Annotated in this window: 184 protein-coding genes, 1 tRNA gene, 1 other RNA gene, 2 pseudogenes and 3 riboswitches (1 of these 191 running past the window's edge); of the genes and pseudogenes, 151 read left to right on the plus strand and 37 right to left on the minus strand. The window is 41.4% G+C overall.

The genetic code is table 11. The features are described from left to right. Positions 1–1,643: the 3' portion of an FN3 associated domain-containing protein gene (locus tag ACTWP7_RS09320; RefSeq protein WP_443122958.1), read on the plus strand. It extends 1,633 nt beyond the left edge of the window; only the last 1,643 of its 3,276 coding nucleotides appear in the window; its start codon lies off the left edge, out of view; it ends in the stop codon at positions 1,641–1,643. A gap of 40 nt (positions 1,644–1,683) precedes the next feature. Here ACTWP7_RS09320 and ACTWP7_RS09325 read toward each other — a convergent pair whose 3' ends face one another. Beyond that, positions 1,684–3,144, minus strand: a complete 1,461-nt coding sequence (locus ACTWP7_RS09325; protein ID WP_443122959.1) for an APC family permease — start codon at positions 3,142–3,144, stop codon at positions 1,684–1,686. Positions 3,145–3,684: 540 nt separating this feature from the next. Between ACTWP7_RS09325 and ACTWP7_RS09330 the strand changes: the two genes are divergently transcribed. Then, positions 3,685–4,731 (plus strand): glycosyltransferase family 4 protein, encoded by a 1,047-nt coding sequence (locus ACTWP7_RS09330; RefSeq protein ID WP_443122960.1) that lies wholly within the window; start codon positions 3,685–3,687, stop codon positions 4,729–4,731. Between the two features lie 148 nt (positions 4,732–4,879). On the opposite strand, the gene ACTWP7_RS09335 is transcribed toward ACTWP7_RS09330, so the two are convergent. Both ACTWP7_RS09335 and ACTWP7_RS09340 read right to left on the minus strand, forming a co-directional pair. Next, positions 4,880–5,899, minus strand: coding sequence for an LCP family glycopolymer transferase (locus ACTWP7_RS09335; RefSeq protein WP_443122961.1), 1,020 nt, complete (start codon positions 5,897–5,899; stop codon positions 4,880–4,882). 8 nt (positions 5,900–5,907) lie between these two features. Next, positions 5,908–6,558, minus strand: a complete 651-nt coding sequence (locus tag ACTWP7_RS09340) for a YigZ family protein (protein ID WP_443122962.1) — start codon at positions 6,556–6,558, stop codon at positions 5,908–5,910. Positions 6,559–6,729: 171 nt separating this feature from the next. Here ACTWP7_RS09340 and ACTWP7_RS09345 point away from each other — a divergent pair, with 171 nt between their 5' ends. The 25 genes from ACTWP7_RS09345 (at position 6,730) to ftsE (ending at position 29,019) form a co-directional block, all read left to right on the plus strand. Next, a complete protein-coding gene (locus tag ACTWP7_RS09345) occupies positions 6,730–7,869 on the plus strand; it encodes a sensor histidine kinase (protein ID WP_443122963.1) in 1,140 nt (379 codons plus the stop codon). A gap of 185 nt (positions 7,870–8,054) precedes the next feature. Further along, positions 8,055–8,732 carry a response regulator gene (locus tag ACTWP7_RS09350; protein WP_014644321.1) on the plus strand — a complete coding sequence of 226 codons (678 nt, stop codon included), beginning with the start codon at positions 8,055–8,057 and terminating at the stop codon, positions 8,730–8,732. 259 nt (positions 8,733–8,991) lie between these two features. Then, complete coding sequence (locus ACTWP7_RS09355; protein ID WP_443122964.1) at positions 8,992–9,837, plus strand: DegV family protein; 846 nt, start codon at positions 8,992–8,994, stop codon at positions 9,835–9,837. A gap of 59 nt (positions 9,838–9,896) precedes the next feature. Continuing rightward, on the plus strand, positions 9,897–11,312 hold the full coding sequence (locus ACTWP7_RS09360; protein WP_443122965.1) for a DEAD/DEAH box helicase: 1,416 nt from the start codon (positions 9,897–9,899) through the stop codon (positions 11,310–11,312). Further along, complete coding sequence (locus ACTWP7_RS09365) at positions 11,309–11,971, plus strand: ComF family protein (protein ID WP_443122966.1); 663 nt, start codon at positions 11,309–11,311, stop codon at positions 11,969–11,971. Before ACTWP7_RS09360 ends, ACTWP7_RS09365 begins: the two co-directional genes overlap by 4 nt. Before the next feature lie 75 nt (positions 11,972–12,046). After that, positions 12,047–12,457 carry a TIGR03826 family flagellar region protein gene (locus tag ACTWP7_RS09370; RefSeq protein WP_443122967.1) on the plus strand — a complete coding sequence of 137 codons (411 nt, stop codon included), beginning with the start codon at positions 12,047–12,049 and terminating at the stop codon, positions 12,455–12,457. Between the two features lie 14 nt (positions 12,458–12,471). Then, positions 12,472–12,804, plus strand: coding sequence for a flagellar biosynthesis anti-sigma factor FlgM (gene flgM, locus ACTWP7_RS09375; RefSeq protein WP_443122968.1), 333 nt, complete (start codon positions 12,472–12,474; stop codon positions 12,802–12,804). Between the two features lie 6 nt (positions 12,805–12,810). Beyond that, complete coding sequence (locus ACTWP7_RS09380) at positions 12,811–13,311, plus strand: flagellar protein FlgN (protein ID WP_443122969.1); 501 nt, start codon at positions 12,811–12,813, stop codon at positions 13,309–13,311. Between the two features lie 17 nt (positions 13,312–13,328). Then, positions 13,329–14,888, plus strand: a complete 1,560-nt coding sequence (flgK, locus tag ACTWP7_RS09385) for a flagellar hook-associated protein FlgK (protein WP_443122970.1) — start codon at positions 13,329–13,331, stop codon at positions 14,886–14,888. Between the two features lie 9 nt (positions 14,889–14,897). Further along, on the plus strand, positions 14,898–15,767 hold the full coding sequence (gene flgL / locus ACTWP7_RS09390; protein WP_443122971.1) for a flagellar hook-associated protein FlgL: 870 nt from the start codon (positions 14,898–14,900) through the stop codon (positions 15,765–15,767). Between the two features lie 64 nt (positions 15,768–15,831). Beyond that, positions 15,832–16,383, plus strand: a complete 552-nt coding sequence (locus tag ACTWP7_RS09395; RefSeq protein WP_443122972.1) for a DUF6470 family protein — start codon at positions 15,832–15,834, stop codon at positions 16,381–16,383. Between the two features lie 18 nt (positions 16,384–16,401). After that, positions 16,402–16,857 (plus strand): flagellar assembly protein FliW, encoded by a 456-nt coding sequence (gene fliW / locus ACTWP7_RS09400; RefSeq protein ID WP_443122973.1) that lies wholly within the window; start codon positions 16,402–16,404, stop codon positions 16,855–16,857. Further along, the gene (csrA, locus tag ACTWP7_RS09405; RefSeq protein WP_443122974.1) at positions 16,844–17,074 is read left to right on the plus strand and encodes a carbon storage regulator CsrA; all 231 of its coding nucleotides are present in this window, start codon (positions 16,844–16,846) and stop codon (positions 17,072–17,074) included. The genes fliW and csrA overlap by 14 nt, the downstream gene beginning before the upstream one ends. Before the next feature lie 463 nt (positions 17,075–17,537). Beyond that, positions 17,538–19,082: a flagellar hook-associated protein 2 gene (locus ACTWP7_RS09410; RefSeq protein WP_443122975.1), complete on the plus strand. Its 1,545-nt coding sequence runs from the start codon at positions 17,538–17,540 to the stop codon at positions 19,080–19,082. 25 nt (positions 19,083–19,107) lie between these two features. Continuing rightward, a complete protein-coding gene (fliS, locus tag ACTWP7_RS09415; protein WP_443122976.1) occupies positions 19,108–19,497 on the plus strand; it encodes a flagellar export chaperone FliS in 390 nt (129 codons plus the stop codon). Next, positions 19,497–19,850, plus strand: a complete 354-nt coding sequence (locus ACTWP7_RS09420; protein WP_443122977.1) for a flagellar protein FliT — start codon at positions 19,497–19,499, stop codon at positions 19,848–19,850. The genes fliS and ACTWP7_RS09420 overlap by 1 nt, the downstream gene beginning before the upstream one ends. A gap of 11 nt (positions 19,851–19,861) precedes the next feature. Next, the gene (locus tag ACTWP7_RS09425; RefSeq protein ID WP_443122978.1) at positions 19,862–20,245 is read left to right on the plus strand and encodes a hypothetical protein; all 384 of its coding nucleotides are present in this window, start codon (positions 19,862–19,864) and stop codon (positions 20,243–20,245) included. A gap of 206 nt (positions 20,246–20,451) precedes the next feature. Further along, complete coding sequence (gene hpf / locus ACTWP7_RS09430) at positions 20,452–21,015, plus strand: ribosome hibernation-promoting factor, HPF/YfiA family (protein ID WP_014644304.1); 564 nt, start codon at positions 20,452–20,454, stop codon at positions 21,013–21,015. A gap of 219 nt (positions 21,016–21,234) precedes the next feature. Continuing rightward, entirely contained in the window at positions 21,235–21,429 is a 195-nt protein-coding gene (locus ACTWP7_RS09435) for a hypothetical protein (RefSeq protein ID WP_014644303.1), read from the plus strand. Between the two features lie 157 nt (positions 21,430–21,586). Further along, positions 21,587–24,103, plus strand: a complete 2,517-nt coding sequence (secA, locus tag ACTWP7_RS09440; protein WP_443122979.1) for a preprotein translocase subunit SecA — start codon at positions 21,587–21,589, stop codon at positions 24,101–24,103. Between the two features lie 101 nt (positions 24,104–24,204). Then, a protein-coding gene (gene prfB, locus ACTWP7_RS09445; RefSeq protein WP_443122980.1) for a peptide chain release factor 2 occupies positions 24,205–25,312 on the plus strand; the annotation gives its coding sequence in 2 pieces (ribosomal slippage) (positions 24,205–24,276 and positions 24,278–25,312; 1,107 coding nt in all). 404 nt (positions 25,313–25,716) lie between these two features. Beyond that, positions 25,717–26,601: a UTP--glucose-1-phosphate uridylyltransferase GalU gene (galU, locus tag ACTWP7_RS09450; protein WP_443122981.1), complete on the plus strand. Its 885-nt coding sequence runs from the start codon at positions 25,717–25,719 to the stop codon at positions 26,599–26,601. 244 nt (positions 26,602–26,845) lie between these two features. Beyond that, entirely contained in the window at positions 26,846–27,685 is an 840-nt protein-coding gene (locus ACTWP7_RS09455) for a YitT family protein (RefSeq protein ID WP_443123099.1), read from the plus strand. A 46-nt stretch (positions 27,686–27,731) separates the two neighbouring features. Beyond that, on the plus strand, positions 27,732–28,154 hold the full coding sequence (locus ACTWP7_RS09460) for a c-type cytochrome (protein WP_443122982.1): 423 nt from the start codon (positions 27,732–27,734) through the stop codon (positions 28,152–28,154). 178 nt (positions 28,155–28,332) lie between these two features. After that, positions 28,333–29,019 (plus strand): cell division ATP-binding protein FtsE, encoded by a 687-nt coding sequence (gene ftsE / locus ACTWP7_RS09465; protein WP_443122983.1) that lies wholly within the window; start codon positions 28,333–28,335, stop codon positions 29,017–29,019. Between the two features lie 136 nt (positions 29,020–29,155). Here ftsE and phnW read toward each other — a convergent pair whose 3' ends face one another. Both phnW and phnX read right to left on the minus strand, forming a co-directional pair. Continuing rightward, positions 29,156–30,277, minus strand: coding sequence for a 2-aminoethylphosphonate--pyruvate transaminase (gene phnW / locus ACTWP7_RS09470; protein ID WP_443122984.1), 1,122 nt, complete (start codon positions 30,275–30,277; stop codon positions 29,156–29,158). Positions 30,278–30,309: 32 nt separating this feature from the next. Then, positions 30,310–31,122: a phosphonoacetaldehyde hydrolase gene (gene phnX / locus ACTWP7_RS09475; RefSeq protein ID WP_443122985.1), complete on the minus strand. Its 813-nt coding sequence runs from the start codon at positions 31,120–31,122 to the stop codon at positions 30,310–30,312. Between the two features lie 321 nt (positions 31,123–31,443). Between phnX and ACTWP7_RS09480 the strand changes: the two genes are divergently transcribed. From ACTWP7_RS09480 to ACTWP7_RS09520, 9 genes are all read left to right on the plus strand, one after another. After that, entirely contained in the window at positions 31,444–32,949 is a 1,506-nt protein-coding gene (locus ACTWP7_RS09480; protein WP_443122986.1) for a S41 family peptidase, read from the plus strand. 80 nt (positions 32,950–33,029) lie between these two features. Next, positions 33,030–34,223, plus strand: a complete 1,194-nt coding sequence (locus tag ACTWP7_RS09485) for a PDZ domain-containing protein (RefSeq protein WP_443122987.1) — start codon at positions 33,030–33,032, stop codon at positions 34,221–34,223. Positions 34,224–34,655: 432 nt separating this feature from the next. Next, positions 34,656–35,495 (plus strand): ABC transporter ATP-binding protein, encoded by an 840-nt coding sequence (locus ACTWP7_RS09490; RefSeq protein ID WP_443122988.1) that lies wholly within the window; start codon positions 34,656–34,658, stop codon positions 35,493–35,495. 930 nt (positions 35,496–36,425) lie between these two features. Next, positions 36,426–37,700, plus strand: a complete 1,275-nt coding sequence (gene pgsB / locus ACTWP7_RS09495; RefSeq protein ID WP_443122989.1) for a poly-gamma-glutamate synthase PgsB — start codon at positions 36,426–36,428, stop codon at positions 37,698–37,700. A gap of 32 nt (positions 37,701–37,732) precedes the next feature. Next, positions 37,733–38,182: a poly-gamma-glutamate biosynthesis protein PgsC gene (gene pgsC / locus ACTWP7_RS09500; protein WP_014644287.1), complete on the plus strand. Its 450-nt coding sequence runs from the start codon at positions 37,733–37,735 to the stop codon at positions 38,180–38,182. 13 nt (positions 38,183–38,195) lie between these two features. After that, the gene (locus ACTWP7_RS09505; RefSeq protein WP_443122990.1) at positions 38,196–39,452 is read left to right on the plus strand and encodes a CapA family protein; all 1,257 of its coding nucleotides are present in this window, start codon (positions 38,196–38,198) and stop codon (positions 39,450–39,452) included. A 13-nt stretch (positions 39,453–39,465) separates the two neighbouring features. Then, a complete protein-coding gene (locus ACTWP7_RS09510) occupies positions 39,466–41,292 on the plus strand; it encodes a gamma-glutamyltransferase family protein (protein ID WP_443122991.1) in 1,827 nt (608 codons plus the stop codon). 156 nt (positions 41,293–41,448) lie between these two features. Then, positions 41,449–42,003, plus strand: a complete 555-nt coding sequence (locus ACTWP7_RS09515) for a zinc dependent phospholipase C family protein (protein WP_443122992.1) — start codon at positions 41,449–41,451, stop codon at positions 42,001–42,003. Positions 42,004–42,111: 108 nt separating this feature from the next. Beyond that, positions 42,112–42,993, plus strand: a complete 882-nt coding sequence (locus tag ACTWP7_RS09520; protein ID WP_443122993.1) for a COX15/CtaA family protein — start codon at positions 42,112–42,114, stop codon at positions 42,991–42,993. A gap of 4 nt (positions 42,994–42,997) precedes the next feature. Here ACTWP7_RS09520 and ACTWP7_RS09525 read toward each other — a convergent pair whose 3' ends face one another. Both ACTWP7_RS09525 and ACTWP7_RS09530 read right to left on the minus strand, forming a co-directional pair. Continuing rightward, positions 42,998–43,270, minus strand: coding sequence for a helix-turn-helix transcriptional regulator (locus tag ACTWP7_RS09525; RefSeq protein WP_443122994.1), 273 nt, complete (start codon positions 43,268–43,270; stop codon positions 42,998–43,000). A gap of 459 nt (positions 43,271–43,729) precedes the next feature. Then, positions 43,730–46,927 carry an SNF2 helicase associated domain-containing protein gene (locus ACTWP7_RS09530; protein WP_443122995.1) on the minus strand — a complete coding sequence of 1,066 codons (3,198 nt, stop codon included), beginning with the start codon at positions 46,925–46,927 and terminating at the stop codon, positions 43,730–43,732. 345 nt (positions 46,928–47,272) lie between these two features. On the opposite strand from ACTWP7_RS09530, the gene ACTWP7_RS09535 reads away from it, so the two are divergent. The 38 genes from ACTWP7_RS09535 to ACTWP7_RS09720 all read left to right on the plus strand — a co-directional run bounded on the left by ACTWP7_RS09535 (position 47,273) and on the right by ACTWP7_RS09720 (position 89,536). After that, a complete protein-coding gene (locus tag ACTWP7_RS09535) occupies positions 47,273–48,856 on the plus strand; it encodes a peptide chain release factor 3 (RefSeq protein WP_443122996.1) in 1,584 nt (527 codons plus the stop codon). Positions 48,857–48,989: 133 nt separating this feature from the next. Beyond that, positions 48,990–50,630 (plus strand): GGDEF domain-containing response regulator, encoded by a 1,641-nt coding sequence (locus ACTWP7_RS09540; protein ID WP_443122997.1) that lies wholly within the window; start codon positions 48,990–48,992, stop codon positions 50,628–50,630. Then, a complete protein-coding gene (locus ACTWP7_RS09545; protein WP_443122998.1) occupies positions 50,627–50,989 on the plus strand; it encodes a response regulator in 363 nt (120 codons plus the stop codon). Before ACTWP7_RS09540 ends, ACTWP7_RS09545 begins: the two co-directional genes overlap by 4 nt. Beyond that, entirely contained in the window at positions 50,986–54,204 is a 3,219-nt protein-coding gene (locus ACTWP7_RS09550; protein WP_443122999.1) for an ATP-binding protein, read from the plus strand. Before ACTWP7_RS09545 ends, ACTWP7_RS09550 begins: the two co-directional genes overlap by 4 nt. A 156-nt stretch (positions 54,205–54,360) precedes the next feature. Continuing rightward, entirely contained in the window at positions 54,361–56,343 is a 1,983-nt protein-coding gene (uvrB, locus tag ACTWP7_RS09555) for an excinuclease ABC subunit UvrB (RefSeq protein ID WP_443123000.1), read from the plus strand. A 6-nt stretch (positions 56,344–56,349) separates the two neighbouring features. Continuing rightward, positions 56,350–59,226 carry an excinuclease ABC subunit UvrA gene (gene uvrA / locus ACTWP7_RS09560; protein ID WP_443123001.1) on the plus strand — a complete coding sequence of 959 codons (2,877 nt, stop codon included), beginning with the start codon at positions 56,350–56,352 and terminating at the stop codon, positions 59,224–59,226. 163 nt (positions 59,227–59,389) lie between these two features. Next, positions 59,390–59,761, plus strand: coding sequence for a YojF family protein (locus ACTWP7_RS09565; RefSeq protein ID WP_443123002.1), 372 nt, complete (start codon positions 59,390–59,392; stop codon positions 59,759–59,761). Further along, the gene (bshB2, locus tag ACTWP7_RS09570) at positions 59,754–60,401 is read left to right on the plus strand and encodes a bacillithiol biosynthesis deacetylase BshB2 (protein ID WP_443123003.1); all 648 of its coding nucleotides are present in this window, start codon (positions 59,754–59,756) and stop codon (positions 60,399–60,401) included. The genes ACTWP7_RS09565 and bshB2 overlap by 8 nt, the downstream gene beginning before the upstream one ends. Before the next feature lie 115 nt (positions 60,402–60,516). After that, on the plus strand, positions 60,517–61,554 hold the full coding sequence (locus ACTWP7_RS09575; protein ID WP_443123004.1) for a DUF4097 family beta strand repeat-containing protein: 1,038 nt from the start codon (positions 60,517–60,519) through the stop codon (positions 61,552–61,554). 31 nt (positions 61,555–61,585) lie between these two features. Continuing rightward, entirely contained in the window at positions 61,586–61,936 is a 351-nt protein-coding gene (locus ACTWP7_RS09580; protein ID WP_014644271.1) for a phage holin family protein, read from the plus strand. Positions 61,937–62,613: 677 nt separating this feature from the next. Next, positions 62,614–63,546, plus strand: coding sequence for an HPr(Ser) kinase/phosphatase (gene hprK, locus ACTWP7_RS09585; protein ID WP_014644269.1), 933 nt, complete (start codon positions 62,614–62,616; stop codon positions 63,544–63,546). Positions 63,547–63,560: 14 nt separating this feature from the next. After that, the gene (lgt, locus tag ACTWP7_RS09590; RefSeq protein ID WP_443123005.1) at positions 63,561–64,394 is read left to right on the plus strand and encodes a prolipoprotein diacylglyceryl transferase; all 834 of its coding nucleotides are present in this window, start codon (positions 63,561–63,563) and stop codon (positions 64,392–64,394) included. 13 nt (positions 64,395–64,407) lie between these two features. Then, complete coding sequence (locus ACTWP7_RS09595; RefSeq protein WP_443123006.1) at positions 64,408–65,364, plus strand: nucleoside recognition domain-containing protein; 957 nt, start codon at positions 64,408–64,410, stop codon at positions 65,362–65,364. After that, positions 65,339–65,977 carry a pyrophosphatase PpaX gene (gene ppaX, locus ACTWP7_RS09600; protein WP_014644266.1) on the plus strand — a complete coding sequence of 213 codons (639 nt, stop codon included), beginning with the start codon at positions 65,339–65,341 and terminating at the stop codon, positions 65,975–65,977. The genes ACTWP7_RS09595 and ppaX overlap by 26 nt, the downstream gene beginning before the upstream one ends. 3 nt (positions 65,978–65,980) lie before the next feature. After that, the gene (locus tag ACTWP7_RS09605; protein WP_443123007.1) at positions 65,981–66,520 is read left to right on the plus strand and encodes an acyltransferase; all 540 of its coding nucleotides are present in this window, start codon (positions 65,981–65,983) and stop codon (positions 66,518–66,520) included. A 130-nt stretch (positions 66,521–66,650) separates the two neighbouring features. Further along, positions 66,651–67,205, plus strand: a complete 555-nt coding sequence (locus tag ACTWP7_RS09610; protein WP_443123008.1) for a glycerol-3-phosphate responsive antiterminator — start codon at positions 66,651–66,653, stop codon at positions 67,203–67,205. A 121-nt stretch (positions 67,206–67,326) separates the two neighbouring features. Next, a complete protein-coding gene (locus ACTWP7_RS09615; RefSeq protein WP_443123009.1) occupies positions 67,327–68,127 on the plus strand; it encodes an MIP/aquaporin family protein in 801 nt (266 codons plus the stop codon). 31 nt (positions 68,128–68,158) lie between these two features. Further along, complete coding sequence (glpK, locus tag ACTWP7_RS09620; protein WP_443123010.1) at positions 68,159–69,655, plus strand: glycerol kinase GlpK; 1,497 nt, start codon at positions 68,159–68,161, stop codon at positions 69,653–69,655. A 243-nt stretch (positions 69,656–69,898) separates the two neighbouring features. Then, complete coding sequence (locus ACTWP7_RS09625; protein WP_443123011.1) at positions 69,899–71,566, plus strand: glycerol-3-phosphate dehydrogenase/oxidase; 1,668 nt, start codon at positions 69,899–69,901, stop codon at positions 71,564–71,566. A gap of 135 nt (positions 71,567–71,701) precedes the next feature. Further along, positions 71,702–72,532, plus strand: a complete 831-nt coding sequence (locus tag ACTWP7_RS09630) for a hypothetical protein (protein ID WP_443123012.1) — start codon at positions 71,702–71,704, stop codon at positions 72,530–72,532. A gap of 112 nt (positions 72,533–72,644) precedes the next feature. Further along, a complete protein-coding gene (locus tag ACTWP7_RS09635; protein ID WP_443123013.1) occupies positions 72,645–73,034 on the plus strand; it encodes a MerR family transcriptional regulator in 390 nt (129 codons plus the stop codon). After that, the gene (locus ACTWP7_RS09640) at positions 73,031–74,548 is read left to right on the plus strand and encodes a class I adenylate-forming enzyme family protein (protein ID WP_443123014.1); all 1,518 of its coding nucleotides are present in this window, start codon (positions 73,031–73,033) and stop codon (positions 74,546–74,548) included. The genes ACTWP7_RS09635 and ACTWP7_RS09640 overlap by 4 nt, the downstream gene beginning before the upstream one ends. 10 nt (positions 74,549–74,558) lie before the next feature. Next, positions 74,559–76,220, plus strand: a complete 1,662-nt coding sequence (locus ACTWP7_RS09645) for an acyl-CoA dehydrogenase family protein (protein WP_443123015.1) — start codon at positions 74,559–74,561, stop codon at positions 76,218–76,220. A 707-nt stretch (positions 76,221–76,927) separates the two neighbouring features. Continuing rightward, entirely contained in the window at positions 76,928–78,097 is a 1,170-nt protein-coding gene (locus ACTWP7_RS09650; protein WP_443123016.1) for an ATP phosphoribosyltransferase regulatory subunit, read from the plus strand. Beyond that, positions 78,090–78,725 carry an ATP phosphoribosyltransferase gene (hisG, locus tag ACTWP7_RS09655; RefSeq protein WP_443123017.1) on the plus strand — a complete coding sequence of 212 codons (636 nt, stop codon included), beginning with the start codon at positions 78,090–78,092 and terminating at the stop codon, positions 78,723–78,725. The genes ACTWP7_RS09650 and hisG overlap by 8 nt, the downstream gene beginning before the upstream one ends. Next, a complete protein-coding gene (gene hisD / locus ACTWP7_RS09660; RefSeq protein WP_443123018.1) occupies positions 78,725–79,999 on the plus strand; it encodes a histidinol dehydrogenase in 1,275 nt (424 codons plus the stop codon). Before hisG ends, hisD begins: the two co-directional genes overlap by 1 nt. Continuing rightward, positions 79,996–80,589, plus strand: a complete 594-nt coding sequence (hisB, locus tag ACTWP7_RS09665) for an imidazoleglycerol-phosphate dehydratase HisB (protein WP_443123019.1) — start codon at positions 79,996–79,998, stop codon at positions 80,587–80,589. Before hisD ends, hisB begins: the two co-directional genes overlap by 4 nt. Further along, entirely contained in the window at positions 80,590–81,219 is a 630-nt protein-coding gene (gene hisH / locus ACTWP7_RS09670; RefSeq protein ID WP_443123020.1) for an imidazole glycerol phosphate synthase subunit HisH, read from the plus strand. A 13-nt stretch (positions 81,220–81,232) separates the two neighbouring features. After that, positions 81,233–81,964 carry a 1-(5-phosphoribosyl)-5-[(5-phosphoribosylamino)methylideneamino]imidazole-4-carboxamide isomerase gene (gene hisA, locus ACTWP7_RS09675; RefSeq protein ID WP_443123021.1) on the plus strand — a complete coding sequence of 244 codons (732 nt, stop codon included), beginning with the start codon at positions 81,233–81,235 and terminating at the stop codon, positions 81,962–81,964. After that, positions 81,964–82,722 carry an imidazole glycerol phosphate synthase subunit HisF gene (hisF, locus tag ACTWP7_RS09680; protein WP_443123022.1) on the plus strand — a complete coding sequence of 253 codons (759 nt, stop codon included), beginning with the start codon at positions 81,964–81,966 and terminating at the stop codon, positions 82,720–82,722. The genes hisA and hisF overlap by 1 nt, the downstream gene beginning before the upstream one ends. After that, complete coding sequence (hisIE, locus tag ACTWP7_RS09685) at positions 82,719–83,342, plus strand: bifunctional phosphoribosyl-AMP cyclohydrolase/phosphoribosyl-ATP diphosphatase HisIE (protein WP_014644249.1); 624 nt, start codon at positions 82,719–82,721, stop codon at positions 83,340–83,342. Before hisF ends, hisIE begins: the two co-directional genes overlap by 4 nt. Before the next feature lie 86 nt (positions 83,343–83,428). After that, entirely contained in the window at positions 83,429–84,445 is a 1,017-nt protein-coding gene (locus ACTWP7_RS09690) for a tetratricopeptide repeat protein (protein WP_443123023.1), read from the plus strand. 214 nt (positions 84,446–84,659) lie between these two features. Then, positions 84,660–85,610: a thioredoxin-disulfide reductase gene (gene trxB / locus ACTWP7_RS09695; RefSeq protein WP_014644247.1), complete on the plus strand. Its 951-nt coding sequence runs from the start codon at positions 84,660–84,662 to the stop codon at positions 85,608–85,610. A gap of 219 nt (positions 85,611–85,829) precedes the next feature. Continuing rightward, positions 85,830–86,297 (plus strand): 8-oxo-dGTP diphosphatase, encoded by a 468-nt coding sequence (locus tag ACTWP7_RS09700; RefSeq protein ID WP_443123024.1) that lies wholly within the window; start codon positions 85,830–85,832, stop codon positions 86,295–86,297. Between the two features lie 17 nt (positions 86,298–86,314). Continuing rightward, positions 86,315–87,199, plus strand: coding sequence for an RNase adapter RapZ (gene rapZ, locus ACTWP7_RS09705; RefSeq protein WP_014644245.1), 885 nt, complete (start codon positions 86,315–86,317; stop codon positions 87,197–87,199). Positions 87,200–87,202: 3 nt separating this feature from the next. Further along, the gene (locus tag ACTWP7_RS09710; protein ID WP_443123025.1) at positions 87,203–88,156 is read left to right on the plus strand and encodes a gluconeogenesis factor YvcK family protein; all 954 of its coding nucleotides are present in this window, start codon (positions 87,203–87,205) and stop codon (positions 88,154–88,156) included. A gap of 35 nt (positions 88,157–88,191) precedes the next feature. Next, positions 88,192–89,148, plus strand: coding sequence for a DNA-binding protein WhiA (gene whiA / locus ACTWP7_RS09715; RefSeq protein ID WP_014644243.1), 957 nt, complete (start codon positions 88,192–88,194; stop codon positions 89,146–89,148). A 133-nt stretch (positions 89,149–89,281) separates the two neighbouring features. After that, a complete protein-coding gene (locus tag ACTWP7_RS09720; RefSeq protein ID WP_014644242.1) occupies positions 89,282–89,536 on the plus strand; it encodes an HPr family phosphocarrier protein in 255 nt (84 codons plus the stop codon). An 89-nt stretch (positions 89,537–89,625) separates the two neighbouring features. Here the strand turns inward: ACTWP7_RS09720 and clpP are convergent, their stop codons facing one another. Then, a complete protein-coding gene (gene clpP, locus ACTWP7_RS09725; protein WP_269448406.1) occupies positions 89,626–90,249 on the minus strand; it encodes an ATP-dependent Clp endopeptidase proteolytic subunit ClpP in 624 nt (207 codons plus the stop codon). A gap of 570 nt (positions 90,250–90,819) precedes the next feature. Here clpP and ACTWP7_RS09730 point away from each other — a divergent pair. The 11 genes from ACTWP7_RS09730 to ACTWP7_RS09780 all read left to right on the plus strand — a co-directional run bounded on the left by ACTWP7_RS09730 (position 90,820) and on the right by ACTWP7_RS09780 (position 100,250). Next, positions 90,820–90,895: transfer RNA gene (locus ACTWP7_RS09730), tRNA-Arg, on the plus strand. A 268-nt stretch (positions 90,896–91,163) separates the two neighbouring features. Then, positions 91,164–91,388, plus strand: a complete 225-nt coding sequence (locus ACTWP7_RS09735) for a hypothetical protein (protein WP_443123026.1) — start codon at positions 91,164–91,166, stop codon at positions 91,386–91,388. 72 nt (positions 91,389–91,460) lie between these two features. Beyond that, positions 91,461–91,694: a glutaredoxin family protein gene (locus ACTWP7_RS09740; RefSeq protein WP_443123027.1), complete on the plus strand. Its 234-nt coding sequence runs from the start codon at positions 91,461–91,463 to the stop codon at positions 91,692–91,694. A 148-nt stretch (positions 91,695–91,842) separates the two neighbouring features. Beyond that, positions 91,843–92,871: a sugar-binding transcriptional regulator gene (locus ACTWP7_RS09745; protein ID WP_443123028.1), complete on the plus strand. Its 1,029-nt coding sequence runs from the start codon at positions 91,843–91,845 to the stop codon at positions 92,869–92,871. 35 nt (positions 92,872–92,906) lie between these two features. Further along, entirely contained in the window at positions 92,907–93,914 is a 1,008-nt protein-coding gene (gene gap, locus ACTWP7_RS09750; protein WP_014644236.1) for a type I glyceraldehyde-3-phosphate dehydrogenase, read from the plus strand. A 179-nt stretch (positions 93,915–94,093) separates the two neighbouring features. Continuing rightward, a complete protein-coding gene (locus ACTWP7_RS09755; protein WP_443123029.1) occupies positions 94,094–95,275 on the plus strand; it encodes a phosphoglycerate kinase in 1,182 nt (393 codons plus the stop codon). Between the two features lie 18 nt (positions 95,276–95,293). After that, positions 95,294–96,055, plus strand: coding sequence for a triose-phosphate isomerase (tpiA, locus tag ACTWP7_RS09760; RefSeq protein WP_014644234.1), 762 nt, complete (start codon positions 95,294–95,296; stop codon positions 96,053–96,055). Next, complete coding sequence (gene gpmI / locus ACTWP7_RS09765) at positions 96,048–97,586, plus strand: 2,3-bisphosphoglycerate-independent phosphoglycerate mutase (RefSeq protein WP_443123030.1); 1,539 nt, start codon at positions 96,048–96,050, stop codon at positions 97,584–97,586. The genes tpiA and gpmI overlap by 8 nt, the downstream gene beginning before the upstream one ends. A 14-nt stretch (positions 97,587–97,600) precedes the next feature. Continuing rightward, positions 97,601–98,887, plus strand: a complete 1,287-nt coding sequence (gene eno / locus ACTWP7_RS09770) for a phosphopyruvate hydratase (RefSeq protein WP_014644232.1) — start codon at positions 97,601–97,603, stop codon at positions 98,885–98,887. An 89-nt stretch (positions 98,888–98,976) separates the two neighbouring features. Further along, complete coding sequence (locus ACTWP7_RS09775; RefSeq protein ID WP_443123031.1) at positions 98,977–99,558, plus strand: YdcF family protein; 582 nt, start codon at positions 98,977–98,979, stop codon at positions 99,556–99,558. Positions 99,559–99,656: 98 nt separating this feature from the next. Then, positions 99,657–100,250, plus strand: coding sequence for a nitroreductase family protein (locus tag ACTWP7_RS09780; RefSeq protein ID WP_443123032.1), 594 nt, complete (start codon positions 99,657–99,659; stop codon positions 100,248–100,250). Between the two features lie 616 nt (positions 100,251–100,866). Here the strand turns inward: ACTWP7_RS09780 and ytzI are convergent. From ytzI to ACTWP7_RS09810, 6 genes are all read right to left on the minus strand, one after another. Next, positions 100,867–101,046, minus strand: a complete 180-nt coding sequence (ytzI, locus tag ACTWP7_RS09785; protein ID WP_443123033.1) for a YtzI protein — start codon at positions 101,044–101,046, stop codon at positions 100,867–100,869. Positions 101,047–101,129: 83 nt separating this feature from the next. Next, positions 101,130–102,848, minus strand: coding sequence for a phosphoenolpyruvate--protein phosphotransferase (gene ptsP / locus ACTWP7_RS09790; RefSeq protein WP_443123034.1), 1,719 nt, complete (start codon positions 102,846–102,848; stop codon positions 101,130–101,132). A gap of 3 nt (positions 102,849–102,851) precedes the next feature. Then, on the minus strand, positions 102,852–103,118 hold the full coding sequence (locus ACTWP7_RS09795) for a phosphocarrier protein HPr (protein WP_014644227.1): 267 nt from the start codon (positions 103,116–103,118) through the stop codon (positions 102,852–102,854). Positions 103,119–103,171: 53 nt separating this feature from the next. Further along, the gene (locus tag ACTWP7_RS09800; protein WP_443123035.1) at positions 103,172–105,055 is read right to left on the minus strand and encodes a PTS fructose transporter subunit IIABC; all 1,884 of its coding nucleotides are present in this window, start codon (positions 105,053–105,055) and stop codon (positions 103,172–103,174) included. After that, positions 105,030–105,983, minus strand: a complete 954-nt coding sequence (gene pfkB / locus ACTWP7_RS09805; RefSeq protein WP_443123036.1) for a 1-phosphofructokinase — start codon at positions 105,981–105,983, stop codon at positions 105,030–105,032. Before pfkB ends, ACTWP7_RS09800 begins: the two co-directional genes overlap by 26 nt. Next, positions 105,980–106,729, minus strand: coding sequence for a DeoR/GlpR family DNA-binding transcription regulator (locus ACTWP7_RS09810; RefSeq protein WP_443123100.1), 750 nt, complete (start codon positions 106,727–106,729; stop codon positions 105,980–105,982). Before ACTWP7_RS09810 ends, pfkB begins: the two co-directional genes overlap by 4 nt. Before the next feature lie 271 nt (positions 106,730–107,000). Here ACTWP7_RS09810 and secG point away from each other — a divergent pair, with 271 nt between their 5' ends. The 3 genes from secG (at position 107,001) to rnr (ending at position 110,506) form a co-directional block, all read left to right on the plus strand. After that, a complete protein-coding gene (gene secG / locus ACTWP7_RS09815) occupies positions 107,001–107,234 on the plus strand; it encodes a preprotein translocase subunit SecG (RefSeq protein ID WP_014644223.1) in 234 nt (77 codons plus the stop codon). 195 nt (positions 107,235–107,429) lie between these two features. Next, positions 107,430–108,173: an alpha/beta hydrolase gene (locus ACTWP7_RS09820; protein ID WP_443123037.1), complete on the plus strand. Its 744-nt coding sequence runs from the start codon at positions 107,430–107,432 to the stop codon at positions 108,171–108,173. 44 nt (positions 108,174–108,217) lie between these two features. Further along, positions 108,218–110,506, plus strand: a complete 2,289-nt coding sequence (rnr, locus tag ACTWP7_RS09825; RefSeq protein WP_443123038.1) for a ribonuclease R — start codon at positions 108,218–108,220, stop codon at positions 110,504–110,506. 50 nt (positions 110,507–110,556) lie between these two features. Here the strand turns inward: rnr and ACTWP7_RS09830 are convergent, their stop codons facing one another. Further along, on the minus strand, positions 110,557–111,417 hold the full coding sequence (locus ACTWP7_RS09830; protein WP_443123039.1) for a GNAT family N-acetyltransferase: 861 nt from the start codon (positions 111,415–111,417) through the stop codon (positions 110,557–110,559). Between the two features lie 156 nt (positions 111,418–111,573). On the opposite strand from ACTWP7_RS09830, the gene smpB reads away from it, so the two are divergent. From smpB to dhaM, 7 genes are all read left to right on the plus strand, one after another. Next, complete coding sequence (gene smpB, locus ACTWP7_RS09835) at positions 111,574–112,038, plus strand: SsrA-binding protein SmpB (protein WP_224894197.1); 465 nt, start codon at positions 111,574–111,576, stop codon at positions 112,036–112,038. A 99-nt stretch (positions 112,039–112,137) separates the two neighbouring features. Further along, positions 112,138–112,500, plus strand: a transfer-messenger RNA (tmRNA) gene (gene ssrA, locus ACTWP7_RS09840). A 396-nt stretch (positions 112,501–112,896) separates the two neighbouring features. Next, positions 112,897–113,727, plus strand: coding sequence for an MIP/aquaporin family protein (locus ACTWP7_RS09845; RefSeq protein ID WP_443123040.1), 831 nt, complete (start codon positions 112,897–112,899; stop codon positions 113,725–113,727). Between the two features lie 19 nt (positions 113,728–113,746). Further along, positions 113,747–115,240: a glycerol kinase GlpK gene (gene glpK, locus ACTWP7_RS09850; protein ID WP_014644217.1), complete on the plus strand. Its 1,494-nt coding sequence runs from the start codon at positions 113,747–113,749 to the stop codon at positions 115,238–115,240. An 83-nt stretch (positions 115,241–115,323) separates the two neighbouring features. Then, complete coding sequence (gene dhaK / locus ACTWP7_RS09855; protein WP_443123041.1) at positions 115,324–116,319, plus strand: dihydroxyacetone kinase subunit DhaK; 996 nt, start codon at positions 115,324–115,326, stop codon at positions 116,317–116,319. A gap of 15 nt (positions 116,320–116,334) precedes the next feature. Further along, positions 116,335–116,955 carry a dihydroxyacetone kinase subunit DhaL gene (gene dhaL / locus ACTWP7_RS09860; protein WP_443123042.1) on the plus strand — a complete coding sequence of 207 codons (621 nt, stop codon included), beginning with the start codon at positions 116,335–116,337 and terminating at the stop codon, positions 116,953–116,955. A gap of 4 nt (positions 116,956–116,959) precedes the next feature. Next, the gene (gene dhaM / locus ACTWP7_RS09865) at positions 116,960–117,334 is read left to right on the plus strand and encodes a dihydroxyacetone kinase phosphoryl donor subunit DhaM (protein WP_443123043.1); all 375 of its coding nucleotides are present in this window, start codon (positions 116,960–116,962) and stop codon (positions 117,332–117,334) included. Between the two features lie 77 nt (positions 117,335–117,411). Here the strand turns inward: dhaM and ACTWP7_RS09870 are convergent, their stop codons facing one another. The 3 genes from ACTWP7_RS09870 to ACTWP7_RS09880 form a co-directional block, all read right to left on the minus strand. Then, positions 117,412–118,350 (minus strand): arginine deiminase family protein, encoded by a 939-nt coding sequence (locus ACTWP7_RS09870; protein ID WP_443123044.1) that lies wholly within the window; start codon positions 118,348–118,350, stop codon positions 117,412–117,414. Positions 118,351–118,402: 52 nt separating this feature from the next. Continuing rightward, complete coding sequence (locus tag ACTWP7_RS09875; RefSeq protein ID WP_443123045.1) at positions 118,403–119,059, minus strand: YqcI/YcgG family protein; 657 nt, start codon at positions 119,057–119,059, stop codon at positions 118,403–118,405. Between the two features lie 213 nt (positions 119,060–119,272). Beyond that, positions 119,273–119,893, minus strand: coding sequence for a spore coat protein (locus ACTWP7_RS09880; protein WP_443123046.1), 621 nt, complete (start codon positions 119,891–119,893; stop codon positions 119,273–119,275). A 203-nt stretch (positions 119,894–120,096) separates the two neighbouring features. On the opposite strand from ACTWP7_RS09880, the gene ACTWP7_RS09885 reads away from it, so the two are divergent. The 3 genes and pseudogenes from ACTWP7_RS09885 to ACTWP7_RS09895 all read left to right on the plus strand — a co-directional run bounded on the left by ACTWP7_RS09885 (position 120,097) and on the right by ACTWP7_RS09895 (position 122,923). Further along, positions 120,097–120,699 (plus strand): YpjP family protein, encoded by a 603-nt coding sequence (locus ACTWP7_RS09885; RefSeq protein ID WP_443123047.1) that lies wholly within the window; start codon positions 120,097–120,099, stop codon positions 120,697–120,699. Positions 120,700–121,232: 533 nt separating this feature from the next. After that, on the plus strand, positions 121,233–122,210 hold the full coding sequence (locus ACTWP7_RS09890) for a zinc-binding dehydrogenase (protein WP_443123048.1): 978 nt from the start codon (positions 121,233–121,235) through the stop codon (positions 122,208–122,210). A 167-nt stretch (positions 122,211–122,377) separates the two neighbouring features. Continuing rightward, positions 122,378–122,923, plus strand: a pseudogene (locus ACTWP7_RS09895) (SDR family NAD(P)-dependent oxidoreductase). A 49-nt stretch (positions 122,924–122,972) separates the two neighbouring features. Here the strand turns inward: ACTWP7_RS09895 and murB are convergent. Further along, on the minus strand, positions 122,973–123,893 hold the full coding sequence (gene murB, locus ACTWP7_RS09900) for a UDP-N-acetylmuramate dehydrogenase (protein WP_443123049.1): 921 nt from the start codon (positions 123,891–123,893) through the stop codon (positions 122,973–122,975). A 393-nt stretch (positions 123,894–124,286) separates the two neighbouring features. On the opposite strand from murB, the gene ilvD reads away from it, so the two are divergent. Both ilvD and ACTWP7_RS09910 read left to right on the plus strand, forming a co-directional pair. Then, complete coding sequence (gene ilvD, locus ACTWP7_RS09905) at positions 124,287–125,984, plus strand: dihydroxy-acid dehydratase (RefSeq protein WP_443123050.1); 1,698 nt, start codon at positions 124,287–124,289, stop codon at positions 125,982–125,984. A 700-nt stretch (positions 125,985–126,684) separates the two neighbouring features. Further along, complete coding sequence (locus tag ACTWP7_RS09910) at positions 126,685–127,260, plus strand: histidine phosphatase family protein (protein WP_443123051.1); 576 nt, start codon at positions 126,685–126,687, stop codon at positions 127,258–127,260. 37 nt (positions 127,261–127,297) lie between these two features. Here ACTWP7_RS09910 and ACTWP7_RS09915 read toward each other — a convergent pair whose 3' ends face one another. Then, complete coding sequence (locus ACTWP7_RS09915; protein ID WP_443123052.1) at positions 127,298–127,708, minus strand: VOC family protein; 411 nt, start codon at positions 127,706–127,708, stop codon at positions 127,298–127,300. A gap of 175 nt (positions 127,709–127,883) precedes the next feature. Here ACTWP7_RS09915 and ACTWP7_RS09920 point away from each other — a divergent pair, with 175 nt between their 5' ends. From ACTWP7_RS09920 to hpaB, 4 genes are all read left to right on the plus strand, one after another. After that, a complete protein-coding gene (locus tag ACTWP7_RS09920; RefSeq protein WP_443123053.1) occupies positions 127,884–128,816 on the plus strand; it encodes an aldo/keto reductase in 933 nt (310 codons plus the stop codon). Positions 128,817–129,239: 423 nt separating this feature from the next. Further along, entirely contained in the window at positions 129,240–130,832 is a 1,593-nt protein-coding gene (gene aceB, locus ACTWP7_RS09925) for a malate synthase A (RefSeq protein WP_443123054.1), read from the plus strand. A gap of 14 nt (positions 130,833–130,846) precedes the next feature. After that, positions 130,847–132,142, plus strand: a complete 1,296-nt coding sequence (gene aceA / locus ACTWP7_RS09930; RefSeq protein WP_443123055.1) for an isocitrate lyase — start codon at positions 130,847–130,849, stop codon at positions 132,140–132,142. A 120-nt stretch (positions 132,143–132,262) separates the two neighbouring features. Beyond that, entirely contained in the window at positions 132,263–133,699 is a 1,437-nt protein-coding gene (gene hpaB / locus ACTWP7_RS09935; protein ID WP_443123056.1) for a 4-hydroxyphenylacetate 3-monooxygenase, oxygenase component, read from the plus strand. Between the two features lie 17 nt (positions 133,700–133,716). Here hpaB and ACTWP7_RS09940 read toward each other — a convergent pair whose 3' ends face one another. Next, the gene (locus ACTWP7_RS09940) at positions 133,717–133,854 is read right to left on the minus strand and encodes a hypothetical protein (RefSeq protein ID WP_443123057.1); all 138 of its coding nucleotides are present in this window, start codon (positions 133,852–133,854) and stop codon (positions 133,717–133,719) included. Between the two features lie 132 nt (positions 133,855–133,986). Between ACTWP7_RS09940 and ACTWP7_RS09945 the strand changes: the two genes are divergently transcribed. The 3 genes from ACTWP7_RS09945 (at position 133,987) to ACTWP7_RS09955 (ending at position 135,253) form a co-directional block, all read left to right on the plus strand. Beyond that, a complete protein-coding gene (locus ACTWP7_RS09945) occupies positions 133,987–134,220 on the plus strand; it encodes a YozQ family protein (RefSeq protein WP_443123058.1) in 234 nt (77 codons plus the stop codon). Positions 134,221–134,232: 12 nt separating this feature from the next. After that, positions 134,233–134,490: a small, acid-soluble spore protein, alpha/beta type gene (locus tag ACTWP7_RS09950; RefSeq protein WP_443123059.1), complete on the plus strand. Its 258-nt coding sequence runs from the start codon at positions 134,233–134,235 to the stop codon at positions 134,488–134,490. A 166-nt stretch (positions 134,491–134,656) separates the two neighbouring features. Then, positions 134,657–135,253 carry an RIO1 family regulatory kinase/ATPase domain-containing protein gene (locus tag ACTWP7_RS09955; RefSeq protein WP_443123060.1) on the plus strand — a complete coding sequence of 199 codons (597 nt, stop codon included), beginning with the start codon at positions 134,657–134,659 and terminating at the stop codon, positions 135,251–135,253. A gap of 137 nt (positions 135,254–135,390) precedes the next feature. Here the strand turns inward: ACTWP7_RS09955 and ACTWP7_RS09960 are convergent, their stop codons facing one another. Next, positions 135,391–136,200, minus strand: a complete 810-nt coding sequence (locus tag ACTWP7_RS09960; RefSeq protein WP_443123061.1) for an alpha/beta fold hydrolase — start codon at positions 136,198–136,200, stop codon at positions 135,391–135,393. A 638-nt stretch (positions 136,201–136,838) separates the two neighbouring features. On the opposite strand from ACTWP7_RS09960, the gene ACTWP7_RS09965 reads away from it, so the two are divergent. Next, the gene (locus tag ACTWP7_RS09965) at positions 136,839–137,078 is read left to right on the plus strand and encodes a hypothetical protein (protein WP_224894174.1); all 240 of its coding nucleotides are present in this window, start codon (positions 136,839–136,841) and stop codon (positions 137,076–137,078) included. Between the two features lie 46 nt (positions 137,079–137,124). Here ACTWP7_RS09965 and ACTWP7_RS09970 read toward each other — a convergent pair whose 3' ends face one another. After that, on the minus strand, positions 137,125–137,883 hold the full coding sequence (locus tag ACTWP7_RS09970; protein ID WP_443123062.1) for a TrmB family transcriptional regulator: 759 nt from the start codon (positions 137,881–137,883) through the stop codon (positions 137,125–137,127). A gap of 148 nt (positions 137,884–138,031) precedes the next feature. On the opposite strand from ACTWP7_RS09970, the gene ACTWP7_RS09975 reads away from it, so the two are divergent. From ACTWP7_RS09975 to ACTWP7_RS10005, 7 genes are all read left to right on the plus strand, one after another. After that, positions 138,032–139,198: an MFS transporter gene (locus ACTWP7_RS09975; RefSeq protein ID WP_443123063.1), complete on the plus strand. Its 1,167-nt coding sequence runs from the start codon at positions 138,032–138,034 to the stop codon at positions 139,196–139,198. A 140-nt stretch (positions 139,199–139,338) separates the two neighbouring features. Continuing rightward, complete coding sequence (locus ACTWP7_RS09980) at positions 139,339–139,527, plus strand: YfhD family protein (protein WP_443123064.1); 189 nt, start codon at positions 139,339–139,341, stop codon at positions 139,525–139,527. Between the two features lie 198 nt (positions 139,528–139,725). Then, positions 139,726–140,643 carry a glycine betaine ABC transporter substrate-binding protein gene (locus ACTWP7_RS09985; RefSeq protein WP_443123065.1) on the plus strand — a complete coding sequence of 306 codons (918 nt, stop codon included), beginning with the start codon at positions 139,726–139,728 and terminating at the stop codon, positions 140,641–140,643. A gap of 118 nt (positions 140,644–140,761) precedes the next feature. Further along, positions 140,762–141,715 carry an AAA family ATPase gene (locus tag ACTWP7_RS09990; RefSeq protein ID WP_443123066.1) on the plus strand — a complete coding sequence of 318 codons (954 nt, stop codon included), beginning with the start codon at positions 140,762–140,764 and terminating at the stop codon, positions 141,713–141,715. Beyond that, positions 141,712–142,926 carry a DUF58 domain-containing protein gene (locus tag ACTWP7_RS09995; RefSeq protein WP_443123067.1) on the plus strand — a complete coding sequence of 405 codons (1,215 nt, stop codon included), beginning with the start codon at positions 141,712–141,714 and terminating at the stop codon, positions 142,924–142,926. The genes ACTWP7_RS09990 and ACTWP7_RS09995 overlap by 4 nt, the downstream gene beginning before the upstream one ends. Continuing rightward, positions 142,923–144,143, plus strand: a complete 1,221-nt coding sequence (locus tag ACTWP7_RS10000; protein ID WP_443123068.1) for a hypothetical protein — start codon at positions 142,923–142,925, stop codon at positions 144,141–144,143. Before ACTWP7_RS09995 ends, ACTWP7_RS10000 begins: the two co-directional genes overlap by 4 nt. Positions 144,144–144,237: 94 nt before the next feature. Continuing rightward, positions 144,238–145,047, plus strand: a complete 810-nt coding sequence (locus ACTWP7_RS10005) for a VLRF1 family aeRF1-type release factor (protein ID WP_014644186.1) — start codon at positions 144,238–144,240, stop codon at positions 145,045–145,047. A gap of 42 nt (positions 145,048–145,089) precedes the next feature. Here the strand turns inward: ACTWP7_RS10005 and ACTWP7_RS10010 are convergent, their stop codons facing one another. Continuing rightward, entirely contained in the window at positions 145,090–145,395 is a 306-nt protein-coding gene (locus ACTWP7_RS10010) for a hypothetical protein (protein ID WP_041601392.1), read from the minus strand. A gap of 215 nt (positions 145,396–145,610) precedes the next feature. Between ACTWP7_RS10010 and ACTWP7_RS10015 the strand changes: the two genes are divergently transcribed. From ACTWP7_RS10015 to ACTWP7_RS10030, 4 genes are read left to right on the plus strand one after another with little or no spacing between them, the layout of a single operon-like run. Continuing rightward, positions 145,611–145,916 carry an antibiotic biosynthesis monooxygenase family protein gene (locus ACTWP7_RS10015; RefSeq protein WP_443123101.1) on the plus strand — a complete coding sequence of 102 codons (306 nt, stop codon included), beginning with the start codon at positions 145,611–145,613 and terminating at the stop codon, positions 145,914–145,916. Between the two features lie 20 nt (positions 145,917–145,936). Then, positions 145,937–146,278, plus strand: coding sequence for a hypothetical protein (locus tag ACTWP7_RS10020; RefSeq protein WP_443123069.1), 342 nt, complete (start codon positions 145,937–145,939; stop codon positions 146,276–146,278). A 14-nt stretch (positions 146,279–146,292) separates the two neighbouring features. Further along, positions 146,293–146,952 carry a cobalamin B12-binding domain-containing protein gene (locus tag ACTWP7_RS10025; protein WP_443123070.1) on the plus strand — a complete coding sequence of 220 codons (660 nt, stop codon included), beginning with the start codon at positions 146,293–146,295 and terminating at the stop codon, positions 146,950–146,952. Beyond that, complete coding sequence (locus ACTWP7_RS10030; protein ID WP_014644182.1) at positions 146,939–147,703, plus strand: STAS domain-containing protein; 765 nt, start codon at positions 146,939–146,941, stop codon at positions 147,701–147,703. Before ACTWP7_RS10025 ends, ACTWP7_RS10030 begins: the two co-directional genes overlap by 14 nt. Before the next feature lie 139 nt (positions 147,704–147,842). Here ACTWP7_RS10030 and crcB read toward each other — a convergent pair whose 3' ends face one another. Together crcB and ACTWP7_RS10040 are read right to left on the minus strand one after the other, a co-directional pair. Further along, on the minus strand, positions 147,843–148,193 hold the full coding sequence (gene crcB, locus ACTWP7_RS10035) for a fluoride efflux transporter CrcB (protein WP_443123071.1): 351 nt from the start codon (positions 148,191–148,193) through the stop codon (positions 147,843–147,845). Further along, positions 148,190–148,567, minus strand: a complete 378-nt coding sequence (locus tag ACTWP7_RS10040) for a fluoride efflux transporter FluC (protein ID WP_443123072.1) — start codon at positions 148,565–148,567, stop codon at positions 148,190–148,192. The genes crcB and ACTWP7_RS10040 overlap by 4 nt, the downstream gene beginning before the upstream one ends. A 269-nt stretch (positions 148,568–148,836) precedes the next feature. On the opposite strand from ACTWP7_RS10040, the gene ACTWP7_RS10045 reads away from it, so the two are divergent. After that, positions 148,837–149,043: a copper ion binding protein gene (locus ACTWP7_RS10045; RefSeq protein ID WP_014644180.1), complete on the plus strand. Its 207-nt coding sequence runs from the start codon at positions 148,837–148,839 to the stop codon at positions 149,041–149,043. Between the two features lie 288 nt (positions 149,044–149,331). On the opposite strand, the gene ACTWP7_RS10050 is transcribed toward ACTWP7_RS10045, so the two are convergent. Beyond that, positions 149,332–149,604, minus strand: coding sequence for a spore coat protein (locus tag ACTWP7_RS10050; protein ID WP_443123102.1), 273 nt, complete (start codon positions 149,602–149,604; stop codon positions 149,332–149,334). A gap of 78 nt (positions 149,605–149,682) precedes the next feature. Further along, entirely contained in the window at positions 149,683–149,949 is a 267-nt protein-coding gene (locus ACTWP7_RS10055; protein ID WP_014644178.1) for a hypothetical protein, read from the minus strand. Positions 149,950–150,184: 235 nt separating this feature from the next. Here ACTWP7_RS10055 and ACTWP7_RS10060 point away from each other — a divergent pair, with 235 nt between their 5' ends. From ACTWP7_RS10060 to ACTWP7_RS10100, 9 genes are all read left to right on the plus strand, one after another. Beyond that, entirely contained in the window at positions 150,185–151,102 is a 918-nt protein-coding gene (locus ACTWP7_RS10060; RefSeq protein ID WP_014644177.1) for a proline dehydrogenase family protein, read from the plus strand. A gap of 358 nt (positions 151,103–151,460) precedes the next feature. After that, positions 151,461–153,860, plus strand: coding sequence for a 3-hydroxyacyl-CoA dehydrogenase NAD-binding domain-containing protein (locus ACTWP7_RS10065; RefSeq protein WP_443123073.1), 2,400 nt, complete (start codon positions 151,461–151,463; stop codon positions 153,858–153,860). 21 nt (positions 153,861–153,881) lie between these two features. Further along, positions 153,882–155,057 carry an acetyl-CoA C-acetyltransferase gene (locus ACTWP7_RS10070; RefSeq protein ID WP_443123074.1) on the plus strand — a complete coding sequence of 392 codons (1,176 nt, stop codon included), beginning with the start codon at positions 153,882–153,884 and terminating at the stop codon, positions 155,055–155,057. Between the two features lie 15 nt (positions 155,058–155,072). After that, complete coding sequence (locus tag ACTWP7_RS10075) at positions 155,073–156,854, plus strand: acyl-CoA dehydrogenase family protein (protein ID WP_014644174.1); 1,782 nt, start codon at positions 155,073–155,075, stop codon at positions 156,852–156,854. Between the two features lie 143 nt (positions 156,855–156,997). Next, positions 156,998–157,384 carry an arsenate reductase family protein gene (locus ACTWP7_RS10080; RefSeq protein ID WP_014644173.1) on the plus strand — a complete coding sequence of 129 codons (387 nt, stop codon included), beginning with the start codon at positions 156,998–157,000 and terminating at the stop codon, positions 157,382–157,384. 53 nt (positions 157,385–157,437) lie between these two features. Further along, positions 157,438–157,821, plus strand: a complete 384-nt coding sequence (gcvH, locus tag ACTWP7_RS10085) for a glycine cleavage system protein GcvH (RefSeq protein WP_014644172.1) — start codon at positions 157,438–157,440, stop codon at positions 157,819–157,821. A 137-nt stretch (positions 157,822–157,958) separates the two neighbouring features. Next, positions 157,959–158,306, plus strand: coding sequence for a toprim domain-containing protein (locus ACTWP7_RS10090; protein WP_443123075.1), 348 nt, complete (start codon positions 157,959–157,961; stop codon positions 158,304–158,306). Positions 158,307–158,316: 10 nt separating this feature from the next. Further along, positions 158,317–158,631: a thioredoxin family protein gene (locus tag ACTWP7_RS10095; RefSeq protein WP_443123076.1), complete on the plus strand. Its 315-nt coding sequence runs from the start codon at positions 158,317–158,319 to the stop codon at positions 158,629–158,631. 99 nt (positions 158,632–158,730) lie between these two features. Next, a complete protein-coding gene (locus ACTWP7_RS10100) occupies positions 158,731–159,057 on the plus strand; it encodes a hypothetical protein (RefSeq protein WP_443123077.1) in 327 nt (108 codons plus the stop codon). Here the strand turns inward: ACTWP7_RS10100 and ACTWP7_RS10105 are convergent. Then, on the minus strand, positions 159,050–159,466 hold the full coding sequence (locus tag ACTWP7_RS10105) for a TlpA family protein disulfide reductase (protein WP_443123078.1): 417 nt from the start codon (positions 159,464–159,466) through the stop codon (positions 159,050–159,052). The genes ACTWP7_RS10100 and ACTWP7_RS10105 overlap by 8 nt on opposite strands. 75 nt (positions 159,467–159,541) lie before the next feature. Further along, a riboswitch (SAM riboswitch) is annotated at positions 159,542–159,650 on the plus strand. A gap of 157 nt (positions 159,651–159,807) precedes the next feature. After that, a riboswitch (SAM riboswitch) is annotated at positions 159,808–159,917 on the plus strand. Between the two features lie 72 nt (positions 159,918–159,989). On the opposite strand from ACTWP7_RS10105, the gene ACTWP7_RS10110 reads away from it, so the two are divergent. The 16 genes from ACTWP7_RS10110 (at position 159,990) to ACTWP7_RS10185 (ending at position 175,860) form a co-directional block, all read left to right on the plus strand. Next, positions 159,990–161,015 (plus strand): methionine ABC transporter ATP-binding protein, encoded by a 1,026-nt coding sequence (locus tag ACTWP7_RS10110; RefSeq protein ID WP_443123079.1) that lies wholly within the window; start codon positions 159,990–159,992, stop codon positions 161,013–161,015. Further along, positions 161,008–161,676, plus strand: a complete 669-nt coding sequence (locus ACTWP7_RS10115) for a methionine ABC transporter permease (protein WP_443123080.1) — start codon at positions 161,008–161,010, stop codon at positions 161,674–161,676. Before ACTWP7_RS10110 ends, ACTWP7_RS10115 begins: the two co-directional genes overlap by 8 nt. 34 nt (positions 161,677–161,710) lie before the next feature. Then, the gene (locus tag ACTWP7_RS10120; protein WP_443123081.1) at positions 161,711–162,580 is read left to right on the plus strand and encodes a MetQ/NlpA family ABC transporter substrate-binding protein; all 870 of its coding nucleotides are present in this window, start codon (positions 161,711–161,713) and stop codon (positions 162,578–162,580) included. A gap of 69 nt (positions 162,581–162,649) precedes the next feature. Next, positions 162,650–163,015 carry a carboxymuconolactone decarboxylase family protein gene (locus tag ACTWP7_RS10125; RefSeq protein WP_014644164.1) on the plus strand — a complete coding sequence of 122 codons (366 nt, stop codon included), beginning with the start codon at positions 162,650–162,652 and terminating at the stop codon, positions 163,013–163,015. A gap of 215 nt (positions 163,016–163,230) precedes the next feature. After that, on the plus strand, positions 163,231–163,383 hold the full coding sequence (locus ACTWP7_RS10130; protein ID WP_014644163.1) for a hypothetical protein: 153 nt from the start codon (positions 163,231–163,233) through the stop codon (positions 163,381–163,383). Between the two features lie 236 nt (positions 163,384–163,619). After that, a complete protein-coding gene (gene sufC, locus ACTWP7_RS10135) occupies positions 163,620–164,405 on the plus strand; it encodes a Fe-S cluster assembly ATPase SufC (protein WP_089751755.1) in 786 nt (261 codons plus the stop codon). Between the two features lie 19 nt (positions 164,406–164,424). Beyond that, positions 164,425–165,732 carry a Fe-S cluster assembly protein SufD gene (gene sufD / locus ACTWP7_RS10140; protein ID WP_443123082.1) on the plus strand — a complete coding sequence of 436 codons (1,308 nt, stop codon included), beginning with the start codon at positions 164,425–164,427 and terminating at the stop codon, positions 165,730–165,732. Next, positions 165,732–166,952 carry a cysteine desulfurase gene (locus ACTWP7_RS10145; protein ID WP_443123083.1) on the plus strand — a complete coding sequence of 407 codons (1,221 nt, stop codon included), beginning with the start codon at positions 165,732–165,734 and terminating at the stop codon, positions 166,950–166,952. Before sufD ends, ACTWP7_RS10145 begins: the two co-directional genes overlap by 1 nt. Then, complete coding sequence (sufU, locus tag ACTWP7_RS10150) at positions 166,942–167,385, plus strand: Fe-S cluster assembly sulfur transfer protein SufU (protein ID WP_443123084.1); 444 nt, start codon at positions 166,942–166,944, stop codon at positions 167,383–167,385. The genes ACTWP7_RS10145 and sufU overlap by 11 nt, the downstream gene beginning before the upstream one ends. 33 nt (positions 167,386–167,418) lie before the next feature. Beyond that, positions 167,419–168,816 carry a Fe-S cluster assembly protein SufB gene (sufB, locus tag ACTWP7_RS10155; protein WP_443123085.1) on the plus strand — a complete coding sequence of 466 codons (1,398 nt, stop codon included), beginning with the start codon at positions 167,419–167,421 and terminating at the stop codon, positions 168,814–168,816. 172 nt (positions 168,817–168,988) lie between these two features. Then, positions 168,989–169,801, plus strand: coding sequence for a sulfite exporter TauE/SafE family protein (locus tag ACTWP7_RS10160; protein WP_443123086.1), 813 nt, complete (start codon positions 168,989–168,991; stop codon positions 169,799–169,801). 11 nt (positions 169,802–169,812) lie between these two features. Beyond that, the gene (locus ACTWP7_RS10165; protein ID WP_443123087.1) at positions 169,813–171,204 is read left to right on the plus strand and encodes a bifunctional metallophosphatase/5'-nucleotidase; all 1,392 of its coding nucleotides are present in this window, start codon (positions 169,813–169,815) and stop codon (positions 171,202–171,204) included. A 103-nt stretch (positions 171,205–171,307) separates the two neighbouring features. Further along, positions 171,308–172,084 (plus strand): sporulation protein YunB, encoded by a 777-nt coding sequence (gene yunB / locus ACTWP7_RS10170; protein WP_014644155.1) that lies wholly within the window; start codon positions 171,308–171,310, stop codon positions 172,082–172,084. A 54-nt stretch (positions 172,085–172,138) separates the two neighbouring features. Then, positions 172,139–172,328, plus strand: a riboswitch (Lysine riboswitch). 134 nt (positions 172,329–172,462) lie between these two features. Continuing rightward, on the plus strand, positions 172,463–174,016 hold the full coding sequence (locus tag ACTWP7_RS10175; protein WP_443123088.1) for a Na+/H+ antiporter NhaC family protein: 1,554 nt from the start codon (positions 172,463–172,465) through the stop codon (positions 174,014–174,016). 222 nt (positions 174,017–174,238) lie between these two features. After that, positions 174,239–175,768, plus strand: coding sequence for a sodium-dependent transporter (locus ACTWP7_RS10180; RefSeq protein WP_443123089.1), 1,530 nt, complete (start codon positions 174,239–174,241; stop codon positions 175,766–175,768). Further along, complete coding sequence (locus ACTWP7_RS10185; RefSeq protein WP_443123090.1) at positions 175,768–175,860, plus strand: MetS family NSS transporter small subunit; 93 nt, start codon at positions 175,768–175,770, stop codon at positions 175,858–175,860. The genes ACTWP7_RS10180 and ACTWP7_RS10185 overlap by 1 nt, the downstream gene beginning before the upstream one ends. A gap of 48 nt (positions 175,861–175,908) precedes the next feature. Here the strand turns inward: ACTWP7_RS10185 and ACTWP7_RS10190 are convergent. Both ACTWP7_RS10190 and ACTWP7_RS10195 read right to left on the minus strand, forming a co-directional pair. Continuing rightward, positions 175,909–176,754, minus strand: a pseudogene (locus tag ACTWP7_RS10190) (M23 family metallopeptidase); the annotation flags it as partial. Positions 176,755–176,923: 169 nt separating this feature from the next. Beyond that, entirely contained in the window at positions 176,924–177,547 is a 624-nt protein-coding gene (locus ACTWP7_RS10195) for a YhcN/YlaJ family sporulation lipoprotein (RefSeq protein ID WP_443123091.1), read from the minus strand. A gap of 132 nt (positions 177,548–177,679) precedes the next feature. Here ACTWP7_RS10195 and ACTWP7_RS10200 point away from each other — a divergent pair, with 132 nt between their 5' ends. After that, positions 177,680–177,955, plus strand: a complete 276-nt coding sequence (locus ACTWP7_RS10200) for a YutD family protein (RefSeq protein WP_443123092.1) — start codon at positions 177,680–177,682, stop codon at positions 177,953–177,955. A 50-nt stretch (positions 177,956–178,005) separates the two neighbouring features. Here the strand turns inward: ACTWP7_RS10200 and ACTWP7_RS10205 are convergent, their stop codons facing one another. The 3 genes from ACTWP7_RS10205 to glpX are packed head-to-tail and all read right to left on the minus strand — an operon-like array spanning position 178,006 to position 179,602. Continuing rightward, on the minus strand, positions 178,006–178,299 hold the full coding sequence (locus ACTWP7_RS10205; RefSeq protein WP_014644148.1) for a hypothetical protein: 294 nt from the start codon (positions 178,297–178,299) through the stop codon (positions 178,006–178,008). 48 nt (positions 178,300–178,347) lie between these two features. Then, the gene (locus tag ACTWP7_RS10210) at positions 178,348–178,614 is read right to left on the minus strand and encodes a DUF3055 domain-containing protein (protein ID WP_014644147.1); all 267 of its coding nucleotides are present in this window, start codon (positions 178,612–178,614) and stop codon (positions 178,348–178,350) included. Positions 178,615–178,627: 13 nt separating this feature from the next. Then, the gene (gene glpX / locus ACTWP7_RS10215; RefSeq protein WP_014644146.1) at positions 178,628–179,602 is read right to left on the minus strand and encodes a class II fructose-bisphosphatase; all 975 of its coding nucleotides are present in this window, start codon (positions 179,600–179,602) and stop codon (positions 178,628–178,630) included. Between the two features lie 146 nt (positions 179,603–179,748). Between glpX and hepT the strand changes: the two genes are divergently transcribed. Together hepT and ACTWP7_RS10225 are read left to right on the plus strand one after the other, a co-directional pair. Next, positions 179,749–180,192 carry a type VII toxin-antitoxin system HepT family RNase toxin gene (hepT, locus tag ACTWP7_RS10220; RefSeq protein ID WP_443123093.1) on the plus strand — a complete coding sequence of 148 codons (444 nt, stop codon included), beginning with the start codon at positions 179,749–179,751 and terminating at the stop codon, positions 180,190–180,192. A 776-nt stretch (positions 180,193–180,968) separates the two neighbouring features. Continuing rightward, positions 180,969–181,751, plus strand: coding sequence for a TIGR01457 family HAD-type hydrolase (locus tag ACTWP7_RS10225; RefSeq protein WP_014644144.1), 783 nt, complete (start codon positions 180,969–180,971; stop codon positions 181,749–181,751). 29 nt (positions 181,752–181,780) lie between these two features. On the opposite strand, the gene ACTWP7_RS10230 is transcribed toward ACTWP7_RS10225, so the two are convergent. Together ACTWP7_RS10230 and ACTWP7_RS10235 are read right to left on the minus strand one after the other, a co-directional pair. Next, positions 181,781–183,340 (minus strand): hypothetical protein, encoded by a 1,560-nt coding sequence (locus ACTWP7_RS10230; RefSeq protein ID WP_443123094.1) that lies wholly within the window; start codon positions 183,338–183,340, stop codon positions 181,781–181,783. Positions 183,341–183,464: 124 nt separating this feature from the next. Next, positions 183,465–183,980, minus strand: coding sequence for a phosphatidylglycerophosphatase A family protein (locus tag ACTWP7_RS10235; RefSeq protein ID WP_443123095.1), 516 nt, complete (start codon positions 183,978–183,980; stop codon positions 183,465–183,467). Positions 183,981–184,160: 180 nt separating this feature from the next. Here ACTWP7_RS10235 and ACTWP7_RS10240 point away from each other — a divergent pair, with 180 nt between their 5' ends. Further along, a complete protein-coding gene (locus ACTWP7_RS10240) occupies positions 184,161–185,126 on the plus strand; it encodes a 2-hydroxyacid dehydrogenase (RefSeq protein ID WP_443123096.1) in 966 nt (321 codons plus the stop codon). A 51-nt stretch (positions 185,127–185,177) separates the two neighbouring features. On the opposite strand, the gene ACTWP7_RS10245 is transcribed toward ACTWP7_RS10240, so the two are convergent. Next, a complete protein-coding gene (locus ACTWP7_RS10245; RefSeq protein ID WP_014644140.1) occupies positions 185,178–185,399 on the minus strand; it encodes a NifU family protein in 222 nt (73 codons plus the stop codon). Positions 185,400–185,558: 159 nt separating this feature from the next. Between ACTWP7_RS10245 and ACTWP7_RS10250 the strand changes: the two genes are divergently transcribed. Continuing rightward, positions 185,559–185,882, plus strand: a complete 324-nt coding sequence (locus tag ACTWP7_RS10250; RefSeq protein WP_443123097.1) for a YuzD family protein — start codon at positions 185,559–185,561, stop codon at positions 185,880–185,882. 92 nt (positions 185,883–185,974) lie between these two features. Beyond that, the gene (locus tag ACTWP7_RS10255; protein ID WP_041601387.1) at positions 185,975–186,205 is read left to right on the plus strand and encodes a YuzB family protein; all 231 of its coding nucleotides are present in this window, start codon (positions 185,975–185,977) and stop codon (positions 186,203–186,205) included. Positions 186,206–186,526: the final 321 nt, after the last annotated feature.

A 186,526-nucleotide genomic window follows, 5' to 3' on the forward strand; every position in this document is an offset into this window, starting at 1 on the left:
ATTCAGATGCAAACGATCTGCTGACTACTCAGATTAGTGCTTCCACTGTTGATGTGACATCTACTGGAGCAGATATTCCAGATCCTGTAGTGATTGGTGAAGACCGTGAACAGCCTACAGAAAATATTGAAGATGATGGTCTCGAGTCCTTTGATCCGGCAGAAGACGGCATTGATTTCTATGAGAGCCTGGAAGGAATGTTAATTGGACTTCCAGATGCAAAAGTATCCGGTCCGGTTAAATATGAGGAGCTTCCAGTGTATGTAGAAACGAGCGAAGATCAATTGTTTACCCGTGCAGAGGGGCTGCTCATTTCCCCAGACGACTACAACCCTGAACGTGTGCTGATCGATGTTGACGGAGTAGATATTAATGCGAAAACAGGTGATTATTTTGAGGAGTCTATCACCGGAGTAGTCAATTACGACTATAGCAACTACAAGATCCGTCCAACTGGAGAATTCCCGGAAATTAATGACGGGGGGACAGAACGAGAAACTGCGGATTTGAAAGCTCTTAAGAAAAAAATGACTGTAGCGAGCTACAACGTCGAGAACTTCTCTGCAGACACTTCTCCTGAAAAAGTTGAAAAGATTGCGGAATCTATTATTCAAAATCTAAATATGCCTGATGTGGTAGGTTTAATTGAAGTTCAAGACAATAACGGTCCGACTGATGATGGGACAGTAGAAGCGAATGAAAGTTACCAGAAATTAATTGATGCAATCGCAGAAGCGGGTGGACCGAAGTATGAGTTCACAGACATTGCTCCCCTAGATAAAACGGACGGAGGTCAGCCGGGAGGAAACATACGCGTTGGATTCATTTACAACCCGGATCGCGTGAAGCTGACCGACAAGCCAGATGGGGATGCGGTAACCGGCGTAGATGTGAACGAAGATGGTCTGACCTTGAACCCAGGCCGTGTTGATCCAACGAATGATGCCTTTTACGATTCTCGCAAACCATTAGCGGCTGAATTCGAATTTAATGGAGAAAAAGTGGTCGTGGTAGCCAATCATTTCAATTCCAAAGGTGGAGATGATGGCCTGTTTGGCGCTGATCAGCCGATCGAGCTGGGCAGTGAAGAGCAGCGAATCCAGCAAGCCACTGTAATTAACAACTTTGTTCAAAAAGTTGAAAGTGAGATGGATGATTCGAATGTCGTCGTTCTTGGGGATTTAAATGATTTTCAGTTCTCCGCTCCGATTAATACACTGGAAGGTGACATTTTAACCAACATGATCGAATCTCTTCCGACAGAAGAGCAGTACACCTATATTTATCAAGGGAATTCTCAAGTGCTTGATCACATTCTTGTGAGCAACAATCTTGCTAAGCAGACGAAAGTTCAGACGATAAATATTAACTCTGACTTCTCAGAAGCTGATGGCCGTGCGAGTGACCATGATCCGGTACTAGCTCAGATCATGATTAAGAATAATGGCAACAAAGACAAAGATAAAGATAAAGGAAATGAAAACAAAAAAAATAATGACAAAGACAGCGGCGATAAAGATCATAAAGACAAAGATGATGAAGGTAACAAAGACAAAGGACAGGAAAAAGAAGATAAGTACACGTGGGTTAAAAGCTGGATCTATAGTGTTTGGAATAAATACTTCAGCAGCTATTTTAACTAAATAAAAAAAGAAATCCCCGGGTTCTCCCAGGGATTTCTTTTTAAATTTCTTCTTTTTCGAGAATCAGATAATTCATTTCTTTTTCTGTAATTTGATTATATCGTTTGTAGTTAAAGATATAGAAAACAATTCCGATAACGATCCAAATACATAGGACAATATAAGATTCTCTGCCTAGTGATGCTGGAGACCATGGTAGAAGTAGTAACGCAAGGAACCCAATGGAGCTGAGCATTCCGACCAAGGAAAGTAACTTTCTGCCAGGGGACACTACGTCCGTATTGTTTTTGGCAGGGTGGTTCGAGGACCACCGATAAAATTTATAAGCGGTTGCTGTACAGAAAAAGTAAGCAATGGCTACTCCTGTAGAAGACATGTCCACTACCCATAATAAAGCCTGGCGTCCAAACCAGGGAGCAATCAGGCAAATGGCCATTGTGAATAAAATACCTACATAAGGTGTGTGATACTTGGAGTGAAGTTTACGGAACGCATTTGGTAATATGCGGGCGCGGCCCATGGCGAAAGTGAGACGGCTTGATGAAATATAAAAGCCGTTTAATCCTGTAAATATACCCATGGAAACAGCAATAGCGATAATGAATACTCCAGCTCGTCCAAGATAACTTTCAATAGCGTCACCTGTTCCCCATACCGATTGTTCTGCATTGATCTGAGCAAGTAAATCCTGCCAGGGCATAGTACTTGCGGTAATCAGGATCATAGCGCTATAGGCCAGCCCAGCAGCGAGTAGAGACCAAATAATTAAACCAAATGCTTTTTTGGGTTTAAAGTCAAATTCTTCGGCTGCCTGAGGTATATTATCGAAACCAACATAAGCAAACGGTGCAAGCGCTAAAATTGTCAGAATCGAAGCAATCGCTGTCTGATCCGGCTTGAAGGCCGGTGTAATGTTGCTGATGGATGGGCCTTCTGTAAATATAGCCCCAAGACCTAACAATGTAATTCCTAGAACTAATACCATACTAAAGACAAATTGTGTTCTTCCAGAAAAACTGGCACCTCTGATATTTAAAATAGCAAATAAAATAAGGGCGATACTCGCAATCGCGATTTGAATGATGGACACTTCGTAACCAGCGACAACATACAGGTTGCCTGTTCGTACAAAATCTGGAAACAGAAATTTAGCAAGCAGAGCGAGCGCCGAAGCATTCAGAGCAACGATACATAAGTATCCAAGGGTTAAGAACCACCCTGCTAAGAAGGCAAATGTTCTCCCAAATCCAATGTAAGCATATGCAAACTCTCCACCTGTCACTGGAAATTTTTCTATTAAGAAACCATAACTTACTCCGATAATCATCATAAGAACAGCGCCGAGCAAAATTCCGAGCACAACTCCTATAGGACCTGCCTGCCCGATCCAGTCTGTCGGCAATACAAAAGCTCCCCATCCTATAGCGGAGCCAAATGCAATCGCCCAAACCCAATGAGGTTTTAAGGATCTTTCTAATTTTTTTCTTTCATGTGTGGCCATGTTGTAAGAAATCCTCCTAGTAAAATTGACATGCGTTACCTATTTTATGAATTCTTGAAGAACACTGCAAGGTAAAGCTGTACCTAACCGTGTATTTACTTTCGAGGAGAGGCTTAAACCCTATTTTATATAGAGAAGTAGGAAAGATGAATTATTTTTGTATAAGACACCCAGTTGTATATATTTCTATTCGAAAAACTATTGGGCTCCTTGTTACTTATTGAAGTAAGAAAAATTTACAAATATTTTACAAATGAAGATACAAGGGGACTTTACTGTATCAAAAGACATGAAGACCGGTATGCAGGGAATTTCAAGATTAAATTCTTTTGTCAGAAAAGGCTTTTTCGTGTTTGAAAATGTTAGGAATAGGCTAACAAATATTTAAAGAAATATGTATATCTGATCGGCGGTTCTTGTGCTATAATCATCTAGAATTATTATAAGATAACAGTCACTCATTTATTCTAAAAAATATGGAAAAATTATTTCAGCTTATGATGTTTGGGAGAGGACATACTAAACCTGAGGAGGGTCTTTATGGAGTATAAGGCCTTGTTATTCTGTTTTATTGCTTCGTTACTAATAACACCTGTTGTTAAAAAAGTTGCTGTTGCTATTGGAGCGACTGATCAGCCGAACCATAGAAAAGTCCATAAAGTGGTTATGCCCAGACTAGGTGGACTGGCTATTTATTTAAGCTTTGCAGGGGGGCTATTGTTCTTTTTCCCTGAAAGTCGCTATACTTGGCCGGTGTTTATTGGTGCCAGTATCATCATTGCCACCGGTGTCCTGGATGATCTAAAGGAGCTTTCTGCAAAAGTGAAGCTTGGGGGGCAAATTTTAGCTGCTATTGTTGTGGTTATGGGAGGTGTACAAGTCGAGTACATTAACCTCCCGTTCGGTGGTGAAATGGAATTTGGATATTTAAGCATACCGATCACCATATTATGGATTGTAGGAATAACCAATGCGATTAACTTAATCGACGGGCTAGATGGCCTGGCAGCAGGGGTATCAGCAATTGCTTTACTGACGATCTCAGGTATGGCCATAACCATGGGAAATGTGTTTGTCGTATTTGCAGGATTTATGATGTTAGGAAGTACAATTGGTTTTCTTTTCTACAATTTCTATCCAGCCAAAATTTTCATGGGGGATACAGGGGCGTTGTTCCTCGGTTTTATGATCAGTGTGCTTTCACTTTTAGGCTTTAAAAACGTAACTCTATTCTCTTTCATTATTCCGGTAATTATTCTCGGTGTACCCATTTCTGACACGCTGTTTGCGATTGTCCGCAGAGTGATTCAACGAAAGCCATTGTCGGCCCCTGATAAATCGCACCTTCATCACTGTTTGATTAATTTGGGCTACAGTCATCCAGAAACGGTCCTCATGATTTATGCTGTTAGTGCCCTATTTAGTCTGGCAGCTGTTATCTTTTCTCAGGCAACAATGTTTGGAGCTATGTTTGTAATGGCAGCTCTTATTCTGATGATTGAATTAATCGTCGAGATGACTGGGTTAATTGGGAAAGATTATAAACCAATCCTCAATATGATTCGTGATTACCGTACACGCAGGTAATTAGAAAGCTCTGCGGAGAAGGAAAGGAATTCCTTCTCCGCAGAGTTTTTTTATCGCTATTCATAATTTTCGACAGGAACTGAATATTTCCCAGGAAATGTTCAGTCAAAAGACAGCAAAAAACCTGCTTTATCGATAAAGCAGGTTTTTACATAGAATTATCTTCATCTTCGTTTTCTTCAGCGAAGGTATTGGAGTTTTTATCATTTTGGGAAGGTAAATTCAAGTGAGCTTGCAGCTGATCTTTCGCATTGGAAAGACTTTCTTCGTTCACCTGATAATACCAGACTCCGTCCACTTTTCCACCTTCACCATTCAACTGCATCTTATTAAAGGTCAATCCTTGTTTATCAAGGAAATAGTCCTTAAAGGAAACCATTTCTTCGAATGTTAAATTCGTTTTCAGATTGTCGTTAATGGAGTTGAGAATATCACCGAAATTATGAAGTGAACTTGTCGTCATCGTTTGACGTGCAATTTCCTGAATTAATTCCATTTGTCGCTGCCCGCGTGCCAGGTCACTGTCATATTTTCTTGTTCTGGCAAGAGCCAGGGCTTCCTCACCATTCAACTCTTGATAACCTTCTTCCAATTCAATGGCTCCGTCTTTGTCGACACTATTTTGTTCAGTAATATCAAATGGGACATCATAAGTGATACCACCGATGGAGTTAACAACTTCAATAAATGAATTAAAATTGAGTCTCACATAATAATCTACAGGAATATCAAACATTCTTTCCACAGTTCCAACTGTAGCATTGATTCCACCAAAGGCGTGAGCATGAGTGATTTTATCTTTAGAGTCGATTTGTGGGATGTACGTGTAAGAGTCCCTCGGAATACTTACCATTTTTATCGATTTGTTATTATCGTTAAAAGTTGCAAGGACGAGTGCATCCGACAGAGCATTACGATTGCCGCCGGAAGATCTTTTCTTACTGTCATCAATTCCTACGAACAATACGGAAATGTCATCGTACTCGGGGTTCACTTCGCTTTGCCTCTTTTCAGATTTCTCTCCTCTGTCGAGTTCCTGATGGGATTCGGTTGCCGTCTGCTTGACTTTATCAGTCAGATAAATGGCATAGCCAGCAGCGGTACCAATGCCGATTAACAGAATAAAGACCACTATGCTTAGGGTGATCTTCAGTTTTTTGCGTTTCATAAACGGGGTCAGGCTCCTTCGCTAGGTTTGACATCAAATTCTACATAAGATGAATCTCCTCGGGTTAGTTGAGCTTGATTACTGGTTAAATTAGTTATCCAGCTTTCAAAAGCTTCTTCCTGCCCGCTTTCTACATATATTATTAATTCCACATTTTCCATGTAATTAATCGTTTCAAGCGTATAGGAAGAGTTGCGTACTTCATTTTCTACTTTTCCAAGCAGGTGATAAGCTACGCTCACGTGCATAGATTTCATAAGCTGACGCCTGACAATTCCTGTTTTTTCAATTGCTTGAGAAACAGTACCGGAATATGCGCGAATTAATCCGCCTGCCCCGAGTTTCGTACCCCCGAAGTAGCGCGTGACCACGACAGCGGTATCCTTTAATCCTTTTCGCTTTAATACTTCGAGCATAGGAACACCGGCGGTACCACTTGGTTCCCCGTCATCGTTTGCTTTTTGAATTAAATCGTGTTCGCCAATCATATAAGCTGAGCAGTTATGGTTCGCATCATTATGTTTCTTCTTAATCTCCTGAATAAACAATTGGGCTTCTTCTTCCGTTTCACAGCGTCGCACGTATCCAATGAAACGGGATTTTTGTATGGTCACTTCTTCAGATCCATTCGGCTTTACGGTATAATAATTTTCTAACATAATATGTTAAACCTCCTAAAGACTTAATTATATAGGCGGGGACATGATTCGGCAAATAGCATGTTGTTTTATCAAAAAGAGAAAATTATAAGTAACTTTTAATTAAACACCCCCATAAAACGGCTTAGGCCTAACGAATGAGTGTGTGTGAATATTGATGGAGGGACAATGATGAGCGAAAAGAAATTTGGGGATAAAGCACTTGACCATATCATTCATGAAATGGTGGATACGGTCACCAATAGTAAAGATGAAATTTTTCAGATTGGTGAAGAATCCCGAAATGAATATGAAAAACTGGATAAAGAGCTGAAGGAAACGAAACGAGAAGTTTGCTCTCTTATAGACGAGGGAGACAAACTGGAGCAGAAAGTACGTTTCTCCCGTATGCGCTTGTCAGAAGTGAGTAAACAATTCCAGAAATATTCAGAAGATGAAATTCGTAAAGTGTACGAACAAACGCACGGGTTGCAGATGGATTTATCAATGAAACGCGAGAAGGAAAAGCAGTTGCGCAATCGTCGAGATGATTTAGAAAGGCGCCTGAGGAATTTGGATGAAACGATTGGACGTGCCGAAGCGCTGGGAGGAAAAATATCTGTTGTGCTGAACTATTTGACTGAAGACTTCAAGCATGTCACCGATGCGCTGGAGGATGCAAAGGAAAAGCAGCAATTCGGTCTTCAGATTATTGAAGCCCAGGAAGAGGAGCGGCGGCGGTTATCCAGAGAAATTCATGATGGGCCTGCCCAGATGCTTGCGAATGTGATGCTTCGTTCAGACCTTGTGGACCGGATTTACCGGGAAAGAGGCGTAGAGGAAGCTATGAAAGAAATGAGAAGTGTTCGAACTATGGTTCGTTCCGCACTTTACGAAGTCCGTCGTATCATATATGATCTCCGTCCCATGGCGCTTGACGATTTAGGGATAATTCCGACGCTGAAAAAGTATTTAGCTACGGTAGAGGATTATAATGATCTGGAAATTTCATTTACGTTATTCGGTGAAGAACGCCGCTTTGAATCTAAATTTGAAGTTGCGTTGTTCCGGTTGATTCAGGAAGCGGTTCAGAATGCTGTCAAGCATGCGAGTGCTTCCTTAATCCAGGTAAAGACGGAATTACAAGCCGGTTCGGCCTTGATCATCGTAAAAGATGATGGAAAAGGGTTTGATCCTAAATCTAAGAAAGATAAATCATTTGGCTTAGTCGGCATGCGTGAGCGCGTGGATATGCTGGATGGGGATCTAACCATCGATTCAAGCCCTGGAGAGGGGACCATTGTCACGATTCATATTCCAATAAATAGTTAATTACAGGAATAACTATGTAAAATGGCGTGAATCGTTTATAATAGAGAATAGGATTAGGGTACAACGATATACAGGTAATTAGAGACAAAAAGAGACAAAAAGAGACAAAAAAAGATTACAAAGACCTATAGGATAGGGATGCTGAAAAAATCCAGTGGATGTAAAGGAAATAGGAGGAAAAGATCATGACGACACGAATAGTCCTGATTGATGACCATAAATTATTCCGTGAAGGTGTAAAGAGAATTTTAGACTTTGAGACAAGCTTTGAAGTTGTGGCAGAGGGTGACGATGGCAGTTCAGCTCTCCAGTTGATTGATGATTATATGCCTGATGTGGTCCTGATGGATATTAACATGCCAAGCATGAATGGGGTCGAAGCTACGGCGGAAATTACCAAGAAATATCCAGACTTAAAGGTCATTATTTTATCTATTCATGATGATGAAAACTACGTAACCCATGCACTTAAAACAGGGGCACAAGGGTACTTGCTAAAAGAAATGGATTCGGATGCGCTTATTGAAGCAATTAAAGTAGTTGGAGAAGGCGGATCTTATCTGCATCCAAAAGTGACCCACAATTTGGTCGCAGAATATCGTCGTCTATCCGAAAATAAAGGCAGCAGTGCTTATCGTACGATTGAATATCGCAAACCGCTTCATCTGCTTACCCGTCGTGAATGTGAAGTGCTACAGCTTCTAGCCGACGGAAACAGCAATCGCGGAGTTGCCGAATCCCTTTATATCAGTGAAAAAACCGTAAAGAACCATGTGAGCAATATCTTGCAGAAGATGAACGTGAACGATCGTACTCAAGCGGTTGTAACAGCAATTAAAAATGGATGGGTTGAAGTTATTTAATCGCATTATCAATATTATTGCTGCTGGCTCAGGCCGGCAGCTTTTTTAAATAAAATAAGAAAAGGTAAAAACAGGGACCTCAGGACATACATAATTTGGATGTCCTGAGGTCCCTGTTTTTACCAGGTTACCTATCAGCTTATTTCTACTTTATTGGTGCAATTGATTGAGGGTTCATGTAAAATAATAGATAAATACTTTCACATAGTAAGAGACATATAAAGCTAGAAAATACACAGTGGACAAGGAGTTGGATCACATGAAAACAGCGGTTCTTACAGATAGTACGGCTTATCTTAAGAGAGAGACGCGCAGAGCCAACGACATACATATGATACCGTTGAACGTGATTTTTGGTCACGAATCCTATCAGGAAGAAATAGATATAAACGCTGATGACTTCTACGATATGGTGAAAGAAGGTGGTGAGCTGCCGAAAACTTCGCAGCCTTCGACCGGTTTAATGACTAATAAACTGGAGGAGCTTGCCCGAGATTACGACGCCGTGTTAGCTATTCATCTTTCAAGCGGCATCAGCGGCACTTATCAAGGGATGATAGCAGCTGGAGATATGGTTGAAGGGATTGACGTTCATGTATTTGACTCTGAAATAAGTTGTCTTATGCAGGGTTTTTATGCTCTTGAAGCTGCCGAGCTTGCTAGTAATGGAGAGACCCCAGAGCAAATTCTTGACCGCCTTGAGGTTATGAAGCAGTCCATGAAAGCGTACTTTATGGTGGACGATCTTACGCATTTACACCGCGGAGGCCGTTTAAACGGAGCTCAGGCGTTTGTAGGCAGCCTGCTGCAAGTAAAGCCTGTCCTCCATTTTGTAGATACAAAAATTGTTCCTTTTGAAAAAATCCGCACCAGAAAGAAAGCTCTTAAGCGCATCTTAACCTTGTTTGAAGAGTCTATTGAAGAAGGCGCAATGTATAAAGCCTGTATTATTCATGCTAATCGGTTGGATGAAGCTAAACAGATTAAGCAGGAAATTGAACAGCAGTTTGAAAACGTAGAGATCGAAGTCAGCTATTTTGGTCCAGTAATCGGCACGCATCTCGGTGAAGGGGCAATCGGACTTGGATGGTACCGTAAATCCTGAAGTAGAGCCTGTTTGTGAGACTCAAGCAGGCTCTACTTATATATTAGGATGGTGAAAGCATGCTGCAATCTCTTCGTACTTATTTTTCTGCTGATTTTGATTGGATCCCCGATCTAGTAACGCCTCACTACTACCCTCAACTTGCCGGTAAACTCCTGCTGCATTATGAAATCCCTCTTGATGAACCTCATCTTATATCTGCTCTATCACAAAACGTACTAATAAAAGTTCCTGGTCTGGAGCATCACTTCTGGGGATTCCGCTGCCGGCGGTGTGGGAATAAGGAACAGCACCTATTCGCTGAGATCCCTCATGCTGCCTGCGGGAAATCCTGTGTTTACTGCCGCTGCTGTATTCAAATGGGACGAGTTACGGAATGTGAGCCTTTGTATTTCGGCAGTCCAAATGTCGCATGGCCCCGGTATGAAAATCCATGCGCGTGGAAAGGAGAATTAACCTTTTCTCAGCAAAAAGCAGCTGATGAAATAAGAAATGTGATTCAGCTAGGGAAAGGGGAAAAACTGATCTGGGCAGTTTGCGGTGCTGGAAAAACCGAAATGCTGTACCCGGGACTGACTGATGCTTTCTCTTCTGGAAAGCGGGTCTGTCTTGCTACTCCTCGAACTGACGTTGTACGAGAATTGCTGCCCCGTCTGAAAGCTGCCTTTCCGAACGTTGAGATGGAAGCATTGTATGGAGACAGTCCGAATAAAAAAGGAGCTGCGCAGTTTCTTATCGCAACCACCCACCAGCTTCTTCGTTTTGCCCATGCTTTTGATGTGATGATTATTGATGAAATTGACGCGTTTCCATTTCATCAGGATCCTGCGCTCCACTACGCTTCAAAGCGTGCAGCCAAAACAGAGTCCTCTCTTATTTACCTTACCGCGACCCCTAGAAAAGCCCAGCACAAACGTATTCGGAACAAAACCCTTCCAGTGGTTTTCATCCCGAAGCGTTTCCATGGTCATCCACTACCTGTCCCTCAACTTAAGTTGACCCCAAGTCTATTCCACCATTTGAAACGCGGAAAGATTCCTCCAAGTTTACTTGAAAAAATTAAACAGCAGCAACAATCCCATCGGCAGCTTCTTATTTTTATGCCATCTGTTAAACAAGCTGATCAGATAGCTGAATATCTAAGGAAGTGGAAGATGATTGTAGAATCCGTTCATGCGGAAGACCCAAAACGGGCTGACAAAGTCATGGCTTTTCGTAAGAAGGACTATCCGATTCTGGTTACTACGACTATTTTAGAACGTGGCGTTACTTTTCCTTCCGTGGATGTGTACGTAGTGGATGCGGGGCATTCAGTGTTTGATGAAGCCGCACTCGTTCAGATTGCAGGTAGGGCCGGAAGAAGTCCCGATGATCCTAATGGGGAAGTTATCTTTTTTCATACAGGAAAAACAAATCCGTTGCTGGATGCTCGTGAATCGATTATGAAAATGAATCGGTTGGGAGAGAAGTTGTGAGGTGTCTAATTTGTCACGAGGAGATCATCCCTAAAATAACGTGGGCCAATTTTTGGAGGGTACCCGAAAAAGAAGTACTTTGCACCGTCTGTAAGTCTCAGTTTCAACCTCTTGAACCAGGGTGCACCCTCTGTTTTCGAGAAGGTGAAAATGGTGTATGCCAGGACTGTCAATGGTGGGAGAAGACTCATCCTGGCCTGCTAACTAAAAATACCTCTGGGTTCCAATATAATGAATTTGCCAAAGATTTCGTAGCCCGCTGGAAGTATCGAGGCGATTATATTCTATTGGAAGCATTGCAATGGCATGTGGTGGAACATTTTAGTAGAATGAGGAATTCAAACTGCATTATGGCTCCAATTCCGTTAAGTGAAGAACGTTTTTCTGAGCGTGGCTTTAACCAGTCTGAAGCCATCATTTATTTACTTAATCAAAGGTCCCATTCTTTGTTCGAAAGAAGAAATTCAGAAAAGCAGTCAAAAAAGGGAAGGTACGCACGCCTTACGTCTAATAATCCATTTAAACTGACTCAATCTGTGCGTCAGCCCGTTATACTTGTGGATGATATTTACACCACAGGAACCACCGTGAGACATGCGGCATCTCTCCTAAAACAAGCGGGATGTCCAGACGTGACTTCGTTTACTATTTTTCGTTAATTATTTTGTTAAGAACCTTTGACTTTGAGATTCGTTGCCGATATAAGAAGTAGATATCGAATAGGAGGCGACGTTATGCGGGGTTTAGCTAATTGTCCGCGTTGTAGTGCTCTTTTTTTAACAGGAACTAGTGCAGTTTGCAATCAATGCAGAAACAAAGAAGAACAAAATTATCAAAAGGTGTATGCATTTATGCGCAAAAAGCAGAATCGGATGGCCTCAGTTGAAGAAATTGAAGTCGCTACGGAGGTTTCTGAAAAGCAGATCAGGGAATTCGTAAAACAAAAGCGATTACATCCAGCTCAGTTTCCGAATATTAGTTACCCGTGTGAGAAGTGCGAAAGACCTATTCAGGACGGTCGTATTTGCGAAAGATGTAAACTGGAGATAACAAAGGGATTGAAGCGCCACGAAAGCAATAAGGAACTTAATAGCAAGAAAAAGGTGAAAGAAGACAGGACTTATTACTCGGTGGAAAATAAATAATAAGATGGGTTTAAATGCTGGATCATTCAGACGATATTATAAGAAACCGTCGTTACTATTTACGAAAAGAGGTGAGCGGAATGAGAATTAATGGACCGAACCAATCAAATTTTAATCCTTATACAAAGCAGGTAAATAAACCGGCTGAAGTGAAAAACCAGATCAAGCCGCAGGATAAAGTCGACATTTCAAGTCAGGCAAAACAAATGCAAAGCGCGGAAAAAACAGATCCTGTCCGTCAAAAGATGATTGAAGAGCTTAAAATAAAAGTCGAGTCCGGAAATTATCAGGCCGATCCGAAAGAAACGGCAAAAAATATGCTGAACTTCTGGTCTAACAAAAACTAAAGGAGAATGGCATTGACGTTAAAATCAGTCTTCCAGTGCATGGATCAGTTGAAGCAATTACATGAAAGCCTGCTTGGTTTATCTCGGAGAAAAACAGAAGCCCTGAAATCGAATGACACCAATAGTTTACAGCAGTTGCTTACTCAGGAGAGGAAACACGTGCAGGCCATAAATAAAGTGGAAAAGCAACGTGGTGAAGCTGTTCTTTTCTGGTGCGAGGCTCAGGGCCTCCCTACATACGAACCGACGATTTCCAACATGATTGCTAACCTTGAAGGAGAGTCTCAGGGAAAGCTTGAGGCCGTTTATGAAGAGATGATTCTTGTACTTTCTAGCCTTAAGCAGCAGGAACAGCTGAACGCCCAGCTGACGAAACAGTCGCTGCAGTTTATTAACATGTCGCTTGATATGCTTCAGCCCTCTCTTGAAAGTGTCAATTATGGTGGTAAATCAGCTCCTTCAAGAAATAATAAAACGAAACGATCCATCTTTGATTCAAAAGCCTAACATAGAGGAGAATTATCATGGTATCTACTTTCCATGGACTTGAAGTAGCTAAACGAGGGCTATTCACTCAACAGTCCGCTCTTTATACCACTGGTCATAACATATCGAACGCGAATACAGAAGGTTATACGCGGCAGCGCGTTAATTTTGAACAAACCGGCCCCTACCCAGCTGCGTCCAGAAATCGCTCAGAAATTCCTGGTCAGATGGGGACGGGTGTGCAGGCTCAAAGTATTGAACGTGTCCGTACTCAGTTCTTAGATGATCAGTACCGCGGAGAAAATAATCGTTCCGGCTACTATAGTGTAATGGCAAGCTCTATGGAACGTATGGAGGAAGTGATGAATGAACCTTCTGAAAATGGCTTAGCTAAAACTATGGACCGTTTCTGGCAGTCGCTACAGGATCTGTCGGTTAATCCCGAAGACTCGGGCGCCCGCTCAGTCGTCAGACAGCGAGGAAAGGCGGTAGCAGAGACATTCAATTACTTATCCAATACAATCCAAACCATGCAGCTTGATGTAAAAAATGAAGTAAGTGTCACTATGAAGGAAATCAATTCTCTTGCTTCTCAAATCAATAATGTAAATAAACAGATTGCTGAGCTGGAGCCACATGGATATGTAGCGAATGATCTATACGATGAGCGCGACCGGCTGATTGATCAGCTGTCAGGACACGTTAATATTGATGTGTCTTATGAAGAACCTCCTTCCTCTGCCAGTCCTTTAGCAATGGGAAAAGCATCAATCAAGTTAATGAGTGAAAGCGGGCAGCGGCTTTCCCCGGCTTCGCAACTGCTTGATGGCGTGAGCAACTCGGTTAGTCAACTGTCCGTTTCTTACACGACTGACGATACGGGGCTGGCTCAGTCTATTCAAGTAGGAGCAACGTCTTATGCTCTAGAGGATTTTGCCTCACCGGGCAAGCTGAAAGGTCTGATTGAAGCAGGAGGATATAAGGATGAGTCAGGAGTTGAACGTGGAATCTATCAAGGAATGCTGGGAGATCTTGATCAGATGGCTACAGCTTTTGCGACTGAATTTAATGCCGTTCAAACAAGTGGAGCCAGTCTAAATTCGATGAATACGGGAAACACGCCGCCAGCCTTCTTTTCCTTTGGGTCCACAACGGTGAATGCAGATGGTATCCGTGAAGGATTAGCCGGGTCAATTGATGTAACGAACGAAATAAAAGCGGATAACGATCATATTGCAGCGGCCAGCAGTGAAGAACCGCTTGCCGGGAACGGAGATAATGCGATTGCTCTTGGAGACGTACAGGATAATAACCTTCAGCTGCTAGACGGTGATACCTCCTTAAATGGTTTTTATGAATCAATGATCGGAGGCATGGCTGTCGAAACTCAGGAAATTCAGCGGATGGCGGGAAATTCCGGAACGCTGAAGCAATCCGTTGAAGAACAGCGTCAGTCAGTCAGTTCAGTCTCTTTGGATGAGGAAATGACGAATATGGTAAAGTTTCAACATGCATATAACGCAGCGGCCCGTAACATTACCGTTGTAGACGAGATGATTGACCGTGTTATTAACCAAATGGGGCGAGTAGGAAGGTAGGAATGAACGATGCGTGTGACACAAAGTATGCTTTCAAACAATATGCTTCGTAATCTTAGTCAAAGCTATGGACAAATGGGTAAATACCAGGAGCAGCTTACAACAGGCAAAAAAATCACGAAGCCTTCCGATGACCCTGTGGTGTCCATGAAGGGCATTAATTACCGGTCCCAGCTCACAGAAGTTCAACAGTACAAACGAAATATCGGCGAGGTTCATAACTGGATGGACAGTAGTGATTCCTCTCTTGATAAAGCGACTCAGGCTATGCAGCGTGTTCGAGAATTAGCTGTACAGGCAAGTAACGGTACATACGACACCGAGCAGAAAGCAAATATCGCCAAGGAAATCCGTCAGTTGAAAGGGCATATGGCAGATATTGCGAATACTAAAGTGAACGATAAGTACATATTCAATGGAGCCAATACGACTGAAGAGCCCGTAGATGCGGAGATCTTTACGATAAACAGTAGTATGAGTAAAGTTGAGATCGGTGTATCTGAAGGCGTCCGGATCCAAGCGAATGTAAGTCCGCAGCCCGTCTTCGATCAGGGGCTTTTCGACGATCTTGAATCTTTTGCAGCTGATCTGGAAAACGGCTCAAATAAGCTGGATGACTATATCGCTGTATTCGATAGCAAAATCAATCAGATTGTGAATGAACGTGCAGACCTTGGTGCCCGGATGAACCGGATTGATCTGATTGAAGACCGCCTGGAAAGCCAGGAAATCACGGCTAGTAAGATGATGTCTGATAATGAAGATGCAGATATTGAAAAAGTTATAACGAATTTAAAAACTCAGGAAAGCATTCACAGGGCAGCACTGGGTGTTGGATCACGAATCATTCAACCCACGCTGATGGACTTTCTGAGGTGAATTTGACCCCACTTTTGTGGGGTCGTTTGATGTCTGCTCTATTTTCAAAAAGTGGAGGTGCTCCATGTCGATTCCTAAGCTGCAAATTCAAACTACACAAGCCCGGCTGGGTATTGTAAGCCGCTCAACTGTACAAGCTATCCGCCAGTACAAGGCCGAGCAGACGATTGAACAGCCAGAAGCGGATGTAAGTATTCAGCAGCGTTCTGGGAAGTTGACCATTGATCAGACGAAGGCGTGGAACAATATTGGATTGAAGAGTATTTTTACACGGACGGAAGAAACAACTGCAAAAGCTCAGCAAATTTGGATGGATGGGATCTCCAGAACTGCTCAGGAAGGCGATGAACTCATGAGAATAGAAAATAAAGGTGATCCAATTTCCGCTCATGCTGCGCAGAATGCACAGTTTGATTTTTCCACGACTCCTGGGGGCCGGCCGGCTTTTGACCTGGTTGATATTCAATATGAGCCTTCTCCTGCATCCATATCAATTGAATCCAACCATCCCAAAATCCAAACGGTTAAGCGAGCCCCCGAATTATCCTATCAACCTGGGAAAATAGAAGTGAATTTAGTACAGCACGCCGATATACAAATTGATTGGAAAGTTTAGAATAAAGGATGGATAAGAATGAAGATCGCAACGAAACACTTTGGCCATGTAGAAGTTGATGAAACCAAGCTTTTGAAATTCCACAATGGGCTTCCAGGTTTTGAAATGTACAAAACGTATGCACTAATTCCTGTTGATGAGTCAGCTGTTTATTTTGCTCTGCAGTCGGTTGAAGCAGCTGGAGTCGCCTTAATAATCTCAAGTCCTTATCTGTTTTTTAAAGAATACGCTTTTGACGTAGATGAAAATACGAAACAGGAACTTGGATTGACAAGTGCGGATGATGTGCTGGTTTATAACGTTCTGACCTTGCGTGAGCCTTTCAAGGATTCGACGATGAATTTACAGGCTCCTGTCATTATTAACGTGAAAAACAGAAAATCAAAGCAGTTGATTCTAAACGACCAGAGCTATCAAACGAGGCATTTACTGGTTAACGGTCAAGAAGGTGGTGGCAGCCGTGTTAATCCTTAATCGTAAAGCGGGAGAGTCGATCCGTATTGGTGACGATATAGAGATCAAGGTTGTCTCTGTAGAAGGCGGTCAAGTTAAGGTGGGCATTGAGGCTCCGCGAAATGTGAGCATCCATCGGCAGGAAATTTATGCGTCCATTCAGGAAGAGAATGCCAAAGCGGCTACGTTAACGAAGAATCTCTTAGATATGCTGAAAGATGAAAAAAATAATAAATAAAGGAAGATCGTCTCAACTTTCCTGGCGGTCGAGACTTGTGGGAAGGTAAGTTTTAAATCTTACATTGGTAAATGTCGTTCAGACATTCCATTCTTCTTTTTAAGAACGCAGGTCAGCTAATAGTTTTCGGATTAGTTGCTCCCTATGTAATCCTGATTCATAGCTGCTTCTATTAGACGCAGAAGATTGATCATTTCAAATAGCAGAAAGAGAAAAAAATCCCATTCTACTTGATGGGATTTTTCTGTTTTTACTTCATCTCTGAATACGAATTACCGATATAATAAGAAACCAAACCAGGAGTTGTTGAAGGTGTATGTACCTGGTCATCAGCCCACACTCACAATTTAAGCAGAGCTCTAGTTTCCAGTCTGGTGAAAGATTATACGTCCAGTCATATGCTTGAGGCGATAACCTAATTCCTAAATAGTAGTAGACTCACAAAATATAAGTAGGTGAACATATGAGTGATATGAGAATCGGCGGACTGGCGTCTGGTATGGATACCGATAAGATCATTAGTGATCTTATGCGTGCGGAGCGGCAGCCGTTAAATAAAATGGAACAAGATAAAAAGTGGATGACCTGGCAGCGGGATGCCTATCGCGATGTTAATAAACAGTTGAATGAATTAGATACACTCGCTTTTGATATGAAGCTTGAACGAACATTTAATTCAAAGAACGTCACTTCTTCCAATTTAGCTGTTTCAGCTACGGCCAGCGCTTCAGCAGGGACAGGGGATTATACGCTTAGCGTCGAAAAAACAGCCACCGCGGCCTACAATTATAGTGAAAGTCCAATTAGTAAAACGGGAGCATCATTCGACCCGGATGCAAAACTGAGTACTGAGCAAGGAAACTTGAAAAATAAACTGACTCTCGGTCAGTCTTTTTCAGTAACTACTTATAATGAAGATGGAACCAAAAACGAGAAAACGTTTGAAGTAACAGGAGATAAATCTCTTAACAATATTCTCTCAGAGATCAGCGATTCAGACTTAGGTGTGAGGGCTTTTTACGATAAAAGTGCGGATAAAGTCATGATCGAAAGAACAGAAACAGGTAACTTTAATCCTGAGGATAGCGGAGAATTTCTTGGTGCAGAAATTGGGTTTAATGGTTCTGATGAGTTTCTGTCTACGACTCTAGGGATTAAAAACGGAGATAACTCTACTGGCACCTGGAAGAAAGCAGAGAGAGGCGGTACGGATGCCGAGTTCACATATAATAACGGGCTGAAAATCACCACACATTCAAATAATTACACTTTGAACGGTGTGAACTTTACATTTAATGATGTAACGGATGGAAATATCAAAGTAAATGTAAAAAATGATGTCGATCAAGCCGTGGATAAGATTGTTGAATTCGTCGATAAATACAATAAAATCATTGAAGAAATGAATGGAAAAACAGAAGAAAAGAAATATAGAGAGTTTCCTCCGCTTACAGATAAGCAAAAGGAAGATATGGAGGAGAAAGAGATTGAACTTTGGAACGAAAAAGCAAAAAGCGGGCTGCTTAGGAATGATTCTGTTTTAGAAAATGGTTTAAGCAGTATGCGCACGAACTGGTATACCCCTGTCGAAAACAATGGAGACTTTGAGCTGATGTCAGAGATTGGCATTACAACCTCTTCCAATTATAGGGAAGGTGGAAAGTTATTAATCAATGAAGATGAGCTTCGCAAGGCTCTTAGTACGGATCCTGAATCCGTACATAAGCTTTTTGCCGGTACAGAGGAAAAACCAGGCGTGGCCCGGCGCATTGAAAATAGTATCGAAAAGACAATATCGTCCATTGAAAGAAAAGCTGGTAAATCGACAACTTTAGATAATAATTTCTTGTTGGGCCGCCGTATAAAAGATATGGATGATCAAATGGAACGATTTGAGGAACGATTGACGCAGATAGAAGACCGTTATTGGGCACAGTTCGGTGCGATGGAATCAGCGATTCAGAAGATGAATTCCCAATCCGCCTATTTAATGCAGAACTTTGGTTGATTTATAAAAAAGGAGTGAGGGTTTAATGTCGATTCAGGCCTATCAGAATAATTCAGTAGAAACGGCTTCTCCCGGAGAGCTTACACTCATGCTGTACAATGGGTGCTTAAAATTTATTAAGACAGCCAAAAAAGCAATTGAGAATCATGATATAGAAAAGAAAAACACAAATATCCAAAAAGCACAGAAAATCATTCGCGAGCTGATGGTCACTATGGATCAGGATTACGAGGTTGCAAAAGACATCATGCGCCTCTATGATTATATGAACCGTCGTTTAATGGAGGCTAATATTACTAATGATTTAGGAATCCTCGAAGAAGTTCAAGGACTTACTGAAGAATTCCGTGACACATGGAAAGAAGTAATCTTGCAGACGAGGCGTGTCCAGCAAGGTGAGGGCGGCAGAGCGTAGTGGAGGTATGGAAACAGTTTTATGACCTTACCCAACAGTTAGATGAAAAAGTTCACGAAACGGTAACAGAAAAAAACCGTGCCGAAATGGTCGTATATGTCGAAGGGATTTTAGCTGAGAGATCTGCTCTCCTGCATAAACTGCCTCAGCCTGAAAGTGAGGGGGAAAGGGCGCTGATAGCTGACGTACTACAAAAGGATATTAAAATTAATCAGAAGCTAGAATTTCTTTTTGAGGGTCTAAAACGGGACATGCGTAATATGAAAAAGCAGAAGTCTTCCAAACAAAGATATGCAAATCCCTACCAAAGTGTGTCGAATTATGATGGAATGTATGTAGACCATAAAAAGTAGCAGGTGATTTTTTGTCAGAACTAACCGTCGAACAGCATCAATTATTATTTGATTATGATCAATTATTAAATACAATCAGCGAGGCATTGGAATACTTAGAAAAGAACATTAAAGAAGAAGCAGCGCCAGAAGTGCAGCAAGTGTTTCAAGATGTGCTGCTTGCCCTTGATAAGGCAAGTACCAGTCACGAACAAATGGTTGCGCTTTTTAATGAGGATATAAATCTGATTACGTTAATTGGGGACTTCCATGATGTGGTGAAGCTTTTGCAACAGTGGTTTGAGCTTGAAACAAATGAGGAGAAACGGCAGCTGCTTGTAGAAAAGGTAGTACCGGCTTATGAGAGATGGAGAAGCCAAATGCAGTCGTATGTGAAACCATATATTGTGCATTAAGTCTATCCTGTTTTGATCAGTGGTGGGTTCCCAGGAGTCCGTATGCTCAGACAAATTTCTTCCCGAAACCCGCATTTAATCCGGCTTGACAGCTTTTCCAACAATTACCGACACAAATTTGACAAAATTTTTAGATAGTTTATGCAGGAAAGGGTCAGGGTATGATAGAATATATATCACATAAGGATGAAAGGAGGACACTTCTTATGCTACAATATACCATTCGTGGTGAGAACCTAGAAGTGACAGATTCTATTAAAGATTATGTGGAGAAAAAGGTGGGCAAACTGGAGCGCTACTTTGATAATCCACCATCTTCTGAGGTTCACGTAAACTTAAGTGTCTATAATGATGAGCAGACAATCGAGGTCACAATTCCAATGAAGAACCTGCTTCTTCGTGCGGAGGAACACAATACAGATTTATATGCTGCCATCGACCTTGTGGTTGATAAATTAGAACGACAAATTCGTAAGCATAAAACGAAGGTAAACCGTAAGTTCCGCCAGGAAGGTGCTCCAAAACATGTATTTGCTGAACTGGAACGGGAAGCTCAGCAAGAGCAGTTGAAAGAAGAAGAAAGCAGTGATTTTGATATTCAAATTGTAAAAACGAAACGTTTTGACCTGAAACCAATGGACAGTGAAGAAGCTGCCCTGCAGATGGACATGCTAGGACATAACTTCTACGTTTTTACAAATGCGAATACTGATGAGACAAACATCGTATATAAACGCCGTGACGGACGTTATGGCCTAATTGAAACTTGAGATTAAATGACGAAGCACTCCTGGTCAACAGGGGTGCTTTTTAAATGGATGAAATACTAAACCTTTCCACAGTATTCATGCTTGTTTATAAGTTTTTCTCTACATAAAACCCCATTTATAATCTATACAAAGCTCGGAAAATTTAAATTTGAGGAGTCGCCTCTTATGACTCTTCATGATATAAAAAGACTATGAACTCAACTTTCAGGAGGAAAACCAATGAAATCTACTGACTCTTGTCATGATTGTGATTTTTTATATCAGCGTTTGAGGCAACAAGAAGAAACGATCGCTCAGTTAGTGGATATTATCGGCGCAACCAACCGTCGGGTACATGAACTTTATCAGCGACAGCTTGGTGTCGAACATCAGTTTATACGGGAGCACCGATCTCCTTTTACGGCTTCGTCTTAAAAGTTTAAGCAGCTCCATCGCAATAGACCTAAAGCCCGCCACCAAACGTTCATCATGGGTATGTACTTTATTGTCAGTCAGCTTCTCTTAGTGTTATGATAATATATGGATTAAACTAACCAACCGAAGATTCGAAACCAATAGAGGAGCGGTTGCAATGCTAGGAACTTTAAAGAAAATATTTGGCGATGGTAACTCACGTCAATTGAAGCGTCTCGATAAAACCGCTGAGGACATCGACGCTTTAGAAACTGAATATGAAAAGCTTTCCGACGATGAATTGCGTCAGAAAACTGATGAATTCAAAGAAAGATATCAAAATGGCGAAAAATTAGATGATTTATTAGTAGAAGCCTTCGCAGTCGTTCGTGAAGGTTCCAAACGTGTGCTTGGCATGCGTCCGTTTAAAGTGCAGCTTGACGGTGCAATCGCGCTGCATGAGGGAAATATAGCCGAAATGAAAACAGGTGAAGGTAAAACACTTGCATCTACCATGCCTGCTTATTTAAACGCACTTACAGAAAAAGGCGTTCACATCATTACGGTCAACGATTACCTGGCGAGCCGTGATGCAAAAGATATGGGAGAACTTTTCAACTTCTTAGGATTGACCGTAGGATTGAATTTGAATGGGATGTCCAAAGATGAAAAGCGTGAAGCTTATCTAGCAGATATTACTTATGGGACGAACAATGAGTTCGGTTTTGATTATCTGCGAGACAATATGGTGCTATATAAAGAGCAGATGGTGCAGCGGCCGCTGCATTTTGCCATCATTGATGAGGTAGACTCGATTCTTATTGATGAAGCACGTACTCCCTTAATAATTTCTGGTACGGCATCGAAGTCAGCCGATCTTTATCAATCTGCCAACTCTTTTGTCCGTTTGCTGGAGCAGGAAGAGGACTTCACGTATGATGAGAAAACAAAAAACGTTCAGCTGACAGAAGAAGGAATCAACAAGGCCGAGCGCTTTTTCAAGATTGAAAATTTATTTGATCTTTCTAATGTCTCGCTGATCCATCATATTAACCAGGCTCTAAAAGCTCATACGTCTATGCACCGCGACACGGATTATGTGGTTGATGAAGGAGAAGTAGTTATTGTTGACCAATTCACTGGACGTCTAATGAAAGGACGCCGTTATAGTGACGGACTGCATCAGGCGATTGAGGCTAAAGAGGGCCTGGAGATCCAGAACGAGAGCATGACACTTGCATCCATCACGTTCCAAAACTTATTCCGTATGTACGAAAAGCTTTCTGGAATGACAGGTACTGCAAAGACGGAAGAAGAAGAATTCCTGAACATATACAATATGCGCGTTATTGTAATTCCGACAAACCGTGAGATCATCCGTGATGATAAAGCAGACCTGGTTTATAAAACTTCAGACGGAAAGTTTAAAGCGGTCGTTGAAGATATTAAAGAACGTCATGAAAAAGGACAGCCGGTACTTGTTGGGACGGTAGCTGTGGAAACATCGGAAATCATTTCCCGGTATTTGAAAAAAGCCGGCGTTCCGCACAATGTCCTAAACGCCAAAAACCACTTCCGTGAGGCGGAAATTATTGAAAATGCTGGTCAAAGAGGCGCCGTAACGATTGCTACCAATATGGCTGGTCGTGGTACTGACATTAAACTTGGAGATGGAGTTGTCGAAGCAGGTGGACTGGCCGTCATCGGTACGGAGCGTCACGAATCCCGCCGAATCGATAATCAGTTGCGTGGTCGTTCCGGTCGTCAAGGGGATCCGGGTATGTCTCAGTTTTACCTGGCTACGGATGACGAATTGATGCGAAGGTTCGCCTCTGATAATATTCGCAGCATGATGGACCGTCTGGGAATGGATGATTCGCAGCCTATCGAAAGTAAAATGATTTCCCGCGCAGTAGAATCAGCGCAAAAGCGTGTTGAGGGTAACAACTTTGATGCTCGTAAAACGATCCTTTCCTATGATGACGTTCTTCGCCAGCAGCGTGAAGTTATTTATAAGCAGCGTTATGATGTCCTTACCTCGGAAAATCTACGTTCAATCATTGAACAAATGATTGAACGTACCGTCGAGCAGAATGTACAAGCTCATACCAGTGAGGAAGAAGATGAGAACTGGGAGCTTGAAGCAATTGTTGAATATATGCGTGCCAATCTGTTAGAAGAAGGCGACGTTACGGTGAAGGATCTGAAAGGCAAAGATCCTGAAGAAATGAAAGAACTGATACTTGAAAAAGTTAAAATGCGTTACGATGAAAAAGAAGAAGAGTTGACCGAAGAGCAAATGCGAGAATTTGAAAAAGTTATTCTTCTTCGCACTGTCGACCAGAAGTGGATGGATCACATTGATCAAATGGATCAGCTTCGCCAGGGGATTCACCTTCGTGCTTACGGGCAAAATGACCCACTTCGTGAATATCAGTTTGAAGGTTTCGGCATGTTTGAAACAATGGTTGGAAAAATTGATGAAGAGGTTGCTCGTTACGTGATGAAAGCCCAAATCCGTAATAACCTGCAGCGCCAGGAAGTAGCACAGGGAGCAAAAGCTGTCTCAAGCGATGGAGAAGAAAGTAAAGAGAGCAAAAAGCGCACGCCGTATGTGAAAACAGACAATGTAGGTCGAAATGATCCATGTCCTTGCGGAAGCGGTAAAAAATATAAGAACTGTCACGGAAAATAAGGAGTAAGGCACTCTCATTAAGAGAGTGTCTTCCCTTGTCTAAGGACCAGGCAAAAGTAAACATGATCGTAAGCACGTAGATATTTATAGGAGTGATTATTATGGATATGGCAGACGTACGCCATGAGTTAAACAATACAGCTGAACGATTAGCTGACTTCAGGGGGTCTCTTTGACATTGATCAAAGAAAAACCCGCATTGCTGAATTAGAAGAAGAAATGACAGAGCCGGGATTTTGGGATGATCAAAAAACGGCCCAGAAAGTTATTGATGAAGTAAATGGACTGAAAAACCTTGTCCATACCCTGGAAGAACACGAGGAAACTCATGAAAACCTTGAAGTGTCTTATGAACTTGTCAAAGAAGAAGATGATGAAGACCTAAGGGAAGATTTAGTTGAGCAGGTCCAGCAATTAAAAAAAGACCTGGATCAGTTTGAACTGAACATTCTTTTAAGCGAACCTTACGATAAAAATAATGCGATTCTTGAACTCCACCCAGGCGCAGGTGGAACGGAATCTCAGGATTGGGCGAGCATGCTGCTCCGCATGTACACGCGCTGGGCAGAGAGAAAAGGTTTCTCTGTACAGACGATGGATTACCTTCCGGGCGATGAAGCCGGAATAAAAAGTGTAACTTTGCTGATCAAAGGCCACAACGCTTACGGTTATTTGAAAGCTGAAAAAGGGGTGCACCGTCTCGTACGCATATCCCCGTTTGACTCATCCGGACGCCGTCATACTTCCTTTGCTTCCTGCGAAGTGATGCCAGAATTCAATGATGAAATTGATATTGATATTAATACAGAAGATTTGAAGATCGACACCTACCGGTCCAGTGGTGCGGGAGGTCAGCACGTGAATACAACGGACTCCGCAGTAAGAATTACGCACCAGCCGACAAATACGGTCGTTACTTGTCAGTCTGAACGTTCCCAGATTAAAAACCGTGAACAGGCTATGAAAATGCTGAAAGCCAAACTCTATCAGCTCGAAATCGAACGTCAGCAGCAGGAACTCGATGAAATCCGTGGTGAACAGAAGGAGATCGGCTGGGGAAGCCAGATTCGTTCATATGTTTTTCATCCTTATTCCATGGTCAAAGACCATAGGACAAATGTGGATGTTGGAAATACACAGGGGGTCATGGACGGCGATCTTGATAAATTCATTAACTCGTTCTTACGATCCAAAATGGATGCATCTTAAGAAAGAAGCCTTTTTAAAAGAGGCTTCTAAAAAACTCCTTTCTATCAAGAGGAGTGGTTAAAGGTAGTGTTTGATTCTAACGTATCGCTTGTCGATGGATGCTTGCTGAGGCTCGCGCAGTTCCCGCAGGCGTCACCATCGAGCGCTCATAGTGGAATCAACTGTGGCCCATCTAAAAAGAGTGATTTTCTTTGATTTATAAGAAAATCACTCTTTTTTCTTGTAAAATGAAAGGGATACATAAAAGTGAGGGATTCCATGCATAATTCTTCAGTTTCTCAGTGGCCACTTCTTAAAAAAGCCTCTTTTTTAGACAGAAGAGTAGACGGGAGGAACTACCTTTTTATATGAATGTTTGCTATGATGAAGGTAGTGAACACAATTAATAAGGCGGTGACCAAACAGTGAAAGTGAAAAAAGCGATTATTCCTGCAGCAGGCCTTGGGACAAGGTTCCTGCCTGCAACGAAAGCGATGCCTAAAGAAATGCTTCCTGTTGTAGATAAGCCGACAATTCAGTACATTGTGGAAGAAGCGATTGAGTCAGGTATTGAAGATATTATTATCGTCACAGGGAAAGGCAAACGAGCCATTGAGGATCATTTTGACCATGCATTTGAGCTTGAAGAAAACTTATATAAAAAAGGCAAGATTGATCTGCTTGAAAAGGTGAAACAGTCTGCGCATGTGGATATTCACTATATTCGTCAAAAAGAACCTAAAGGACTAGGACATGCCATCTGGTGTGCGCGTAAGTTTATAGGTGACGACCCCTTTGCCGTTCTTCTTGGCGACGATATCGTCCGCTCGGATGAACCTTGTTTGAAACAACTAATGGATCAATTTGAAGAAACCCACTCTTCTGTTATTGGCGTGAAAAAAGTACCGCACGATGAGACAAATCGATATGGAATCATCGCGCCAAAGAACCAGGAGGGTCGCCGCTACCAGGTGGAGCACTTTGTGGAGAAACCTTCCATCGAAGAAGCTCCTTCTGATCTTGCTATTATCGGACGTTATGTATTCACTCCAGAGATTATGGACATGCTTGAGACACAGGATATAGGAGCAGGCGGGGAGATTCAGCTGACTGATGCCATCGAGCGTCTGAATATGGAACAGCCTGTGTATGGTTATGAATTTAAAGGCGATCGTTACGACGTTGGTGATCAGCTTGGGTTTATTAAGACGACTCTTGCTGTAGCAATGGAGCGCGAAGACATGCGTGATGACGTTTACGAATTGATCGAAAGTATCGTTAAACAGCAAAAGTCCTTTCACGGAAAATGAGACGCGCGGGAGCCGCCAGGCACCGCGCTTTCTTTATGAGATCATCCTCTCCTTTATCGTATTAACACGTTATTTCAGTCTCATTTACAGTTAGTTAAGGCAGTGATATACTCCATAAGGTTTGCTATACATTTAGAGATTTAAGGTACTGCTTTTGAATAATAAATCAAGTGAATGGAAACAGGTATGACGCAGGGGGAAAAGGATTATGATGATGATGGCAAAAAAATATCGAAGAGAGCCGATGCCACCGGCATTGAGGCATACGATGGAGTTTGCTTTGGTAATTTTAGGCTCTTTCTTTGTGGCTTTAGCCTTTAATGTATTTTTATTACCAAATAATATCGCATCTGGCGGTGTAGCGGGTATCAGTACAATTACAAAAGGCGTATTCGGATGGGAACCAGGAATTGTTCAATGGATACTTAATATTCCTTTGTTTATCATAGGAGTCGTCATTTTAGGTAAGAATTTCGGCATTAAATCTTTTGTAGGCACGATTACACTTCCATTATTTGTTTTGCTTACCAGTAACTTGGAACCAGCTACACCAGATCCGCTACTCGGGGCAATTTTTGGCGGAATGGGAGTAGGGTTAGGACTTGGAATTGTGTTTCGAGGCAGAGCTTCTACGGGAGGAATCGACCTTGCCGCACAAGTGCTGCATAAGTTTACTCATTTCCCGTTGGGCATTAGTGTTGCATTACTGGACGGAATGATTGTGTTAACCTCAGCGATTGTGTTTTCCCTGGAGGAAGGATTATACGCATTAATTGGTTTATTTGCGACCAGCCGTACGATCGATTTTGTGCAAGTGGGCTTAAACACCTCGAAGAATGTTATGATCATAACAGAACAGGTGGATGACGTACGTCAGGCAATTTTTAAGGAAATCGACCGTGGTGTTACGGTTTTAAGCGGTGCAGGTGGTTATACGGATCAAGAGCGTCGTGTCGTCATGTGTGTCGTTCAGCAGAATGAATTCACCAAATTGACACAAACGGTAAAAGTGGTGGATCCTGGGGCTTTCGTCGTAGCGATGAATGCCACCGAAGTACTTGGTGAGGGTTTCAAATCGGGATAGGAAGGTTATAATATTCCCATACTTAATTTTTCGAGGGGGAAGCGAAATGAAAAAATTACTATTCTCATTATTCTTCGCTATGTTACTTGTGCTTGGTGCTTGCGGCGGCGGTGGAGACGAAGGTGCTTCTGACGACAATACTTCTGAAGAACAGACCGATCAGAGCTCGCAGGATGAGTCTGGAGAAGCTGCTGAGGAAAGTGGCGGAGAAGGTTCTGAAAGCGGATCCGGAGACGGTGCGACTAACACCTCAGCTGCAGAGGAAGTATATCAGAACAGCTGCGCCAGTTGTCACGGTGGTGAATTGGGTGGCGGTTTTGGACCAGCACTGACAGAAGTTGGATCTAAATACGACGCGGCTAAAATTGTAGATATTATCAAAAATGGTCAAGGTCAAATGCCAGCTCAAAGTCAGGTGTCCGATGAAGATGCTCAAACGGTTGCGGATTGGCTAGCTACAATGGAATAACATAACGATTGAAAAGGTCCGGATAAACCCGGGCTTTATTTTTTTGCGGCATTTTTGTAAATTGAAAAGGAAATGTAATATTTTTATGTCTAAAATTATCGAATATCGATGTTATAATAAACTTGTTTGCAAGAGACGACAGGAAAAACTAAAAAAAAGAGACTAAGGTGATCGCCATATGATAGATATGACAGGTGTCTATAAAACATTTCCAAATGGAGTTACGGCTCTGAACGGTCTTGATGTCCAAATAGCACAAGGTGAATTCGTTTACGTAGTGGGCCCAAGCGGTGCTGGTAAGTCCACGTTCACTAAATTAATTTACCGGGAAGAAAAGCCTTCCAGAGGAAATGTTAATGTTATTGATATGAATACTTCAACTATGAAAGAGCGGAAGGTGCCCATGCTGCGACGACAAATTGGCGTGGTGTATCAGGATTTCAGGCTGCTTCCAAATTTAACCGTTTATGAGAACGTAGCTTTTGCCCTGGAAGTGATTGAAGAATCAAAAAAGAATATTAAGCAGCGAGTGATGGAAGTGCTGGATCAGGTCCGCTTAAGAAACAAAGCACGCTTTTTACCTGATGAGCTGTCCGGAGGCGAACAACAGCGGGTTTCTATTGCCCGGGCCATTGTTAACCGTCCCAAGATATTAATTGCGGATGAGCCAACAGGAAACCTGGACCCGGAAACTTCCTGGGAAATTATGCACATTTTAGATGAAATAAATGCAGGTGGAACCACTGTTTTGATGGCTACCCACAGTCGCGAAATTGTGAACACTATCCCTCGCCGTGTCATTGCAATTGAGGATGGAATGGTCGTACGGGATGAAATGCGCGGTAATTACGGATATGATGATTAACTGTTACGTTTATAGTTAGCATAAAAAGGGCTCCTAAAACAGGAGCCCTTTTTATGCTGACTAAGGTTATTAAACTATCTTACCTTAAAATCAACACGGAAGTTTAACAGAGCTTATTGAATAAACGTTTCTTAATTTACTCTTTGTTCTTGAAGGATAGGCTTTCCCAGTATTTGCTTTCTTGAACAGCAGTGAGCAGATGCTTTATATCCTCTGGAGTAACATTACCTATATTGCCTATCCGGAAGGTGTCGTAGTCAGTCACTTTTCCAGGGTAGATCACGAAGCCTCTTTTCTTTAATTCTCTATAAAACACATCGAATACAAATCTCGGATCATCAGGGTAATAAAAAGGAGTGATGATGGGAGATTGCTTTTCATCCGGTAAAAGAGGAATGAATCCGAGATCTCTCATCCCATTAACAAGGGTATGCTGATTGGCTATATAGCGTTCGTATCTGGCCTCAACCCCGCCTTCTTTACGCAATTCATCCAAAGCCTGTTTAAAAGCCCGGACAGTATGTGTTGGTGAAGTGAAGCGCCACTTACCTTCTTGTTCTTCCATGGCTGCCCACTGGTCGTATAAATCCAGAGAAAGAGACCGGGCCTGATGCTTGCAGACTTTTAATTTCTCTCTTTTGGCTAATACAAATCCGAATCCAGGAACACCCTGAATACATTTATTAGCGCTGCTGATCAAGTAATCGACATCCATCTCAGCTAGATTGATAGGTACCCCGCCAAAAGTGCTCATAGCATCTACAATCAAGGTGCGTCTGTACTGCTTTACAATAGAAGCTATTTGTCTAAGAGGGTTCATCATGCCTGTGGTCGTTTCACAATGGACAAGGGAGACATGTGTAACGGCAGGGTCATTATCAAGAATCTTGGATAGCTGAGCAGGATCAGGATATTCCGTCTCACTGCATTCAAAAGGGACTGTCTCGATTCCTAAACGCTCTGCGATAGTGACCATCCTTCTCCCGTACGCTCCGTTTACGATCACAAGAAGTTTTTCATTTTGAGGCATGACCGTTCCAATGGCAGACTCTACACAGAATGTTCCGCTTCCTTGCATGAGAACGGATGTGTAGACGCCTGCGGATGCACCCGCTACATTCAGAAGGTCGCGCCGTATGGATTGAACAAGCGACTTGTAATCATCGTCCCATGTACACCAATCGCTCAACATGGCTTCTTTAACTGCGTTAGTGGTGCTCAGAGGACCTGGTGTCAATAATAGATAGTGATCTTTCATGCTTATTCTCCTTTCCTACTAAAGTTTGTTCATTATGCATAGCTTACATGGCGAGCGTTCAAGCGCTTATTAATCGTTTCGACAATTTCAGGAAGCCTGGTTATATCTTCTATCACATAGTCAGCTCCCGCACTCTTTAAGTGTTGCGCGGCTTCTTTGATCTCCTGATGTAGTTGGAAAGAATCCATCGTTTCTACTTCGATTTCTGTCCGGCCAAGGATGCTGCTTCCTTTTACAACACCAACCGTCCACATTCCGGCGTTCACACCTTCTTGCATATCGCTTGTGGTATCCCCAACTTTAATCATATGGAGCATAGGATAGATATTAAGATTAATTGCGTTTTGAAAGCACATCCATGGGTAAGGACGTCCCGCGGGAACATCGGTAGAAGTGACGATCGAATCGGGTACATATCCTTTTTTTGCGGCTTCATGTGATACAATTTCGATCATATCTCCCGTGTACCCAGTCGTGGAGCCGATTTTTATGTTTTTCTCTCTCAATTGAGTCATGACATCGAGCACGCCTGGGATTGGATCTGCGTATTGATCCAGAATACGGAACAGCATCGGTTCGAAGTCGTCATATAGAGCTTTTACATCGGTTTCATCTGGATTCTTTCCATGAGCCTCTCTCCAAGCAGTCTTAACTCGCTCCATCTCGCAAATTGCACGAATGTGATCTACTTTTAATAGACCCATTGGACCGCGGGCTTCTTTATAAGTGATGGAGACCCCTCGTTTGTAGAATACTTCCATAAACACTTGGACAGGAGCGAAACAGCCGTAATCAACGGTAGTGCCTGCCCAGTCAAAAATAATACCTTCAATATTTGGGTTCATAAGTGTGCATCCTCCCTTGAATTTAGTGGCAGAAGTGTTTTGTTACGCTCTCTTATCTATTGCCGTAAATTCAATGTACCGTGATAATGTAAAAAACATGTTATCTTTACGTTAACAATTTGTATGGTTATGTTTGGTGATTGTATATTTTGTTTTTCGAATCTAGTAGAAAAAAGTATAAATATTTCCTATAATTAGATAGACATGCTTGTAAGATTTATGGCATAACTTAAAGCAGGAAGGAAACTCAGATTTACGGTCCACATATACATTTGCTAGGATAGGTACATTAGGGAAATTAAAAGTAGAAGGGTGAATGCGATGAATATAAAACCGCGTTACGTAGCACTTCTCATGGTGCTTGCGGTCCTATTGGGAGCGGCTGGTTCTTACATAGGAATAGAATACTTCGCTAAAGGGGCACAGGAGAATCCCCAGACGGAATCATTGGCTAATGCGGATCAAAATGCTGATAATTCAGGCAATACATCGGGGGAAGAACAGAACAAAGCAACAGAAGATCAGTCGGAGAGTGCGGATTTAACAAAAGTAGAGCAGGCATTCAGTACAATTAAAGAAAACTATGTGAGTGAAGTAGATAACGATAAATTAATAGAAGGTGCTGTTCAGGGCATGCTGGACACTCTTGAAGATCCTTACAGCGTCTACATGGATCAGGAAACGATGAAGCAGTTTAACCAATCCATTGAATCCTCTTTTCAAGGAATCGGTGCTGAAGTGAGCATGGTAAATGATAAAGTAACCATTGTGGCACCGATTAAAGGATCGCCAGCAGAAGAAGCTGGATTGAAACCGAACGATCAAATTTTGAAAGTGGATGGAGAGAGTGTGGAGGGCCTTGATTTATATGAGGCGGTCTTGAAAATACGAGGTGAGAAAGGTACTGAGGTTACGCTGCAGGTAGATCGTCCAGGCGTGAGCGAGCCGGTAACCATAGATATCATTCGTGATGATATTCCGCTTGAAACAGTGTATTCCAATCAGAAGGAAGTCGATGGGAAACAAGTGGGGATCATAGAGATTACCTCTTTCTCTGAAAAAACGTCCGAGGAATTCCATGAAGCTCTAACGAAGCTTGAGAAAGACAACATGGACGGACTGGTAATTGATGTCCGTGGCAATCCGGGCGGTCTATTTACAGATGTGCAGGAAATCTTAAAAGAATTTATTCCTGATGATAAGCCGATTGTTCAAGTAGAAGATCGTAATGGGGAGAAATCCCGTTACTTTTCTGATCGTAAAGGGAAGAAAGATTATCCGATCACAGTGTTGATGGATGAGGGAAGTGCATCTGCCTCTGAAATTCTTGCCGCAACGATGAATGAAGCCGGAGGGTACGATCTTGTAGGTACGCAGAGTTTCGGAAAAGGAACCGTCCAGCAGGCGATCCCAATGGGAGATGGGAGCACAATTAAACTCACTCTTTACAAATGGTTGACACCTAACGGCAACTGGGTGCATGAAAAAGGAGTGGAGCCTACCATAGAAGTGAAACAGCCTTCTTACTTCTATACGAATCCGGTCGAAATTAAAGAAGAGCTGAAGTATAATGATAATAATGAAAAAGTGAAAAACATTCAAAAGATGCTGAAAGGCCTTGGATATGAGCCAGGAAGGACGGATGGTTATTTCAGTCAGGGTACGAAATCTGCAGTAGAAGCTTTTCAAGCTGAAAACGGATTAGAAGCTACAGGTGATGTAGATGAAAAGACGGGTGGTAAGCTGGAAGAAGCAATCGTAGAAGAAGTACGCAAGGAAGAAAATGACCGTCAAATGGATAAAGCTGTGGAGGCCCTGTTCAAGTAAGCAGGACTTCCCCCCTTAGTTCGAGAAGTAAAGTCCGTAGTCTTTGACTGCGGATTTTTTTGTTAAGATTGGAAAGGAGAATGATTTTGGAAGTCTGGATTATGGAAATCGTCAAAGGAGCAGGCCGGGTGTTAACACAGCCATTCCTTTATATAGCAATAATCATAGGTTTTATTTTAACGAGGCGGAGGATTAAAAGCGAGCGCAGACAGTTTGGAACTCGTATTTATGATGCCTTTTCAGAATGGAGCGGTACCTTAGGAACGTCATTAGCTGCCGGACTCTTTATATCGGTCTTTGCGGTCGGAAGCGGGGTCGTGCTTTCTCTGCCTCTATTGCTGCTCGTTTCCGGAATGCTGCTGGTACTCAGTCTTCCTTTAAGATCCAACTGGTACTCAGCAGCCTATACACTTGGAGCCACGTACCTTTTTATTTATTTCCTTCCGTACTTTCCGGAAAGTGTAAGGCAATTGTCATGGGTATCTCCATTTACGGACACTCCGCTTACAGCTGTACCCTTTCTGATAAGTGCATTCTTGTTAGTAGAAGGAATTCTTATGTTAAGGACGTCTTCGCTGTCTACCTTTCCAGAGCGTGTAATGGGTAGAAGGGGGATGTGGATTGGACAGCACCGCAGCAGAAAGCTTGCACTTATTCCATTTTTTGCTCTTTTTCCTGCTGGATCCATTGAACCGTTTGCTCCATGGTGGCCCTTTTTTGGTATCGGTGAAGAAAGCTTTGGATTGATTCTCGTTCCTTTTGTAACAGGATGGGAATGGATTGCACGTGGCCAATTGCCTGTAAAGGCATCCAAAATTGTCGGACGCCGCACATTTTTTCTTGCCCTGTTAGTTCTGAGTCTGGCTGCAGGCAGCCTGTTCTTGCCGGTCTTATCACTAGTGGCCGTTGTAGTCAGCATTTTAGGACGTACATGGATTCGGCTTCAGCACTTGTCAGGTGAGAAGCGCCAGCCATTTTTCTCAGCCAGCCAAGATGGTCTTCTCATTCTTGGAATCATTCCAAAAAGCCCTGCGGCGCAAATGGGCCTCTCACCAGGGGAACTGATTGTAAGAGTAAATAACAGACATGTCCGTACGGAAAATGATTTTTATGAAGCCCTGCAGGAAAATGCAGCTTTCAATAAAATAGAAGTCCACGACGTACAGGGTGAGAATCGCTACGTTCAGCGCCCTCTATATGAAGGTGAGCATTATGAACTGGGGCTGGTTTTCGTCGAACCACCACGGCGTGAGAAGTCAGTTAGTATGTATTAAATGGTTTTTACAATTCTTCATGTTTTGTGGTAATTCAGACTTAATGATGACGGGAAAACACAGCGGTAACTCTTAAAAACGTGAAGTGATGGTCAGGAACTACTTTTCAGGGGGATTTTGACTGAGAATAATCCTAGACAAATCAAACTCTGGTGAATAATTAATATCCCTTCTTTCAAGTTGAAAAAGGTCAAAAGTCCTTATCTGGGATTTTTGACCTTTTTTAGTCTGAATAATAAAAAAAATTCATACATTTAACCATCAAACAAACTGAAAATGATTCTCAAATTCATTGACAGAGCTCTTGAATGCACATAAACTAGTAAATGAAAGAAAAATTAGACACGTATATAGTTAAGTTCTATGAAAATATAAATTACCAACAGACCGATAGAGATTTCGTAATGGGTAGAAAAAGGAGAGTTCGAGATTATGGATACACTGTTGGCTAACAACCTGACCTTGGGTTATGGGGATTCCGTCGTTATAGATTCTTTGAATATCAGCATTCCGAAAGGGAAGGTCACCGTACTCATTGGAGGCAATGGGTGTGGTAAATCCACGTTATTGCGTTCAATGGCACGCCTGCTGAAACCGAAATCAGGAGAAGTTGTACTCGATAGTGAAGATATTTCTAAAATGCGGACAAAAGAAGTTGCAAAGAAAATGGCAATCCTGCCTCAGAGCCCTACTACTCCAGAAGGTCTAAGTGTTTATCAATTAGTTAAGCAAGGGCGTTACCCTTATCAAGGTTTTGCTAAGCGCTGGTCTGAAGACGATGAGTATGCGGTTAACAAAGCACTAGAAGATACGAACCTAATGGAATTAAAAGAGCGAACGGTTGACTCTTTATCCGGAGGACAGCGCCAGCGGGCCTGGATTGCAATGACTCTTGCTCAGAATACCGATACCCTTTTACTCGACGAGCCAACCACTTATCTTGATATGACTCATCAGATTGAAATATTGGATTTGCTGTTTGACTTAAATCAGGACAATGGGAGAACGGTGGTAATGGTCCTTCACGATATCAATCTGGCATGCCGCTATGCTGATCATATTATCGCTGTTAAAGATCAGACGGTATATGCTCAAGGGAAACCAGAAGAAGTCATTACCTGCGACTTAATGCAGCATGTTTTTGAAATGAATTGTGATGTTAGACAAGATCCTCTTTTTGGGACACCAATGTGTATCCCGCATGGAAAAGGCCGCTGCTTAATTAAGCAAGCCCAGGCGGAAGCGCAAACATCCCAGACATCAGTTGGATAAACTAAGAAAAATTATGAAAGCAATGGAAAATACTTTTCCATTGCTTTTTTTGTTTCACCTTTTTGTAGAATGGTGTAGAATTATTGGTGGGAAATGGTATGATATGTATGTTGATCTTTAGAGGTATCGATTTTACGTGAATGAGGCGATCAATGACGTAAATGTGTATAATAAATATTCACCTTGGGTAAGTTGGTCTAAATCTGTTAAGCTATTTTAAGTGGATTAGTGAAGAGACACTGGTCTTGACAAGAGATGGTAGAATTACTCGAGGGTCAAATTTTAATTGATTTATTAGATTTTACGACTTGAAAGACCTGGTGAATTAATACTCTCACCAGATCGCTTGTTCCTGTTGCGGTGCCTTGTTTAAATCAGTTATGGTGTGAAAGGGACTTATCCCAATTTCTGGCCATTTCTGCTTAGAACGGTTAAGCTTAGCATTATGAAAATTCAAAGGAAGCTGTCTGCATTGTCTTAAGGGTTACTGAAGAAGAACAAAATTTCTTCTATATTGTATCCCAGTTTTTTTTGTGGATATTCCTAAGCAGATGTTTGAGGCTTATCAACACCGGTAGATCTTTGCTGAGCCTACGCATCAAATACAAAAACCTTATAACTCATCGTTTTTCTCCTTTCGCGGAGATTATTTACCATGTCAGATGATATAAAAAGTAAATGGGTTGAGAGGAAACTACAGGTAATTTGATGTGACCGCCTGCAAATGGGACCGGAAATACGTATGTCTTATAAAACAAATTCAATCTAAATAATCATTAAACTTTTGAAAATTCCTTTTGAAAAATGTTTAATAGGGTATGGAATATTATCTATACTCACAAAGGACGTAGATAGAGAATATTAGCTTATTACATAAGGTGATAAAATATCGTCTTACATTACAGAAAGGAAATTTAAGGAGGAAAAGTAGTGGAGGAAATCGTTTATCTGGCTATTTTTGCAGTGATAGTCCTAGTCGTTGGTTTAAGAGAAAAGTCTTCTCATGACCGAAATTTGAAGCAAATCCCTACCCGGATTCTGGTTAATGGAATACGGGGTAAATCCACGGTTACTCGTCTAATTATGGGAATTCTAAAGGAAGATGGCAGAAGAGTAGCCGGTAAGACAACAGGAACCTCGGCTCGTATGTTCTACTGGGATCAGGAGGAAGAAGAGCCGATTGTCCGAAGTCTTCAAGGACCGAATATAAGTGAGCAGAAAACAATGGCAAAAAGAGTAGTAAAAAGAAAAGCAGACGCTTTTGTTAGTGAGTGCATGGCAGTAAATCCAGAGTACCAAAGGATTTTTCAGGAGCGTCTTGTGAAAGCAAATATTACAGTGATTGCTAACGTAATTGAAGACCATATGGATGTCATGGGCCCAACTTTGGATGACATTGCAGAAGCCTTTAGTTCGACCATTCCCCATAATGGACATGTAGTAATCCCTGACACACCATATAAAGGTTATTTTGAGAAAATAGCACGACGCCGTAATTCAAAAGTTGTAGTTGCGGACGAAAGTCTGTTTGAAGAAGAATATCTTAAGAAATTCCCGTTTATGATTTTCCCTCAGAACGCGGCGCTTTCGCTTGCCGTGGCTGACATTCTTGAGATCGATCGTGAAGTGGCACTTCGAGGAATGTTGACAGCGCCTGTAGACCCGGGTGCTATGCGTGTACACAGATTCGGGAAGAAGCGTGCTCCTAAGTACTTCTTTAATGGGTTTGCAGCGAACGATATTACCTCAACATTAAACATTTGGGAACGAATTCAGGAATTGGATTATCCTACGGATGAAAGAACCGTTATTATGAATTGTCGTAGTGACCGTGTCGAGCGTACGATTGATTTTGCAGAAAGAGTTCTGCCCCATATTGAAATGGATAACCTGATTGTAATGGGAGAAACCGTTGATCCAGTTATAAACGCCTACAATGATGGTAGCATTTCGGCTTCGAACATGATCAACTTAGAGAATAAACCTGCAGAGGTTATTGTAGAACACTTGCAAGATCTGCCTGGAAACAGTGTCATTTATGGAATTGGAAATATTGTCGGTGGAGGAGAAGAATTGGCGGCTGCGATTCAGGACCTTGAAATCGTGCCTTCTCTATCAGACTATCAAACAAGCTGGGAAGAAGAAGAAAGTCATACCATCACAGAAGAAGCTTATGAAGAAAGAACTCTTCAAACAAATAAGTAAAGTGAAATACCGCTAAAGGAGTTGGAGTTGTCGTGTTCGGTACAGATTTATATATTGCAATAGTTGTAGGTGTGTTGTTGAGTTTATTATACTCTGAGAAAACAGGGGTAGTACCAGCTGGTTTGGTAGTACCTGGATATGTAGCTTTGATTTTTGATCAGGTTATGTATGTATTGGTAGTAGGATTAATTAGTTTATTAACGTATTTAATAGTTTCGCAGGTGCTTTCTAGATTTACTGTGCTTTATGGACGCCGTAAATTTGCGGCCATGCTTACAGTGGGTGTTTTGATGAAGATGTCTATGGATTATCTGTATCCGCTCACCCCCTTCCCAACGATGGAACTCCGGGGGATCGGGGTTATTGTACCGGGACTTATAGCGAATTCGATTCAAAAACAGGGAGTACTCCCGACCTTTAGTGCTACATTCGTCATTGCTTTCCTTACGTTCGTGGCCATTACAGTTTATAACTTGATTTAGAGGAGCATTTTTTATGAACGAGAATGATATAAAGTACAAAATGAAAGTATGGACTAAAAAGCACAAGAAAAAAGCTGCCCCCCACTCGCTCATTGTTGCGGCTCTACTGGCTATTCCTTTTTTTGGCCATCAGTGGATTGATAGGCCGACAATGCCCGGGGATACAAGACCAGATGATGTGGAGTATAGGGTATCGATGGTGGGCGATATGATGCTTGGCCGGCACGTCCGTGAAGCTGCTGAAAGAAGTGGTGAGCCGATTGGCCGAGTGTTTGAATATGTAGAGCCTTATATTGAAGAATCGGATCATACGACGGGGAACTTTGAAAACCCAGTTATTGATGCGGATAATCCTCAAGTGAAAGAGACCATGGAGGACTTCGAGCTGCGTAATAAAGCTATTCACTTATATTCCGATAAAGGAGCAGGTGAAGCCGTTGCGAAAGCTGGTTTCGACTCTGTGAATCTAGCGAATAACCATACGATGGACTTTGGAAGTCTATCTCTTGAGGAAACCATTAAGAATATGGGGCCTCTTGATATAGACTTACTCGGGATAGGTAAAGCTTTGGATCCCTCTGAAGATCTTTTTCCTGAAGAAGAGGAGCATACGGATGCTGGTAAAATTCACTATTATGAAGCAAATGGTCGAACGATAGCCATCCTTGGTTTTACGGATGTTTATGTACAAGGATATAGTGCAAATGAATACGTCGGAGGGGTTCTCACCGGTTCTGGACTGGGCGTTTTGCAAAAACGCATTCGAGAAGCGAATGAAAACGCCGATGTGGTTATGGTGCATTCCCACTGGGGGGATGAGTACGCAGGAGGCACGAGCCAGGAGCAGGAGACTTTATCCTATCTAATGACGGATATGGGAGCTGATGTCATCATTGGACACCATCCCCACGTGCTTGAGCCTGTCACGCGTGTGCAAGTTGAAGGTGACCCGAACAACCCTCAGGATAATGGAAACACAGCCATTGTTATGAATAGTCTCGGAAACTTCGTTTTTGACCAGGGATGGACAAGAACGAGGGATTCGACTATGGCTCAAATGGACTTTCTGACAGATGGTGGAGCTGAGCTCTCCTTTGTACCCATGCAAATTTCAGATACACGTCCACGGGAAACGAATGGACTCTTGAAGCCTTTAAGAGACTTCCGTATTTTCCGAACTCTTCGTAAGGAGTTGGACAATGAGTACTGGCGCATGGAGGATGACCGATTAGTTATTGATTTGAAAAAAGCTGGAGTAATAGAAGGATAGGAGGGCTGGTGCCTTGAATTATTTGAAAATCACGTACACCATTGCCGCGATTGTCTTTATCGGCCTGGTTGGATGGAATTTTTATTTTGAAGAAGAATTCGACCAGTTTCGTGAACCTTATACGGTAGAAGATCGATCAGAAACAGTTGAAGTAAGCAACGCAGACGGTGAAAATGCTTCTAAAGTTTATGGCGTAAGTGCTGTTCACCCGCTTGCGGTTGAAGCTGGAATGAAGGTATTGGACGAAGGCGGTAACGCAGCAGAAGCAGCAATCGCTGTATCGTTTGTTCTAAATGTTGTTGAACCTTACGGATCAGGAATGGGTGGCGGCGGCCAGATGATTGTACATGAACCTGGCGAAGGTGCTAAAACCTACGACTATAGAGAAGCTGCGCCTCAAAGCGGTGCGAGACCTGATAGAGATATAGCGGTGCCCGGATTTGTTAAAGGGATGGGTGCCATTTATGAGGATTACGGTAGTAATATGGATTGGAGCACGCTGTTAGATGATGCAGTGACACATAGTGAAGATGGCGTGAAAGTCGGCCGGATCTTTCACGAACAGCTTCAAAACTCCAGAAGATTTATCCAAAGCGGAAATGAAGATCCCGCTGTATCTAATAAGTTTTATCCAGAAGGTCGGGCATTAGAGATGAATAAAACACTGATACAGGATGAACTGGCAAACACGCTTAAGACGCTTCAGGAAAACGGACCGGAAGCATTCTATGAAGGTGAAATTGCAGAGAAGATTAAACAGCAGGTTAACTTCGGACCGAATGACTTAGCAGCTTATGAGGTTGAAGAACGTGTGGCTCCTTCTGGTAACTTTAATGGTCAGCAAGTATTTGCCGGTTCTTCACCGACTTCCGGTATAATCGTCATCCAGGCTCTTCAAATGCTTGAAAAATTAGATAAAAACCTGGATGAAGTTCTGCGAACAGAATTTGGAAATGAAAATGGGGAGCTTCCTGCATTTTTAGCTGGAAACATGCCGGAAAACATGCAGGAAGTTGTGAACCAGCCTCAATATAAAGATATTTATATTCATCTTGTGAATAAGATTGTAAACCGTGTTTATTCCGACCGTGTTCATACTTTGGGAGATCCTAAGTTTGTGGACGTGAACCAGGAGAAACTAACATCTGAAAGTTATTCCAACCAGTTATTCGAAGAAGAATTCGATATAGGTGGCCAGGAACTCACCAGTTCAGCTGAAATTCTTACATCCCCTGGTGAAAAAGCAGATTCCAGAAACACCACTCATTTCGTCGTAGTGGATAAGAATGGCATGATGGTGTCTGCCACAAACTCACTTGGGAAATTCTTTGGATCTGGTCGCTACATTGAAGGGTTCTTTATGAACCACCAAATGAGTAACTTTGACACCGTAGATGGCGCTATGAACGACTATGAGCCTGGTAAGCGGCCTCGTTCTTTCGTATCTCCATTAGTTTTTGCTGAAGACGGTCGTGCCGTTCTAGGTATTGGTTCACCGGGTGGATCGAGAATTCCTGCAATGCTCCTTCAGTCACTGATTCAATACGAGTATGGAGTAACGGAGGAAGGCGAAAAGCTTACACTCCAGCAGGCAATCAGTCGTTCTCGGTTCTATACGGCAGATAACGTTGTCCACTTGGAAAACATGGTGGATCAGGGAGCTGTAAACCGTTTAAGAAGTGAAATGGATTACTCTGTTATCACGCACGATTCTCCCGTATTTTATGGAGGCATACAGGGTCTTGGCATTCGTACGAATGGGGATGTGACCCAAATGTACGGCGGCGGAGATCCAAGACGTCTCGGAACATGGAAAATTGCCAACGATTCTGGTAATTAACGATAGAGAGTAACTGAGTCAATTAAGCCCACCTTTTTGTTGCAAGGTGGGCTTTTTCTATGAGAGTCGACTGTTATTTTTCTGTCGTCTCTGTTTTTCTTAGTCCCACTCAAACGAAGAAGTATGCTGCAAGCTAATAGAGGGGGAGACGATGAAATGAATACACTTCACCATGGGTACTGGACTTTTTTTGTGAGCCGAAAACAAAAACATACTGGCTGGTTTATAATTGGAAGTATTTTACCGGATATCGTTTATTATGTCATGTTTCTATACTTATGTATTTCGCGTAATGCATTTCAGGTCATAGATGACCCCGATCCTTTAAAATCCCTGTTTGGAATTGTTCATGAGTTGTTTGAACATCCAGTAGTGAGTATTCTGCGGCAGGCTGGTCATTCTATATTTATATGGATTGTTATATTCACTGTCGTTCTTGTTTGGAAAGGCCGTAAGCTCACAAAAATGTCTGCTCTGATGTATGGCTGGCTTGGCCACATAGTGGTTGACCTCCTTACTCATGTGGAGGATGCCGTACCCATATTTTATCCGGTAAGCTCCTATATTTTCAGAAGCAGGGTGTCATATTGGAATGATGAACATTATGCAGACATCTTCTCATTGATCAATATGCTTCTCATTTTTCTCTCCCTCGTTTATTTAATTGTGAAGAAAATCCGAAAAAAGCGTTCGTTCACAAAAAGTTCATGAGCATGATGGGGTTTATCATTCTCTATTATTCGACTTTCATGATATGATTTTATATGAATGCTGCAATGTATTGACGATCGTCATTATATATAGAGAAAGGGTAAGACGATGAAGAAATTTTCAATTTTAACTACGTTTGTCACGTTCCTCGCTCTTATTCTTGGAAATCTTGTGGTAGCTACAAATTCCGGGGATGCGTGCGGAACCTCCTGGCCATTCTGTAATGGTTCAGTCATACCTGATTTTACTGATTATCACGTTCTTATAGAATATTCTCACAGACTAATGGTTCCTTTACTCGCCGTGCTTACGTTCATCAATGCGGTCGGGGCAATATATAAACACCGTAAACGTAAGACTGTGCTTATTTTAGCCATGTTAAGTTTGGGCTTGCTGGTATTTCAATCCTTAGTTGGAGGCTTTAATGTTCTTCTAGGTACGCCTCCAGGTTTCACCACGCTTGATGTTACGTTCAGCCAAATTCTGTTGATTGTGCTTGTACTGTTAAGCTATAGCCTTCACGAGAAAAAAATTGAGCTGGACCGTACGAGCTGGTCCACCATATCTATGAGTTACAGGACGTTTATAATAGGTTTCAGTATCTACGTTATGCAAGTCATTTTAGGAGCATTTTTCAAACACAGTCGTGCGAGTAATGTTATGCTTGATATTCCGGCAGTCGAATATCTGATCAAAAGTGAAGCAATTGCAAATATGGTATATTCTCTTCACTGGGTCGCAACAATTGTCATATTAGTAGCGGCTGTATGGTTTGTTATATACGCATCTAAATTCAAATATCATGTAACGCTATCCTGGCTGTATCTATTTTCACTGCTGTTAAATGCGGTAGTAGGATTCGTGATTGTGGTAACTGGCAACGTTGTTGTAGCCTCGTCTATTCACATGATCCTATCGACGGTCACAATGGTTATTGGAGCAAGCATATTGGGCGGTTACTGGTTTAAACTGCAAAAGAAACCTATTTAACTTATTAAAAAACCTCGCTGTTACAGCGAGGTTTTTTCAATGGATCATCTTCATCAAAAAGAAAAACATTTTCTATTGGTTCCCGAAATTGATAAGCAATTTTAGCAGCTGATTTGAGAGAAGGGTTATATTCTCCTTTTTCAAGGAAAACGATAGTCTCCCTTCTCACATGAACTATTCGCGCAAGATCCGCTTGCGTTAAGTCATGCCTGGCTCGAAACTCTTTTATCCGTATTCTCATTCCATTGTTCCGCTCTGTTTCTTGGACTTTAACCACGAAAATGCTAATAGGATTACCATGCCTCCGAGGCCGTTCATTAGCCGTTCATCTGTTTGAAAATGTTTTTTTAAATGCGAACAAGGCGATCCATAAAAATTAAGAATAAAAATAAGCGTGCCCCGCAGCGAACAGTTTGAGCATTTTTGAGCGTTCGTCATTAAATGGGATGCCCAGCTTTATTTCCTTATAAAGCGTAAAGATGACCCTTCCTAAAAGAATTAAAGCCAGTAACGATCATAATACTGTTTGCACTTCAATGTTTTGAACAAGCAAGTAGATCTGGGAAAGTCCTCTAACTAAAAGTAAACTTGCAGAAAGGGAAAAGAGGATTAACATTTGTTTGGTGGTCATGATCTACACACCTCTTATATGAGAAATAATTAACTTTACATTTTAAATATATAACATATAAAAAATACAATAAAAGCCTGCGGAAACGTGTTCCGCAGGCTTTTATTACTTAAATAGTTCTTGTATCTCCTCTTCACTTAGTGAAGTAAGCATAGATTCTCCTGGTTGAATGATTTGGTCTACGAGATCTCGTTTCTTTTGCTGCAGTTGGTAAATGCGTTCTTCAATGGTACCTTCTGAAATCATACGGATTACTTGTACAACTCTTTCCTGCCCAATTCGATGAGCACGGCCTGCGGCTTGTTCTTCAATCGCCGGGTTCCACCATAAATCGTACAAAATTACAGTATCAGCACCAGTCAGATTTAAGCCTGTTCCTCCGGCTTTCAGGGAGATAAAGAATGCATCTTTTTCTCCCTGGTTGAACTGATCCACCATGTCCATCCGTTTGTCAGCTTTCGTACTTCCGTCTAAATAGAAGCCGTCAATACCATCATTCGAGAGTTCTTTATGCAATAATGTCAGCATACTGGAAAATTGGGAAAAGATGAGTAAGCGGTGTCCGCTTTCTTTCATTTCGTGAGCCAGCTCTTTCAGTTGGTCCAATTTACCTGAGCCGCCCTCGTAATTCTCAAGGAACAGAGAAGGGTGACAGCAAATTTGTCTCAAGCGTGTAAGACCGGCAAGAATTTCAATTTTTCCGCGCTGAATTCCTTTTGTAGCAATGGTTTCCTCGATGTCGTTTTGAATACGTTCCAAGTAGGCCAGGTAAACCTCTTTTTGCTCCCGGGTAAGTTCTGAATACTGGACCGTGTCAATTTTATCCGGCAGTTCATCCAGCACTTCGGTTTTCATACGCCGGAGTATAAAGGGACGGGTCATGCGGGCAATTTTTTCCGGCTTCATCTGCATGAACTTCTTCTTGCTTGTGTAAAACCCAGGCATAATGGTTCTGAAAATCGACCATAGTTCCTGAAGTGAATTTTCAATAGGCGTACCACTTAAAGCAAAGCGATGCCTGGAGCGGATCGTTCGAACGGCAGAAGCAGTCTTCGTTGTATCATTTTTTATAGCCTGTGATTCGTCCAGAATCATAGCGTGAAATTGGGTCGTTTCATAAAATTTTGCATCTTGACGAAGCAGAGGATAAGAGGTAATCCACACGTCTGCTGATCCCTCTGTAATCATCTGCTGACGGACGCTAGGATCTCCGGAGATGATCTGGACGGTCAATTCTGGTGCAAACTTTTCGAGTTCCTTTTTCCAATTATAGACGAGTGAAGCTGGTGTAATAATTATGACGGGTGCATTCAAGACGCCCTCTTCTTTTTCATGAAGAAGAAAAGTAATGGCTTGAATGGTTTTACCTAAGCCCATATCATCTGCTAGAATCCCGCCTAATCCATAGGTAGCAAGAGTTTTCATCCAACGGAATCCCGTCATCTGATAAGGGCGTAGATCTGCTTGTAAACCAGCTGGTTTATTTAAATTAAACGTTTCTGGAGACTGAAGACGCTCCACCAGTTTAGTAAACTTCTGATCCCGCTCTGATTCTTCAGGCTGCAATACATCATCTACTTGAAGTGTACGGGCTTGGGAAACATGCAGCTCACTGCTGTCTATATCCTTAGCTGAGAGGTCGAGTTCATCTGCCAGTCTCTGAAAACGCTCGAAGGATTCTGAGGTCAATGAAAGTAAACTTCCGTCAGAGAGCCGATAGTACTTTTTACGCTCAATCGCAGCTTTCATTGCAGCGCTTACGTCTTCTGAACTTATTCCATCAATGCCGAAACTGATGTCCAGCCAGCTGCCATCGCTTTCCATTTGCACAGAAGGTTTGAGCTCATGATCCTGTTCGGCAAGCAGCGAACGGACAGAAGAAGATAGATAAACTTCAGCATGCTCTTTCAATCTTTGTAAGTAGTCTGAAAAGAAAGTGTCAAGGGCTTCTTCTTCTTCAATATAAACGATTTCTCCATCAAATTTAAATTCGGCCGATTCAATAATCTGGATGATGGCCTGTTCTGTTGTACTGTTTCGCTGAACGATAGTCTGATTGGGAGCAGAGTTCTGTTTGAAAGGATCAATAAGCAGATCGCCGTAGCGAAAACGGACATTAATCGTTAGTGTCCACTGGAAGAAATCCAGATAGACTTCTGCCTGTAGCGGATGCTGACTGATCTTTTTTTGAGCTGTTTGATCCAGTTGTACTTCGGCTATGGTTTCAAGCTCTGGAAGTACATAAGAAACAATGCCTTCCATATCAGAATGACTCACGGTGTGGTTCCCATTTGAATTATAAGGAAGCAGAGTGTATAGCGTTCCGAGCACTTCCTCTTTCTGTGGATCGAGCGCATAGAACGTGCCTTCCTTGTATAAAAGGTGATAGTCAGCTAAATAATCATAGCTTTTCAAATGATTCATATGCATATGAAAATGACCGCGTTCTTCTGATATATAAAAAGACAGCTCAGGGAATTCCGTTTTATAGCTCAGTGGACCAGCCAGTTCACCTTTAACAGACACTTGAGCTTGTTGCTCCTCAAGCCTGGGCAGTAGGTTTTGGGCCAGCACCGGGGAGATACGCAAGGTTTTTTTATCGTTTTGTGTCCATTGCTGCTCGTAAAAACGTTCTTGCTCATAGGCTTGCTGTAACAAAGACAGGATTTCTTTATCTTTTTCTTCGAAAACATGGTCGGCTGGGTCGAAAGTGAACTTTTTGGATATTCTGTAAGGCTGAGCTTTTTGGATATGCTCAAGCAGCTCACGAATGTCTTTTATGACATATGGATAGCCTTCACCAAACTTTAATTCAACACTTAAATTCTTGGTCCCAAGCATAGATTGAAGATGAAGAAAGTATTGAATTTGAATGGGCTTCTTCAAGCCTTCTGTCTGACGGTTTTCCTGGCGCTGGCGGAAAGTTTCAAACAAGCGCATGGCAAACAGACGATCATGGTTTGTTTCTTTCTTCGCCTGGCGTCCTTTTACGGCCAGCTTGGGCCCAAGTTCCTCTAGGGCACGTTCCCGGATAGCTATTAAGACGGCAGCGATATGTTTACAGGTATAGTAATTGTTGTAAGCTTCACATTCGCAGGTGGCTTCAACATCATCCTCTTCAAAAAAGAAAACACGCACTTCGTAATCGTGCGTCCCTGCAACGACAGCCCGCCAGGAGCGAATAGCTCCGTTATAAGAAAGTCCATAGACTTTCTTTGATTCATAATATTGTTTACCACGTTTGTAAAAAGTGTGGCCGGTTATTTTCTTGATATCACTTGGTTGTAATAAGTACGATTGCATAAATGGCATCCTTACTATCAGTATTTCCTCTATTATAACAGGTTTGACCAGATGATAATTGACTATATCTGTTACCTCAGGTCCCCCATAAATTCCCACCTCAGGTCTTCCATATCCTGGATGACCTGAGGTGGGAATTTATGCAAGCGAAAATAGGGGATATCATTGATTCTTGATTGATTTTAATGCATGGTTGTGCTAACTTTCAAAGTATGAGTTTTATAAATTCGAGATTACTGCTCAATCGAGTGAGCGGTTTTTTTATGGAGTGAATCGGCCAATGTGATACGTATATCCTACCTTACGTAAGTCACCCGAATGAATAATAATATGGAGGATATGACGATGAATATTCAAGACGAAATGAAAAAACGCCGTACGTTTGCTATTATATCCCACCCTGATGCTGGGAAAACGACCATGACTGAGAAAATGTTGTTATTCGGTAATCTCATTCGTTCAGCTGGTACAGTGAAAGGTAAAAAGTCAGGAAAGTTCGCTACCTCTGACTGGATGGAAATTGAGAAGCAAAGAGGAATTTCCGTTACTTCTAGTGTAATGAATTTTCCTTACAAAGGCTACCAGGTTAATATACTTGATACGCCCGGGCACGAAGATTTCAGTGAAGATACGTATCGTACCCTGACCGCTGTTGACAGTGTGGTTATGGTGATCGACGGAACTAAAGGAATTGAAGCCCAAACATTGAAATTATTTAAAGTATGTAAAATGCGGGGCATTCCGATCTTCACATTTATTAATAAAATGGACCGTGAAGGTCGTGAGCCGTTTGAGTTAATGGAAGAAATTGAAGAAACATTGAACATCGAGACTTATCCAATGACCTGGCCGGCGGGCATGGGTAAACGATTTCTTGGTGTATTCGACCGTAATAATGAGCAATTTGTTCATTATACCGGTAATGAAGAAGAAGCTTATATTCCTTATGACCAACTGGACCAACATCCAGAGCTTTCTGAAAATGCTACCTTTCAGGAAGCGGAAGAAGAAATGCTGCTTGTGGATGAAGCAGGAGACGGTTTTGACATGGATAAAGTAATGAGAGGGGACCAGACTCCTGTGTTCTTCGGGAGCGCCCTCGCGCCGTTCGGTGTGGAAACATTCTTTAATTCATTCATTGAGATGGCTCCGGAACCTGCCCCAAGGAAGTCAACGGAAGGGATTGTTTCACCGGACCACGAAGAATTCTCTGGATTTATATTCAAAATCCAGGCGAATATGAATCCACAGCACAGAGACCGGATAGCCTTCGTAAGAGTTTGCTCAGGTAAATTCGAACGTGGCATGAACGTAACCTTGTCGCGTACAGGAAAATCTTTTAAGCTGGCGCAATCCCAGCAGTTTGTCGCCTCATCCCGCGGAACGGTTGAAGAAGGTTATGCGGGAGATATTATCGGAATTTATGATCCGAATGTGTACCGTATTGGGGACACCATCGTTACCGGTAAATCAAATTTCGAATACGATGAATTGCCTCAGTTCCCGCCGGAATTGTTCAAGAAAGTAACGGCCAAGAACGTAATGAAGTCCAAACAATTCAGAAAAGGATTGGAACAGCTGGTGCAAGAAGGAGCTATTCAGCTGTTTAAACGTTATCGCTTTGAAGATTATATTATTGGAGCAGTCGGGGAACTTCAGTATGAAGTCTTCGAATATCGTATGAAGAATGAGTACAATGTGGATATAGAGTTGACTTCGATCGGAGAGCGCATCCCCCGCTGGCTGCGGGAAGATCAGGTTGATGAATCTCTATTTGATGAGCGGAACATGTTGGCCGAAGATCGGGAAGGCAATCCCTTAGTTCTTTTCAAAAATGATTTCTCACTTCGCTGGTTTGAGGATAAACACCCTGATATAGAATTGACCGATCTCTTTGAAGTGAACCAGTACAATCAGACATTCGAATAAAAATAGGACAACCACTACAAAACTTTTGTAGTGGTTTTTTTACAGGAAATTATACCCATTGTTTTCGAAAATCTATTATAATGAACATTAGCCCAATCGATAAAAAGTGATTGATTTTAATAGGAGTGGAAATGTGCAATCCTTTGAAAAATATCAGAAATTATTCTTAACTAATGTGTCTAAAAAAATTGAAACCTGGCAGGAACGCCCCTTTGTAGAAGAAAAAGAGATCTACAAATTTCTTCACTCTGTAAAAGGAACGGCTGCTTCTATACAGCTCCCGGAATTATCATCAGAAGCCGAAAAAGTAATGGATCACGTAAACCAAGCCTCTACAGCAAGCTGGCAAGAAGGTTCATGGTCGGAGTTATTGCAGCCGATTTTTCTTCATGCTGCTTTTAATAAGGGATTAGACCTCTCTTGGAAGGCACAGGAAGTGCCCGTCTTTCAAAAAGAAGAAAAGCAGCCTACGATTTTAATTTTAGAAAATAATTTAGATTTCCTGCATCATTTTCGTAACAATATGGAAAGTCACGGCTACAATATCCTTATTGCTGCCACAGAGGAACGGGCACTGAATCTGTTTTATGATGAAACGCCGGATTTAGTCGTGATTGATTTTTACTTAGAAAATAAAAACGGCCTAGAAATATTGGAAGAAATCAGTACACAGGCTACAAGTATTTTAACTCCTGTCATAATTATCAGCGAAGATGGTTCTTCCGAATTAGCAAAAAAAGTGTATGAAACATCAGCTCTCGATTTTATCCCGAAGCCTATTGATTTTGAAGTCTTTACTACTCTCATTCGAAACCGGCTCTTACACGTACGATCTTTAAAAAAACAAATAACTACCGATAAATTGACTAAAGCCTATAACCGGACGTACCTCCAGGATTTACTTGAACGGAAGAAGCGCACGTTCCATAGAAATGAGGAAACATTCTGTCTAGCCATTCTTGATTTAGATGATTTTAAAAATGTAAATGACAGCTATGGACATACTGTAGGGGATGAAGTGTTAGTCCAGCTATCTGAAGTTTTACATGCTTCTACTCGCCCAGAAGACAGTGTGATTCGCTATGGAGGCGAAGAGTTTATTGTAGTAATGCCTGTCATAAGCAGAACACAGGCGAAAAGGCGACTGGGAAATATGTTAGAAAAATTTAAATCGATTGTTCATACCTATAAGAACTATGAGTTCTCTTTAAGCTTTACAGCGGGATTAACAGAGATGAACAAATCCGTTTCAAAAATGGAAGACCTGATTGTGCAAGCTGACTTGGCTTTGTACAGGGGAAAGCGTTCTGGAAAAGGAACCGTCACTATATACGAGCAGAATCGGGATATACCCAAGGTTTCGAATGCAGAAAAAAAGCTAGTCCATATTTCTGTTGTTGATGACGATTCAATCATTAGAGAGATTCTGTCTGACAGGCTTCAAACAATGAGTTACTTTGATCACTCTGTGCAAGTTCACGCATATAAGGACGGAGAAAGTTTTTTGAAAGACGATCATGACGGCAAATATAAACACGTTGTCCTTCTTGATGGGGTACTTCCGGGGATGGATGGGCTGGAGGTATTATCACAGATTAGGTGTCATGATCAGGAAACCGTAGTTATTATGCTCACGGGGAGACAGAAAGGAAAGGATATAATAAAAGCGCTGAATATCGGAGCGGATGATTATATGACCAAACCTTTCAGCACAGATGAATTAGTCGCACGAATCCGCAGGCTGATTCAACGCCATAAGGGAGGAAAAAGATGAAAAAACGCATTTTAGTAGCAGATGATGAAGAGGTGCTCAGAATGCTGATCACAGATACACTTGAAGATGAAGGGTATATCATAACAGTAGCTGAAGACGGCAGAGAAGCGTTGGAGATCCTGCAGCATGACACGTTGGACTTAGTTATTCTGGATTACATGATGCCAGGATTGACTGGGATAGAAGTAGCCGAAAAGATAAGTGAAGGTTGTAAAAATCGACCACCTATCGTTATGTTAACCGCTAAAACTCAGGAGTCTGATGTGGAGATTTCTAAGAACGCCGGCATTCAGTATTTTATGGGAAAGCCTTTCAGTCCAATTGAATTAATCCAATTAGTAGAGGAAATCCTGACATGATGGATTACTTCCAAAAATCGATTCGCAGAAAATTCTTTATAGTCATGCTGGTAGTAGTGACTGCCACCTGTCTAGCTACGTCGGTCCTATTTTATTTACAGTACTCCAATAAGATCCAGCATGAGACGTTGACGGCTGAATTAGTAGATAAGCGAAACGTTTTACGCAATATTAAAGAAGAGTATCAGACCATGGTTTTTCGAACTCGTGGATACATAGCATTCAATAATAATAATGAACTGCTCCAAGCAAAACAGGCGCGGGAAAACCTTGACGGATATTTATCCGAAGCTCAGGGAATGAATTGGTCTAATGGACGGATTGAACTTTTTTCTGATCTTAATCTGTTTTTGAAATATTACTGGCAAAGTCTAATTCCCAAAGTAGAGATGGCTGTAGAAAACGGGAATATGGAAGAAGTTCGGCAACTCAGTCTCGCTAATACAACCGAACAAATTAATGAAATTATCCAAACACTCGAAGATATATCGAATGAAGCTCAACAGACGTTAACCTCAGAAAATGACAATTTCCTTGAGCGGATGGACTTGATTTCTTATTTGCTTTTTGCCCTAATGGTTCTTGTAGTTTTCATCCTATCAATTGCCTCAAGAACATTGAGCCGGGGGATAGGACGACCGCTTTCTGAACTTTCGATAGCATCTGAATCATTAGCTGCAGGAAGAAATTATGATGAGTTACCTTCGAGTAAGCGAAAAGACGAAATTGGTACATTGACACGCTCCTTTCAATATATGGCCAAGGAAATTGGAGAAAGGGAAGACAATCTTTCTGCTCAAAATGAAGAACTGATGGCCCAACAGGAAATGCTTGAATCCTATGTAAATGATTTACGAAACAAGGACTTGGCTTTAAATGAGTCCTCCATTGTCGCTATATTGGACGAAGATGGATGGATTCAAACCTGTAACGGTAAATTAGCGGAAGCATCGGATTATTCAGTAAGTGAGTTGGAGGGGCGTCATTTCTTAAGCTTAACGGAGGAGTCTTACGATCATACGGATGTAAAGAAAGCCTTCCCAGGAGTGGAACACGGAAAGGTGTGGAAAGGAGAGGTGAGGTGTAACCGTAAAGGTGGAGGTTTTTTTTATACAAACACCACTGTAGTCCCTTACATAAATGAGGTTGGCAAAGTCGAACAATTTATTGTTATTCAGAAAGATATCACTGATATAAAACAGGCCCAGGAGCGGTTAAAGGATTCTTTAAGTGAGACAGAGAAGGCAAGAAGTACAGTGGAGAAATTGAATTCTATGAACCAGACGCTTTCAACCACCATGGACAAGCAGTCTTTGCTGGATCAGGTCATTTACCAGCTCTCTATTTTATATCCATTCGACCATGGAATCTTTATGCTGCTTGATTCTGGTGGTTACGCGAAAATTGGTTTAAGAGAGGAAGATTTGAAGGATGATATTATAAATTCTTTCGCTCATGCGGTACAGCGCTTACGGGCTCAACGTGTCCCTTACATCCGGGAGCGTAAAATGACGATCTATGAAGAGGGTTATTTTAATGAATCTAGTAAAAGTTATGATCTCTATGTACCTGTATTTAATTCCAGAAATAAACTGGAGGCGTTCTTTGTAGCTACAAGGATAGGAACTTCCTATGAAAAAGAAGAGATTAATGGAATTACGTCCATTTTGCAGCGAGTTTCATTATACATCGAAAGAATTGATTCTTATGAACAATCAGAAATTAACCGTCAATTGAATCAGGATATCATAGATAATATAAATGAAGGAATTCTGTTTGTAGATGAAGCAGGAAAGCTCGTGCAATACAATCAAAACTGGCTGACATTCCTTGGCCTTCCATACATGGAGCAAGAGAATTGGTTAAAGGTGGAGTTTGAAGATTGGCTAAATCAAATTTCTTCCTACATCACAAATGTGGAAAGCTTCGCAGCCTTTTGCAGAGGAATGGTATTCACTGATGATCATCCAAAGAGCAGTGTGAGAATAGAGATAGGTGCTGAAGAGGAGTTTCGCATAATTGAGGTCTATGCGGAACCTATTTATCATCAACATGAAAAAGAAGGCATTTTATTTGTATTCCGTGACATTACTTCGGAATTTGAAGTCAACCAGATGAAAACAAACCTGGTTAGTACAGTGAGTCATGAATTACGAACTCCACTGGCGAGTGTCCTTGGATATACGGAATTAATGATTCACCGTGATCTGCCGGAAAACCGGAGAAAGAAATATTTAAATACCATTCACGGTGAAGCAAAGCGGCTGACAAACCTTATTAACGATTTTCTGGATCTGCAGCGTATGGAGTCGGGGAAGTCTACTTTCCATAAAGAAGTAGTAGAATTGGGAACTCTGGTAGAAGAAGTGGTAGAAAACTTACGTATCACTCACACAGACCACCTGTTGGTGCTCACAGATCAGACATTAACTTCAAAGATCCACGCAGATCGTGAGAAGATTATACAGTTGATGAATAACATCATAGGGAATGCCATTAAGTTTTCCCCGGATGGAGGAGAAGTGGTAGTAGCTATAAATAACGATCAATCCAACGTTTACGTACATGTAGCGGATGAAGGTCTGGGCATTCCGGAACATGAAGTTACGAAGCTATTTACTAAGTTTCATAGAGTGGATAACTCAAGCCAGCGTAAGATCGGCGGTACGGGTCTTGGGCTTGCTATTAGTAAGGAAATTGCAGAGATTCATAATGGACGTATATCTGTACTCTCAGAACAGGGAGAAGGCAGCGTATTTTCCATTACCTTTCCCTTACATGAACCGTTGAAAAATGAAGATGGTCCGGTTGAAAAAGTCCCGCATGTTATCCTTATGGAAGATGATATTAATTTATCCCAGCTAATAAAAGATGAATTAGGGGACGCTGGTATTAAAGTTTCTCATTACAATGAAGGACGATCAGCTCTGAATGAATTGGATAAAATGAAGCCGGATGTATTTATTATTGATTTAACCTTAGCTGATCAAACTTCTGGATGGGATATTATACAAGCTATTAAGACCTATAATCACCTGTCTGACGTTCCTATATTTATCTCAAGTGCGCTCAGTCAATCGTCGGAAGTTCCAGATATCGAAGTGGAAGGGTATCTGGTCAAACCTTACCCATTAAGAAAACTTTCAACCACTATTATGAAGACCCTCTTACAGGAAAGTAAAACTGGTCAAATTCTGATTGCGAAGGAAGAATAACCAAGAAACTCTTGAGAAATGAAAATTTCTCAAGAGTTTCTTTATTACGAGAAGAGTCTGGACCTGCTTAGCACCGAATGTTTGTTCGTTTAATGTTAGAATGATAAACTAATGTGGTAAACTAATGATGACTAGTTAAGAACGGAGGTTTTCGTCATGGAGAATAAATTCGAATTGGTTTCACAATATTCCCCGCAAGGAGATCAGCCGCGAGCGATTCAGGAACTTGTAGATGGAATTAATCGCGGGGAAAAGCACCAGACTCTTTTAGGGGCGACAGGGACAGGGAAAACGTTCACTATGTCCAACGTGATTCAGGAAGTTAATAAACCTACATTAATCATTGCCCATAATAAAACGCTGGCCGGACAGCTCTACAGCGAGTTTAAAGAGTTCTTTCCAAACAACGCTGTCGAATATTTTGTCAGTTATTATGATTATTATCAGCCGGAGGCCTATGTGCCTTCTTCTGACACATTTATAGAAAAAGATGCGAGTATCAATGATGAAATTGATAAACTGAGACACTCGGCAACTTCAGCTTTGTTTGAACGAAACGACGTTATTATTGTGGCCAGTGTATCGTGTATTTACGGTTTAGGTTCTCCAGACGAATATCGAAGCCAGGTGCTATCAATCCGTTCAGGAATGGAAAAGGACCGTGACGAATTATTACGTAACCTTGTAGACATCCAATATGCCCGCAACGATATTGACTTCCAGAGGGGAACGTTCCGCGTACGCGGGGATTCTGTTGAAATTATACCGGCTTCACGTGAAGAGCATGCTATACGTGTCGAGTTTTTCGGTGATGAAATCGATCGGATTCGCGAAATTGATGTTCTGACTGGAGAAGTTATGGGCGACCGTGAGCATGTAGCGATCTTCCCAGCCTCTCACTTCGTAACACGAGAATCCAAACTAAAAAAAGCAATTGTAAATATAGAGCAGGAAATGATTGAGCGCGTAAAAGAATTACGTGAGCAAAATAAACTGCTTGAAGCTCAGCGCTTAGAGCAGCGGACAAACTATGATTTAGAAATGATGAATGAAATGGGTTTTTGCTCAGGGATCGAAAACTACTCTCGTCATCTGACATTTCGTGAGCCAGGCGCAACTCCATACACACTCCTGGATTACTTTCCAGATGATTTCATGATTATGGCAGATGAGTCACACGTTACACTTCCTCAAGTACGGGGTATGTACAATGGGGACCAGGCACGTAAACAGGTACTTGTTGATCACGGTTTCCGATTACCTTCAGCGCTCGATAACCGGCCGCTGAAGTTCCCGGAGTTTGAAAATCATATTAATCAAATCACATATGTATCTGCTACTCCAGGACCATATGAATTAGAACATACGCCTAAAGTTATTGAACAGATCATCCGGCCGACTGGTCTGCTTGATCCTGAAATTGATGTGCGCCCGATTCATGGACAAATCGATGATCTTGTAGGCGAAATTAACAAGCGTGCCGAAAGAAACGAACGGGTTCTTGTAACAACGTTAACGAAGAAAATGTCTGAAGACCTTACGGATTATTTGAAAGAACTTGGTATCAAAGTTGCTTACTTGCACTCTGAAATTAAAACACTGGAAAGAATAGAAGTTATACGCGATCTCCGTGTTGGTAAATACGATGTAATCATCGGTATTAACCTGCTTAGAGAAGGGCTTGACATCCCTGAGGTTTCTTTAGTTACTATTCTCGATGCTGATAAAGAAGGGTTCTTGAGGTCGGATCGTTCCCTGATTCAGACGATTGGAAGAGCGGCACGTAACGAAAACGGACGTGTCATTATGTACGCGGATAAAATTACGAAGTCGATGCAGTTTGCAATTGATGAAACATACAGGCGTCGTGAAAAGCAAATTGCTTATAATGAAGAACATGGGGTTACACCGAAAACAATCCACAAAGAAGTCCGCGATGTTATTAAAGCAACGGCCGTTTCCGAAGAAGAAGGTTCTTACGACAGCGGTATGAAACGCCCTTCTGAAATGACGAAGAAAGAACGTCAGGAAACGATTGACAATATGGAAACAGAAATGAAGCAGGCGGCTCGAGATTTAGACTTCGAAAGAGCGGCTGAATTACGTGATATATTATTGGAATTAAAAGCGGAGGGATGAGGAAGTATGGCTAGCAAGCATATTAGTGTTAAAGGAGCCCGGGCCCACAATCTAAAAGGGATTGATATTGATATTCCTAAGAATAAACTGGTCGTTATGACAGGGTTGTCCGGTTCCGGAAAGTCTTCTTTAGCGTTCGATACCATCTACGCGGAGGGGCAGCGACGTTATGTCGAGTCTCTAAGTGCCTATGCACGGCAATTCTTAGGACAAATGGATAAACCGGATGTGGACTCCATAGAAGGCCTTTCTCCAGCCATTTCGATTGATCAGAAAACCACCAGTCGTAACCCCAGGTCAACAGTGGGGACGGTAACTGAAATTTATGATTATCTTCGTCTGCTGTTCGCACGAGTAGGCCGCCCTACTTGTCCAAAACATGGAATTGAAATTAATTCGCAGACCGTACAGCAGATGGTTGATCAAATTATGGAGTATCCAGAAAGAACAAAAATGCAAATTCTCTCCCCGGTGGTCTCAGGGCGAAAAGGAGAGCACGCCAAAGTATTTGAACAATTGCAGAAAGAAGGGTACGTTCGTCTGCGAGTAGATGGAGAAATGCGTGAGATTTCCGAGGAAATAAACTTAAATAAAAATAAAAAACACTCAATTGAAGTAGTTGTGGACCGGATTGTGGTTAAAGAAGGAGTTGAAGGCCGGCTATCCGATTCAATTGAAACGGCCTTAAAACTAGGCGGGGGGCATACCCTGGTGGATGTTATTGGAGAGGAAGAATTGTCTTTCTCTGAACATCATGCCTGTCCAATCTGCGGTTTTTCTGTAAGTGAATTGGAGCCGAGGATGTTCTCTTTTAACAGTCCTTACGGGGCCTGTAATCGGTGTGATGGCCTCGGTACACAGTTAGAAGTAGATATTGACCTGGTCATACCCGACTGGTCTCGTTCCCTGAAAGAACATGCTATTGCGGCGTGGGAGCCAACCAGCTCCCAGTATTACCCTCAACTCCTGAAAAGTGTAGCAGATCATTATGGCATAAATATGGATGTAGCTATTCAGGATTTACCGAAGGAACATATGGAACGAATTTTATATGGAAGCGGCGATGAAAAAGTTTACTTCCGTTATGAAAATGATTTCGGAAAAGTGCGTGAAAATGAGATTTTCTTTGAAGGAGTTATTCCCAATATTTCTCGTCGATATCGTGAAACGAGTTCTGATTTTATCCGTGAGCAAATGGAAAAATATATGGCTCAAAAACCCTGTCCTAAGTGTAAAGGCAACCGCTTGAATGAAGAGGCCCTAGCTGTATTAATCAACGGAAAACATATTGGTCAAACCACTGATTATTCCGTAACCGAAGCAAAGGAATTCTTTGATGGACTTGAATTGACTGAAAAAGAAGAAACCATTGCCCGTATGATCTTAAAAGAAATCTCTGAAAGACTCAGTTTCCTCGCGAACGTCGGACTGGATTATTTAACATTGTCCCGTTCTGCCGGAACACTATCAGGAGGCGAAGCTCAGCGTATCAGACTGGCAACGCAGATTGGATCCGCTCTAACCGGCGTGCTTTATGTACTGGATGAGCCTTCTATCGGTCTTCACCAGCGTGATAACGATCGGTTAATCAATACGCTGAAGCGTATGAGGGATCTGGATAACACCCTGATTGTAGTGGAGCACGATGAAGATACAATGCTCGCAGCTGATTATTTAATTGATATCGGGCCAGGAGCTGGTGCTCACGGCGGTCAAATTGTCTCACAGGGGACACCTAAGCAAGTGATGAAAAGCGGTAAGTCATTAACAGGACAGTATTTGTCTGGCAAAAAATTCATTCCACTTCCCGCTGAGAGAAGAAAACCGGATGAACGCTTCTTAAAGATAAAAGGTGCAGAAGAAAATAACTTAAAAAATGTAAATGCACAAATCCCATTAGGTCTGTTCACAGCTGTTACAGGCGTATCCGGGTCTGGCAAAAGTACACTTATAAATGAGATCCTATATAAATCGCTTTCTATGAAGTTGCATAGAGGCAAACAAAAACCAGGTAAGCATAAAACAATAGAAGGTATGGAGCATTTGGAAAAAGTGATCGATATTGATCAATCACCAATCGGCCGTACACCTCGTTCAAATCCTGCGACTTATACCGGAGTATTCGATAATATCCGTGATGTATTTGCTCAAACGAATGAAGCTAAGATTCGCGGGTATAAAAAAGGTCGATTCAGTTTCAATGTTAAAGGCGGGCGTTGTGAGGCCTGTCGAGGCGATGGAATTATTAAAATTGAAATGCATTTCCTTCCTGATGTTTATGTTCCTTGTGAAGTATGTGACGGCAAGCGATATAATCGGGAAACTTTAGAGGTGAAATATAAAGGGAAAAGTATTGCAGATGTATTAGCTATGACGATTGAAGAAGCTTTGGATTTCTTTAATAACATTCCAAAGATTAAACGGAAATTGCAGACAGTAGCCGATGTAGGTCTGGAATACATTAAACTTGGCCAGCCGGCTACCACACTCTCCGGAGGAGAAGCCCAACGGGTTAAGCTTGCCAGTGAACTTCACCGCCGCTCGAGCGGGAAGTCCTTTTACATTCTTGATGAACCTACAACAGGTCTGCATGTGGATGATATTTCCCGTCTCCTAAAAGTGCTCCAGCGGCTTGTCGATAACGGGGACAGCGTATTGATTATTGAACACGACCTTGATGTAATCAAAGAGGCGGATTATATACTCGATCTTGGCCCTGAAGGTGGAGACAAAGGCGGAGAAATTATTGCTACCGGTACCCCTGAAGAAGTAGCGGAAACTAAAGCTTCCTATACGGGTTATTATCTTAAGCCTGTATTGGAACGGGATCGTAAACGGATGGAGCAAAGGTTACAGTCCAAGGAAAAAGCAGCCAACGAGTAGATGTTTTGACGCTTCCCTCCAAGTTAAGTATTGTGGTGGATAGGTTAGATTGATAGCCAAAGGAGAGTGCTTCTCTTTTGGTTTATACACACAAACAAGCATACACAGAAATGTTTTATTTCAAATTCTGGTCATCATGATGTTTGGACAGGAGGAATTCGCAATGAAACCAATTAGTCAGACCGAAGTTCAAAAAAAGATTGATAGCTTGGCTAAAAAGGATGTATATGTACATTTAGAAACTACGAACGGGGCCTATGCGAGCCACTTTGATGAGGAAGCCTATAATGTTGGTGCATTTATTCGTAATGCCAACGTTAAATACCAGCATGGTAAAATCGTCAGCACAGGAGGTTCCTATCGAGTAGGTCTTAAATTAGATATTGGATGGATTTACGCAGAAGGGGTAAGCGATTTTGAAATTGATGATGAAAATCGTTTACTTATGGCCGGTCATGATCGTGAGGGACGTTTAATGGTGGCTTTAGAAATTAGTGAAACTCCATTTTCACATGAGGCTGATCCTGATGAGTGAAGAACACGTAGTCGTTATTTTTCCACACCCTGATGATGAATCTTTTGGTGCTTCAGGCACGATAGCTAAATATAGAGAGAAAGGGATCCCGGTTACTTACTTATGCGGTACTCTTGGAGAGATGGGCAGAAATATGGGCAACCCTGTGTTTGCTAACCGCGAGACTCTCTCCTCCTACCGTAAAAAAGAACTGGAAGAAGCAGCGAAACAGCTGGACATTAATGTCGAGTTTATAGGCTATCGGGATAAGACTCTTGAATTCGAACCTATCGAGAAAGTCGCCAGTCATCTTAAAGAAAAGATTGAGGATCTTAATGCTACGCTGGTCATTACCCATTATCCAGGGTATGCCGTGCATCCGGATCATGACGCGTTAGGTGCTGCAGTCGTAGAAGCAGTGAAAAAGATTGATTCGCATAAGCGGCCGGACGTATGGATGCATGCCATTTCTAACAATCATGAAGCCGAGCTCGGTGAGCCTGAGTTGATTTATGATATCACACCTTATTGGGAGCGCAAATTAGCCGCAATAAAGGCCCACCTTTCTCAGGCTGACGGGATGATGAGTTTATTAAATGACCAGCCAGAACAGTTGGAACGTTTGAAAACCGAAAGATTTTACCGTTATTCGTTTACGTAACAACTATGACACCTTGGAATTGACAACACCTGTCTTTTTCAGGGTGTATTTTTAATTGGTTTTTTTACTCCAGATGCCGGGAATGCTTTACTAATGAGAAAAGGAGATGGTAGTCATGAACGAAGAGCGCATGAAGATTCTAAAAATGATAGAAGAAGGCAATGTATCAGCCGAGGAAGGGGCGAAGCTTCTCGCTGCAGTAGAAAACAGGGAAGCTGGTGAATCAAAAGCAGATGAAAAAGAAAAAAAGAAATATGGAATTAGAAATTTTCTAGATGATGCTGTTGAAAAAATAAAAAACTCAGATTTCGATCTTTCGTTTGGTGAGTATATAGAGTTTGATTATGAGACCCAGACCGCATCCGATGATTTTAACGATATAGATATTTCGATTGCTAACGGTTCTCTTAATGTAGATACATGGGAGGAGGACTATGTAAAAGCTGCTTATCACGTACGAGTTTATCAGGTGGATAATGAAGAAGAGGCCAGGCGTCACTTCTTAGCAGATGGCCAACTTGATATTCATAATGGGCTTTTACGTTTAGCCAGTCCTTCTAAGAAAATTAAAACGTACGTTCACCTCACCCTTCCTAAAAAGAGATATGACTTCATCAAATCCAAATTGGCAAACGGCACCATCACCGTTAATCAAATGGATAGTGATTACTACCAGCTCAAAACTTCCAATGGAAGGATCCAGTTGAACAGTGTCGTTGGGGAAACGTGTAAAGTGGAGACGGGTAATGGAGCTATTACGGTCGCCGACGGTGTATTTGATACGTGTGAAATGGATACTTTGAACGGTGCCGTTACACTGGGCGGTGACTTTGGAAAAAGTGATGTATCTGCTGTAAGTGGAAGCATCACGGTCGATCATTTTGGAGAAAAAGCCCATACTGGTTTCTACAAAGCCACTACAGGCAGCATTAAAGTGTCTCTGCCTAAACATAAACGGGTGGATGGAAAGCTCCGTACAAACTTTGGCAGCTTAAATTGTCAGATCGATAATTATAAAATTCTGGATGACAAAAAAGAGGTGGTCAATAAACAATTGACGTTTGAAGCATTTGAAGAATATGAATCTGCTTACCATTTAGAGGCGGAAACGAAAACAGGCTCGGTTACGGTTTCTCCTTCCGGCCAAGAATGAATAATATTATAGAAGAAAGCGGGTGATTTATGTGAAAAGCTGGTTGTTGCATATTTTGGTAAATGCGATCGCAATTATTGCTGTCGGTGCTTTATTTGAGTCGATCCATATTGATGGTGTCGGCGGGGCCTTATTGGCTGCTTTTATTTTGTCGATTTTAAATGCGATTGTCCGTCCCATTCTAGTTGTATTAACTTTGCCCATAACGATAGTTTCACTGGGGCTGTTTCTGTTAGTCATTAATGCTATTACCTTATGGCTGACCGATGTATTCCTTGGCAGCACATTTGAAATAGCAGGATTTGGAATGGCTATAATTGCGGCTATTATTATATCGATTATTAATTTAATACTTAATAGCCTGATTAAAGATATGAAATAGAAAAAAACGTTCAAGCACTTATTGCTTGAACGTTTTTTGGCCCTACACGAAGTAGGGTCGATCGACGTTGCCACAGGACGTGGCGATCTTAGTCGATCTTCCTTACCATAAGCTTCCTGAATGCTAACCGCAGTAAAAGTTTCGTCTTCGTGCCGTGTACTTATGCCTTTAATATGATTCTAAAGAAAGGAGTCTATTGTTCATCGCTTCCTGCGAATAGGTTTGCCTGGAAAGATCGTCAAGGAGAGCGCTTGCCCCCTTACCAGGCAAACCTGAATGAAGACCTGAAAAAGAAGCGTAAATGCTTCTCTTCTTAAAGATGGTCAAAAGCATGAGGGGTTTACAGTTTCTTACATATCAGGAGGCTTAGCACATGCCCCAGAAAGTGTTCAAGACTGGAATCGCCCCCCCCTCTCCGAAGGACCTTCCTCATAACCAATATCTCGAAATCAAGTCTTACGCAATCGAGAGCTTTACTGTAAAATCAACACTGGGATTTAAGGGAGACTTTTGAAAAAGTGAAGTTGAGCCTTTGATTGATGATATTCTGCTCCTGCTGCTTTTTTTAAAGAGCATGAACGGTGTTAGATGTACGCCTTTTCTGCGTATGTCCAAGATCCTGTAAAACATGCTACAATAGTGTTTAGTGATCGAACGACTAAGGAGGTCTTTAATAGATGAGTAAAGTGCGTACAGAAGATTTATTGGATCAATTTCAACTGGAATTGTTGGCTGGGAAAGATGGTGTACACCGTGAAATACATACAAGTGACATTTCGCGTCCAGGGGTGGAGATGACAGGTTACTTTAAGTTTTACCCTAAAGAGCGTTTACAGCTTCTCGGGAAGACTGAACTTTCATATTTTAATGAGTTAACGAATGAACAGCGTCAGGAAAGATCAGAGAAATTGTGTACGGATGTTACACCTGGCATTGTGATCACAAGAGGGATGGACATTCCGAGTGAATTAATCACCGCTGCCCAGGAAGCTGGGGTACCATTAATGCGCTCCCCTCATAAAACCACAAGAGTGATCAGCCGCCTCACTAATTTTCTTGAAACAAAATTTGCTCCATTTACGGCTATCCATGGTGTATTAGTAGACATTTATGGGATAGGTGTGCTCATTACTGGACAAAGTGGTGTAGGTAAAAGTGAGACCGCACTTGAATTAGTCAAGCGGGGCCACCGTCTTGTGGCTGACGATAGTGTAGAAATCCGTCAGGAAGACTATGATACGTTAATAGGAAACAGTCCCCCGCTAATTGAACATCTGCTGGAAATTCGCGGACTAGGGATTATCAATGTTATGACGTTGTTTGGTGCAGGGGCCGTGCGGAGTTTCAAACGGATCACGCTCATTATTAATCTGGAATTGTGGGAGAAAAACAAACAGTATGATCGTCTGGGTCTCGAAGAAGAAACAATGAAAATTATGGACGTTGAAATCCCTAAAGCAACCATACCGGTTCGTCCGGGACGTAACCTGGCTGTCATTATCGAAGTAGCTGCCATGAATTTCCGCCTGAAGCGTATGGGCGTAAATGCAGCTGAAGAATTTTCGGAACGTTTAACCAATGTAATCGACCAAGATCAGCAAAATGAATAAGGAGCGTGCACTACATGACTTGTACACCTGAGGCTCTGGACCCTGTATTAATTCAATTAGGGCCTTTACCTATCTACTGGTATGGATTTATTATCGCAACTGGCGCCTTTTTAGGACTGTGGATTGCGACCAATGAAACCGAACGCCTGGGACTTAAAAAAGACTATATGGTGGATATCGTAGTTTATGCAATTCCAGTATCCATCTTATTTGCAAGGATTTATTACGTCATTTTCGAATGGGATCGGTACGCCGGTGGTCCGTGGTGGAAGGTTTTTGCCGTTTGGGAAGGCGGTATTGCTATTCACGGAGCTTTAATAGGGGCCGTACTTACAGCCGTTGTCTATACACGGGTGAAAGGGATTTCCTTTTGGATGATGGCGGATATCGCTGCACCTAGCTTAATTCTTGGACAAGCGATTGGACGCTGGGGAAACTTTATGAATCAGGAAGCGCATGGCGGCCCTGTTTCAGAAGCATTTTATAATAATTTCATGCAATATTTGCCTGGTTTTATTAATCAGCAGATGTGCATTGAAGGCACAGTTTACCATCCGACTTTTCTATATGAATCGTTATGGAATATCCTCGGTTTTGTTCTTCTACTGGTACTGCGCCATAAATTCAATCCTCGTCGTGGAGAAGTATTCTTGAGCTATGTAATCTGGTATTCTGTTGGGCGTTTCTTTATTGAAGGTATGCGAACAGACAGTCTGTACTTGTTTGGGGAAATTCGAATGGCTCAATTCATTTCTATCGTCTTAGTCTTATTCGCTGTAGCCGTGATGGTTTATCGTAGAAAAGTTGGGTACGCGGATAAATATTATAACGGAAAGAAAGCAAAATAAGGGAGAGTAGGAAATGAAGGGCATTTTATTACGAGGGGGAAGGAAAGGACTGGACCTCACGTGGTCACTTGGAAAGGTTATTTTTCCAGTAACTCTTATAGTAACGATCCTTCAATTTACACCAGTGCTGTCATGGGTTATGGATCAAGTGGAACCACTGATGCAATGGATCGGACTTTCAGGGGAAGCAGCTGTTCCACTTGTTTTAGGCAACTTTTTGAATTTGTATGCCGGGATTGCCGCGATTATTTCTTTTGATTTCACAGTAAAAGAAGTTTTTATAATGGCTGTCATGATGTCCTTCTCCCATAATCTGCTTATAGAATCAACGGTTGCCAAGCGGGTGGGAGTCAGCTGGTGGTTTGTGGCTGGAATAAGGATCGGTCTGGCTTTCTTGTCCGCTATTTTTATCAATCTGCTTTGGAATGGTGGAAGCAGTGCAGCTAAATACGGTTTGACCCCGGAGAAGACACCTGATCCAGAAGGATGGAACGAGATCATTTGGCAAGGCTTACAGACCGCTTTTATGGGAATTCTCCAACTGGCTCTCATTGTCATACCGTTGATGGTTTTTATGCAATATTTACGTGAGAAAGGGTGGCTGGAACGGTTCTCGGAATGGGTTGCTCCAGCTACCCGTTTTCTTGGGATGGAGAGGAATACCTCGATGACGCTGGCAGCTGGATTGACGATTGGCCTGGCTTATGGTGCTGGCTTAATGATACAGGCTGTGGAGGAAGATGGGGTATCCAAGAAAGATATGTATTTAGCACTTATTTTTCTAGTGTCCTGCCACGCTGTGGTGGAAGATACACTGATTTTTATTCCGCTTGGCATACCGATATGGCCACTGCTCGCAATACGTCTGGTGACCGCTATAGTACTTACTGCGGCAGTAGGCTTTATATGGAATAAACTACAACAAGAGAGAAAGGAAACTTCGAATGAACATACGCACCATTCTATTTGATTTAGATGGAACCCTGATCGATACGAATGACCTGATTATCGCTTCGTTTACCCATACTATAAATGAATATAGTGACCGTTCGTACACTAGAGATGAAATTCTGGACTTTATTGGTCCTCCTCTTCGCGAGAGTTTAGAAAAGATTAATCCCGAGCGTGTGGAAGACATGGTGGAAACTTATCGGAAACATAATATTGAAAATCATGAGTCGTATGTCAGGGCTTATGACGGAGTCGTGGATACAATCCGCCAGTTAAAGGAAGCAGGTTACAGAATGGGGATTGTGACTACTAAAATGAAAAACACGGTTCAGATGGGTCTTGAAATTACAGGTCTTGACGGTTTTTTTGAAACCATTATCACCCTTGATGATGTAACCAACGCAAAACCTCATCCTGAACCGATCGTTAAGGCTCTTCATGCTTTAGACTCCAAAGCATCCGAGTCCCTGATGGTGGGAGATAACACGCATGATATTGAAGCCGGGCACAATGCTGGTACTCACACGGCGGGCGTAGCTTGGACGGTTAAAGGCAGAGAGGTACTTGAGCAGCTTAAGCCTGATTATATGCTGGACCATATGAGTGAACTGCTTGAAATTACAGGAGGATAACCTATGAGAAAAACGGAGCGTTATTCAGTTGAAGGTGCGAATTCTTTATGGCATATCTATAAAACGGTGCCGTTTTTCAAGGTGGTTAAAAACTTTACAGTTATTCAGATGGCTCGCTACACCCCTTTTCTGGGGGTGAAAAACTGGCTCTATCGGACACTTTTACGTATGGAAGTTGGAAAGGAAACCGCGTTCGCCTTAATGGTTATGGTGGATATTATGTTTCCGGAACGGATTCGAGTAGGCCGCAATACGGTGATCGGCTATAATACAACCATATTAGCTCACGAGTATCTAATTGATGAATATCGATTAGGTGATGTCAACATCGGGGATGAAGTACTGATTGGGGCCAATACGACGATTCTCCCGGGTATTACCATAGGGAATCAAGCAGTTGTCTCCGCAGGTACGCTGGTTCATAAGGACGTACCTGCTGGAACTTTTGTTGGAGGTAATCCAATGAAAGTAATTTATACGAAGGAAGAGATGGACGAGCGTAAGGAATCCGATTCAGTCTTAAATGGATCCCGGCAAGCGTAGTTCCTGATAAATATGGAGTCCTACTTTCCCTAGTTCTTCAGCTGAAAGGGAAAAGGAATGAATCCCCAACCTAATTTGGGAAGCATCCGCATCATTTATCGAAGGTTCTTAAAAGAAATGAGGTGAACTGATGAATATTCATCAATCTGTCCTGCCGGCTGTTCGAAAGATTAAAGATTTTGAAGCTTTATTAGATAGTGAAACGGAATATATAATTCTCCTGGACAGCCGCTTAGGATTACTTCGAAAACTGGTAAGAATCGGACAAAAAGCTGGGAAAAAAGTACTTGTACACGTCGACTTAATTCAAGGATTGAAAGCGGATGATTATGGAATGGAGTATGTAGCTCAGGAAGTTAAACCCGATGGTGTGATCTCGACAAGGACCAATGTAATCCATCAGGCCAAAAAGCACGATCTTATTTCTGTTCAGCGATTATTTTTAATAGACAGCCAGGCTATTGATCATAATATAACAATCATCCAGAAAACAAAGCCTGATTTTGTGGAAGTTTTACCTGGAGTATTACCGGGAATGATAAAAGAGATTAAAGATCAATTGGACATCCCTGTTATTGCTGGCGGTTTGATTCGAACGAATGATGAGATCGATCGAGCTCTTGAAGCGGGGGCTTCAGCAGTTTCAACTTCACGTTCTGGTTTATGGCAATATAAGCAAAGATAAACTGCAGTCCTTTCGTGATCGAAACTGACGAAGCCACACAAACGCTTTCAGCTAGAAGCGATTAGTTTGTGTGGTTTTTTCTATGTAAGAACGGCTAACTAACAGGAAGGAGAGAAGATTATTGACTGAGTTCATGGGCGAACTGATTGGAACGATGATACTTATCATTCTTGGCGGTGGCGTTATTGCCGGTGCCAACTTGAAAGATACGAAGGCAGACGGAGGATGGGTTCTTATTACGGTAGCATGGGGACTGGCTGTAGCTATGGGTGTTTATGCCGTAGGAAACTTGACCGGTGGACATATTAACCCTGCCGTTACGCTTGGCCTGGCATCCGTTGGAGATTTTCCATGGCAAAAGGTGCCAATGTATATTACAGCTCAGTTGATAGGCGCTTTTATAGGCGCAGTCATTGTATTCTTTCATTACATCCCTCATTGGAAAGATACAGAAGACCAATTGGCTATTAAATCTATTTTTTGCACAGATCCAGCGATCCGGAGCCCAATTTCCAATTTGATTAGTGAAATAATTGGAACCTTCGTACTAGTGATGGGGATTTTGTTCATTGGTGCAAACGAATTTACTGAAGGTCTAAACCCCATAATTGTTGGTTTGTTAATTGTAGCGATTGGTATGTCTCTTGGAGCTACAACCGGCTACGCAATCAACCCCGCGCGTGATTTAGGTCCAAGAATAGCTCACGCTGTTCTCCCTATTCCAGGTAAAGGTGGATCTGATTGGAGTTATTCATGGGTGCCTGTACTTGGTCCGATTATAGGAGGCGTGTATGGAGGTTTATTTTACCAGGCCATATTCAAAGGAAGTTACACGGCAGGATTCTGGGTACTATCTGTAATTATAGTAACCTTGCTTATTTCATCCATGAGGATAGAGCTGAAGAAAGTCCAAACTACTTAATACTTAATGATTAGAGGAGGAATTATAAACGATGGAAAAATATATCTTATCAATTGATCAGGGAACTACGAGTTCACGTGCTATTTTATTCAACCATAAAGGTGAAATTGTAGAAACTGGTCAGAAAGAATTTGAACAGCACTTTCCTAAACCAGGCTGGGTTGAACACGACGCTAACGAAATTTGGACTTCGGTACTCGCTTGTATAGCAGATGTACTTAGAAGAGCCGACATTGACCCAGGCCAGGTGGCGGGAATTGGCATTACGAACCAGCGGGAAACAACAGTGGTTTGGGATCGAAATACAGGGAAGCCGATCTATAAAGCGATTGTATGGCAGTCCCGTCAGACCCAGAGTATTTGTAATGAACTCCGCGAGCAAGGTTTGAATGACACATTCCGTGATAAAACCGGTCTATTGCTAGATCCTTATTTTGCAGGTACGAAAGTGAAATGGATACTTGATCATGTAGATGGAGCACGGGAAAAAGCTGAAAATGGAGATTTAATGTTTGGCACAATCGATACGTGGCTGATTTACAAACTGTCTGGGAAAAATGCTCACGTTACAGATTATTCGAATGCTTCCCGTACTCTCATGTATAATATCTTTGACTTAAAATGGGATGATGAACTGCTCGACATCCTGGGTGTCCCAAAAAGTATGCTTCCAGAGGTCAAACCGTCCTCGGAAATTTATGCTCATACCGTTGACTATCATTTTTACGGAAAAGAAGTTCCTATCGCCGGGGTTGCTGGAGATCAACAGGCCGCTTTGTTCGGCCAAGCCTGTTTTGAAAAAGGAATGGCTAAAAACACTTATGGCACAGGTGGATTTATGTTAATGAACACGGGCGAAGAAGCAGTTAAATCTGATAATGGACTTCTCACCACTCTTGCCTGGGGGATTGACGGAAAAGTTGAGTACGCTTTAGAAGGCAGTATATTTGTTTCAGGATCAGCGATTCAGTGGCTGAGGGATGGTCTTCAAATGATCGAAGATGCTCCTCAAAGTGAAGAGATTGCTGGAAAAGTTAATAATACAGAGGGCGTCTACGTCGTTCCGGCATTTGTCGGTTTAGGAACACCTTACTGGGATAGTGATGCCAGGGGGGCTGTGTTTGGTCTTACACGGGGCACATCAAAAGCTCATTTTGTGAGGGCTACACTTGAATCTTTGGCTTACCAGACCAAGGATGTTGTAGACGCTATGATAGAGGACTCTGGCATTGAACTCAAAAAACTTCGCGTAGACGGAGGAGCCGTAAAAAATAACTTGTTAATGCAGTTCCAGAGTGATCTGCTCGACGTTACAGTTGAACGCCCTGAAGTAAACGAAACGACGGCTCTTGGGTCTGCCTATCTTGCTGGTCTTGCTGTTGGATTCTGGGAAACCCGTGATGACATTGCGAATCAGTGGAAAATAGAGCGTGAATTTGAACCAACGATGAAGAAAGAGAAACGAGAGGATCTTTACAAAGGCTGGCAAAAAGCCGTTGAGGCTACACGAGTCTTTAAGCAAGACTGATTTTTGACTTCTGGGTACAATCTGATATAATAGCCATACAAGTTAATTCAATCGGTCGGAGATATGGAGAGACCACGAACCTTTATGTATATAGCATAAAGCGGATCGTGGTCTCTTTTTTTATATCCGGCTAAAGATTATGTCTCAATAGGTAATTGCACACATATTTCCTCGAATAATGGGGAATAAACGTAGCAGAAGATGGTAACATTAATGAAGCCCAACGAAATAAGGAGAGATAACATGAAACCCTTCTCAAGTTATGAGAGAACATCACATTTTGATAAACTCACCCAAGAAGATTGGGATGTCCTTGTCATTGGCGGGGGAATTACTGGATCTGGAATTGCTCTTGATGCAGCCAGCCGAGGACTAAAAACAACAGTAGTTGAAATGCAGGATTACGCAGCTGGTACTTCCAGCCGATCCACGAAGCTTGTCCATGGAGGTCTTCGTTACCTTAAGAATTTCGAAGTTAAAATGGTGGCAGAAGTAGGCAAAGAACGTGAAATCGTGTACGAAAATGGTCCTCATGTAACCACACCAGAGTGGATGATGCTTCCGTTCCATGAGGGAGGTAACTTTGGTCCATTTTCGACAAGTCTTGGGCTGCGTGTTTACGATTACCTTGCAGGGGTGAAAAAATCGGAACGCCGAACGATGTTCAGCCCGGAAGAAGCGTTAGAACGCGAGCCACTTGTTAAGAAGGAAAACCTTAAGGGAGCCGGTTTCTATGTAGAATATAAAACCGACGATGCCCGCTTAACGCTTGAAGTTATGAAAAAAGCAGTAGAACATGGGGCAAACTCCCTTAACTACGCTAAAGTGGTTGATTTTATCTATAATGAAGACGGGAAGATGGTCGGAGCTAAAATAGAAGATACCATCTCCGGGAAGCAATATCATGTGAAAGCTAAAAAAATTATTAACGCAGGTGGCCCATGGGTAGATGATCTGCGTGAAATTGATGGATCGAAAAAAGGAAAAACCCTTCAACTTACAAAAGGAATACACCTCGTGTTCGATCAGTCTAAATTCCCGCTTAAACAGGCAATTTATTTCGACAGCCCGGATGGTCGAATGATCTTTGCCATTCCGCGTGATGGTAAGACTTATGTTGGTACAACCGACACGGAGTATTCTGATGAAATTTCGCACCCGACCATGACGGAAGATGATCGTGACTATGTGCTAAATGCGATTCACGACATGTTTCCAACCGTTGATGTAACAGCTGAAGATGTAGAATCCAGCTGGGCAGGGGTACGTCCATTGATTCATGAGGAAGGAAAAGACCCATCAGAAATATCCCGAAAAGATGAAATCTTTATTTCTGATTCAGGTTTGATTTCTATGGCAGGCGGTAAATTAACTGGTTACCGTAAAATGTCTCAACAAGCTGTAGATATCGTACGTGATCAACTGATGGAGGAATACGGAATTCTTTACTCTGACTCTGAAACGAAGTACATGCCGATTTCCGGTGGAGAAGTAAATGGCTCCCAAGGATTTAAGCAGTTCTTAAAAGAGAGAATTCAGATAGGAGAATCCATCGGTCTTTCAGAAGAAACGGCTGAAAAACTTGTTCGTCTCTACGGTTCCAATGTAGATGCGGTCTTCCATATATATAAAAATCGTAAACAGGAAGCTCAGCAGGCGCAGCTTGAACCGGTAGTTTTTGCCCAGCTTGCTTATGCATTGGAAGCAGAATTCACGTATAAACCGGTCGACTTCTTTGTGCGCAGGACGGCAGCTTTATTCTTTAATATTAACTGGGTTCATGAACACAAGGAAGCGGTTATTAACTATATGGCAAAAGCCTTGAATTACACCGATGAACAAAAACGCACCTACACGCAAGAACTGGACCAGCTTCTAAAAGAAGCCGTAGTCCCAATTGAATATGCATAAACTTCCACAGAAGAGCGCCCTGTATGCCGGGGCGCTTTTTTTGTATGTCAGTGGGATCAGAGGTTGAATATGGTAAGCTATAATTATGAAACTTTTACCAAAAGTGATCGTAAAATAAGAGGAGAGGTGAAGTAGATGACGAATGTCCAAACTCTGATCCGGCAGGACGGCAGGAGGCAGTTGATTACGGGAGGGGCGTTGTTAGCCGGCGGCCTGTTTTTCATACTAAGTATCCTTACCTTCCAATATCAAAGCTTTCCACTGAGTCTTCTTTACGGACCTGTGTTAACGATCAGCGGACTCGCTTTGTTAAAAACCGGCTATCGTGATTATGAAAAAGCTAAACAGACCGATAACGGTTTTACAGAAGATCATTTAATAGAGCCAGTTGAAAAGCTTCCGGCACGTATGTATATGGGGCACAGTACGAAGAATATGTTTCAGGCCACGTTATACGATATGGATGGAAAGGCATACACTCACATTAATGAAAAACCTAACTTGCTGCATAAGCTTACATTTCTCGCTTATTATGGATCGATTCTCTCTGCAGACTATGTCATGTACAATCAACACGGAGATGCTGTGTACCACATAGAGAAGAAGGGAGGGTTCTCCTGGCGCGGATATGTTCAGGTTCCAAAAGGGCATTATGTGGCTTACACAAAAGATACGAAACATAAGACCACGGGCAGGAGGATTTTTAGCTATATAGAGAAAGATTATTGCAGATGGAGTGCAGAGGGGGATCCTTATATTGGCCATTATAACGTTAAGGATCATGAAGGGAACGTCTGGGCTGTTATTAAACAGAATGCCATCCCTGTAGAAGCGGCAGAACGCTTTGAAGAAGTAAATGGATATTTGGTTGAGTGGAAGAGGCGCGAGGAAATCCCCACTCCTTACTCGCTTTCTTATTTCTTTTACAATCACGACAGAATTAATGAGCCAGTATACCCCGTTTAACAAACGGGGTATTTTTTTATAGTAATTTCCAAATTTTTTAAGTTGAACTTAACGTTAACGTAAATGATATAGTATAATTGTTAGAATTTTCAAACGCGATAAGGAGGGAAAGATGGTTGAAGAATTAGCAATTGCTGAAGTGGCAGAAAAATTTCAGGTGACCACTAGAACGATCAGCTACTATGAAGAAATTGGACTCGTTCACCCCCATCGAGAAAATGGACATAGACGATTCAGCCGAAAAGACATAACCAGATTAGGTCTAGTTTTTCGTGGGAAAAAATATGGATTTCAACTTGAAGAAATTAAAAACATGATCCAACTGATTGATCTTGATCCTTCGGGTGTACAGCAAATAGAAAAAACAATGGAGTATGGTCGCAGAAAGATGAAAGAAATTGATCGTCGATTATTGGAATTGGAGCAATTGAAGATTGAGATGAATTCGTGGCTGCAGAAGTTTGAGGAAGAGTTAGTAAAAAGGAGAGGGGAACCCCTGTGAATCTATCAGAACTTTTAGCTTATCAGTCCCGTAAATATCCTCTAAAAGAGGGTTTAATTACTCCGACTAGCCGTTTGAATTATAAGGAATGGAATTTTAAAGTAAATCAGTTTGCACATGCTTTGCGGAGGCTAGGTATTCAGCCAGCCGATAAAGTAATGATCCATATGCCGAATACGATCGAATTTGTCATCAGTTATTTTGCTGTTCACCGGATTGGTGCCATTGCCGTGCCTGTAAATGCTCGATTGATCATCAGCGAGCTATCCCATATTTTTGATCATAGTGACACGACGTTCTTTCTGACTCATGAACTTCTATTTGAACAAGTGGCTTGTCTCGTACACGAGAAAAAAGGAACATTTATCAAAACAGGTTCATCTACGGATTATTGGCTGTCATTTGAAGAATTGATGTCCAAAGAAAGCGGGAAGGAAATCGTGAACACGGCCGAGGAAGATACAGAAGCTTCGATCCTCTATACCTCTGGTACAACCGGAAAACCGAAAGGAGTGGTATTCACTCACCGCAATATTTTGACAGTATCCCGAATGATGGCAGTGGAATTGGAGATGAAGCCAAGCAGCCGTATGCTGCACATGATGCCGCTTAGTCATTCTGCTCCGCTTCACCTTTTTATGGCTGCTGGAACGTATGTGGGGGCCGCTCATATTCTTGTTCCATCTTTTAGCCCGGAACTTTTACTTGAATTGGCCTCCTCGGAACGTTCTACTCATTTCTTCGGTGCACCGGTAGCTTATCTATTAACGGCTAAGCACCCTAAAGTGACGGAAATCGACTTGTCATGGATGAAATATTGGGTCTATGGAGGTGCTCCTTTATCGCGGAGTGAGGTACAGTTCATTCAGGAACAGCTCGACACAGAGCAATTATACTGTGTATATGGTTTAACGGAAGCGGGACCTAATGGGTCACTGCTCTTACCGCTAGAACATGATGAAAAAGCAGGGAGTATCGGCCAGAGAGCAGCCTTAAATTGTGAAATGAAGGTAGTAGATGATCAGGGAAATGAAGCGGGAATAGATGAAGTAGGAGAAATCATTCTGCGTGGAGAAGGAACGATGAAAGGATATTATAAGGATGAATTGAAAACAAAAGAAGCGCTGAAAGACGGATGGCTATATACCGGGGATCTTGCGCAAAGAGATCAGGATGGCTTCTATTGGGTGGTCGATCGTAAAAAAGACATCATTATTTCGGGGGGTTCGAATGTTTTTCCTCGTGAAATTGAAGACGCGCTCCTCAGGCATCCACACGTACAGGATGCCGCCGTAATTGGTGTCCCTCATCCAGATTGGGGCGAAACCGTTAAAGCATTCATTGTTCAGGACGGAACATTGAATCATCTTGCAGAAGAGTGCAAGGAATACTTACGACAGGCGATGGCAGATTATAAAATCCCGAAACTCTATGAAGAGATAAGTGAACTCCCTAGGAACGCAACAGGGAAATTAATGAAGAATCGGCTTCGTGACCAAATCCATAATCGGTAGGAGGAGAACGGTGAATTTTTATGAGGAAGATTCAAACCTGCAGACGATTTTAAAGGAACAATTGGACCCGCCATTATGGGAATGGGCTAATGAACAGCTGCAAAAATTTGGCACTTTATGCGGCGGTGAGATTGACAGGCGGGCACGTCACACAGACCGCGAAGGTCAGCCCAAGTTAATAAAATATGATAAGTACGGGGAAGACCAATCAGAAGTGTGGTTAAATGAAGGCTACAAAAAAACGATTGAGGAAACATATGGAGCAGGGATTGTAGGATACATTCATAAAGATATACCAGAACTTGGACGTCCAGGCGGATATGTCTATTCCTTTGCTCAAGGTTATCTTCTTTCCCAAGCGGAGTCAGGATTCTACTGCCCTGTCACATTGACAATGGCCACTGCTTATCTAATCGAACGTTATGCTTCTCAAGAATTAAAGGAGAGATATCTTCCTCATGTCCTTTCTACGGGAGAAATGGAATTATATGAAGGAGCAACATTTTTAACAGAAAGGCAGGGTGGTTCGGATGTAGGTGCTAATGAAGTCAAAGCTTTTTCTGAAGAAAATCATTTCCTGATTTACGGGGAAAAATACTTTGCCAGCAATGCCGGCGCATGCGGCATAGCGATGGTTCTCGCAAGGTTGGAGGATGCTCCTTCAGGCACGAAGGGGCTCAGTTTATTCTTAGTTCCCTGGAGAAAAGACAACGGGGAGCTGAATGGTATTCAGATTCGGAGATTGAAAGACAAGCTTGGTGTTCGTGCTGTCCCATCTGCGGAGGTGGAGTTCAGTGGGGCTGAAGCTTATCTGGTTGGCAAACCTGAACAAGGTTTCTATTACATGATGGAAGCATTGAATTTATCCAGGGTGTGCAATGCTACAGCCTCTATTGGTATTATGAGGCGCGCCTACACGGAATCCTTGGATTACGCTAGTAAACGAGAAGCTTTTGGAAACAGGCTTATTGATTTTCCGATGATTAAGGATACCCTGGTCCGGTTGCGTGTAAAGCAGGAAATAGAAACGAGAGCGGTTTTTGACATGATCAGTCACTTCGAAAAATCTGTCTCAAGAAAGAGCTCCACGCCTTCTTCAGAAGAAGTCATGAACCGGCTCAAAATTGCAATTCTAAAGAAAGAAACAGCAGAGCAGGCAGTAGCCTTTACACATGAAGCGATTGAATTACACGGCGGCAACGGATACATTGAGGATTTTATCATGCCCAGGCTGCTGCGTGACGCACAAGTGCTCACTGTCTGGGAAGGTACAGCGAATATACTAGGTCTTGAGGTCCTACGTCTGTTAAATAAATTCGAAGCACATTCCTTTTTCTATGAAGAAATGACCCAGCGTCTAGAACAGGTTAATGGATTCGCTTCTCAAGTAGAGATGGTAAAACAGGAAATTAAATCGTTGGGAGATCAGGTTACAGAAATTCTTAATCAGTCCTCTGATATTCAAACGTACTATAGTAAATCAATTGCCAGACAGATGGCAATCATTTATGAAGCTGTCATCGCTCTTGAAGCGGGAAAAAATAGTGGAAAAGCAGAAAAAGTGGCTGAAATTTATGTTCAGCTTGCTTTTGGAAAAGAACAAGTGACAGGGGGGCCCTTGACGCTTCGCTACGCAGATGAATTACTGGATTTGTCAAAAGCCAGAGAATGACCAAGTCGAGAGCTCCTATTTCCTATAGGAGCTTATTTTATTGTAGGAGTGAAAGTTGATGATTCTGCCATGTTTTCAGGTGAAATCGGCAGTGCTTTGGAATAATAAAATAGATATCCACCTCTGTCCTGTAACCGGACCGTTGATTTAAATTGATGTTTTTTAAATATAAGCCCCTATTAGTTGACTTGATTTCGAGATATTTGAGGAGCGAGGGTCCTCCGGGGACGATTTCGATTTCCGGCCATGCGTCGTGTAGGGCATCAAATGTGGAATCACTCCGAAAGACACGACCAGCATAAGCCGACCATCAAAAAGATGGCGGTTTTTCCATCCGTTGATGAGCGGCTTATGTCTCGAGTGTCAGGGTGATGGAACAAAACGAGTTGTTTCCGTAGCCGCCTAGGTCTATATTTTGGTAACGGACCCCGTTTATCTCGGAACTGAGTCTTCAATAATCAGGCCCGGTTGTGTAGTAACTTACTTATTAAATCTTCAACAATGTTCAACATAAATTATAAAGGCATTAATCGTGATTCTTTGTACATTCTCACCTCTTAAATAAGACCGAAACTATTGTTTCTGCTATGATAAGAAGGAGAACATAAGGAAAGGATTTTGCATTGACGCTGTATCTTTATTTTGTTAGCATATTAGCAAGCTAAAGGATTTGTCGAAAGGAATGAATACCATTGGTTAAACGGTTAATGTTTGAAAAGCCACTGGGGATGCGCGACACGCTCCCTTTTTTTTATAATCAAAAGTCGAAAGCGAGAAGACAGTTATCAGAAGCTATCTTGTCATATGGCTACTCATTTATGGATACACCGCTTATGGAGTATCACGATACAGTAGGAAAAGTGAGCGCGACGCTGGATCAACAGTTATTCAAGCTACTGGACCAGCAAGGTCACACACTTGTACTCAGACCGGATATGACGGCACCGATTGCCCGTGTAGCCGCTTCGCAGTTAAAGAACGGAGAGTTTCCACTGCGTCTGGCTTACGACGGTCCTGTTTTTCGTGCGCAGCAGGCCGAAGGGGGTAAACCCGCGCAGTTTGAGCAAGTAGGAACAGAATTGATTGGAGACCATTCCTCTTATGGAGATGCGGAAGTGATTGCCCTGCTTGTTGATTCTCTTAAACAGACGGGCCTTGATAATTTTGTTATTACCGTTGGCCACATTGGTTATGTGAAAGCATTTTTCAGTGATCTTCTCGGAGATGATGAAGAAACGATGGAAACCCTGCTTCATTACTTATATAGAAAAAATTATGTTGGATTTAGAGAATGTGTGAAGTCGCTTTCTATTTCCGAAGATAAAAAGCAGGCGCTGCTTGAACTGCTCTCTCTTCGAGGCGGAGAAGAAATATTTGAAGCCAGTCGTTCGCTGGCTCGAAATCAATCGTGTATGCAGGCAGTCAATGAATTAAAACAGCTCCACCGTTTATTAAAAGTGAACGGCGTAGAAGACTATATTCAGTTTGACTTAAATTTGATTAGCCACATGGAATATTATACAGGCATTCTTTTCGAAGGTTATGCCCCAAACCTGGGTGCTCTGCTTTGTAATGGTGGACGCTATGATACCCTGCTACCATCTTTTGAACTGAATGCTTCAGCTACAGGTTTTGCCATTCATTTGGAACGCCTGGTAGAAGCATTGAATGATCTTGAGGATCGGGACGAAAGGATCGGCATTATTGTGGACGATGATTCGTATGCAGAGGGGAAAATAAAGGCAGATAAATATCGAAAAGAAGGACATGCGGTTCTTTTACAGCACGTAGACCAAATACCGGATCTTCCTGCATTTTACGCACAATTAGCTAGTACAATTGATTTTACTCAGGTAGGAGGTAGTCAGGATGAATAAACGTCTGACAATCGCTATGCCAAAAGGCAGGATATATGAAGAAGCAGCTGAGCTTATGAAACGGGCGGGTTACGACTTAGGAGCAGATCTTGAAGAGTCCCGGAAGCTTATCCTTGAATTTCCTGAGCAAAATATTCGTGTGATGATGGCCAAGCCAATGGACGTAGTCACTTATGTAGAATATGGCGCAGCTGATCTTGGGATTGCCGGGAAAGATGTGCTTCTGGAACAGGACCGTGATGTCTATGAAGTACTCGATTTAAAAATCAGTCCATGTTACGTAGCCGTTGCAGGTGTACCGGACCAGCCTCTCAGTCGGATTGCCCCAAAGATTGCCACTAAATATCCGAAGGTAGCTTCCGATTATTTTCGTGAACAGGGCGAGCAGATTGAAATAATTCCGCTCAATGGTTCGATTGAACTGGCACCACTAATTGGGCTGGCAGACCGAATCGTGGACATCGTTTCTACGGGCAGGACATTGAAAGAGAACGGTCTGATGGAATATGAAAAGATCGCTGACATCACCTCTCGCTTGATTGTAAATCCAGTTAGCTATCGTTTGAAGAGTGAAGAGATTGAGCACATGGTGACGAACCTCAGTGACGTCATGGAGGGGATAAAGTAATGAAAATCATTGGAAAAAGTGACCGTGTTTCGTTACGCCGCCGTGTAGAGCAAGGAACAGAGGAACAGAGAAAAACGGTCCAAGCAATTATTGAGGAAGTGAAAGCTCAAGGAGACGAAGCTGTCCTTAACTATACAGAACGCTTCGATGGGGTAAAGCTTGATCAGTACAAAGTTTCACCACAAGAATTTGAAGAAGCATACGAAGCGCTTGATGGGGAATTTGTAGAAATTCTGCAAGAAGCAGCTGCTAATATACGCCGCTTTCATGAAAAGCAGCGACCTGCGTCCTGGTTTGATTCATCAGATGATGGTACAATTTTAGGCCAGAAAATCACCGCTATTGAAGCGGCCGGTGTGTATGTACCTGGAGGCACGGCAGCTTATCCATCTTCTGTATTTATGAATGTGATTCCGGCTCAGGTAGCCGGAGTGGAAAGGATCGTGATGGTCACGCCCCCTGGGAAAGATGGTAAGGTTCCGGATGGTGTATTACTTGCCGCTCATATTCTTGGCGTTGAGAATGTTTATAAAGTTGGCGGTGCTCAGGCGATTGCAGCCCTCGCTTATGGGACGGAGACTGTTCCTGCTGTAGATAAAATTACTGGACCAGGAAATGTATTTGTGGCCCTTGCGAAAAGAGAAGTCTTCGGCGATGTAGATATCGATATGATTGCTGGTCCCAGTGAAATTGCAATATTGGCGGATGACACGGCGCTTGCTTCTGAAGTAGCCGCTGATCTTCTATCTCAAGCAGAGCACGATGCACGTTCTTCCAGTGTTCTTGTAACAACGAGTCAGGAGCTTGCTGAACAGGTACAGCAAGAAGTGAAAAATCAATTAGAGGACTTGCCTCGTGCTGAGATTGCACGTAAAAGCGTGGAGGATTACGGCATGATCCTTTTATGCGAAACGTGGGACGAAGCTATTACTACAATAAATGAAATCGCTCCTGAACACTTGGAAATTGTAACAGAAGAACCTTTTCAACACTTAGGAAAAATTAAAAATGCTGGTGCAATTTTCCTCGGACCTTATAGCAGCGAGCCTGTGGGTGATTATTTCGCCGGACCTAATCATGTACTTCCGACGAACGGTACGGCTCGTTTTTCCAGTCCTTTGAATGTAGACGATTTTCTCAAAAAGTCGAGTGTTATTTCCTACAGTGAAGAGGCACTAAAGAAACATGGTGATAAGATCGCACGTTATGCCCGGCTGGAAGGGTTAGAAGCGCACGCAAGGGCAATTGACACGCGGAAGGAGAGATGGAAATGACCAACAAAAGGTACGCTGAAATTGTACGTAAAACGGGTGAAACCAATATAGAACTTGGCATTTCTGTCGATGGTTCTGGTAAAGCAGATTTGGATGTGCAGGTTCCTTTTTTAGCTCATATGCTCGAGCTTTTTGCAAAGCATGGTCTGTTTAATCTTTCCGTTAAAGGATATGGGGATGTGGAAGTCGATGATCACCACTTGACTGAGGATATTGGTATTTGTCTGGGCCAAGCTTTCCGGGAAGCTCTGGGAGATAAATTTGGTATGAAAAGGTATGGTTCGATGACTCTTCCTATGGATGAGACGCTTGTAACAGTAGCGGTAGATCTTAGTGATCGTCCACACCTTGAATGGAAAGCGGAATTACCTAAAGATCGCCTGGGCAGCTTTGATACGGAAAATGTACATGAGTTTTTTTGGAAATTTGCAGTTGAAGCCAGGATGAATCTCCATATCGTTCTTCACCATGGACATAATACACACCATATAATTGAAGCCATGTTTAAAGCTCTTGCTCGTGCACTTGATGAAGCAACTCAAATTGATCCCCGGGTTCAAGGAGTGCCAAGTACGAAAGGAAGTTTATAAATGATAGGAATTATAGATTATGGAATGGGGAATTTATTCAGTGTTTCTAAAGCCTTAGAGCGTTTGAAAGTTCCTTATAAATTTGGTGAAAGACCTGCTGAGATTGAGGGTTGTGACGGATACATTCTCCCGGGTGTTGGTGCTTTTCCAGATGCTATGAAAGCACTGGAAGAACACGGCTTCATCCCTTTTATAAAAGAAAAAGTTAAAGCCGGGGTGCCGATTTACGGAATTTGTTTAGGCATGCAGTTGTTATTTGAAGCCAGTGAGGAAGGCGGAGAAACTGAAGGACTAGGTCTCTTTCCGGGCAAAATTGTCAGATTTCCAGGCGTGAATGAACAGGGGAAATCCTATAAAGTACCTCATATGGGCTGGAATAAGATGAACCTGCTTCATCCTGAAGAGCCGCTACTTTCTGACGTGAAAGAAGATTATGTTTATTTTGTTCACTCCTTTGTCGTACAGACCCCTGACCCATCTATCCTCTATGCAACAGCCGATTATCACCTTGAAGTACCGGCCATCGTTGGTCGAAATAACCTGGTAGCAAGTCAGTTCCACCCCGAGAAAAGCGGTAGAGCCGGCATGCAGCTCTTAGAGAATTTTTGCAAAGTAATGGTCAAACAGTGAGGAGTTTTTTGAGATGAGTTTTACAATTTACCCAGCAATTGATATGCGTAATGGAAAATGTGTCCGCCTTGAACAGGGAGACTTTGATAAGGAAACGGTGTATGGGGAAGACCCATTTGAAGTGGCCCGGGACTTCTCCGAAAAAGGCGCGTCCTGGATTCATATGGTCGACCTTGACGGAGCTAAAGAAGGTTCAAGAAAAAATGCGGAGCATGTGCTTCGTGCAGCGAAGGAATTGTCTTCACATGTACAGATTGGCGGAGGGATCCGCAGCGAAGAAGATGTACGTTTTTATTTGGAAAAGGGAGTAGATCGAGTAATCATCGGTTCACTTGCTGTTCGTGATTTAGAATTAACGAAATCTCTTCTTCGTCATTATGGAGAGCGTATCGTCATCGGGCTCGATGCACGAGATGGCTACGTGTCTACAGCTGGGTGGCTTGAAAGTTCTCAGATACAGGCAGTTGATTTAGGCCGTGAATTAGCCGAGGCAGGAGCACGGACATTTATTTACACCGATATTGCCAAAGATGGCATGTTGTCTGGACCTAATGTAAAAGAAATTGTTCGATTGGCAGATGAAACAAAGGTTAATGTTATTGCCTCAGGAGGCATCCAGGGGCTGAGCGACTTAGAAATACTCAAGAACTACCAGGGCCGTCACGTTATCGGTTCCATTGTTGGAAAAGCTCTTTATACTGATCGTTTCACCCTCTCTGAAGCTCTTGAATTGGAGGAAAGCTGATGTTATCCAAACGCATTATTCCATGCCTGGATGTGAAGGAAGGAAGAGTAGTGAAAGGGATTCAATTTGTCGATATTCGTGATGCTGGAGATCCTGTAGAGCTTGCAAAGGTTTATGACGAGCAAGGAGCGGATGAACTGGTTTTTTTAGATATATCAGCTACTCATGAAGGAAAGAAAACGATGATTGATGTCGTTCGCTCGGTAGCTTCAGAGCTGGCGATTCCTTTTACAGTCGGAGGAGGGATCCGCTCACTGGAAGATATTAAAGAAACCCTAAGAAACGGAGCGGATAAAGTTTCTTTAAATTCTTCAGCGGTGAATCGGCCGGAACTGCTTACAGAAGGAGCGGATTATTTCGGCAGCCAGTGTATTGTGGTAGCGATTGACGCTCGTTATGATGAAGAGTGGGGAACATGGCGTGTCTATACCCGTGGAGGACGTACCCCTTCTGAGTGGAAAGTGACCGAATGGGCGGAAGAAGCAGTTCGTCGTGGAGCAGGAGAAATCCTGTTGACATCTATGAATAAAGATGGTGAAAAGACAGGCTTTGATCTTCCTTTATTGGAGGCAGTACAGGACGTCGTAAACGTACCTGTCATTGCTTCAGGCGGAGCCGGTTCCAGTGAACATTTCTATGATGTATTTACAGAAGTCGATGCGGATGCCGCTTTAGCTGCTTCGATTTTCCATTATAAAGAAACGTCCGTTGCAAATGTTAAAGCTTATTTGAAGGAGAAAGGGGTAATCGTGAGATGAATGTAAATGATCTACAATTTGATGAACAAGGACTTGTCCCTGCTATTGTGCAGGATGCACGTTCAAAGGCTGTACTAACACTGGCCTATATGAGTAAAGAATCATTAGAAAAGACATTGGAAATTGGGGAAACCGTTTTTTTCAGCCGCTCCCGTCAAGAGTTGTGGCATAAAGGAGAAACCTCTGGAAATACACAAAAAGTAACGAGCATCCATTTCGATTGTGATCAGGACGCTTTACTCGTGCAAGTCGTTCCAAACGGACCTGCTTGTCATAAAGGAGATTACAGCTGCTTCTCGGAATCATTGACCGATACGGAAGGACATGTGAAAGAGAATCGCTATCAAATTCTGGATCAGTTGCAAAGTACACTTGCCGAACGGAAATCTACACTTCCGGAAGGTTCTTATACAGCCAAACTATTTAGTGAAGGCGTAGACCGGATTGCCAAGAAAATTGGAGAGGAAGCGGGAGAAGTTATCATTGCAGCTAAAAATGATGATCCAGAAGAAATGGCCCTTGAATCAGCAGATCTGCTTTTCCACTTACTTGTCATTTTGACTGATCGTGGAGTCCCACTTGATGACGTACTGACGGTTCTGGAAGAACGCCACTCTTAAAAGTTGCAAAATCTCCTATTTCATAATACATTTCTATGTTATACTGCTTTATTAGTGAGATTTGTAACGGAAATAGGGGGACGCTCATGACGACATCACTAAATAGCACAGCTGCTCAAGAAAATACGAATATTATCCCTTTTTTGCCATCAGGAAACTTCTATTTCACCCATGGAATTCAGGCGTTTCAGAAGCGTCGTTTCAATGTAGCCGTGAAGTGGCTGAAAAAAGCAATAGAAGCAGCACCTGACGAACCACTTTATGCCTGTCAGCTTTCTGTTGTGTACACGGAAATCGGTTCGTATCACGCGGCTAACCAGCTGTTAACGGAAGTACTGGCCCGGTTTGGAAAAGAATATGTGGATTGTTACTATTTGATGGCCAACAACTATGCTCATCTTGGCTTATTAAGTGATGCGAAAAAATATGCCGAAACCTATCTTGAACAGTCCGAAGACGGAGAATTCGAGGAAGCGTCCAAGCAGCTTCTGGAAATGCTTGAGTCAGTGGAGGAAGAAGAGGATGATGATGAGTGGGCTTTTGATGATGAAGATGATTTATTGATTTATCAAGAGACTGCTTTCTATCACCTTGAACATGAAGAGTGGGAAAAGGCGTTAAGCTTATTAGATGAAATGATGCATCTCTTTCCCGAATTTCAGATGGCGAAGCATAAATACGCTTATGCGCTGTTTATGAGCGGGAAGCAGCAGGAAGCTATCGATATTGAACAAGAATGGTTGAAAAATGAACCTGAAAATATACACAGCCACGTAAACCTTTCTGCGTTTCTAATTATGCAGGGGGACAGGGAAGAAGCTTTGCTTCACATTCATCTCCTGCGCAATGTTTATCCCATGCACAGTCAGCAAAAACTAGCTGTCGCTGAGACGCTGGCAAGAGCAGGCTTTTACGAAGAAGCTGTAGACCGCTTTCACAGCTTAAAAGACCGCCAGGTTACGAGAAGACGAGTTTATTATAAATGGTACAGTATTTCGGTTTATCATACAGGCAATCCTTCTAAGGCTTTAGAATTATGGGAAAAAGGTTGCCAGCAATTCCCAACCTTGAGTAAAGAAGAGGGCCCCTGGAAGGGATATTGATCTAAAAGTAATAGTCACATTAGCTGGCATCTTTTTTTTGGAAGTGACCGCTTGTTTTTATGGCGAAATTTGTAGATTTATAGAAAAGAAACGCTCGTTAATTATCTTAGATGATAAGCACATTAATGGACGGTTTTTATTTGTTTTAATATGATATGTACATGAAATGAATGAAGGCATCAGGACACAAACTGAAACAAGGAGCTGATAACGGATGACGGAAGATCGTATTTACGACGTTATTATCGCAGGGGCTGGTCCAGCAGGAATGACTGCAGCCGTTTATACTTCCCGTGCTAACCTTGATACTCTAATGCTTGAACGCGGAATACCGGGCGGGCAGATGGCCAACACGGAAGATGTAGAGAACTACCCGGGCTATGAAAGCATTCTTGGACCAGACCTTTCTAATAAAATGTTTGGCCATGCAAAAAAATTCGGAGCTGAGTATGCTTACGGAGATATCAAAGAAGTAATCGATGGAAAAGAGTATAAAACAATTAAAGCAGGTAAAAAAGAATATAAAGCGCGCACCCTCATTATTACAACGGGAGCTCAATATAAAGAGCTTGGTGTACCTGGCGAGAAAGAATTGGGCGGTCGCGGCGTATCTTACTGCGCAGTATGCGATGGCGCATTCTTCCGCGATAAAGAGCTCGTGGTTGTAGGCGGAGGAGACTCAGCGGTAGAAGAAGGCGTATATCTAACCCGCTTTGCCAGTAAAGTGACGATTGTACACCGCCGCGATGAGCTTCGCGCTCAAAAAATTCTTCAGGATCGTGCTTTTGATAATGATAAGATTGATTTCATTTGGGACACCGTTGTGACTTCCATTAATGAACAGGATGGTAAAGTAGGCAGCGTCACCCTTCACAATAAGAAAACAAATCAAGAGTATGAATTTAATACAAATGGTACGTTCATTTATATTGGTCTTATACCATTAAGTAAGCCATTTGAAAGCCTCGGCGTCACGAATGAGCAAGGCTATATCGAAACAGATGAAAAAATGGAAACGAAAGTGCCGGGTGTGTTTGCTGCAGGGGATATCCGTGAAAAAGAACTGCGTCAAATCGTAACAGCTACAGGTGATGGCAGTATTGCTGCACAATCTGCTCAGCATTATATTGAGAACCTATTAGAAGAGCTGAAAATGGTCAACTAAAAATTACTGTAAATTAACTGTGCTGTAACACCTATGACATAAAAATAAGTTACAATGTAGTGGATTAATTGACCCCCCTTTTATTAGATATCTCTATTAAACACAGGTGCTTATCACCTGTGGTTTTTTTTGCATCGAATTATAATATTGTAGCTTCTGACATATTCATTGTATAATGAGGGATGATGTCCTCTAGAAGGAAAATGAGGTGACTGTAAGTTGCAACGTGTAGCCAATTGTATTTTAAGAATGAATGACTCCATATTAATGTTAAAAAAACCGAGAAGGGGCTGGTATGTAGCGCCTGGTGGTAAAATGGAGAACGGAGAAAATATTAAAGATTCAGCTATCCGTGAATTTAAGGAAGAAACAGGACTTGAAATTAAAGAGCCGGAATTAAGAGGATCGTTTACTTTTGTTATGCGTGAAGGTGAAAAAACAGTTCAAGAATGGATGATGTTCACTTTTCACTGCACCTCTGCTTCTGGAAATCTCCTTGAGACGAGTGAGGAAGGCGAACTCGAATGGGTGCCTGTAGATGAGGTGCTCGGTAAACCAATGGCTGAGGGAGACCGCCATATATTTAAACACATCTTAAATAGCGATGATCAAATTTATGGGACATTTGTATATACGACGGATTTCCAGCTGATTGATAAGGATATGGATCCGTCACGACCTGACTAAATGAGGAGCGATCGAGGATGCAAGAAGAAGCGAACAATACTCAGTTAGTGATTATTACCGGAATGTCAGGGGCAGGGAAAACCGTGGCTGTTCAAAGCTTTGAAGATCTCGGTTTTTTTTGTGTGGACAACCTGCCGCCAGCCTTGCTTCCTAAATTTCTGGAACTGATGAAGGATTCTACAAATAACATTCAAAGTGTTGCACTAGTCATGGATTTAAGAGGTCGGGAATTTTTTGATTCTCTTTTTGATTCATTAGACCGGCTCGGTAAAGAAGACTGGATCCACGAGCAGATTTTATTTCTGGATGCTGAAGATCAAGCGCTCGTCTCACGCTATAAAGAGACCCGTCGATCTCATCCTTTAGCGAAAGAAGGACTTCCACTGGAAGGGATTCGTAAAGAACGTGAAATGCTTGATGAGTTACGCGGACGTGCACAAACTTTAATTGATACGACTTCTCTAAAACCAAAAGAACTTCGTGAACGCATTGTGGAAAGCTATCGCCAGCGTGAGCAACAGGTATTTTCTGTCCAAATGGTCTCATTCGGCTTTAAATATGGTGTGCCGATTGATGCCGATCTGATGTTTGACGTTCGTTTTCTGCCTAATCCCCACTACGTAGAACACATGCGGCCGCTTACTGGTCTTACTACAGAAGTTTCTTCATATGTTTTCAAGTGGTCAGATACGCAGAAGTTCCTCGAGAAGCTTAAAGATTTACTACAATTTATGCTTCCGCAATATAAACGGGAAGGTAAAAGCCAGTTGGTTATAGCCATAGGCTGTACGGGCGGTCAGCACCGTTCTGTGGCACTGGCAGAATATTTATCAGAGTATTTCTCTAATGATTACGTTACACACGTGACCCATAGAGATATTGATAAAAGGAAGGGTTTGTAGAGGATGGATCATACAGCCACACCCCGAGTCGTGGTTATAGGCGGAGGCACAGGCCTTCCTGTACTTCTTCGGGGACTTAAAAATCTGCCTATTGACTTATCTGCCATTGTAACCGTAGCAGATGATGGAGGCAGCTCGGGAAAACTTCGTAACGAAATGGCTATACCGGCACCGGGAGATATTCGAAATGTAGTTGCTGCCTTATCAGATGCTGAGCCGATGCTTCTGGATCTTTTCCAGCACCGTTTTGCAGATGGAAACGGGTTGTCTGGTCATTCCATGGGTAATTTGCTTCTTGCTGCTCTTGCATCCATGACAGGAGATTTTTATCAGGGAATTAAAGAAATTTCTCGTGTTTTAAACGTAAGAGGCCACATTTATCCAATTGCGAATCACTCCATGAATTTACATGCAGAAATGGAAGACGGCACCATTGTTACAGGAGAATCGAGCATTCCTAGACAACAGAAAAAAATTAAAAAGGTGTTTGTAAGTCCTACACCTGTTCAGCCACTTCCGGAAGCTGTTCGTGCAATTAAGGAAGCGGATTTAATTGTGATCGCACCTGGGAGCCTATATACAAGTATTCTTCCTAATATTATTATTCCTGAAATTGGTCAGGCTTTAAGGGATACGAAAGCAAAAGTTACGTATGTCTGTAATGTTATGACCCAAGAAGGGGAAACCTCAGGATACACCGCTGGAGACCACTTGAAGGCGTTATTTGATCACATTGGTCAAGACGTCATTAACTCAATCGTGGTTCACAATCAGCCGATTGAACAAAAAGTAAAGAAAGCCTACGCGAAAGAAAATGCTGAACCGGTTATTTATGACATAGAGCGTATTAAGTCCATGGGAATTGAAGTAGTGGAAGAAGATATTATAGATGAAAGTCAAGCCATGTTGCGGCATGATACAGATAAGCTTACTCAATTATTGCATTCGATGCTTTAACGGAGGGGCTTTCTGCCAGAGGGAGGTGTCCAGCTGTGTCATTTGCATCAGAGATAAAAAAAGAACTGACCAACGTAGAAGCAGATGCTTGCTGTATGGAATCAGAATTAGCGGCATTAATTAGAATGAACGGGACTTTTTCTTTTTCCAACCGTCATTATATATTGGATATCCAAACGGAAAATGCAGCCATAGCAAGAAGAACGTATATGTTAATAAAAAAATTGTACCCTTATCCAGTAGAATTGCTGGTTCGCAAAAAAATGCGCTTGAAAAAAAACAATGTGTACATTGTACGTCTTTCTGAAAAGGCTGAGCAGGTGCTGCATGACCTGGAAATCCTGAAAGGTCCACTGTCCATTAATCCGGAAATTCCCAAAAAGTATTTAAATGATACGTGCTGCAAGCGTGCCTACCTTAGAGGGGCATTTTTAGCAGGTGGTTCGGTCAATAATCCAGAAACCTCCTCCTATCACCTTGAAATTTATTCTTCTGATGAGGAACACAACGAAGCGTTGTGTCAGCTGATGAATAGTTTTGGTCTGCACGCTCGTACCTTAGTAAGAAAAAAAGGGTTTATTACGTATCTGAAAGAAGCCGATAAAATTACTGAACTAATTAGTAATATTGGAGCTCATCAAGCACTATTTAAATTCGAAGATGTACGGATCGTTAGAGATATGAGGAATTCTGTCAATCGTCTAGTGAATTGTGAAACAGCTAATTTAAATAAAACGATAGGAGCGGCATTCCGACAGGTAGAGAATATTAAATTTATTAAGCGCACCGTCGGTCTGGAAGCTTTACCCGACAAGCTTCAGGAAATTGCCTCTTTGCGTTTACAACATCAGGATGTTTCTTTAAAAGAACTTGGGGAATATGTTTCAGGAGCCGCGATAAGTAAATCTGGCATCAACCACCGGTTGCGTAAAATAGATGAATTTGCTGAAAAAGTTCGAAGAGGAGAAGTCACAGAAAACACAAGAAATTAATGTTTCTCCACTTTAATTCATGCTATAATGAACTATAATTAAAAACGCTTTCATTGATCGGGAGCGTTTTCTTTCGGTTTTTATGAATGCGTTTTCGGTGGTGGAATAAGAGAGTAAAGGAGGAGAGAATTCATTGATAGAACGGAATATTAAGATTGAACTGGAAACAGGGTTACAGGCAAGGCCGGCCGCTCAATTTGTTCAACATGCTAATCGCTTCAGCAGTGATATATTTATTGAGAAAGAAAACAAGCGGGTAAATGCCAAAAGCATTATGGGTCTAATGAGTCTTGCAGTGGGAACGGGTGAAAGTATTAAATTGATTGCAGATGGTTCTGATGAGGAAACTGCAATGGAACAACTTCACGAATTTGTGAAGGAAAAGTAAACCTGTATTTGTGAAAGAATGAACTTAAAAATTTAAATAAGCTCATAAAAAAATCCGCTGTGTATTTTACACAGCGGATAATTATTAGATTAAGATTTCTCCATTACTTTGTCGATCAATCCATAATCTACAGCTTCGTGGGCAGACATGAAGTTATCACGATCAGTATCACGTTCGATCACTTCATAAGGCTGACCTGTACGTTCTGAAAGAATTTTGTTCAATTTCTCGCGCATTTTAATAATACGTTTAGCATGAATTTCAATATCAGAAGCCTGACCTTGTGTGCCGCCTAGAGGCTGGTGGATCATAACCTCACTATTTGGAAGGGCATAACGCTTGCCTGGTTCACCAGCGTTTAGCAGGAAAGCACCCATTGAAGCTGCCATACCTGTGCAGATGGTAGACACGTTTGGTTTGATAAACTGCATCGTATCATAAATAGCCATACCGGATGTGATAGAACCACCAGGTGAATTAATATATAGTGAAATATCTTTGTCCGGATCGTCAGCAGCCAAGAATAGCAATTGAGCTACAATGGAGTTGGAAATGTTATCGTCGATCGGGCTGCCAAGCATAATAATCCGGTCTTTCAATAGACGGGAGTATATGTCGTAAGCACGCTCTCCTCGGTTTGTTTGTTCAATAACTGTAGGTACTAAGTTCATTGTGATTTCCTCCTTATCATCACTAGTTATGATGGAATACATTTATCATACAATTAAGGTCAATAAAGGTCAAACAAAAACGATCGACCTTTTTCGTAGAATTCCTTATACCATCATTCCCTAAAAAATTTTGGATAAACGTAGAGTGTATGGTTTTTATTACTAATAGAAGATGTTTTTTATAAATACATGCTCAGTTAAACGGAAGTATATATTTTTTAAGCTTTGCTAAAGTTTTTTGTTGATTATTCATAAGAGGCTTATTACGTTATTACGCAAAAGCCCGATTAGTTTAAGACTGTGGTTAACAGAAGTTGGTGGTGAAAGTGATATAGCGAAACGAACTTAGGGGAAATCATTTCATATGGCTCATCTTCACTATACCTCATCAGCAGGGGTTTTATTGAATGATTGTAGGACTTGTATAATAGAAATTGCACGAAGCCTTTTATGGTGGAGTTGAAATAACTTAGCAGCTTCTTTAAATTATCACCTTAGTAGATCGGGCTGATTGCAAGTCTTGACTTGATTTATAAGTTGCTGTAGTCACATAATAAAAAACCCTTGCAATATTCATCTGTTCTTCATATAATATAAATTGCATGTCGATTTGCGCCCGTAGCTCAGTTGGATAGAGCGGTAGATTCCGGTTCTACGTCTGTCGGAGGTTCGAATCCTCTCGGGCGCGCTACTATAATGAAACAGTTATACACAGAACACGCTTTTCTTTCGGGAAAGCGTGTTTTGTGTTGTGAGTGTTTTTTGTTATGTTGATATAATAGTAACGTTTGGCAAGTTTTAAGAGCTGATAACTTTAACAATTGTGAAACAAATATATGCGGAGGTCCGTAAGTTGATTGTTATGTCAATGTAATTCTTTTATTTTGTATTCTGTGTTATTATTATTTCATGTAGTTGCCGTTTCTTGACGCTTTTGCCAAAGAAAAGGGGTATTTATGACAAAATTAATCCGTTATAAAATGTTGTCGACTGAGCAAATTTCTGAGGACAGACGGATTCACGTGTTCGATATGCAGCAGCAGCAAAAACTATCTTTTAATTATGAGTCGTTGAAGCGAACACCTAAGAATAATGCCTACGAAGAATTAACCGAGTTTTTACAGAAGAGAAAATTGAAAATAGATAATGGCGTTTATGATAATGAAGAGCATGCATCCTGATTAGTGCATGCTCTTTATTTATGTATAATAAGTGGGATAACATAATAAGATGAGCCAAAAAGGAGGAGAACTGTGAATAAAATAATCCTATATTCAAAGCAAAGGTGTCCGCTTTGTGAAGAGATCAGCAGTTTAGTTGAACTGTTCTCCGGGGAATATCAAATTGTAGTGCAAGAAATTGATATTGAGCAAAATGATGAATTGATGAGAAAGTATTTATTCGAAGTTCCTGTACTTGAAGTTAATGGAGATGAATTAGACTATCGCTCTATTACCTATACAGCTATAGAAGAACGCTTACATTAAAAATTCACTCACTTCTGCTTGCGCCTTCACATTCTCACTGTTAATATTACAAGTGAAAGAGATGTTTTTTGCTCCACGCGGGACATAATATGACTACCCGGGACGTTATCCGGCCCAATCGATGGTTTTTAACATAAGGAGCTTTTCCATGCGAGACTTAATTGACTTACAAAAAAAACTTTTTCCCGAAGTGGTTGATGTAATGCAGCAGCGCTATAAACTTTTGTATTACATCCAGATCATGCAGCCTGTGGGACGTCGCGCTCTAGCGGAAAACGTAGAGTTAGCAGAGCGTACTGTTCGCAGTGAAGTGGACTTCTTAAACAAGCAAGGCTCTGTAGAGATTACCTCCCGCGGAATGCATTTGACCTATGAAGGTCAAAACATTCTGGAGCAATTAGCTGAATTCATTAAAGAAGTTACAGGGATAAAGGTTTTAGAAAAGCAATTAAAGGATAAATTAAACCTAGACTATGCTGTGGTTGTTCCTGGTGATAGTGATAACCTCGACTGGGTGAAAAGTGAAATGGGAAAAGCTTGCGTCAATTATTTAAAAGACCAGCTGATCCCCTGCCAAACCATCGGCATTACTGGTGGTACGACTATGGCGGCAGTAGCTGAAATGATGACACCTTTTCAAGATGCAGATAAATGTCTCTACGTACCTGCACGCGGAGGTCTTGGGGAAAGAGTAGAAAATCAGGCGAATACCATTTGCGCTGAAATGGCTAAAAAAGCCAAAGGGAATTATCGCTTACTTTATGTACCTGATCCTTTAAGTGAAGATTCTTATAAGACCATTATTGAAGAACCCTCTATCAAGGAAGTACTCGAGATTATCCGAAAAGCAGGAATTATTATCCACGGTGTAGGGGATGCTGTAATGATGGCTGAAAGAAGGAAAACTTCTGCAGAACAATTGCGCCTCATTAAAAGTCGCGAAGCCGTGGGAGAAGCCTTTGGTTATTACTTTAATCAAAAAGGTGAAATCGTTCATAAAGTTAGAACGGTTGGGCTTCAGTTAGAAGATCTAAAGCATGCAGAGCATGTGATTGCCGTAGCTGGAGGGCGTTCAAAAGCCCAGGCTATTGCTTCCTATTTTAAGCCGGGACAGAGTAATGTTCTTATCACCGATGAAGGTGCGGCGAAAGAGTTAATAAGGGGAATTTCCCTTTAAATATATTATGCATAGAATCCAAGGAGGAATTTTACATGACTGTAAGAATTGGTATTAACGGTTTTGGCCGTATTGGACGTAACGTTTATCGTGCTGCTTTGAAAAATGAAAGCGTAGAAGTAGTAGCAGTGAACGACTTGACAGATGCTAACATGCTTGCGCACCTGCTTCAGTATGACACGGTTCATGGTACTCTTGATGAAGAAGTTACAACAAACGGGGATAACCTCATCGTTGGCGGTAAAGAAGTTAAAGTTCTTTCCGAAAAAGATCCAGCTCAGCTTGGATGGGGCGACCTTGGTGTAGATGTGGTAATCGAATCTACAGGCCGTTTCACTCAGCGTGACGATGCTAAAAAACACTTGGATGCAGGCGCTAAGAAAGTAATCATTTCCGCACCGGCAAAACAAGAAGACCTTACAGTAGTAATGGGTGTTAACGAAGATCAATATGACAAAGATTCTCACCATGTCATTTCTAATGCTTCCTGCACAACAAACTGCCTGGCACCATATGCAAAAGTACTGGATCAAAAATTCGGTCTTAAACGCGGTATGATGACGACTGTTCACTCTTACACGAATGATCAGCAAATTCTTGACCTGCCTCATAAAGACTATCGCCGTGCCCGTGCAGCAGCTCAAAATATTATTCCAACAACTACAGGTGCTGCTCAAGCTGTAGCGAAAGTTCTTCCACAGCTTGATGGTAAGCTAAGTGGTATGGCTATGCGTGTACCGACAGCTAACGTATCAATCGTTGACTTCGTTGCAGAACTTGAAAAAGACGTAACAGTTGAAGAAGTAAACGAAGCTCTTAAAGCAGAAGCTGAAGGCGAGCTTAAAGGCATCCTAGGCTATAGTGACGAGCCTCTTGTTTCCTCTGACTATAATGGAAACACGAACTCTTCTGTAATTGATGGTTTGTCCACTCTTGCTCTTGAAAACAATATGGTTAAAGTTGTTTCTTGGTATGACAACGAATTCGGTTATTCCAATCGTTGTGTAGACTTGGCTGTTTATCTTAAAAACCAAGGCTTGTAAGAAGAAACAGATACTGAATAGTATTAAGAATTAGTAAAGGAGGGGGTCTCATGTCCTCCTCCTTTATCCATGTTTTCAGAGATTTTGCTCCTCTCGCGTTTTCACTGGAAACTGAAGTGGAAACGTACATAGAGGCAGGTTAATCTACCCTGACTACAAACCAAGGAGGTTGTCATTTCATGAATAAGCAAACCATTCGTGATGTAGAGGTAAACGGAAAAACTGTATTTTGCCGTGTGGACTTTAATGTTCCTATGAGCGGGGAAGAAGTTACAGATGATACTAGAATTAAAGCGGCTCTTCCAACCATTAAGCATTTGTCTGGGAATGGAGCTAAAGTTATTCTCGCCAGTCACCTTGGTCGACCAAAAGGCGAAGTCGTGAAAGAGCTTCGTTTAGATCCCGTTGCGAAACGTCTAAGTGATCTGCTCGGACAAACCGTCACGAAAACAGACCAGGTACATGGTGAAGAAGTAAATAAAGCCATTTCTGAAATGGATAACGGCGAAGTTCTTCTAATTGAAAACGTACGCTTCCATCCTGGCGAGGAGAAAAATGATGCTGAATTATCAAAAGCATTCGCTGACATGGCAGACCTTTATGTAAATGATGCCTTCGGGGCTGCTCACCGTGCTCATTCATCGACAGCTGGTGTAGCTGAGCATCTGCCTGCAGTAGCTGGTTTTCTAATGGAAAAAGAAATTAATGTGCTGGGACAAGCACTTTCCGATCCAGATCGCCCGTTTACAGCTATAATTGGCGGGGCTAAAGTAAAAGATAAGATTGGTGTAATCGACAACTTGATTGATAAAGTGGATCATTTAATTATCGGTGGCGGACTTGCTTATACCTTTGTAAAAGCTCAAGGTTACGAGATCGGTAAATCTTTATTAGAGGAAGATAAGATCGATACAGCGAAAGAGTATATGAAGAAAGCTGAAGAAAAAGGTGTAGATTTCCTTATGCCTGAGGATGTGGTGGTTGCAGATGACTTTTCCGATTCAGCGAACACCGAAATAGTATCCATTGACAATATCCCGGCTGACTGGGAAGCTCTAGACATTGGTCCTAAAACAAGAGAGAAATATGCTGAAGTCATCAAAGATTCTAAACTGGTGATTTGGAACGGGCCGATGGGCGTATTTGAACTTGAAACGTTCGCGAATGGAACAAAAGCTGTAGCGAATGCTCTGTCTGAAACCAAAGGTTACACGGTTATCGGTGGTGGAGATTCTGCAGCAGCGGTAGAGAAATTCGGTTATGCAGATGATATGGATCATGTGTCAACTGGAGGGGGAGCTTCCCTTGAGTTTATGGAAGGCAAAGAGCTTCCAGGTGTCGCATTGCTAAACGATAAATAAAGGAGAGGTGAAGAAGACATGCGTAAACAAGTGATTGCAGGAAATTGGAAAATGAACAAAACACACCGCGAAGCGGAAGATTTTATTCAAACGACAAAGAATGAAGTCCCATCTTCTGATAAAGTAGAATCTGTTGTATGTGCCCCTTTCCCGTTTCTTCAGAAATTAGTAGAAGAAACTGAAGGGACCAGTTTGAAGATTGGTGCTCAGAATATGCACTTTGAAGAAAGTGGTGCATTCACAGGGGAAGTAAGCCCGGTAATGCTTAAAGAACTTGGTGTAACGTATGTAGTTCTAGGCCACTCTGAGCGTCGTGAAGTATTTAAAGAAACAGATGAGGATATAAACAAGAAAGTTCACGCTGCGTTTAAACATGGACTTACTCCCATTATCTGTGTAGGGGAAACACTTGATCAGCGTGAAGCAGATCAAACGATGAATCATGTAGAAGCCCAAGTGAAAAAAGCTCTTGAAGGACTTACAAATGAGCAATGTGCCGATGTCATTATCGCTTATGAGCCGATCTGGGCTATTGGTACAGGTCGTACGGCTACTGCAGAACAAGCTAATGAAGTGTGCGCTCACATTCGTGAAACGGTCAGCAACTATGTAAATGCAGATGCTGCTGATGCCGTTCGTATTCAATATGGCGGCAGTGTAAAACCGGCTAATGTTGATGAAATGCTTTCCCAGTCTGATATTGACGGAGCGCTAGTTGGAGGGGCGAGCCTTGAGGCTGACTCTTTCTTAAAACTTGTGGAGGCAGGTAAACATGAGTAATCATGATTTAGCAGCTTTAATCATTCTTGACGGGTACGCCCTGCGGGATGAAGAAAAAGGCAACGCAGTTAAACAAGCGAATACCCCTAATTTTGACCGCTACTGGAACCAGTTTCCTCACGCTCAGCTAATTGCTTCCGGGGAAGCTGTTGGTCTTCCAGAAGGACAAATGGGGAATTCAGAAGTCGGCCACCTGAACATCGGGGCTGGACGCGTGGTTTATCAAAGTCTTACTCGTATCAACCTTTCCATTCGCGAGGGTGAGTTTTACGAGAATGAAGTTTTACTAGACGCAGTAAGAAACGCTAAAGCAAAAAATAAAGCCCTTCATATTTTCGGGTTATTATCGGATGGCGGTATTCACAGCCACATTGACCACATGTTCGCAACACTTGATTTAGCTAAAAATGAAGGCCTTGAAGAGGTTTATATTCATGCTTTTCTTGATGGACGCGATGTGGGACAGCAATCAGCCAAGACCTATATTCAACAAACGTTGGATAAGGTAGAAGAAATCGGTGTCGGTAAGCTGGCGACGATTTCAGGGCGCTATTACGCCATGGACCGTGATAACCGCTGGGAACGAGTGAAGCTGGCATATGATGCTATTGCTTATGGAGAAGGTCATAAGTATGAGGATCCTCTTCAGGCAGTAGAAGACTCCTATCAGAAAGAAGTCTATGATGAATTTGTTGAACCAGTCGTGCTAACAGATGAGAACGGTGAGGCTCAAGGTACAGTGAACGATGAAGATTCCATTATATTCTTTAACTTCCGTCCTGACCGTGCAATTCAACTATCTAGAACTTTCGCTAATGATGACTTCGATGGTTATGAAAGAGGCGACGATGCTCCAAAAAACACGTATTTTGTCGGAATGACCCAATACAGCGATGCAGTTAACAGCAAAATTGCTTTCCCACCAAAGGATCTGAAAAACACTGTTGGGGAAGTACTAGCAAACAATAATAAGAAACAACTGCGCATTGCTGAAACAGAAAAGTATCCGCACGTAACCTTCTTTATGAGCGGTGGCCGTGAAGATGAATTTGATGGAGAAGAACGTATCCTCATTGATTCACCAAAAGTAGCGACATATGATCTGCAACCGGAGATGAGTGCCTATGAGGTTACGGATTCTCTTTTAGGCGAGTTAGATGCTGATAAACACAATGCGATTATCCTGAACTTTGCGAATCCGGACATGGTTGGGCACTCCGGCATGCTTGAGCCGACCATTAAAGCTATAGAAGCTGTGGATGAGTGTTTAGGAAAGATTGTTGACAAGATTCATGAAAAAGGCGGACATGCCATTATTACAGCAGACCATGGAAATTCGGATGAAGTTACAACTCCGGATGGAGATGCCATGACTGCACACACGACTAACCCAGTACCTGTCATTGTTACAAAAGAAGGTGCTGAGCTTCGCACAGAAGGAGTGTTGGGAGATTTGTCTCCAACCCTTCTGGAGTTATTAAACATTGAACAGCCTGAAGAAATGACAGGTCAGTCATTAATTAAAAAATAAGGGAGAGAATTTAAATGCCATTTATTACAGACGTTTACGCACGTGAAGTATTAGACTCTCGCGGTAATCCAACTGTTGAAGTTGAAATTTATACAGAATCCGGCGCATTTGGTACGGCACTTGTACCAAGCGGAGCTTCTACTGGTGAATATGAAGCTGTAGAACTTCGTGACGGTGACAAAGATCGTTATCTTGGAAAAGGTGTAGAAAAAGCAGTGGAGAACGTGAACGAGAAAATTGCTCCTAACCTGCTTGGTATGGACGTTACTCAACAAGTGATTATTGATCAAATGATGATCGAGCTTGATGGTACTGAAAATAAGGGAGAACTAGGTGCCAATGCTATTCTTGGTGTATCCATGGCTGTAGCTCATGCAGCAGCTGACGTAGTAGGTCTTCCACTATACAAATATCTTGGAGGCTTCACTGCCAACACACTTCCAACTCCAATGATGAACATCCTAAACGGTGGAGAGCATGCAGATAACAACGTAGATATTCAAGAATTTATGATCATGCCTGTTGGTGCTCCGACTTTTAAAGAAGCTCTTCGCATGGGTGCAGAGATCTTCCACTCTCTTAAGAAGGTGCTTAAGAACAAAGGCTATAATACGGGTGTTGGTGATGAAGGCGGGTTTGCTCCAAGCCTTAAATCCAATGAAGAAGCCCTTTCCACTATTATTGAAGCGATTGAAGAAGCAGGATACAAACCTGATTCAGAAGTTAAGCTTGCGATGGACGTAGCGTCCTCTGAAATTTATGAAGATGGTAAGTACAATTTGAAAGGCGAAGGCGTTGAACGTACTTCTGAAGAAATGGTTGACTGGTATGAAGAGCTTGTAAACAAATACCCAATCGTATCCATTGAAGATGGATTGGACGAAAACGACTGGGAAGGAACCAAACTGCTTACCGATCGAATTGGCGACCGTGTACAGCTGGTAGGTGACGACTTGTTTGTTACAAACACTGAGAAACTTGGACGTGCCATTGAACAGGGTGTAGGAAATTCCATCCTTATTAAAGTGAACCAAATCGGAACACTCACGGAAACGTTCCAGGCGATTGAAATGGCCAAGCGCGCAGGCTATACAGCTGTTATTTCCCACCGTTCTGGCGAAACCGAAGATGCCACAATTGCTGATATTGCCGTAGCTACAAACGCTGGGCAAATCAAGACAGGTGCACCTTCCCGTACAGACCGTGTAGCGAAATATAATCAGCTTCTTCGTATTGAAGACCAGCTGTTTGGAACTGCTGAGTACGCAGGTGGAAAAGCATTCTACAACTTAAATAAATAATATTAGCTCAAGCCTCTCTGATTATTCAGAGAGGCTTTTTTCTATGATATGATGGATAATAGTCAGCAAAGAGTAGGAGAGCTTAAACGATGCGACGAATTTTAAAAATAATTTCAATTCTTATAGTAGTTTACGCACTGTATACAGGCTACAGCTTATGGACTTATGGGGAAGAGGAGAATATACCCGATGCAGATGCTGCCATAGTACTTGGTGCGGCTCAATGGAATGGAGAGCCCAGTCCTGTCTTCAAAGGACGGTTAAAACAAGCACTTGAACTATATAAGGAGGACAAGGTGGACTATCTTATATTTACCGGCGGCGGGAGTCAAGAGGCTGCCTCTTCAGAAGCTGAAGTAGGTAAAGAATATGCAGTCAGAAATGGAATACCAAATGAAGCGATTTTAATTGAAAAACATTCTCTTGTAACGGAAGAAAATTTAATCAATGCAAAGAAAGTAGCTGCTCGTAAAGGAATTGACTCTTATCTACTAGTAAGTGATCAATTTCATCTTAAAAGAGCCGCAGGAGAGGCTGAAAACCAAGGGATGGATGTAACAGGTGTCCCGACACAATATTCGGCCTATGAGACGCTGAAAACGAAAATACCGTTCTTTTTAAGAGAGTGGGCATATTTGATGGTATATCAAATTACAAGTCTGTTTTCTTAAAAGAAGGCGCTATTTAATGTCTTAATTTTAAGAGTCCTAATGTTCCATAATTCTACATGAACAACGTTTCACACTGTTTAAAGAAGAGGAGGGATGGCATGGAGTTGGTAGAAGCTATTGAGAATCGGCGGTCCATTCACGATTTTAGACAAGAAGAAGTACCTGAAGGTTTGTTAAGAGAAATATTTACATCCGCTTCATGGGCGCCGACTCATCGTATGAAAGAGCCGTGGAATATTTATATGTTTCAGGAAGAAGGTAAAGAAGCATATGCTGATCTAGTTCTGCAAAGCTACACGAGAAAGGGTTTCTTTAATGGATACAGTGAGGAAAAATCCCAACGTATGAAGCAGGGTATTCATAATTTTCTCACGAATATACCCCATCACGCTTTAATTTTCATGGAAAAGGACGCAAATGAACACAAATACGAAGAAGATTATGCAGCCGTCTGCGCTTTTATCCAGAATGTTCAGTTGCTGGCATGGGAAAAAGGGATCGGAGGATTGTGGACCACTAGTCCGTACTTACATGATGCAGAATTCATAAAAGGTGTCGGCCTTAATCCAGTCTTACATAAATTGATAGGAGTCATTCAAATGGGCTATCCAGAAAAAGTACCAAAAGCTAAACCAAGGACCTCAATGGAAGACAAGTATAAGCTATTTAATTACAATTTCACAAATAGTTGATTTCTTATAAGAGCTTATTACGTTAAAGGGGCCGTTTACTTTAAGACTCAGTTTCGAGATATTTTATGGAGAAAGGGGCTCCAGGGAACAACTCGCTTTCCGCGGGCATGTGGTGAGCTTCCTCAGGCTTCGCCTTCCGGGATCTCACCAATCATGTTCATCCCGCAGGAGTCTTCGCCGTTCCCTTCCGCCCCTTTGCGATCATTGAGAGCTCAAAATTCTCTGCATAAACGCCTTTCAATGAACAAGGATCATCTATGATTCACACTGGTCTTTACGTGTGTTTAGCTGTAGAAGCCCTGTTATATAAGCATTGGAAGCAGATGTAGCATGGCTTCTATCTCCTATAGCAGGGTTCGTTCACAAGAAATGGCTGGGTTGGTGGGGAAATAGCGAGACTCCCGTGGGAGAAGGATCTAGGCAAGACCCCGCAAGGAGTGATAACGACTGAGGAGGCTTGCCAGTCCCCCCACAGGAAAGCGAGTTATTTCCCCACCAACCCTTCTCCATTTAGAGTAACGGACCCATTTATCTCGAAACTGAGTCTTACAGTAACGGGAGCTTTACTGTAAATTCAATATGGAGCTGGTACGGAGGTTACAAAAAAAGCTGACGCTTATTGATTGGCGTCAGCTTTTTTATCTTCTTCATCCTTGTGATGATTGAGATGTGGCTCCTCCGGAAGAGGATCTATGGTGTGTTCGTAATCATATCCCTTGGAGACTGCCGTTCCAAACATAGCCGCAATCCCAAGGACAATAGCTACACAAACGATCATAATAATCGTAAACGTCATTGCAAACACTTCTTTCTAAATATCATAAAAAGGGGCGTTTCTCCGTTTCACACGTTTAGTTTGCCACATTCCACATGTAATTACTACCTTGATTGTGTTTTTTCTTTAACAAAATCCACCACTTCATCAGATGTGCCTTTAGAAAGTAATTCGTCTTTATAAGAAATCCAATCTTTTTTAGACAGGGTTCTGATTTGCGTACGAGCTGGAAGAATGGAAGTAGCACTCATGCTGAATTCATCAAGTCCAAGACTTAAAAGAATTGGAATTGCGATTTCGTCTCCAGCCATTTCTCCGCACATTCCGGCCCATTTGCCTTCTGCATGAGCAGCTTCAATCACATTATTAATTAGATTAAGAATGGCAGGGTTGTAAGGCTGGTACAAATAGGATACTCGTTCATTCATTCGATCAGCAGCCATCGTGTATTGGATAAGGTCATTTGTTCCAATACTGAAGAAATCCACTTCTTTTGCAAATTGACGAGCGATGACAGCTGTGGCAGGGATTTCCACCATCATACCAACTTCAATGGTTTCAGAGACCTCTTTGCCTTCGTTAACTAATTTTTCTTTCTCTTCGTCAAGGATAGCTTTTGCCTGACGGAATTCTTCAAGCGTAGCAATCATTGGGAACATGATTTTTAAATTTCCGTGGACACTGGCACGCAAAAGAGCACGCAGTTGTACGCGGAAGATGTCATCACGTTCCAGGCACAAACGAATTGCGCGATAGCCAAGGAACGGGTTCATTTCATCAGGAAGATCCAAGTAATCAAGTTCCTTGTCTCCTCCGATGTCGAGTGTTCTTACAACTACCGGCTTATCGCCCATTTGTTTCAATACGGTAGAGTAGGAGTCATATTGCTCTTCTTCTGTTGGAAGCTGGCTTTTACCCATGTAAAGAAACTCGGTACGGTAAAGACCTACGCCTTCGCCGCCATTATTCAGTACACCGTCAACATCCTGAGGGGTACCAATATTAGCAGCAAGCTCTACATGATCTCCTTCAGAAGTCACTGTAGGCTCGTCTTTCAGCTTAGCCCATTCTTTCTTTTTTTGTTCAAAGTCTTCTTGTTTCTGCTTATAGTCATTAACTTGCTCTTCGGTAGGTTCGATAATCACATCGCCATTAATTCCATCAACAATAATCAGCGAATCTTTAGGTGCTTTAGAGGTAACATCTTTCGTACCGACAACTGCAGGAATTTCAAGAGAACGAGCCATGATTGCAGAATGAGAAGTACGTCCGCCGATATCCGTGGTAAACCCTTTAACATACTGTTTGTTCAACTGCGCAGTATCAGAAGGTGTAAGGTCGTCAGCCACAATAACCACTTCTTCGTTAATCAAAGCAGGGTCAGGGAACGTAACATTCAAGAGATGCGCCATAACACGTTTAGTAACATCATGGATGTCAGCAGCGCGTTCCCTCATATATTCATTATCCATGTTCTTAAACATGTCGATGAACATGTTGGCTGTTTCATCTAAACCAGCTTCAGCGTTCACATTCTCAGCTTTTATTTTATCTTCGATTGGTTTAATCAACTCTGGGTCTGAAAGTACAAGCAAATGAGCAGAGAAAATCTCAGCGTGCTCATCGCCCAAGGTATTTTTAGTATGTTCTTTAATTTTTTCAAGTTCTGACTTAGAAACATCTAGAGCATCATGCAGGCGTTTGATCTCTTGTTCCGGTTGCTCTATATCTTTTTTACTGTAAGAAAGGTCTGGAGCTTCCAGACGGTACACTTTCGCAATAGCGATACCGCTGGAAGCTGCAATTCCTTGAAGGTTAGTCATGGGTTATTCCCCCAGCCCTTCATTCTTCATTGTAGATGCCATGTGGTCTACAGCTTCTTGTTCGTCACTGCCCTCTGCAGTGATTTTAACTTCAGCGCCTGCTGGAATACCAAGACTCATAATCCCCATAATGGATTTTAAGTTAACAGCCTTTTCTTTGTAATGAAGATTGATTTCTGATTCATACTTGCCGGCATTTTGGACAAGTACTGTGGCAGGTCGTGCGTGTACACCGTCTGAGGATGTAATTTTAAATGTTTTCTCTACCATTTTAGTTCCTCCTTAAAAATGTATTAACTTTTCAGTACCCTAACTCTATCATTTTAAGCCTTTTGGAGGTCTTTTTTCAAGAATCCTACAATGATTGCACCCAAAATTGATCCTGCTGCAATAGCAACCAGATAAAGAAGGATTTGAGTAATTCCGCCTTCTACAAGAGGAGCTACAATTACGCCGCCATGAGGAGCGCGAAGACCAATACCAAACAACATCGTCAGCATACCAGCTAAAGCACTTCCGGCAACCATAGACGGAATCACACGTGCAGGGTCTGCCGCTGCGAATGGAATAGCTCCTTCTGTGATAAAGAACGCTCCCAGCGGGTAAGCTGCTTTTCCAGTTTCGCGTTCCTGTTTTGTAAATTTATTTTTAAAGAAAGTAGTAGCAAGTCCCATTGCTAGTGGCGGAACCATTCCACCGGCCATAGCTGCAGCAATGAAAGTAAAATTATTTGCTTCAAGTGCAGCGATCCCGAACGTATAAGCTGCTTTGTTGACTGGACCGCCCATATCGACAGCCATCATACCTCCTACAATAATTCCGAGCAGAGCTAAGTTGGTTCCGCTCATACTATCAAGAAGATCAAACAACCAAGTATAAACACTTGTTAGAGCCGGGTTGATCAGTAGCATGATCATCCCTGTTGCAAAAATAGCTAGTACCGGATAAAAGAGTACGGTTTTCAAACCATCTAAAACAGCAGGTAGTCCTTCGAGAAGCTTCTTAATAAGTAAAGTTAAATAACCTGCTAAGAAACCGGCGATTAAGCCGCCTAAGAAACCAGACCCATTTCCTGCACCTTCAGCGGAAGTTTGCGTAATCGCAATTAAACCACCGACCATACCAGGAGCAAAACCTGGACGATCTGCAATACTAGAAGCAATGAAACCAGCGAGTACCGGTACAAGCAGGAAGAAGGCATTTCCGCCGCCAATAGTACTCAGCATTTGAGCAAATTCGTTTTCGGATTCAATTCCCCAGAAGAAGGAAATGGCAATTAAAATACCACCTCCGACAACAAACGGGAGCATGTTGGAAACACCATTCATTAAGTGTTTATAAATTCCAGAGCGCTGTCCTTTCTCCTCTGAATCCTCGGATTGGTTTTTTCCACCGCCCTGATAAATAGGAGCATCTTTGTTAACCGCTTTATTAATTAATTCTTTTGGTTCGTGAATGGCTTTAGCTACTGGTACTTCAATAACAGGTTTTCCATGGAAGTGTTCCATTTCAACTTTTGTATCAGCAGCTACGATGATTGCATCAGCTTCGGCGATATCTTCTTTGGTAAGACGGTTTTTAACGCCACCGGAACCATTAGTCTGCACTTTAATATTTACGCCCATTTCCTTTGCAGTTGCTTTCAATTTATCAGCTGCCATATAGGTGTGTGCAATTCCTGTTGGGCATGCGGTAACCGCTAAAATTTTTCCAGCGGAAGTACTTTCTTCAGCTTCCTCGTCGCCATCTTCTTCAGCTTCTTTTGCGTTAATGGCTTCTATCACTTCGTCTTCCGTTTTCGCTTGCTCCAACTTAGATCGAAAATTAGTATCCATTAAAAATGAAGATAGACGTGATAATGTTTCCAGGTGAGCATTATTGGCCCCTTCAGAAGCAGCAATCATAAAGAATAAATTGGTGGGCTGCCCGTCAAGGGATTCGTAATCCAATCCTTCTTGAGATCGTCCAAATGCGATAGCTGGGTCTTTTACAGAGCCAGTTTTTGCATGGGGGATGGCGATGCCTTCTCCGATACCCGTGGTACTTTGATCTTCACGAGCCTGAATAGCCTGCTTAAACTCATCACGGTCATTTAACTTACCGGCTTTATCCAGCTTTCCAATGAGTTCATCGATCGCTTCCGGTTTAGAAGAAGCGGTCATGTTTAACAGAATTGTTTCTTTAGTCAATAATTCTGTGATTTTCATTAGGTTTCCCTCCTATATTTAATGAAGAAATCTTAACTTCTTCCAAAAGCTCCTCTACATCTTCAGCGGTGCATAAATCATCTTGAAAGGCAGTAGCACTACCGGAAGCAACACCAACACGGAAAGCCTCTTCTGTCGATTTTCCTTGTGCCATGGATGCAAGAAACCCGGAAACTACAGAGTCACCCGCGCCGACTGAATTTTTCAGCTGGCCTTTAGGAACGTTGGAGTAGAGCTGCTGGTCAGGACCTATATATACAGCACCATCTCCACCCATGGAGACAATCACGTGTTGAACACCTTGGTCTGCAAGCTTTTTACCATAATGCGCAGCCTTTTCCATAGAATCAATGCTTACGTTAAATAATTCACCCAATTCATGGTGGTTCGGTTTAAGCAAATAGATAGGGCGGCCGACCAGCTGCTTTAATGCTTTTCCAGAAGTATCGACAGCTAATTTAGTACGATTCTTACTGCACATATCGGCAATGGTTATATAAAAATCTTCTGGTAAAGAAGAAGGCACGCTCCCAGCAAGGATCAGTGTGTCCTCGCTAGTCAAAGTTCGTACCTGCTCGAGAAGTTCTTCCTGATGTTTAGATGATAATACGGGACCAGGACCATTGATCTCGGATTCTTGCTGACTTTTTAACTTTACATTCACCCTTGTATTTTGCTCGGTATCGATAAATTGATGATTAATTTCCTCTTTACTCAAAAAGTCTTTAACAAATTCACCTGTAAACCCGCCTGTAAAGCCCAGGGCAATCGTATTAACTCCTAGTCTTGCCATTACCCGGGAAACGTTAATACCTTTTCCACCAGGATAGTAAAACGTCTGGGTTGCACGGTTCAGCTCTCCAGGCTTGAATTCGTCCACATTCATTACATAATCAATGGACGGATTCAGTGTGCACGTATAAATCATGCGGTCACAACCTTTATATTAGTTTTTTCTTTGTAATTGTTTAAGTACAGTCCTTCATAATTTGTCAAAATGTAAGCCTCATCGAGATTGGCAAATTTTCCAAAGGATATTTCTTCAAACTTAGAATGGTCAGCTAAAACATAGCGTTCCTGAGATAAAGATAAAGCTGTGCTTTTAATAGCAGCTTCTTCAGGGTCTGGTGTAGAAAAACCTTCCCTTAAGGAAATACCGTTAGTCCCCATAAAGCACTGGTCAAATCGGTATTGTTGAAGGTTCTGCATGGCCACTGTGCCAATCACGGCTCTTGTCCGATGCTTTACATAACCGCCAACTACATAAGTTTTGATTTGATACTCAGTGAGTTTATCGAGTTGATCGAGCCCATTTGTGACTACTGTAATGTCCTTACCATATAAATAAGAAATCATTTCGTAGGTTGTGGAGCCTGCATCGAGAAAAATGCAATCACCGTCTCTGACGAGTGAAGCCGCATAGCTGGCAATAGCATTTTTTTCTTTATGGTACTTTGTGATTTTTTCCCCCATGCTTGGCTCGTCGCTCGCTGAAGCTCTTAGAGATGCCCCACCGTGGACTCTGCGAAGTAGACCTTCCTGCTCTAATTGATCTAAGTCACGGCGAATCGTGGATTCCGATGCTCCTGTTGATTGCACCAGATCTTTAATTTTCGCCGTATGATATTTTTTGACGGTTTCCAAAATGATCTGATGTCGTTCTGGAGTCAGCATAGGCACCTCTCCTTCCTTTATCTCAATACCTATAATAAAGAAAACCCTTACATAAATCAAGCAAAAACGTTCAAAAATTATCAAAATCAATCAATTTCTATAATAAACCTTCAACTTATCCTTCCTCGCTTTACATGATATATCCCGCAAAGCTTGGACGATCACCTCTAGGAAGAGGCTAGTAGAGAGTTTAAATTTTCTTGATGCTATAATGGTTTTATGCTACATTTAATCTAGTGATTTGTACGTTCATAGGAGGTGTTGGCACAACATGGAAACACTCGCGATAACTTTATTGACTATTGATACAATAGCTTTAATTGTTCTAGTGCTGTTGCAATCAGGAAAAAGTGCCGGACTATCAGGAGCTATATCTGGTGGGGCGGAGCAATTGTTCGGTAAGCAAAAGGCTAGAGGAATTGATGCTGTATTGCATAAAGCTACAATCGTAACAGGTGTCTTATTTTTTGTCCTGGCTTTCTTGTCAGCCTATATTTTAGGTTAAAGAATGCGAAAGTAGAACCGCGCTGATCTCTTAGCGCGGTTTTTTTATTATGATCGATAAGTATTTACACGAAGAGTATAATTTGTCATATAAGCTCAAAAAAAGAACCTGAGAGGTAATTTTGGTAAGCTGAAAACAGCATTATAAGAATGAAAATTGGAAATAAGGAAATAGATGAAGTAAGGAGAGAATGACATGAAAATTAAACAGCCACAACCTTTTACGTTTGAAGAAGGAGAGCGCGCGGTATTATTACTACATGGTTTTACTGGACATTCCGCTGATGTCCGTATGCTCGGAAGATTTTTACAAAAGCATGGCTACACGAGTCACGGTCCGATATACCGAGGTCATGGAAAAGAATTGGAAGCTTTAATTGATGCAAGACCTGAAGAGTGGTGGACGGATGTAAAAGCTTCTTTGGACCATTTGCGAGAACTTGGTTATCAAAAAATAGCTGTGGCTGGTCTTTCTCTCGGAGGAGTGCTGGGGTTGAAGCTAGCCTATTCTGAGCCGATAAAAGGTTTAGTTACCATGTGCTCGCCTATGTTTTTTGACAACGAAAAGCAGTTGACACAGGGATTTGAAGCGAAAGCCCGGCAGTATAAGCAGCTTGAGGGTAAAGATCAGGAAACGATTAATAAAGAAGTAGACGAATTATTAAAAGAATCAGAAGAAATGTTTAAGCAATTAGGCGGATTTATTAACGAAGTTCATGATGAAGTGGATCAGATTTACACACCCACCTTTGTAGTACAAGCAGAAAAAGATGAAATGATTAACAAAGATAGCGCAAACTATATTTATGAACAAGTGGAATCCAACCAAAAAGATATAAAATGGTACAAGGACTCTGGCCATGTCATTACAATGGGGAAAGAAAAGGAACAGCTCCATGAGGATATTCTTGAATTTCTTGAATCATTGGACTGGTCCTAATCGCCAGAATCTTTGGACTTTACATTTAGAGGAGGTTATACAAATTGAGCACAGACTTAAAACAACAAATATTAACATTTTTTAAAGAAACGGCATCTAAACCATTATCTGTACAAGAATTAGAAGAAACGATGGAACTTGAAGAAACCAATGAATTCAAAGACCTCATGAAAGCGTTGAATGAGCTGGAGGAAGAAGGAGAACTTGTAAGAACCAGAAAGAACAGGTTCGGTCTTCCTGAGAAAATGAACCTTATTCGAGGCCGAATCCAGATGCATGCAAAAGGTTTTGCTTTTCTCATACCAGATGAAGAAGACAAAGATGATGTCTACCTTCATCATTCTGATCTTCATTCAGCCATGAACAATGACAAAGTAATGGTTCGAATTGAAAAAAGAGATGAGCAAGGAAATCGTCCAGAAGGCACTGTGATTCGTATATTAGAACGAGCAACTACACGAATAGTCGGAACGTACGAATCAAGCAGGAATTTCGGTTTTGTTATAGCCGATGATAAAAGGATCCCTAATGATATCTTTATTCCTAAAGGGCAGACAAATGGAGCCGCTGATGGCCATAAAGTGATTGTAAACATAACGAAATTTCCGGAAGAACGCATGAGTGCAGAAGGGGAAATCGTAGAAATACTCGGCCATAAGAATGACCCGGGGATTGATATCATCTCCATTATTCATAAACACGGAATTAAAGTGGATTTTCCAGATGAAGTTCTTAAGCAGGCTGGAGAAACACCAGATCAGATAAGTGAAGAGGAAATTAAGAACAGACGCGACCTTCGGGACGAAACAATCGTAACGATTGATGGTGCGGACGCTAAAGATCTGGACGATGCTGTGACAGTTAAGAAGCTTGATAATGGGAACTTTAAACTCGGTGTTCACATTGCGGACGTCACGTATTATGTGGGAGAAGGTTCTCCTATTGATAAAGAAGCTCGGGAGCGTGCTACAAGTGTTTATTTAGTAGACCGTGTGATCCCTATGATTCCGCACCGTCTTTCTAACGGAATTTGTTCTTTAAATCCGCAGGTAGACCGGCTTACCCTTTCCTGTGAAATGGAAATTAATAAGAGTGGTGACGTAGTAGAACACGAAATCTTTCAAAGTGTAATTAAAACCAATGAACGAATGACTTACAGAGACGTGAATAAAATTCTTGAGGACGAAGATGAAGAGCTGATTAAGAAATATGAAAACCTAGTGCCGATGTTCCGTAATATGGCTGCTTTGGCCAAAACTCTTCGTGGCAAACGTATGGATCGTGGTGCCATTGACTTCGACTTTAAAGAAGCAGGGGTCATTGTAGATGAAGAAGGAAAAGCTGTTGATGTTAAACTTCGGGAACGGTCAGTTGCGGAGCGCTTAATAGAAGAATTCATGCTTGCCGCTAACGAAACCATTGCAGAGCACTTCCACTGGATGGATGTTCCGTTCATTCATAGAATTCACCAGGACCCAGATGAAAGCAAGCTTCAAAACTTCTTTGAATTTGTAGCTAATCTTGGGTATGCAGTAAAAGGAACAGCAGATAATGTTCATCCTCAGGCCCTTCAAAAAGTTCTTGAAGAAGTTAAAGGTACACAGGAGGACATGATTATTTCAAAATTGATGCTGCGGTCCATGCAGCAGGCTAAATATGACCCTCAAAGCCTGGGCCATTTTGGTTTAGCTACGGATTACTACACTCATTTCACTTCGCCGATACGCCGTTATCCTGACTTAATTGTCCACCGTCTGATTCGCACGTATCTGGTGGAAGATAAGCTGGATTATAAAACCCGTAAACACTGGAAGGACCAGATGCCTGAAATAGCTAGACACTCTTCCGAAATGGAACGAGCAGCTGTAGATGCTGAGCGTGAAACGGACGATTTGAAGAAAGCAGAATTCATGCAGGATAAGGTTGGGGAAGAATATGAAGGTGTAATCAGCTCTGTAACAAGCTTTGGCATGTTTGTTGAACTACCTAATACAGTTGAGGGTCTCGTTCACGTGAGTACACTAACGGATGACTACTACCATTTCCATGAGAAACAATTTGCTATGATTGGTGAACGTACGGGCAACGTGTTTCGAATTGGGGATGAAGTAACCATTCGAGTAACCAATGTGAATCTTGACGAGCGTGTCGTTGACTTTGAAATTGATGGAATGAAGCCGAGAAAAGAACGTAAACGTCCTGCCCAGCCAAAACAGATTAATTCTAAAGGGCCGGATAAGAAAAATGAAAAGAAAAAGAACAAGCAAAAGGGTAATAAACCTTTTTATAGAAATAAAGGTGTACCGAAAAAAGGCAGCAAAAAAAAGAAGTAAAATAAAAACGCGCGAGTTGCTTCGCGCGTTTTTTCAGGCGTAATGGTATTCTATTTCCATTTGCCGTATAACATCCATGGTTTCTGAACGTCGTAAGGAGACAAATCCGGAATTTTTTTAAACCCTTCTGCTGAGAAATCAATCCAGCAGCCTGCGTTATTAGGATGCTGCTTCCAGTGATGAAGAATCGTTTCAAAGAAACCGGACTGGTTATAGTGATCGTCCCAGAAATATTTCACATGAGAATAATCAAATTTTTTTGTATCATTTTTTACGATTACAAATCGAGAGGCATCAGATTTTTGGTAAAAAGAAGAATCTTCAAGATGTTGATCAGTAAACAAGGCTTTATCATAAGGGAGCGGATAGTAGCATTCAAAAGGGAAAACATCGGGATCGTTTATCTCTATTGAATGGAGCAGCTCCTTTTTTTGTTGAAGGCTGGTAACCTCCTCCCAGACAGGGCCCGGCTTATAGTCGGTTAATTGCTCCGGGGATTTCAGGGTCAAGAAATGGAGCACAGGACCTTCTTCAAGCGATAATTTCTGTAGGACTCTTCTGGCGGCAAGGTTACGCAGGTGAGTATTTGCTCCTACCCAGGCTACTTGAGGATCTCGGAAAAGCTTGTCTACAATTGGCTGTAGGAGTTCGGTAGCATTTCCCTTCATCAGCATCCGCCGGTCGCTTCGTAAACGGCCCAACATGGCAAATTTACCGTTGCCAAATAGGCTATAGCCGCCTACTGCTAAGATTTTTCCCTCTTTAAAAAGACCGAAAATCTCATGGCTATCAGATTCTATTAGCCTTTCAAAGATTCGTATGACATAATCATCTTCAATTCCCGTATCCATGGCTTCAAGTGCCGGACGGTCTTTATGCGTTAAAGGCTGGACATTCATAACTTGTTCCATTCAGGAAACTCCTTTGTTGATCATTTTCCAGAATTATATTCTCATTAATATACTAAAAAGTCCATTAATTATGCTTCCGTCCAGAGCCGTGTTTGAATTGGAAACACCGGGGTTATTTGGTACAATAGATGCTGCGCACAAGAGGAGGAAAACGCTATGCCACGAGGAAATGGTAAGACAATTGCACAAAATAAGAAGGCACGTCATGATTTTTCGATTGAAGAAACTTTCGAGGCTGGGATCGTTCTGCAAGGAACGGAAATCAAGTCTATACGTAATGGACGTGTGAATTTAAAAGACAGCTTTGCCCGTATTAACAATGGCGAAGTATTCTTGCATAATCTGCATATATCACCTTATGAGCAGGGAAATATCTACAATCACGATCCCACACGTATGAGAAAGTTACTGTTGCATCGAAAACAGATTAATCAATTAATTGGTCAAACCCAGCAGAAAGGTTATTCACTCGTTCCTTTGAAAATGTATATTAAAAATGGAGTAGCGAAAGTATTGATTGGGTTAGGTAGAGGTAAGAAAAAATATGACAAACGTGAGGATCTGAAGCGTAAGCAGCAAAAACGTGAAATTGATCGTGCGATTAAAGATAGTCTGAAATAGACACTTCCCTTGAAAAATGCTATAATTATGCTATAATAATAATTGTCGTTAAACGCGATGATCATTTTAGAGCTTGATGCTCTATCCTTTAATCCTAACGGGGACGTTACGGATTCGACGGGGATAGGTCGAGCTCGGGTTGCGAGTCGAGGTGACGTCTCGTTAAACGTCATTTGCCTAAATATAACTGGCGAATCTAACGATAACCTAGCTGTAGCTGCATAAGCAGTCTATAGCTGATCCTTCCTGGCATTGCCCGTGTGGCAGATGAAGGGTCTCAAACTGAAACGGGCTACGCGTTTTTCCTCCGCCTGAGGAAAAACGAAGAGACTAATCAGGCTAGCTCCTCGGAAGCCTGTTGATAGGCTGAAGAGGAAGCGAATCATAATATATCAACTACGCTTGTAGAAGCCCGAGTGCCGATATCTCCGGACGTGGGTTCGACTCCCACCGTCTCCACCAATACATAATTGGTGGTTTTTTTGTTCTTATATTAAATTTTAAAAAAGGCTAAAGTCTATTGGATAGACTTTAGCCTTTTTTAAATATAATAATTTAGGCTTTCCATCCTTTACTATCCATTGCATAAGATTTACTTGAATACTATTTTTCGGGAAATAAAAGCTTTCAATGTTATACGACAAATAGTATTAATAAAGTGAAAATTAAGAAAAATATTGACAACGCTTTCACATTCAAGTAACTTTATAACTAACAAGTTAACGTTGTGACGGAGACATGGAGACTCACACTGAGCTAGTACATCCTTTGGGATACGTACGCCTTTCAGTGTGAGTCTTTTTTTTCAGAACACCCGTTACCTTGTCATCTTGAATTAAAGAAGGAGAGTGGAGTAACATGTCGGAATTCCTGGCGGAACTAATTGGCACCATGATTCTGATTATTTTTGGTGGAGGTGTGGTCGGTGGTGTGGTACTGAAAAATTCTAAGGCTGAAGGGGCAGGCTGGGTCGTTATAACGATTGGGTGGGGACTTGCTGTAGCGATGGGAGTTTACGCTGTCGGCAGTTTTACAGGAGCCCACATTAACCCGGCAGTAACTCTAGGGTTTGCTGCTGTAGGAGAATTCCCATGGAGTAAAGTGCCGGTATATATTACAGCTCAAATGATCGGTGCTTTTATTGGTGCAGTTATTGTATTTTTGAACTACCTTCCTCACTGGAGAGACACGGAAGATCAGGGAGCAAAGCTTGCTGTTTTCTCAACTGATCCTGCTGTGCGCAGTCCATTTTCCAATTTAGTAAGTGAGATGATTGGTACCTTCGTTCTGTTGATGGGGCTTATGTTTATCGGTGCGAACGAATTCACAGAAGGACTAAATCCATTAATTGTAGGATTACTAATTGTAGCAATAGGAATGTCCCTGGGAGGTGCGACAGGATATGCTATTAATCCTGCTCGAGATCTTGGTCCGAGAATTGCTCATGCTCTTCTGCCCATCCCCAAAAAAGGAAGCTCCGATTGGGGTTACGCTTGGATTCCTGTAGTTGGTCCTATTTTAGGTGGAATTTACGGAGCAGTATTTTATCGCGCCATGTTCTTAGAAGAATTTACAGGTCTGTTCTGGGGACTCAGTGTATTCGTAGCCATTATATTAGTAGGGGCTGCGTTCTCTGAATTGAAAAAAGAGCATACAGTAGCCGAGCAAGTAGAAGAAAAAATAAGCTAAAGTTGAAGGAGAGATTAGGATGACAAACAAGTATATCTTATCAATTGACCAGGGAACGACAAGTTCCCGGGCTATATTATTCAATGAAGCAGGAACAATTGTCGAAACCGCGCAAAAGGAATTTGAGCAGTTTTTTCCAAAGCCAGGCTGGGTGGAACATGATGCTAATGAAATATGGACTTCCGTTCTGGCCTGTATGGCGGATGTATTAAGAAAGTCTGATGTTGAGCCCGACCAAATTGCGGGAATAGGTATAACCAACCAGCGTGAAACGGCAGTGGTCTGGGATAAACACACGGGCAAACCAGTTTATAAAGCGATTGTATGGCAGTCTAGACAAACAGAGGATATTTGTAAAGAGTTAAGGGCTCAGGGTCATAATGATCTCTTCAGAGATAAGACCGGCCTTTTATTAGATCCTTATTTCTCAGGCACCAAAGTGAAATGGATTCTGGATCATGTGGATGGCGCACGTGAAAAAGCTGAGAATGGGGATTTAATGTTCGGCACAATCGATACGTGGCTTGTCTACAAATTATCGGGTGGACAAACGCATATAACAGATTACTCTAATGCTTCCCGTACGCTCATGTTTAATATATATGACTTGAAGTGGGACGAAGAGCTTCTGGATATTTTAGGCGTTCCAAAGAGCATGCTGCCGGAAGTGAAACCTTCCTCAGAAGTTTATGCAAAAACAGTCGATTATCATTTCTTTGGTCATCAAGTTCCGATTGCAGGAATTGCAGGCGACCAGCAAGCCGCTCTCTTTGGACAAGCTTGCTTTGAAAAAGGAATGGCAAAGAATACGTACGGGACAGGATGCTTTATGCTTATGAACACAGGCGAAGAAGGAGTGAAGTCAGAGCATGGACTTCTCACGACGTTGGCCTGGGGAATCGATGGCAAAGTGGAATACGCTCTTGAAGGTAGTATTTTTGTAGCTGGTTCAGCGATTCAATGGCTGCGGGACGGGTTAAAATTGATTGAAAGTGCTCCTCAAACAGAAGATCTGGCAGTGTCTGTCGATTCTACTGACGGGGTTTATCTTGTACCTGCTTTCGTAGGACTTGGTACACCTTACTGGGATAGTGATGCACGTGGGGCGGTCTTTGGATTAACACGTGGAACGTCCAAGGCTCACTTTGTTCGTGCGACTTTAGAGTCACTTGCTTATCAGACAAAGGATGTACTGGATGCGATGATTGCGGATTCGGGAATTAACTTGAAAACTCTTCGAGTTGACGGTGGAGCTGTGAAAAATGATTTCTTAATGCAGTTTCAAAGTGACATTCTTGGAGTTCCTGTGGAGCGCCCTGAGGTCCAGGAGACGACAGCCCTGGGAGCGGCTTATCTCGCAGGTCTAGCCGTGGGGTATTGGGAAAATAAAGAAGGTATTCAAAAGCAATGGAAAAATGAACGCACATTTACTGGAGACATGGAACAAGATAAACAAGACGAGCTTTATAACGGTTGGAAGAAAGCAGTAGCCGCAACAAGAGAGTACAAGTAGTCATCTGGACAGGTTTTTCTATGGAGAAGGACCTGTCCATTATGTGATTTATACGATAGTTCAATCCAGGGAGGAAGAGCATGATGAAAAAAATAATCAATGACTCGAATCAGGTCGTAACAGAAATGCTGGATGGAATTGTAGCTGCCTATCCGAATGATGTAAGACGAGTACAGGATACGACAGTGTTAGTTAGAAAAGATGCACCCGTAAAAAATAAAGTAGGTATTGTAAGCGGTGGAGGAAGCGGTCATGAACCGGCTCATGCGGGTTACATTGGTCAGGGAATGCTGGATGCAGCTGTAGCGGGAGAAGTGTTTACATCACCGACCCCGGATCAGGTATTGGAAGGGATAAAAGCAGTCGACGGTGGTGCCGGAGTTTTTCTTGTCATTAAGAACTATACCGGTGATGTTATGAATTTTGAAATGGCGGCAGAGCTTGCGGAAGCAGAAGGCATCAAAGTGGAGAAAGTCGTTGTTAATGATGATGTGGCGGTAGAAGACAGCTCATTTACCTCAGGGCGCCGCGGAATTGCCGGGACCGTATTTGTCCATAAATTAGTAGGGGCTAAAGCTGAGGCAGGGGCTTCACTGGAAGAAATAAAAGCCACGGCTGACAAGGCAGTAGCTAATGTGCGTTCTATGGGTGTGGCTCTTAAGCCGCCTGTAATGCCGGCCTCGGGTAAGCCAAATTTTGAGCTTAATGAAGATGAATTGGAAATTGGAGTAGGTATTCATGGCGAGCCAGGTACTGAAAGAAAAGCGGTTAGCTCAGCAAATGATATTGCTGTAGAATTGACGGACTTAGTACTTGAGGATTTAGGTTTTACCGGTTCAGATGAGGTAGCGGTTATGATCAATGGACTGGGAGCCTCTCCCGAAATGGAACTTTATATCGTTAATCGAAAAGTACAAGATCATCTGCATGATAAAGGAATAAACGTTTATAAGACATACGTGGGGAATTACATGACCTCGCTTGAGATGGCAGGCTGTTCGGTCACCTTATTAAAAGTAGACCAAGAATTAAAAGAACTGCTAAATGAACCGTCTAAGGCACCAGCATTTAAAGTGTAAAAGGGAGGTATTCACATGAAGTTGGAAGTCAGCCATGCTCTAGACTGGATTCACAAAATTAACGAAAAAATTCAGGACAATAAAGATGAACTAACCTCACTGGATCAGGCTATTGGTGATGGAGACCATGGGATTAACATGTCCCGTGGCTTTCAAGAAGCAGTAAATAAAATATCTGGAGAAGAGTATTCAAATGTATCCGGAGTCTGGAAAGACGTCGCCACCACACTGATGTCTAAAGTCGGCGGAGCTTCCGGTCCCTTATATGGCACCGTATTCTTAAAAATGTCGACTGCAGTAAAAGGTGTAGAAAACGTTGATTTTCAAACATTCTCTTCAGCGCTGAAGGAGGCCGTAGCTGGAATTAAACAGCGTGGAAAAGCAGAAGCCGGAGAAAAAACTATGCTCGATGTGTGGGAACCTTTGGCAGGCAAAATGAGTGAAGTCCAGGATTTTGATCGTCAGCTTATCCTTGATACCGCACAATCCACCATGGAATCAACTAAAGATCTTGTAGCAACAAAAGGACGGGCCGCTTATTTAAAAGAACGGTCAAAGGGTCATATAGATCCAGGAGCCATGTCCTCATACTATGTATTTGAAGCTCTTGCAGACTGTATAAAAGGAGACGAATAAAGCCATGGAACATGTTGGAATTGTACTGGTTTCCCACAGTGAAAAAGCTGCTGAGGGAATTTGTGAATTTTTACAGCAGGTAGTGGGGGAGATCCCTGTGGAAGCAGCCGGGGGTCTGGAAGGTGGAGAAATTGGTACCAACTTCGAGCGGATACAAACGGCTATTCAAAACATACACAATGAAAAAGGAATAATTGTTTTTTATGATATTGGAAGTGCTCAAATGAATGCTGAGATGGCGATTGAGACACTTGGGTTTGAGAACGTTCACCTTGCTTCTGCCCCGATATTGGAAGGAGCTTATCTTGCTGCAGTGGAATCCAGTATAGGGAAAAGTGTGGAAGAGATCTTTGTTTCACTAAATAAAGAATTTAACTAGAGGCACTCAAGCCAGGCAGGGAAGTAATCCCTGCCTGGCTTGAAAGTTTAATTGAGAAATTTCTCGAGCTTGTCCATTTACCTTCTCTCCAACGGAAGAGTCATGCAGCGGATTCCTCCTCCTCCTTTTTCTAATTCGGAAATCTCTATTTCAATTAGATTCTTTCTACGCAGATCAGGAAATTGATGAATAATCTTTTTGTTCAGTTGTTTGCTTACAAGTATAGTCTCCGGGTTAAGGGTAAGAAAATTAATGTCAGGAACAGTATTTTTAACTTTATCTGTCCAGATTACTGTAAATCCATGACGTTCAATGAATTCATGAAACATACAGTAACGGCTTTGGCCGTCCAGAACTTCAATGGGAAAATAGCGCAGATAATTCTTAGTTAGAAGCAGTCGTTCACCTGCTACATTACAATTCATATCTAAATGGAGTGTATCGGACCTGCGCGGCAAGTCGATGACGCCGATTTCTGAAAAACCTGCTCTTCTGATTTGACTTTGTATATCATCCATAGATTCCATACTGGTCCGGAGACCGGCGTTAATTAAAACAGCATCTTCGCTTAATACAATGACATCTCCATATTCCAAAGAATTCCACTTATTATTTGCTTGCAGCGGAAATGTACGTTCATCCCACCACTTTTGAAATACACTATGGCTATGGACGTATTCAGGTTTTCTCATTGATGTGCCGGCTTTACCGGGAAGAAGGGTACGACCAAATGCACAAGCTAAATCCCGGACAAAGATTCGGCTGATTAGCTGTTGATTAAAGTATCGGTCCTCCGGTGATAAGTATTCTGAATAATCGATAACCTGGACGCCTTCTTGTTTCATTGATTCAACCAGCGTTTCGAATTGGTGAACTATTTTTGCTGGATCAAAAGGTTCCAGCCATTGAACGTTTTCAGCCGTTTGTTGATCAGCGATCTCTAATACAGACGGCGAACAGACCACTACCGTCTTTAATTCATCATATTCATTCCAACAGTGTATAGGCAGCTTCATGGTCGGTGACTCCTTTATATATCTCTTTATACTATTTCCCTCCTTTGAATTATCATTCCCTGGTGGGAGGAGATGGCTTAATTCCACTGAAAGGGCATTTCGAAAGAGAAGAATTATCGTCTTTTAAAAAATATTGCTTCCATTCGAGATTATCGTCCTCTCCGTACCATTTTAAATCTGGGTGGATGGGAGCATTATCGTAATTTTTCAGGCGCGTGCGAATAATATTTTTTAACTTTCGACCTTGAGAGGTCTTACTATTGATCTCATCAAATACAAAGCGGGGCTGAAAAGCAAGAAGTAAATAAGGAAAAAAACGACTTTTTCTATTTAGATGTGCTGGAGTTGCACAAAAAACAAAGTAAGGTTCTCCGTGAAAACAGAATTCCCAAGCGCTTTGAGCAGGATCTAAAGGGATGTGTTCAGGCCATGACTTTTCGTCATAAGCATGAATATTATTTAAGACCTTCCAAAAGAGCTCCTGATAGCACTCTATATCCCCTTGTCGTTTTTGTGTGTTGAAGAATAGAACAAGGGATGCGTATCTTCCAGTGCCTCTTGAAACTTCACTGTATTGTCTTAAATACTCAGCTGCTTGCTTGTGTGCATGAGGTGAGTCAGGACTATCTGCAAAACCAAAGCGCAGGGAGTCAGAGTTAAACCCCTGTTTACCTGGGACACAAGGGTAGAGGTGTTCTTTATCATTCATCATGGTAGAAAAATCTTTAAAGGCACTTTGTTTCCACGAGTCTAAAAGAGGCACATGTTCCTCTATCCAGGTTTTCGTTAATAATTTCACTTGCAGGCCCTCCTTACAGTAGGTTACAAGTAGCATATTTAAGGAGCGGAGGAAGTGTGTTTGTCTAGAGAAGATGAAAAAAGCTGGAGTGTGAGAAATCAGCCTCCAGCTTTCTTGCTATTATTAATGAGTTTGTGGTGGAGCCGGCTGATAGCTTTGAAGCATTTGGTTCATATCCTGCTGGTTTAATTGAGGGACTTGATAGTATCCATTTTTATTTTGATAAAGGAATATTTCATAACTCATTTCAATAAAATTAGGGACACTGTCAGAAATGACACGACGAAGAACAGGATTTGTCATTTCCAGTGCTGTCATGGTTAGTAGAGAAGCTAACGATTTAGTCTGGCCCAGCATATAAGCAGATAAGCCCTGATCAGAAAGCTCATTAACGGACTGGTTAGGCTTTTTAGGCTGCCCAGGTTTAAGACCATACACGGCATTGTTGTTCTGTTGCATCTTATATTGCTGGGTCGGCATCTTTGGATCCTGTCCAGTTTGAAAGCTTTGTACAACACTATTGTACATCTGGGTAACGAAAGTGGATTGACGGTGTAATATGTCTTTTAATTCCTGATCTTGAATGTGCTGATCATACATCTGATATTGATCCAGCATGCTGATCACCCCAGCTATCACCTCGTGAGCGTCGAACAATTCATGACCGCCATGATTTTGATTCTGATTCGGGGCCATATTAGGCTGCATAGCCTGATTTGATTGAGTTTGGTTTTGAGATTGCATGACTTTTCCTCCAGTTAAAAAATAAAGTAGGTTTCACCTTTAAGGATGCCCCTTGATAAATAAACCATGTACATAAAAGCTAAATAGCTGAACACTTATCCTGATCGTCATTAAATATTCGAAATTGTTTGCGTTTTCATATAGACTTTCCTGTTTGAAATGATAAAATCTAAGAGGAGCCTAAATAAAGGAGTTAATTTTTTATGAAATTATGGGGCAGAAAAATATTTGTTATATTAATATCCGTACTTACGTTAGGTTTATATATACCTCCTACAGAACTTGCTGCTGAGTCAGCAGAAAAAGAAATGACTTCTGAAGATTCTAGTGAAGAAAAAGAGTTACCTCTATCTATTGAGGCGACAGCTCTTACTGAAGCAATTTCTAAGGAATCAGAAAAGCAGGATGAAGATCCGATTGATATTATTATGGCCCAGGCAAAAGAACAAACGATTACAAAAATGGGACCTAAAATACTTGATAAAATAGATGCTGAAATGACGGAAGAAATTCTTCCTAAAATCGAAGAAGTCGTGGAGATGCTTCTTTCAAAAGCTGATGACCAAGTTCCCTATTATGAAATAACAGAGCAGCTTACTCCGGGATATGGAGAGAAAATTTTTAACTTATATAATCATCGAACCGATGAAGAAGAGGCCCGCTTCCACGTCCGTCGTGATAAACGGCCTGGTGAAGGATACTGGTTCAATTTTCATTATCACTTAAGCGAGGACAACTTTACCAAACACCACTTTATTGGAGAAATTTACTGGGAGAAAAATACTCCTCCTAAATGGATGTCATAAGAGATAGTCAAACGGCCCTTTCTACAGGGTCGTTTTTTATCGTTATTCCGCATTCAATTCCCTCTTTCAGCGATGTATCGAAGACCATCGGAAAGGGGCAGTTAAATGTCTACCCCTTTCTCTCGGAAAATGGGATTGTCTAAATTGTTATTCTCGTCGCCACAGGGGTACAAACGTAAACTTGAATGTACTGAAGGAAGTCCTAAGAATTCTTTCAACCGTCGGTGCGACGGGGTTAGCCTAATCATCCGAACGTACCGTTAGAATTGTGTTCTTAGGAATCTCTCCCTTTAAGGAGTGTCAGCGAGTAAGTTGGATTAGTTCAACTGGTATATTCGCTGCCTGCATTAGAAGAGGACAAGTTTGCTTCCTTTGACTGAGTGCTCTATTCCAGAGTGACGACTTGAACCTTTACTCATGAATGATTATCCAAAGGGGTTTATTATCTACTATGAGCAAATCTTTTTTCAATGACTGGGGATTACCATAAAGTAAGCAGAGTACAACATTTTTAAAATAGGGAGTGACTTATAATGAAAGCTTTACTGCTTCGTGGAGACAGCCACTGGAAAGATATGAAGGTTGAAAATGTGGAGCCACCCAAACCAGGCCGAGGGGAGGTGTTAATTGAAGTGTACGCTGCCGGTTTAAATCCCGTTGATTATAAAACAGCCAGTAATGGACATCCAGATTGGTCTTATCCTCATATCCTGGGCTTGGACTCTGCAGGGATCATTAGAGAACTTGGAGAAGGTGTAACGGACTGGGCGATTGGAGATCCTGTCGTGTATCACGGAGATTTAACTAGAGATGGGGCTTTTGCTGAGTTTAATATAACAACTGCCCATACAATTTCTCGTATTCCAGATGGGATATCATTCGAAAATGCGGCAGCTCTGCCCACCGCTGGGTATACGGCCTTCCAGGCGCTCCACCGTAAACTTCCTTTTGATCAAATTGATACACTTCTAATTCATGCCGGAGCTGGAGGAGTTGGAGGTTTTGGTATCCAGCTTGCTAAAGCGGCTGGAAAAACAGTGATTTCTACAGCCTCATCCCATAATCACGACCATGTGCTTCATTTAGGTGCAGATTTCGTAATTGATTACAAGAATGAAGATGTAAAAGCTAAAGTGATGAATATTACGGAAGGACGGGGTGTAGATGCTGTCGTAGATACAGTAAGCAGCCAGAACGCAACTGATTCTCTTGACTATTTAGTTCATATGGGGCACTTGGTTTATATCGCAGGAGCACCTGATTTTTCTAAAGTTAAACCATTTACTCAGGTAATTTCCTATCATGAAATAGCTCTTGGCGCTATTCATAAGGCAGACGTGCAATCACAAGAAGATTTGAGCAGAATGGGAGACTCTATGCTTGCTATGGTTAGGCATGGAAAGTTGGAGACCATGCTTTCAGAAATTGTGGACTTGGAGGGCGTGCCTGAAGCGCTGGAACGTTTAGCTGGGCGACATGTATCAGGGAAAATTGTTGCCAAGTTAAAGTGATTAAGAAAGACTGACCTTTTAAAATAGGTTAGTCTTTTTTTAGCTTATGGTAGTTTATTACGCCCAATGGCACATCGAAAACCGATTGCAACGTTCATAAATCCTCTCATTATGGTAATAAAGATAACACCATGTGATGAAGGAGGAGAAGAACAGAAGGGTTGGACGTGCACTGTATCTTCCTCGATGTCTGTCAGCCGGATAAGATTGGTCAAGTGAAAGATCAAATTATAGAACAAGATGGAAAAATTGACGTACTTATAAACAATGCGGGGATTTTTCCAGATAAGAAAAGCTCCATATTGGAAATTGATACCGTCACATTCGAAGGTATCCACCTGACCAATTATTTTGGACCTTATTTTATGATAAGTATTGTTATGCCAGTTATGATATAGAATAATTATGGACGCATTGTTAACCTTGCAGCAGAAATGGGTGTTAACAAGGCGATGGATGCGCCCATGCCAGAAGCTTATAAAGCTTCTAAATATGGGCTGAATGGACGGACTAGATTATTTGCAGGGGCAGCAAGAAGAAAAAATATAAAAGTTAACTCAGTGAGCCCGGGCTGGGTTAAAACAGAGCTAGGGGGAGATAAAGCTAAGCGAGAACCGGAGCAGGCAGTGGAAGGGATTCTTTGGCTTGCTCAATTAGAAGAAGACGGACCTAATGGGAAGTTTTTCAGGGATCGTGAGGAACTGGAGTTTTAAAGGAGTATAATAATGAAAAGGATTCAGTCCACAGACTGAATCCTTTTAGTTAGTCAGAGTCTTCACCAATGATTCGAACTTCTCTCTCTAAATCTACGCCAAATTTATCCTTCACAGTTCGTTGGACGTGTTCGATTAAAGAAATATAATCCGTAGTGGAAGCATTATTTTTATTAACAATAAATCCAGCGTGTTTCGTTGAAACCTCAGCTCCGCCGATATTCGTTCCTTGAAGTTTACTATCCTGAATTAGCTTGCCGGCAAAATATCCAGGCGGACGCTTGAATACACTGCCGCACGAAGGATATTCAAGGGGCTGTTTGGATTCCCTTTTAAACGTTAAATCATCCATAGTAGCTTTAATATCCTCATAAGATGCAGGCTTTAAGTTGAAAGTGGCTTCGAGTACAATGTCTCCATTCTCAGGAATGTTACTCGTACGATAATCAAGCTTCAATTCGGAAGCCAGTCTTTTCACAAGGTTACCTTCTTTATCTACTACATATGCATAATCCAGGACATCCTTAATTTCACCGCCGTAGGCTCCTGCATTCATATACAATGCACCACCAACCGTCCCCGGTATACCACAGGCAAACTCAAGTCCTGAAAGGCTTTGCTTTAAGGCGTGCCTGGAGGCGTCAATAATCCTTGCACCGCTCTGGGCGACCACGGTATTGCCTTCAGAGGATATATCGTTTAAGTGTTTTAAATTAATAACAATTCCACGAATCCCTCCATCTTTAATAATCAGGTTGGAACCGTTCCCAAGCAGAGTGAAAGGAATATTATCTTCGTTGGATAGCTTGACTACGTTCTGAACTTCTTGAAAAGTAGTCGGAGTAATGAAAAAATCAGCTTTGCCTCCAAGTTTCGTATATAAGTGGTCTTTTAACCTCTCATTAACCTTCACGTTGTCTTTTTTAACAAGCTTTAATAATTTATTATAGATTTTTTCTTTAGTTTCCATGAACACCAGTCCCATTTAAAGTTGTTTTTCTATAATTCTGCCTTAAATCCCTTAAATAAATTGAAGGGTTAAAGGATAAACTTATCTACACATAGTTTATGTCAATTGGGTAAAAAGTTTACAAAGTCATTTACGTTCCGTATTTCCCACATGCTCCTTATTTTATCATACTTTGAGAATGAAATTTGTAACGAATTTCCGAAGAATGTGTGCAGATTTTGATGGTTTACCAAATTATTCATCAAATGTGGAGTTGCCCAAAAAAGAAAGCGCTTTATATTAAAAGAAAGTTTTATATTTTCAGAAAAGTCATTGCCTTTACTCATCCTAGTTAGTATCATCATAATAAGTTGTTTCAAAAATCGACAAACAAAAAGATAAGGGGTGCAGGAGATGGATCAATCCAAAAAAGATCTAAGAATTAATAGTAAAGTCATCAGTGAAGGAGTTAATCGTGTCCCTAACCGTTCTATGCTTAGAGCTGTAGGTTTTACGGACGAGGACTTCAAAAAGCCGATGATTGGAATTGCCAGTACATGGAGTGAGGTTACGCCTTGCAACGTACATATTGATCGGCTGGCTCGCGAAGCCAAAGATGGCGCCCGTGATAATGGCGGAGCTCCTATGATTTTTAACACGATTACGGTTTCCGATGGAATTGCTATGGGACATGAAGGAATGTTCTACTCTCTTCCAAGCCGTGAAGTTATTGCAGATTCAATTGAAACTGTGACGAATGCTGAACGTCTCGACGGTATTGTGGCGATTGGAGGATGTGATAAAACCACGCCTGGATGTTTAATGTCCATAGGACGTATGAATATTCCTTCTGTCTATGTATATGGAGGGACTATTCAACCAGGTAAGCTGAATGGGGAGGATATTGATATCGTATCTTCTTTTGAAGCAGTTGGTAAGTATCATGAAGGTCAGATTAATGATGAAGAACTTCATAAGGTAGAGTGTAATGCGTGCCCAGGTGCAGGTGCATGCGGAGGAATGTACACTGCCAATACAATGGCTTCGGCTGTAGAGGCTCTTGGAATGAGTATCCCTGGTTCTTCTTCAACACCCGCAGTGAATGATTATAAAGAACAAGAGTGTAAACAAGCTGGAGAATTAGTGGTAGATCTTTTAGAAAAGGGAATTTATCCTAGAGATATTATGACGAAAGAAGCATTCGAAAATGCGATTACAGTTGTAATGGCTTTAGGAGGATCCACGAATGCTTTCCTACACCTGCTTGCGATGGCTCATTCGGCGGGAGTCGATTTGACGCTGGATGATTTTGAAAGAGTACGCCAGGAGGTCCCTCATATAGCTGATATGAAACCAAGTGGAAAATATGTCATGCAGGACCTTTATGAAAGTGGTGGCGTTCCAGCCGTTATGAAGCTTCTACATGAAAACGGACTCTTGAATGGAGATTGTCTCACAGTTACAGGCAAAACTGTGGCTGAAAACCTCGCAGAAGCTCCAGCATTAAAAGAAGGTCAGAAAGTAATTCTTCCGTTGGATAAACCGATTAAACCAAACGGGCCGCTTGTAGTTCTCAAAGGAAACCTTGCACCTGAAGGGGCGGTCGCGAAAATGTCTGGTCAAAAGATCAGCCGATTTGAAGGACCTGCTCGGGTTTATGATAGTGAAGCAGAAGCTACACAGGCTATCGTAGATGACGAAATTAAAGAGGGAGACGTGCTCGTCATCCGAAATGTTGGTCCTAGAGGCGGTCCAGGAATGCCTGAAATGCTATCCATTACAGCTATGATTGTTGGAAAAGGACTTGGAGGTAAAGTGGCCTTGCTTACAGATGGACGTTTCTCAGGGGGATCACATGGTTTCGTGATTGGACACGTAGCTCCGGAAGCTGCCCTTGGAGGACCTATTGGTATTCTGAAGGAAGGAGATACGATTACCATCGACAGTGACGTGCAGCAAATTAACTTTGATGTTTCTGAGGAAGAATTTAAACGCAGAAAAGAAGAATGGCAAAAACCTGCGCTAAAATATAAAACAGGTATCTTAGCGAAATATGCTAAATTAGTGTCTTCTTCAGCAAAAGGAGCAGTAACAGACGCAGACTTAGAATAATATTTTTTTGAAAGGGCGGCTTTGTAAGCTGCCCTTTTTTATAATATTTGCCACTGTTAAAAGTTGGTGTTAATACTTGCTAAAAGACATATTAAGCAATAGGGCCGGTTACTTGAAGACTCAGTTTCGAGATAATTTGGGTCCGTTACGATATTTGGAGAAGGGCTTGTGGGGAAATAGCTCACTTTCCTATGGGGGAACGGTGAGCTTCCTTGCTCGTTTCACTCCCTGCGGGATCTCACCTAGTTCCTTCTCCCATGGGAGTCTCGCCATTTCCCCACAAGCCCAAGTTTATTGGGAATAACGGTCCCTTTGGAAAGAGAGGAATTTTTCTTCCTTAACCTCCCTGAAATGCTTATATAACAGGCTATCCCGCATAGTTCAGCTTGAATAAAGTGTATACGCCCATGTGGTTATTTTTCTTCAAGTGGGTGAAGGATAAAGCCGTTTCGAGTGTCTGATTTTTCCAGGTCCGGAGGGGAACGGGGGAGACTCCTGTGGGATAAACATGATCGGTGAGACCCCGGAAAGCTTTAGCTTGAGGAGGCTCAGCACATGCCCACGGAAAGCGAGTCGTTCCCCGCAGGACCTAACTCTCTCACGAGATATCTCGAAACTGAGTCTTCAACAAACGGGAGCTTTTCTTTAATTATTAACCCTGAGATTTTACAGAGCAATGATAAGGAGGAAGTGAGATAAAATGACTAAAATAGGATTGATCCGTCATGGAAGTACACCTTGGAATAAAGAAAAACGTGCTCAGGGAAAGTCGGACATACCTTTAAACCAAGAAGGAATAAGTGATGCTGAAAAGCTTGCGGAGCGTTTATATACAGAAGTATGGGAAGTGTTATACACAAGTCCATTAAAGAGAGCTGCTCAAACGGCACAGATTATTTCCAATCGGCTGGGCTTGGAAATCTGTTATGATATCCGCCTGCAGGAGGTGGACGGCGGTCTAATTGAAGGAACAACCGAGGAAGAAAGAATTGAAAAATGGGGAAGCGGCTGGCGGGAGCTAGACCTGGGAATTGAGAAAAAAGAAAGAATTAAGGAACGAGGGATGTCTGTCATTAATGAGCTGGTGAAAAAAAATATCGGGAAAAATATTTTAGTGGTTAGTCATGGTGCTTTAATCAGTCATTTAGTAAGCGAACTTGATCCTGTGAAAATACGTAAAGAACATATGAAAAACACTTCCATCACAGAAGTTACATTAGAACAAGGTCAGTGGTCTTGTGAATTGTTTAATTGTACAAAGCATTTAGAGATCTAAAAAAGAACGGCTCTACTTTCGAGCCGCTCTTTTTTTGTTATTCATGAGAGTAGTTTAAATCCCAAATGATTCCGTAGTGATCTTTTACTTTTGCAAAAGTAGCATTCCAAAATGTGTCTTGTAGTTCCATAAGTACTGTACCTTTTTCTTTCAGACGATCATAAAGAGTCTGGATCTCATCCTTATTTTCAAGTTCAAGAGCCAGGGAAATATTATTTCCTATAGTTACGGAGTTTTCACGAAAAGAATCTGAAACCATAAAGGAAAAGCTTTCCTTCTGAAAATGTGCATGCATGATGCGGTTTTCCATACCTTCAGGTGTTTCAAAATCAGCATCCCCAAAGGTTTGTCTGGCAGTAACTTCTCCTTGAAAGACCTGAGTGTAATAGTCCAAAGCTTCTGCAGCGTCACCATTAAAGGTAAAGTATGGGGTGACTTGATATTTCATATGATCCCTCCTATGTGAAGTGTTCAATCTGTTTTAACTATAATTGATATAAAGCTTGGAAGTCACTCTTTTTTTTCAATAGTTCCAGTGGATGTGCTTAAAGCCAATGAGTGCGGTTTCTTTTTTATAATAACGTGGTAGAAGAATAGAAGAATGGATAAAGGAGATGAGTATAATGGACAAATTGGTGAGCCTTGGGAAATCAGGTTTATCTGTCAATCCAATAGGATTGGGCACCAACGCTGTAGGCGGTCATAACATATATCCGAATCTTGATGAAGAAGCTGGAAAAGATGTGGTGCGTACGGCGCTTGAGAACAATATGAACTTCTTAGATACAGCTTTCATTTATGGCCCTAAGCGTTCTGAGGAATTAGTTGGTCAAGTCATCAAAGAGCAGGGAAATCGTGAAGAGGTCGTACTAGCTACTAAAGGTGCACATGAATTTAAAGGAGAAGAGGTGGTTTTCAACAACTCGCCTTCTTTTCTAAAAAAGGCTGTGGAAGAAAGTTTGGATCGTCTTCAGACGGACTACATTGATTTATTTTATATACATTTTCCAGATGATCATACACCAAAAGATGAAGCTGTGGGGGCTTTGAAAGAAATGAAGGATCAAGGTAAAATTCGTTCCATAGGAGTATCGAACTTTTCAGTCGATCAGTTGAAAGAAGCGGATAAAGACGGATATGTTGACGTAATTCAGGGAGAATACAATCTGTTGAAACGAGAAGCAGAAAAGGAGATGCTTCCTTACACAGCCGAGAATGGAATTTCCTTTGTGCCTTATTTCCCATTTGCTTCTGGTCTGCTAACAGGGAAATATAACGAACATACAACATTCGATGATTTTCGTGCTAAAAATTCATTGTTCCAGGGCGAACAATATAGGAAGAATTTGCAGAAAGTCGATCACCTGAAAGAAATAGCACATTCTAAAAATGTAGAGGTTGCAAACCTCGTGCTAGCCTGGTATTTAAATCAGGACTCGATTGATGCTGTGATACCAGGTGCTAAGAAAATAGACCAAGTAACAAACAACTTAAAGACACTGGATGTAGAACTATCTAAAGACGAAGTAAAGCAAATACACGAAATTTTTGCTTAGTAAAAAGCCTGCCACCCGTGGCAGGCTTTTTAGGCTGTTGAAAAATATAGAGGTTTATATAGCCAATGAATCCCATTATTCCCCGGTTTTTGAGGGGGGATACATATTACATCATCTGCCTATTTGGATAAAATTTTCAAAAAACTGTTGCAAAACAACTCGTTACACCGTAAACTGTATCATAACAGTTAAAGGTTAGCGAAGCTGTTATATAAAAAAGGAGGAATTTAATTATGAAAAAGAAAAATCAAACGGTTTCTGTTCCATGTCCGCAATGTGGTGCTGAAGTGAAAGGTCATCATTATACTTACATGATGGAATGCGATCGGTGTCTATCTAAGAAAGCTGAATAAAATATGCCACCACTGTTATATAACAATTGGTTGTTTATATAACAGATATATAACAAAAGGGGGGTTCGAAATGGAAACAAAGTTATCTGGAATCAAGGTGGAAGGCAATCTTGAAACAGGTTTTGAAGAAATAGTAAACCAAGAAGCTCTGGCTTTTCTAGAATCTTTACATCGACACTTCGAAGAGAGACGAAAGCAATTATTAGAAAATAGGGAAGAAATTCAATCAAGGTTAGATCGCGGGGAAAAGCCACGTTTTCTTAAAGAAACAGAACGTATCCGCCAAGGTAACTGGCAGATAAGTGATCTGCCAAAAGATTTAAAAGATCGAAGGGTAGAAATTACCGGTCCTGTCGATCGTAAGATGGTCATTAATGGTCTGAATTCCGGTGCAAAAGTATTTATGGCAGACTTTGAGGATGCCAACTCTCCCACCTGGTCGAATACGATTCACGGGCAGATTAACTTGCGTGACGCGATTCAGAAAACCATTACTTTTCAAAATGAAAAAGGAAAATTGTATCAACTGGGCGAACAGACTGCTGTACTTATGGTACGACCCAGAGGCTGGCACTTGGAGGAAAAGCACTTAACCTATCAAAATAAAGCGATTTCTGGAAGCTTGGTTGACTTCGGTTTGTTTTTCTTCCACAACGCTAAACAGCTTATAAAGAACGGTTCGGGTCCATACTTTTATTTGCCTAAACTGGAGAACCATAAGGAAGCGCGATTATGGAACGATATTTTTGTTTACGCTCAGAACTACATGAACATTCCTCAAGGCACTATCAGAGCAACGGTATTATTGGAAACGATCCTCGCCGCTTATGAAATGGATGAAATATTGTATGAATTAAAGGAACACTCGGCAGGTCTTAACTGCGGACGCTGGGATTATATCTTCAGTTTTTTAAAGAAATTCCGGCATGATCCATCGATGATACTTCCGGACCGTTCAGAAGTAACGATGACCGTTCCATTTATGCGTGCTTATTCGCTATTGACCATTCAAACTTGTCATAAACGTGGCGCTCCTGCGATCGGGGGTATGGCAGCTCAAATACCAGTAAAAAAGGATCCAGCTAAGAATGAAGCTGCTTTTCAAAAAGTAATAGCTGATAAGAAACGAGAAGTCCAGGACGGTCACGATGGGACCTGGGTGGCTCATCCTGGAATGGTTCAGGCGGCCATGGACGTATTTAATGAGGGAATGCCGGAACCCAACCAAATCAGTAAAACGAAAGAGAAGATTACAGTTTCAGCAGCTGACTTACTGGAAGTTCCTCAAGGGGAAATTACGGAAAAGGGATTACGCACAAATATTAATGTGGGGATTCAGTACATTGCCTCATGGCTCGCTGGCACAGGAGCTGCGCCGATTCATCATTTGATGGAAGACGCTGCAACAGCTGAAATATCAAGGGCTCAAGTTTGGCAGTGGATTCGTCATCCAAAAGGTGCATTGAATGAGGAACGTCCTATTACGTTTGAACTTTACGATAAGTTAAGAGAAGAAGAAATGGAGGCTATCCGGCAAGAAGTAGGGGAGGATTTTTTCAATAAAAGGCCCTATAAAGAAGCTGAAGAACTATTCGATACCTTAATTAGAAATGATGAGTTTGAAGAATTTTTAACCATTAGAGCCTATGAGCAGTTATCTTGAGGGGGATGAGCGGAATGATGAATGAGAGAGTAGAAAAACTAAGAAATCAGTGGCAGGAAGAAGAACGTTGGAGTAGCGTGTTGCGTCCATATGAGCCGGAAGACGTTATCCGATTAAGAGGGTCTATGGATATCCAACATACACTCGCTGAAAAAGGTGCCGAAAAATTGTGGAACCTCCTACATGAAGAAGACTATGTTCATGCTCTCGGTGCTTTAACCGGTAACCAGGCTATGCAGCAGGTAAAAGCCGGACTTAAGGCTATTTACCTGAGTGGCTGGCAGGTAGCAGCGGACGCTAATTTGTCAGGACACATGTACCCGGATCAAAGCTTGTATCCTGCAAATAGCGTGCCTCAGGTAGTTAAAAGAATTAATCAGGCATTGCAGCGTGCAGACCAGATTCATCATATGGAAGGAAAGCATGATATTGACTGGTTCGCCCCTATTGTTGCGGACGCAGAAGCGGGTTTTGGGGGACAGCTGAACGTTTTTGAATTAATGAAAGGAATGATAGAAGCAGGAGCATCGGCTGTTCACTTTGAAGATCAGTTATCTTCAGAGAAGAAATGCGGCCACCTTGGCGGAAAAGTTCTGCTGCCTACTCAAACCGCTGTTCGAAATTTAATCTCTGCACGCTTTGCAGCGGACGTAATGGGTGTTCCTACTATTATTATAGCCCGAACAGATGCGAATGCAGCGGATCTTATCACAAGTGATGTGGATGGAAGTGATGCGGAGTTTCTAACAGGAGAAAGAACGGCGGAAGGTTTTTATAAAACGAAAGCGGGGATAGATCAGGCCATTGCAAGAGGGTTAGCTTATGCTCCTTATGCAGACTTAGTATGGTGTGAAACCTCGGAACCAAACATAGAAGAAGCTAGAAGATTTGCGGAAGCTATCCATGAAAAATTTCCTGGGAAACTGCTTGCCTACAATTGTTCGCCTTCTTTTAATTGGAAGAAAAAACTGGATGACGAGACAATTGCCAGTTTTCAACGGACACTTGGTGAGATGGGCTATAAGTTTCAATTTGTAACTCTTGCAGGTTTCCACGCGCTTAATCACGGTATGTTCGAATTAGCGAGACAATATAAAGACCGCGGAATGGAAGCTTATTCTGAATTACAGCAAGCGGAATTCAGCAGTGAGGTTTACGGATATTCAGCTACCCGACACCAGCGGGAAGTAGGAACCGGTTATTTTGATGAAGTAGCTCAAATTATTTCAGGAGGTACGTCGTCCACTACAGCATTAAAAGGCTCTACCGAATCCGAACAGTTTACGACGGAAACGGTATCTCAGTCTTAACCTTCAAGCCCGCCTTAAATAGGTGGGCTTTTTGTAGGAAATTTTTCACATAATCTTAAGAAAGTAATAAGGTATGTTATCGACTGTTTTTGTGTGTACGTAAGCAAAGGGAGTGATTACATGCCTGCTATATCAGGTGATGAGTACAAGGAAAGAGTGGATCGGATAAACGCTGAAGTTTGGATGGATGGAGAACAGGTTGCGGGAAGAATATCAAGTCATCCTGCATTTAAGGGAGTAATCCAGACTCAGGGGGAGCTTTATGATTTGCAATTGCATCCTGGTCATACAGAAGAATTGACTTTCACGTCAGATACCACTGGAAATAAGATTGGTACATCTTACTTAATTCCGAAAACAAAAGAAGATCTTGAAAAGAGAAGAAAGATGATTCAATGCTGGGCACGCCATTCCGGCGGATTATTAGGGCGGAGTCCTGACTATATGAATACAGTGCTTGCATCCTTTGCCGCTTCGGCAGATCTATTAAAAGGGGAAGCTAATTGTTATCCGGATCGTTTGTTAACCATCTATGAGGAAGCTCGTGAACAAGATCTTACCTTTACGCATACATTTGTAAATCCTCAGACTAATCGTGGGAAACTGGCTTTTCTTGATGAAGATGTAACGAATGCCCGAATCGTGAGGCGAACCAAAGCGGGGCTAATCATTCAAGGAGCAAAACTGCTGGCCACTCAGGGCGGCATGACAGATCAAATCATTGTTTTCTCTGCCCCCGGAGTACAAGAGAGCGCTCACGCCTATGGTTTTTCAATTCCCAGTAATACTAAAGGATTGAAGTATATTTGCCGGGAATCTTTTAGTCATGACCATTCCTCTTATAATTCTCCCCTATCCTCTAAATTTGATGAAATGGATACAGTTGTAATTTTCGATGATGTACTAGTTCCGTGGGAGAGAGTATTCCTGCATGATAATATACGAGCGGCTGATAATTTTTATAAGAAAGGTAAATTTGTCCCGTTCACGATCCACCAGATAATTTCCAGACAAATTGTTAAATTAGAGTTTCTATTAGGCATCGCTCACCAAATTGTGGCGACCATCAATATAGGGGAGTATCAGCATGTGCAGGCCAAAGTGGTTGAAATTGTAAAAGGTTTGGAGAGTTTAAAGGCTTTGCTCCACTATTCAGAATGCCAGGCTGAAATAGACAATAATGGAACAATGGTACCCTCTGTTCAGCCTCTATATGTAGCGATTAATCAAACTCAGGAATTGTACCCTCGATTGATTGAAATCATTCAACTGCTAGGTGCAAGCGGATTAATGACTATCCCTCACGAAGAAACGTTCGATTCAAGTGTAGGTGAAGAATTAAACCATTACTTGAGAGCGGGGGATTGGAAAGGCAAGGACAGGGTAGCGTTATTCAGGCTAGCATGGGATCTGACTATGAGCTCGTTCGGTTCAAGACAGACACTTTATGAACGGTTCTTTTTTGGAGATCCGATCCGTATTTCTCAAACCATTTATCAAATGTATGACGAGAAATCCTCGATTTCATTAGTATCAAGGTTTCTAAAAGAAAGCTGACGGTCAAGCGTCAGCTTTTATCGTTTAGTATTCCTTTTTTTAGCTTTTTGTTCAAATTGGGAATCTGGCTGCTGATCGGCTATATCCTCCGTCAAACCTTGAGGGTTCACCGTTTTAGGAGCCTTTCTTTTATTGGCATTACTTTTCTTGCTCATCGTTTAACACCTCCCTCTATAGTTTGGATGATAAAAATAATTTTATCCAAGCTCTAATTTTTCATTTACAGGACATCGAATGAATTTAAATAAAGGAGCAGAAACTAAGAGCAAGTAAAGGAGGTAATTATCTTGAGTAAAAAACAAAAAATAGAACAAATAGCTGAACGCAGTTATGAGTCGGCTGATTATGAAAAAAATGATGAGACATCGCGGGGGCTTTCGGTCACTCACGAACAAGTTTCGGACACGATGACAGAAGGAACGATCGACGGTAACATTGATCAATTAGACAAAGATGGAAATGTAATAAGTCATGAAGGCAAACCTCTTTCACGAGAGCGTTTTCCTAAGTATAAGAAATAAGGAGTTATTTATATGGCAAGAAAAAATAAGATATTAGTTCCAGAGGCACAAAAAGGCCTGGATGATTTGAAACAAAGACTGCTGAAAAGCCAGACTCCTGAAAATGCAAAGTTTGAAGTCTCAGAAGAAAAAGGCATACCATTAAACCGATATGATAACGGAAACTTAAGTACACGGGACGCTGGCCGGATCGGTGGACCAATCGGGGGCCAAATGGTAAAGGAATTAGTCAGACAAGCTCAGAAAGAACTTATGGAAAAAAATAAATAGTGCTTAAATAAGAAAGCGGGGAGAAAAAACTTCCTGCTTTCTTATTTGAGCACTAAAATGATATAGTGGCGTAAATTTAGAATGAACAAGCAAAGTTCATTCTTTTTTTGTGAACTCCGGTATAATAGGGAGTAATAAATAAACGTTTTTCCATAGAGGGGATACTATGAAAAAGATAGAAGATCTGGTCGAGGAAATTGTGTTTAAAGATAACCGTATTGTAAGTTTTCCGGTTGAACTAGAGTGTGTAGGTCAGGGGCGCAGTGCGGCCGTTTTTAAAATGAAGAACATCAATCAAGTGATCAAAGTCTTTTATCCTTCTCATAAGCATTTAGCATTCAGAGAAGCAGAGGTCTATAATCGCTTATCCAACCGAGTATTTTTTCCACATTTAAAAGAAGTTGGAGATGGCTATTTAATTATGGAGTATGTGGAAGGTATAACTTTTTATGACTGTCTTAGAACTGGAAAACGAATTACTCCAGAAATGGTACGTAAAGTTGATGAAGTATTAACATATGTGAGGAGTCGGGGCTTAACACCGAGTGATATACATCTTAGAAATATTATGCTGACCAGAAATAACGAAGTAGTACTAATTGATGTGGTAAGGTTCACTCAACCTAATGAATGTCAGTACTGGCCTGATTTGAAGAAAGCGTACTATAAGTTTTACTTGAGAAAGTTTTTCCCTAAGCGATTTCCGAAACTATTAATAGAATTAATAATACTGCTGTATCGGAAACGTTTGTTATCCATTTAAAAAAAGCTTTAGGGAGGAAGAGTAATATCCTTAGAGCTAACATAGTTTCAGTTTAAGTTGATTTTTTCACAGGATGACCTTTTTATTGGAGAAAGAGCCGCTTGGCCTGACCTCTTTCTCCTTTGTGAACTAATAATTCAAGTCTTTTCTTCTAATAAGGAGCCATGAATGTTTCCTTTAGTTTTCATATAGGATATTGAACAGTTATTGAAAATCTCTGGGGTGTCTAAGTTTACGACATGGCCGGAATTAGGAATGAAAAGGCAGGTTGTATTAGGCATATTCTTTACATATTTCCATGTATCTTTTTTAAACATACGGTCTCCGCTACCCATCAGGTAAAGTTTAGGAATAGATCCAGCAGTTTTTTCTACATCCTCAAAAGTAGTGTCTACCGTAGGAGCTATATCATACCAACCTAAAAACTCTGCTCGTTTCATTTGGGAAGCTTCTTTTATGAAAGCATTCCTTGATTCTTTGTGGTTTTTTCTAGGCATCAGCACTCGTGCAAATAAAGAATAGAGCCATAAATAAGGCATTACATTCTTGGCTAGCTTTCCGAAAGCGAGAAGGAGCCTGGATATAAGGTTCACTTTTGTTATGGCTCCCCCCATTACGGCAGTTTCTACCCGGTTAGGGGCCATGGATAACAACTGGTGAATGATAACCGTTCCAAGAGACACCCCAACGAAATGCGCTTTCTTAATTCGTAATTGATCCATAACCTCAATAACATCGTTCGCCGCGTCTTTAAAAGAAAATGCGCTTGAGTTTGAATAAACACTTGGGGACCCCTTGTGTCCCCGCAGATGTACAGCGACGACATTAAAATGTTTTTTATATTCTTTAATTTGAGGGAAAAAGATATTGGCACTTCCCCCTATTCCATGAAGTAAAAGTACATATGGTTTTGTATGTTCTTCACTAAATACTTTATATTCTAACAAGTTTACACCTCTATCTGTTAAAAAGACTCAGTCGTAATAAAAGACCGTTGATTTGGCTTCTATATTTCATAATCACAGATTTCACCATGAGACCGGTCTTTGCTTTCCATACTTTTTTAATATTGAAAATGTTCTTCAGTAGACTCCTTCATTTTCAATCTCTTTTTATACTTTTACACCTCGTTTGCTGATCAAACTAGGCAATGTTGATATTCATTTCTGGATTAAACGTCAGACTTTGCAGGTAATGAATCCTTCACTTTCTTAACACATATACCCGCTTCTCTTCTATTAAATTCAGCGTATTGAACATTCCCGTAGTTCCTTAGGTATAAAAGGGGGCTTGCCCTGTTTTAGTTTCGGCTTGACTTTTACAAACTGAACGCTCGAATAGTGTGATTTGTTGATTTTGCCAGCCTTAGTTTGCCATGGTTTGAAAGTAGGTAATGGCGTCATCTTCCGGGCGTAAACGGAAGAAAACCTTGAAAAATTCTACCTATGAAAACTTCGCATTATTTTAATATAAGATACAGCCTGCAATTTCTTCTCTAATTATCATTCTGTATCCATTAGCTTTATTATGTTTTACAGCTCAACTTAAGGGGAAACCGTCCATATATGAAAGGTGGAATAAAGAAATGACACAACATCGTTTAAGTAATGTAGAAGTAGGTCAAAACTATTTAGCAAAAGAATTAGACAGCTTTGTTTCTACAACCGATGTGGTTGTTCTATCAAACAATGAATCACAATTGTTTACTGATCCTGAGCGCCAATATAAAGTTGTAGACGTATTTGAAGGGTTCTTTGAACATTCTGCTGAGGACGGAGAAAAATATTTCCGTGAGAAAAAAGCTTATGTAGTTGAAAAGGTATAATGATTACACCTCGGGTACTCCTGAAGATAGGAGGCCGGAGGTGTTTTTAATACCTCAGTTTCATAAGGATTTTTTTGATACTTTCATCCTCCATGAGAGTGTTTTCATATTTTTTTGTAATTTCGGTAAGGGCTACGTCGTGGTAAAAGAATTCAGTGAAAAATTTAACAAGAGATCTGGATAATGTTTGGATACCCTGCCACTCCCCCTGCTCAATCCCTGCGAACAATATCTCCTTTTCATCAACTATCAATAATTGATATTTCTCAAGAGCTTCATGCCCTTCATTCGGTATTAACACATGAGTTTGTGGGATGGAGCTTTCCAGTTCACCTACAGAGAGCATTTCTACTGAAATGCCCTCATTTTTTTTCTGTTCAAGCAATGGAGTGAGAGCCTTTAAATGCTCATTCCAACCTGATATGTAAATGCTGGAGTTCGCATTCTCCGTTAATTCTTTTGTTAGAGACGAGATCGTTTTGCTGTTTTTGACCGTCCATACACGATCGTCTATCGGAGTATGGGTGTATTCCTTATTTCTAAGATCTTCCACATTAGCTTCAAATTCAGTTGTCAGGTTTTCAATAATTGTTTCAAGCGGAACAGCATTATAAAGTTTTTTTCGATCCGTGGAAGAACTTAAAATGAGTCCTTTTTCAACCATTCGATTTAGCACTTCATAAACTTTTGATTTGGGAACTTGAGAAAATCTAACAATCGTGCTTGCGTCCATGGGCTGATGACTTGCGGATAATACTTCAAAAACTTGGCTTTCGTATTGAGTAAAACCGAATTTTTGTAACATAATAGATTCCCCTTGTCCATAGCTTCTTGCTTAAAGAATACATGGAATAAGTTGTTGCGTAAAATATACTAGCATATTTTCTCTTGTTTTTGTAAAGGTAAGTGGTTACTATTGTAGTGGTAACCTAATTAGAGAGGGTTTTAGAAGAATGAATAAAAAAGTTTATATGCTGGCTATCGTTGCTTTTGTAGTCGGTACGGTTGAATTGATTATAGGCGGCACCTTGGACCTGGTTGCTGCTGATTTACGTATATCTTTGGGACAGGCCGGATTATTAATTACAATCTTTTCGCTAGTTTTTGCCTTGGCTTCCCCCATACTCTTAACAGCGACAGCCAAAATAGAAAGAAAAAAGTTAATGTTATGGACATTATTCATCTTTTTTACAGGAAATATGATAGCTTTTTGGAGTCCTTCTTACGGTATTCTTATGGCGGCAAGAGTGCTGACGGCAGCAAGTGGTTCCTTGTTAGTAGTTCTGGGAGTCACGATTGCGTCTGCTATTGTTGAGCAACAATACCGGGGACGTGCTATCGGAATTATTTTTATGGGAATTAGCGGATCACTGGTTTTGGGCGTGCCAATAGGTCTAACCATTGGTAATGCGTTTGGATGGCGAGTTCCTTTCTTACTTATTTCGATCCTTACATTAGTCTCTATGATTGCTGTGGCATTTACTTTGGAACGAATTAAGCCTAAGCCCGTGATCTCAATTAAGGAACAGATCCACTCTTTGAAAGATAAGAAAATTTTTTCTGCCCAGTTGACCTCCTTCTTGTTTTTAACAGGTCATCTGACCTTATATGCGTATCTGACACCTTTTTTAAAAACAACTTTAGGCCTGGATCCAGCATGGGTAAGTATTGCTTACTTTATTTTTGGTGTGGCAGCAGTGTCAGGTGGCGGTATAGGAGGTATGGCCGCAGATAAATGGGGATCGGAAAAGAGCATTATAGGTATTATTGTTTTGTTTGCTATAGCAATCTTTATCATTCCTTATGTTACTTTTTCATTACCTTTATTCTTGATTGTAATGGTCTTCTGGAGTTCCCTAAGCTGGGCAATCACACCCGCCCAGCAAAGCTACCTTGTAGTCACTGCTCCTGAAACCTCTGATATCCAACAAAGTTTGAACAACTCTGCTCTTCATTTAGGAATTGCTTTAGGTTCAACTATAGGCGGTATCGTAATTGAGCAGAGTTCAGTTATTCATAACGCTACAGTTGGTGGACTGTTTATTCTTCTAGCTCTAGCTTCAAGCTGTTTCTCAATTACTAGAGGCATTTCGAAAACACAGACTATCCAGCAGCATTGATATGGAAATAAACGGCACCTCAGGTCATCCAAAAAATGGATGGTCCTGGGGTTTTTTATTTCATTTTAATATGACCAGAGAATAGTAAAGATTTTAGTTGTAAATAATAGAAATGATCAACCAAAAGGAGGGTATTGCTAATGGGAAGAGATGAACACAACAGCGGTAAAGGGAAGAGAAAAAGACGACTTCCTCAAACACCTACCGATCAGAAGCACCCGGGTATTGACGTTGAATTCTCTGAAGAGATTGCCGATCGCGAAGATATGGAAGCTCTAGAAAGAAGTAAAGCAGCTGACCGTCGCGCTCACAAAAAATCAAATAAATAAATGCCATATACTGTTACCTCAAGACATCCAAATGTTGGATGTCCTGAGGTAGATATCAAGTTTTTAAAAATAATTTAGTAAAAACTGAAAATAATATTTGTACAGTTAAAATTGTTTGAACTTGAGATTGTTTATGCTATAATATCAAAATATAATCAAGACTAAAGTCATCAGGGAATATACAAAAGGAGGATTTTAATGAGTAATTTACGTAAATGGCTACCTGCATTATTTTTAGGTATCGTGCTTGTACTTGCCGCTTGTGGTGGAGGAGACGACTCCGAGAACGCTGAAGGTGGAAATGGTGACGGTGGATCAGATAACGGTGAATCTACTGAAGAAAAAGGTTCTATCAGTATTGGTATGAACAACTGGGCTGAAAATGTAGCGGTATCAAATATGTGGAAAATTGTTTTAGAAGAAAAAGGGTATGACGTGGAGCTTAAACAAGTAGAAAAAGGATTCCTATATGAAGCCCTTTCTTCTGGAGATCTAGACATTGGGATGGAAATCTGGCTCCCAAATACCGACAAAGCTTTCTATGATAAGTATGAAGAAGATATTGACTGGCGCGAAACTTGGTATGAAGGTACAGAATTAGGCCTTGTAGTACCAACATACATGGAAGACATTAATACCATAGAAGATTTAAAAACGACAGATGCATTAGATGAGAAACAAATTGTGGGAATAGACGCCGGTGCAAGTCTGATGTCCTTAACGGAAGATGCCATTAATGAATACGACTTGGACTATTCTCTGGCCGCTTCATCTGGCCCAACAATGACAACAGAACTTAAAGGTGCTATTGAAGATGAAGAACCAATTGTGGTAACACTTTGGAAACCTCATTGGGTATTTGCAGAAATGGACCTTAAGTTCCTTGAAGATACAAAAGGTGTATATGGGGAATCAGAAAATATCTCATATGCTGCCCGTAAAGGTTTGGAAGAAGACAACCCTACAGTTGTAAAATGGTTTGACAACTTCAAGATGGATGACCAGCAGCTGGGTAGTCTGATGGCTGCCTTAAACGAAGCAGAAACACCTGAAGAGGGTGCACAAAACTGGATCGATGAACACCAGGATGTCATTGATGAATGGACAGCTGAATAACGATCCCTTTACAAACAACCTGTTCTTCCTAGAACAGGTTGTTTTTTTGTTCACATATAGAATTATCAGAAATATGTTACGATTAGGTAGGTATATATACATAAGGGGGAAATAAAGATTGGGTATAAAAGCAGAGGCTGTAAGAAAAGCGCACGAATCCATTAACCAGGTGATATTAGGAAAGGGAGATGTTATAGAGTTGTTATTTACAGCAATACTTGCAGATGGCCATGTGCTGCTGGAAAGTGTTCCAGGGTCAGGTAAGACAAAGCTGGCCAAGAGTTTTGCGAAGATCATGGATGGTAAGTTCAGCCGTGTCCAATTTACACCGGATGTGCTTCCCAGTGACGTGACAGGGATTCAATTTTTTAATCCAAAAACTCAGGAATTTGAATTACGAGAAGGCCCTGTTATGACGAACATTCTATTGGCTGATGAAATAAATCGTGCCACGCCTAAAACTCAGTCCAGTCTTTTGGAGGTTATGGAAGAAAAACAGACGACAGTAGATGGAGAAACGTTACAAATCACTCCTCCATTATTTGTAATCGCTACTCAGAACCCAATCGAGAGCAGTCAGGGGACCTTCCCTTTACCAGAAGCCCAACTCGATCGATTCATGTTTAAGATAGATATGGGCTATCCCTCAGCCGAAGAAGAAAGAAACATTCTGCGTACCTACCAAATGGATGAACCTATGCATACGTTAATGGCTGATCTTCATATTGAGGATATTCTGACTTTGCGGGAAGAAGTAAAAAAAATGACGATTGCTGAGGATACGATGAATTATTTATTGGACCTTGTACGTTTAACCAGGCATAATCACGATATTGAATTAGGAGTAAGCACTCGTGGAGCCTTAGTTTTTATGAGAGCCTGTCAGGCAAAAGCATTACTCAATGGGAGAAGTTATGTAACTCCTGAGGATGTTAAAGAACTGGCTCCTTATGTCTTTGAACATCGCATTGTCCTTTCAATGGAGGGTTCAATTCGTAAAACGAATTCTCAAGTGGTAAGTGAAATTATAGAACAAGTACCCGTACCTGTGGAAGCGGGAGAGACACGGTGAAACAGTGGAAGAAAGATCTTGGGTATGGAAATCATAAGTATTATGATTTTCTTTTAGCGATGATCTTATTGACGGGAGTATTAAGTCTTTTTCTCGATCAATCCATCCTTCTGATACCTACAAGTTTGCTTGTAGTTATTGCTCTTTCGAGTAAATGGTATGACAGATACAGCGGGTCATCACTGAAACTGTTTAATCATAGAACTTCCATTAGGTTATTTCCTGGAGAAGATACATCGCTTCGTTTTCGATTTAGAAATAATTCAAAAGCACCTGTTTTAAACGGACGGTTATCTTTTCAAAGCAACTCAAACATTAAAGCTGATGAATCTTTTATTCGAGAGAGTGCGAAGGGATATTTATATTCAATCCCTCTTTCATTAATGAGCGAAGGGGAAAAGGAAGTGAGAGTTCCTATTAAAGCTGAGCAGCGTGGGGTTACTAAGATTACAGATATTCAGTATCGTTTTCCGCATTTAATTAAATTTTCTCCAATATCTATGGATTTCCTGCCGCTTTATGAGACGGAGATCGTGGTTTACCCTATTCAAAAGCCGGTGTATGGAATAGAAGAAGTATTTCAAGTAGCGCCTGGTGAACAACGGTCTTCATTTTCCCCGTTTGAGGATTTACTTACTCCTGTAGGAACCAGGGATTATGTATCTTCTGATCCGTTTCATCGTATCCACTGGAAAGCAAGTGCTAAAACAGGCACGCTGCAAACTAAAGTTTTTGAACGCCAAGTAGATATAAGCTGGACAATCGTTGTAAATGTAACGCAGCAAACCCGGCTTGGGAATGAACACATATCAAGAAACTTAGAAAACTTATTATCTTATGCCAGTTACCTTTGTCATTTTGCTGCACAGAATAACTACGATTTCGAAATGCTAATTAATATGAGGAGACCGCATGACAGACCATTCTTTTTTCAGCCAGAAGGCAGTGGAAATCAACAATTGAAAGATTCTTTGGAGTTACTGGCGAGGATTCAAGTTAACCAGTTATTTATGCCAGTGGAAGAGCTAATGCACCGATTACATCATGAGCTCTACAAGAAGAAAACCATTATTATAGTTGGGGATATACCTGAACATACCTATCGATACATTAGAAAATGGAGCCGGAAAGGTATGAAAGTATTCCAAGTCCAAGTAGAAGACGGCCAAGCTATCTTGGTGCCTTTTTCTTATAGGGGAGCATCTGTATGATTAGTGGTAATAAATTAACTGTCATGTCCTATCAATTTGTAAGTGAAGGTCTGGCTTTTTTCTTTTTTCTATTTCTAATGGGGAGATGGAGCTGGGTTTCTCTCCAGCTACCTCTTATCTCCTTTATAACAGTCGTCATCTCGTCACTTTTATTCTTCCTCGGGGCGTCCAAGCTATCTTCCAGCTTCCTTCCCTTCATTATTGTAGCTGCTTTATTAGCTGGGATAGGTGTAGTTATGGGAGTTCCACTGGTGTTTAGCCTCATGCTTTCCGGCTTTCTGGTTTGGCGTTATCTGTTGCATGAGCAGGAACCTGATCGGGAAAACGAAAGATTTATGCTTTTTTTAACAACGATCATGGCTTTTGTATGTATGCTCTTCTTTGCCCAGATAGAGATTATCATAATTTTGGCCTTGCAGTACGGTGTGATTATTCTTGGTTATTTTTTCTCTCATTACATAGAGGTCTCCAAAAGTGATCGAAAAAAAGGAAAGAAGAAAATAGTGTTTCTGATATTTGGGTTTGCCGCCGGTGCATCTACGTTAGCAGCTTTATTCCAACCTTTGAGGTTATTAATTACAAGTCCATGGCAGGCAGTTTCCATCGTGTTTTTAAAAGGAGTACAGGGGTTTTTCTTTTTAGTAGAGCTTACGGGATTTGAGGTATCTGAAGTTGAACCTTTAGCGAAATTAAATCAAGACCAGGAGAGCAGTGAAATGCTTCGTGATTCTAATGAACCTCCTTCTTCAGGGGACGGTGAACCCTCGCAGCAATTAGCTGACGCTGCGCAGGCGGGAACAGTTATTTTGCTAATCGTTGGTATTATTCTCATTTTGTACATTATGTACCGTCTAAGAAACAAGAAAAGGACTGATCGAATAGATCGACAAATGTTAACTTATAAAAGCGATGATCTTCATTATGGCGATGAGGATCATAAATCAGTTTGGAGATTTAAACGCAGCCCTGCTGACGGTCCAGTAAGAAAACATTTCTTGCAATTTGAGCGCTATGCTCAAAAATGCGGGCTTGGCCGTAAATATAATGAGCCCATCCAAAAATGGTTTGACCGGATTGGGATTACGGCAAATAATATCCATTTATATCAAAAAGTCCGCTATGGAAATGAACAGCTGTCAAAAGAAGAGGAATCCCTTTTTTATAACGAAATCAGAGAATTGGAAAAACAATTGGCTTCCAAAGAAAATAAAAAATAACAACTAAAATTATATGAATAGAGTTTAAGCGCTCCTATTTCAGGAAACATACTTCCTAGAAGTTAATTTAGCACTTGAAAGGAGTCGCTGTTTTATGGATTTAAACAAAGAAATTAAGAAATTAGAGCAAATTCATTTAGAGAAACCACAAAAAGTATTTTCAATGTATTTAAACACCGACCCTTCTGACCCGGAGCAACAAGGCGGGGAATGGAAGATACACTTGAAAAATGGATTAAATAACTTTGAATCTTATCTTCAGGAAGATGGAGATTCAGAGGAAAAACGAAATTATTGGGCTGTGAAGGAAAAAGTAGAACAGTTCATTGAGGAAAACGAACAGCACTTTGCCAAAAGTGTGGTTCTGTTCGCTACAGCGGATGATACTGTCTGGTTTGCCGAACGCTTCCAAATGCCTGTTAAAACGGAATTTTATTGGGAGGAAACTCCTGTACTCGATCAACTAAAAGAAATGCGTCAATCCTTCCCTAAAACGGGAATTGTATTAACGCAAAAACAACAAATTAAAGTTATTGATGCCGAACTAGGCATGTTGAATGATACTCAAATCTTTGAACTTGATTTGAATACAGAAGACTGGAGACAACACCAGGGTCCTCACCGTGCCCAGCCATCTATGGGATCCGGCGGAGCAAAATCTTCCCAGGGAGATGAGTATAAAGAACGCTTTGAGCATAACCGTTACCGTTGGTATAAGAGCGTTGCTCCTAAGATTGATAAGCTGGCTAAGAAATACGAATGGGAAAGATTTTATCTTGTCGGTGATAAAGAAGAACTTAAAGACCTACAGGATAATATGAACAAAGAAGCTGAAGATATGGTTAACAAAAACCTGCTCGATCATGAAGAAATGCATGTGATCGATGAAGTCATCAAATACTAAGTTAGATGTGTGAAGACACCGGGCACTGCCCCGGTGTCTTTTTTAACATCTTGTTTTATCGGTCACGTACTCCATAATCAGCAATTTATCTAATGACTCATTACCAACACGAAATCCTTTCCGTACATGCTGTTTCACAGATTGATCTACAAATTTCTTTGCCTGGTCTCTATCCTTAAAATCTATAAATGTTTGATTTCCCGTTAATACAAACAACATATTTGAATAGGCGAGCTCCATACCTGCCAGACGAGATTTTTGACTGATTCTTGATTGGTTCCTGCATGCTTCTGAGTAAAGTATTTCAGCTTTAACCCTGCTAAGATTATTCAGAATAAATTCTTTCAACAGCTTTGCCCCCTCAAAAAGTGTACTATACTACGCCTTCGCTGATCCTAAGGTTAAACCCTTCGATGTATTTTGATTTCTTTTCTTACTTATTGTCAGATTAAGTCGTTCAAGACGATAGAAGTCTAAGCTTAGGGTGATCTATTATACATACATTTCATTAGTATGATAAAATAGTATTTATCGATAACGTGAAAAGATTGGGGAATCTTATGATGTTTGTGGTGGACTCTACTGTAGAAGTGCCAGAGCATAAAGCTGAGGAGTTAATTAATATATATAAAAAGCGATCTCGTCTGGTTGATCAGGCCGAGGGGTTTATTTCTTTTCAACTACTTCAAAAAGAGCGAAAACCTGGAGAGTTAACTGTACATTTGGAATGGGAATCTAAAAGTGCTTACTTGAAATGGGCAAGAAGCGACCAGTTTAAGAAAATTCATGAGTTGGAACGCCAATATCCAGACCAGGAATTACAGGGCATTGTACCGAAAGTTTCCAAATATGCGGTGGTCGCTCAGTGAAGAAAGTGGAGCAAGAGTTTTTGGTAAACCAGGTAGTTACAGAGATTTATCATGAATATCCATATCTTTGGGAGAAATTTGGTCAGCGTGGTAGAGATCGAACGGAAGAGGACAATTATCATCACCTTGACCATTTAAAGACCGCTTATGAAATGGGTAGTGTTACATTTTTCATAGATTATACAGAATGGCTGAATACTGTCTTGACGGCAAGAGACGTAGGTACGGCTTTAATCATTGATAACTACGAACGGTTGCTAAGATTGTTGGAGCATTCAGATCTCGAGGATTCAACTGAAAAGAAAGTATATATAGAGTTTTTGCAGCAAGCCCTAGATTATTTACGTACTCGTTCAGAATAAAGAGGTGAACAGATGTGAATGTACAACATAAACAACTAGCCCAGTACTTCTTAAGTGGTGATGAAGATGGGGCGTTAGACTATATGGAAGAGCTCATGAAGGTTCATTCGAAAGCGTTCCTTTATGAAGAAATCATTACCCCGGCTATGTATTATATTGGGGAACTATGGGAACAAAACAAAATAACTGTAGCTGACGAGCACTTGGCAACGGCTATTTGTGATTTTTCTTTATCCAGATTAGAGTCTGAACTCAAACCGATTAAAGGCCAGCATCAAAAGAATTATAAAGCTCTGTTGTTCGGAGTTGAAGACGAGCAGCATTACATTGGTCTGAAGATGGTTGCGGACACCTTTAAAGAGCAAGGGTGGAGAGTAAGATACCTTGGTCCGAATTTATCAATGGAGCATTCTATGAGTCAAATTGAAAAATTCCGTCCTGATGTCATTGGATTATCAGCTGCTTTGTCCTATCGTCTGCCGGTGCTAAAAAAAGTCATCCACCGTTTCATGGAATTGGAGTGGAAGCCTCTCGTTATGATTGGCGGGCGTATGGCTAAGAAGTTTCAGTTGGATGAATTCGAATCCGCACAGGTTATGGTGGTTAAAGATTTAAATCATTTATATCAGTGGTTTAATGAAGGAAGGGAAGGCGCAATAAATGAAACAAGTTGAACGCGTTTTTCCCCTGCCTTACTATCGTATCAATAAAAACTTCCATATATATGCTTATTCTAAAGAAGCTTGTGATTTGCACGGGATAAAAGAACATTTGCTTGATATTTTTGATGAAGAGAGCCTCATAAAAATAAAAGAAACGGTGAAACCAGAGGTTCACAAAGCCTCCCTGGAAGTGCATTTAAAACCTTTGAATAAGCAGGATTCTATAAAAACGGCTGATATGTACGTCTCATGGGAGAATGATTTATATGCTGAAGTTCTATTACACGTGAAAGACGAGCGACTCTCTAAGGTTACCCATACATTAACCCAGCTTCGAAGTCGTTTAAATGACACAAATTTTGAACTTCTTGAAGAGAAAGAGAAATTAGAAGAAGCGATAGAGCAAAGCAATCGTTTATCTGCTCCATTTATTGTGCTTTCGTCGGACACAGCAATGATTCCTTTGTTTGGAGATATTACCACAGAGAAAATGCAAGCAGTAGAAGATAGTTTACTGAAGTATTCGCAGAGGGAAGAGATTGATCGACTGCTATTTGATTTCACAGGAGTAGGTGAATTTAACAGGGATGGGCTCCATGTTCTAACAGATATGATGAAGTCTATGTTTTATATGGGAGCTGAAATAATTATGATAGGCATCCAGCCCCGCCAGGCAAAACAGTTGAATGACTTAAAGCTCCCGCTGGAAATAAATTATATGCACTCCCTGCAGCAGGCTGTAGCTAAATACTGTGCACAATGAACCCCTCGATTTCTAAAATAAGAGAAATCGAGGGGTTATATATAGGTTCTACTATTATGAGCGTAAAGTTCTTAAACGGATGGTAAAACTGGCTAAAGTGACTTGTGTAATACCAATTCTATTCTAAGGCTCTATGGATTCAGATATAGAGAATGAAAAAGAGGCCAGCCACCGTTAATATAAGCGAGGTTCCAGCATAAACTAGTCCTTTCTTCCATTGGCCTTGTTCAATTAAATGAAGAACCTCGTAGCTGAAAGTAGAATAGGTAGTATAACCTCCGCAGAATCCAGCAGCCAATAGCAGCCAAAGCCAATCTTCCAGACGAACTATTTCCTGTAAGCGAATAAGAATCCCCAGTAATAATCCTCCTGAAATATTAGCTGCTGCTGTACCTAAAGGATAATCACTTTTACCGTTCAAGAGATGACTTACTTCAAATCGAGCTACGGCACCAATCATTCCGCCCAAAAACACGAGCAAAATACTCATATAAACCACTTCTTTCCCCACTGGGACCCAAGAATGGTCATAATACCTCCAAGCAGAAGTGTCCCCATTATGTAGAATAATGCTAAAAAAGTGTTCGTAAACATAATTTGTACAAATTCAGAAGTGAAGGCTGAAAATGTAGTAAAAGATCCAATAAATCCGGTCGTCAAAGTCTTCTGTAAAACACGAGCTTTTGTGAAAAATTTTGAAAAAAATTGATACATAAAGCTTAAAAGAAAACAACCGAGCATATTTACTATGAATGTCCCGTAAGGAAAGCCTCCATGGGATGGAAATAGATTCGAAATAATATACCGTAAACTTGCGCCCGCTCCGCCCCCGCAAGCGATACCTAAATATATGTACTTTCTCATAATGAAATCTCCTAACTGTAGTAAAAAGGAAAAAACAGTATTAATTAGCTTAAACAGATCTTTCCAACTTCCTTCAGTTTATATTTAAATATGCTTTGTGTCAGCCTTTATAATAGAAGCTTTTGAAAAATTCAATCCTCAGATGTTATTCCATCGCGAAATTGTGGAATAGTAAATCTAAGAGGAGTTAAACGATAAAAGAAGAGAGTTTAACTCATTACTCAGCATATATTCCAATTATTAAATGAAATAGAAAGGTTGTGAAAAAAATGGATCTAACATTAGAAGTAAACGGTATGAGTTGTGAACACTGTGAAAAAACAGTAAAGGAATCTCTTGAAAAATTAGAAGGGGTTCACGGAGTAGAGGTACATTTAAGCAGTGGTAAAGTAGACGTTATGTATGACGAAGCTTATGTATCTAAAGGAATGATGAAGGAAGCAATCGAAGCACAAGGATATGAAGCAGTAGGTTAATCGCAGACACCCGGCTATTGAAAGCCGGGTGTCTCATTTTTGTTATTGGCTTGGGGGATTCTATGTTGAGTTTTTTAAAATATGCGACGCTTTGATTTGATTACTTAATTATACATGACTAGTCCTGCTCTTAAGGTGCTAAGCTAATGCTTCGTGTTTACAGTCAATCGGTATAATTACGTTAATCGAAGGGTCTTGAAAAAAAACTAAGATGTGGTACCTATACACTTCTCTCTTTCAGAAACGTCAGTTCTATACGTGATTAAACGCTAGCTTAAAATGATAAGGTTATTGCACGGTGTAAGGAAGCTGCGATTTATAGCCGCTGAATTGCTGAAACGATTGCTGAACCTTTTGCTGCTGCTCCTGTTCAACAGCATACCAGCCGTTTTTGAACATGAGATTGTATAAGTTACGCTGACAATCTTGAGTTTCTTTAAAAATAGTTGCAAGATCCTGATAAAGCGCCTGATTACTCGCTTCATTTAAAGCAATGTTATAAGAAGCGGTCATGTATTTTTCCGTCGTTAATTGGTCATTTAAAAAGTCACGCTCATTCATCTGAGGTGTTTTAGGTACAGCTGTCTCGGGATTTTGAATCTTGCTTGATGTTTGATTCAATTGAAGGACCTCCATTCATTAATTAGGTTTTTGTGTTTGAGTATCCAGGTGAGTCAGGATTTTATTGTAATGTCGTTGGTGCATCTGTCCCGCTTCTTCTAAAGCTGATTGGATTTCAGGAGTTTGACAGTTCTGAGCAAAAAAGTGAGCTTTTTTGCAGGCGTTCAAATTCCATGAAAGCATATCCGTAATGTAAAGCTGGTCTTTCGTACTTACGACTTCAGGGACTTGCGCCATTGGTTGAGCCTGCTGCATAGAAGACGGTTGGTTTTGTTGTTGTTGCATGATATAACTACCTCCTTTTAAAAGTCATTTGTAGTATTCCAAAAAGATAACTTTCTATCATAAATAACCCTGTAATTATGGAAAAACATGCAAAATTCGAAGCGTGGATCTTCAATTTTTTACCCATTTATCTTAAAAGATGATAAAATAAGAGTGTGTTTTCGTTTACAAAACTTAATTTTCTTACATTTATTAAACAAAAAAAGAGATAAAATGGGTAGTAGGGGGATGTGTGATGGAACAAATATTGCGAAATTTCTTTTTGTTTCTCTCCAAAAATCGTTTCTTTACAAAGTTAGCTAAAAAATACGGTCTCCGATTCGGCGCTGGTCGATTTGTAGCAGGTGAAACGATTCCAAATGCAGTTGATACCATTCAAAAGCTTAATGATAAAGGAATGTCAGTAACCATCGACCACCTGGGAGAATTTATTGATAGTAAAAAAGAAGCTCGGGAAGCAGCCGATGGGTGCATCGAAGCTATTAAAGCGATAGGTGAGCATCACCTGGATTCACAACTTTCATTAAAGCTTACATCTATGGGGCTGGATATATCAGAAGAACTCGTAATGGAGAATATGCGGCGCATTCTGGATGTGGCTGAGAAAGAAGACGTATTTGTAACGATTGATATGGAAGACCATGATCGCTGTGAAAAAACGCTTGAAATTTTTAAAAAGCTGCGAGCTGATTACACTCACATTGGTACTGTCCTGCAAGCCTACCTTTATCGAGTGGCGGAAGATGTGGAAGATCTCAATCAATATGACCCGAACCTCCGCCTAGTGAAGGGAGCTTATAAAGAGTCTCCCAAAGTTGCGTTTCCCGAAAAGAAAGATGTAGATGAGAACTATAAAAAGATTATCAAAATGCACCTTTTAAATGGAAACTATACAGCTGTTGCGACCCACGATGATGCAATTATTGAATACACGAAACGGTTAGTGGAAGAAAATAATATATCTAATGACCAGTTCGAATTTCAAATGCTATATGGGATCCGTGTTGAAAGGCAGGAGGAACTTGTGAAAGAGGGGTATAAAATGAGAGTTTATGTCCCTTATGGTAATGATTGGTATGGTTATTTTATGCGACGCTTAGCTGAACGTCCAGCGAACGTAGCCTTTGTTCTGAAAGGTGTACTAGGAAAATAAGGAGCGCCGTCGTGTCATGACAAAATTTGCTGTGACACGATCTTTTTTTTTGATTATAATAAACTATAGGATCCTCTTCACAGGTGTTGGTTATAAGGTAGTCGTTGAGAATGCTGATCTAACAGTTATAGTGGAGGGAGTCGCGAAGAGTATAGGCTGTTTTTTTCTGGTTCTGACTGAGTCATAATTTTTACCACTCTTCCTTTTCTAAACGAAATATTTCCAGCATATTGTAGAAAAAAGGATTGCGAAATGTCAGAAAATAATTTATATTAGTATTAGATACGAACTCAGCAACATTTATTTTTTTGGTTACAAAATGAATGAGTATTCATTCAAATAGATAGGGGGACATAGTATGAATCGTAAAATAAAGCGTGCAGCTGTTTTGGGGTCTGGTGTCATGGGGGCCGGGATAGCAGCGCACTTAGCAAATATCGGAATTCCAGTACTTATGCTCGATGTTACTCCTCGCGAACTGAACGATCGTGAGAAAAAGCAGGGATTAACACTTGATGATAAAGCGGTGAGAAACCGAATATCTTCGGTGAATAAAGAGGCCTTAAAGAAACAAAAGCCTTCTCCGCTTACTAGTAAAGAAAGCTTGAATTTAATTGAAACCGGTAACATGAGTGATGATATGGAGAGACTTAGTGAAGTCGACTGGGTTATCGAAGTAGTCGTAGAAAATTTAGAAGTTAAAAAGAAAGTGTTAGCTAGCGTGGATCAGTATAGAAAGCAGGGAGCTATCGTTAGTTCAAATACGTCAGGAATATCCATTGAAGCCATGTCAGCTGATTGCAGTGAAGATTTTCGAAAGCATTTCCTCGGCACTCATTTCTTTAATCCGCCGCGTTATCTGAAGCTGCTTGAAGTAATTCCTACCGAAGCTACGGATCCTGAAGTTCTTGAGTTTATAAAAACTTTTGGGGAGGACGTACTTGGTAAAGGGGTAGTAGAAGCTAAAGATACACCGAATTTTATAGCGAACCGAATTGGGACATATGGGTTACTTGTAACCGTACAGAAAATGCTTGAGAAAGGATATAGCGTCGGAGAAGTTGATTCTGTCACTGGCCCCATGATCGGCCGGCCCAAAAGTGCGACTTTCCGAACATTGGATGTAGTTGGCCTGGATACCTTTATTCATGTAGCCAATAATGTTCACGATCAAGTAGAAGGAGAAGAGAAAAAAGCTTTTGAAATTCCAGAATTTATGAAGCAGATGCTGGAAAAAGGTTGGTTGGGTTCAAAAAGCGGTCAAGGTTTCTTTCTGAAACAAAGGAGTAAAGATGGTAGTGAAATTCTGCAGTTAAATCCTGAAACCATGGAATACGAATCTCGTGGGAAACTAAAAACAAAAGCGACAGAAATGGCTAAACAAGAAAAAGGACCCGGACGCAAACTTAAAGCATTAGTTAATGCTAAAGACGATCCGGCAGGAGATTTGATTTGGTCTATAGTCAAACCTGTGCTTCTTTATTCCGCTGAATTGTATGGAGAAATAGCCGATGATGTTCCATCTATCGACGAAGCGATGCGCTGGGGCTTCGGATGGGAAATGGGACCATTTGAAATGTGGGATGCTATCGGAGTTCAAGCTTCCGTGAACCGGATGAAAGAGGATGGGGAAAACATCCCTGCCTGGATAGAAGAGATGCTTGATGAAGGTTTTGGTTCGTTTTATAAAGCTGAAAATGGAAACGTTTACTTTTACCACCATACTGACTATAAACAGCAGGTGTTCAATAAGAAAAATATCAATTTAAAAAGAGTTAAAGAAACTAAAGAAGTGATCAAAAAGAATGCGGGAGCAAGCTTAATAGATATAGGAGACGATGTGGCCTGTCTAGAATTCCATTCCCAAAGTAATGCGATCGGGCTAGATATTATCCAAATGATTAACTTTTCAATAGATCACGTTGATCAGCACTACAAAGGGCTCGTCATAGGAAATCAAGGTAAAAACTTCTGTGTAGGTGCAAATCTTGGAATGATGCTTATGGAAGCTCAGGATTATAACTTTTTCGAAATTGAAATGGTCGTTAAAAACTTCCAGGATGCACTTATGAAAGTGAAGTACTCCGACAAACCAGTTGTAACAGCACCTTTTGGTATGACGCTAGGTGGAGGCGCAGAAGTCTGTCTTCCATCCGATGCTGTGCAGGCATCGCCTGAAACTTATATGGGGCTGGTAGAACCAGGAGTAGGACTCATTCCTGGAGGCGGAGGCAATAAAGAGCTTTACATGAAGCATCTTAGAAATATTCCTGAAGGAGTCGACTTTGATCTTCAAAAAGTAGCCAACAATGTATTTGAGAAAATTGCGATGGCTAAGGTTTCTACTTCGGCTGAAGAAGCCAGAGAAAACGGTTTTCTTGATCAGCTGGATGCTATTAGCGCAAATGGTGATCACTTGCTGCATGATGCTAAACAGAAGGTGATCGGTCTGGCTGATTCGGGTTACACAGCACCGAAAAGAACAAAAGTCCCAGTAGTTGGAGAACAGGGATATGCCACCATGCTGTTAGGTGCCAAATCACTATTGCTAAGTGGATATGCAAGTGAACATGACTTGAAAATCGCTGAAAAACTGGCATTCGTTCTTGCAGGTGGCCGGTTAAAAGAAGGTTCGCTTGTAGATGAACAATACTTATTAGACCTGGAACGCGAAGCATTCCTAAGTTTAATCGGTGAACCAAAAACACAAGCACGGATGCAGCACATGCTGATGAAAGGAAAGCCGCTTCGCAACTAATTATTCAAAGGGGGAAGAACCGTGAAGGAAGCAGTCATTGTTGCAGGAGCACGGACACCTGTGGGTCGCGCCAAAAAAGGAGCGTTTGCCCACACGCGTCCTGATGATCTTGCCGCACTAACCATAAAAGAAACATTAAAAAGAGCTGGTAACTACGAAGGAAGCATTGATGATGTCATTATTGGGTGTGCTATGCCTGAAGCAGAACAAGGTATGAATATGGCACGCAATATAGCGGGGCTCGCCGGGCTCCACCATAAGGTTCCCGCCATTACTATTAACCGCTATTGTTCTTCAGGACTTCAAAGTATCGCCTACGCTGCTGAGAAGATTATGCTCGGGCACAACGATACCGCCATCGCCGGCGGTGCAGAGTCTATGAGTTTAATTCCTATGGGAGGTCATGTGATCAAGCCGAATATTGAATTGGTCAAGAATGCTCCAGAATATTATATGTCGATGGGACATACGGCAGAGGAAGTAGCAAGGCGCTTCGAGATATCAAGAGACGATCAGGACGCCTTTGCTGTCCAAAGTCATGAGCGTGCAGCCAAAGCGATTCAAGAAGGGAAATTCAATGATGAAATCGTTCCGGTGGAAGTAGAAGATAGAGTTCTAGGCGCTGATAATAAAGTAAAAGAAAGTAAAATAACGGTATCTATGGATGAAGGTGTACGACCTGGTACTACCAAGGAAGTCCTTGCTAAACTGAAGCCTGCCTTCTCGACAAAAGGGTCGGTCACTGCAGGCAATTCTTCGCAAATGAGTGATGGAGCAGCCTCTGTTCTAGTAATGGATCGTGAAAAAGCAGAAGCAGAGGGCTTAAAGCCTCTAGTGAAGTTCCGTTCCTTTGCTGTAGCAGGAGTGGAACCTGAAATCATGGGGGTAGGACCAATTGAAGCTGTACCGAAAGCACTGAAAATGGCAGGTTTGAGTATTCAAGATATTGGCTTATTTGAATTAAATGAAGCGTTTGCCTCACAATCCCTCCGTGTTATACGTGAACTTGGACTTGATGTGAACAAAGTGAATGTTAATGGGGGAGCGATTGCTCTAGGCCATCCACTGGGATGTACGGGTACTAAGCTTACATTAGGATTAATTCACGAGATGAAAAGGCGTAACGAGCAGTTCGGTGTCGTAACGATGTGTATTGGCGGCGGTATGGGAGCAGCCGGAGTTTTTGAGTTACTATAAGAGGAGGAAAAACAAATGAGTGAATTAAAAGAAATGATTAAGGGCGGCGGATTCATGGTGGAAGATTTATCGGCTGAGGATGTGATTACACCTGAAGATTTTACAGATGAACATTTGATGATTGCTAAAACCGCTGAAGATTTTGTGTTAGGTGAGGTCGTTCCTAAAATTGATAATCTGGAAAACCACGAATTTGAGCACTCTGTTAAATTGCTGAAGCAAGCAGGTGAGCTTGGTTTATTAGGAGCAGATGTGCCGGAAGAGTACGGCGGGCTTCAATTAGACAAAATCAGTTCCTCTTTAATTACAGAGAAATTTTCCCGCGGTGGAGGATTTTCTGTTACTCATGGAGCACATGTAGGTATTGGTTCACTGCCTATCGTGTTTTTCGGTAATGAAGAACAAAAACAAAAATATCTTCCCGTACTGGCCACAGGTGAAAAAATCGCAGCTTATGCTCTGACAGAGCCAGGGTCTGGATCAGATGCTTTGGGAGCTAAAACGACAGCGAAACTTAACGAAGCAGGCACTCACTATGTTTTAAACGGTGAAAAACAATGGATTACAAACTCTGCATTTGCTGACGTATTCGTCGTTTACGCTAAAATAGATGGAGATAAATTCACGGCCTTTATCGTAGAAAGAGAGTATCCAGGTGTTTCTACAGGACCTGAAGAGAAAAAAATGGGAATTAAAAGTTCCTCTACACGTACGCTCGTTCTTGAAGACGCCGAAGTTCCTGTTGAAAATGTTCTTGGAGAGATAGGACGCGGGCATGTCATTGCTTTTAATATTCTAAACGTGGGCCGATACAAATTGGCTATCGGAGGAGTCGGAGGAGCGAAGCGGGCTGTAGAACTTTCTGTTAAGTATGCGAAAGAGCGCAAACAGTTTAAGACTCCGATCGCGAGTTTCCCGCTTATTCAAGAGAAAATTGCTTCAGTAGCTTCAAATACCTATGCCAATGAAAGTGCAGTATATCGAACTGTAGGCTTGTTTGAGCAGAGTATGGGTAAGCTGTCTGAAGAAGAACTTAAAGATGGTGCAGCTGTAGCCAAAGTCATTGCTGAGTACGCAATCGAATGTTCATTAAACAAGGTGTTTGGAACAGAGTTACTGGATTTCGCTGTCGATGAAGCTGTACAAATCCACGGTGGATATGGATTTATGGCCGAATATGAAGTTGAAAGATTGTATAGAGATTCCCGGATTAACCGTATATTTGAAGGAACAAATGAGATTAACCGGATGATTGTACCAGGTACGCTTCTTAAAAAAGCCATGAAGGGCGAACTTCCATTGCTTCAAAAAGCACAGTCCCTTCAAGAAGAAATTATGACGCTTATGCCAGAAGAACCAGGTATTGAACCTTTGGAGCAAGAGAAATATTTATTAAAGAATGCTAAGAAAATTGCTTTACTTGCAGCCGGTTTAGCTGCTCAGAAATATGGTGAGAAAATTGAAAATGAACAGGAAGTGCTCGTTAATATAGCGGACATTACAGGCGAGATATATAACATGGAGTCTGCTATTCTTCGTACGGATAAAGCCCTGCAGAAAAACGGGGAAAGCAAAAACGAATTGAAACTTCTTTACACGCAAGTTTATACTCAAGAAGCATTTAATCGAATCGAAGCTCATGCGAAGGAGACGTTGATTGCTGCTGAATCAGGTGACTCCCTTCGAATGATGCTCGGTGCACTGCGTAAGCTAACTCGACACACTCCAATTAATGTAATTGCGAAGAAACGGGAAATAGCATCCGCACTCATCCAAGCAGAAAAATTTGTAGTATAAATTCATTAAATCCCTGCTTTGATTGTTCAAAGCAGGGATTTTTTCTGTCAAACATTTGGATTGTCATTAAATTAGATTAACCGATGAAATAAATATCTTCATTATGGTAAAATATAATATATCAACTGTAAGGAGTGATAGTTATGCCGGTAACCTTTTATTGGTACCCCAAATGCGGGACTTGCAAAAAAGCTAAACAATGGCTGGATGAACAAGGGATAAATTATACCTCCATACATATCGTGGAAGAACCACCGACTTCTGATGAGCTGGTCAAACTAATCGATCGAAGTGGTCTTCCTGCTCGTAAGTTTTTTAATACGAGTGGTAAAAAGTATAGAGAATTGAATATGAAGGAAAAACTGAAGGATGCTACTCAGGAAGAAATGATCGAATGGCTTGCTTCAGATGGCATGTTAATTAAAAGGCCTATTCTCACAGATGGAAACAAGGTCACTGTTGGTTTCAAGCCTGAGAATTTTCAGGAAGCGTGGGGCAGTGAGCAGAACATTGGAAATAAAAGCAGCTAGCTTTTATGTTTGTAATGGTTATAAATCATATTTAATATTGTGGAGGGATTTCAATGAGTGTACCAAAAGATCTGCGTTACTCTGAAGAACACGAATGGGTTAAAGAAGAAGGCGGGAAAGTCCGTATCGGCATTACAGATTTCGCTCAATCTGAACTGGGTGATATTGTGTTTGTAGAGCTTCCTGAAGTAGGGGACGAACTTGAAGCAGATGAACCGTTTGGCAGTGTAGAATCTGTGAAAACTGTTTCAGAATTGTACGCTCCATTAAGCGGTAAAGTTGTTGAAGTGAATGAAGAGCTTGAAGACAGCCCGGAATTCGTAAATGAATCCCCGTATGATAAAGCGTGGATGGTGATTGTGGAACCAGGTGATTCTTCTGAAATGGATGAATTAATGTCATCTGATCAATATGAAGAAATGATTAATGAAGATTAAAGTCTAGCAATTACCATGAGCAATTGTACAGGCAGGGCTACATATGATCCTTGTCTGACATGATCGTGTACCATATTAATCATGTTCAGACCATGCCTCTTTGGCATGGTCTGTTTCTATATAGTGGGTGATAGAAAATGGATGGAGAAAGAATCGTAATTGTTGAGGGAATAACGGATAAGCGAAAAATCAAGAAAATTCTTGCGGAAGATATAGAAATCATTTGTACACATGGAACACTTGGCATCGAACGGATGGAGGAACTGATTCTTGATTACAATCTCGACGAGCGCAGGGTGTATATTCTTGTGGATGAAGACGACTCCGGCTATAAATTAAGAAAACAACTGACAGCAGAACTGCCTCATGCCGTACACATCTACATTGATAAAGCATTTCGGGAAGTGGCAGCCACTCCTGAACCCGAATTAGCTAGAGCCTTATTAAATAGGCACTTTAACGTAAAGTCCATTTATCTCATTTAGGAGGATCATAGTGCAGGAAATAGATAACAAGTCAGCAGGTCATGATTTAGAAGAGCAAAACATTGGATTAACATTCATCCATACTCCTTTTTGTGGAACCTGCCACTTGGCCAGAAAAATGCTTACGACCATTGAGGTCACGTATAACAGGGAATTATTTAAAGAGTGCAATGCTTCGCTGCATCCTGACTTAATGAAAACGTATCAAATTAAAAGTGTGCCCTGTCTTCTTGTAACCCATCACGGAGAAGTTGTAGAGAAGATTTATGCATTTCATTCAGTTCCTTTTATGTACGATAAACTTTCTGAATATGTAAAAAAATAAATGAATCACCCGGTAAATGACGAACGATTCTTCGTTATTTTAGAAGGGATGACTCCTCCTTATCAAGAATTTATTTAACAAATAAAGGAGGAGTTAACAATGATGGAATTCATACAAGATTGGGTTAAACAAGTGAACCAGAGAACAGATCTTTTACCCACTTGGCGGGAACGCACGCTGAACGTAATTCTACTGGTCGGCAGTCTTAAAGTTTACCTGTATATAGACCAGTCAGGTGTACATCTTAATACAGATCATCAGGATAATGAGTATAATGACATTTGCCTGCAATCTTCCAGTAGTATTATGAAAACTTTATTTGCGGGAGAACAAAAGTTAACTTCTTTCCCCCAAACCACCATTAAAGTTCAAGGGGCATACCGGAATATATTATTTATAGAATCACTTCTACTATTGGCTAGATAAGTTCACCGAGAGATTCTACAACGGATAAGAACTCTGCTTTATCCCCGAATTGTGAATGAATAAAACCATCCTTATTAATGATAACAGTGGTAGGTACCCCGTCGCTGTTATACAAATCGTAAATTGTTCGTCCTTGGTCTTTAAGGGCTGGCTGAGATAAAAACTTTTCAGCATATTCTTCTGCCTCAGCTTCGCTTCGTTCACGTCCTGCTACATTTATTGTTATCATTTTTACTTTCTCATGATCCATTGTTTTATAAAGTTGTTCTTTTTTAGGTAAATCTTTACCACTGTCGGGACACCATGAGGTCCAAAAAGTAAGAACAATTATTTTTCCCAGATCCTCTTTATTACTATAAGTTCCTTCTTTGTTTATATACGGAAGTTCAAAAATTGGCGCATTCCTCAACGTGACCACTCCTTAATTGTTGACTTAATTTATAGCCCCATGCTAACATATTCATTAATTTAATAGCGACATCTTCACTTATCCAGAGAGGCGGAGGGACTGGCCCTTTGATGCCCGGCAACCGGTTCATGCAGATGAACACGGTGCTAATTCCTGCAAAGTACTTTACTTTGGTAGATGAGAAGAGTGTTTTAAACGAACTCTTCTAACTTTAAGGAAGAGTTTTTATTTTGTCGAATTTATAGGAATATTATCAAGTTGACACGAAATTCTAACAATGCTAGAATCCTCTTTATAGTACGTACACGTATTAAAGTGATAATAAATTAATATAGTAAAATCTCTTATCCAGAGAGGCGGAGGGACTGGCCCTTTGATGCCCGGCAACCGGCAAGTTAAGACTTGGCAAGGTGCCAATTCCTGCAAGGGGTAATCCTTGTGAAGATGAGAGAACAGATAAAGATTGTTACGCTAACCTTTCTGTTCTCAAGCAGAGAGGTTTTTTTATTGGAGGGAAGACGACATGATTTCAATTAAAGGCTTATCCAAGGTCTTTCGCACGAAACATCAGGAGGTCCGTGCTGTCGACGACCTTAGTTTACAGATAAAAAAGGGAGAGATTTACGGGGTCATCGGTTATAGTGGTGCTGGAAAAAGTACTTTCATAAGGCTGCTAAATCGCCTGGAAGATCCAACGGACGGCAAGGTGACCATTGATGATCAAGAATTGACTTCTTTAAACAAAGGGAAGCTGCGGGAGGCCCGGCAGGAGATTGGTATGATTTTTCAGCATTTTAATCTTTTGTGGTCTCGAACCGTTCACGATAATATCGCTTTTCCACTTGAAATAGCTGGCGTACCAAAAAGCGAAAGAACTAAACGTGTTAATGAATTAATAGACCTGGTAGGTCTTAGTGGACGAGGTAATTCATACCCCTCTCAGTTAAGCGGCGGACAGAAACAAAGAGTAGGAATAGCTCGTGCGTTAGCAAATAAACCGAAAGTTCTTCTTTGTGATGAAGCGACGTCAGCTCTTGACCCAGAGACAACGGATTCCATTCTTGATCTATTAGTAGATATTAACGAGAAGCTTGGACTGACAATTGTTCTCATCACCCATGAAATGCATGTGATTCGAAAGATCTGCCATCAGGTAGCCGTTATGGAGCAAGGTAAAATTGTGGAACAGGGAGACGTGCTCGATGTTTTCCTTTATCCAAAAGAACAGGTTACCAAGAAGTTTGTCGATCAGGTAATGGGAGACCCTGAACGCGAACATTCTCTTCAGCTCATAAAGGATACCTATAAAACTGGTGAGATCCTTCGTCTGCATTTTGTAGGTGAGAGCACCAATCAGGCTTTAATCAGTGAAATTTCCAGAAAGTTTGTGCTGGATGTAAACATATTGCACGGAAAGATCACGCAAACCCAAAAGGGTGCGTATGGAACAATGTTTGTTCAATTTCTGGGTGATAAAGAAGAAATCACGCGTGCGATTGAATATATTCAATCCACCTCTGTAGAATTGGAGGTGAGTCCAGATGATTAATCAATTTTTCCCAAACGTCACTATGGATGATTTGATAACAGCTACTAATGAAACACTCTACATGACACTAATCTCTGTAGCAGGTACGTTTATTTTAGGTTTACTGTTAGGTTTACTTCTGTACTTGTCAGGTCCAGGAGGCCTGTGGCAAAACAAGATATTAAACTGGATAACTGCTTCAGTCGTTAATATCTTCAGGGCTATACCTTTTATCATTTTAATTTTGTTATTATTCCCATTTACTGATTTTCTCATTGGCACTATTCGAGGTCCTAAAGCGGCACTCCCTGCCTTAATTATAGGTGGCGCACCATTCTATGCACGGCTTGTCGAGATTGCATTGAAAGAAGTAGATAAAGGTGTCATTGAAGCTGCTAAATCGATGGGTGCTAAATCTTCTACTTTGATTTTTAAGGTGCTGCTTCCTGAGTCAATGCCTGCCCTGGTTTCTGGGATTACCGTTACAGCTATAGCATTAATTGGCTATACCGCGGTGGCGGGAGCGATCGGTGCCGGTGGTTTAGGTGACTTTGCCTATTTCTACGGATTTCAGCGCAGCGACTTTGATGTTGTCTTTATTTGTACGATTCTCATTGTGTTTATTGTTTTCATTTTCCAATTTATCGGGGACTTCGTTTCTAGAAAATTGGATAAAAGATAAAAATCCTACATTATATTAAAGGGAGAGAGTATTTATGAAAAAAATTACATTCGGTATTTTTACTTTATTATTAATCATTCTTTTGTCAGCATGCGGTTCATCAGACGAAGGAAACTCAGGCTCGGAAGAAAACAGCGGTGATGGCAGTTCTGAAGAAGGAACCACTGAAATAGCTGTAGGAGCTACAAGTGTTCCACACGCAGAAGTACTTCAAGAAGCTAAACCATTGCTTGAAGAGCAAGGGATTACCCTGACTATTGAAGAATATCAAGATTATGTGCTTCCTAACCAGGACTTAGCAGAGGGAAGAATTGATGCGAACTATTTCCAGCACATCCCTTATTTAGAAACACAAATGCAGGAAAATGATTATGACTTTGTAAATCTTGGCGGTATTCACATTGAACCTATGGGTATTTACTCTCAAAATATCTCAAGCGTGGATGAAGTTCCAGAAGGTACTACCCTTGTGATGAGCCGTTCAGTAGCTGACCATGGAAGAATTCTTTCGCTTCTTGAACGCGAAGGCCTTGTGAAATTGGATGAAAGCGTAGATAAGGTGGATGCTACAGTAGACGATATTGTTGAAAACCCAAAAAATCTTCAATTTGACTCCGGAGTAGATGCAGCGACATTACCTGAGATCTACAAACGAGAAGAAGATGCTCTAGTAGCGATTAATACAAACTACGCTATTGAAGCTGACTTGAACCCAAGTGAAGATTCATTGATCCTTGAAGGCTCTGAATCCCCTTATGTAAATGTGATCGCAGCCCAGAGCAAAGATGAAGACTCTGAAGCACTGCAAACATTGGTAGAAGTATTACGTTCAGAAGAAATTCAAACGTTCATGAAGGAAGAATATAATGGAGCTGTAGTGCCTGTAGATGGCAGCTCTGAATAACGGATAAGATAAGTGACTGCGGTTTATACTAACTGCAGTCACTTATTTTTATTGGGAGGTTAGAATGCGATGCAGGAACAACAAATGAATTGGACACAGACTTATTTACATGATTATAAAGAAGGTATGGGTGATTTTACTGAGAAAATGCCAGAAGTCGCTCACCAATTCAGTGAATTCACAGAAGCGTGTTTCAAAGAAGGCGAGCTTTCTAAAAAGCAGAAACAATTGATGGCACTTGGAATAAGTATAGTAGCTCAAGATGAATATTGTATGATTTATCATACAAAAGGTTGTGTCGATCAGGGTGCAACAGAAAAAGAAATCCTGGAGGCTTGTGGGGTAGCAGCTGCTTTCGGCGGAGGCGCGGCTTTAAGTCAGGCTGTAACGTTGGTTCAGGATGCGTATATGGATTTAAATTCCAGTGTTAATTAGTTTGAATAGTTAGAAAATTAAAGGAAATCTGATGTATTCATATGTACTGGTCGAATCAAGCGCTTTCATCGAAATGAATCAAGTAGAATCAGATATTTCAGGGTTTATACCTGTTTGTGCAGGGGTAAAGATCTATGGTACTCTGAATTGTGTAAATAATCTGAAAGGGTTGATTCGTTATTAGTGACCAACTGAATTTAAATTACACTGCTGAAATGGAAAAAGCCATGCATCAGGCTCATAATCTGAGTTATGCCGAGTACAGCAGCAAGTTGGATACACGTTTGAAAGTAGAAGAAAAACGCCAGAAAGAATTTGAACAAGGCCAGAAGATGTTTGCTCAACTAGATCGTCAATTGCATAGATAACTTAAGCAAGGAATCAGGTGATCTTTAGTCACCTGATTTTTTCGTGTTATAATAATGTAGAAACAAAAAAAATTCACTCATAAATTGTTGAAAAATCGGCTCATTTCCACTGGAAGGAAAAAGTTGATATCACTTTCTAAATGATATAAGATTATAATGAGAATAAATTGAGAATGGTTCTACTATCTACAATAAATAAACCCATTCCATTACTATAGATACTGGAGGTATTAATTATGGCAGGATCAACTTTAGAAATTAAAGATCTTCACGTGGAAATCGAAGGTCTAGAAATACTTAAAGGTGTAAATCTTACAATTAACGGTGGTGAATTCCACGCAGTTATGGGACCAAACGGAACAGGTAAATCTACTCTAGCCTCCGCTATTATGGGACACCCAAAATATGAAGTAACTCAAGGTGAAATATTATTAGACGGTGAAAATGTCCTTGAAATGGAAGTGGATGAGCGTGCACAGGCAGGACTTTTCCTTGCTATGCAGTATCCTAGTGAAATCAGCGGTGTAACTAATTCCGATTTCCTGCGTTCTTCTATTAATGCTCAGCGTGAGGAAGGCGACGAAATTTCTCTTATGAAGTTCATTAAAGACATGGACTCTAAGATGGAAACTTTGGATATGGATAAGAACATGGCTCAGCGTTATCTGAACGAAGGATTCTCAGGTGGCGAGAAAAAACGTAACGAAATCCTTCAGTTAATGATGATTCAGCCAGCTATTGCGATTCTTGATGAAATCGATTCTGGTCTCGACATCGACGCTCTTAAAGTTGTAGCTAAGGGTATCAATGAAATGCGTAACGATGCATTTGGCTGCTTAATCATTACTCACTATCAGCGTCTTCTAAACTACATTACTCCTGATAAAGTACACGTAATGATGCAAGGCCGCGTAGTTAAATCTGGCGGACCTGAGCTTTCCCAACGTCTTGAAGAAGAAGGTTACGACTGGATTAAGCAAGAATTGGGAATCGAAGACGAAACAATCGGTCAAAAAGCGTAACTAAGATAGGAGGGTTAACATGACAGTAGACGTCTCACTACCATACGACAAAGAGTATGTAACACAATTTTCCAATGGTTTACAAGAGCCAGAATGGATGAGAAACCTTCGATTGGATGCCTTGGAAAAATCAGAATCACTTCAACTTCCTAAGCCTGATAAGACGAATATTAGCAAGTGGAATTTCACGGAGTTCAAACACAATGTTCAAGGTGAAGTTATCGATTCACTTGAAGATTTACCAGCTGAAATTCAAGACTTTTTAGATAAAGAGAAAGAACAGCAAAACCTGGTTATTCAAAGAAACCATACGGTAGCCTATGCAGCAATCGATCAGGAATTAAAAGATCAAGGTGTTATTTTTACCGATATGGCTTCTGCTATAAGAGATCATAGCGATCTAGTGCAGAAATATTATATGAATGATGCTGTACACGTGGACGAACATCGTCTTACAGCCCTTCATGCAGCTTTAATGAATGGCGGAGTCTTTCTTTATGTACCTAAAAACGTACAAATTGAAGAGCCTATACAAGCTATTTTCTGGCAGGAGGATCCAGAAGCTTCTCTAATTAACCACATTCTCGTGGTAGCGGAAGAGAATAGTTCTGTAACGTATGTGGAGAATTATATCTCTCATAATAAAGAAGAGAAAACCTCAGCAAATAACGTTACGGAAGTAATTGCCAAAGATGGTGCCAAGGTTTCATTTGGTGCTGTTGATAACTTTGACTCTGGAACAACGGTTTATACGAACCGTCGCGGTGTTGCTTATCGTGACTCTGTGATCGAATGGGCTCTAGGACAAATGAATGAAGGCGATACTGTATCAGAAAATATCACTCATTTAATTGGTGATAATTCTCATTCAAATGCGAAAACAGTAGCTATTGGCCGCGGCAAACAAAAGCAGAACTTTACTGCGAACATTACTCACTTCGGTCAAGGCTCAGATGGATATATCCTTCAGCATGGTGTTATGAAGGACAAAGCTTCTGCCATCTTTAATGGCATTGGTAAGATTGAGCATGGAGCTTCCAAATCTAATGCTGAACAAGAATCTCGTGTACTCATGCTTAGTAAGGATGCACGCGGCGACGCTAACCCGATTCTCCTTATAGATGAGGATGATGTAACAGCAGGTCACGCTGCTTCTGTCGGCCGAGTGGATCCTGTACAGCTTTACTATCTAATGAGCCGCGGTATTTCCAAGTTTGAAGCAGAACGTCTCATTATTCATGGCTTCCTTGCTCCCGTTGTCAAACAGCTTCCTGTGGAAGCCGTTAAACGTCAACTGACTCAGGTAATTGAAAGGAAAGTATATTAATGGATATCAATGCGGTACGCAATGAATTCCCGATTCTTCATCAGGAAGTAAATGGCCATCCGCTTGTGTATCTGGATTCATCCGCAACATCTCAAAAGCCGATTAAGGTCATTGAAAAACTTGATGAATATTATCGCGGATATAATTCCAATGTTCATAGAGGCGTTCACACGCTGGGGACATGGGCGACGGATGAGTATGAAGGTGCTCGTGAAAAGGTGAGAAGGTTTATTAATGCTTCCAGCACCCAGGAAGTAATCTTCACTCGTGGAACAACGACAGCCATTAACACCGTTGCGTCAAGTTATGGAAGAGCTAACCTCAAAGAGGGTGATGAAATTGTCATCACCCCAATGGAACACCATAGTAACATCATTCCATGGCAGCAAGTGGCTAAAGAAACAGGGGCTGTTTTAAAATATATGCCTCTTCAGGCTAATGGAACGATTAACTTGGAAGATGCACGGGAAACAATTACTAAGGACACAAAAATTGTGGCTATTATGCATGTTTCCAACGTTCTTGGAACGATAAATCCAATAAAAGAACTAGCATCTATTGCTCATGAAAATGATGCGGTTATGTTAGTAGACGGTGCACAGAGTGCCCCGCACATGAAAATTGATGTTCAAGATCTGGATGCCGATTTTTATGCTTTTTCCGGCCACAAGATGTGTGGACCAACTGGAATTGGAGTTCTTTATGGTAAAAAAGCTCTTCTTAAAAATATGGAACCGGCTGAATTCGGAGGAGAAATGATTGATTTCGTAAATTGGTACGATTCAACGTGGAAAGACTTACCTTGGAAATTTGAAGCAGGCACTCCAATTATTGCTGGAGCTGTTGGTTTAGGAGCCGCTATCGACTTTTTAAACGAAGTCGGTCTGGACGAAATCAAAAACCATGAACAAAAATTGGCCGCTTATGCGCAAGATAGAATGCAGCAAGTGGAAGGTATGACGATCTACGGACCTAAAGAGAGAGCTGGACTAGTAACATTCAATCTCTCTGATGTTCACCCACACGATTTGGCCACTGTTCTTGATGCTGAAGGAATTGCAGTTCGCGCAGGTCATCATTGCGCTCAGCCATTAATGAGATGGCTTGAAGTATCAGCCACAGCTCGCGCCAGTTTTTACCTGTACAATACCGAAGAAGAAATTGACAGACTTGTTGAAGGATTACAAACAACAAAGGAGTATTTTGGCGATGTCTTTTAACAATTTAGATACACTTTATCGCCAAGTCATTATGGATCACTATAAAAACCCACGTAATCGAGGGGCGATTGAAGGAGATCACATGACAGTGGATATGAATAATCCGACCTGTGGTGATCGCATACAACTTCAATTGCAAGTAGAGGATAATCTAGTTAAAGATGCCAAGTTTGATGGAGAAGGCTGCTCTATCAGCATGTCCTCTGCTTCCATGATGACTCAGGCAATCAAAGGAAAACCCGTAGAAAAAGCGCTTAAGATGTCTGAAGTCTTTTCAGAGCTTATGCAAGGAAATGAAGTGGATACTGACGAGCTTGACCTTGGAGATATAGAAGCACTACAGGGAGTTTCTAAGTTCCCAGCACGTATCAAGTGCGCCACCTTAGCCTGGAAGGCTATGGAGAAAGGCGTAGATGAAGAAAAGCAGGATTAAGCTTTTGTCAATACCAAAAGGAGGTATATAATCATGGCTAAAGAAGCACCAGAAGTTGGAGAGTATCAATATGGATTCCATGAAAAAGACATTTCTATTTTCCGTACCCAAAAAGGTTTAACGAAGGAAGTCGTGGAACAAATCTCCAATTATAAAGAAGAGCCTCAATGGATGCTTGATTTCCGTCTTAAATCTTTAGAGCAGTTTTATAAAATGCCTATGCCACAATGGGGCGGAGATCTATCAGAACTGAACTTCGATGATATCACTTACTACGTGAAACCTTCCGAACGTTCTGAACGTTCCTGGGACGAAGTACCAGAAGAAATTAAAAATACGTTTGATCGTTTAGGTATCCCTGAAGCTGAACAGAAATATCTTGCAGGTGTATCCGCTCAGTATGAATCAGAAGTGGTTTATCATAATATGGAAAAAGATCTTGAAGATCTAGGTGTCGTATTTAAAGATACGGACTCAGCTCTTAAAGAGAACGAAGATCTTTTCAGAGAATATTTTGGTAAAGTAATTCCACCATCTGATAATAAGTTCTCTGCATTAAACTCTGCGGTTTGGTCTGGCGGATCATTCATTTATGTACCTAAAGATACAAAAGTAGAGACACCATTGCAGGCTTATTTCCGAATTAACTCAGAAAACATGGGTCAATTCGAGCGGACGTTGATTATTGCAGATGAAGGTTCTTCTGTACACTATGTAGAAGGATGTACAGCACCTACCTATTCATCCAGCTCTCTTCACAGTGCAGTGGTTGAAATCTTCGTTAAAGATAATGCTTATTGCCGTTATACCACTATTCAAAACTGGGCGAATAACGTATATAACCTGGTTACGAAGCGTGCAGTTGCAGATGCAAATGCAACAATGGAATGGGTAGACGGTAACCTTGGTTCTAAGCTGACTATGAAATATCCATCTGTTATCCTTAAAGGTGAAGGCGCACGTGGAATGACTCTTTCCATCGCACTTGCCGGAAAAGGACAGCACCAGGATGCAGGCGCGAAAATGCACCACCTCGCACCTAATACGTCTTCAACTATTGTTTCGAAATCCATTTCGAAACATGGAGGTAAAGTTACGTATCGCGGAATTGTGCAATTTGGCCGTAAAGCTGAAGGAGCACGTTCGAACGTAGAATGTGACACGTTAATTATGGATAACGAATCTACTTCAGATACCATTCCTTATAATGAGATCATGAACGAAAATATCTCTTTGGAACACGAAGCCAAAGTTTCTAAAGTATCTGAAGAACAATTATTCTATCTTATGAGTCGCGGTATTTCTGAAGAAGAAGCAACAGAAATGATCGTAATGGGCTTCATTGAACCATTCACGAAAGAACTGCCAATGGAATATGCCGTAGAAATGAACCGTCTAATTAAATTCGAAATGGAAGGTTCTATCGGTTAATTCAATTCAAATTTTACACGGATGGTACAGGTGGTTTTCCCACCTGTACTTTTTTAATGCAGTACTATTCATATCATGACTGGTATTTTTAATTCTTAACATAGGCTGGATGTTTTAAGAATAGAAAACATGATACTATAATATTATCTATAGAGATAAAGGATGTTTTAAAATGGTCATCCTCATGTTTATAATCGGTTTAGTGACAGCATTAGTTGGAAGCATCGCTGGATTAGGTGGCGGTGTTATTTTAGTCCCTGCATTACTTTTTTTAGGAGATCGGCTAAGTGCTTTCGACTGGGTGACTCCGCAGTCAATTGTTGGGATTTCCCTGGTGGTCATGATATTTACAGGAATGTCCTCTGCTCTTTCTTATTTGAGACATGACCGTGTAGATAAAAAAATCGGATATGTATTTTTAATAGGAAGTGTTCCCGGGGGGATTATAGGCTCGTGGTTAAATCAATTTTTTAAAACGGATATGTTTTCTTTATTGTTCGGCTGTATTATGATTTTAGTTTCTTTGCTATTTTTTATACCGAGGAAAACTCCAGGTACTTACTTATTTAATGAAGGTATCAAAAGAGAGAAGGTTATTGAAGGAACAACTTATACGTATCAGATGCCGATTGTTTTCGGACTTATTCTATCCCTTGGAGTGGGAATGCTATCGGGATTGCTCGGCATTGGCGGAGGCTCTCTAATGGTGCCTGCCATGATTTTATTATTCAATATGCCCGCACACATTGCAACGGCTACCTCGATGTTCATGATCTTCTTTGCGAGTATCTCAAGCTCGGCTACTCATATCTTTCTAGGCCACGTCGAATGGGCTTATACGCTCTACTTTATTCCAGGGGCATACTTAGGGGGAACGCTCGGAGCTCGTGTTAACCGGCATTTAAAAGGACAAGCTGTTGAGTGGTTTTTAAGAGTATTATTGATCTTAATCGGTATCCGTTTAATATGGCAAGGAATTGGATAAGGAGACTGATGATGAAGGAAAAATTATTTTTTTATTACACAAGTGATTTACATAGTCATTTTGAGAATTGGCCCCAAATCGTCGGCTACTTTAAAAGGAAAAAAGATCAGCACAACCGGAAAGGTGAAAGTTTCTGGTTAATGGACAACGGAGACCATGTGGATCGATTTCATCCGATAGCGGAAGGATTAATGGGAAAAGGTAACGTGGAACTTTTGAATCAAGCTGGCTATCATCTTGCGAATTTAGGGAATAACGAAGGGATCACGCTTTCTAGTGAGGATCTATACACCCTTTATGATAAGGCGAATTTTGAAGTGATCTGTGCAAACCTCAGTTACGGTGGAGGAGACCAGCCTAAATGGCTGAAGTCACACGAGATTTTGACCTCCACTAAGGGTACGAAGATTGGGCTGATTGGATTGACAGCTCCCTTTAAAACATTTTATAAACAGCTTGGCTGGGATGTCGAATCCCCTTATGACTCTTTGGATGAATTGTTAAATGAAGTCCGTGCACAATCGGATATTGTGATTCTTCTTTCTCATTTAGGTATTAATGATGATGAAGAAATTGCACGTCGGTATGAAGGGATAGATGTCATTATTGGGGGGCATACCCACCACTTATTCCAGAATGGTGAATATACCGAGCATTCACTTCTAACAGCTGCGGGAAAACACGGTACTCATCTGGGAGAAATTATATTGGAATGGGATACTGAACAAAAGAAATTAATGAAAAAAGAAGCCTATGCGATTCCAACTGAGAATTTGCGTAAAGATGAGAAAGTCATACAGGATGTACAGGTGATGAGGGAAAGGGCCATAGACCTTTTACAAACTCCTATAACAAAGTTAACTAAGCCTTTGTATATAGGTTGGTTTCAAGAGACTTCTTTAATGTCCAGGCTTACCATCGAACTTCAGAATTGGACAAATTCAGACGTGGCGATGCTGAATGCGGGTATTTTATTAGATCATTTAGGAGAAGGGGAAGTGACTTATCAAGATGTGCACAGGATCTGTCCTCACCCCATGAACCCCTGTAAAGTAGAATTGAAAGGGGATGAACTACTGGAAGTCATTCGGGTAGCTCATACAAGAAAGTTAACGGAGATCCGCTTGAAAGGATTTGGCTTTCGTGGAGAAGTGATTGGGAAGATGGTTTTTGCCGGCGTGGAAATTGAAACGAAAGAATCGCAGGACGGTGAAGAACGTGTAGTACGCGTAACAAAAAATGGCGTTCCTATTGATCAGGATAAGTCCTATACTCTTTCAACCGCTGATACATTTACGTTCGGCAGGCTGTTTCCTGAAATTGCTTATGCACCCAATAAGGCTTATTATATGCCTGAGTTACTCCGTGATTTACTATCGGAAGCGCTAAAAACATATGAATAAAAGGTTTTCCTAAAGATTGGTATCCAAAGTCCAAAGATATCATTAATTCTATGCCTAAACCTCTTCTGTACTACATATAGTTAGTTCAGGAGGGGTTGTTTTAATGGGGAAAAGTAAAGTTACAAATGGGCCCTCGATTGGGAAAAGAATCGTTTTGACTTTTATGTTTTTTTTACTATTCACCGCTTTGAGCCTCTGGCTAATCAACCGGGGTATTACTCCGGCACTCATTGGTATAGCTGAAACAAAAACCCAACAACTTGCAAGAGATGCAATCAATGAAGCCGTTAATAAACAAATAGCGGAAGACCTACAATTTAATGACTTAGTTAAAATGGAAAAAGATGATAAAGGAAATATCGTTTATATGGGCTGGAATTCAGTTGTGGTGAACAGGGTGCTGAGAAACACAACATACCGGGTTCAAAACTTCCTTAAAAGAATGGAACTAAACGAATTACCAATGGAGGATACAACACTTGAGCCTGATATTGATCCTAATATGACTCAGGAGGAACTAGGCGAACAGCCCGCAACACTAATTGAAATTCCAGTCGGACAGGCGACGAACAATTCGCTTCTCGCTAACCTGGGACCTAAAGTACCGGTTCAATTACGTGTGATTGGGGACGTACAGTCAAACTTTCAAAGTGAAATTACAGAGTATGGTATTAATGCAGCATTATTTCAATTATCTATTCATATTGAGGTAAACGTAAGGATTGTGATTCCTTTCTCCACTGAAACAACAACCGTCGCTACAGATATTCCTATAGACACAGCTACTATCTTAGGAGAAGTTCCTGACTTCTATGGTGGTGAGGGAGAAGCTCCAGACAAATCACCATCTTTTTCCTTTCCAATGGATGCCTTGCAATAATGTAACTATACTGATAGAATTGCATGGAAATAAATATGCGTGACCTTATCAGATCGGTGAGGTAGAGGTGCAGACGTCATTAGTAATCAATGGGAGCCAGGCAAGCTAGGATCATTGAGGAAAGGGATGAGTTTCTGCCGAAGTGTACGATAGTGTTGTCAGACTATCCTATGCTGGTGTATATCTGAAGAAGAGACACACTGTCATGCATGCTCTTTTGGGTGCATGGGGCGCTACTGATCGAAATGGAGGATAATCAAGTTGCTACAGGCAATGATAGGTTATTTTCTACTATCATTGTCTTTTTTTATTCCTCATTTTTTTAGGCAGTAGCCTTCCTACTCCCGTTTACATCAATAGCTTTACGGAGGGAATATCATGGAAGGAACGATTTATTCATTAATCCCGGCATTATTAATGCTGGTCCTTGTGTTGGTAACAAGAAGAGTGATTTTATCACTGGGGATAGGGATTATTATCGGAGCATTTATGCTTACGGGGTTTGATCTCAAAGAAGGTTTTGTATTAATCTGGTCGTTATTTTCGACTATTTTCGTGAGTGAAGGAGCTCTCAATACAGGGAACCTGTATCTGTTATCATTCTTATTTTTATTAGGTATCACTACAGCCTTTATGACAGCCTCAGGGGGAAGTAAGGCCTTTGGGAAATGGGCTGTTGAAAAAATTCGCACACGTAAAGGGGCAAAACTGCTTCCGGCTGTTTTAGGGGTTATCATTTTTATTGATGACTACTTTAACGCGTTAGCTGTTGGTCAGGTGGCCAGACCTGTAACAGACCGTTATAAAATATCAAGGGCTAAGCTTGCCTATTACATTGATTCTACATCTGCTCCCATTACCGTTATTTCTCCGATATCGAGCTGGGGAGCTTATATCATCGGCACGATCGGAAGTATTTTAGCAGCTAATGAAATTTCTAATTATCAGGCATTGGAAGCATTTATCCTAATGATTCCTGCCAATTACTATGTGTTCGCTGCGCTGCTTCTTGTCTTTCTCACTATCTTCTTGAAGCTAGACATTGGGGCTATGCGGACGCATGAGAAAAGAGCTTTAGATACTGGTCAGCTAACTAATCCTGATGGAGATGTTCCAGGGGATTTAAACGATGAGTTTAAGCAGCACAACAACGGCAAAATTGCTCATCTAATTCTACCCATTGGAGCGCTTATAGCGGGGACAGTGGCGGCTATGGTTATCACAGGTATTCGAAACACGGATGGGGCCGTGGATCTGCTCGCGATTTTCGCAAATACCAATGTGAATATTTCCTTATTTATAGGAGGACTGGCAGCCGTGGTTACAGCAGGTGTTTTATACGCAGGACAGGCTAGACCGAAGTCGGGAACACCGCTTGTCTTCTGGGAAGGAATTAAAGCCATGCTGCCCGCTATTTATATATTAGTATTTGCCTGGATGATTGGAGATATTATCAGTCAGTTGCAAACAGGTGAATATTTAGCTCAGCAGTTCCGCCAGGCGGATATTAATGTTGCTTATCTGCCCTTGCTTATTTTTATCATTTCTGGATTCATGGCACTTTCCACGGGGACTTCCTGGGGAACATTTGGAATTATGCTTCCGATAGCGGGGGAAATAGCGGCTGTTACGGAGCCGGCTATGATACTGCCTGCTCTATCAGCTGTACTGGCTGGTTCTGTGTTTGGAGACCATTGTTCGCCTATTTCAGATACAACCATATTATCTTCTACGGGGGCAGGTGCAAACCATATTGACCACGTACTCACCCAGCTTCCTTATGCAGGCATTGCTGCGGTAGCGGCCTCCATTGGATATATCCTACTTGGCTTAACTGGGCAAGTATGGATTCCATTGTTAGCAACTCTCGCTGTTGTGGTAATTATAGGTATATTGATTCATTCCTTTACTTCCTCAGTCGAGAAGAAATAAATGCTAAACTTATCCTAAGGATAGAGACTTTTCTAAGTCTCTATCCTTTTTTTGTTATTTTTGTTAAATTCTAAATATTTTAAAATAACTTTGACAACCCCTAAACGGATGGTTATAATTTAAGCAGAAATAATCAGAAAAAAATAAAAATTTCGAAACACCCCCTCATCCCTGATTTAGGGTAACATGAGGGGTTATATAAATAAAAAGGAGGCCTTTCACATGGAAAATCGTGCACAATGGGGGACGCGAGTGGGTTTCCTGCTAGCTGCTATGGGGTCAGCTATCGGGCTTGGTAACATTTGGCGTTTTCCTGCCACTGCGTACGACAGCGGCGGAGGAGCATTTATCGTACCTTATCTATTTGCTTTACTTACAGCAGGTATTCCGCTTTTAATCATGGAATATACTATCGGTCATAAATACCGTGGGTCTGCACCAAAGTCTTTTGGGAGAATTAAAAAAGGCTTTGAATGGCTGGGATGGTGGCAAGTTGCCATATCCTTTGTTATTTCTACTTATTATGCCGTTATTATTGCCTGGGCAATTATGTATGCTTTTTATTCTTTCAACTTAACTTGGGGCGATGATCCAACAGCATTTTTCGTAGGAGATTTTCTAGAGCTGGCCGATGCGGGGGCGATTGGCGGACTTGTTCCCAAGGTACTGCTGCCGTTGCTTGCCGTTTGGGTTATTACGTTAGGGTTTTTAGCACGAGGAGTTAAGAAAGGGATTGAAGTAGCTAATAAAATCTTCATTCCGCTCCTTGTCGTCTTATTCTTAATTATAGTCGTCAGAGCAGTGACGCTTGAAGGAGCTGCTGATGGTCTTTCGGCATTCTTTACGCCTGAATGGAACCGTATTGCAGATCCTAACGTATGGGTGGCAGCCTACGGACAAATCTTCTTCAGTTTATCAATTGCCTTTGCCATCATGGTAACTTATTCTTCTTATCTGCCGAAGAAGTCAGACATTACGAACAATGCCTTTATAACCGGTTTTGCTAACTCGTCATTTGAAATTTTAGCTGGTATTGGTGTGTTTGCAGCCGTTGGATTTATGGCATTCCAATATGATACATCTGTAGGTCAACTGGCTGCTGAACGTGGAGTAGGAGGGATTGGACTAGCATTTATGGTATTCCCTGAAATTGTTAGCCAAATCCCGGGAATACCTGGACTGTTTGGATTCCTATTCTTTGCTTCCCTTGTTCTTGCCGGTCTATCTTCTTTAATTTCCATTACAGAAACGTATGTAGCGGCTGTATCGGAGAAATTTAATGTGTCCCGTATTAAAGCTGTACTCTTAGGAGGCGGTCTGGCAGCAGTTATTTCCCTTCTTTACGCTACAAGAGGCGGGCTAAGCATTCTGGATACCGTCGACCATTTCATCAACACGTTTGGGGTGGCATTATCGGGGCTTGTAGAGATTGTGGCGCTTGCCTGGCTGGCACGCAGTATTAAAGGTCTGAAAGAACATGCGAACCAGACTTCTGATATTATGCTGGGCAACTGGTGGGTAGTATGTCTACAGGTTATTACCCCTATTGTCCTTGGATACATGATGGTTCAGAATCTTATTCTTGAGTTGTCATCTGCGTATGAAGGCTACCCTGTTACTTTATTAGTTGTTGGTGGCTGGTTAGTGGCTATTGCAGCTATTGTTGTAGGCGTTCTTTTCTCAATGAAGAAATGGCCGAACAATGAGTTAGAATTCAACGAAGATGAAGACTCGAAAGGGGCTGCTAGATAATGGCGATTATCATGTTTATTATTACCGTAACAATTATATGGGGCGGGCTTGCACTCAGTATTACCAATGCAGTCCGTAAAGCTAAAAATTAATATAATGAAAAACCGGAAAGGTGATTAAATTCACCTTTCCGGTTTTTTTTAATAGACCATGCGTTCCCATTTTTTAAGAAATGGATATGGATCGAAAGCCCACTCATTTTTTCCGTTATCCTGGTACATACCGTAGTGTAAGTGTGGAGGGAATTTTCCGGAAGTTCCTGGAGGTCCATAACCGGAAGCTCCGACTGATCCTATTACGTCTCCCGGCTGAACCACGTCTCCCACTTCGATATTATCTGCAAATCCGTTAAGGTGTGCATAATAGTGGTAAATGTTGTAAATATCACGAATACCCACTCGCCAGCCTCCAAATTTGTTCCAGCCCTTCATTTCAATTACTCCATAAGTGGTGGACTTGACAGGCACTCCATAATTAGCAAAAATATCTGTGCCTTCATGAATGCGTCGTCCCCCAAAACCACGGGCATCACCCCAGGTGCTCCTATAGCTGTAATTGGCTTCTGTGGGTACGGGGAAGTCTCTTTTTGTCAAGGAGACTGTCTGGAATTTTTTGAATACTTCCGCAGTATTCATAATGGTTTGGACGGTTAAATCACGCTTATAATAGTTGAATAAAGCAATTTTAATATCATCTTCTGTGGTACCATAAGATTGAATATATTGGCCGATGGTCCAAAGGACGTCTTCATCATCTTCAATTTCTGCTTTGTTATCGCCATTGCCGTCAGAGCCCCACCCGTTGGGAAAGAATTCTACAGGCATCTCACCTGCGCTCCCTGTCCAAAAGAAGGGTTCAGGTTTAATAGCTGTGACCCGTCCTTCTTTAGGATCATCATGGACTTGGCGTTCATATTGATCAACAGCGGCAAGGTACTCCCATGGAATATTTGTAAGAGCTGCTGTTTTTTTATACAAGGCCATTCTTGCCTGACTTTCCTGATCTGCGTATATATGTTCACTTCCAAAGCTCATCAATACAAAAAAGATAAGCGATATACCTAAACATTTCATTAATATTCACCTACGATGGTTTTTGATACTGTTAGCATGAACTACATGCTTCATGTTATGTTTGGAAATGAAAGGCAGCTTATCAAGTCTCTGTGCCAGGTCTATCATCAGACCCCATATTTGGACCTTCATTTGGTTGGTCACTGTCATTTTCAGGTACTTTACCTTGCGGAGATTTCTTCATTTTCTTAATAATACTGTCGATCACTTCCGTATATTGTTCATCATATACAGTGGAAGTACTTACACTTTGGATGTCTCCAAATGAAGCAGGGTTATCGGATACAAACACGTGGTAAAAGCTTGGTACTAATGAATAAGCAGTCTTTTGAACCATATCAGCTGCTTGCTCTCGGTCGTGATTATTGGGAGGCTGATAAGCAACGAGAATTTCGTTGTCTGTAACTAAAGTAGCAACATCTTCAAATCCATCATACCGAAGAATCATTCTTGTAATCATGTCAGCCATTTGTTCACGGTTAACTTTAATATCTCGATTTTTTTCAGCTTCCTGGTCCAATTGATCTTTCTTAAATCTTACATATCCCACTTGCCCTTCAAGAGGCTGATCATTGTAATTATCCATAGCGTTTCCGTTTAGAGTATCTCCATCACGTGTTTCTTCTTCTCGGTCTGTTGTTTCGTTACAGCCTGTGATCATAAACAGACAGGTTAATAAAATAGGTAAAATGGTTAGCTTTTTCACTTTTTTTCCTCCTTATTAATCGGTTTCACTTAGGTTGAACTTTTTTTTATGAATCATACTTATTTTGTAAAGTTGTATTTCCGCGTTATTCGGGAAATATGATACACTTATGTCAGGATAGAGGTGATAGACGTGGTAGAAATTTCAGGTAAGAGCTATGAAATCGTAGAGAATCATCGAGATGCCTTTCAACAGGAAGATGTAGAAGGAAGATTTAGCGATATATTAAGTAAATATGATTTTATAGTGGGGGACTGGGGGTATGGTCAGCTTCGTCTTAAAGGTTTTTTTGATGATCAAAACCCTAAAGCCACATTCGATACAAAAATCAGTACGCTTGAAGATTATTTGTACGAGTACTGTAACTTTGGCTGTGCCTATTTTGTGTTGAAGCGTGTACATCAGTAAAACCGAAGGGCTTTCAAGCCCTTCGGTTTTTTGTGGTAAGAAAAAGCGATTTATTCAGATTCTTCTTCCGAAGGTTTTATATCCCGGTTCTTCTCGTCATGAATAGGATGAGCGCCATCCTCCTGACGTTGAAGGTCCTGGTGCAATGCCTTATATTCATAGTTGAATGCGCTGTAGTAACGCTGTTGTTCTGTCCAGGGAGCACTCTTCTCATTGGAAACAGGTTTATCTTTATTTCTTGGTGATCCATAAGGTCCCTCAGGTAGCTGCTCAGGCGTCAAATAATTACGCTGCGCCTCTACATTAGCGAAATCAGAATAAAGCTTTTTATCTTTTCTGCTCATAAAAAAACCTCCCTTGGCTGTTAGTTTTTCCAGGGGAGGTTTCTTTATTCAAAGGAGATCGGGCAGATAGTTTCTCAACTCTTCGGCTTCAATAGCACTTAATTGGAACAAGTGCTCCAGATGACCGTCTTTGCTAATGGTTTCATGATCCAACAAGGCCTGACGGTTTTTGTGAAGATTAATAACCATCGTCTGGTTATTAAAGTGATCAGCTTTCATTAAGGCAAGCTCGAAACGATGGCTCCCGGCTGTAAAACATACAAAACGGGTGCTCGTCTCCTGAGTAAAGTCCTCAAGGAAAGGTCTTTCAGCCATGAATTCTCAACTCCTATTCTTCATTCTTTACTAAATGGGGCTTGTAATCCAAATGATGGTGAGCTTTGATAAATCGCACGGTTCTAGTTTTAGCCCGCATGACAATTGAATCTGTTTGGGCCAGATCTCCACCTAAGAATTTTACTCCATCCAACAGTTCTCCTTCGGTCACACCGGTTGCAGCAAAGATAGCATCATCACTTTTCACCAAATGGTCAAGAGTCAAATGTTGTAATGGGTCTTCTAGTCCCATTTGGCGACAACGTTCCATTTCTTCCTCATCTTGCGGAGCAAGCCTGGCCTGCATATCTCCGCCTAAACTTTTAATAGCTGCAGCTGAAATGACACCTTCAGGGGCACCACCTCTTCCTACGAAAAGATCTACCCCTGTTTCCGGAAGGCAGGTAGCAATGGAAGCTCCTACATCTCCGTCACCAAACAATTTTACACGGGCTCCCTTTTTGATAACACGATCAATAATATCCTGATGGCGATCACGTTCTTGAATGATAACCGTTAAATCCCGAACACGTTTATTATTCGCGCGGGCCACAATATCAATCGTGCGTTCAATAGGATCATCAATATGGATGAGACCTTTAGCGTACTTTCCTACAGCAATCTTGTCCATATACATATCTGGCGCATGAAGCAAAGCTCCACGTTCTGCGGCAGCTATAACAGCAACAGCATTATTATGCCCTTTTGAGACAATATTAGTACCTTCTAAAGGATCAACAGCAATATCCACGGAAGGCCCGGTCTTATTTCCCAATTCTTCGCCGATATAAAGCATTGGGGCTTCGTCTAGTTCACCTTCACCAATAACAACGACCCCTTCCATTGATACGGAATCAAACATCGTTCTCATGGCAGTAGTCGCTGCATCATCAGCACTCATTTTATCGCCTCTGCCCATCCATTGAGCTGAAGCAATGGCTGCGGCTTCCGTTACTCTCACCAATTCCAGTGCTAATTCTCTATCCATATATACTCCTCCGATTCATGTTAAAATTAGTGTACACTAATAATGGGCGGTATAAGTAATATCGCCTTTTTTTATTTAAAACCATGAATTATGTTATCATATTTAAGAGATTTATGTGAAAAAAGTTTTTGTACGGAGGTATTAGGATGTATTTTGTCAATCGTGAGAAGATCGAAGAGATTCTAACTTATATGGAAAAAATCTTAGATGAATATTCAAAGTCTTCGTTTCAGTCATTTAGAGACCAGCTTGCGCTTGAACGTCTTACACATATTAGTATTGAAGCTATTATCGATGTAGGAAACATGATGATTGACGGCTTTATAATGCGGGACCCGGGGAGTTATGAGGATATTATTGATATTCTGACTGATGAAAAAGTTCTGCCAGAAGAAGAAGAGGAAGGGTACAAGCAATTAATCAGTTTAAGAAAAATGATTGTCCAGCATTATACGGCGGTTGAACATAATACCATTAGGGAAACATGGAATCTCCAATTAAAAACTATCCAAAAATTCCCGGAACGCGTTCGCTATTACTTAAATCACGAACTTGGGCCTGTATCGGCATTTTCCAACGACAATAAATAGTTATAAGATTAATACTCATGATAAAATAGTCGCGTGAATAACGCGATTTTTTTATTTGAAGGACCATTAGTCGATTGTATTAATGGATAGCTTCTATTAAACGATCGAGGGGATAGTGCATAAGAGACTTATTAATAGGGCCGGATTGTGTAAGACTCAGCTTCGAGATAAATTATGAGAGGAAAGGTTCTGCGGGGGATGATACGCTTTCCGCGGGCATGTGCTGAGCCTCCTCGAGCTGACGCTCTCCGGGGTCTCACCGATCATGTTTATCCCGCAGGAGTCTTCATCATCCCCCTCCGGAACTTGCCAAATCAGAAGCTCGAAACCACTTCAAACATTAACTGCGTGATGAGGAATTAGACTATGGGGTTTTCTACCCATTTTTAGGATGTAACTACCCGCAATAGCCTGTCATAAAAACATTTAATCCAGATTAAGTAGTAGAATCTTTCTATTCTAGAAGGGGCCGTTCACATAAAATGGCTGGGTTGGTGGGGAAATGATGAGACTCCCGTGGGAGAAGGATCTAGGGGAGACCCCGCAGGGAGTAAAAACGACTGAGGAGGCTCACCAGTTCCCCCACAGGAAAGCGAATTATTTCCCAACCAACCCTTATCCCCACTTTAGTACGGGCCCAACTATCTTGAATTCGAGTCTTCAAGTAATGGGTGCTTTACTGTCAATTCAATTCAATTAAATAAAGCCAATGCGTTAATAAACAAAGGAATAACAGTGATATTTGTAACTAAAATTTAAAGGAAGAAGGTGCTTGAATGAGCCATTATAAAGCTTACTTAATTGATTTGGATGGAACGATGTATCGAGGTGCCAAACCAGTGGAAGGAGCTTCGGAGTTTGTCAAATACCTGGAAACAAAACATCTTCCATTTATGTTTTTAACGAATAACTCCTCAAAAACAGCCGTTCAAGTTGCTGATAAACTGAATGATCTGGGAATTCCCGCTCATTATGAACAAATCATGACAAGCAGTATGGCTACAGCTATTTATATTAGTCAGCAACAAGGACCTTCCAAGGTTTATGTCATTGGAGAACAAGGACTGAGGGACGCCATGTTCAAGGAAGGGCATGAACTGGTGGATGACAATCCCGATTTTGTAGTAATTGGAATCGATCATAATATAAATTACGAAAAACTGACAAAAGCATGTCTGCATGTAAGGAATGGAGCGGCTCTTATCAGTACAAATGCAGACCGGGCGATTCCTACTGAGAGGGGAATGGTGCCTGGGAATGGAGCCTTAACCTCTGTCATCAGCGTAAGCACGGGAACCGAACCATTATTTATTGGAAAGCCAGAATCGATCATCATGGATCAGGCCCTGGCGCGTCTTGGATACGACCGGGATCGGGTTCTTATGATCGGTGACAATTACCATACTGACATTTCTGCTGGCATTAATGCTGGTATGGATACACTAATGGTGGAAACAGGAGTCAGCTCATTTCAAGAAGTTAAGAGTTATGAGAAACAACCAACTTATAAGTATAAAAATTTAATCGATTGGATGATTGAAAAGAAGCAGAAGGACTAAAGCCCATCTGCTTCTTTTTGTATAAACTTTTACAATAGGTAAGGGCCGAAGAATACGGTAATCAGGATAATATGGATCCCTATAAAGTAAGTTAATCGGATAAAAACAGACCAGTCTCTTTCTTTAACACCATAGGAGAGGAGTAAATAAGTAAGTAAAGCAAATCCAAACAGGTAAATAATTGAACTTCCCTGAAAGCTTAAATATTCTGGTGCTTTTGCCATTAGGCGGTTCGTGAACATAATATCTTTAAATAGGAGAGCGGCTGCTAAGTAAATCATCATCCCTGCGTAAAATATCCAAGAGCGGTTATGATCCATGGCACGACTGTTGGCAAACATGATCACGACAATAAAAAAGAGGGGCCAGATAAACCATAAACCACCAATAACAATAGAGAACATTCCTGTGGCAAGCATCCCGACGGTTTTTCCTAAACTTTGAATGAATGCTTCCTGGGTCATCCGATCCGCCTGCTCAACGATCGAAGGCTTTGCTGAGGAGAGCATAAGCTTATTTTTATTGTCACTGCCCTGATCGACCCATAGCGCTGTGTTTGCTCCTTCCAACCACACAGGTTCAGCTGAGGGGTTTGGAGTATTACTTAATCGAGTGACTTTATTTTCTCCCTCGGAGGATAAGGCTGATCTATAGATGTTAAACTCTGGAGTATCAGCATACGTCGTTTTTGTAGCTCCAAAACCTTTAAATAAGAGATTGACGGACTTATCTTCCATAGACATTTCAATATCAGAAATTTCTTTTAGTTCCGAACTTGAGTGAGGGTCAGGAAAGTTTACTTGTTGAAGTTTTGGATCTTCCCCGAATGACGATTGGGAGAAGTAATAGAAGTTTGTACGCTCTCCCCCTGCACTTTGCTTTTGAAGAGTGCTGACTAAAAGGGAATAATCTTGATCATTGACTGAGAATTGAATGTTACTAATTTCTTCTGTCCCTTGGACGAGAAAATCCGCTTTTCCTAATTCAGTTACTTGTTGGCCATCTAGTTCATAGAAATTTAAGTGATTTCCATTCGTATCAGTAGTCTTAGTCATGATATAAGCGGCATCATCAGTTTCTGTAACAGCTATTTCGGTATTTTTATTCTCGATCTGCATTAGAGAAATTGACTCTAGAGTATCGGTATCTAACTGGAAAAGCTCCTGATCTTTACTGTATAGAGTTCGGTTTTTCAAGGGGAAGAAACCAGAAATATCCGATATCTTTTCACCGCTTTCTCCTGAAAATATCGATTGATAATCCGAATAAATAAGGTGCTTACCGCTCCATGAAAACTTTGTAAACTTATCTACTGGAATGGGGAAGGTTTCTTCTGAAACAAGTTCAAAGTTCTGATCAAATGTATCCTTTTTCACACCTTCTTCTGTGAGATAGGAAACTTCAAGTTCTTCTTCTAATAATTTTACATTAGGCTCTGTTACAGTAGGAGTGAGACCTAGTTCAATTCCCTGGCTCCAACCTTCTGTAGGCGGTTCTGTAACATCTGAGTAGTTTTCCGCAAATAATAGGAGTACTGCCGCGATTGAGATAATAACAGGAGCCGCCCACACTAAGCTTTTCTTCAGCAAGTTCATGCACAACCTTTCCATATATGTAATAAAAATCTATTCGTATGTATTACGTTGGGCATGAGAATATGGTTTCAGAAAATTAAAAATACCGCGATTTAAACGCGGTATTTTTAATATCGTATTAATCTTCTTCTGTGTCAGTATCTCCAGCAATGCTATGGGCTAAGCGACTAGAAGCTGCTGCTGCAATAGCACCTACAATGTCATCTAAAAATGTATGGCATTGCCCGGATGATTTATCATTTAACTTCTTAAGTATGCCAGGCTTTTGTTTATCAATATAACCATAGTTCGTAAATCCGATGGACCCATAGACATTCACGATAGAAAAGGCTATGATTTCGTCTATTCCATAGAGGCCTTCATCGATTTCTATAGTGGTCTGCAAAGGTTCCTCGAGCATCTTCTTTTCAGCGAGTCGATCCATTTGAATTCCGGTGATGATCGCATTCTGTACCTCGCGTTTCTTTAAAACCCGATTTACATTGAACTTGCATTCTTCCATAGATAATTCATCGTGATATTGAGATTGTAAATAATGGACAAGCTCAGCCATATCATCAATGGTTACCCCACGTTCAGCGAGCCAGTCTCGAGCTGTCGTTTCAAGTTCAGTTACTTTTTTGTCTTTTGCCACTTTCTCACACCCTTTCTCCGGTTTTCCCCACTATCAATACCCGCGTGTCTTCCTTAACAAACGCCATGGCTTATGTCTAATTATATCAGAACTTTCAGATAGCCGTCTTCTTCATTTGAGTGCAGTTGGATTAGTATATGTTAAAATGTTCTTGAAAATAGGTTAAATGGAGGGAAGAACTTGCATAAACCATATGTTTATATAACGAGAGCATTACCAGAGTCTGTTATTGCACCATACCGCAAACAGCTGAACATTGAAATGTGGCCGGAAGAAGAAAAACCTGTGCCGCGTGAAGTTTTGCTAGAGAAGAGTGCTCAAGCTGACGGGTTATTGACGATGCTGACAGATAACATCGATCAAGAACTGCTGGAGCAGACCACTACCCTGAATATTGTAGCCAATCTGGCTGTTGGTTATGACAACGTTGATATTACCTATGCAGAGGAAAAACAGGTAGTGGTTACGAACACTCCAGATGTACTTACGGATACAACAGCTGATCTTACATTCGGACTACTAATGGCTGCAGCCAGAAGAATTGTTGAAGCCAGTGAGTTCGTTAAAAGAGGGGAGTGGGGACCTTGGTCACCTCTACTTTTAGCTGGTTCAGACATTCACCATAAGACAATAGGCATTGTGGGAATGGGACGTATTGGTGAAGCAGTGGCTAAAAGAGCAAAAGGGTTTGATATGAACATTCTTTACCATAATCGGTCAAGAAATAAAGAAACGGAAGAAAAATTAGAGGCTAGCTTTACGGAGTTTCATGAACTGATTGAGCAATCAGATTTTATCGTTAGTATGGTACCACTGACTCCTGAAACGCATCACATGTTTGATCAGGCAGCTTTCCAACGAATGAAGTCGGAAGCCATTTTTATTAATGCTTCCAGAGGATCGGTGGTTGATGAGCAGTCTTTGTACGAAGCATTGGTGAACAACGAGATAGCAGGAGCGGGGTTGGACGTATTTGAAAAAGAACCAATAGGAGCAGATCATCCGCTTCTTCAACTTAATCAAGTCGTTTGTCTTCCCCATATAGGTTCAGCCACAAGAGAAACCCGCATTGACATGATGAAATTATGCTTAGATAACATATGCCGATTTTTCAATGGTAAAAACGTATTAACTCCCGTTAAGTAAATTACAAAGAAGCCGGCACCTTAACAGGTGCCGGCTATTTAAAACCATGTATTAAAATACTTGCTCTACTTCATATATGCCAGGTACTTCCTGAGCCAGGGCACGTTCGATGCCGGCTTTTAATGTGATTGTAGAACTAGGGCAGTTACCGCAAGCCCCCATAAGACGCAGGCGCACGATACCGTCTTCCACATCTACGAGTTCCACATCTCCACCGTCACGGAGTAAAAATGGGCGAAGTTTATTCAGTACTTCTTGAACTTGTTCATTCATGTTCAATCTTCCCCTTTCTATAATTCCATTATAAAACGAAATCGGCAAAAAATCTATTATGGTCTGATGGTTTATGGATTGAGAACCATTTTCATTTTATCTTTTTTTCTCAGTTTTGTAAAATGAAAATATATGAATTTGATGAAGGTGGAGAGAGTAATGAGTGAAAAGAAAATTAACCTGACCGTTTATGGAGCAGAAGTGAAGTGCGCAAGCTGTGTGAATGCACCTGGATCAAAAGAAACCTTTGAGTGGCTGCAAGCAGCTATAACAAGAAAGTATGGAGAAGATAAGGTTTCTTATCACTATTATGATCTCCATGAAAAAAAACAGCCAGGCGTGGATGAGCAGCTGGTCGACCGTCTACTTGAGGAAGAACTTTTTTACCCGCTTGTACTCGTAGAAAATGAGATTGTGGGAGAAGGTAACCCTAGATTAAAATCCATTTATCAAGCTCTTGAATCAAGGGGACTTAAAGCTTAAGATAAAGCGAAAATGTCTGTTTTTTGTTTAATCCTTGTGTTAAAATATGGGCGGTATAGGGTTTCATCCGTATAAAAAAGAGGTGAACGTGGATGAATCCATTGATAGAATTTTGTATTAATAATTTGGCCAGCGGTGCACAGGAAGCCAGAGAGATTCTTGAAAAAGATCCCGATCTGGATGTTATAGAATATGGCTGTTTAAGTAATTGCGGACTTTGTTCTCAAAGTCTTTATGCAATAGTCGAAGGAGACAGGGTCATTGCAGATACACCGAAGGAACTTGTCGATAAAATATATGAACACTTGGAAGAGACCCTATAAAACTTGCTACGTTAAAGAAGGCATCGCTTAGATGCCTTCTTTTAGTTTTAAATCCAACATGCTGAGAAAAACTCACATTTGTTTAAGACTCAGCTTCGACACAAATGGGTCCGTTACTAAAATGGGGAAAGGGTTGGTGGGGAAATAATTCGTCTTGTTCCATCACCCAGACACTTTCCTATGGTGGAACTGGTGAGCCTCCTGATATGAACGAAACTGTCAACCCCTCACACTTTTGACCATCTTTAAGAAGAGAAGCATTAACGCTTCTTTTTTAAGGTCTTCATTCAGGTTTTCCTGGTAAGGGGGTCAAGTGCTCTC

It is taken from the genome of Halobacillus sp. B29 (genome assembly GCF_052246755.1).
In the GTDB taxonomy this organism is placed as follows: Bacteria; Bacillota; Bacilli; order Bacillales; family Halobacillaceae; genus Halobacillus; species Halobacillus halophilus.

Bases quoted from the DNA above. Each gene is read 5' to 3' on its own strand.
- ACTWP7_RS09325 (WP_443122959.1), bottom strand. From the start codon at position 3,144: ATGGCCACACATGAAAGAAAAAAATTAGAAAGATCCTTAAAACCTCAT.
- ACTWP7_RS09330 (WP_443122960.1), top strand. From the start codon at position 3,685: ATGGAGTATAAGGCCTTGTTATTCTGTTTTATTGCTTCGTTACTAATA.
- ACTWP7_RS09335 (WP_443122961.1), bottom strand. From the start codon at position 5,899: ATGAAACGCAAAAAACTGAAGATCACCCTAAGCATAGTGGTCTTTATT.
- ACTWP7_RS09340 (WP_443122962.1), bottom strand. From the start codon at position 6,558: ATGTTAGAAAATTATTATACCGTAAAGCCGAATGGATCTGAAGAAGTG.
- ACTWP7_RS09345 (WP_443122963.1), top strand. From the start codon at position 6,730: ATGAGCGAAAAGAAATTTGGGGATAAAGCACTTGACCATATCATTCAT.
- ACTWP7_RS09350 (WP_014644321.1), top strand. From the start codon at position 8,055: ATGACGACACGAATAGTCCTGATTGATGACCATAAATTATTCCGTGAA.
- ACTWP7_RS09355 (WP_443122964.1), top strand. From the start codon at position 8,992: ATGAAAACAGCGGTTCTTACAGATAGTACGGCTTATCTTAAGAGAGAG.
- ACTWP7_RS09360 (WP_443122965.1), top strand. From the start codon at position 9,897: ATGCTGCAATCTCTTCGTACTTATTTTTCTGCTGATTTTGATTGGATC.
- ACTWP7_RS09370 (WP_443122967.1), top strand. From the start codon at position 12,047: ATGCGGGGTTTAGCTAATTGTCCGCGTTGTAGTGCTCTTTTTTTAACA.
- flgM (WP_443122968.1), top strand. From the start codon at position 12,472: ATGCTGGATCATTCAGACGATATTATAAGAAACCGTCGTTACTATTTA.
- ACTWP7_RS09380 (WP_443122969.1), top strand. From the start codon at position 12,811: ATGGCATTGACGTTAAAATCAGTCTTCCAGTGCATGGATCAGTTGAAG.
- flgK (WP_443122970.1), top strand. From the start codon at position 13,329: ATGGTATCTACTTTCCATGGACTTGAAGTAGCTAAACGAGGGCTATTC.
- flgL (WP_443122971.1), top strand. From the start codon at position 14,898: ATGCGTGTGACACAAAGTATGCTTTCAAACAATATGCTTCGTAATCTT.
- ACTWP7_RS09395 (WP_443122972.1), top strand. From the start codon at position 15,832: ATGTCGATTCCTAAGCTGCAAATTCAAACTACACAAGCCCGGCTGGGT.
- fliW (WP_443122973.1), top strand. From the start codon at position 16,402: ATGAAGATCGCAACGAAACACTTTGGCCATGTAGAAGTTGATGAAACC.
- ACTWP7_RS09410 (WP_443122975.1), top strand. From the start codon at position 17,538: ATGAGTGATATGAGAATCGGCGGACTGGCGTCTGGTATGGATACCGAT.
- fliS (WP_443122976.1), top strand. From the start codon at position 19,108: ATGTCGATTCAGGCCTATCAGAATAATTCAGTAGAAACGGCTTCTCCC.
- hpf (WP_014644304.1), top strand. From the start codon at position 20,452: ATGCTACAATATACCATTCGTGGTGAGAACCTAGAAGTGACAGATTCT.
- ACTWP7_RS09435 (WP_014644303.1), top strand. From the start codon at position 21,235: ATGAAATCTACTGACTCTTGTCATGATTGTGATTTTTTATATCAGCGT.
- secA (WP_443122979.1), top strand. From the start codon at position 21,587: ATGCTAGGAACTTTAAAGAAAATATTTGGCGATGGTAACTCACGTCAA.
- ACTWP7_RS09455 (WP_443123099.1), top strand. From the start codon at position 26,846: ATGCCACCGGCATTGAGGCATACGATGGAGTTTGCTTTGGTAATTTTA.
- ACTWP7_RS09460 (WP_443122982.1), top strand. From the start codon at position 27,732: ATGAAAAAATTACTATTCTCATTATTCTTCGCTATGTTACTTGTGCTT.
- ftsE (WP_443122983.1), top strand. From the start codon at position 28,333: ATGATAGATATGACAGGTGTCTATAAAACATTTCCAAATGGAGTTACG.
- phnW (WP_443122984.1), bottom strand. From the start codon at position 30,277: ATGAAAGATCACTATCTATTATTGACACCAGGTCCTCTGAGCACCACT.
- phnX (WP_443122985.1), bottom strand. From the start codon at position 31,122: ATGAACCCAAATATTGAAGGTATTATTTTTGACTGGGCAGGCACTACC.
- ACTWP7_RS09480 (WP_443122986.1), top strand. From the start codon at position 31,444: ATGAATATAAAACCGCGTTACGTAGCACTTCTCATGGTGCTTGCGGTC.
- ACTWP7_RS09485 (WP_443122987.1), top strand. From the start codon at position 33,030: ATGATTTTGGAAGTCTGGATTATGGAAATCGTCAAAGGAGCAGGCCGG.
- ACTWP7_RS09490 (WP_443122988.1), top strand. From the start codon at position 34,656: ATGGATACACTGTTGGCTAACAACCTGACCTTGGGTTATGGGGATTCC.
- ACTWP7_RS09505 (WP_443122990.1), top strand. From the start codon at position 38,196: ATGAACGAGAATGATATAAAGTACAAAATGAAAGTATGGACTAAAAAG.
- ACTWP7_RS09515 (WP_443122992.1), top strand. From the start codon at position 41,449: ATGAATACACTTCACCATGGGTACTGGACTTTTTTTGTGAGCCGAAAA.
- ACTWP7_RS09520 (WP_443122993.1), top strand. From the start codon at position 42,112: ATGAAGAAATTTTCAATTTTAACTACGTTTGTCACGTTCCTCGCTCTT.
- ACTWP7_RS09530 (WP_443122995.1), bottom strand. From the start codon at position 46,927: ATGCAATCGTACTTATTACAACCAAGTGATATCAAGAAAATAACCGGC.
- ACTWP7_RS09535 (WP_443122996.1), top strand. From the start codon at position 47,273: ATGAATATTCAAGACGAAATGAAAAAACGCCGTACGTTTGCTATTATA.
- ACTWP7_RS09545 (WP_443122998.1), top strand. From the start codon at position 50,627: ATGAAAAAACGCATTTTAGTAGCAGATGATGAAGAGGTGCTCAGAATG.
- ACTWP7_RS09550 (WP_443122999.1), top strand. From the start codon at position 50,986: ATGATGGATTACTTCCAAAAATCGATTCGCAGAAAATTCTTTATAGTC.
- uvrB (WP_443123000.1), top strand. From the start codon at position 54,361: ATGGAGAATAAATTCGAATTGGTTTCACAATATTCCCCGCAAGGAGAT.
- uvrA (WP_443123001.1), top strand. From the start codon at position 56,350: ATGGCTAGCAAGCATATTAGTGTTAAAGGAGCCCGGGCCCACAATCTA.
- ACTWP7_RS09565 (WP_443123002.1), top strand. From the start codon at position 59,390: ATGAAACCAATTAGTCAGACCGAAGTTCAAAAAAAGATTGATAGCTTG.
- bshB2 (WP_443123003.1), top strand. From the start codon at position 59,754: ATGAGTGAAGAACACGTAGTCGTTATTTTTCCACACCCTGATGATGAA.
- ACTWP7_RS09575 (WP_443123004.1), top strand. From the start codon at position 60,517: ATGAACGAAGAGCGCATGAAGATTCTAAAAATGATAGAAGAAGGCAAT.
- hprK (WP_014644269.1), top strand. From the start codon at position 62,614: ATGAGTAAAGTGCGTACAGAAGATTTATTGGATCAATTTCAACTGGAA.
- lgt (WP_443123005.1), top strand. From the start codon at position 63,561: ATGACTTGTACACCTGAGGCTCTGGACCCTGTATTAATTCAATTAGGG.
- ACTWP7_RS09595 (WP_443123006.1), top strand. From the start codon at position 64,408: ATGAAGGGCATTTTATTACGAGGGGGAAGGAAAGGACTGGACCTCACG.
- ppaX (WP_014644266.1), top strand. From the start codon at position 65,339: ATGAACATACGCACCATTCTATTTGATTTAGATGGAACCCTGATCGAT.
- ACTWP7_RS09605 (WP_443123007.1), top strand. From the start codon at position 65,981: ATGAGAAAAACGGAGCGTTATTCAGTTGAAGGTGCGAATTCTTTATGG.
- ACTWP7_RS09610 (WP_443123008.1), top strand. From the start codon at position 66,651: ATGAATATTCATCAATCTGTCCTGCCGGCTGTTCGAAAGATTAAAGAT.
- glpK (WP_443123010.1), top strand. From the start codon at position 68,159: ATGGAAAAATATATCTTATCAATTGATCAGGGAACTACGAGTTCACGT.
- ACTWP7_RS09625 (WP_443123011.1), top strand. From the start codon at position 69,899: ATGAAACCCTTCTCAAGTTATGAGAGAACATCACATTTTGATAAACTC.
- ACTWP7_RS09630 (WP_443123012.1), top strand. From the start codon at position 71,702: ATGACGAATGTCCAAACTCTGATCCGGCAGGACGGCAGGAGGCAGTTG.
- ACTWP7_RS09635 (WP_443123013.1), top strand. From the start codon at position 72,645: ATGGTTGAAGAATTAGCAATTGCTGAAGTGGCAGAAAAATTTCAGGTG.
- ACTWP7_RS09650 (WP_443123016.1), top strand. From the start codon at position 76,928: ATGTTTGAAAAGCCACTGGGGATGCGCGACACGCTCCCTTTTTTTTAT.
- hisG (WP_443123017.1), top strand. From the start codon at position 78,090: ATGAATAAACGTCTGACAATCGCTATGCCAAAAGGCAGGATATATGAA.
- hisD (WP_443123018.1), top strand. From the start codon at position 78,725: ATGAAAATCATTGGAAAAAGTGACCGTGTTTCGTTACGCCGCCGTGTA.
- hisB (WP_443123019.1), top strand. From the start codon at position 79,996: ATGACCAACAAAAGGTACGCTGAAATTGTACGTAAAACGGGTGAAACC.
- hisH (WP_443123020.1), top strand. From the start codon at position 80,590: ATGATAGGAATTATAGATTATGGAATGGGGAATTTATTCAGTGTTTCT.
- hisA (WP_443123021.1), top strand. From the start codon at position 81,233: ATGAGTTTTACAATTTACCCAGCAATTGATATGCGTAATGGAAAATGT.
- hisF (WP_443123022.1), top strand. From the start codon at position 81,964: ATGTTATCCAAACGCATTATTCCATGCCTGGATGTGAAGGAAGGAAGA.
- hisIE (WP_014644249.1), top strand. From the start codon at position 82,719: ATGAATGTAAATGATCTACAATTTGATGAACAAGGACTTGTCCCTGCT.
- ACTWP7_RS09690 (WP_443123023.1), top strand. From the start codon at position 83,429: ATGACGACATCACTAAATAGCACAGCTGCTCAAGAAAATACGAATATT.
- trxB (WP_014644247.1), top strand. From the start codon at position 84,660: ATGACGGAAGATCGTATTTACGACGTTATTATCGCAGGGGCTGGTCCA.
- rapZ (WP_014644245.1), top strand. From the start codon at position 86,315: ATGCAAGAAGAAGCGAACAATACTCAGTTAGTGATTATTACCGGAATG.
- ACTWP7_RS09710 (WP_443123025.1), top strand. From the start codon at position 87,203: ATGGATCATACAGCCACACCCCGAGTCGTGGTTATAGGCGGAGGCACA.
- clpP (WP_269448406.1), bottom strand. From the start codon at position 90,249: ATGTATTCCATCATAACTAGTGATGATAAGGAGGAAATCACAATGAAC.
- ACTWP7_RS09735 (WP_443123026.1), top strand. From the start codon at position 91,164: ATGACAAAATTAATCCGTTATAAAATGTTGTCGACTGAGCAAATTTCT.
- ACTWP7_RS09745 (WP_443123028.1), top strand. From the start codon at position 91,843: ATGCGAGACTTAATTGACTTACAAAAAAAACTTTTTCCCGAAGTGGTT.
- gap (WP_014644236.1), top strand. From the start codon at position 92,907: ATGACTGTAAGAATTGGTATTAACGGTTTTGGCCGTATTGGACGTAAC.
- ACTWP7_RS09755 (WP_443123029.1), top strand. From the start codon at position 94,094: ATGAATAAGCAAACCATTCGTGATGTAGAGGTAAACGGAAAAACTGTA.
- tpiA (WP_014644234.1), top strand. From the start codon at position 95,294: ATGCGTAAACAAGTGATTGCAGGAAATTGGAAAATGAACAAAACACAC.
- gpmI (WP_443123030.1), top strand. From the start codon at position 96,048: ATGAGTAATCATGATTTAGCAGCTTTAATCATTCTTGACGGGTACGCC.
- eno (WP_014644232.1), top strand. From the start codon at position 97,601: ATGCCATTTATTACAGACGTTTACGCACGTGAAGTATTAGACTCTCGC.
- ACTWP7_RS09775 (WP_443123031.1), top strand. From the start codon at position 98,977: ATGCGACGAATTTTAAAAATAATTTCAATTCTTATAGTAGTTTACGCA.
- ACTWP7_RS09780 (WP_443123032.1), top strand. From the start codon at position 99,657: ATGGAGTTGGTAGAAGCTATTGAGAATCGGCGGTCCATTCACGATTTT.
- ytzI (WP_443123033.1), bottom strand. From the start codon at position 101,046: ATGACGTTTACGATTATTATGATCGTTTGTGTAGCTATTGTCCTTGGG.
- ptsP (WP_443123034.1), bottom strand. From the start codon at position 102,848: ATGACTAACCTTCAAGGAATTGCAGCTTCCAGCGGTATCGCTATTGCG.
- ACTWP7_RS09795 (WP_014644227.1), bottom strand. From the start codon at position 103,118: ATGGTAGAGAAAACATTTAAAATTACATCCTCAGACGGTGTACACGCA.
- ACTWP7_RS09800 (WP_443123035.1), bottom strand. From the start codon at position 105,055: ATGAAAATCACAGAATTATTGACTAAAGAAACAATTCTGTTAAACATG.
- pfkB (WP_443123036.1), bottom strand. From the start codon at position 105,983: ATGATTTATACGTGCACACTGAATCCGTCCATTGATTATGTAATGAAT.
- ACTWP7_RS09810 (WP_443123100.1), bottom strand. From the start codon at position 106,729: ATGCTGACTCCAGAACGACATCAGATCATTTTGGAAACCGTCAAAAAA.
- secG (WP_014644223.1), top strand. From the start codon at position 107,001: ATGGAAACACTCGCGATAACTTTATTGACTATTGATACAATAGCTTTA.
- ACTWP7_RS09820 (WP_443123037.1), top strand. From the start codon at position 107,430: ATGAAAATTAAACAGCCACAACCTTTTACGTTTGAAGAAGGAGAGCGC.
- ACTWP7_RS09830 (WP_443123039.1), bottom strand. From the start codon at position 111,417: ATGGAACAAGTTATGAATGTCCAGCCTTTAACGCATAAAGACCGTCCG.
- smpB (WP_224894197.1), top strand. From the start codon at position 111,574: ATGCCACGAGGAAATGGTAAGACAATTGCACAAAATAAGAAGGCACGT.
- ACTWP7_RS09845 (WP_443123040.1), top strand. From the start codon at position 112,897: ATGTCGGAATTCCTGGCGGAACTAATTGGCACCATGATTCTGATTATT.
- glpK (WP_014644217.1), top strand. From the start codon at position 113,747: ATGACAAACAAGTATATCTTATCAATTGACCAGGGAACGACAAGTTCC.
- dhaK (WP_443123041.1), top strand. From the start codon at position 115,324: ATGAAAAAAATAATCAATGACTCGAATCAGGTCGTAACAGAAATGCTG.
- dhaL (WP_443123042.1), top strand. From the start codon at position 116,335: ATGAAGTTGGAAGTCAGCCATGCTCTAGACTGGATTCACAAAATTAAC.
- dhaM (WP_443123043.1), top strand. From the start codon at position 116,960: ATGGAACATGTTGGAATTGTACTGGTTTCCCACAGTGAAAAAGCTGCT.
- ACTWP7_RS09870 (WP_443123044.1), bottom strand. From the start codon at position 118,350: ATGAAGCTGCCTATACACTGTTGGAATGAATATGATGAATTAAAGACG.
- ACTWP7_RS09875 (WP_443123045.1), bottom strand. From the start codon at position 119,059: ATGAATGATAAAGAACACCTCTACCCTTGTGTCCCAGGTAAACAGGGG.
- ACTWP7_RS09880 (WP_443123046.1), bottom strand. From the start codon at position 119,893: ATGCAATCTCAAAACCAAACTCAATCAAATCAGGCTATGCAGCCTAAT.
- ACTWP7_RS09885 (WP_443123047.1), top strand. From the start codon at position 120,097: ATGAAATTATGGGGCAGAAAAATATTTGTTATATTAATATCCGTACTT.
- ACTWP7_RS09890 (WP_443123048.1), top strand. From the start codon at position 121,233: ATGAAAGCTTTACTGCTTCGTGGAGACAGCCACTGGAAAGATATGAAG.
- murB (WP_443123049.1), bottom strand. From the start codon at position 123,893: ATGGAAACTAAAGAAAAAATCTATAATAAATTATTAAAGCTTGTTAAA.
- ilvD (WP_443123050.1), top strand. From the start codon at position 124,287: ATGGATCAATCCAAAAAAGATCTAAGAATTAATAGTAAAGTCATCAGT.
- ACTWP7_RS09910 (WP_443123051.1), top strand. From the start codon at position 126,685: ATGACTAAAATAGGATTGATCCGTCATGGAAGTACACCTTGGAATAAA.
- ACTWP7_RS09915 (WP_443123052.1), bottom strand. From the start codon at position 127,708: ATGAAATATCAAGTCACCCCATACTTTACCTTTAATGGTGACGCTGCA.
- ACTWP7_RS09920 (WP_443123053.1), top strand. From the start codon at position 127,884: ATGGACAAATTGGTGAGCCTTGGGAAATCAGGTTTATCTGTCAATCCA.
- aceB (WP_443123054.1), top strand. From the start codon at position 129,240: ATGGAAACAAAGTTATCTGGAATCAAGGTGGAAGGCAATCTTGAAACA.
- aceA (WP_443123055.1), top strand. From the start codon at position 130,847: ATGATGAATGAGAGAGTAGAAAAACTAAGAAATCAGTGGCAGGAAGAA.
- hpaB (WP_443123056.1), top strand. From the start codon at position 132,263: ATGCCTGCTATATCAGGTGATGAGTACAAGGAAAGAGTGGATCGGATA.
- ACTWP7_RS09940 (WP_443123057.1), bottom strand. From the start codon at position 133,854: ATGAGCAAGAAAAGTAATGCCAATAAAAGAAAGGCTCCTAAAACGGTG.
- ACTWP7_RS09950 (WP_443123059.1), top strand. From the start codon at position 134,233: ATGGCAAGAAAAAATAAGATATTAGTTCCAGAGGCACAAAAAGGCCTG.
- ACTWP7_RS09955 (WP_443123060.1), top strand. From the start codon at position 134,657: ATGAAAAAGATAGAAGATCTGGTCGAGGAAATTGTGTTTAAAGATAAC.
- ACTWP7_RS09965 (WP_224894174.1), top strand. From the start codon at position 136,839: ATGACACAACATCGTTTAAGTAATGTAGAAGTAGGTCAAAACTATTTA.
- ACTWP7_RS09970 (WP_443123062.1), bottom strand. From the start codon at position 137,883: ATGTTACAAAAATTCGGTTTTACTCAATACGAAAGCCAAGTTTTTGAA.
- ACTWP7_RS09975 (WP_443123063.1), top strand. From the start codon at position 138,032: ATGAATAAAAAAGTTTATATGCTGGCTATCGTTGCTTTTGTAGTCGGT.
- ACTWP7_RS09980 (WP_443123064.1), top strand. From the start codon at position 139,339: ATGGGAAGAGATGAACACAACAGCGGTAAAGGGAAGAGAAAAAGACGA.
- ACTWP7_RS09985 (WP_443123065.1), top strand. From the start codon at position 139,726: ATGAGTAATTTACGTAAATGGCTACCTGCATTATTTTTAGGTATCGTG.
- ACTWP7_RS10000 (WP_443123068.1), top strand. From the start codon at position 142,923: ATGATTAGTGGTAATAAATTAACTGTCATGTCCTATCAATTTGTAAGT.
- ACTWP7_RS10005 (WP_014644186.1), top strand. From the start codon at position 144,238: ATGGATTTAAACAAAGAAATTAAGAAATTAGAGCAAATTCATTTAGAG.
- ACTWP7_RS10015 (WP_443123101.1), top strand. From the start codon at position 145,611: ATGTTTGTGGTGGACTCTACTGTAGAAGTGCCAGAGCATAAAGCTGAG.
- ACTWP7_RS10030 (WP_014644182.1), top strand. From the start codon at position 146,939: ATGAAACAAGTTGAACGCGTTTTTCCCCTGCCTTACTATCGTATCAAT.
- crcB (WP_443123071.1), bottom strand. From the start codon at position 148,193: ATGAGTATTTTGCTCGTGTTTTTGGGCGGAATGATTGGTGCCGTAGCT.
- ACTWP7_RS10040 (WP_443123072.1), bottom strand. From the start codon at position 148,567: ATGAGAAAGTACATATATTTAGGTATCGCTTGCGGGGGCGGAGCGGGC.
- ACTWP7_RS10045 (WP_014644180.1), top strand. From the start codon at position 148,837: ATGGATCTAACATTAGAAGTAAACGGTATGAGTTGTGAACACTGTGAA.
- ACTWP7_RS10050 (WP_443123102.1), bottom strand. From the start codon at position 149,604: ATGAATGAGCGTGACTTTTTAAATGACCAATTAACGACGGAAAAATAC.
- ACTWP7_RS10055 (WP_014644178.1), bottom strand. From the start codon at position 149,949: ATGCAACAACAACAAAACCAACCGTCTTCTATGCAGCAGGCTCAACCA.
- ACTWP7_RS10060 (WP_014644177.1), top strand. From the start codon at position 150,185: ATGGAACAAATATTGCGAAATTTCTTTTTGTTTCTCTCCAAAAATCGT.
- ACTWP7_RS10065 (WP_443123073.1), top strand. From the start codon at position 151,461: ATGAATCGTAAAATAAAGCGTGCAGCTGTTTTGGGGTCTGGTGTCATG.
- ACTWP7_RS10075 (WP_014644174.1), top strand. From the start codon at position 155,073: ATGAGTGAATTAAAAGAAATGATTAAGGGCGGCGGATTCATGGTGGAA.
- ACTWP7_RS10080 (WP_014644173.1), top strand. From the start codon at position 156,998: ATGCCGGTAACCTTTTATTGGTACCCCAAATGCGGGACTTGCAAAAAA.
- gcvH (WP_014644172.1), top strand. From the start codon at position 157,438: ATGAGTGTACCAAAAGATCTGCGTTACTCTGAAGAACACGAATGGGTT.
- ACTWP7_RS10090 (WP_443123075.1), top strand. From the start codon at position 157,959: ATGGATGGAGAAAGAATCGTAATTGTTGAGGGAATAACGGATAAGCGA.
- ACTWP7_RS10100 (WP_443123077.1), top strand. From the start codon at position 158,731: ATGATGGAATTCATACAAGATTGGGTTAAACAAGTGAACCAGAGAACA.
- ACTWP7_RS10110 (WP_443123079.1), top strand. From the start codon at position 159,990: ATGATTTCAATTAAAGGCTTATCCAAGGTCTTTCGCACGAAACATCAG.
- ACTWP7_RS10115 (WP_443123080.1), top strand. From the start codon at position 161,008: ATGATTAATCAATTTTTCCCAAACGTCACTATGGATGATTTGATAACA.
- ACTWP7_RS10120 (WP_443123081.1), top strand. From the start codon at position 161,711: ATGAAAAAAATTACATTCGGTATTTTTACTTTATTATTAATCATTCTT.
- ACTWP7_RS10125 (WP_014644164.1), top strand. From the start codon at position 162,650: ATGCAGGAACAACAAATGAATTGGACACAGACTTATTTACATGATTAT.
- ACTWP7_RS10130 (WP_014644163.1), top strand. From the start codon at position 163,231: ATGGAAAAAGCCATGCATCAGGCTCATAATCTGAGTTATGCCGAGTAC.
- sufC (WP_089751755.1), top strand. From the start codon at position 163,620: ATGGCAGGATCAACTTTAGAAATTAAAGATCTTCACGTGGAAATCGAA.
- sufD (WP_443123082.1), top strand. From the start codon at position 164,425: ATGACAGTAGACGTCTCACTACCATACGACAAAGAGTATGTAACACAA.
- ACTWP7_RS10145 (WP_443123083.1), top strand. From the start codon at position 165,732: ATGGATATCAATGCGGTACGCAATGAATTCCCGATTCTTCATCAGGAA.
- sufU (WP_443123084.1), top strand. From the start codon at position 166,942: ATGTCTTTTAACAATTTAGATACACTTTATCGCCAAGTCATTATGGAT.
- sufB (WP_443123085.1), top strand. From the start codon at position 167,419: ATGGCTAAAGAAGCACCAGAAGTTGGAGAGTATCAATATGGATTCCAT.
- ACTWP7_RS10160 (WP_443123086.1), top strand. From the start codon at position 168,989: ATGGTCATCCTCATGTTTATAATCGGTTTAGTGACAGCATTAGTTGGA.
- ACTWP7_RS10165 (WP_443123087.1), top strand. From the start codon at position 169,813: ATGAAGGAAAAATTATTTTTTTATTACACAAGTGATTTACATAGTCAT.
- yunB (WP_014644155.1), top strand. From the start codon at position 171,308: ATGGGGAAAAGTAAAGTTACAAATGGGCCCTCGATTGGGAAAAGAATC.
- ACTWP7_RS10175 (WP_443123088.1), top strand. From the start codon at position 172,463: ATGGAAGGAACGATTTATTCATTAATCCCGGCATTATTAATGCTGGTC.
- ACTWP7_RS10180 (WP_443123089.1), top strand. From the start codon at position 174,239: ATGGAAAATCGTGCACAATGGGGGACGCGAGTGGGTTTCCTGCTAGCT.
- ACTWP7_RS10185 (WP_443123090.1), top strand. From the start codon at position 175,768: ATGGCGATTATCATGTTTATTATTACCGTAACAATTATATGGGGCGGG.
- ACTWP7_RS10205 (WP_014644148.1), bottom strand. From the start codon at position 178,299: ATGAGCAGAAAAGATAAAAAGCTTTATTCTGATTTCGCTAATGTAGAG.
- ACTWP7_RS10210 (WP_014644147.1), bottom strand. From the start codon at position 178,614: ATGGCTGAAAGACCTTTCCTTGAGGACTTTACTCAGGAGACGAGCACC.
- glpX (WP_014644146.1), bottom strand. From the start codon at position 179,602: ATGGATAGAGAATTAGCACTGGAATTGGTGAGAGTAACGGAAGCCGCA.
- hepT (WP_443123093.1), top strand. From the start codon at position 179,749: ATGTATTTTGTCAATCGTGAGAAGATCGAAGAGATTCTAACTTATATG.
- ACTWP7_RS10225 (WP_014644144.1), top strand. From the start codon at position 180,969: ATGAGCCATTATAAAGCTTACTTAATTGATTTGGATGGAACGATGTAT.
- ACTWP7_RS10245 (WP_014644140.1), bottom strand. From the start codon at position 185,399: ATGAATGAACAAGTTCAAGAAGTACTGAATAAACTTCGCCCATTTTTA.
- ACTWP7_RS10250 (WP_443123097.1), top strand. From the start codon at position 185,559: ATGAGTGAAAAGAAAATTAACCTGACCGTTTATGGAGCAGAAGTGAAG.
- ACTWP7_RS10255 (WP_041601387.1), top strand. From the start codon at position 185,975: ATGAATCCATTGATAGAATTTTGTATTAATAATTTGGCCAGCGGTGCA.